This is a genomic window from Desulfosporosinus acidiphilus SJ4 (genome assembly GCF_000255115.2).
Taxonomy (GTDB): domain Bacteria; phylum Bacillota; class Desulfitobacteriia; order Desulfitobacteriales; family Desulfitobacteriaceae; genus Desulfosporosinus; species Desulfosporosinus acidiphilus.
This window is the reverse complement of the sequence record NC_018068.1, coordinates 1496565-1727250: the sequence shown is the minus strand read 5'-3', so window position 1 is coordinate 1727250 and position 230686 is coordinate 1496565. Positions and strand designations below refer to the sequence as shown.

The 230686-nt window shown below is 41.0% G+C and carries 217 protein-coding genes, 6 pseudogenes, 1 CRISPR repeat array and 3 riboswitches (1 of these 227 running past the window's edge); of the genes and pseudogenes, 45 read left to right on the top strand and 178 right to left on the bottom strand.

Annotation, left to right across the window (positions count from 1 at the left end):
• Nucleotides 1-76 precede the first annotated feature (76 nt).
• The 3 genes from DESACI_RS07965 to DESACI_RS25445 all read left to right on the top strand — a co-directional run bounded on the left by DESACI_RS07965 (nucleotide 77) and on the right by DESACI_RS25445 (nucleotide 1905).
• Complete coding sequence (locus tag DESACI_RS07965; protein WP_014826674.1) at nucleotides 77-994, top strand: 1,4-dihydroxy-2-naphthoate polyprenyltransferase; 918 nt, start codon at nucleotides 77-79, stop codon at nucleotides 992-994.
• A gap of 575 nt (nucleotides 995-1569) precedes the next feature.
• Nucleotides 1570-1710, top strand: coding sequence for a hypothetical protein (locus tag DESACI_RS24770; protein WP_014826672.1), 141 nt, complete (start codon nucleotides 1570-1572; stop codon nucleotides 1708-1710).
• A gap of 69 nt (nucleotides 1711-1779) precedes the next feature.
• Entirely contained in the window at nucleotides 1780-1905 is a 126-nt protein-coding gene (locus tag DESACI_RS25445) for a hypothetical protein (RefSeq protein WP_014826671.1), read from the top strand.
• Between the two features lie 176 nt (nucleotides 1906-2081).
• On the opposite strand, the gene DESACI_RS07955 is transcribed toward DESACI_RS25445, so the two are convergent.
• The 11 genes from DESACI_RS07955 to DESACI_RS07910 form a co-directional block, all read right to left on the bottom strand.
• Nucleotides 2082-2291 carry a DUF5808 domain-containing protein gene (locus DESACI_RS07955; protein WP_041276011.1) on the bottom strand — a complete coding sequence of 70 codons (210 nt, stop codon included), beginning with the start codon at nucleotides 2289-2291 and terminating at the stop codon, nucleotides 2082-2084.
• Between the two features lie 224 nt (nucleotides 2292-2515).
• Nucleotides 2516-3208, bottom strand: coding sequence for a M14 family metallopeptidase (locus DESACI_RS07950; RefSeq protein WP_014826669.1), 693 nt, complete (start codon nucleotides 3206-3208; stop codon nucleotides 2516-2518).
• A gap of 165 nt (nucleotides 3209-3373) precedes the next feature.
• Entirely contained in the window at nucleotides 3374-4609 is a 1236-nt protein-coding gene (locus DESACI_RS07945) for an anion transporter (protein ID WP_427846741.1), read from the bottom strand.
• Between the two features lie 17 nt (nucleotides 4610-4626).
• Nucleotides 4627-4989 carry a TfoX/Sxy family protein gene (locus DESACI_RS07940; protein WP_014826667.1) on the bottom strand — a complete coding sequence of 121 codons (363 nt, stop codon included), beginning with the start codon at nucleotides 4987-4989 and terminating at the stop codon, nucleotides 4627-4629.
• 136 nt (nucleotides 4990-5125) lie between these two features.
• Nucleotides 5126-5686, bottom strand: a complete 561-nt coding sequence (locus tag DESACI_RS07935) for an arsinothricin resistance N-acetyltransferase ArsN1 family B (RefSeq protein WP_014826666.1) — start codon at nucleotides 5684-5686, stop codon at nucleotides 5126-5128.
• Nucleotides 5687-5805: 119 nt separating this feature from the next.
• A complete protein-coding gene (locus DESACI_RS25440; protein WP_207643919.1) occupies nucleotides 5806-6192 on the bottom strand; it encodes an ABC transporter permease subunit in 387 nt (128 codons plus the stop codon).
• Entirely contained in the window at nucleotides 6174-6539 is a 366-nt protein-coding gene (locus DESACI_RS25435) for an ABC transporter permease subunit (RefSeq protein ID WP_148271282.1), read from the bottom strand. The genes DESACI_RS25440 and DESACI_RS25435 overlap by 19 nt, the downstream gene beginning before the upstream one ends.
• A gap of 89 nt (nucleotides 6540-6628) precedes the next feature.
• Nucleotides 6629-7504 carry a hypothetical protein gene (locus DESACI_RS07925; protein WP_014826665.1) on the bottom strand — a complete coding sequence of 292 codons (876 nt, stop codon included), beginning with the start codon at nucleotides 7502-7504 and terminating at the stop codon, nucleotides 6629-6631.
• Nucleotides 7505-7562: 58 nt separating this feature from the next.
• The gene (locus tag DESACI_RS07920) at nucleotides 7563-7952 is read right to left on the bottom strand and encodes a c-type cytochrome (protein ID WP_014826664.1); all 390 of its coding nucleotides are present in this window, start codon (nucleotides 7950-7952) and stop codon (nucleotides 7563-7565) included.
• Nucleotides 7953-8903: 951 nt separating this feature from the next.
• Nucleotides 8904-9884: a phosphotriesterase family protein gene (locus DESACI_RS07915; protein ID WP_014826661.1), complete on the bottom strand. Its 981-nt coding sequence runs from the start codon at nucleotides 9882-9884 to the stop codon at nucleotides 8904-8906.
• A 26-nt stretch (nucleotides 9885-9910) separates the two neighbouring features.
• A complete protein-coding gene (locus DESACI_RS07910) occupies nucleotides 9911-11629 on the bottom strand; it encodes a long-chain fatty acid--CoA ligase (RefSeq protein ID WP_014826660.1) in 1719 nt (572 codons plus the stop codon).
• Between the two features lie 472 nt (nucleotides 11630-12101).
• Here DESACI_RS07910 and DESACI_RS25430 point away from each other — a divergent pair, with 472 nt between their 5' ends.
• Nucleotides 12102-12920, top strand: coding sequence for a methyl-accepting chemotaxis protein (locus tag DESACI_RS25430; RefSeq protein ID WP_014826659.1), 819 nt, complete (start codon nucleotides 12102-12104; stop codon nucleotides 12918-12920).
• 167 nt (nucleotides 12921-13087) lie between these two features.
• On the opposite strand, the gene DESACI_RS24205 is transcribed toward DESACI_RS25430, so the two are convergent.
• Nucleotides 13088-13270 carry a methionine biosynthesis protein MetW gene (locus DESACI_RS24205; protein WP_014826658.1) on the bottom strand — a complete coding sequence of 61 codons (183 nt, stop codon included), beginning with the start codon at nucleotides 13268-13270 and terminating at the stop codon, nucleotides 13088-13090.
• The gene (locus tag DESACI_RS07900) at nucleotides 13248-14450 is read right to left on the bottom strand and encodes an NAD(P)/FAD-dependent oxidoreductase (protein ID WP_014826657.1); all 1203 of its coding nucleotides are present in this window, start codon (nucleotides 14448-14450) and stop codon (nucleotides 13248-13250) included. The genes DESACI_RS24205 and DESACI_RS07900 overlap by 23 nt, the downstream gene beginning before the upstream one ends.
• 149 nt (nucleotides 14451-14599) lie before the next feature.
• Between DESACI_RS07900 and DESACI_RS24965 the strand changes: the two genes are divergently transcribed.
• The gene (locus tag DESACI_RS24965) at nucleotides 14600-14800 is read left to right on the top strand and encodes a hypothetical protein (protein WP_041276009.1); all 201 of its coding nucleotides are present in this window, start codon (nucleotides 14600-14602) and stop codon (nucleotides 14798-14800) included.
• 265 nt (nucleotides 14801-15065) lie between these two features.
• On the opposite strand, the gene DESACI_RS25130 is transcribed toward DESACI_RS24965, so the two are convergent.
• The 4 genes from DESACI_RS25130 to DESACI_RS25425 form a co-directional block, all read right to left on the bottom strand.
• A complete protein-coding gene (locus tag DESACI_RS25130; protein ID WP_242833178.1) occupies nucleotides 15066-15740 on the bottom strand; it encodes a diguanylate cyclase in 675 nt (224 codons plus the stop codon).
• Nucleotides 15731-16201 carry a hypothetical protein gene (locus DESACI_RS25125; RefSeq protein WP_014826655.1) on the bottom strand — a complete coding sequence of 157 codons (471 nt, stop codon included), beginning with the start codon at nucleotides 16199-16201 and terminating at the stop codon, nucleotides 15731-15733. The genes DESACI_RS25130 and DESACI_RS25125 overlap by 10 nt, the downstream gene beginning before the upstream one ends.
• Nucleotides 16202-16662: 461 nt before the next feature.
• Nucleotides 16663-17091 carry a universal stress protein gene (locus DESACI_RS07880; RefSeq protein ID WP_014826654.1) on the bottom strand — a complete coding sequence of 143 codons (429 nt, stop codon included), beginning with the start codon at nucleotides 17089-17091 and terminating at the stop codon, nucleotides 16663-16665.
• A 112-nt stretch (nucleotides 17092-17203) separates the two neighbouring features.
• Nucleotides 17204-17338, bottom strand: coding sequence for a hypothetical protein (locus DESACI_RS25425; RefSeq protein WP_282434161.1), 135 nt, complete (start codon nucleotides 17336-17338; stop codon nucleotides 17204-17206).
• 932 nt (nucleotides 17339-18270) lie between these two features.
• On the opposite strand from DESACI_RS25425, the gene DESACI_RS07875 reads away from it, so the two are divergent.
• From DESACI_RS07875 to DESACI_RS07870, 3 genes are all read left to right on the top strand, one after another.
• Complete coding sequence (locus tag DESACI_RS07875) at nucleotides 18271-20310, top strand: heterodisulfide reductase-related iron-sulfur binding cluster (protein ID WP_041276367.1); 2040 nt, start codon at nucleotides 18271-18273, stop codon at nucleotides 20308-20310.
• A gap of 294 nt (nucleotides 20311-20604) precedes the next feature.
• Nucleotides 20605-20781, top strand: coding sequence for a helix-turn-helix domain-containing protein (locus DESACI_RS25750; protein ID WP_427846748.1), 177 nt, complete (start codon nucleotides 20605-20607; stop codon nucleotides 20779-20781).
• A 545-nt stretch (nucleotides 20782-21326) separates the two neighbouring features.
• On the top strand, nucleotides 21327-21986 hold the full coding sequence (locus tag DESACI_RS07870) for a DUF1638 domain-containing protein (RefSeq protein WP_014826652.1): 660 nt from the start codon (nucleotides 21327-21329) through the stop codon (nucleotides 21984-21986).
• A 272-nt stretch (nucleotides 21987-22258) separates the two neighbouring features.
• Here the strand turns inward: DESACI_RS07870 and DESACI_RS07865 are convergent, their stop codons facing one another.
• The 6 genes from DESACI_RS07865 to DESACI_RS25120 form a co-directional block, all read right to left on the bottom strand.
• The gene (locus tag DESACI_RS07865) at nucleotides 22259-23407 is read right to left on the bottom strand and encodes a hypothetical protein (protein WP_014826651.1); all 1149 of its coding nucleotides are present in this window, start codon (nucleotides 23405-23407) and stop codon (nucleotides 22259-22261) included.
• Nucleotides 23408-23976: 569 nt separating this feature from the next.
• Nucleotides 23977-24477, bottom strand: a complete 501-nt coding sequence (locus DESACI_RS07860) for a CarD family transcriptional regulator (protein ID WP_014826650.1) — start codon at nucleotides 24475-24477, stop codon at nucleotides 23977-23979.
• Between the two features lie 471 nt (nucleotides 24478-24948).
• Nucleotides 24949-25761 carry an EFR1 family ferrodoxin gene (locus tag DESACI_RS07855; RefSeq protein WP_014826649.1) on the bottom strand — a complete coding sequence of 271 codons (813 nt, stop codon included), beginning with the start codon at nucleotides 25759-25761 and terminating at the stop codon, nucleotides 24949-24951.
• A 251-nt stretch (nucleotides 25762-26012) separates the two neighbouring features.
• Nucleotides 26013-26780, bottom strand: coding sequence for an EFR1 family ferrodoxin (locus DESACI_RS07850; protein WP_282434171.1), 768 nt, complete (start codon nucleotides 26778-26780; stop codon nucleotides 26013-26015).
• Between the two features lie 4 nt (nucleotides 26781-26784).
• Nucleotides 26785-27219, bottom strand: coding sequence for a MerR family transcriptional regulator (locus DESACI_RS23040; RefSeq protein ID WP_014826647.1), 435 nt, complete (start codon nucleotides 27217-27219; stop codon nucleotides 26785-26787).
• A gap of 241 nt (nucleotides 27220-27460) precedes the next feature.
• Nucleotides 27461-27829 (bottom strand): cell wall-binding repeat-containing protein, encoded by a 369-nt coding sequence (locus DESACI_RS25120; RefSeq protein ID WP_282434170.1) that lies wholly within the window; start codon nucleotides 27827-27829, stop codon nucleotides 27461-27463.
• A 248-nt stretch (nucleotides 27830-28077) separates the two neighbouring features.
• On the opposite strand from DESACI_RS25120, the gene DESACI_RS07835 reads away from it, so the two are divergent.
• Entirely contained in the window at nucleotides 28078-28383 is a 306-nt protein-coding gene (locus DESACI_RS07835; RefSeq protein WP_014826646.1) for a zinc-ribbon domain containing protein, read from the top strand.
• A 152-nt stretch (nucleotides 28384-28535) separates the two neighbouring features.
• On the opposite strand, the gene DESACI_RS07830 is transcribed toward DESACI_RS07835, so the two are convergent.
• From DESACI_RS07830 to DESACI_RS07730, 23 genes and pseudogenes are all read right to left on the bottom strand, one after another.
• Complete coding sequence (locus DESACI_RS07830) at nucleotides 28536-28814, bottom strand: hypothetical protein (RefSeq protein ID WP_014826645.1); 279 nt, start codon at nucleotides 28812-28814, stop codon at nucleotides 28536-28538.
• 373 nt (nucleotides 28815-29187) lie between these two features.
• Nucleotides 29188-29511: a TIGR04076 family protein gene (locus DESACI_RS07825; RefSeq protein WP_014826644.1), complete on the bottom strand. Its 324-nt coding sequence runs from the start codon at nucleotides 29509-29511 to the stop codon at nucleotides 29188-29190.
• Between the two features lie 568 nt (nucleotides 29512-30079).
• Nucleotides 30080-30382 carry a putative zinc-binding protein gene (locus tag DESACI_RS07820; RefSeq protein WP_158310161.1) on the bottom strand — a complete coding sequence of 101 codons (303 nt, stop codon included), beginning with the start codon at nucleotides 30380-30382 and terminating at the stop codon, nucleotides 30080-30082.
• 81 nt (nucleotides 30383-30463) lie between these two features.
• Entirely contained in the window at nucleotides 30464-30700 is a 237-nt protein-coding gene (locus DESACI_RS07815) for a hypothetical protein (protein WP_014826642.1), read from the bottom strand.
• Nucleotides 30701-30773: 73 nt separating this feature from the next.
• Entirely contained in the window at nucleotides 30774-30980 is a 207-nt protein-coding gene (locus tag DESACI_RS24190; RefSeq protein ID WP_148271280.1) for a hypothetical protein, read from the bottom strand.
• A 14-nt stretch (nucleotides 30981-30994) separates the two neighbouring features.
• Nucleotides 30995-32170, bottom strand: coding sequence for an MFS transporter (locus tag DESACI_RS07810; protein WP_014826641.1), 1176 nt, complete (start codon nucleotides 32168-32170; stop codon nucleotides 30995-30997).
• The gene (locus DESACI_RS07805; protein ID WP_014826640.1) at nucleotides 32167-33864 is read right to left on the bottom strand and encodes a GH3 auxin-responsive promoter family protein; all 1698 of its coding nucleotides are present in this window, start codon (nucleotides 33862-33864) and stop codon (nucleotides 32167-32169) included. The genes DESACI_RS07810 and DESACI_RS07805 overlap by 4 nt, the downstream gene beginning before the upstream one ends.
• 4 nt (nucleotides 33865-33868) lie before the next feature.
• Nucleotides 33869-34312: a MarR family winged helix-turn-helix transcriptional regulator gene (locus DESACI_RS07800; RefSeq protein ID WP_014826639.1), complete on the bottom strand. Its 444-nt coding sequence runs from the start codon at nucleotides 34310-34312 to the stop codon at nucleotides 33869-33871.
• A 416-nt stretch (nucleotides 34313-34728) separates the two neighbouring features.
• Nucleotides 34729-35739: a collagen-like triple helix repeat-containing protein gene (locus DESACI_RS25660; RefSeq protein WP_014826638.1), complete on the bottom strand. Its 1011-nt coding sequence runs from the start codon at nucleotides 35737-35739 to the stop codon at nucleotides 34729-34731.
• A gap of 861 nt (nucleotides 35740-36600) precedes the next feature.
• Complete coding sequence (locus tag DESACI_RS23540) at nucleotides 36601-37833, bottom strand: DNRLRE domain-containing protein (protein ID WP_014826637.1); 1233 nt, start codon at nucleotides 37831-37833, stop codon at nucleotides 36601-36603.
• Nucleotides 37834-38030: 197 nt separating this feature from the next.
• Nucleotides 38031-38156, bottom strand: a complete 126-nt coding sequence (locus tag DESACI_RS25420) for a hypothetical protein (protein ID WP_282434160.1) — start codon at nucleotides 38154-38156, stop codon at nucleotides 38031-38033.
• A 195-nt stretch (nucleotides 38157-38351) separates the two neighbouring features.
• Nucleotides 38352-39209 (bottom strand): DegV family protein, encoded by an 858-nt coding sequence (locus DESACI_RS07785; protein WP_041276006.1) that lies wholly within the window; start codon nucleotides 39207-39209, stop codon nucleotides 38352-38354.
• Between the two features lie 184 nt (nucleotides 39210-39393).
• On the bottom strand, nucleotides 39394-40212 hold the full coding sequence (locus DESACI_RS23025; protein WP_014826634.1) for a DUF92 domain-containing protein: 819 nt from the start codon (nucleotides 40210-40212) through the stop codon (nucleotides 39394-39396).
• A 533-nt stretch (nucleotides 40213-40745) separates the two neighbouring features.
• Nucleotides 40746-41147 carry an SPASM domain-containing protein gene (locus DESACI_RS07775; RefSeq protein ID WP_049804043.1) on the bottom strand — a complete coding sequence of 134 codons (402 nt, stop codon included), beginning with the start codon at nucleotides 41145-41147 and terminating at the stop codon, nucleotides 40746-40748.
• Between the two features lie 159 nt (nucleotides 41148-41306).
• Nucleotides 41307-41546 carry a class I SAM-dependent methyltransferase gene (locus tag DESACI_RS07770; protein ID WP_207643918.1) on the bottom strand — a complete coding sequence of 80 codons (240 nt, stop codon included), beginning with the start codon at nucleotides 41544-41546 and terminating at the stop codon, nucleotides 41307-41309.
• A 340-nt stretch (nucleotides 41547-41886) separates the two neighbouring features.
• Nucleotides 41887-42408 (bottom strand): hypothetical protein, encoded by a 522-nt coding sequence (locus DESACI_RS07765; protein ID WP_148271278.1) that lies wholly within the window; start codon nucleotides 42406-42408, stop codon nucleotides 41887-41889.
• A gap of 87 nt (nucleotides 42409-42495) precedes the next feature.
• Nucleotides 42496-43857: an IS1182 family transposase gene (locus DESACI_RS07760; RefSeq protein ID WP_014826382.1), complete on the bottom strand. Its 1362-nt coding sequence runs from the start codon at nucleotides 43855-43857 to the stop codon at nucleotides 42496-42498.
• A 473-nt stretch (nucleotides 43858-44330) separates the two neighbouring features.
• On the bottom strand, nucleotides 44331-44528 hold the full coding sequence (locus DESACI_RS24485) for a hypothetical protein (protein WP_158310160.1): 198 nt from the start codon (nucleotides 44526-44528) through the stop codon (nucleotides 44331-44333).
• 132 nt (nucleotides 44529-44660) lie between these two features.
• Nucleotides 44661-44957, bottom strand: a pseudogene (hgcB, locus tag DESACI_RS07750) (mercury methylation ferredoxin HgcB); the annotation flags it as partial.
• An 11-nt stretch (nucleotides 44958-44968) separates the two neighbouring features.
• The gene (gene hgcA, locus DESACI_RS07745; protein WP_014826630.1) at nucleotides 44969-45973 is read right to left on the bottom strand and encodes a mercury methylation corrinoid protein HgcA; all 1005 of its coding nucleotides are present in this window, start codon (nucleotides 45971-45973) and stop codon (nucleotides 44969-44971) included.
• A 13-nt stretch (nucleotides 45974-45986) separates the two neighbouring features.
• The gene (locus DESACI_RS07740) at nucleotides 45987-46400 is read right to left on the bottom strand and encodes an arsenate reductase ArsC (RefSeq protein WP_014826629.1); all 414 of its coding nucleotides are present in this window, start codon (nucleotides 46398-46400) and stop codon (nucleotides 45987-45989) included.
• A gap of 34 nt (nucleotides 46401-46434) precedes the next feature.
• Nucleotides 46435-47496, bottom strand: coding sequence for an ACR3 family arsenite efflux transporter (arsB, locus tag DESACI_RS07735; RefSeq protein ID WP_014826628.1), 1062 nt, complete (start codon nucleotides 47494-47496; stop codon nucleotides 46435-46437).
• A gap of 144 nt (nucleotides 47497-47640) precedes the next feature.
• Nucleotides 47641-47946, bottom strand: a complete 306-nt coding sequence (locus tag DESACI_RS07730) for an ArsR/SmtB family transcription factor (RefSeq protein WP_041276363.1) — start codon at nucleotides 47944-47946, stop codon at nucleotides 47641-47643.
• A 168-nt stretch (nucleotides 47947-48114) separates the two neighbouring features.
• Between DESACI_RS07730 and DESACI_RS07725 the strand changes: the two genes are divergently transcribed.
• From DESACI_RS07725 to DESACI_RS07710, 4 genes are all read left to right on the top strand, one after another.
• On the top strand, nucleotides 48115-48420 hold the full coding sequence (locus DESACI_RS07725) for an ArsR/SmtB family transcription factor (RefSeq protein ID WP_014826626.1): 306 nt from the start codon (nucleotides 48115-48117) through the stop codon (nucleotides 48418-48420).
• Between the two features lie 13 nt (nucleotides 48421-48433).
• Nucleotides 48434-48673, top strand: coding sequence for a thioredoxin family protein (locus DESACI_RS07720; RefSeq protein ID WP_014826625.1), 240 nt, complete (start codon nucleotides 48434-48436; stop codon nucleotides 48671-48673).
• 269 nt (nucleotides 48674-48942) lie between these two features.
• Nucleotides 48943-49914, top strand: a complete 972-nt coding sequence (locus tag DESACI_RS07715) for a permease (RefSeq protein ID WP_014826624.1) — start codon at nucleotides 48943-48945, stop codon at nucleotides 49912-49914.
• 83 nt (nucleotides 49915-49997) lie between these two features.
• Complete coding sequence (locus tag DESACI_RS07710; RefSeq protein ID WP_014826623.1) at nucleotides 49998-51170, top strand: MFS transporter; 1173 nt, start codon at nucleotides 49998-50000, stop codon at nucleotides 51168-51170.
• Nucleotides 51171-51412: 242 nt separating this feature from the next.
• Here the strand turns inward: DESACI_RS07710 and DESACI_RS07705 are convergent, their stop codons facing one another.
• The 8 genes from DESACI_RS07705 to DESACI_RS07670 form a co-directional block, all read right to left on the bottom strand.
• Nucleotides 51413-51652 (bottom strand): putative zinc-binding protein, encoded by a 240-nt coding sequence (locus DESACI_RS07705; protein ID WP_158310159.1) that lies wholly within the window; start codon nucleotides 51650-51652, stop codon nucleotides 51413-51415.
• Between the two features lie 81 nt (nucleotides 51653-51733).
• Entirely contained in the window at nucleotides 51734-51970 is a 237-nt protein-coding gene (locus DESACI_RS07700; protein WP_014826621.1) for a PH domain-containing protein, read from the bottom strand.
• A 107-nt stretch (nucleotides 51971-52077) separates the two neighbouring features.
• A complete protein-coding gene (locus DESACI_RS07695; RefSeq protein WP_014826620.1) occupies nucleotides 52078-52473 on the bottom strand; it encodes an ArsR/SmtB family transcription factor in 396 nt (131 codons plus the stop codon).
• Nucleotides 52474-52850: 377 nt separating this feature from the next.
• Nucleotides 52851-53357 carry a putative zinc-binding protein gene (locus DESACI_RS07690; RefSeq protein ID WP_014826619.1) on the bottom strand — a complete coding sequence of 169 codons (507 nt, stop codon included), beginning with the start codon at nucleotides 53355-53357 and terminating at the stop codon, nucleotides 52851-52853.
• 4 nt (nucleotides 53358-53361) lie between these two features.
• Entirely contained in the window at nucleotides 53362-54708 is a 1347-nt protein-coding gene (locus DESACI_RS07685; RefSeq protein WP_202947872.1) for an MFS transporter, read from the bottom strand.
• 684 nt (nucleotides 54709-55392) lie between these two features.
• Nucleotides 55393-56226, bottom strand: coding sequence for a carbon-nitrogen hydrolase family protein (locus tag DESACI_RS07680; RefSeq protein ID WP_041276361.1), 834 nt, complete (start codon nucleotides 56224-56226; stop codon nucleotides 55393-55395).
• A gap of 23 nt (nucleotides 56227-56249) precedes the next feature.
• Nucleotides 56250-58622 (bottom strand): DEAD/DEAH box helicase family protein, encoded by a 2373-nt coding sequence (locus DESACI_RS07675; RefSeq protein WP_014826616.1) that lies wholly within the window; start codon nucleotides 58620-58622, stop codon nucleotides 56250-56252.
• Between the two features lie 12 nt (nucleotides 58623-58634).
• Nucleotides 58635-60515: a site-specific DNA-methyltransferase gene (locus tag DESACI_RS07670; protein ID WP_014826615.1), complete on the bottom strand. Its 1881-nt coding sequence runs from the start codon at nucleotides 60513-60515 to the stop codon at nucleotides 58635-58637.
• 242 nt (nucleotides 60516-60757) lie between these two features.
• On the opposite strand from DESACI_RS07670, the gene DESACI_RS07665 reads away from it, so the two are divergent.
• On the top strand, nucleotides 60758-61999 hold the full coding sequence (locus DESACI_RS07665; RefSeq protein ID WP_014826614.1) for an esterase/lipase family protein: 1242 nt from the start codon (nucleotides 60758-60760) through the stop codon (nucleotides 61997-61999).
• A gap of 25 nt (nucleotides 62000-62024) precedes the next feature.
• On the opposite strand, the gene DESACI_RS07660 is transcribed toward DESACI_RS07665, so the two are convergent.
• A complete protein-coding gene (locus tag DESACI_RS07660; RefSeq protein ID WP_014826613.1) occupies nucleotides 62025-62441 on the bottom strand; it encodes a hypothetical protein in 417 nt (138 codons plus the stop codon).
• A gap of 247 nt (nucleotides 62442-62688) precedes the next feature.
• On the opposite strand from DESACI_RS07660, the gene DESACI_RS07655 reads away from it, so the two are divergent.
• Together DESACI_RS07655 and DESACI_RS07650 are read left to right on the top strand one after the other, a co-directional pair.
• Nucleotides 62689-63450 (top strand): exodeoxyribonuclease III, encoded by a 762-nt coding sequence (locus DESACI_RS07655; protein WP_014826612.1) that lies wholly within the window; start codon nucleotides 62689-62691, stop codon nucleotides 63448-63450.
• A gap of 317 nt (nucleotides 63451-63767) precedes the next feature.
• Nucleotides 63768-64193 (top strand): universal stress protein, encoded by a 426-nt coding sequence (locus tag DESACI_RS07650; protein WP_014826611.1) that lies wholly within the window; start codon nucleotides 63768-63770, stop codon nucleotides 64191-64193.
• Nucleotides 64194-64519: 326 nt separating this feature from the next.
• On the opposite strand, the gene DESACI_RS07645 is transcribed toward DESACI_RS07650, so the two are convergent.
• From DESACI_RS07645 to DESACI_RS23020, 4 genes are all read right to left on the bottom strand, one after another.
• On the bottom strand, nucleotides 64520-65152 hold the full coding sequence (locus tag DESACI_RS07645; RefSeq protein ID WP_014826609.1) for a corrinoid protein: 633 nt from the start codon (nucleotides 65150-65152) through the stop codon (nucleotides 64520-64522).
• A gap of 404 nt (nucleotides 65153-65556) precedes the next feature.
• The gene (locus DESACI_RS07640) at nucleotides 65557-65772 is read right to left on the bottom strand and encodes a hypothetical protein (protein ID WP_014826608.1); all 216 of its coding nucleotides are present in this window, start codon (nucleotides 65770-65772) and stop codon (nucleotides 65557-65559) included.
• Nucleotides 65773-66010: 238 nt separating this feature from the next.
• Nucleotides 66011-66646 carry a DUF3786 domain-containing protein gene (locus DESACI_RS07635; RefSeq protein ID WP_014826607.1) on the bottom strand — a complete coding sequence of 212 codons (636 nt, stop codon included), beginning with the start codon at nucleotides 66644-66646 and terminating at the stop codon, nucleotides 66011-66013.
• Nucleotides 66647-66977: 331 nt separating this feature from the next.
• Nucleotides 66978-69089, bottom strand: a complete 2112-nt coding sequence (locus tag DESACI_RS23020; protein WP_014826606.1) for a cell wall-binding repeat-containing protein — start codon at nucleotides 69087-69089, stop codon at nucleotides 66978-66980.
• Between the two features lie 297 nt (nucleotides 69090-69386).
• On the opposite strand from DESACI_RS23020, the gene DESACI_RS07625 reads away from it, so the two are divergent.
• Nucleotides 69387-70640: an MFS transporter gene (locus DESACI_RS07625; RefSeq protein WP_014826605.1), complete on the top strand. Its 1254-nt coding sequence runs from the start codon at nucleotides 69387-69389 to the stop codon at nucleotides 70638-70640.
• Nucleotides 70641-70751: 111 nt separating this feature from the next.
• Nucleotides 70752-71669, top strand: coding sequence for a hypothetical protein (locus tag DESACI_RS23015; protein ID WP_014826604.1), 918 nt, complete (start codon nucleotides 70752-70754; stop codon nucleotides 71667-71669).
• 128 nt (nucleotides 71670-71797) lie between these two features.
• On the opposite strand, the gene trxB is transcribed toward DESACI_RS23015, so the two are convergent.
• Together trxB and DESACI_RS07610 are read right to left on the bottom strand one after the other, a co-directional pair.
• Nucleotides 71798-73012 carry a thioredoxin-disulfide reductase gene (gene trxB / locus DESACI_RS07615; RefSeq protein ID WP_014826603.1) on the bottom strand — a complete coding sequence of 405 codons (1215 nt, stop codon included), beginning with the start codon at nucleotides 73010-73012 and terminating at the stop codon, nucleotides 71798-71800.
• A 39-nt stretch (nucleotides 73013-73051) separates the two neighbouring features.
• Entirely contained in the window at nucleotides 73052-73378 is a 327-nt protein-coding gene (locus tag DESACI_RS07610) for a thioredoxin family protein (RefSeq protein WP_014826602.1), read from the bottom strand.
• A gap of 641 nt (nucleotides 73379-74019) precedes the next feature.
• Here DESACI_RS07610 and DESACI_RS07605 point away from each other — a divergent pair.
• On the top strand, nucleotides 74020-75261 hold the full coding sequence (locus tag DESACI_RS07605; RefSeq protein WP_014826601.1) for an IS110 family RNA-guided transposase: 1242 nt from the start codon (nucleotides 74020-74022) through the stop codon (nucleotides 75259-75261).
• A gap of 219 nt (nucleotides 75262-75480) precedes the next feature.
• Here DESACI_RS07605 and DESACI_RS07600 read toward each other — a convergent pair whose 3' ends face one another.
• Both DESACI_RS07600 and DESACI_RS07595 read right to left on the bottom strand, forming a co-directional pair.
• Nucleotides 75481-77529 (bottom strand): alkaline phosphatase family protein, encoded by a 2049-nt coding sequence (locus DESACI_RS07600; protein WP_014826600.1) that lies wholly within the window; start codon nucleotides 77527-77529, stop codon nucleotides 75481-75483.
• Between the two features lie 70 nt (nucleotides 77530-77599).
• Nucleotides 77600-78976, bottom strand: a complete 1377-nt coding sequence (locus DESACI_RS07595) for an MFS transporter (protein ID WP_014826599.1) — start codon at nucleotides 78974-78976, stop codon at nucleotides 77600-77602.
• A gap of 340 nt (nucleotides 78977-79316) precedes the next feature.
• Here DESACI_RS07595 and DESACI_RS07590 point away from each other — a divergent pair, with 340 nt between their 5' ends.
• From DESACI_RS07590 to DESACI_RS07580, 3 genes are read left to right on the top strand one after another with little or no spacing between them, the layout of a single operon-like run.
• Nucleotides 79317-80222 carry a LysR family transcriptional regulator gene (locus tag DESACI_RS07590; protein ID WP_014826598.1) on the top strand — a complete coding sequence of 302 codons (906 nt, stop codon included), beginning with the start codon at nucleotides 79317-79319 and terminating at the stop codon, nucleotides 80220-80222.
• A gap of 42 nt (nucleotides 80223-80264) precedes the next feature.
• Complete coding sequence (locus tag DESACI_RS07585; RefSeq protein WP_014826597.1) at nucleotides 80265-81260, top strand: DMT family transporter; 996 nt, start codon at nucleotides 80265-80267, stop codon at nucleotides 81258-81260.
• An 11-nt stretch (nucleotides 81261-81271) separates the two neighbouring features.
• On the top strand, nucleotides 81272-81538 hold the full coding sequence (locus tag DESACI_RS07580; RefSeq protein ID WP_014826596.1) for a hypothetical protein: 267 nt from the start codon (nucleotides 81272-81274) through the stop codon (nucleotides 81536-81538).
• Nucleotides 81539-81948: 410 nt separating this feature from the next.
• Here the strand turns inward: DESACI_RS07580 and eutM are convergent, their stop codons facing one another.
• The 18 genes from eutM to DESACI_RS07490 all read right to left on the bottom strand — a co-directional run bounded on the left by eutM (nucleotide 81949) and on the right by DESACI_RS07490 (nucleotide 96688).
• The gene (eutM, locus tag DESACI_RS07575) at nucleotides 81949-82239 is read right to left on the bottom strand and encodes an ethanolamine utilization microcompartment protein EutM (RefSeq protein WP_014826595.1); all 291 of its coding nucleotides are present in this window, start codon (nucleotides 82237-82239) and stop codon (nucleotides 81949-81951) included.
• A 25-nt stretch (nucleotides 82240-82264) separates the two neighbouring features.
• Complete coding sequence (locus DESACI_RS07570; RefSeq protein WP_014826594.1) at nucleotides 82265-82906, bottom strand: phosphate propanoyltransferase; 642 nt, start codon at nucleotides 82904-82906, stop codon at nucleotides 82265-82267.
• A gap of 1 nt (nucleotide 82907) precedes the next feature.
• On the bottom strand, nucleotides 82908-84395 hold the full coding sequence (locus DESACI_RS07565; protein WP_014826593.1) for an acetaldehyde dehydrogenase (acetylating): 1488 nt from the start codon (nucleotides 84393-84395) through the stop codon (nucleotides 82908-82910).
• Nucleotides 84396-84401: 6 nt separating this feature from the next.
• Nucleotides 84402-85061 carry a BMC domain-containing protein gene (locus DESACI_RS07560; RefSeq protein ID WP_014826592.1) on the bottom strand — a complete coding sequence of 220 codons (660 nt, stop codon included), beginning with the start codon at nucleotides 85059-85061 and terminating at the stop codon, nucleotides 84402-84404.
• An 11-nt stretch (nucleotides 85062-85072) separates the two neighbouring features.
• Nucleotides 85073-85750 (bottom strand): cupin domain-containing protein, encoded by a 678-nt coding sequence (locus DESACI_RS07555; protein WP_014826591.1) that lies wholly within the window; start codon nucleotides 85748-85750, stop codon nucleotides 85073-85075.
• A gap of 92 nt (nucleotides 85751-85842) precedes the next feature.
• Nucleotides 85843-86391 carry a BMC domain-containing protein gene (locus tag DESACI_RS07550; protein ID WP_014826590.1) on the bottom strand — a complete coding sequence of 183 codons (549 nt, stop codon included), beginning with the start codon at nucleotides 86389-86391 and terminating at the stop codon, nucleotides 85843-85845.
• The gene (locus DESACI_RS07545) at nucleotides 86384-87721 is read right to left on the bottom strand and encodes a 4Fe-4S dicluster domain-containing protein (protein WP_014826589.1); all 1338 of its coding nucleotides are present in this window, start codon (nucleotides 87719-87721) and stop codon (nucleotides 86384-86386) included. The genes DESACI_RS07550 and DESACI_RS07545 overlap by 8 nt, the downstream gene beginning before the upstream one ends.
• Before the next feature lie 21 nt (nucleotides 87722-87742).
• Nucleotides 87743-88003 carry a EutN/CcmL family microcompartment protein gene (locus tag DESACI_RS07540; protein WP_014826588.1) on the bottom strand — a complete coding sequence of 87 codons (261 nt, stop codon included), beginning with the start codon at nucleotides 88001-88003 and terminating at the stop codon, nucleotides 87743-87745.
• 113 nt (nucleotides 88004-88116) lie between these two features.
• A complete protein-coding gene (locus DESACI_RS07535) occupies nucleotides 88117-88410 on the bottom strand; it encodes a BMC domain-containing protein (RefSeq protein WP_014826587.1) in 294 nt (97 codons plus the stop codon).
• 14 nt (nucleotides 88411-88424) lie between these two features.
• Complete coding sequence (gene eutJ, locus DESACI_RS07530; protein ID WP_014826586.1) at nucleotides 88425-89267, bottom strand: ethanolamine utilization protein EutJ; 843 nt, start codon at nucleotides 89265-89267, stop codon at nucleotides 88425-88427.
• A complete protein-coding gene (locus tag DESACI_RS07525; protein WP_014826585.1) occupies nucleotides 89264-89929 on the bottom strand; it encodes a hypothetical protein in 666 nt (221 codons plus the stop codon). Before DESACI_RS07525 ends, eutJ begins: the two co-directional genes overlap by 4 nt.
• Before the next feature lie 163 nt (nucleotides 89930-90092).
• A complete protein-coding gene (locus DESACI_RS07520; protein ID WP_014826584.1) occupies nucleotides 90093-90533 on the bottom strand; it encodes a EutP/PduV family microcompartment system protein in 441 nt (146 codons plus the stop codon).
• Complete coding sequence (gene eutS / locus DESACI_RS07515; protein ID WP_014826583.1) at nucleotides 90530-90883, bottom strand: ethanolamine utilization microcompartment protein EutS; 354 nt, start codon at nucleotides 90881-90883, stop codon at nucleotides 90530-90532. The genes DESACI_RS07520 and eutS overlap by 4 nt, the downstream gene beginning before the upstream one ends.
• 43 nt (nucleotides 90884-90926) lie before the next feature.
• A complete protein-coding gene (cutD, locus tag DESACI_RS07510; protein ID WP_014826582.1) occupies nucleotides 90927-91913 on the bottom strand; it encodes a choline TMA-lyase-activating enzyme in 987 nt (328 codons plus the stop codon).
• A 24-nt stretch (nucleotides 91914-91937) separates the two neighbouring features.
• Entirely contained in the window at nucleotides 91938-94487 is a 2550-nt protein-coding gene (gene cutC, locus DESACI_RS07505; RefSeq protein ID WP_014826581.1) for a choline trimethylamine-lyase, read from the bottom strand.
• Between the two features lie 27 nt (nucleotides 94488-94514).
• On the bottom strand, nucleotides 94515-96014 hold the full coding sequence (locus DESACI_RS07500) for an acetaldehyde dehydrogenase (acetylating) (RefSeq protein WP_014826580.1): 1500 nt from the start codon (nucleotides 96012-96014) through the stop codon (nucleotides 94515-94517).
• 44 nt (nucleotides 96015-96058) lie between these two features.
• Nucleotides 96059-96349 carry a BMC domain-containing protein gene (locus tag DESACI_RS07495; RefSeq protein ID WP_014826579.1) on the bottom strand — a complete coding sequence of 97 codons (291 nt, stop codon included), beginning with the start codon at nucleotides 96347-96349 and terminating at the stop codon, nucleotides 96059-96061.
• A gap of 42 nt (nucleotides 96350-96391) precedes the next feature.
• The gene (locus tag DESACI_RS07490; RefSeq protein WP_014826578.1) at nucleotides 96392-96688 is read right to left on the bottom strand and encodes a BMC domain-containing protein; all 297 of its coding nucleotides are present in this window, start codon (nucleotides 96686-96688) and stop codon (nucleotides 96392-96394) included.
• 598 nt (nucleotides 96689-97286) lie between these two features.
• Here DESACI_RS07490 and DESACI_RS07485 point away from each other — a divergent pair.
• Entirely contained in the window at nucleotides 97287-99350 is a 2064-nt protein-coding gene (locus DESACI_RS07485; RefSeq protein ID WP_014826577.1) for a methyl-accepting chemotaxis protein, read from the top strand.
• Nucleotides 99351-99656: 306 nt separating this feature from the next.
• Here the strand turns inward: DESACI_RS07485 and DESACI_RS07480 are convergent, their stop codons facing one another.
• From DESACI_RS07480 to DESACI_RS07425, 11 genes are all read right to left on the bottom strand, one after another.
• A complete protein-coding gene (locus DESACI_RS07480) occupies nucleotides 99657-99977 on the bottom strand; it encodes a hypothetical protein (protein WP_014826576.1) in 321 nt (106 codons plus the stop codon).
• A gap of 106 nt (nucleotides 99978-100083) precedes the next feature.
• Nucleotides 100084-100314: a hypothetical protein gene (locus tag DESACI_RS07475; RefSeq protein ID WP_014826575.1), complete on the bottom strand. Its 231-nt coding sequence runs from the start codon at nucleotides 100312-100314 to the stop codon at nucleotides 100084-100086.
• Nucleotides 100315-100655: 341 nt separating this feature from the next.
• A complete protein-coding gene (locus DESACI_RS07470) occupies nucleotides 100656-101312 on the bottom strand; it encodes a flagellar brake protein (protein WP_014826574.1) in 657 nt (218 codons plus the stop codon).
• Nucleotides 101313-101720: 408 nt separating this feature from the next.
• Nucleotides 101721-102593, bottom strand: a complete 873-nt coding sequence (locus DESACI_RS07465; protein WP_014826573.1) for a chemotaxis protein CheV — start codon at nucleotides 102591-102593, stop codon at nucleotides 101721-101723.
• Nucleotides 102594-102718: 125 nt separating this feature from the next.
• Nucleotides 102719-104698: a methyl-accepting chemotaxis protein gene (locus tag DESACI_RS07460; RefSeq protein WP_014826572.1), complete on the bottom strand. Its 1980-nt coding sequence runs from the start codon at nucleotides 104696-104698 to the stop codon at nucleotides 102719-102721.
• Nucleotides 104699-105201: 503 nt separating this feature from the next.
• Nucleotides 105202-105846: a fibronectin type III domain-containing protein gene (locus DESACI_RS07450; RefSeq protein ID WP_014826571.1), complete on the bottom strand. Its 645-nt coding sequence runs from the start codon at nucleotides 105844-105846 to the stop codon at nucleotides 105202-105204.
• Entirely contained in the window at nucleotides 105843-107885 is a 2043-nt protein-coding gene (locus DESACI_RS07445) for a cellulose biosynthesis cyclic di-GMP-binding regulatory protein BcsB (protein ID WP_014826570.1), read from the bottom strand. The genes DESACI_RS07450 and DESACI_RS07445 overlap by 4 nt, the downstream gene beginning before the upstream one ends.
• 5 nt (nucleotides 107886-107890) lie before the next feature.
• Nucleotides 107891-109159, bottom strand: a complete 1269-nt coding sequence (locus tag DESACI_RS07440) for a glycosyltransferase family 2 protein (RefSeq protein ID WP_014826569.1) — start codon at nucleotides 109157-109159, stop codon at nucleotides 107891-107893.
• A gap of 1 nt (nucleotide 109160) precedes the next feature.
• Nucleotides 109161-110792 carry a DUF2334 domain-containing protein gene (locus tag DESACI_RS07435; protein WP_207643917.1) on the bottom strand — a complete coding sequence of 544 codons (1632 nt, stop codon included), beginning with the start codon at nucleotides 110790-110792 and terminating at the stop codon, nucleotides 109161-109163.
• Entirely contained in the window at nucleotides 110758-111627 is an 870-nt protein-coding gene (locus tag DESACI_RS07430) for a GGDEF domain-containing protein (protein ID WP_014826567.1), read from the bottom strand. Before DESACI_RS07430 ends, DESACI_RS07435 begins: the two co-directional genes overlap by 35 nt.
• Nucleotides 111617-112486, bottom strand: coding sequence for a hypothetical protein (locus DESACI_RS07425; RefSeq protein WP_207643916.1), 870 nt, complete (start codon nucleotides 112484-112486; stop codon nucleotides 111617-111619). The genes DESACI_RS07430 and DESACI_RS07425 overlap by 11 nt, the downstream gene beginning before the upstream one ends.
• Nucleotides 112487-113206: 720 nt before the next feature.
• A riboswitch (Lysine riboswitch) is annotated at nucleotides 113207-113382 on the top strand.
• 110 nt (nucleotides 113383-113492) lie between these two features.
• Here DESACI_RS07425 and DESACI_RS07420 point away from each other — a divergent pair.
• Nucleotides 113493-114896 carry an amino acid permease gene (locus DESACI_RS07420; RefSeq protein ID WP_014826565.1) on the top strand — a complete coding sequence of 468 codons (1404 nt, stop codon included), beginning with the start codon at nucleotides 113493-113495 and terminating at the stop codon, nucleotides 114894-114896.
• Between the two features lie 674 nt (nucleotides 114897-115570).
• Here DESACI_RS07420 and DESACI_RS07410 read toward each other — a convergent pair.
• From DESACI_RS07410 to DESACI_RS07400, 3 genes and pseudogenes are all read right to left on the bottom strand, one after another.
• On the bottom strand, nucleotides 115571-115795 hold the full coding sequence (locus DESACI_RS07410) for a hypothetical protein (RefSeq protein ID WP_014826563.1): 225 nt from the start codon (nucleotides 115793-115795) through the stop codon (nucleotides 115571-115573).
• Between the two features lie 440 nt (nucleotides 115796-116235).
• Nucleotides 116236-116670 (bottom strand): DUF1285 domain-containing protein, encoded by a 435-nt coding sequence (locus DESACI_RS07405; RefSeq protein WP_014826562.1) that lies wholly within the window; start codon nucleotides 116668-116670, stop codon nucleotides 116236-116238.
• A gap of 264 nt (nucleotides 116671-116934) precedes the next feature.
• Nucleotides 116935-117352: pseudogene (locus DESACI_RS07400) on the bottom strand (metal-dependent transcriptional regulator).
• Nucleotides 117353-117748: 396 nt separating this feature from the next.
• On the opposite strand from DESACI_RS07400, the gene sleB reads away from it, so the two are divergent.
• Nucleotides 117749-118423 (top strand): spore cortex-lytic enzyme, encoded by a 675-nt coding sequence (gene sleB / locus DESACI_RS07395; protein ID WP_014826561.1) that lies wholly within the window; start codon nucleotides 117749-117751, stop codon nucleotides 118421-118423.
• 633 nt (nucleotides 118424-119056) lie between these two features.
• On the opposite strand, the gene DESACI_RS07390 is transcribed toward sleB, so the two are convergent.
• Together DESACI_RS07390 and DESACI_RS07385 are read right to left on the bottom strand one after the other, a co-directional pair.
• Nucleotides 119057-119989: a TIM44-like domain-containing protein gene (locus DESACI_RS07390; protein WP_014826560.1), complete on the bottom strand. Its 933-nt coding sequence runs from the start codon at nucleotides 119987-119989 to the stop codon at nucleotides 119057-119059.
• 65 nt (nucleotides 119990-120054) lie between these two features.
• Nucleotides 120055-120741 carry a PspA/IM30 family protein gene (locus DESACI_RS07385; protein WP_014826559.1) on the bottom strand — a complete coding sequence of 229 codons (687 nt, stop codon included), beginning with the start codon at nucleotides 120739-120741 and terminating at the stop codon, nucleotides 120055-120057.
• A gap of 318 nt (nucleotides 120742-121059) precedes the next feature.
• Here DESACI_RS07385 and ytaF point away from each other — a divergent pair, with 318 nt between their 5' ends.
• Both ytaF and DESACI_RS07375 read left to right on the top strand, forming a co-directional pair.
• Complete coding sequence (ytaF, locus tag DESACI_RS07380; RefSeq protein ID WP_014826558.1) at nucleotides 121060-121716, top strand: sporulation membrane protein YtaF; 657 nt, start codon at nucleotides 121060-121062, stop codon at nucleotides 121714-121716.
• Between the two features lie 354 nt (nucleotides 121717-122070).
• On the top strand, nucleotides 122071-123237 hold the full coding sequence (locus tag DESACI_RS07375; protein ID WP_014826556.1) for an LCP family protein: 1167 nt from the start codon (nucleotides 122071-122073) through the stop codon (nucleotides 123235-123237).
• Between the two features lie 800 nt (nucleotides 123238-124037).
• Here DESACI_RS07375 and DESACI_RS07370 read toward each other — a convergent pair.
• Nucleotides 124038-124463 (bottom strand): metal-dependent transcriptional regulator, encoded by a 426-nt coding sequence (locus DESACI_RS07370; protein ID WP_014826555.1) that lies wholly within the window; start codon nucleotides 124461-124463, stop codon nucleotides 124038-124040.
• 202 nt (nucleotides 124464-124665) lie between these two features.
• Between DESACI_RS07370 and DESACI_RS07365 the strand changes: the two genes are divergently transcribed.
• A complete protein-coding gene (locus tag DESACI_RS07365) occupies nucleotides 124666-126015 on the top strand; it encodes an Nramp family divalent metal transporter (protein ID WP_014826554.1) in 1350 nt (449 codons plus the stop codon).
• Between the two features lie 51 nt (nucleotides 126016-126066).
• On the opposite strand, the gene DESACI_RS07360 is transcribed toward DESACI_RS07365, so the two are convergent.
• Nucleotides 126067-126252, bottom strand: coding sequence for a hypothetical protein (locus DESACI_RS07360; RefSeq protein WP_174270314.1), 186 nt, complete (start codon nucleotides 126250-126252; stop codon nucleotides 126067-126069).
• A gap of 376 nt (nucleotides 126253-126628) precedes the next feature.
• A complete protein-coding gene (locus DESACI_RS07355; RefSeq protein ID WP_202947871.1) occupies nucleotides 126629-127540 on the bottom strand; it encodes an IS91 family transposase in 912 nt (303 codons plus the stop codon).
• Nucleotides 127541-127872: 332 nt separating this feature from the next.
• Between DESACI_RS07355 and DESACI_RS23530 the strand changes: the two genes are divergently transcribed.
• Entirely contained in the window at nucleotides 127873-128151 is a 279-nt protein-coding gene (locus DESACI_RS23530; RefSeq protein ID WP_083845564.1) for a cation efflux transmembrane domain-containing protein, read from the top strand.
• Here the strand turns inward: DESACI_RS23530 and DESACI_RS07350 are convergent.
• The 4 genes and pseudogenes from DESACI_RS07350 to DESACI_RS07335 all read right to left on the bottom strand — a co-directional run.
• Nucleotides 128037-128450 (bottom strand): annotated as a pseudogene (locus DESACI_RS07350) (divalent metal cation transporter); the annotation flags it as partial. The gene DESACI_RS23530 and the pseudogene DESACI_RS07350 overlap by 115 nt on opposite strands.
• A 159-nt stretch (nucleotides 128451-128609) precedes the next feature.
• Nucleotides 128610-129389 carry a YibE/F family protein gene (locus DESACI_RS07345; RefSeq protein WP_014826553.1) on the bottom strand — a complete coding sequence of 260 codons (780 nt, stop codon included), beginning with the start codon at nucleotides 129387-129389 and terminating at the stop codon, nucleotides 128610-128612.
• A gap of 3 nt (nucleotides 129390-129392) precedes the next feature.
• Nucleotides 129393-130535: a YibE/F family protein gene (locus tag DESACI_RS07340; RefSeq protein WP_014826552.1), complete on the bottom strand. Its 1143-nt coding sequence runs from the start codon at nucleotides 130533-130535 to the stop codon at nucleotides 129393-129395.
• A gap of 381 nt (nucleotides 130536-130916) precedes the next feature.
• Nucleotides 130917-132236 (bottom strand): FtsW/RodA/SpoVE family cell cycle protein, encoded by a 1320-nt coding sequence (locus DESACI_RS07335; RefSeq protein WP_014826551.1) that lies wholly within the window; start codon nucleotides 132234-132236, stop codon nucleotides 130917-130919.
• A gap of 1151 nt (nucleotides 132237-133387) precedes the next feature.
• Between DESACI_RS07335 and DESACI_RS07330 the strand changes: the two genes are divergently transcribed.
• A complete protein-coding gene (locus tag DESACI_RS07330) occupies nucleotides 133388-134485 on the top strand; it encodes a cell wall-binding repeat-containing protein (protein WP_014826550.1) in 1098 nt (365 codons plus the stop codon).
• Between the two features lie 283 nt (nucleotides 134486-134768).
• Nucleotides 134769-134957: a hypothetical protein gene (locus tag DESACI_RS07325; RefSeq protein WP_014826549.1), complete on the top strand. Its 189-nt coding sequence runs from the start codon at nucleotides 134769-134771 to the stop codon at nucleotides 134955-134957.
• Nucleotides 134958-134970: 13 nt separating this feature from the next.
• Here DESACI_RS07325 and DESACI_RS07320 read toward each other — a convergent pair whose 3' ends face one another.
• On the bottom strand, nucleotides 134971-135243 hold the full coding sequence (locus tag DESACI_RS07320; protein ID WP_014826548.1) for a hypothetical protein: 273 nt from the start codon (nucleotides 135241-135243) through the stop codon (nucleotides 134971-134973).
• A 326-nt stretch (nucleotides 135244-135569) separates the two neighbouring features.
• On the opposite strand from DESACI_RS07320, the gene DESACI_RS07315 reads away from it, so the two are divergent.
• Together DESACI_RS07315 and DESACI_RS07310 are read left to right on the top strand one after the other, a co-directional pair.
• Nucleotides 135570-138023 (top strand): cell wall-binding repeat-containing protein, encoded by a 2454-nt coding sequence (locus DESACI_RS07315; protein ID WP_014826547.1) that lies wholly within the window; start codon nucleotides 135570-135572, stop codon nucleotides 138021-138023.
• Nucleotides 138024-138083: 60 nt separating this feature from the next.
• Nucleotides 138084-138731: pseudogene (locus tag DESACI_RS07310) on the top strand (Nramp family divalent metal transporter); the annotation flags it as partial.
• A gap of 118 nt (nucleotides 138732-138849) precedes the next feature.
• On the opposite strand, the gene DESACI_RS07305 reads toward DESACI_RS07310, so the two are convergent.
• From DESACI_RS07305 to DESACI_RS07275, 6 genes are all read right to left on the bottom strand, one after another.
• A complete protein-coding gene (locus DESACI_RS07305; protein WP_014826546.1) occupies nucleotides 138850-139680 on the bottom strand; it encodes an energy-coupling factor ABC transporter ATP-binding protein in 831 nt (276 codons plus the stop codon).
• 17 nt (nucleotides 139681-139697) lie between these two features.
• Nucleotides 139698-140477: a cobalt ECF transporter T component CbiQ gene (cbiQ, locus tag DESACI_RS07300; protein WP_014826545.1), complete on the bottom strand. Its 780-nt coding sequence runs from the start codon at nucleotides 140475-140477 to the stop codon at nucleotides 139698-139700.
• Between the two features lie 2 nt (nucleotides 140478-140479).
• Nucleotides 140480-140827: a hypothetical protein gene (locus tag DESACI_RS07295; protein ID WP_014826544.1), complete on the bottom strand. Its 348-nt coding sequence runs from the start codon at nucleotides 140825-140827 to the stop codon at nucleotides 140480-140482.
• Complete coding sequence (locus DESACI_RS07290; protein WP_014826543.1) at nucleotides 140811-141509, bottom strand: energy-coupling factor ABC transporter permease; 699 nt, start codon at nucleotides 141507-141509, stop codon at nucleotides 140811-140813. The genes DESACI_RS07295 and DESACI_RS07290 overlap by 17 nt, the downstream gene beginning before the upstream one ends.
• A 135-nt stretch (nucleotides 141510-141644) precedes the next feature.
• Nucleotides 141645-141831: riboswitch (cobalamin riboswitch) on the bottom strand.
• A 468-nt stretch (nucleotides 141832-142299) separates the two neighbouring features.
• The gene (locus tag DESACI_RS07285; RefSeq protein WP_014826542.1) at nucleotides 142300-144210 is read right to left on the bottom strand and encodes an APC family permease; all 1911 of its coding nucleotides are present in this window, start codon (nucleotides 144208-144210) and stop codon (nucleotides 142300-142302) included.
• A gap of 670 nt (nucleotides 144211-144880) precedes the next feature.
• Complete coding sequence (locus DESACI_RS07275; RefSeq protein ID WP_014826540.1) at nucleotides 144881-145255, bottom strand: hypothetical protein; 375 nt, start codon at nucleotides 145253-145255, stop codon at nucleotides 144881-144883.
• Nucleotides 145256-145428: 173 nt separating this feature from the next.
• Here DESACI_RS07275 and DESACI_RS07270 point away from each other — a divergent pair, with 173 nt between their 5' ends.
• Nucleotides 145429-145935, top strand: a complete 507-nt coding sequence (locus DESACI_RS07270; protein ID WP_014826539.1) for a DUF3916 domain-containing protein — start codon at nucleotides 145429-145431, stop codon at nucleotides 145933-145935.
• 39 nt (nucleotides 145936-145974) lie between these two features.
• On the opposite strand, the gene DESACI_RS24480 is transcribed toward DESACI_RS07270, so the two are convergent.
• The 12 genes from DESACI_RS24480 to DESACI_RS07215 all read right to left on the bottom strand — a co-directional run bounded on the left by DESACI_RS24480 (nucleotide 145975) and on the right by DESACI_RS07215 (nucleotide 159091).
• Nucleotides 145975-146142: a hypothetical protein gene (locus tag DESACI_RS24480; RefSeq protein WP_158310157.1), complete on the bottom strand. Its 168-nt coding sequence runs from the start codon at nucleotides 146140-146142 to the stop codon at nucleotides 145975-145977.
• 396 nt (nucleotides 146143-146538) lie between these two features.
• The gene (locus DESACI_RS25415; RefSeq protein ID WP_282434157.1) at nucleotides 146539-146664 is read right to left on the bottom strand and encodes a hypothetical protein; all 126 of its coding nucleotides are present in this window, start codon (nucleotides 146662-146664) and stop codon (nucleotides 146539-146541) included.
• 324 nt (nucleotides 146665-146988) lie between these two features.
• Nucleotides 146989-147207, bottom strand: a complete 219-nt coding sequence (locus DESACI_RS07265) for a PfkB family carbohydrate kinase (protein WP_014826538.1) — start codon at nucleotides 147205-147207, stop codon at nucleotides 146989-146991.
• A 148-nt stretch (nucleotides 147208-147355) separates the two neighbouring features.
• Nucleotides 147356-148972, bottom strand: a complete 1617-nt coding sequence (locus tag DESACI_RS07260; RefSeq protein ID WP_014826537.1) for a mannitol dehydrogenase family protein — start codon at nucleotides 148970-148972, stop codon at nucleotides 147356-147358.
• A 195-nt stretch (nucleotides 148973-149167) separates the two neighbouring features.
• Nucleotides 149168-149770 carry an MFS transporter gene (locus tag DESACI_RS07255; RefSeq protein WP_083845561.1) on the bottom strand — a complete coding sequence of 201 codons (603 nt, stop codon included), beginning with the start codon at nucleotides 149768-149770 and terminating at the stop codon, nucleotides 149168-149170.
• A 32-nt stretch (nucleotides 149771-149802) separates the two neighbouring features.
• Nucleotides 149803-150879, bottom strand: coding sequence for a mannonate dehydratase (uxuA, locus tag DESACI_RS07250; protein ID WP_014826536.1), 1077 nt, complete (start codon nucleotides 150877-150879; stop codon nucleotides 149803-149805).
• 225 nt (nucleotides 150880-151104) lie between these two features.
• A complete protein-coding gene (locus DESACI_RS07245; RefSeq protein ID WP_014826535.1) occupies nucleotides 151105-151788 on the bottom strand; it encodes a GntR family transcriptional regulator in 684 nt (227 codons plus the stop codon).
• 570 nt (nucleotides 151789-152358) lie between these two features.
• Nucleotides 152359-153993, bottom strand: a complete 1635-nt coding sequence (locus tag DESACI_RS07235; protein ID WP_014826533.1) for a class I adenylate-forming enzyme family protein — start codon at nucleotides 153991-153993, stop codon at nucleotides 152359-152361.
• Between the two features lie 229 nt (nucleotides 153994-154222).
• Nucleotides 154223-155842: an L-lactate permease gene (locus tag DESACI_RS07230; protein ID WP_014826532.1), complete on the bottom strand. Its 1620-nt coding sequence runs from the start codon at nucleotides 155840-155842 to the stop codon at nucleotides 154223-154225.
• A gap of 87 nt (nucleotides 155843-155929) precedes the next feature.
• Entirely contained in the window at nucleotides 155930-156499 is a 570-nt protein-coding gene (locus DESACI_RS07225; RefSeq protein WP_014826531.1) for an indolepyruvate oxidoreductase subunit beta, read from the bottom strand.
• Nucleotide 156500: 1 nt separating this feature from the next.
• Complete coding sequence (iorA, locus tag DESACI_RS07220; protein ID WP_014826530.1) at nucleotides 156501-158267, bottom strand: indolepyruvate ferredoxin oxidoreductase subunit alpha; 1767 nt, start codon at nucleotides 158265-158267, stop codon at nucleotides 156501-156503.
• A 251-nt stretch (nucleotides 158268-158518) separates the two neighbouring features.
• Nucleotides 158519-159091, bottom strand: coding sequence for a GNAT family N-acetyltransferase (locus DESACI_RS07215; protein WP_014826529.1), 573 nt, complete (start codon nucleotides 159089-159091; stop codon nucleotides 158519-158521).
• 410 nt (nucleotides 159092-159501) lie between these two features.
• On the opposite strand from DESACI_RS07215, the gene DESACI_RS07210 reads away from it, so the two are divergent.
• A complete protein-coding gene (locus DESACI_RS07210) occupies nucleotides 159502-160017 on the top strand; it encodes a hypothetical protein (RefSeq protein ID WP_014826528.1) in 516 nt (171 codons plus the stop codon).
• Nucleotides 160018-160131: 114 nt separating this feature from the next.
• On the opposite strand, the gene DESACI_RS07205 is transcribed toward DESACI_RS07210, so the two are convergent.
• The 7 genes from DESACI_RS07205 to DESACI_RS07175 form a co-directional block, all read right to left on the bottom strand.
• The gene (locus DESACI_RS07205; RefSeq protein ID WP_014826527.1) at nucleotides 160132-160716 is read right to left on the bottom strand and encodes a thymidine kinase; all 585 of its coding nucleotides are present in this window, start codon (nucleotides 160714-160716) and stop codon (nucleotides 160132-160134) included.
• A gap of 300 nt (nucleotides 160717-161016) precedes the next feature.
• Nucleotides 161017-161505: a GNAT family N-acetyltransferase gene (locus DESACI_RS07200; RefSeq protein WP_014826526.1), complete on the bottom strand. Its 489-nt coding sequence runs from the start codon at nucleotides 161503-161505 to the stop codon at nucleotides 161017-161019.
• Nucleotides 161506-161611: 106 nt separating this feature from the next.
• Nucleotides 161612-162367, bottom strand: coding sequence for a peroxide stress protein YaaA (gene yaaA, locus DESACI_RS07195; protein WP_014826525.1), 756 nt, complete (start codon nucleotides 162365-162367; stop codon nucleotides 161612-161614).
• A gap of 152 nt (nucleotides 162368-162519) precedes the next feature.
• The gene (locus DESACI_RS07190) at nucleotides 162520-163071 is read right to left on the bottom strand and encodes a prolyl-tRNA synthetase associated domain-containing protein (RefSeq protein WP_014826524.1); all 552 of its coding nucleotides are present in this window, start codon (nucleotides 163069-163071) and stop codon (nucleotides 162520-162522) included.
• Nucleotides 163072-163216: 145 nt separating this feature from the next.
• Nucleotides 163217-163837 carry a DUF998 domain-containing protein gene (locus DESACI_RS07185; RefSeq protein WP_014826523.1) on the bottom strand — a complete coding sequence of 207 codons (621 nt, stop codon included), beginning with the start codon at nucleotides 163835-163837 and terminating at the stop codon, nucleotides 163217-163219.
• 406 nt (nucleotides 163838-164243) lie between these two features.
• Nucleotides 164244-166157, bottom strand: a complete 1914-nt coding sequence (locus DESACI_RS07180) for a PAS domain S-box protein (protein WP_014826522.1) — start codon at nucleotides 166155-166157, stop codon at nucleotides 164244-164246.
• A gap of 447 nt (nucleotides 166158-166604) precedes the next feature.
• Nucleotides 166605-167645: a permease gene (locus DESACI_RS07175; RefSeq protein WP_014826521.1), complete on the bottom strand. Its 1041-nt coding sequence runs from the start codon at nucleotides 167643-167645 to the stop codon at nucleotides 166605-166607.
• 451 nt (nucleotides 167646-168096) lie between these two features.
• Between DESACI_RS07175 and DESACI_RS07170 the strand changes: the two genes are divergently transcribed.
• Both DESACI_RS07170 and DESACI_RS07165 read left to right on the top strand, forming a co-directional pair.
• Entirely contained in the window at nucleotides 168097-171243 is a 3147-nt protein-coding gene (locus tag DESACI_RS07170) for an FAD-binding and (Fe-S)-binding domain-containing protein (protein WP_014826520.1), read from the top strand.
• Nucleotides 171240-171518 carry a hypothetical protein gene (locus DESACI_RS07165; protein WP_041276000.1) on the top strand — a complete coding sequence of 93 codons (279 nt, stop codon included), beginning with the start codon at nucleotides 171240-171242 and terminating at the stop codon, nucleotides 171516-171518. Before DESACI_RS07170 ends, DESACI_RS07165 begins: the two co-directional genes overlap by 4 nt.
• Before the next feature lie 275 nt (nucleotides 171519-171793).
• Here the strand turns inward: DESACI_RS07165 and arr are convergent, their stop codons facing one another.
• From arr to DESACI_RS07125, 6 genes are all read right to left on the bottom strand, one after another.
• Nucleotides 171794-172207, bottom strand: coding sequence for an NAD(+)--rifampin ADP-ribosyltransferase (gene arr / locus DESACI_RS25745; RefSeq protein WP_427846747.1), 414 nt, complete (start codon nucleotides 172205-172207; stop codon nucleotides 171794-171796).
• A 555-nt stretch (nucleotides 172208-172762) separates the two neighbouring features.
• Nucleotides 172763-173236 carry a hypothetical protein gene (locus tag DESACI_RS07155; protein ID WP_041275999.1) on the bottom strand — a complete coding sequence of 158 codons (474 nt, stop codon included), beginning with the start codon at nucleotides 173234-173236 and terminating at the stop codon, nucleotides 172763-172765.
• A gap of 148 nt (nucleotides 173237-173384) precedes the next feature.
• Complete coding sequence (locus DESACI_RS07150) at nucleotides 173385-174089, bottom strand: DUF975 family protein (RefSeq protein ID WP_014826517.1); 705 nt, start codon at nucleotides 174087-174089, stop codon at nucleotides 173385-173387.
• Between the two features lie 29 nt (nucleotides 174090-174118).
• On the bottom strand, nucleotides 174119-174535 hold the full coding sequence (locus tag DESACI_RS07145) for a DUF2500 domain-containing protein (RefSeq protein ID WP_014826516.1): 417 nt from the start codon (nucleotides 174533-174535) through the stop codon (nucleotides 174119-174121).
• Nucleotides 174536-174991: 456 nt separating this feature from the next.
• Nucleotides 174992-175876 (bottom strand): VOC family protein, encoded by an 885-nt coding sequence (locus tag DESACI_RS07135; RefSeq protein ID WP_014826514.1) that lies wholly within the window; start codon nucleotides 175874-175876, stop codon nucleotides 174992-174994.
• A gap of 493 nt (nucleotides 175877-176369) precedes the next feature.
• Nucleotides 176370-176906 carry a DUF4256 domain-containing protein gene (locus DESACI_RS07125; RefSeq protein WP_014826512.1) on the bottom strand — a complete coding sequence of 179 codons (537 nt, stop codon included), beginning with the start codon at nucleotides 176904-176906 and terminating at the stop codon, nucleotides 176370-176372.
• Between the two features lie 413 nt (nucleotides 176907-177319).
• Here DESACI_RS07125 and DESACI_RS07120 point away from each other — a divergent pair, with 413 nt between their 5' ends.
• The 5 genes from DESACI_RS07120 (at nucleotide 177320) to DESACI_RS07105 (ending at nucleotide 180216) form a co-directional block, all read left to right on the top strand.
• Nucleotides 177320-177472: a LysM peptidoglycan-binding domain-containing protein gene (locus DESACI_RS07120; protein ID WP_014826511.1), complete on the top strand. Its 153-nt coding sequence runs from the start codon at nucleotides 177320-177322 to the stop codon at nucleotides 177470-177472.
• 191 nt (nucleotides 177473-177663) lie between these two features.
• A complete protein-coding gene (locus DESACI_RS07115) occupies nucleotides 177664-178002 on the top strand; it encodes a LysM peptidoglycan-binding domain-containing protein (protein ID WP_014826510.1) in 339 nt (112 codons plus the stop codon).
• A gap of 359 nt (nucleotides 178003-178361) precedes the next feature.
• On the top strand, nucleotides 178362-178523 hold the full coding sequence (locus DESACI_RS24765) for a hypothetical protein (protein ID WP_014826509.1): 162 nt from the start codon (nucleotides 178362-178364) through the stop codon (nucleotides 178521-178523).
• 669 nt (nucleotides 178524-179192) lie between these two features.
• A complete protein-coding gene (locus tag DESACI_RS07110) occupies nucleotides 179193-179729 on the top strand; it encodes a TetR/AcrR family transcriptional regulator (protein WP_014826508.1) in 537 nt (178 codons plus the stop codon).
• 109 nt (nucleotides 179730-179838) lie between these two features.
• Nucleotides 179839-180216: an HsmA family protein gene (locus tag DESACI_RS07105; protein WP_014826507.1), complete on the top strand. Its 378-nt coding sequence runs from the start codon at nucleotides 179839-179841 to the stop codon at nucleotides 180214-180216.
• A 366-nt stretch (nucleotides 180217-180582) separates the two neighbouring features.
• On the opposite strand, the gene DESACI_RS07100 is transcribed toward DESACI_RS07105, so the two are convergent.
• The 4 genes from DESACI_RS07100 to DESACI_RS07075 all read right to left on the bottom strand — a co-directional run bounded on the left by DESACI_RS07100 (nucleotide 180583) and on the right by DESACI_RS07075 (nucleotide 185448).
• Nucleotides 180583-181215 (bottom strand): nitroreductase family protein, encoded by a 633-nt coding sequence (locus DESACI_RS07100; protein ID WP_014826506.1) that lies wholly within the window; start codon nucleotides 181213-181215, stop codon nucleotides 180583-180585.
• Between the two features lie 355 nt (nucleotides 181216-181570).
• Nucleotides 181571-182821, bottom strand: coding sequence for an Nramp family divalent metal transporter (locus DESACI_RS07090; RefSeq protein ID WP_014826505.1), 1251 nt, complete (start codon nucleotides 182819-182821; stop codon nucleotides 181571-181573).
• A gap of 55 nt (nucleotides 182822-182876) precedes the next feature.
• Nucleotides 182877-184100: a magnesium transporter MgtE N-terminal domain-containing protein gene (locus DESACI_RS07085; protein WP_083845558.1), complete on the bottom strand. Its 1224-nt coding sequence runs from the start codon at nucleotides 184098-184100 to the stop codon at nucleotides 182877-182879.
• Between the two features lie 397 nt (nucleotides 184101-184497).
• A riboswitch (M-box (ykoK) riboswitch) is annotated at nucleotides 184498-184672 on the bottom strand.
• 353 nt (nucleotides 184673-185025) lie between these two features.
• Nucleotides 185026-185448 (bottom strand): metal-dependent transcriptional regulator, encoded by a 423-nt coding sequence (locus tag DESACI_RS07075; RefSeq protein WP_014826502.1) that lies wholly within the window; start codon nucleotides 185446-185448, stop codon nucleotides 185026-185028.
• Between the two features lie 182 nt (nucleotides 185449-185630).
• Here DESACI_RS07075 and DESACI_RS07070 point away from each other — a divergent pair.
• Nucleotides 185631-186290, top strand: a pseudogene (locus tag DESACI_RS07070) (Nramp family divalent metal transporter); the annotation flags it as partial.
• 683 nt (nucleotides 186291-186973) lie between these two features.
• Nucleotides 186974-189204: direct repeats of the CRISPR family, unit length 32 nt; unit sequence ATTTCAATCCACGCTCCCACGTAGGGAGCGAC.
• Nucleotides 189205-189373: 169 nt separating this feature from the next.
• On the opposite strand, the gene cas2 reads toward DESACI_RS07070, so the two are convergent.
• The 11 genes and pseudogenes from cas2 to DESACI_RS07015 form a co-directional block, all read right to left on the bottom strand.
• On the bottom strand, nucleotides 189374-189664 hold the full coding sequence (gene cas2 / locus DESACI_RS07065) for a CRISPR-associated endonuclease Cas2 (RefSeq protein WP_041275997.1): 291 nt from the start codon (nucleotides 189662-189664) through the stop codon (nucleotides 189374-189376).
• Between the two features lie 10 nt (nucleotides 189665-189674).
• Nucleotides 189675-190706 (bottom strand): type I-C CRISPR-associated endonuclease Cas1c, encoded by a 1032-nt coding sequence (cas1c, locus tag DESACI_RS07060; RefSeq protein ID WP_014826499.1) that lies wholly within the window; start codon nucleotides 190704-190706, stop codon nucleotides 189675-189677.
• Nucleotides 190703-191375: pseudogene (gene cas4 / locus DESACI_RS07055) on the bottom strand (CRISPR-associated protein Cas4). The gene cas1c and the pseudogene cas4 overlap by 4 nt, the downstream one beginning before the upstream one ends.
• 32 nt (nucleotides 191376-191407) lie before the next feature.
• Nucleotides 191408-192262, bottom strand: coding sequence for a type I-C CRISPR-associated protein Cas7/Csd2 (gene cas7c / locus DESACI_RS07050; protein ID WP_014826498.1), 855 nt, complete (start codon nucleotides 192260-192262; stop codon nucleotides 191408-191410).
• Nucleotides 192263-192264: 2 nt separating this feature from the next.
• Nucleotides 192265-194364 (bottom strand): type I-C CRISPR-associated protein Cas8c/Csd1, encoded by a 2100-nt coding sequence (gene cas8c / locus DESACI_RS07045; protein WP_014826497.1) that lies wholly within the window; start codon nucleotides 194362-194364, stop codon nucleotides 192265-192267.
• On the bottom strand, nucleotides 194361-195104 hold the full coding sequence (cas5c, locus tag DESACI_RS07040) for a type I-C CRISPR-associated protein Cas5c (protein WP_014826496.1): 744 nt from the start codon (nucleotides 195102-195104) through the stop codon (nucleotides 194361-194363). Before cas5c ends, cas8c begins: the two co-directional genes overlap by 4 nt.
• A 19-nt stretch (nucleotides 195105-195123) precedes the next feature.
• A complete protein-coding gene (locus tag DESACI_RS07035; RefSeq protein ID WP_014826495.1) occupies nucleotides 195124-197556 on the bottom strand; it encodes a CRISPR-associated helicase/endonuclease Cas3 in 2433 nt (810 codons plus the stop codon).
• Nucleotides 197557-198424: 868 nt separating this feature from the next.
• Nucleotides 198425-198646 (bottom strand): hypothetical protein, encoded by a 222-nt coding sequence (locus DESACI_RS07030; protein WP_014826494.1) that lies wholly within the window; start codon nucleotides 198644-198646, stop codon nucleotides 198425-198427.
• Between the two features lie 19 nt (nucleotides 198647-198665).
• The gene (locus DESACI_RS07025) at nucleotides 198666-199475 is read right to left on the bottom strand and encodes a hypothetical protein (protein ID WP_041275996.1); all 810 of its coding nucleotides are present in this window, start codon (nucleotides 199473-199475) and stop codon (nucleotides 198666-198668) included.
• A 156-nt stretch (nucleotides 199476-199631) separates the two neighbouring features.
• Entirely contained in the window at nucleotides 199632-200099 is a 468-nt protein-coding gene (locus DESACI_RS07020) for a GNAT family N-acetyltransferase (RefSeq protein ID WP_014826492.1), read from the bottom strand.
• A gap of 135 nt (nucleotides 200100-200234) precedes the next feature.
• Complete coding sequence (locus DESACI_RS07015) at nucleotides 200235-200942, bottom strand: DUF3027 domain-containing protein (protein ID WP_014826491.1); 708 nt, start codon at nucleotides 200940-200942, stop codon at nucleotides 200235-200237.
• 233 nt (nucleotides 200943-201175) lie between these two features.
• On the opposite strand from DESACI_RS07015, the gene DESACI_RS23010 reads away from it, so the two are divergent.
• The gene (locus tag DESACI_RS23010; RefSeq protein ID WP_014826490.1) at nucleotides 201176-202045 is read left to right on the top strand and encodes an NYN domain-containing protein; all 870 of its coding nucleotides are present in this window, start codon (nucleotides 201176-201178) and stop codon (nucleotides 202043-202045) included.
• A 532-nt stretch (nucleotides 202046-202577) separates the two neighbouring features.
• Here DESACI_RS23010 and DESACI_RS23005 read toward each other — a convergent pair.
• Together DESACI_RS23005 and DESACI_RS07000 are read right to left on the bottom strand one after the other, a co-directional pair.
• Complete coding sequence (locus DESACI_RS23005; RefSeq protein ID WP_014826489.1) at nucleotides 202578-203735, bottom strand: hypothetical protein; 1158 nt, start codon at nucleotides 203733-203735, stop codon at nucleotides 202578-202580.
• Between the two features lie 104 nt (nucleotides 203736-203839).
• Nucleotides 203840-205825 carry a serine/threonine-protein kinase gene (locus tag DESACI_RS07000; protein ID WP_014826488.1) on the bottom strand — a complete coding sequence of 662 codons (1986 nt, stop codon included), beginning with the start codon at nucleotides 205823-205825 and terminating at the stop codon, nucleotides 203840-203842.
• 266 nt (nucleotides 205826-206091) lie between these two features.
• Between DESACI_RS07000 and DESACI_RS06995 the strand changes: the two genes are divergently transcribed.
• Nucleotides 206092-207333, top strand: coding sequence for an IS110 family RNA-guided transposase (locus tag DESACI_RS06995; RefSeq protein WP_014826487.1), 1242 nt, complete (start codon nucleotides 206092-206094; stop codon nucleotides 207331-207333).
• Between the two features lie 314 nt (nucleotides 207334-207647).
• Here the strand turns inward: DESACI_RS06995 and DESACI_RS06990 are convergent, their stop codons facing one another.
• From DESACI_RS06990 to DESACI_RS06875, 25 genes are all read right to left on the bottom strand, one after another.
• Nucleotides 207648-208343, bottom strand: coding sequence for a toll/interleukin-1 receptor domain-containing protein (locus DESACI_RS06990; protein ID WP_014826486.1), 696 nt, complete (start codon nucleotides 208341-208343; stop codon nucleotides 207648-207650).
• A 377-nt stretch (nucleotides 208344-208720) separates the two neighbouring features.
• Entirely contained in the window at nucleotides 208721-210274 is a 1554-nt protein-coding gene (locus DESACI_RS06985; RefSeq protein WP_014826485.1) for an FtsZ/tubulin family protein, read from the bottom strand.
• A gap of 15 nt (nucleotides 210275-210289) precedes the next feature.
• Complete coding sequence (locus DESACI_RS06980) at nucleotides 210290-210571, bottom strand: hypothetical protein (RefSeq protein WP_014826484.1); 282 nt, start codon at nucleotides 210569-210571, stop codon at nucleotides 210290-210292.
• Nucleotides 210572-211333: 762 nt separating this feature from the next.
• Nucleotides 211334-213787 carry a DNA translocase FtsK gene (locus DESACI_RS23000; protein ID WP_014826483.1) on the bottom strand — a complete coding sequence of 818 codons (2454 nt, stop codon included), beginning with the start codon at nucleotides 213785-213787 and terminating at the stop codon, nucleotides 211334-211336.
• A 3-nt stretch (nucleotides 213788-213790) separates the two neighbouring features.
• Nucleotides 213791-214057 (bottom strand): hypothetical protein, encoded by a 267-nt coding sequence (locus DESACI_RS06970; RefSeq protein WP_014826482.1) that lies wholly within the window; start codon nucleotides 214055-214057, stop codon nucleotides 213791-213793.
• 17 nt (nucleotides 214058-214074) lie between these two features.
• Nucleotides 214075-214830: a hypothetical protein gene (locus DESACI_RS06965; protein ID WP_014826481.1), complete on the bottom strand. Its 756-nt coding sequence runs from the start codon at nucleotides 214828-214830 to the stop codon at nucleotides 214075-214077.
• Complete coding sequence (locus DESACI_RS06960) at nucleotides 214827-215495, bottom strand: hypothetical protein (protein ID WP_041275995.1); 669 nt, start codon at nucleotides 215493-215495, stop codon at nucleotides 214827-214829. The genes DESACI_RS06965 and DESACI_RS06960 overlap by 4 nt, the downstream gene beginning before the upstream one ends.
• Nucleotides 215496-215621: 126 nt before the next feature.
• Complete coding sequence (locus DESACI_RS06955; protein WP_014826480.1) at nucleotides 215622-216098, bottom strand: prepilin peptidase; 477 nt, start codon at nucleotides 216096-216098, stop codon at nucleotides 215622-215624.
• Nucleotides 216095-216562 carry a hypothetical protein gene (locus DESACI_RS06950; protein WP_014826479.1) on the bottom strand — a complete coding sequence of 156 codons (468 nt, stop codon included), beginning with the start codon at nucleotides 216560-216562 and terminating at the stop codon, nucleotides 216095-216097. The genes DESACI_RS06955 and DESACI_RS06950 overlap by 4 nt, the downstream gene beginning before the upstream one ends.
• 16 nt (nucleotides 216563-216578) lie before the next feature.
• Nucleotides 216579-216749: a hypothetical protein gene (locus DESACI_RS24475; RefSeq protein WP_014826478.1), complete on the bottom strand. Its 171-nt coding sequence runs from the start codon at nucleotides 216747-216749 to the stop codon at nucleotides 216579-216581.
• Nucleotides 216750-216793: 44 nt separating this feature from the next.
• Nucleotides 216794-217051 (bottom strand): hypothetical protein, encoded by a 258-nt coding sequence (locus DESACI_RS06945; RefSeq protein WP_014826477.1) that lies wholly within the window; start codon nucleotides 217049-217051, stop codon nucleotides 216794-216796.
• A 53-nt stretch (nucleotides 217052-217104) separates the two neighbouring features.
• On the bottom strand, nucleotides 217105-217320 hold the full coding sequence (locus DESACI_RS06940; protein WP_014826476.1) for a hypothetical protein: 216 nt from the start codon (nucleotides 217318-217320) through the stop codon (nucleotides 217105-217107).
• Nucleotides 217321-217439: 119 nt separating this feature from the next.
• On the bottom strand, nucleotides 217440-217682 hold the full coding sequence (locus DESACI_RS06935) for a hypothetical protein (RefSeq protein ID WP_014826475.1): 243 nt from the start codon (nucleotides 217680-217682) through the stop codon (nucleotides 217440-217442).
• Nucleotides 217666-218406 (bottom strand): EAL domain-containing protein, encoded by a 741-nt coding sequence (locus tag DESACI_RS06930; RefSeq protein WP_014826474.1) that lies wholly within the window; start codon nucleotides 218404-218406, stop codon nucleotides 217666-217668. The genes DESACI_RS06935 and DESACI_RS06930 overlap by 17 nt, the downstream gene beginning before the upstream one ends.
• A gap of 36 nt (nucleotides 218407-218442) precedes the next feature.
• Nucleotides 218443-220374, bottom strand: a complete 1932-nt coding sequence (locus tag DESACI_RS06925; RefSeq protein ID WP_014826473.1) for a VirB4 family type IV secretion system protein — start codon at nucleotides 220372-220374, stop codon at nucleotides 218443-218445.
• The gene (locus tag DESACI_RS06920; protein WP_014826472.1) at nucleotides 220371-222158 is read right to left on the bottom strand and encodes a CpaE/TadZ family protein; all 1788 of its coding nucleotides are present in this window, start codon (nucleotides 222156-222158) and stop codon (nucleotides 220371-220373) included. The genes DESACI_RS06925 and DESACI_RS06920 overlap by 4 nt, the downstream gene beginning before the upstream one ends.
• Nucleotides 222159-222164: 6 nt before the next feature.
• Nucleotides 222165-223997, bottom strand: a complete 1833-nt coding sequence (locus DESACI_RS06915; protein ID WP_014826471.1) for a hypothetical protein — start codon at nucleotides 223995-223997, stop codon at nucleotides 222165-222167.
• Nucleotides 223998-224017: 20 nt separating this feature from the next.
• Entirely contained in the window at nucleotides 224018-224437 is a 420-nt protein-coding gene (locus tag DESACI_RS06910; RefSeq protein ID WP_014826470.1) for a hypothetical protein, read from the bottom strand.
• A 32-nt stretch (nucleotides 224438-224469) separates the two neighbouring features.
• Nucleotides 224470-224979 carry a metal-dependent hydrolase gene (locus tag DESACI_RS06905; protein ID WP_014826469.1) on the bottom strand — a complete coding sequence of 170 codons (510 nt, stop codon included), beginning with the start codon at nucleotides 224977-224979 and terminating at the stop codon, nucleotides 224470-224472.
• Nucleotides 224976-225443, bottom strand: coding sequence for a hypothetical protein (locus DESACI_RS06900; RefSeq protein WP_014826468.1), 468 nt, complete (start codon nucleotides 225441-225443; stop codon nucleotides 224976-224978). The genes DESACI_RS06905 and DESACI_RS06900 overlap by 4 nt, the downstream gene beginning before the upstream one ends.
• A 44-nt stretch (nucleotides 225444-225487) precedes the next feature.
• Nucleotides 225488-226012, bottom strand: coding sequence for a hypothetical protein (locus DESACI_RS06895; protein WP_014826467.1), 525 nt, complete (start codon nucleotides 226010-226012; stop codon nucleotides 225488-225490).
• Nucleotides 225993-226574, bottom strand: coding sequence for a TlpA family protein disulfide reductase (locus DESACI_RS06890; protein ID WP_014826466.1), 582 nt, complete (start codon nucleotides 226572-226574; stop codon nucleotides 225993-225995). The genes DESACI_RS06895 and DESACI_RS06890 overlap by 20 nt, the downstream gene beginning before the upstream one ends.
• A gap of 21 nt (nucleotides 226575-226595) precedes the next feature.
• Nucleotides 226596-227504 (bottom strand): CpaB family protein, encoded by a 909-nt coding sequence (locus tag DESACI_RS06885; RefSeq protein WP_014826465.1) that lies wholly within the window; start codon nucleotides 227502-227504, stop codon nucleotides 226596-226598.
• 75 nt (nucleotides 227505-227579) lie between these two features.
• Nucleotides 227580-227768 carry an aspartyl-phosphate phosphatase Spo0E family protein gene (locus tag DESACI_RS06880; RefSeq protein WP_041275994.1) on the bottom strand — a complete coding sequence of 63 codons (189 nt, stop codon included), beginning with the start codon at nucleotides 227766-227768 and terminating at the stop codon, nucleotides 227580-227582.
• A 204-nt stretch (nucleotides 227769-227972) separates the two neighbouring features.
• Nucleotides 227973-230686, bottom strand: partial view of a beta strand repeat-containing protein gene (locus tag DESACI_RS06875; RefSeq protein ID WP_014826464.1) — the 3' portion only. 382 nt of this gene lie beyond the right edge of the window; the window shows 2714 of its 3096 coding nt (coding positions 383-3096); its start codon lies off the right edge, out of view; the stop codon is at nucleotides 227973-227975.

Here is a 230686-nt window from a genome sequence, read left to right as displayed (position 1 = left end):
CCATAATAAAAACATACTAATTCTATTTATCCGGACAAGACCATCGAAGTGATCTTTACCCGAAAGGAGCGTAGGTATGAATAACCTGCAATATTCTGTACCACAGAACCGTCGTACATCAAAGGTTTTATGGAAAATAACCCGCCCCCATACGTTAACTGCATCAGTCATCCCCGTACTAATTGGTACGACTCTGTCTCTGCATAATAAAAGTGTCCACTTACTACTTTTTCTGGCTATGCTTGTGGCCTGTCTTTTCATCCAAATTGCCACTAATTTGTTTAACGAGTACTATGATTTCAAACGCGGATTGGATACCCAAGACTCTATTGGTATCGGCGGAGCTATCGTTAGAGAAGGATTCCGGCCAAAAACTGTCATGCTGCTCGCCCTGGTTTGCTACGGCTTATCTATAATTTTAGGCGTGTACATCTGTGCTAATAGCAGCTGGTGGTTAGCCTTAATCGGGCTCGCTGGAATGCTCATTGGCTATCTATACACCGGAGGACCTTTGCCCATAGCATATACCCCTTTAGGTGAGGTTTTTTCTGGTTTGTTCATGGGAACCTTTTTTATCCTCATATCGTTTTTCATTCAGACAGGACAAGTTAACGGGAAAAGCATCCTCGTTTCTGTCCCCACCGGGATTTTAGTCGGAGCCATCAATATGGCCAATAACATTCGCGATCTCGACGGAGATAAGGCTTCAGGACGAAAAACCATGGCTATTTTGCTTGGCCACGAGTATGCTGTTTTCGGGTTAGGAATTATGTTTGCTATTGCTTATCTCTGGGTCATCGGGTTGGTCCTTAGCAGTTCAGTCAGCCCCTGGCTTCTGCTCGTTTTATTGAGTATCCCTAAGGCAATCCAAGCGGTGAAAGGTTTTGTCGGCCTTAACCTTCCCATACAGATGATGCCATATGTAAAAGTAACGGCTCAAACTAATACTATTTTTGGATTGTTATTATGTTTGGGACTATTTATAACAAAATAACTGCACTTACGGGCCGCCTTTCGGTGCCTGCCCATGATACTTGCTTATCATCCAGACCATTAATCGCATCAATCATCGAACAGGGTATCGTCTAATAACTCCATAATCATACAAATTAACAATGCACTCCACTTTTGCTAAAGTGGAGTGCATTTGCTTAAAAGAGGGGCATTTTTCATGGGGTAGGCAACTGACCCTCCTCTTGAACTTCCAAGTTGATTTGATCTTTAACTTAAGTAATATCCGGGTATAGTCTATATCGTCACACCATAACGTTCGAGTTCAGTAAGAATTTCCGAAACTCTGTCAGGAGCCACATAGATCTCAACTAGGGAGTGTCAATATGTGAGTTATAACTTAAATAAAAGTAATCCTTCGTAAGACAAATTCCAAGATATCCATTTATTACATATTATGTAGCAGATCTGGTAAAGGAGGAAATAACAATGGCATTTGGTACAGGTGTTGCTGGTGCTTGTGGCACAGGTTTTGGTGCTGGAATTGCTATCGTTGTTGTAATTATTCTGCTTCTGATTGCACTCGGAATCGTATTCTAAATTATTGGAGGGATTATTATGTACGGAATGGGTTATGGCGGAATGAGCGGAGTATGTTGTCATCCCCCTGTCGCTGCTTATGGTGTTGGAGCAGGCGTGGGTGTTGGAATCATAGCAATTGCAATTTTGATTCTTATTGCTTTAGGCGTAATCTTCTAAAATCATGACTGCAAAGGCTATCATCGATAAAGGTGGTAGCCTTCTTAGGCACAAAAAGGAGTTGATCTCATGTTAGGTTTTGGATTTCTTCCCTTTGCTCTGGGTTTAGGTTTAGGAGCTACAATAGCAAGACCTCGCTATTACCCATCAGCTTATCCCTACGCTTATCCCCCATATCCCTATGGATGGTTTTAATATGCTTAGCAGAGGGGTTACTCCCCCTCTTTTTTAGATGACAGCTGCACCTGCCCTTCACTCCACCCACGAAAAGTGCCTCTTACTTATTCTAAATATACTTTTCCGTTCATCTTCACGACTTGATAGGACAAGCGGACGTCCGCCAGCTTTTCAAAGATTTACACCAAAGACACTTACTTAAAAAATGCATGGTAGACCATGAGAGCTAAAACCACAATGACAATAACACCCGAAAGCGGATGCGCCCAGTTGTTGGTCTTTCCCAGTCCATTTGCTTTTGGAACAAGAAAATTAGCATCCTCTTTGTTGTAATAGAAGAAATATTGATTGTGATCTCGCCGATACTCTTCCACTTCTTCTATGGTCCATTTTCTTTTTGCCAAGACCATCCCTCTTTTTACCGTCGAAATTATCATTCTACATCCCAATGCCATCATTATATCATTAACAGCAGCGCGAATCTCAAATAATAGAACCCATAAATTAGTAATCCAAACTGACCTTCCATAAAAATTTTAATTACTAGTGCGTATATAACTAGCAGGCCCCCTTGTAAGGACAAATTTAATTTTGTATTCCAATCCGCAAGAATCGGATTGCCGCATGCTTATCGAGCTAATTCTCTGACACTTAACATTAAAGCCCCTAGCATACGGTGAAACCCCTTTGGATTTTGCGCTGGTACCCTATATTGCTTGTTTATCTCTATTTGTAATGCTGGAATTCCTAATTCACGAGCGACAAAACTTGTGATGGTATTTGGCCCTGCAGAAGCAAAATGGTCATGGGTTAATCTGTTTAATCCAAAGGCTTGAAAGTTACGCTCGACCAATTCAAGCATACTCGTTTTTAAAAGGGTTTTCCCGCGATTGGTACCAAAATCCACATCGAATTCACGCTCGCGTGCAGCTCCATGAATATCAAGTAAGAATTTTACATTTTCCCTTTTACAAATCTCAGCGATTCTCTCTTTGTAGATACAAGGATCATCAAAATTTGGATCCCCACCGTATAGATTAGTCACTGCGATGGCATGACAACCTGTTAGTTGATTTAACAGGTACACTGTCGACCCAGTGAATTGATCGGACATCTTAATCTTCTTTTGTCTATAGTGTCTAACCGCATGAGGGGCTGATACCAAAACTGGCAACTTTCCAATTGAGACCCAAAAGGGGTCCTCTTGCTTAGGGTTAACTCTCTTGTCCGTCTTATAAAAATAGACTTTTTCTACATTCACTGCTTCATCATTGATGCGAGACCGACTGAACTCTTCTAAAATATCTTCATGATTGTCCAAAGTAATGCCCCCAGAATTCGTTACTCAACGGATATCATTCGTTTTGCAAACGGTAAAAAAATCGTGAATATTTTCCTCTCCAATTTAGGACTATATTGTAGTTTCTACTAAAAGAAAAGTTCAAAACACAAGATTTTCCTTTTGGATGACGAAACACCCCTGGTTTTAAGCAATATGGAATATCTTTGTTATTATTGCAAAATACAAAAGCGCTATAAACACCATGCTTACTGTCAACGGGAGTCCAATTTTGAGGTATGTCAAAAATTTTATCTCCACATTTTCTTTTTTAGCAAGCTCAACAACAATTAAATTTGCAATTGAACCAGTCAGTGTAAGATTCCCTGCAACCGTACTGAATATAGCTAATGCAGCCCACCAAACATGTCCCATATGGACTGGAACCAAATATTTCAGCAGCATTACAGCTGGTACATTACTCACAATATTTGAAAGCACCACAGTTAAAATCGAAAACACCTGTAAATTTTGGACACTCTTCATCCATGGTGTATGCATAAGTAACATAAGCAAGCCACTATGCTCAACTCCACCAATAATTACAAATAATCCAATGAATATGACCAAAAGATTAAAGTCTATCCCGCGATATATTTTATTCGGTTTAACTCTGCGCGTTATAAGCAAATAGGCTGCTCCCAGACTGGCAACAATCGCTGGATCAAATCCCATCAAAAATCCTACCAAAACTAGAAATACTACAACTAAACCTTTCTTGACTAAATATCCGTGTACGACCCCTGTCATCGGTTGAAACTCAGGAAGTTGGCCGCTCAGTTCCTCTTTGTATATCCAACTAAGTAACACGTATATAAGCACAAGTCCTACAAGGGAGATTGGTATCGCCAACGCCATATACCAGCCAAAATTAATACGTGAAAGGCTTTCAATTAAGATATTCTGAGGATTACCAATCAAGGTGGCAGCACTGCCTATATTCGAAGCGGCCGCTACTCCTAGTAAGTAAGGCGTGGGATTTAACCTTGCCCGCCTAGTAATCATAATCACAATAGGGGTTAGGAGCAAACAGACAATGTCGTTAATAAAGAAGGCAGACAATATCCCTGTGATTAGAATGACCATAAACAATAATTGATTTTTACCGTTCAAACGACTGAGGAATTGGTTTCCGGCTAGTTGAAAGAACCCAGACATATTTAAGTAGGACGTAATGATCATCATTGAAAATAACAGTATTATTGTCCGGTAATCTACAGCCTGAGCCGCCTGATCGAAGCTCATAACTCCCGTTCCCACTGTTAGAGCGGCACCTATAATTGCAATTCCGGCGCGATCCACCCTAAAAACCGGACTTTTTCCAATAGCAAAAACTAGCATAGATAATGTTAGAATCAATCCTGAAATAATCAAATTGTGCACTTTCTTTCTTCAACGGGCTAACTCTCTAAAGTACGCTTTCGTTTTTTAGGCTTTGAGAGATTATTTCTTGATGCAAATAAAGCTTTTATAGCCCACTCCGCTAACCGTTCTCTGTTTTCCAAAATATCAACTGGAACCTCATAATATGGCATTACCGTGGGCTTGTCATCAAATGGCTTGAATGGTTGCATTCCTGCCATAACATAATCTGTCTTATTAGAGTCATCCACCTTAAAATAAAGGACGTCATTTGCAAGTATTCCGAAAATCAAACCTTCATAGTAAATACTCACTCCGCCAAACATCTTTTTGACCGTTACATAACCTAATTTTCCAAGTTGGTCTACAACATATTTTTTGAAGCTCTCACTTACTGCCATGTTCTTCCTCCCGAATTAAGGTTTATCAAGCCTTTCCTATTTCTCTGAAGATGCTCTCTCACGAATTCAGCAACTTGTGGCCCAGATAAATCATCTATTTTGAGATACAAGAAAATCCCTCCAATAGGTGGTGATCTTAACCAAGTTCCTCAAGTATCTTATATTGTTCAACCAAGCTTAAAGGAATTGGTTCGGTGGGTTCATTCGAATGATGATTAAGAAACAACTCCCACCATCCTACATCATGCCATTGGTCAAATTTGTATCCTGCTTTATTATATTGGGCTATCTTCTTAAAACCAAAATACTCGTGGATTCCAACACTTGATTCATTAGGCAAACAGATCCCTGCGTAAGCATTGCAATAACCTTGGAGCTTTAAGAGGGGAAGCAAGGATGTGTATAACGCCTTACCGATTCCCTTTCCTCTGCATTCCTTCCTAACGTAGATAGAAACGTCGATCGACCATCTGTACGCAGCTCGTTCACGATGTTTAGAAGCGTAGGCATAGCCTAAAACTACATTACTATCTTCGTAAACTAACCATGGATTTCTCTGCAATACACGATCAATTCTTTTCTCCATTTCATCATGGGACGGAACATCTGTTTCAAAAGAAATTGATGTATCTTCAACGTAGGGTCTATAAATGTCAAGAATTTGTACCGTGTCTTGCTTATTAGCAAGTCTAATCATAATAATACACCTCTTTTAAAGTATGAAAAAGACGCCGTCAGTTATCAAACTTAACGGCGCCTTTGCCTAACATTACTATATTAATTTTGAATTCTCCCTTTGTCAATTAAATTACCTTGTTAATGTAGTGTTGAATACACACGTTTTCTTAAACTTCTGATCGTCCATAAATAAATAGCTATAATCCAAACAGCCCAACCTAATACGGCCAAAACTGGTCCATGAAAACCAGGCAAAGCACTCATCGCCTCTTGAGAGGGACCAAAAAGTTCCTTCTTTTGAGTTAATCGATTTGCTAAAATCCTTAGCAGGTCGGTAGGATTCAAGATCAGAATTCCGTAGAGCAAAGCCATCGTTGTTGTTCCCGTTGTTAACATTAAGGTTTGAACCACGATCAAATCATAAAGGATAATCATCAAAAACCACAAAGCTAAAGCTCCAAACAAGGCTACCATCCGGTTCTTCGCTTTAATGGAGATTAAAGTTCCTAAGGTAATAAATACCAAGGCCAGGGCCAAGGAAATAATAACATTAAAATAATAAAGGGGAGGACTTGATGCCCCGATGACATTAACATTAAAACAGCCCCAGAGGCTCCGTACCCTATCAATAAGGCGGCCGCAACCGCTGACCACTCTCCTAAAATCCTGCCTAAACATATTAGACGAAAGTGCAGAGGCTGCGTGAGCATAAGGTCCATGGTTCCATCTTCAAATTCAGCAGCAAATCCTTGCGAACTGATAATTAAACTAATCAGAGGCACAAGCAGAGTCGCTAAATTGAGCATACTCACCCCAACACGACTAACTTGAATATCAGTAGCTCCCGGAGAGATAACACTAAAGATCGACATGGCTAAAGAAAGCCCGAAAAAAATACCCTCTGGCGACGGCTTGCAGTCCGGGACTGTCGGCGAATAACTGAAGTACTGGTTGATTTAAATTAGCCCGCGCTATTCTTCCTTATCTGCGAAACAATAGGGTCTAAGTAGACAAGGCCTCCCCATATGGCCAGATCGCAAAAAAGGAGTGGGGCTAATCCGGGGGCACCATAAAATACTCTTCTCCAGCTGAATCCTCCTGATGCATCTGCCGAAAGGTGAAGAATGAAACCTAACAAACCAATTAACATGCTCAGTACCATGGTTATAGTAAAAAGCCGCGAAGTCATTTTATCTGAGGAAGAATACGCCTGGAGGAAAACAACACTTGCGGCAAAAAATCCAATATAAACGGGAAACCATGTGTAAAAATTGCCGAATCGAGTACTGGCATGATCAAAAAAGGCAACTAGGGCCGTAGCAAAAAACCAGAAAGCTGTTGCCATAAGCAGCCAACGTGTTTTTTGTGTCAGTCCATATCTTTTTAGACGTGGGCGATCGTCCATCCCGGTAATAGCACCGATAATTCCCAGGGCAATGAAAGCCAAAGGGGCGAAAACGGGATTACCGCCTATCAATTTAGTGAGGCTAAAGGAGTTACCACCTATTACACCTGTTAGATGAAAGATAAACCCTAGCACTCCGATACATATGCCAAGCAAATTAAGCCCCATATGCAGAGTATTTATAATGCCTGGCTTTGGTCTGAATAAGAGAAGAAGAGCAGCAATAGCTGCGAGCGGACAAAATACAACTGGAATCCATTCGTAAACCGGCGAAAAAGCATCCGCTGCATGGGCAATCGTCACATCTAAAAATACAATTAAATAATTCAGGGCAAGAAAAAGCAAAATTAAACGAGTTTTTTCAATCGAAAGCTTAATTGGCTCTTTAGTTATCCATTTGTAAGAGAAGACTGATGCAATATTTGATTCCAAAACTCATTCTTCCTTTCAACGTTTCTACATTCCAGCTATGTTCAACTACACCTCATGTTTATTTTTTAAGTGCAGCTACATAATCGCCAATTGCTTTTATTTGAGGATCACTTAACTGTCCTTGAAAACCGGGCATACCTCCCTTACCCGATTTAACGATAGCCTGAACCTTGGATGAATCAGACCAACTTCCCGTGTTAAGGGCCGGTCCGCTCGCCCCGGAACCATTGGAACCATGACAAGCCGAGCAATACGTGTTATATAAATTAACACCGCTTACTTGAGTCGGGCTGGAAGACGTGGAAGACGTATTTGAGGCAGGGGTTTGACTCGCTTGGTTCGACGGGGAAGTTTGAGCAGACTGAATGGACTGTGTTAATACTGCTACAGCAATAATTGTTACTGCGATAGAAATAATTAAGTTTCTCCAGACTTTTGTTCGAAGCATTTCTTCACCAACCCTCTTTAAAGTTCTTTATCAAGCAGGGTAATCGCTCGATGCTTTTACTTCTAGATATCCCGATTAATTTATTGATAGCGTTACTTGAGACTTACTTAATGGCCCTTGAAAGCTTTATATTCCCCGCCGCCCTCATGAATTTATGAACTATACAAATTTTTTCCTTTAAGCCAAATAATATGTATGAGATTTTGTCCAAGCTTAAATAAAAACACTTGCCAAATTGACGGCAAGTGTTTTTATAAGTAACTTTTTACAAGAACATGATCGGTAGTAAGAATAAACCATCATTCACAAATGGCTCTCAAAAACCTACTAACCTTTATTCAAGGCTGCTATTTATTCTTGAGGGCAGCTGGGGCTCAAGTGGTATGAGCGGTGAATTGGCCTCAATTTTTTAAATGGACACACCTTTAATTGTAAATAATGGTTCCCCAAAAGAGTGATCTGATTTTAAATCAATATGAATTTGATGAGAAACATTCAAGGTTTTATCAATAAATATTATAATTCCCTGATGTTGAAACTCATCATAAAACTTTGTACTTTTCATTTTGTTATCGACCTCTGACCAGAGTCTGCTGATCCAGCCATTTCAACTATAAGTGATTTCTTTTTTAATAATCAAATTCCCCCCATTTTCTTCAATTGTATTTTTTGCTTTATCCTCAATAATAAATTCCATACGCCATGACTCCTTTAGTTCACGATTTTAACTTCCCCACCAACACCCTCCATCAAGCCTATTCCTAATTATACCATGTACCTAGACAAACCTTTTCCATTTTTATATGTGAAAATCCAGAGCAACACACTCTGGATTTCATTTCTCGCAAAGCCGCTTTAACCCCGCTCTCAGGTGGATATTTTCATCCCTGCTTTTCAGTCTTCCCCTGGCTTCGGAGGCTTTAGCTAATTTAAGATACGTTAGGCAACGGGTTAATTGCCAAATAATCTGCGAGGATTCTCTATTAGGAGAGTATCAATCTGTTCCTCTGTAATTCCTGCTATTTTCAATATAGGAATTACATCTTCAAAAATGTGAGCAGGATGCCATTTAGCCACAACCTGTTGGACAACCGGCGGCAAAACAAGGGGTCTTCCTAACCAATAACTTACAGAGTCCTGGGAGATCATAAGTTGCTTTTCATACCCGTGAAACATCAAATTCATTAAAACTGCCTCTCGCTCAGAATCAAGAGGTGCTCCGACCATTCTTTCCAACCCAAAGCGATCAAATCCAACAAAAACTCCGGTTTTTAAAACACGGATGTGATCTTCAAAGTTAACATTACCACACATATGGCCAATTAAAATTCTGTTAGGATCGGCACCTAATGAAATAAGTAATTCTGCTTGTTCAGCCCCCATGGTTCCTTCTTGAGTGTGAGTTATGATTGTCACGTCAGTGTCTTTTTGAGCCTTGGCCGCTGCTCGGAAAAACATTTTTTCATAATCCGTTATGTTATCTTTACTTGATGCCAGTTTTATAACTCCTGCTTTTACGCCCGTTTTTCCAATCCCTTTAGTAATCTCCTGCATATACATTTCATAGATTTCGGATTCTACATCACCCAAGGCGGCTCGAAATTTAAAATATGCTGGTGCTGACTCTCCCTCATAATAATAACCGGTAGAACAGACAATTTGCAGCCCTGTCCTTTCAGAGATTTCCTTTAAAAGTTCAGGATTTCTGCCACATTCATTCGTTGTGGCATCGACGACTGTTTTCACATCAAACGTTTTGAGCTTTTCCGCAACCCCAATCCCCACCTGTAAGGCCGTGTTCCGATCAAATTCACCTAAAGTAGTATCTCCTTCAAAACCAGGATAACCAAAGACAAAATGTTCATGGATCAGGGTTTTTCCTAATGCTTCGGTACTTATAGGACCCATCACAGTATTAACCGTTCTTGGCACTGACCATTCCACCTTTCATTTCATAATTACAGCTTCCTCACTAGGGATATTCCATCACTTAAAAGCTGCCTCTTGGAACCTTTCCTTTCCTTTTCTTGTTCTTGTAACTTACGCCAGAGAACTTTACCACTAGCTGACATAGGCAGGTTCTCGACCAATTGAACGATGCGCGGATATTTATAAGAAGACATATTATTCTTAGTCCATTCAATTATGTCTTGTTCCGTCACTTTCCCTCGTTCTTTTTCGTGTAAGATAACAAAGGCTTTGACAGTTTCTCCTCTTTTAGAATCCGACACGCCAATCACGCAGGTCTGTCGAATCGCTGGATGTTTGAACATAATGGACTCCACTTCTGTAGGCCAGACTTTAAAACCTGAGGCATTAATCATGCGCTTTATTCGATCAACTAGAAAAAAATACCCATCTTCATCATATTTGGCAATGTCACCCGTGCGGAAAAAACGTTTTCCTTCAATTGTCAAAAACGCTGCCTTTGTTTCTTCTGGTCGTTCCCAATATTCTTCCATGACCTGTGGTCCATTGACCACCAATTCACCTGTTTCACCAGCTCCCAATTCTTGATGAGTTTCAGTATCAATGATCCTGGCATCAACGTTAAAGGACGGAATCCCCAGACATTGCAATTTGGGTCTGTCCGGAGGATTAAAATGGACTTGAGAAATTGTCTCACTCAAACCGTACCCTTCAACATATCTCACCCCTAAAAGTTGAAACATCTTTTCACCAAGGGCTTCTGGCAGCGGAGCACCGCCACCTCCCACATATGAAAGAGATTGGACATTATAGTTTTTTATATTAGGATTGGCAAGAAAATCAATTACCATCGTCGCTATGTTTACCCAATGAGTACATTGGAAACGTTCAATCAAGGCTGCAGCCAATTCCCTGTTCCAGCGAGTAAGCAATACCATCGTTCCTCCGGAGAAAATCGGGGCATTCATGCTATGCTGCATTCCTGTTACATGAAATAAAGGCAGCGTGACCAAAGAGGCCGTGTTTGCAGTCATTGAGCCCCAGGCTGCCGAACCAACAGTGTTGGCATTAACTGATTCGTGAGTATGAACACATCCTTTAGGTATCCCGGTTGTCCCCGACGTATAAGGCAAAATAGCTAGATCATGATTATTTACAATCAGTTCGCCCGGTGCTAAGCCGGCAGAAATTGCTTCTCGCCAATAAATCAAATCACTCTTCGAAAAATTTGCGGGTGATGCTCGTACTTCAGCAGGAATCTCTAAATCAAACTCAGGCGATATATACTCACTATAAGCTGCGATGATAACATGTTTTAGAAATGTAGTATTCTGCAACGGAGCAATATTCTCATAGAGTTCTTGTCCAACAAAAGCAACGTTTGCTTTACAGTCATTGATATAAAAATCCAATTCATTTGTAACATTCATCGGACTCATCGGAACAACGATGGCATTTGCCCTTAAAATAGCATAATAGGCGATTATGAACTGCGGAGAGTTTTGCATAAGGAGCAATACCCGGTCATTTTTCTTAACTTTTAACTGACTTTGTAAAAAGCCTGCCACGAAATCAACTTCAAGTTTAAGGCGCTCATATGTAATTGACCCGCCGTAGTATTCGATGGCAGTCTTTTCCGGATACCTCCGTGCTGAAACATCAAGGTTATCATACAAACTAGTCTTAGGTACATCTAACACCTTTGGCATTCGTTTTGGCCAAAATTCATAATGGCGAGTAACTTTCATTAGTTTCAACTCCTCGCATAGTAAATAGGCATATCTTTTAAATCAATCACTTTGTTCATTTCCCCGCTAACCTTTCTGTTTTAATAAGAATATTCCAATAATTTGGAAAGATTCCATTTACTCAAGCGAACATTTCTTTAATTATTCCAGCGCAATTATCTGTCCAAGTTTCTTCTACAATGCTCTACATTTAAAAAGCCTCCCGCTTGGAGGAGATTCTCATGCCGAATCCTATCTAAAAAATATCCTACGCCCGGTAGTTAATTCGGGGCGTAGGACTTGATAGCTCGATATGAGGTGGATGGTAAGTTAATTTTTATCAAAAAAGACCTATGAAATTATTTGCAAGCCAAGACATTTATGAAGGAATATTTAATTGCAATGTCGAATGTTGTAGTAATATTGCGCAATTTGCGGATATGTTGTTATTCTAATGTGTTTTTTATGAGTGTAATGGAGGAGGATTGTTTATATGAAAATTGATCATGTGGCATCTATTGCACCCCACTTACAAGAATGGTATGACCAAGATATGTCAGTCTTTGTTGCAAATCAAGATCTAGTATTAGCTGCTTACAATAATCCCAGACTCGATTTAGGCGTACAAATTGGAGATCCCATTGAGAAATATAAAAGTACTATTTCGTATAAAGTTTTACTATCCGGTGAGAAAATAGTCGCACAGGTTTCTAAAGAAAAATCTCAATTTTCAATCCCCTATGTTGCAATCAGCAGTCCGATTCGTGAAGATGGTGAATTGATTGGAGTAATTACAATCGTAATATCAACCGAAAAATACAATGCACTCTTAGAAATCGGAGAGGAAATTTTATCTTCGGTCGAAGAAATCTATGCCTCTTCCGAAAATCTTTCGGCACAAAGCGAGGAACTTTCAGCAACCGCTAAAACGATGGATGATGAAACTCTGCATGTTAAAAACGATATAATGCATGTTACTGACATTACAACGGCTATTAAGAGAATATCGCAGCAAAGTAACATCTTGGGAATTAATGCCTCGATTGAATCAGCTCGAGCGGGTGAACAAGGCCGAGGTTTTGGGGTTGTAGCCGGAGAAATTCGAAAACTAGCCGTCAGTACAAACGACTCAGTCATAACAATTGAACAAGATGTTTTTGAAGTCCAGTCCTCCGTTAGCCGCTTAGTTGAATCGGTAAGGCAACTAGCCACCGTTAGTGAATCCCAAGCTCAAGGTGTCACTGAACTTACCCAAGCCTTGAATCAAATATCTCTTATGGCTCAAAAACTTGTTGAGTTGGGAAAAATTTAAGTCCATTGTTTGACTCATTAATGTCAGATAGAGTTTACCCAGTGTAATAACATCCGTTGAGTATATTCAGGTCGGCGGCGGATTAGCCACTGTGAATAAAAAAGTTCGGAAATTAAGTGGGATTATGTCAAGCAGTTACTCTCTAATAGAATGATGCTTGGAATCTTCTAAATGAACACACCTTTTATTGTAAATAATAGTAATAAAGCTCCAGTCCCGCAGCCTAAATCGAGGACTCTACTGCCTTTGGGAATTGTAAATAACCGTTCATTCTGAAATATGAGGGAGCGATATATAGAATTTGAAAAAAAAACTAAAGCTAAGGGATTAAGGTAACCAACTGTAGCCATGCCTTACTTTCCAAAGATAATACTTTTCAAACATTAGCTTACTAATATCATAAAAGGGGTTTGGCAACACTATGGAAAACTTTCGAGGTTTTAGTAAACTATCTGTTATACTCAGCATTTCTTTGTCACCAGCATCCATTATACATAGTTCCGGTATTTTGCTCATCGGCTTCGTCTCTAGCTTAGTTTTTCCATTAATTAATCTCACGATGTTTTCCGTTGCAGTCTTGGCGGATTCATCTGCAGCATAACCCGTTTTCGGCACACCGATAGGTACTGGAGTTCTGAATTTAATAGGAAGATCTGCAGCAATACCAACTCCGAAAATATTTGGGTATTGTTTATGTTGATAAGTATTGTTAACGGGTATAAACGCATCTTTAGTACCTAAGTCAATAGAATCACTTACGACATTAGCTCCTCTAAACATTGGCATAATCATCGAAAACTTGTAAGGGATTCTTTGCCCGCTTTTAAGAACTATGTTTTCGCCCGAAACCTCATGGATTTCCGCGTTCGTGATATACTTTATCCTAAACATAGGTAAAAGCTTTTTCAGGATAAAGTTACTTCCAGTAATACCGCCTATACCTAAGTGACCTAAGAAGGGCTCAGGGGTGAAAAAGGTAATGTCTACTTTCTTTCGTATACCTAGATCTCTACATCGCTTTTCAAAGTTAAACAAGAATTCGTAAGCAGGACCAGTACACTGAGAGCCTTGAGTAACCCCAATCACTACAGAACCCGGGTCTTTAATAAATTTTAACCAGCGTTTTCGGGTTTCCAGCGCCGTTTCCGGAGTAACGATAAACGACACATTGCTATTTAAACTCAAACCTGTTATTTGGTCAAAGATCCATTCAGGGCCAGTCGCAATGATTAAATAATCGTACTCAAAGTCTTTATCTCTACATCGGACAACCCTATCTTTCGCTAATATTTCTGTGATTTCATGACATATAAATTGAACACCTGCTTTCGATACTAAGGGTTCCAAAGGTACTGTAATATCCTTGACTTGCCTCTTCCCAAAGGGAACCCATATAAGCGAAGGAACAAACAAGAAATCGGGTGATTTAGAAAACATAATGATCTTGTGTCCATGACCTAATTTTCGTCTAAGTTCTAATGCACTTGTGAGACCCGCGAAGTTACCACCTATCACGATAATCTTAGCCATAGCTTTTCCCCCTCAGTTACGAAGCGATTATACCTTTCATTTTTTGGTTGATATCCGGCACCAAAACTTCGTCAACCAATGTTTTACCTAACATTGATTTTTAGTATGTGAGTTATGATAGAGAAAATATGCATTGCTCCAACATACGGATGAGCGCCCCGGTAGCAGTGCAATTAATCTTTACATTTGCCAGGTCAGCTGCCGATCCGGTACCGGTTGCAAATACTCCGTTAGCTCCTGAACCACTCGAATTTATTGTAATATTGGAAAACAATCCAGATCATCATGAAGATTTTTTAACGAAAGGTAGATTTCACCCTTCAGGGGGCTCCCTAAAAGAATTTACGTAAATTTTATTGTTTCAGAGGAGTTGATGTAATCTTCGGAATCACCAAAACAATTGTCTGTCTTTCCTGAATTATCCCACTATTATCCTCAGCTTCCTGCATAAAGTAGTCGCTAAAAGTACAAAACCGGTAGCGAAAAAAACGCCCCGGTAATATAAATACCCCAGTATTCCTTCACTCCTTGCCAAAGCAACTCACCCTTCGAATGAGGTTTTCTTTTGGACAGTAGTGGGGAATTAATTTAAACAAATGCTCAATTTTTAATCGCTTAATTGCTGGCAATGGGGTCGGCAACCGCAATCCGGTTACGTCCTCTTTTCTTGGCACTATATAGAGCATCATCAGCCAGTGCCACAACTTGCTCTGGTAATGATAACTCGGTTGTGTAAACAGTTACCACTCCGATACTGACCGTAACATATTCCGCCGTATAGGATGCAGTGTGTGGAATACCTAGATCTTCAACGGCTTTCCGGATTCGTTCCGCCAGAGTTTCAGTCCCATTATATTCTGTTTCGGGCAGTATAATTGCGAACTCTTCTCCACCATATCGTGCAACAATATCTGGTGCTCGACCAGCAATAGTTTTAAGAGTAGTCCCAATCTGTCGCAAACAATTGTCTCCTGCCAAATGGCCATAACTGTCATTGAAACTTTTAAAATAATCGACGTCTAGCATAATGAGCGACAAAGTAGACCCAGAGCGCTTTAACCTGAAGAATTCAGTTCTGAGAGCCTCATCAAAATATCTGCGATTCGCCAACCCTGTCAAACTGTCAGTAATTGAATTCAACTGAGCGGCGTTCTTCTCGATTTCAAGTTGTTGAAACAGCGCTTGTATTTTTTGCTCTGCTCGTTTGCGTTCTGTGATGTCACGGATAATAAATACCATTTTTGTCGGTTGTCCGTTAGCGTTATAAACAAACCCACTATTTACCTCAATATTAAAAGTGCTTTGATCTTTACGGACTCAACTTTTTTTACAAAAAGTTTGTATGCGGTCATTAATGAAATAACCGCAACCGCAGCAGATATAACAACTGTGCGTCCGGAGATGTCATTATTACCATACATGTAATAATAATAACAAAGGATAGTCAAAGCAAAAAACGAAATAAGTCTCCAACCATTCTCTTTCATATAAAGAAACTGTATAATGCCGATATATAGAAAGATATGTCCTAAAACCACCAGTGGGTTTGCGATCCTTGCTAGTATTTCTAGTGATCTTATTGTTAGCAAAGGCATAAAGATAAACCCCAGTGCCATAAAGCTAGAACCCAGTAGCCACCATCCAATCCCTCGATAGACTCTATTCACTTTATATTGGACAGAAAGAGCGATAACTTGGGTCATAAATGTTAGACAAAGGATAAAAGCAAGGGTTTGAAAGTCAAGTTTCATAAATATCCCTCCTTCCACACATGGTGCTAATATTCTACTCTAAGTTCTAGATTCCCTTTTTTAATTACAAACTCTATCTTACACCCTCATCCCACTTATCAACTCAAACGTAGCAACCACGGCAACTTTTCGAGTAAATTTAATCAGAGCTAGAGTTGGATAATAATCCTCGTTAAACCTTTTCATTCATCCATAATATGGAACCCTATATCTTTTGCTGTCCATTCTAAGGGGTACATTTTAATGTTTTTAGTTCAATCTTCTATAAAAACAGTTAAACCCGCATGAATGCGGGTTTTTATATAAATTATGGTGGAAGCGAAGCGTACTTTTTCGAACTTACCAACATAAAGATAGATTAATTATGAGGTCTTAACACATACAATTATCCAAAAAGGAACGTGCTATTTTGTCAAAGAGAGACCAAGTTATTTGTATTGGAATCGAAGACCCAACTCTTACTACTTCACAAGTAGGATAGGTACTTTTGATTGTTGAATAACCGTATGACTGACGCTCCCGAGAAATTCCTTAAATCCGCTCAATCCTCTGCTCCCCATAATAATCAAGTCACAGTTATTTTCTTGGATGTAATCCAATATCACACGAGCTGGTGCCCCTTCCATTTGAACACATTGGCACTTATTCGGAAGGGATGCCAGTGCCGATTGAGCCTCGCTAAGAATCTCTTGCCCGCGTTGACTTAGCTCATCATGCATTTTCTGATATAACTTTGAAGTGATAACCTCCCGAGCGGGAATTGTGGCCATTACGTGTAAAACATGAATTTGAATAAAAGAATTCATGTTAGCAATTTCAATGGCTTTCTCCAAAGATTTCTTTGCCAAATCCGACGAATCATAAGCAACAAGAATTTTTGTACATAGCATTTAAATTCCTACTTTCCTTTTTATCAACCTACCATTTGGTTCCAGAAAATCACAATGCCAGTTTAGTGGCCAAGTATTGCTTACCCACTTAGTCAATATAAACTGATAATGATCAATAAGCAAAAGGACGAATAAGAATCTCTGCCACGAAAAACAGCGTAATTACTAAGTCAACATCATAAGTGGTTGCCTGAAGGGTACCTACCATATACAAAGGCAGGGTTGAGAGATAGACAATATGGTTCACTCCTGGTAAATAGTTTAATGTACTTTTAAATTATATCGCATTTATCTATGCATATCTAATTGTCATTTGAATCGATTCTATGCATAATTGTAATATTGCAAAAAAGACCAGTCTCCCCTGTTCTATTATTACTTGTTCCAACTCTGAACAATGCGTAAGGGGTATGAATGATCTCAAATAAAAATGAGCCCCCATAAAGATTCCTTCAACTTTCATTATAAAAAAGTTATTGCGAAGGCGGCCGAATGGGTTACCTTCCACCAAAAGTTCAAGAGCAAGAAGCCCTTAGCAGAAGAGATGGGCTTCTTGCTCTTTGCTTTCCTCTGCACCTTCAGTTAGCTAAGAGATGAACAAAGTTAATTTTATCTCCAATAGCTTTGAGAAATACTTTGGAATCATAAAAAATATTAATACACAAATCGGAATATTCGTTTGTAGGAATCTTTCCAAAGCCGCCATATGCCATTGAAGTTTATTATACCTAGATGTATAATCAAGGCAATAAAACTAGTTTGAATTATTAAAACACTTAGTCTATTCTGGGGTAGTCCTTTAAAATAGGGCTTTCTCACGATCGTTTTCTTGTATTTAACGAGAAATTTATAGTTGGTAAATACAAAATGCAGTTCTTATCATAGCTTTTATTTATGAAAAAGGAGTGGTTAAATACTGAAAAGAAAAGCATAGTTATTGGCGTTACCCCTGTAAATCTTAATAGTATGCCTGAATCATTAATTGGTAAGTATATCCTTGCCGCAAACCCGTCTTAATGTCCCTGGCCAAGAAAAGTGAAATAGCTCACGTCCCTTATAAAGTGAAAAACAAAGTATTATTCGGCTACACATTATTAATTTTTGATACCTTAGATAATGCTGTGAATACGCAAAATTTCTTGTAGATCAAATGGAGGAGAGATGAGCATGAGCATGGGCATGGCCACACGTCAAGTATATTGGAACATAGAAGGAGAGCACTGGCTCTATTTATTCTTCATCATTGCACTAATTTTTTTCGGTATCGGAGTATACAAACGATTGTCACTTTGGAAATTAGGTCAGCCTGAGAATCGCTGGAAAGATCTATGGCAAGGCATAAAGGATATTATTGTCTATGGATTCGGGCATAAACGAATCCTCAAAGATTCTTATCCGGGACTTATGCATTTCGGTATTTTTTGGGGATTTGTATTCTTAGCATTTGCAACAGCAATGATTACGCTGCAAGCGGATTTTGGCTTACAAATATTCTATGGATGGTTTTATCTGTTAATAAAGCTTACAGCGAATCTCTTTGGATTGGCAGCGATCCTCGGCATCGTTATAGCAGCCTATCGCCGCTATATACAAAGACCTGATCGCTTGGATAATAAAACGGATGACGCAATCACACTTGCCTTAATCTTTACAATTCTACTAACAGGTTTCTTCATTGAAGGAGCTCGAATTGCGGCAACACCTGATCCATGGGCCGGCTGGGGATTTATTGGACAATGGATATCCATTCCTCTTAAGGCATCCCTTAATCAAGCACAGTTACTTTCCTTACATCGATTTTTATGGTGGTTCCATCTTCTCCTAGCCATGACATTCATCGCTTACTTCCCTTATTCAAAGCTGTTCCATGTCATCTTGGGCCCATTAAATATGTTTTTCCGCAGCCGAGGACCCATCGGTATCCCAGAGCCTATAGATTTTGAAGATGAAAGTCTTGAAACCTTTGGAAAAAGTCAACTACGTGAGTTTTCCTGGAAAACGTTATTTAATACGGACGCTTGCCTGCGTTGCGGACGTTGTCAGGATAACTGTCCAGCGTATTTAAGCGGAAAACACTTAAATCCCAAAAAGATCATCCAGGACATGCGGCTTTTAATGGAAGAAGTCGGCACAGCCGTGAAAGCCTCACAGAAAGGCGCTTTAGCCAATCAAACAGCAGAAGCTGAAACCGCTGCAGCCGAAGAAACCGCCGAACTGCCGGGTCGTTCTCTCATCGGTGAGGTTATCCCTGAAGAAGACTTATGGGCCTGTACTACGTGCCGTTCTTGTGAACAGCAATGCCCCGTTTTCGTTGAGCATGTTGATAAAACGATTGATATGAGACGACATTTAGTCTTAATGGAAACCAGGTTCCCGGCCGAGGCTCAACTCGCCTTCAGAAATATGGAGAATAACGGGAACCCCTGGGGCATTGGTTGGAGCACTCGGGCCGACTATTTAAAAGGACTAGGGGTAAAAACCTTCGAAGAAGATCCTACAGCTGAATATTTATACTGGCCTGGCTGTTCCGGTGCCTTTGATGCACGTAACCAAAAAGTATCCGCAGCTGTAGTCAAACTGTTACGAACAGCTGGTGTTCATTTTGCAATCTTAGGCAACGAAGAAAAATGCTGTGGTGACTCTGCCCGTAAATTAGGAAATGAATACTTGTTTTATACATTAGCCTCAGAAAACATCGAAGTCATGAAGGGATATGGGGTTAAGAAAATAATCACTCAATGTCCTCACTGCTTCAACATTCTTAAAAACGAGTATCCTCAATTAGACGGGAATTTCGAAGTGGTGCACCATTCAACCTTCCTGCTTGAGCTCGTAAAATCCGGAAAACTTAAGCTAAACAATATTTCCGGAAAATCAATTACCTATCATGATTCTTGTTATTTAGGCCGATATAATCAGATATATGATCAGCCCCGTGAATTACTCAAAATTGTTGGCCTTGAAATAAAAGAAATGGCTCATACTGGTGAAAAGAGCTTCTGTTGTGGTGCTGGCGGCGGTCGAATGTGGCTAGAAGAACATGAAGGCAAACGTATTAATGTCATGCGTACAGACGAAGCAATTGCCGCTAAGACAGATTATGTAGGTACCGCATGTCCTTTCTGCTTAACCATGATCGTCGACGGAATAGCGTCTCGTGAAGCAGGAGAAGCCTTAAAAGCTCTCGATATTTCCGAAATTTTAGAAGGTTGTATATAATAATCATCCCTTCTTCTTGTTGATTAGGGCAGACTGACCTTTCCAAGGCCGTTATATATACATCGTGCCGACCTTCGAATATTTGGAGAAGTTCCCTTTTTCGATCAGATTAGGAGTGATAGTCTTTTTGTTACTGAGGAGGATAGTATTGTCTATTCTTTCGATAGGCCAACAGTAGTCGAAGAGATATTACCTAACTACCCAGATATTTTGAACAATGTTCTTATTACTTTTAGTCAAAAAGTACGAATTTTAACCTCCCAAATTAGCGATCTGTCTCTTAATACTCCGAAAATGCGAGTATATAAAACGCTATACCACTTATTTTCTACAACTAACAGCAATGAAATTTTAATTTCACAACACAAATTAGCAAGCTTACTTGGAATCAGTCGAGTTACATTAAATCAAATTTTAGTTAATCTAAAGAAAGAAAATATAATTCAACAAGACAATTATAAACGGGAATAACCATTAACGATCTTAACGGGCTATTAAATTTAATCAAGAATAATTAGACTACGGTTAAAGAGTCAAACTAATCTGCCAAATCCGTTAATGTTTCCGATGCGTGATACCCCAATAGTTGTAGTGTATTATTTTGGGCATTGAAGCCATTCGTCATACTAATAGGGTTAAAATAATAATTAAACAGCTGCCCTTTCGTTGTTGAATATCAGCGAAGGACAGCTGTATATATGATTGGTATGCTTTCTACCTGACTCTCCACCGCCGAGCTAATAACTCCTTCTCCTCCGATGATATAGACCTTGCTGGAGTTACCGGCCGCTTTTTCATTCTTGACGACATTACTGATACCATCCTTTGGACTATGAGGATAAGGTACTGATTTTGTGCTGCAATACTGCTGATGGATAAGGACTTTTCTCTCAAAAAGGTTATTTTATTGGTCCAAGATATTTGTAGAAAGCATTGATTATACCCAACAGGGGTATATAATTAGCATAATCATTGGAATAGTGATTCATAATCTAAGCGAAAGGCAGGGAGGGTAAATGGCACGGAAAATTTCGTTTGCAGATTACTCAATTGTGGCTTGCGGAACAATGATACCAGAACTGAATGTTTTGAAGGAAACGGGCTTTTTGGATACTCAAATACTTTATACCGCACCAGGGCTCCATCAAGATCCGAATGAATTAGAACGCCAATTGAGTAAACAATTGGAGAAAGCAAAGAAGCTTACCAAAAAGATCATTGTGGTTTATGGTGGAAAATATTGTTATATCAATATGCGTGATTCTTATCGAACAATTGATGCTATTATTGAAGAAATGCGTGAAGATGGGTATTATATTGCCCGTACCGAGGTGGAAAATTGCCTTGATATGGTCGCAAGCGTTGAACATAGAGCGGAGTTGGCTGAGGGGAAAAAAATTTGGTTTTGTACGCCCGGTTGGTTAAAATACCGCGATCAAGTCTTTAAAGGTTGGGACAAGGCCAACGCTAATGAGAACTTTCCTCAATACACCGGAGGAGCGATGATGCTTGATCCCATTGATTTTTTTGATGCTTATGCAATGGAACATGTTGAAGAGATTTTGGACTTCTCAGATTGGTCTTCTCTGCCTTTAGAAGCGCGTTCAGTTGGGTTGGAACGTTTACAAAACGTGTTAATTGATGCAATGGCCGAGGATGATAGGAAGCGGCTATAAGAGGAAGATAATAAATATCCCTAGTTAAAAAGAGGTTAGTGCCTAAATATTGCCCTGACCTCTTTTTGCGTTACCCATCTCACACGTCAACACTTTATAGCTAAGCGAGGGATTTCGGAATGATTTTATAATTTCAATTACAGAAGCTAAGTACAAGCATTTACCTTCTAAAGTAACTCACCCCGAACAGACTTTTCGATTTCATCCGCGAAGCTCGTATAGTTGTCAACTGGGACACCGAATGAATTGCCAATGGCTTTACAATTTTATATTCAGAGTGACAAGTAATGATCCAAACCCTGACCGAGCGATTTATTCACATAAATGCAAATACCTATTGACTTTAAAACGTCCCCAATCACCCTTTGACTATTGTTGACTATCATATTAATCAATTCACTAACACAAGGATTAATCTTGGTTAGCACCAAAGGATCATAAAATGCCAGCAAACTCCAAGTTCCTATAGATGTACGGTACCTGCTTGATGAGAACTCTTTGCGGCTTGAAGATGGAGAAATGTTGTCATTTACCATTATCTTACTGCAGTCTATGTGTACAATTCTTTTAGCTGTATTGGCTACTCTTTGAAAGTCAATCGTCGAATAAACCGGAAGACAAGCTTCATGATGAGTAAGCCAAAAACCCATCATAGTTAGGCCGGCATGTGAAATATCTTCCCAGCCGCTTTCACCATAATAATATGGCCAGTAACTCCAATAATAGCTATTTGATGTTTCATCCAACCGAAAACACGTATGGAAATAGTTGAATCCTTTGATAGCTTTCGTTAGATGTTTTGAGGTAGAACATAATTTATCCAGAAGTGCACAGGCAGCAAGATAAGCATTGCCTCTGTTAGGCATGGTGACCTTACCTGCTTCATCGAACGTACCAAAATTCGGTTCAACAGGATAACCTGTTATTAGCGAGAAATCTATCCAATTATTGGGTGTATCGTGTGTCTCCAGCGCATCCCTACAAACCAACAAGTAGTTATCTAGTCGATCAAAGTATCGTCGAATGCCTAACGACGTTACAACATTAATAAATAGGAGTATTGGAATACATATTACAGCAGTATGAACGGGATAGGCATGTATGCTGCCGTACTGCCCCCCATCATTCCATACTGGTAATTTCAGTCGAGTACCCAAATAACTTTCCACATCCAGGTCGGTGTCACGATGGCTGATAACCCAATCTATTTGGGGAACCATCCAATCAAGGTATTTTAAGTTACCTGTTGCTTTAAACATAAAGTATAAGGCAACCCCGATTGCACCCCATCCCCAAGCAAAATCGCCACCTCTATGTGAGGTATTCTCGTCTGCAAACCATTTACCTGCTGACTCGCCGGTATGGTATGGGTCCTTGTTTTTATATATCCAGTCGAAAACTTCTTGCACTGAACCTTTCATGTAAACCTCCAACCCGCAGCTTAAGAAGGCGGAATAAATTATTTCCTATTAATATAGGCAAAATATAAAAGAAAAGCACCTCCATATCCTGAAGATGCTACACAATTCGCTTTGGCTCTATATTTAGTAAATACTTAACTCCCTTGCATTCAATGAAGTAACACCAACATGCATCGCACGCTTAAAAAATCTATATTTTTATACGTTGGTATTGCCAAAGAAAAAACTATTTATCCTTGAGTACTCCTGGTTAAAATGAGTCATTAGTAATGGCATTGTAGCCATTCCCTGCATAGGAAGACAAAGACTCCATATAGCGTCTCTATCCATCTGCATAAATCGTATCGAAAGCTAGAGAAGACTGACCTGATGCACTAAGTCCAGTAAAACGGCCACTTTATGCTTACTGTATTTCTACATCAATATTTTTTAAATTATGCTCACTGGCTCCCTTGATGCGAATGTGTGTTGTTAAATTGAAGCAAACCATATATAAACAAAAAAAACAGCCTCCGCCCATGTTATCGGGCTTTAGCTTTTCAGATGAACTATATTTAAAATGATACGCTTCAGTTAACCTGAACATGATCAAGAATATAGGGAAGCACTTCATCAGGTGAAATATGTAATGCCATTGCAAACTCTTCATGCAAGTTTCTTTCGGCAGCTTTCATAATGTCTTCATCAGTTTTCATTAGTTTCTTACCAACATTGAGTTTCCCTTTCTTTACCAAATATAACGTTTTAATTATCTTTACCCATTCTTCGCTTTGGCCCGTTCTAAGAGCCGCTTTAAAACTTTGATTTCTGTATCTGTCATCATCAGTCCAGATGGTTTCGGTTTCTGGCATATTCGCTATTAGTGATAAAACATCCTCTTTAGTCATGATGTTTCTCATCAAAACTTTTGGGTTATTTACAGGAGTTTTAATAATCATATTATTGTTATAAGCTGGTTCTAAAACGTAGTATTCAATATCATTATTACCTGTATCCTTTTCTTTTCTAATGTCTATTATTTTATACACTCCTGTTGAGTTGTATGCAACATAATCATTAACTTTAAACACAAATATTCCTCCTTGCCAATTTTTAAGTAGTATGTTATAGACTATACAATAAAACAAAAATGCTGCAACAAAAATTCCGTTATCTCAATAATATTAATTATAATTATATCAGAATTTTTCTGTTGCCGTAAGCAAAAAACACTTGACATTGAAGAAAATTTTTCAGTATAATATTATATTTAACGAACAGCGAGCAGCCTTTGCATGGCGTAAGTCCAGTTGCGAAGGCTACTCATTTTTTAATAGCAAAGACTACCTGAACCAGTTCGACTATGTGTATGTGGACTTCTGGGAATCTAGCGGGGATTAAGGTGATATTTCTCTATTTTCCTCGGGCGGCCTTCTTCTAATTGTTGGTAACCCTTTATATCAACTGAGATAAATATTTTGTAATTGCCTTGATTTATCAGCTTATCCGTATAATCTTGCCATGCTTAAATACCAGCGAAATCAATGGGCTGACAGCAGAGGCTAAATGCATTCAGCAGCAGATTCAATCATATCTTTTACAGTTACAAGAGGATTGGTATACCGTCTTTTACGCAAAGTTATATTTTTATATTCAATTGCATTTTTCGGACACCAATTGATGCACGCAAGACATTGCTGGCATCGATCATTCCATCTCGGTCTCCCGTTGACGATTTCAATATTGTTTACTGGACATACCGATTTACAACGACCACAGCTTATGCAACGATTGTCAACTCGAAAATTCTTTGCTTCATTAATCAATTTGGAAGCCAATTTTTCCTTTTTGAGAAAAGAATATGGATGTACATGTCTCAACAAAGGTTTTTTCTCAATCCCTATCCGTTTACGTACTTTTATTATTCCGGCGATCTCTTTTACTTTTAGCTTTTCCTGTCTGAACAAATCTTCTCTCTTTGAATCGCTTGGAGGCTTTATCCCTAAAGGGTTGATGATATAGTTATACGGTAATAAAAGGTGAAAACCGGCAGCCAATTCAGTTCCTCGCTCGGACAAAAGATTTGAAAGTTGAGTTAAAGCATAACCTTGAAATGATCTACTGTTAACAGCAGCAAAAATATACTTCGATTTGTTAAGTTGTAATCTTTTTATGAAATCCTGTACAATAACAGGGATAACCTGGTAATATAAAGGAAATACGAAACCTATGCATTCGTCCGACACATCAACTTCAGATTCTTGCATCGCCTTAGGAATGGATATTATCCTAGTATCCCCTATTTCATCAGCAAGATCACGAGAAAGCATCAGGCTGTTCCCGGTACCTGTAAAATAGAATATTGTTGTTCTCATGTTTTTTAGCTCCTCCATTGATTGATTTACACTTTAAAAATTACAAATAGAAATCACATTTTTAAGTCTCAATAATTTAGTAATTTAATTCACAATCTCTTCATCAACTTTACAGAACAGGGAACTTCTGTAACTGTTAATTTCTAATCAAAAGGAAACTATATAGCGCCATGACTATTGAAAAAAATGTCCTGCTTTCAATGGCCTGCTAGCCTAGAAAGTTTTTGATAAAAGCTTCTCTTCATTTTTTATTAACAGTTCGTGTAGTAATTAGCGATTTTTTTATTTCCTACCTGCGGATGTGTGTACCGCCTGCGGCTTTGCGTTTTATTGTCATAATTGATCGCACGTTTGGGGCAGTGCTGAATGCAGGCTAAGCAGCGTTCGCACTGATGATGAAAGATCGGCTTTCCATCCTCCAATGTAATATTCTTTGCCGGACAGACACTCTTGCATATTCCACAAGAAATACAATCATCATTGACATCCAACTTTTCGTCTGTTGTTGGAATATCGCTGATATATTTGAGGTAGAACCGATTAAGGATCTTTTTAATGGATGGAATACGTCGTGCCGTCTTATTCACAATGTCCCGTACCACGGGTATAGCACGTTTTTCTGATCTTCTTGTGATTTCGTCTACCTTAATGTTCATGTCATAATTTGTGACTGCATTTCCAAACATCCTGATTTTAGCACCATAATTCAGGCGGCATCCTTTTTCTTTTAACAAAACATTTGCTTGAGGAATGGCGTTACCAGCTATACCGAGACAGGTTGCAACAGCAAACAGGTATGTGTTGCTCTGTTTCGACAGACAGACTTTGCTTAAAAAATCCGAAACCATAATCGGTAAGCCCCACCCATAAGTAGGGAATACAAATCCTATACGTTCATAGCCGACAGGTATCTCAGGATCAATGCCTTTCTGAATCGCAATAATTTCACAATCAGATAGTGCATTTGCGATTTCCTCCGCAATATGCAAGCTGTTTCCCGTGCCAGTAAAAAAGTAGATTCTATTAATTATTGTTGCCTCCTGTCATCGATCGATAGACATCGCTAATTAGTTTATCAATTTTATCCATGTCAGAAGGACTTTTTTTATTTTTCATGAGTTCGCTTGCCTGATCGATAAATCTAACCATTGAATCGTAAAGCTCGATCCTTTTTAATAAATCGTCTTTCTTGTCAATCATAATTTGCAATAACGATGGAAAATTCTTAATATTGCACTCACGTTTGAAATCTAATACCTGTTTTATTTCCATCAAAGTGAAACCACTGATTTTCATAACTTCCGTGTATTGAAGGTGGCGGATATCCTGCTCGGTATAGTAGCGATATCCATTATTGGCCCGTTGGGGTACAACTAATTCAAGTTGGTCATAATAGCGCAAGGTGGCTTTCGGAAGTATAAGCATTTCTGATGCTTCTTTAATAGTATATTTTTTCATACAAAACCTCCTTGCACAAATCATAACATTCAAGTATACTTTAATGTCAATAGTTGTTTCGTACTCAACATGCCCCGTTCACGTAATGATATACGATAAATATACTTTCAATAAAGTAACGCCAATGTGCCACGGGTGCTTAATTTGTCGGGTTTGAAAACACATTAACAAAACACCCCATGTGATCAATAAATTTCTGATCACATGGGGTAATTTTATTTTGTCTTTTCTATTATCTTTTCTATTTTCCTATCAACTGTCCAAGCTGCTGCTCAATACCTTTAATTACGACAGCCTCTCCACCAAATATTGTTGCTCCTGTCAGTTTCTTGCCTTTCAGATAATTCACAACTTGATCGGAAAGACTTCCATCTACCAGTATTATCGAGGTATTGTGGTTAGCCGCATAGACACTTCCGACTAAGGCATCCGTATAATTGTCGGCGATAGCTAAGACCACATTGCTTACTTTGTTAGGGTATTCTGCTTTAGCAATGGCCAGAGAAGTATCGATTTGGTTTCGGCCATATAATCTCTGTACACTGCTACCAGTTGATGTTGGGGTTGTTGGAGCTGCGGTGAATGTACCAGTCTGAGGGCTAAGTTGTATGCCCTTTACAATCCAGCGGTGCGTGTGGCGGGCGTGAGTGACTGGAAATTGGAGAGATTGAGAGAGATTGAGAGAGATTGAGGTGTTCTAAAAATTTTCGAGTAATTGGTTGTGGATCAGCCACAATTCTGCTATACTATAAGACGCTCGTTAGAATATGTGGATATATAAGACCTTCTTAAATGCCTAAAGCTATGGGAAGATTAAATCCCACACCAGCGGGCAGAAAATTCAAGGAGGTTTTTTTAATGTTCGAAGACAAAACTCTTATTTGCAAAGACTGTGGTCAAGAATTCGTTTTTTCCGCCAATGAACAAGAATTCTATGCTGAAAAGGGATTCACCAATGAACCTGGTCGTTGCCCATCCTGTCGTGCAGCCCGCAAGCAACAAACTCGTGGTAATAGCGGTGGATACAGTCGCCAACAACGAGAAATGTTCCCAGCGATTTGCGCTGAATGCGGAAAAGAAACAATGGTGCCTTTCCAACCATCCGGTGACAAACCCGTTTATTGCCGTGACTGCTTCCAATCACAACGACGCAATAATTGGTAAATCGTTCAAAGAAACTTCCCAAGCTTAACGCTTGGGAAGTTTTTTTATTTGCTGATTACGTTAGCTGGTCAAGTCAAAGTCACATTTGACCCACCCCTCCAGCTTTCCGGTTCCCATCAACTCACGCCTCAAAAACTTAGCTTCCTATAAAATTAACTTTGATCACCAAGTATCATAGCTCGGTCAAACGCCAAACGATTCATTACATCCTTAATTTCTTCTGAAATATCATCAGTACTTACTTTATAATTCATTTGGTTTTCCGGCTTTTTATTAGATTTTGTATTTGTTACCTTTTTCCTCTTTGTTTTATGATACCGATTGAATTGATACATCAATTCACGTCTGCCCCTTTTGGGGTCACGAAGTGCAAGCTTTCGTACTGCACGAATACGACTAATTGGTTTTATTTCCTCCACCCGTTCTTCCATGTTGCTTCAACTCCATCGACTTAATCTTCGCCCTTCGACTCGGCTTTGATGTCATCCTAGCTAGCTTTCGATGCTTCATCAGGGGTTCGCTTTCATACGTCTCTCTGAGCCATACATGCTGAGATCATTCTCGGCTTTTAACCATAACGTTAACGTTCACCACCGCATCCTTTTCGTGCTTAAGCGGCTTACGGCTGTTTTAAACCAATTCCTATAAACCGGTTTCGAAGGACCTACTTTCATCGCGAAAACAGCATCGTGTTCTTTGAACACGTTCTTAGCACAAGACCACTTGCTAGCATTTATCAATGTGGCTACTTCTTCTTAAGGTTAATGCGGGTGGCGTGGTTGATTTACAATGGCTTCAAGAAGGTTATGACGTGAGTTCAATTCTTTCTAACTTATAAAGAACCGGATGAAGTCCATCGGCGCAACAGAAAATTTCGGTTCCTTTCTGCTTTACCCAAGGATAATCATGTCCTAATGCTAAATACACAACCTTATCTTGAAGTCCTGCCCAAGCCCAACTACAAAATCCTTCTGGTTTATTACAATTCTTTGAAATGAACTCTTGTCCTTCCTTATATTTCGAACAATTAGTTGGAACCCCCTCTGAGGCGTACTTTTCATGGATATCGCCAACATCAAGTTTTTTTAGAACTGTAATTTTTATGTCATAATATTTTGTTGCTCCCATTTTTAACCTCCTTCTTGTTTTCCGTCTTCAACAAAGTATCCTTTCACCCCTGCCACCTCAACCCCTTCAAAACGAGCCTTTTAGGGAACCAGTTCTTGACCACCAGCTAACCTTTACGCAAGGCGGTTTCTTGAACTTAGCTAGGGCGCGAGGTGACGCGTGGTGAATTAGGGATCGATGAAATGCTCACAGAAGACCAAGCATAAGGACTATCTCTTATTCTTTAGTTCGTACTGAAATACCACGTCTATACAGATATTTATCTATTTTATTTGAAGAGTTTTCGTCAATCTCTGGGGGTTGAAGAAATATCCAGATAGCGGTAAATATAGTTGTTAATACTAATACGACAATTACCACCGTCTTTAATTGTATTTTCAACTTCTTATCACTCTCCACATCGGTAATCATAGTTATTCATATTTAGAATACTGTCGTCACTCGACGCCCAACTATCTTTTATAAAAGCGGCTATTTCCTCTTGAGGTTAGAAAGATGGTAGGGACCTTTATTGAAGCAATATTCGCTCTTTTTAATTATCAATGTCTTTAATCCTTACGCCTCCTTCCTATTTACTTTCCAATAATCGCTCAATCACTTCTTGCACTAAGAATACCTCATCATCAATATTTAATAACTCTTCATATTTTTCATTATTTTTAGGATCAAAATCCTTAGTCATGACAACCTCTTCATGTGGTTTAATTCTAGCAATCTCAAATTCCTTGGAAGCACATTTTGCAGGGCAGCCATTCAGGGCAATAAACTTCTCGTTAGAAACTGTTTCATTATTAAGGGGTAAATTCAAATGAGGTAATACGCGTACTATCTTATCATCCTCGAAAAATGCAGCAACCGTTTTTGTCATCATACTAACGTTACAACGTCCTTGACAAGGGAATATTCCAATATTCATAATAGTTATCCTTTCATTGCTCAAGGCACTGCATACTTATAACCGAAAACCATCATTAATACTAATGTTCATTTTACCCTTTTTTATCTCTTGCTCAACTAACAAAGGATGTTGTATAGGTGACAAAGGCTCGCCATCTTCAATAATTTTTTGGATAAAATAGAGACAGTCTGATTTATCATGTTCAGAATTACTCGTCGTTTTGTACTTAAAACAGATCATCTGATCATTATCTACCTCAATACCTAATCCGCAATTACGACATGTCTTCATGTTCAAGCACCTCCTTTGGCTGAATTTGTATTAAAGCCTCTCCACTATGAATGGAAAGGCCAATCAAATCATACTACATCGGCTGCCCGCCTTTATCGTAATACTTTTTGCATCTTTTAGTTACATATTGGCGAACCATGAAAGCCGCTTGTAGAGCGACTTTCATGGTTTCCGTTTTCTTAATTGAACCATGGTCACAACGTGTGTTTTGGCAACGTATTGATAACTGACACGCAGAATCATTATTCTCATACCCAATATGAAAATGATTTGCAGTCATTAACTTCGAATCGCCTAAACGGAATGCTTCACGGAGTATCCTGCAATCCGCTTGCCATACATTATTATGATTAACACTAATACCCCCGCCCCACTGACATAAGGCAGGCCAATCCAAAGGCCATATAGGGCACCGCCAACGATTGGACCCAACATTCTGCCTAAACTTCCGAAAGACTGGAATAGCCCTAAAGACACGCCCTGCCCCTCGGTAGCATACTTAGTGACGAGACTCGAGCTGGTGGGTCCGGCTAGAGATGTGCCAGCCATGTAGACTACAGTAGCAAGTACTATGGTTAATCCCGTTGCTGAACTTATTATTAACACGAGCCCTAAAGCACACAGAAGGGCACCGGAGACTACCAGGGTAGAATCACCAAATTTCTTTACTAACCTACCCATAAGGCCTCCTTGAATAATTACCCCGCAAACCCCGGCTACTCCAAATACAATTCCAATCTCCTTTGTGCCAAAACCAACCTTAGCTGCAGCCAGCCAGGCAAAGGTCGCCTCAAACATAGACATGGCAAACGTAATCACAAAGTTAAAGATGAAGAGAACGAACAGCGGGTCTTTGATTACTGCCAGGGTCATTTTAGGCCGGGCCCGCTGGGCCATTGGCCTTGGTGAGCCTAGGGTTTCCTCTAGGGAGAACCAGGCAAAAGGCACTACGAGCAAAGACAAACCACCCGCTACGAAGAAAGGCGCAGTAAAGACGAAGTGACCAAGCCAGCCTCCTAGGGCTGGTCCAAAGATCATACCCAATCCCATGGCAGCACCGAGCATCCCCAAACCTTTGGAACGTTCCGGTCCCTCTTCAGTGATATCTGTTAGGTAAGCCATCGCCGTTGGGAGGGTGGCCGAGGAGATCATCCCGGACAAGGCTCTGATTAAAATTAGCACCCAAAGATTGCTGGCAAGGCCGAACAAAAAATAGGTAACCCCGTAACCACATAAACCAATTAGTAATACAGGCCTACGCCCAATACGATCAGATAATTTCCCCCAAAAAGGAGCAAAGAAAAACTGCATGATAGAATAGGCCGCCATGAATACCCCGAGAGTAATGGGTGTGCCCCCCAGCTTACTCACATAAAAGGGTAAAATCGGAATGACTATACCAAATCCCACCATCACCAGGAACTGAATTACGAATAGAATAGCTAAAGGTTTTGCCCGCTTATCTCTCATAATATCCCTCTTATTTCATAGACTACATTGTGCCTAAGTGTATTGATTAGAGCTTCATCTCGGACCATCCGAGGTACTTTTACCTGGTTGTTTGATGCTCCTCTTTGAACTAACATTTTCCGAATTTCCCCAAATGTCCCCTTGGCAACCAGATTTAGTCCCAGCGGAGCAAGACGTCTGTCTTGTACGGCCGCCAGATAGCGTGGGTTGGCCTGCGCCAAGCATTCATCCAATGCCTGCCTTATTTTCACACCTTTCTCTGTTGCTGCTGGAACATCAGCAACTTCTAAATAGAACTGGTAGCTTCCTAAAGGACCTGCCAAATCCTGAACCACCGTAAAATCTTCTAACAGCAATCCTAACGTTAAACTTGCGTCTTGTATCGCAGCGATGACAGCCTGTTCGGAGGTCTTTTCACCGGCCAAATTCAGCAATTGTCCCTTGCGATAACCAAATTCAAGCAGCGGGGTGTTGAAATAATAATCAACAACCTTTACTACATCTCCGATTCGGTAACGATAAAAACCGGAAAAATTTGTCACTACAATTTCATAGCTTTGGTCCTTTTGCAGTTGATCAAGATTAAGGGTTCGCGGTTGCGGCAAATCAGCCTCAGCAATAGGAATAAATTCATAATAGGCAAACCCCGGAGTAACCGCATAGTAAGGTTTATTGACTTCGGTAGCCACACCAATTAATGCCTCCGTAGCTCCGTACACGGCAGAAAAAATAGGCAGATCACCACAATAAAAATGCAGTTTATCCAGGTAAATGCTGAAAGAGCCGCTAATCACACAGCTGAGATATACCATTTGGGGCCAGAGCCTGGAGGCTATTCCCGCTGCCCCCTTGGCCAATTCCCTGAGTATTTCCTCTGCCCGGCGTGGGTCTGGCTTTAAGCCTTGTTCTAAGCACGCTCTGGTTTCCGGCTCCAAGACCAACGTTTGGGAAATCCTCCCTTTGGCAATATCCTCTACAAGTTCCGGCCCGCGTTCTTCTAGAACGGCAAACAGCTGGATAATGCCAGAGGCAAAGGGTGCGCCAATATAGGCAAGACCGCGTTCTTTTAAGGCAAATAATAAATGTAAATAGGTGGCAGTCTGCTGATCTGAAAGTTGTAAAACCTCAAGCGGTGAAGTCCAGAAATACGGGAAGATCTGGTGCATGGACTTGGCTCCTCCAGAAGTCCCGGAGCCTGTAGGGATTCCAGCGGGTGTCGTTCCACCTTGTACCATGTTCATTAACAGCAGACCTTTGTCTGCCCGCTTAGCTGCAGGCAGTGCCTGGTTCAGCAGTCCTTGTTGAAGAAACATCATGCTCATATTCATTTTACGCTGAGTTTTACCAGTTGTTGGGATGTATTTCTGTTTGCCTGTGGTACCCGAACTCAATCCAAAATATTTTACCGGTTCCGCGGTGAGTATATTCTCATGACCTAGAAGCATACTCTCCAGGTAGGACTCGTAATCCGAATAGACTTGCAGCGGCACAAGCCGTTTGTACTCTTCCTCGTTCTTTATCCCAGCAAACTTATGGGCCAGACCATATTCAGTCTGGGCATTAGCTCGAAGCACTTCCTGCAAAACCTGTCGATTAAGCTTCCCCGCTTGCCGGGTCTGTCTAACAAACTGCCGAAAATAATAACGAGTCATCAGTGAAAAGGAACCTCTAATCGCCAACCTCTTGATTCCCATCCTATCACTCCTCGTATAACTTCGTTAAAACGGTTTGCAACCTTTCCAGAGCTTGATTTAGTTGTTTTGATTCATTTTCCCCTAGGGCTGAGAGCAACCGTTTAGTCTTATCAGCTCTTTGCCGGCTAAGTTCTTCCAATAGGCTTTTTCCCTTTTCCGTCAAACTCACCAAGACCAAACGTCGATCTTCCTCACTGCGGGTACGGGCAATCAATCCCAGTTTATAAAGCCGATCTACAAAGCCCGTAACCGCTCCAAGGGTAATACCAAACTCCTGAGAAATTTCTGAGGGAGTACAGATTTGCCTTCTTTCCAGAAACCGCAAAAAGAAGATCTGGTGCACTGATAAAACACCGCTCGGGGGAATCAGGTACTCTTGGTATTTGGACCAAACCACCCGCAGCAAATTATCCATATTTTCCATCAAAGTGTTAGGATCATTACTCATATATTCACCTTCTAATTTATTAAGTAAATAATAATTGACCTAAACAGTTTTGTCAATAAAGCTTTGTACATTTACTTATTACCACATGTTGGCATATCTGATTATAAATTCGTGATGCAAGATTAATTTCTCATTCAATGACTAAAACCTCTTCCCTTTTGGCCAGAGTAAGTGGCTTTAGCATTAGTTTCCTAAAGTCAGTGATGACCATAGATGATATATCGGGGCTTTGCAAGGTTGCATCCACTTTAGGGGGAAGGTCTAAATCGCAAAGTCATCAATATAAGCAAATCAATGTTTTCGTCATACTTTAAAGTATTCAACATGTCCAAAGTAAAAGCATATCCAAATATATTCAGCAGAGAGGAGTCCTCTGTAAAGTACTCCTCTTTCTGAACCTTTCTTTTAGTTATGACTTATCCGAAGGTAAGAGCATTTAATGCTCTAGTAAGAGCAACCGCACTTGTAATGTTTGTACCCGTAACTGTAATTCGGATTTCATAGGTGTGAGAACCGGCAGCCGGAGTATCAATCCATGTCAAGTTAGGAATTTCGCCAAATAGACGTGAAGTTGCTGTTTGACTATCGGTTTCTTTTTCAACTGTTATTGCAGCAATTGATGATCCATCAAGGAAAAGTTGATAGTCAATAGTGTATTGATAGTTGGCGCTAGCGGTTGTTGTTATTTCTACTTCTGCCATGGAATCCAATTTCAATGTCTGCCCTGACGTAGTGGTTACCGCAAGGGACAGAACAGATACTTGAGTGGTAATGGGAAGACTTAAGGAACTACTGGATTGCGTGGAAGCTAATGTGCTTCCTGCTCCAGTTACCCCAGTGGCTCCTGTTGCTCCCGTAGCTCCAGTAACTCCTGTTGCCCCGGTTACTCCTGTGGCTCCGGTTGACCCACCGGCTCCGGTTGCTCCGGTTGCTCCATCAGATCCTGTGGCCCCGGTTACTCCTGTGGCCCCGGTTGACCCACCGGCTCCGGTTGCTCCGGTTGCTCCATCAGATCCTGTGGCCCCGGTTACTCCTGTGGCCCCGGTTGACCCGGTTGCTCCTGTTGCTCCTGTGCCAAGTGGAATTAGAGAGTTTAGTTCTGAAGGTAAAACCCGATGTGCAGCTACTAAAACACCTGTTGTGTTTTTACCCCAAGTAGATATTTCAACAACTTGAGAACTAGTCAAAAACTGAAATTCAAAAGCATTAAATTGAGCATAATAGCTAAGCGTTGCCACATCTCCTGGATTCAAACTTAATACTTCCAAGACGTACAGGACTTTAGTTGTTCCGCTTAAATAATACCCTGATATCTGGACAGTCACGCCAACAGTATCATCGTTGGATATTTGTACCGTCAGACTGGCAGTTGGCCGAACGCCCTCAACAGGCGTATTCTCAATCAAACCAGTTGTAAGTGAAACCAATACTATTGCCTCCTCATTATTTTGTGACATATATTCCATAATATGGGCTGTACACAAGTTTGGTGATATACCTACTTTTCACTGTACCTTGACCTTCTGAATCAGCCTGCGGAACAGATCCCCATCTAATGTGGATAGTCATGGTATACAAATAACGCCCTCAACAATTCTTATTTAGATCATTAAGGGCTAAAAGTTTTGTTCATGATAGCTTTGTTAACCTTCAGAAACCATGCGGACCCTCATGCTAAATTTTGAGAGAGGAGTGGGTTAGCCGTATCTCCTACTTGATCAATTTTCAGGATTTTTAAGTCCTCTTATTAGAAGATTCACCACAGATTCTATGTTTTGTTTTCTGGATCAGGAAAACAAAAGTTCCCTTAGAACATACGTCCAAGGAAACATAAAACACACTATCAATATTTCCCGAAACCCTGAAAACCGCTTATACCAGGTTACTTCCGCTCTATCACGGCGACCGTCTCAACGTGCCTCGTCTATATAGAAGAGCTATATTTTTATTTGCCGTGACCAGGGTGCGTGGGGTCGCTATTTTGTCGGGTTAGCAAACACATTGACACTTTATAAAGTCGGTAAAGAAAACAATTGACGGTTTCATGATTATATGCATGTGCCAAACACCGGTCAAGGTAACCTTCACTACCTTGACCGGTGTTTTACCTTATAGAAAGTTTTTATGGGTGTATCGGATAACTACATTACTCGTACAGCCTATCAAGGCTCTAGCACAATCCTTACCACAGTTTGCACAATAGAGACAAAGACCGGTCCAAAAACCGAATATCACATTGAGAGCATGTTTATGGCTTGCTCATTAGTAGCCTGAAAAATTCATCGTCATTAACTAATTTTTTCAATCAAGATAGAGGCATCTGCGTTGCTTTCAGTCCCGCCTGCTAGAGTCTGCAGGGTAACTGCCGCCGCACTAGTATGGTTTCTCAAGGTTAACACATCACCAGCGTTAGCTGTAATAATTACCATACCTGGGTTTGGTTGAGTTCCAGCCCCAGAACCGTAGGTGGCACCAGCAACGGCAACACCATTTTGGAAGAGGGTAAACTGGTTAGCTTCATTACATTCAGTGTTGAACCAGATAGAATAGGTGCCGGCAGCACCAAGGATAATTGGAGCTGTTCCCGGCGCATGGGTAATGCTACCTAAAATTACTCCGTTATCACTGAATAATATATCCGATTCTAACGGTACGACTTGAAGGCCCAAATTATAAATATAGGCAAATGCCGCTAATCCCGCACCCGCAGCTCCGGTTGCACCGGTGGCTCCTGCCGCTCCGGTGGCTCCGGTGGCTCCTGCCGCTCCGGTGGCTCCTGCCGCTCCGGTGGCTCCGGTGGCTCCTGCTGCTCCGGTGGCTCCGGTGGCTCCGGTGGCTCCTGCCGCTCCGGTGGCTCCGGTGGCTCCTGCTGCTCCGGTGGCTCCGGTGGCTCCTGCTGCTCCGGTGGCTCCGGTCGCTCCTGCTGCTCCGGTGGCTCCGGTCGCTCCGGTCGCTCCGGCCGCTCCGGTCGCTCCGGTACATGAGCTAAAGTTTATGCTTAAAAAAGGCGGATTGACACTTCCCGTACTTGCGTATCCAATAATCGTATCTATTTTATCTTCAATTCCAATAAGTGTAATACCGTCATTCACATGACAAGAGTTAACCCAACCTTGAACTAAATCCTTAATATCAATTCCTATATAAGACCCTACATCATGATCAGTTACATTAAAAGAATAAGGAGTAATAATTGTATTTGGTGCTGTATCCCAAGTTACAGTTGCTTGGTTAAAGTCATTTTCATTTTCATATATTGTTACGGTTTGTGGCGAAAGCTCTGCATCGGGTTTATCTTTCCTATTTACAAAAAGAAATAGCTTAGCACTACATATTATATCAGAGCAAAGTAAATTAATATCGAATTTCAATAATGTTCTATAAGCATCCGGTTTACAATGATTTACCTTACTTATAAGATATTGTCCTGTAAACAATTGATCGACAGCTCCAAAATTAGTATTGTGATAAAATTGGGATATATAGACACTATCAGTAGGGAAAACGTCGATAGTCGCCATTTTTACACCACCTTACACTTGTATTTTATCCATAATATGCCTATTATTGTAATTCGTTATCGTATCTCCCCCATCTCAACTCCAATTTAAACACAAATTATACTTCGCCCATCGATCGCACCTTAACCTTTGCAATGAACCTGCGAAATATATTCTCGGCAACCTTCATCTTTTAAAAGCTGAATGATTTTCACTTCTCAATTTCCTCCACCCTCATCCTGCTCTTCAACTAAAACTAAATGCGTTGGTGTGAGAATTTCTATCTTCTCAACCAACGCATTTAATATTTGTTCATCAATTTTATAACCAAAAAATACTTTCAATGAAGTCACACCAAAGTGCCTCGGGGGCTTAACTTGTCGGGTTTAAAAAACAAATAAAAAAATTAGCCTACTTGCAATACAACCAGCAGCCACTGCTTAACATCCACCCGTGGGGCATCACATAAGCAAAATAACTTGCTGAGTCAACTCAGTACTGACCAGCCAATACCTTAGGGTCAACCGATGTCTCTAAAGTTATCTCATAGCCTTTAGCGTATAATAAGCAATTCCGATTGCTCCTGGTCCAACATGTAATCCAATGACTGGACCGATATCCATTATATCTACGATTACCTCAAGATGTTCTTTAATCACGTTTGCAAGCTCTTTTGCTTCGTCCAGACAATTGATATGATGAATAACAATCTCTCCTAAATCACAGCTGTTTATATCCTGCAACATTGTATCAAACATAGCCAAAACCGCATTTTTCTTAGTTCTAACTTTCATCATAATTGTTGTCTTGCCGTTTTCCACAGTCAATATCGGAATAATTTTAAATAAATTTCCCAGCAAAGCACTAGCTCCGCCAATTCTTCCACCCTTTTTTAAGTAGTCTAAGTTCTCAGGAATAAATAAGAACCGACTTCTTTTAATAATGTCTAATGCTGCTTCTTTAACCTGCTCCAAGGACTTACCCGCTTGTGCTGCTCTCGCTGCCATGACAACAGCAAAGCCAAGCTGCATACAGTTGGACCTAGAGTCAACAATCTCTATCTTAGCATTCTCATGTCTTTCCAAAACCATCTTTTTCACTATTTGACCTGTTGAAAAAGTACCGCTCATATCAGATGATAAGAAAATACAGCACAGACTATCACCCTTCTCTACCACATCTAGCATTTCTCTATACATGTCCCCCACTGAAGGCTGTGAGGATGTTGGAATTCCATTCGAGGCCATCATTTTATAAAATCGATCATTATCTATGTCAATTTCTCTCATGCTGTCATTTCCGTAGGAAATATTTAAAGATACCATTTTAATATTTAACTCTTTTCTGATCTTTTCACTCAAATAGCTTGTGCTATCCGTTAAAACAATCACAGCCATCCTCTTATCTCACCTTCATCATTTACCTATTTTGTATTCCGACATACATTTTAGGCTGATTTTTCATGATAGTATTATAACATCTATTTTCAGTGCGTTAATACGCCTTGGATTACAATTGCCTGCAAAGCTGTTTAGATTATTTGGTTTTCAACCCCGCTCCCACAGGTTTAGAGGAAGCTCATTATAAAAAAGTTATGGCATAATATGCAAGACATGCAGCCACTAGGGAGCTTACGAAATTGACCATATCATTGCCGAAAAATTCGAAGCCTTTTACCTTATTGTTTTGCACTCTGCCTTCAGCTCTTTTTTCCGTGAGCCTCCCTCTACTGTCAACGTAAGCAGGTTGGAAAAACACCCCTAAGGCACTGTCTATAGCAGCACCGGCAAATCCAAATATCGTAATAATTGTACAATCCCTTATCAGTTCAAGGAAAGGAAACCGTACAAACATAAATATTGTATATATACCAGCAATAAACAAAGCGCCGCAAGCACTTGCAAACAATCCGAGGAATGTCACCCCACCGGACATACCTCTTTGTACTGGCTTCAAATTTATAATGGAAAATGGGGTTGCCTTACTCATAATACCGATTTCCGAAGCCCATGAGTCAGCATTACAGGCCGCTATTGCTACAAAATACGCTACAAAAAGCTGTTTATCAGGCATCAGGAAATGAGCTGCTGCAATGATAAATGCAGCCCCACCGTTGGCTAAGACCTGGACTTGGTCTCTGTTTCCGCCCTTATCATACAATGCCTTTTCGAGCTCTTCCTTCTCGTTTGCACGTAATTTTGTAAAAAAACTAGAGGATATAAAGAATCCTAACAAAGCAGCCAAGAAAGGAATACCGCCAGAAATATAAATCCCAACAGTCAGGAAAAAGGCAAAAAGAGCCCCCAAAAGTGTGAGTGCCTTCGCCTTGTATGCCAAAATACAAATTGCTATAATGCTGGCAATTACTGAAATATCTATCCAAAGAGTATCAAAAATCATTTTCTTCTAGAACCTTTTTAGATTATTCTATCATAAAGAATGATATGGGCGATATACATTTCATTAAAAGATTCCCGTCACTTGACCACCAATTTTCGATTATACTTCCATGTGGCTCTTCCGCCACACGGTCTATGAACCATCTGAATAATGGCATGTTGATTAAACCTGGGAAGTAGCGCAATAGAAGAAGGGAGCCTAATCTTGCGCTATTAGGATCCCTTCTTCTATTCATTCACTTATATAACTCCCATCGGGCAATAATTTACACAGTTCTTGCAGTCAAGGTATTTCTCCTAGTCAATAGTCGGGGCATCAAATCTAATTTGTCCAATCGCCCCCACCGAGCAACTCTTATTGAAGTACAAGCGCCTCCATATACCGCTTATATACCCCATCTTGGTATATAAGCGGTATATAGAAGGGACTGAATTGGCAATGAAAATTACCACCACCAGAGCCATTTTAACGACATCGGCGGTCTTAATAACTAATCTTCAGTATATCATCACCATAGTAATTTAACCCTATCGTTAAAAGTTCCTTAATGGGGTGACAATCTGGAGAGCCAGAACTTTTCCCTGTCGATCCTTAGCCACGGCACCACACCCTCCGCCACAGATCAAGCTGACCTCACAGGTCTGACATTCGGGGATCGTCAGCACACTCCGTTCCTGCCATTCTTTAACTTCATCGGCTTTGAGTTTAAACTCCGGAAAATACGTGCCGAGTTTATAGTTGTTTTGACCAGTCGTTGCGGTACACCCATAAATATCGCCGTAAAGATCAAAGACCCATTCTGTTTTACAGGCTGGGCAAGTGTCATACGAAGGTAAATATAGTTCCCCTGTCTGAACTAGGTGATTAATGCCCTTAAACTCTGGTCTATGAAACTTCTTCAAAATAGGATGTCTCTCTGCTAACTTAACAAACATTGCCCAATTCTTCCGTGACACCGAGCATAACCTTATCGTACGTCCCTTGCCCACCTGCAGTATGACGACGTTAGTCATGAACTTCTTGAGGCCCGTCTAATGTGATCAGTAATGGCCCCTCCAAAACAAGCAGCTACTGCTTCCGGATCCTGCTTAATCTCAGAGGGTAGAGGCGTTTCCGTCATTATGGTCCGAAACAACAAATCGGCCGCCGGGTTTTAGAGTACGATGAATCTCACGGTAAACAGCGACCTTATCCTCGACGTGATTGATAGCAAAGTTACTAAGCACGGCGTCCAGGCATTCATCCCCAATCGGGATTTTCTCCATCGACGATAGTAGAAAAGCCACATTCTTGCTCGTGACTTGATCCGCGCGTTCTTGGGCTCTTTCAATCATTTTCTGGGTAATGTCCCCCCCAAGCAAAGCCGTCCCCGCCAACCAGAGCTGCTGCTTGTAGGGTTTCCTCTCCTCGACCGCATCCGAGATCCAAGACTTTTTCACCCGGATGCAAACTCCGTTTCTGAAGCCCTTGCTACAAGCGGCTCCAGAGTGTCTGTTTTCTTAAACGAACCACGCACTCCACGTGCCTGGAGTTGCCAAATCGGCTCAGTAGAGAACACACTGCATCTCAGAAACGCCTACGTGCTCAAGTGTAATGGTAATATATGGCTACAGTAAAATGATATTAACATCTTTATATTCTCAACCTCACAATTTTAGTATTTGCTGATTGTTACTACTCAACTATAGATAAATTAGGATTGACTTCTTGCTCATAACTAACTTCATTAGATTTTTTACTAGAGAACATATTGGGATCAGCAAAAAACACAATTACTTTTGAGGTTACAAGGCCATAAATTAGGTGATGTAATATTGATGCATAACTACTTTTTGTAAGATGAGGCTTTAATCTATAAAAATTCATTTTTTGACCAAAATTATAAAGAAACCCCCAAGTTACAGTCGCTAGAAAGCCTCCCTTTATAAAATAATGATCTTTTCCAAACACACGAAAAACTGCAGTTAAAATAAGACCAATAACTGACCCTACTGTAACATGCAAAATCTCCCCTACAATAAAGTTTTTACCCTGTTTTAACTTGCCAGGTCTCATTATCATTGATCCTGCTAAATGTCCGTAAAGTCCTTCAGTTTTGTTATTACGCCATAAAATAAAATTAGACAAATCCATGCTGAGAGCACCTATTAACCCACCTAACAGACCGACTACCATAGAGTCTTTGATTTTTGGCAATTTATTTAATAACTTGAGTCAATTTCATAATGTTTAATTGTTAAAGCTCAGACCTTCAGAATTTCGTTAGTAACATTTTTTGAAGATTTATGCTGCAGCTATACGTTTGAACTTGTTCAATCGGTCTACGGCTAATTTGCAGAGGGTATAGGTCAGGATAGAAAACTCGAAATCGACTTTGGCTACGTTTCCTCGATGTCGAATGTTGTTTAACTGAAAGTACTCTTTGAGATAAGCATTAACACGTTCTACGGCTGTTCTCTGTTTATAGAGTTCAAAGTAGCGCCCACTTCCTCTGGCTGGAACGGTGTATTTTCTGGGGTCTGAGGAAACCTTAACCTTGAATACCTTTTGACACTGGTTGTTTTCTTTCAGAGGACACTCTTTGCACTCCTTGGGTTGAGTATATTTCAACGTGTCGTATCGGGAATCATAGCTATCATATCGGTAGGAATGACCTTCTTGACACTTAGGGCAAAAGTATTTGTCCTTGTCTTCAGGTAGTTGTTCATTGCGTGGATTGTAATCAATCAGGGCCCTTGACCCCATGGCTTTTGCTTGTTGGTAAATTGAGCTGTAATCGTAACCAGCATCCAAAAGCGAATAGGAAGGCTTCAGCTGGGGGTGAAGTTCATGAAGAGCCTTGAGTAGAGGAATCGCCATTTTGCCATCATTGACATTTCCCGAGGAAAGTAAGGACTTTAAAATGTATTGGCTTTTACAGTCCACGAGAAGATGACCTTTGAACCCGAACCAAAAGACGTTTTTGCCCTCGGAGTTTTTCTTAATTCCCCAGTGAGGATCTTGCGGGATTTGCTGTTCGATCGTCTTGAAATCAAGAGGAAGTTGAGCTTCAATTTTCTTCTCAAAGAGGGGTCGATTCTCTTCCAGTTCCTGTTGTTCTTTGAGCCATTTCTCCCGTTCCGATTTGGGTTTTCGTCCGCGTTTTTTGGAGGTTTGCTTGACCGGAATCTCTTCGTCTTTCTTTTTCTCAGGTTTACGGTCTCTCGCTTCAATATGAGTAGCATCGATGGCTATAACATCCCCATCGATGAAGCCTTCTTGAAACGCCTGAGAGACTAGTTCATTTTGAATTTTTTCCAAAGCAGAAGAACCCTTGATTTTTTGAATCATTCGAGTATAAGAGGACTCGCTAGGAACTGCATCAGCCATCGTAAAGCCGCAGTCGAAACGGAATTCCAAGCTGTTTTTTAATCGTTTTCGTAAATCTTTGATCGTAGGAATTCGTTCGATCACTCGAATGAATAAAGAATAGATCATGGCTGAATAGTTAAGCGTGGTTGGAGCTCCCAAAAATGCCCTTTTTGAAACCACTCTCAACAAAGGAGTAATATTCAGCGGTTCCAATAGAAGCGGATACGATTCTTTCGGTGACATTTCTAAGATTTCTTCCAAGGAAAATAGACGTTCTTGGCGAATACTAAACATTGGGAGTTCTCCTTTCAACCTCTCGGTGTTTGTTTGGTCACTTACACTTTCGAGATTTTGGGGAGGTACTCCTTTTTTTACGGGTAAAAAGCCCGCTTATATCAAGGGGTATGAATTATGAAACTAACTCACTTAACTATATTTATTATCAAGATTCTCACCTCTTAAAAATATTTTAAGTTATTATTTACATAATGTAATTTGCTTATCACTCAATATAATTCCAAATGTTCCTATTTTATAGCGTTACTAAAATATTTACCATAAAAATAAAATTTTATAAATGTTAATACTAATAACAAAAATCTAGCGCCAATAAGACATATCCTATAGTCAGGATTGCCTGTTTGTTGTTCAAAAGGCCTTTTCTAAATCCTTCTCATTTTTTCTCACATGCAGCATCACCATTCTGTTGGTTGATGCAAATCTACACATGCTTTTTATTCTCTGTTCCCCAGGCCGACCTTCTAAACTTAGAACCGCGGTTTTGGCAGAACAGTTTCCCGCAAAAAGGGTACCCGTGGAAGTGCTCCTTCCTGTCTTAGAGTACCCGCGCATGCTGTACCTTCTCTTAAATTCCAGTTGAACGGCTGCAAAATCTTCTTTAGAAATAATTGCCGGGTGGCAATCCTCGACGTAGTATTGGGCAGCATGGCCATTACTTTCAACACATTTTTTGCTTAGAAAGTCTACCGTATAGGTTTTTTGTCTAATGACTCAAAACTATTGATACAAATTAACGATGCACCTCCGCTTTTGATAAAGGGGGGTGCATCGGCTTAAAAAGGGGTGCATTCCGTAAATTAGCAGCAGCTACCATCCGAACAATCACAACTCGGTTCGGTCCCTGTAAGCCAGCCTTTAATAATGGCCGAAGCGCAACCAACGCCAGGTTTAACTTCCAGAGCATTAAACGGACAGTTTTTGACGCATGCGCCACATTCGATGCAATTATCTTTTTCCGTAATTACCGATTTACCATTTGTCATGACAAAAACGTTATGAGGGCAGACCTCAAGACACTTTCCACAGCCTGTGCATTTCTCGGGTTCCATCTTTAAAGTAGAGACATTTTTCAAATATCTATTCTTCATTTTATACTCCTTTTGTGCTAGATAAAGCTATTAACCAAAATCAAAATAACCCCTAAAACTACCGAAATTATAATCGCCGGAATAGCCGTTTTCATCTCTTTCAATACACCTGAGAAGGAAGTATATGTTGAAGAGCCTGTGAAATTCATAGCCAGGTAAGCAGAAAGTGAAGGAAGAATCAACAAATAACCCAGAGCTTTTAATAAGCCATATTGCGGTGCATACGGCCATCCATTCAGCAAATTTACGATGACTGCCCAGATAAGCCCCAATAACCAGCCTTTCCAAGCGAAGGCCCGTCCGGGAATCCAAGGGAGCAGTACCGGAGTTAACACACATCCAACGATCAAGGAACCTAAATACCCGTAAAAATCAACGAAGCCGAATGGCCCTATCCCAATAAGGTTTAGCAAAAAAAGCACTCCAAATATCATTAATGAAGGCTTAATTGTATTAACTAATTCAACCGGAGTTAAAACCAACCTATCATAGGCACTGAACTTAACCCTCCTCATTTCAGAAGCAGCCTTCATTCCGGCATTCATAAAGTCCTTAATATCCTTAGCTCTTACCGGTCCATAGATAACTCTGAAACCAGAATACTTTAATACTTCGTGACCGACGACACCCGGTGCCCCTAATTGTGGCAGTATTATATTTCTGTGAGAAACAACCTTGTCTAATTGAACGATAGCAATACGGTTTATAATTTCTGTTGTCCCAAATGTCCCCTTGCCTGCGGCACACCAAACGTTAATTCCTTTGGTATCTATAACCATGATATAGGCATCGAATCCGCTTAATTCTTTTCTTAAGCTGTCAAAGCTCATTTTATAATTTGCCGAAACAAAAACGGGGGAGGATTTATCAGGCTTTCCGATACTATAAAGACCCGGCTCGACTTTATAATTCATCCGGTTTATTCCCCATCGGGCCTTCCAAGAACCTAATATATCACGCATCATTAATTCCGAAGACGTTTGAGTAATTTTGATTTCTCTGCTACTGCTTATTTCTAACATAGTGCTCCTCATCTTAGACTGTAATTTCGTTGTTTGCTATCCGTTCCTTCAGGTCTAAAACCATATTTTCTATAGTTCTTGCCGTCTTCAGGAACTCTTCGTCACTTTTTCCAGAAGGATCTTCAATACCCCAGTCTTCTCTGTAATTGCAGGGTACATAAGGGCAATTCACATTACAACCCATTGTAATAACAATATCCGGTGTTGGAATATCCGAAATAAGCTTCGAGAACTGCGCCTCTTCCATATTAAAATGGTACAGCTGTTTAATAATCCGAACGGCATCCTGATTGATATACGGTCTCTTCTCCGTACCGGCTGAATAGGACTCAAAGACATCTGATGCAAGCATTTTGCCAAGAGCTTCTGCCATCTGTGAGCGACACGAGTTGTGCACACACACAAATGCAACTTTAACTTTGTTCATTAGTATAACCCCTTAGAAAGTAAATTCTATTCTATCAACTTTTTTGCAATCCAAAATATTTTCGGCGCCAGCTCAATGCAACATTGACAAGAGCAATCATAACCGGCACTTCAATCAACGGCCCTATCACAGCGGCAAAAGCTTGACCGGACTGAATTCCGAACATAGCGACTGCAACGGCTATTGCCAACTCAAAATTATTGCTCGCCGCAGTAAACGATAAACTTGTTGTTTGAGCATAATTAATCCCCATCCGTTTACTTATGAAAAAGGACAGCGTAAACATAACAGCAAAATAAATAACGAGCGGAATACCTATCTTTACAACATCAAGTGGTAATTGAACAATATAACGGCCTTGATAACTAAACATAATAACGATGGTAAATAACAAAGCGATCAATGCTAATGGGCTTATTTTGGGAACAAATACACCTTTGTACCAATCAGTTCCCTTAGCCGGTTCTAAGAAAAGCCTCGTTAGCATACCTCCTAGGAAAGGTATGCCTAGATAGATTCCTACACTGGCTGCAACATCACCCATTGAAACATGGACCTGCATTCCTTTCAGGCCAAATACTCCCGGCAAAACCGTAATAAACAAATAGGCATAAACGGAATAAAACAGCACTTGAAATACAGAGTTAAAGGCTACCAGCGCCGCCGCATACTCAGAATCTCCTTCAGCCAAACTGTTCCAAACAATGACCATGGCAATGCACCGAGCCAATCCAATGAGAATTAACCCAACCATGTACTGGGGATAACCACGTAAAAAGATTATCGCAAGTAAAAACATTAAGACAGGCCCTATCACCCAGTTTTGAATTAAGGACAAGCCTAAAACCCGGCCATTTTTAAAGACCTTTCCGATTTCCCTGTAATTAACTTTAGCTAAAGGGGGATACATCATAACGATTAAACCAATAGCAATCGGTATCGAGGTCGTCCCAACCGACAAGTGATTAAGAAATTGAGAAAACGAAGGAACAAAGTATCCTAATCCCACCCCAACTGCCATAGCCAAGAAAATCCATAACGTTAAATATCGGTCCAGAGTAGAGAGTTTGCGACTAACAGGTTTCTCATGGTTCATTATGTATCGCCTCCAATTTTATTTAACTATTCATAAAAAACATATAAGCCTTATCATAGGTAATGTGTGTTCCATTAATCACGATAACTTAAGTTTTCCTTAACATATCAAGAAATTTTGATGGTTACCTCAAAATAATAGGGGTTATAGTTGAAAAATAACCCCTAATTCTTTGCTATACTCTCGTATGGCCTCCTTATTCAGAGTATAATATTTCCACTTTCCCTTGGGTATTTCTGTGACAAGCCCACTTTCGCAGAGTTCTTTCATATGGTAAGAAACACGAGACTGAATCATACCAAACTCCTCCATAATCTCACAATTGCACACGCCCTCCATGTCTGTCTGACATAGTGATGAAGTGCATCCTTTATGGTTGAGGAGCATCAATAAAATGTTATAGCGAATAGGATCACCGAGTGCTTTCGAAATTTTAACAATATCTATCATGAAACTAATTATATCAAATTTTTTAGATATGAACAAGAGGCATATGTATCCTCACTGTTGTCTTCGTGCTTGTATTAGATTATACAAATAAATTAAAATTGATTTATATTAGTATTTTATAATATAATTATTCTTGTAAAGCGATTATACCTATAAAGGATGAACATCATGAACCAAATAGAATTAAGCGCAAAAATTTTAAAGGCGTTGGGCCATCCGATTCGTTATAAGATTGTTAAATTTTTACTCGATGGACCTAAATGTGTCTGCAAGCTCACTGAAGATGTTGAATTTAGCCAATCAAACCTATCACAACACTTAAAGATCCTTAAAGAGGCTGGTTTAGTCGCAAGTGAGAGGGTTGGGCTCAATATTCATTATCGAATAAGCTCTGAGAAAGTTAAAGCTATTATTGAACTAACGGATGAGTTTGCTATCGCCCATATTATGAGCATTCAAGAATCTATTACTTAAGGAGGTACAGAAAATGGAGATCAAAATTCTGGGCAGCGGTTGTGCCAACTGCAAGAAATTAGAGGCTAATGCCAAAGCGGCCATTGCTGAGATAGGAATCGATGCCTCGATAACGAAAGTTGAGGACATTAAAGAGGTCATGAAGTACGGCGTCATGAGAACTCCTGGATTTGTGATTAACGAAAAGGTGAAATCGTATGGAAAAGTATTGTCTGTGGCCGAAATTATAAAGTTAATTCAAACGCAAAATTAAATTCACCAACCTTTGCTACCTTTTCTATTATTCACCACAACTTGACCTTAAAACCGCCATCAGATGATGACGGTTTTTTTATTTTTTACGGTCTGCCTCTCTTGAAAAAGAAAAATGACGTATTATAATAATATTAGAAAATACTTAATTACTTATAGGAGGTGAACATTCATCCTTCAGTCGCTTCTCTCTTATCGTTTTATAGGCTATATTGTACCCTCTTTCCCAAGCACATAACCAGTTTAAATAGTAATACAGGAAGTGATTATATGTTTACTTGGACTCAAAATTTAGCCGACTGGCTTATTTACTCCGTATTTAATATTGCCAAAGATTCAAAACTTGGAAGTGCGCTTGACTTTTTTGTCTACGATACTATCAAGATCTTCATTCTGCTTTTCTTAATCATCTATGCAATTACCTTTATTCGCAGTTTCTTTCCACCGGAAAAAACCCGAAAAATTCTTGCTGCTAAAAAAGGGCATACCTTTCTTGCTCACGTCCTCGCAGCACTGCTTGGCATCGTCACTCCCTTTTGTTCCTGCTCAGCGGTGCCCTTGTTTATAGGCTTTGTTGAAGCCGGTATTCCCTTAGGAGTAACATTTTCATATTTAGTAGCTGCCCCAATGGTTAATGAAGTCGCTCTGGGACTCCTATACAGCCTCTTCGGGCTTAAAATTGCTCTCATCTATATTGTGTCCGGCGAAATCATCGCTCTTATAAGCGGTCTCATCTTAGGCAAGCTCGGATTAGAAAAATATGTCGAGGGCTATGTCTATGAAATTAAGCTTAATGATGATGGGCTCGAAATACCGATTCCCACGTTAAGCGAACGACTTCGCGATGCCTGGGTTTTCACCTTGGACCTCATTAAGAAAATATGGATTTATGTCGTGATAGGTATTGCGATTGGTGGATTTATGCACGGATGGATTCCTAAGGATGCGCTGGCCAAATACGCCGGGAAAAATAATCCTTTTGCTGTGGTGGTCGCAGTTCTCTTCGGTATCCCGTTATATTCGAACGCTGCAGGTGTCATTCCTCTGGTCAGTGAGCTTACCAGAGCAGGTGTCGCTATGGGCACCGCGCTCGCTTTCATGATGGCGGTCACCGCCTTGAGCATTCCTGAAATGATCTTACTGCGTAAGGTTTTAAAGCCAAAACTGCTTGCAATTTTTGTAACGATCGTCGGTTGTGGAATCATTTTTACGGGTTATATGTTTAACTTCATCATTTCATAAGCCATTTACTCTTAAACTCATCAGTTGTTTTGAGTCTAAGTTTATTCTTCCCCCCCAAAATAAGTGAAACGAGGTGTGTGGACGTGAAGAAGAATCTTATCGCGTTACTTGGCCTGGCCGGATTTATTGTTATGGCTGATAATTGGGTCGTTTCTCCCTTATTACCTGCGATTTCTCAAAACTTGAACATCGATATTGCTAAAGCCGGCTTATTAATAAGTGCTTACATGATTCCTTTTGGTATTTTTCAGGTTATCTTTGGACCGCTTGCCGATCGCTATGGCAAAAAACAAGTGATTACATTTTCCATGATTGCATTTACTATTGCGACAGGTCTCTGTGCTTTCGGCAGCAGCTTGACGAGCCTAGCCCTTTTCAGGGCTTTGACAGGATTGTTTGCTGCTTCAGTCATGCCAATTTCCTTGGCTTTAATTGGTGATGTCTTTCCTCTTCAAGAGCGACAAGGTGCCATTGGCAGTTTTATGGGCATCTCTTTTCTCGGCCAAGGATTGAGTATGGCCATTGGCGGAACCATTGCCTTTTTTCTGAACTGGCGAGGGGTTTTTGCGGCCTATTCTGTTTTTTCTCTAATCCCAACAATTTTACTTCTTAAAAACTACAAAAGTCTGCCCTCTGATAAAAATCCTAACAGTAAACTACTAGCACCCTACAAAAAACTTTTGGCGACTTCCGAAAGTCTCCTCACGTATTTTATAGTCTTGCTCGAAGGGATTTTTATCGTTGGCAGTTTTTCCTACATTGGCTCCTATATAGCACAAACTTATCACTTTAATTTCTTTTATATCGGTCTCATCATGACAGGTTTTGGAATTATGACGGTTATAGGAGGACGTTTAAGTGGTAAACTCTCACAAAAAGTCGGGGCTAGAACAGTATTAACTTTTGGATTGCTATTTGCTGCCCTGGCCGACTTTATTCTCTATTCTTTGGGTACAAATCTAATCCTGCTTATTTTAGGAGTCGCTCTGTTAGGGCTTGGCTTTATCTTTACGCACTCAACATTATTGACCAGGGCCACAGAATTTGCCCAAAAAGCACGAGGAGCGGCCATGTCACTAGTTGCCTTCTGCTTTATGGGAGGCGGTGGTGTTGGGACGGCCATTGGAAGCAGACTCATAGCAACTTTTGGACTATTGCAGCTGTTTATTATCTATGGGGTTGCCTTAGTTATTACTCTTTGCTTAAGTTTTGTTTTCATTCGTGGACATGTCGTTGGAATCAAAACTTCCAAATAGCCTATATAAATCTTCAAATCTATAATTCTATGCTGAAAAAGAATCGTGAATGTTTACCTAACCCATATTAATACTCAATGTAGTTCACGGCTTTGTCGAATTTACTGTTACCGTTTTCATTAAGCCTCTCTGAAACATTTATGACCTTGCTTCAAGGTGTAATTTCCTCGAAAGCAAGGTCATTTTTTTGTAATAAATTAGTTCGTTCATTATTCACACTAAGAATACCTCATCATCCGTATTTAATAACTCTTCATAGTTTTCATTATTTTTGGATCAAAATCCTTAGTCATGACAACCTCTTCATGTGGTTTAATTCTAGCAATTTCAAATTCCTTGGAAGCACATTTTGCAGGGCAGCCATTCAGGGCAATAAACTTCTCGTTAGAAACTGTTTCATTATTAAGGGGTAAATTCAAATGAGGTAATACGCGTACTATCTTATCATCCTCGAAAAATGCAGCTACCGTTTTTGTCATCATACTAACGTTACAACGTCCTTGACAAGGGAATATTCCAATATTCATAATAGTTATCCTTTCATTGCTCAAGGCACTGCATACTTATAACCGAAAACCATCATTAATACTAATGTTCATTTTACCCTTTTTTATCTCTTGCTCAACTAACAAAAGATGTTGTATAGGTGGCAAAGGCTCGCCATCTTCAATAATTTTTTGGATAAAATAGAGACAGTCTGATTTTTCATGTTCAGAATTACTCGTCGTTTTGTACTTAAAGCAGATCATCTGATCATTATCTACCTCAATACCTAATCCGCAATTTCGACATGTCTTCATGTTCAAGCACCTTCTTTGGCTGAATTTGTATTAAAGCCTCTCCACTATGAATGGAAAGGCCAATCAAATCATACTACATCGGCTGCCCGTTTTTATCGTAATACTTTTTACTTCTTTTTAGTTAATCGCTCACATAAATCCGGGTCCTTCCTGATTCGTGATGGCATAGATTGATTGAGTTTAGATTCGAGAGATTGGGCATAACTTGCTAACAAACTTCCTTCTTCTCCCGGAAATACTAAACTAAAGACACCCATATTAAGAGAATAATAAATCCATTTACCTTCCTTTGTATCGCGTAAAATCCCAGCGTGTTTAAGAATCTTTAAATGATGAGACACGGCAGGTTGGGAAAGACCAAGTCGCTCTATGATTTCACAGACGCACATTTCCTGTTCAGAAAGCATATCAACGATCATTAACCTAGTTTCATCACCTAAAGCCTTATAAAACTCAGCAATCTTTTCTAGTTGAATTGTAATAAAAACACCCTCTATTTTCATTAATATATTTAAGTTTATCGATATCATAATTATAGTATTTTGAGTTTTTGTTTACAACTTATTCTATAGATTTTTCGGGTGGCTTTTGACGTTAATCATCTATAAACTTATTATTATTTTACGTACTGCTTCCATTGCTTTTACTATTTCCAGCTCTGATGTGAAGTGCGAAGGGCTGAGACGAACCAATCCTTGATCTATATTAAAATGGGTTTTGCGTTTTATCCAGCAAAACCCCGAAGTCCTACATGATTAAATTCAAGAAATACCTAGTAAGCATATTTGACAAAACGATGATGCACATTAAGATAACCATTAGTTTAGGTTTAAGAACTCACTTGAAATAATTCTCTCTGGTAAAAATGTGTCATTAAGGATTATTTATTATATATATTATTAATCTTTTCTACTACAGCATCTTTAATTTTTCCTAAGTCCGTTGATGAATTTAGGTCAAAGTTCTTTGAAATACCTAAGTCCTTAGAAACGATTAGATGTTCCTCCGGGGTAAAACCAGCCTTCTCAAGAGTTTTCTTAGCACAACTCATTGGGCATCCATCGACGGCAACAATTCCTTTAGCATTTTTAGCGCCGTTGGTAATATTGGCGAGACCGGCGGAAATACTTGCTAGACAGAGAAGAGCTGCCTTATCGTAGCCAACCTCATTTGCAGCCTTCACTGAAGAAAGCATCGTGGATTGGCCTACATTAGAGGCACCTGCGCAGTAGAATACAGCAACCGGACTTTTTCTTTCCTCGACTTCAATACCCTTTGTCTTCTTATCCATGTAGGGAAGATACCAATTTTCTTTTTCCTTTTTTACCCCATTTGTATTTTGCTCCTCGGTTGTTTCCGTGCTTACCAAATTATTGTTTTCGTCCATTTCTTTATTCCTCCTTTTGATTTTTGTTTCTAATGCCTGAAATAAGAGCACCTATAAAGCTCAGTACTGCCGCTATATAATAAACCTTCTGGGTGCTTTCTAAAAAATTAGCGCCATAATTATTCGCCGTTTTACCGAAAAAAACTGAAAATAAAGAAACCGAAAACGCTATACCTATAACCATTCCAAGATTTTTTACAAGCTGTGTAATGCCATTAGCTGCTCCAAGTTTGGTTTTGGGTACGTTCCCCATAATACAGCTATTGTTTGGTGATTGGAACAGTCCCAGAGAGAGGCCCATCAAAGCTAAATATACAAGGATCAAGTATACCGGCGTGTGCAACGTGGAATTCGCCAATAAAATCAAAGCAACACCATTTATTAAAAGCCCTGACGCTGTCAAAATTGTTGCTCCGATTTTATCAGAAAGCGCTCCACTAAAGGGTGATATGACAGCCATAGCGATGGGAAAAGCCATCATATACAGGCCGGATTTTTCAGTACTGAACCCCAAAACTCTTTGATAGTAAAAAGGTATCAGTACCGTTGGAGAATACATAGTTATGAATGAGATTAACGATGATATGACTGAGGATGTAAAGATCCAATTGTTAAATAAGTTCAAATCTATCACTGGATACGATACTTTTCTTTCATATAATATGAAGGATATGCTAGTAATCAAAAATGCCAAAACGCTTCCATAGATCAACGGATTTCTCAATCCCATGGTATTAAGATTTGAAAAGCCGTATATGAATGTAATAATTGCAATTACTAGTAATACTGAGCCTAAAGCGTCAAATTCAAAATGCTTATTCTCGGTCTTTTTATCCCGTGGTATCGAAAAGTAAGATGCTGCAAAACCCGAAATTGATACAACAAAGGTAAGAAAGAATACCGTCTGCCATCCCCACAACCCGATAGCTAGTCCTCCCAACGGAGGCCCTGCAATACTGCCAATAGCCATTGTCATGGCTAAAACTCCAATGTTCTTGCCTCGTTCGGTTGGGGGATAATTTTCAGTAACAATAGCCATACCGTTAGCCATAACCATTGCTCCACCTACAGCTTGCAAAGACCTCATGATTATCAGCATTGGCAGATTCATTGAAAACCCACAAAACAACGTAAATATAGAAATTACAAAAAAACCCAGATTATAAATCTTTCTTCTACCAAAATGATCAGCTATCGTCCCTAATATGGGTAATAGTGCAGACATGATAAGAAGATAAATTGAAGTAACCCATTGCACTGAATTCATAGTTACCCCGAACTGCTTGGCCATGACAGGCAATCCTACATTAACAACACCACTGTCAAACATAGACATAAAAGCACCGATCATAATGGTATACAAAATAAATTTAGACTTTGTTTTAGTTTGTATACTCATAAAGCCACCATCTTTCTATCTCATAAAAATATTCTTATTACAGCATTTATCAACTTCCGCCTGGAGCATGGCTTATACCATGATGCTCCTTAAGAAAATGCTCAATTTTATTGAAATCTTTTCAATATCCGACAGAAACATATCTTCCATATCGACGTGCGCCTCGAAACATCTCATTTTTTCGTCATCATCCAGGAATGTAAATGATGCAAAGGTGAGATAAAGCCTTAAAGACTCTGTGATAATTTACATGTTAACACCACCTTCCAACAACATATTCAAATATATAAATGTGTATATATAAAATATACCCCCTTATTCAGGGGGTGTCAATATTTGCTTAAGCTTTTTGTAGCTAAAATACAATTCCTTTGTTCACAGTAAAAATTATTTTATTACCACTTACGGAGAATTGCGCTTAAACTTTTCTGTAGAATCACTGAATAGCTCCTACAAGCATCAATTTGAACTAATTAATAGTCCAAACACCGTTGCAAATCGAGAAACTTGCTGCGATGGGCACACGGAGCTGGCCCGCCGCGACCGAATTTAATCTCACAGAAGCGAATTGACGTAAAAAACAATAAAGTAACAATCGATTAACGATTCATTTCAATAGTCAACATATTACCCAACTTATTTCCTAACTTCCTCCAACACATACATATCTGTTCTCCGATGGTGCAAAAGGGGCAGCTGGGCTCGAACTTGATCCACGACATCTAAATCCAGTTCATGGATCATATACCCCTCTCCCTCCTCCAATTCTCCGATCACATTGCCCCAGGGGCCCACTGCAATGCTGTGTCCCCAGGAAATATATTCTGATGACGAATCTCGGGCGGGTGCTGTACCCAAGGTATACGCTTGATTATCCACCGCCCTTGAACGGAACATGAGCTCCCAATGAGCAGGACCGGTGGTCATATTGAAAGCAGCTGGTACGAGGATGATCTTAGCTCCTTTTGTGACCATCAGCCTGGCTATCTCAGGAAATCGGAAATCATAGCAAATGCAGATACCCATTTTACAAAACTCAGTATCAAATACTGTCACGTGATTGCCGGAAGCAAGTGTATCTGACTCCTTAAAATGCTGTCCGTCTTGAATGTTAATATCAAAGAGATGGGCTTTCCGATGCTTAGCAATTTGCTTTCCCTCACGATCAAAGACGTAGGCAGTATTGAAAACTTTACCCGCCTCGTCCACTTCGGGCATAGAACCGGCAGACAAATATACCCGGTGCTGCTTTGCGAGTTCTGAACAAGTCTGCCACAACCCATCGCCCTCCCGTTCAGCATAAATGGGAAAGTTGGAGGTTTGATACGGACAGGCAAACATTTCGGGCAGGGTAATGAGATCGACATTTTCGGGACTCAGTGTTTCCAGGTATGAAGACAGCATTTCGATAGTTTGCTTTTTTTCTGCATACACTTTCGTCTGCAGTTGTGCCACTTTTAGTTTCGCCATTGACATTGGGGACCCACTCCTTCTTACCTATGTTCAATCATCATCTTAGCTTTTTGCCGGTTAATTAGAGCAGATGCTTCAATGATAAATTCCTCAGGGTTCGTCTGGAACTGATCGAAGGTTTCCTTTTTAATGCCCTGTAAAATAAGGCTTACGGCATTTCTCGTCAGACCTGTTGACTCAACGATTTTTCCTATCAAATCATACCTGACTTTTTTATTAATCGCCAAGTCGATCTTACCTGTTCCGCCCGCTGTCTTTCTTAAGACCTCTCCACTTTGCAGAGTTTCTTTAGATTCGAGATAATCTATTTCAGCGTGTTCGATTTGAAAGCAGATTTGAGGCACTTTTAGAGACTTATCTAAACTCCGGATTAACTTGCCAACAAATTCATCGTCAGGAAAATCAACCAAATAGGCAGACTTGACCTCTAGGTTACTCTTTAGAGTTTCAAACGTCTTCATTTCAATTATTTGCTTATGAAGTGTTGGATGTGTTAAGCCGGGATAGCGGCTGCGCGCATCCTCGGGCACCATGACTTGAGGGGGGTAAGCTGGCAGGTCTGCCGCGGTCTCCCTAATCTCTGCCTGAAGATCCTGAACAAAGCTGTCATAGCTCTCATTAGCAATGACCGTTAAGACATTAACTTCATGGACATCTTCGCCTAACTCATGAATGTCCATTCTTTCGCCCTTTTGATTGACACATAAACGGAGTCCTCGTCCAACCTCCTGGCGTTTTCTAATGTCTGAACTGCTCTGTTTGAGGGTACATATCTGGAAGACATTGGGGTTATCCCATCCTTCTCGAAGAGCTGAGTGAGAAAAAATAAAACGTACCGGCTCGTTGAGATCTAAGAGCCTTTCTTTGTCTTTCATAATCAAATGATAAGCATCCTCATCATCAGAGATAAACTCATTCTTATCCCTGGTTTTGCTCTCGATTATGCGATTATTTTTTTTATCCACGGAAAAATAACCCGCATGAGTCTCCTCAGCCGTTATTCTCATTAAATAAGTTAAATAGTCCTGTTCATAGAAGACCTGTTGACTTTTCTTTAATACAGCTTGGTACTCTTCTTCAAAAATCTCGGCATATTCTCCATGGATTGCTCTCCCATTCTCATCATATTTCTTATAGTTCGCCACCTCATCAATGAAAAATAGTGACAAAACTTTAATACCTTTATTAAACAATTGAGACTCCCGCTCAAAATGTGATTGGATCGTTTCTCTTATCTGAATCCGGCGGAGGTGTTCTTCATTTACTGAACCCATAACCTCGCCAACCGCAATCATTACACCGTTCGAAAATTCTACGGTCTTTCTCAGACCATTAATTTTCGAAACTATATATCCCCTATACTCTTCCAACCCTCCCGAATGGACATATAGATTGTAGCCTTCTCCAATCACTCGGGATGCCTTTTTTACACCTCTGCGGGTCTTTATTTCAAACTCTAGGATGGCTGTCGGAGAGCGATCACCAAACAGGTTAATTTTCTCAAGAAATATATAGCTTTCAGAAGCTGTTGTCCCTGTGACTGAAATCCCCTTAACCGCTATTTTTTTGACCAGCCGCTTATGATAGGCCTCCAGAGCATCAAGCCTGTAGACTAAATTATAAAGGGAGTCTGTTTTATGCGTTGCCGAATAACGCAAGATCAATAAGGGCCTGAATTCTTTAAGCCTCTCTTTCGTTGCAGGTCCCTCAACTGATTGAGGTTCATCGATAATGAGGATCGGATTAGTTGCGGCAATAACGTCAATGGGCCTGCGGGAACAAAAACTATCTTGTTTAATATGAATACGTCTGACGTCCTTCCCCCGAGAATTAAAGGCATGCGAGTTAATAATCATGACATGGATTCCGCAATCCGAGGCAAACCGAGCGATTTTGCTTAAGCCCTTGGAATCGTAGATGAAGTAATGAATTTTTGTACCGTACTCTTCTGCGAAATGATCTTTGGTCATCTCAAAGGTTTTATAGACACCTTCCCGAATAGCCACAGAAGGGACAACAATAATAAACTTGCTCCAACCGTAACGCTTATGGAGTTCAAACATTGTCTTGATATACGTGTAAGTTTTTCCTACCCCGGTTTCCATTTCAACGGTTAAGTTATATCTGCCTTCTATTTTGGGCGATAGTTTAATCTGGTTTTTCCTTTGTATTTTATGAAGATTAGCCTTTATCACTTCATCTGAAAGCAAAACCCTCTGGTTGCAATATCCCTCAAAGCCAGAGTTAGCGATGATTGTTGCCTGTTCATAAGCAGCCATCATTTCTTTATCAGATCTATAGGCAAAAGCAATATTTGGCTGACCGGAAAAAATATCACAAACTGCATCCGCCGCATCAGCTTGGAATTTTTGCTGCTTAAATTTAAGCTTCAAAAAATACCCCTCCTAAATAACTTTAACTGACGTATTCGGCGCCAAAAATTTGAAGATTGCTTCAAGATTGATTTTATCCGCGCTGCCGGTAAAACTGCTGTCTCTAAAAACAGCCAACCGTGGTTTCCGCTGGGCGATTTCGCGAATAACCGTTTCGGAAATTTTGTCTGCGAAACAAGCTGCAAGCAAATCCTTTTCAACCATATGGACTGCCTTTCCGGCGATCGTTTCAACGTTATGATTCAGGGTTAAGGGCAAGCCCCAATCAAGAATGATGCTGTAAAGAAGATCCAGATCCGTTCGGTCATCTTTAATATTCGATTCTAATCCCTCGAGCATTGCTTGATGATAGTCACTGGCTGCATAGTAGACGTCTTTCATATTCGTGCTGTCTAGCTTGAAGACTCTAAAACCTATATCCAGGGTATTAATAGTTTCTTTGTCATTGTACTCACTTACTATCATTTCTCCAGCCCGGTGTATTCGTTCTTTGCCAATTTCACAGATATTCTTATATCCAACTTTAAATGCTTCACTCTCTTTATTACAGGGTTCCTGCAACTGCACCATTATAAATTTGCGGTTACCTTGATCTTCAGCATTTAACTCCATGACTGCCTGAGCCGTTGTTGCTGAACCGGAAAAAAAGTCAAGTATCATACAATTTTCCTGGGGATTTGTCGCTAATTTCAGGAAGCGTTTTATTAATTCAACAGGTTTTGGATTATCAAAGATACTTAACCCGGCAAAGATCTTTTTGATTAACTGTGTTCCGTTTGTTGTCGTCTCTATATCATTCCAGATAGTTTTCGCGACTTTCCCTCTCTCTTCCGCTTCCCAAATAAATCTCTTGCGCTGGGGAGCTCCTTCGCCGGTTTTACCAAAAACAATTCTCTGATCTTTGAGTAATTCCTGAAATTTATGATAGTCATTTTTCCAGCTGCAATTAGCATTGGGTTTGTAAACAACACCGGTCTTGGGATTTACAATCTCATATTGTTGGTTAGGTCTCCAGCCACCCACTTGAAAAGGATCTGCTTTCCACTTACCGCGAGGATCATTGTCAGGATTGGCGAAGCCTTCCCCCTCTACTGCCAATCGAAACTTTTCCCGGTGTTTAACATAATAGTCCATGGATTTAAAGTAAACCAGATTATGGGTATGCGAAACAGAAATGATGGCCGTATTCGTCACAGATTTCGTAGATTGCCAAATGATATCTGCCAAAAAGTTTTCTTCTCCAAAAACCTCATTGCCAATCTTTTTTAGGTTATCAACTTCAAGATCACTAATGCTGATGAACATGACACCGTCTTCTTTTAACAGTCGGTGTGCCAGGCGCAGGCGCGGGTAGATCATACTGCACCAATCGCTATGAAATCTTCCATTGGTTACAGTATTCTGAAATAATCTGCAGCCTTTTTCATCATACAGGCCCATTTGTTCTTCATATTTATTTCTATCCATCTTAAAGCTATCTTTGTAAATAAAATCCTTTCCCGTATTGTAGGGAGGATCGATATAAATAACTTGAATGCTATTCAAGTAGCCTGCCTGCATCAGCTTTAAGACTTCAAGATTATCGCCTTCAATGTATAAGTTCCCCGTTGTTTTCCAGCTCTTGCTTTCCTCAAAACATGGCCGGAGGGTCTTCCGAATAGGCTTATTGGCCTCCACTATGGCCGCTTTTTTACCAACCCAGGTGAATTCATAACATTCTTCTCCATCAATGACATCCCCAGAAAGTTCTTGCTTCAGTAATTTGAAATTTATTCCCTTCGTGATATTTCCAGCTTTATCCCGTCTTTCAGTGATGACATTAGGGAACAGCGAACCTATAATTTCGATATTTTTCTGTATTATATCTGAGCTCTCCAAATTTAGCTTTTCCAAACCTTGCAACCCCCATCTAGTCTTGTTGGATAGCATGTTCAGTTTTAACTAATTGTATTTCGCTCTTAAGCTCTGATGACTCATATTGGCCAAATATATATAGTCTTTCTTCTAGAAAGTAAAAGGATAAAAGATTAGGCCAAACTTTAGTTCCTTAGGACAAATAGGCATAGAAGATGAATTAGAAAAGTATAATTTATTAATTATTCATAATATTCTAAATTATAGTAGGAGGGAATGACATGAAACGCCTGGTATCTTTTCTCACCCTGGTTATCTTGTTACTTACTCTTGCCACTCCCGCATTTGCTTCAGAAAGACAAAATGCTTATCCTATTGTACTGGTCGTAGGCTTTGGAGGATGGGATCGCAGTGAACTTCTAGGATTTAAGTATTTCGGCGGTGTCAGCGATATCCAAGCAAACTTAACTAAGAGTGGCTATCAAACGTTTACGGCCGGTGTCGGGCCATTTTCCAGTAACTGGGATAGGGCCTGCGAATTATATGCCATGCTGAAAGGCGGCGTGGTGGATTATGGCGCCGCTCATGCAGCTAAATATGGTCATGCCCGATTCGGGGCTGATTTTGGTTCCGGGTATTATCCTCAATGGAGCAATACAAACAAGGTTCACCTAGTCGGGCACAGCATGGGTGGCCAAACCAGTCGTTTGCTTACTCAATTACTGGAACAAGGAAGTTCTGAAGAGCAAGCATACGCTAATTCTCATCCCGGTACAGTTCTTTCCCCCCTATTTGCAGGAGACAGCCATTGGGTTAAAAGTGTAACCACCATAGCAACACCCAACAATGGTACTTCCCTGGCAATTGGGGTTACGAACCTTGTCCCCTATGCCCAGCAGCTTATAGCCTTCGCCGCCGCGGCAGCAGGGATAGCCAATGAACCTCTCTATGATTTTAAATTAGATCAATGGGGGGTAAAACGTGAATCAGGCGAATCCTTTTCAAGTTACTCCAACAGAGTATGGAACAGTCAGATCTGGTGCAATACCCATGACATCAGTGCTTGGGACCTATGTCCGGACGGTGCGAAGGAACTGAATTCTTGGGTCAAGGCACAGCCCGATGTCTATTACTTTTCTTGGGCTAATGATGCCACATGGGAAGAATTGCTTACCGGATATCAGTTACCTGATGTAACGATGCTGCCGCTCTTTCAGCCCTATGCGATTTTTATGGGCTCCTACACTCGAAACGATCCTGGACATGTGGTGATAGACAGCAGATGGTGGAAAAATGACGGGGTCGTTAACACAAACTCTATGGCTGGCCCCACTCTAGGCTCTTCTGACATTATCGTAAACTATAATGGAACTTCGCAAATCGGCAAATGGAATTACATGGGGGAAAAATCCGGTTGGGATCATGCAGATATGATCGGCATTGATACAAGCGATTCTTTGGGATTTACCAATATCAATGACTTTTATTCCGAGATTGCTAATACTTTAGGTTCTCTAAAATAATTCCTTTCGTTAGATCCAACCTTATTTAATTGCAGACCTCAAGCTGATTATTGAGCACACCAAGGCAAATTGTTTTTGAATTGGTGTGCTTTGCCTCCTCTTCTTCTAACCATTCCCGGCACCTATGTTCTTTACAATTGACAGGTCGTTTTTCCCATTCAATAATACAGCCTCTTTCCTTAGTCCAATAGGCGCAATAACCTATATTAAGGCCTCGTTTATCCATACCTCTAAGAAATCTCAAGGCTTTCAGTTTTCTGACAGAAGAATCATCATAGATGTAGGAATCGATCCAAGCAGTATACGCCTCAAGTACATCAAAGAGAGGTTTTACGCCAAATTTATCTTTTTGTATGTACCAGATGCTATGTCTGAAATAATACTCAAAGTTCTGAGTTTGATCTAAAATATTATCATTGCCATAATGAATATAGTCTGGCAACTGCCCTCCTTCACTTATTTTTATATAGAGCCGGCGGCACTTACCTCCGCATGATGAACACCGTATTACATCTCTATGCTCCAAGAGGGCACACCTCATCCGTTTCCAAATTTTAGGTGTTTGCACCTTAAGTTATTTCCACAATATTCATGATATTTCCTTCTTCGCTTGTGAATTATTTCTGTCCGCGTTGAATTAATAGTTTATGATATAATGTTAAAAAAGTAACCTATGAGGAGAATAGATTGTGAAATTAATATCATGGAACGTTAACGGCTTTCGCTCTTGCCTAACGAAAGGTTTTTTGGACTTTTTTAATACGGTAGAGGCAGATATTTTTTGTATCCAGGAATCTAAACTCTCCGCCGGGCAAATTGAACTTTCTTTAGAGGGATATACTCAGTATTTTAATTATGCGGAAAGAAAGGGATATTCCGGGACAGCCGTTTTTACCAAAAAACAACCGCTAACTTGCTCCTTCGGCATGGGAATTCCTCTGCATGACAAAGAGGGAAGAATGATTACCCTGGAGTATGATGAGTTTTATTTAATTAATCTTTATGCACCCAACTCTCAAGCGGAACTGGCCAGGCTTGAATACCGTTTAACTTGGGAGGAAGATTTCCGCCGTTATGTACAAACACTTAACAGCCATAAACCGGTGATTTTTTGCGGAGACCTTAACGTGGCTCACCAGGAAATCGACCTCAAAAATCCTCAGGCTAATCGTCGAAATGCAGGCTTTACCGATGAAGAACGTCTGAAATTTTCTGAGCTTTTGGAATCAGGTTTTATTGATACTTTCCGTTATCTATATCCCGAACAAAAGGACTCCTACTCTTGGTGGTCTTATCGTTTTAATGCCCGAGTGCGAAATGCGGGATGGCGAATTGATTATTTTTGTATGTCCGAACGGTTAAAAGACAGCTTGCAGTCGGCAGAAATCTACACTTCGGTCTTGGGCTCGGATCACTGTCCGGTAGGGATAGAAGTGAACTCGTTCAGCTAAAACTGAACATCGGGACATCGGGACTTCGGTGACAAAAGTGTCCTGTGGGCAGTTTCGCTGAAAGCGTCTAGCCAATAACAAATACTATCGCGCTGAAGGACGGACTCTACCCCCACCGAAGCATAGTATGGGAACCATACCCACTTGAAGTGGGAGTCTTACCTAACAGAGCCTCTTTCTTTGTGGGTTATTTACGGTATTGGAATAATATATATTGATTGATATCATATTATTATTCTATATACATTTTGTGAAAACAATGGTAATCTTCATTTGTTGATATTAGTTTAGGGGTAAACGTTTAGGGAGGGGTTAAAATGTATAAAAAAATCTTGGTACCGACAGATGCTTCGAATTATTCGCGAAAGGCCTTAATAACTGCCTTGGAACTAGCTCGAAAATTCAACGCGGAAATTGAACTACTCCATGTGATGTATGAACCTGTTGTAAGCAGCCTTGGCATAGCCGACAGTTATATTGCTCCCTTCGAACAAATCGAACGAAATGGAGAACTTGTCTTGAAGGCTGCCCTGGAAGGAATAGACATTGGTGACGTTACTTTTAAGAAGAAAAAGATACATGGAAATCCCGGGCAAATTATTATCCAAGAAGTTGAGGATGAAAATATTGACTTAGTCGTTATGGGAAGTCATGGCTACGGGCTGGTGGTGGGATCCATCTTAGGCAGTGTTAGTCAAAAGGTTCTTCACGGTGCAAAATGTTCGGTACTCATAGCAAAATAAATAGGCTATAGAATTTTTTCAATTATACTATCTAAGGTTCCACTTTCTGCCCCGGAAAATTTATTTTCCATTCCTTAGTGATGCCGCTAAGCGGCATGGAGGTAAGACAGTATAAGAAACGGCCCAAAAGGCGTTATCAAAAACGTCCTCTTGGGCCGATTTTTTGTTATAGGTTAGAACATTTCCTCGGTCATTCTATCAATAACTTCATTCGTTGTATCGTAAACACCCGGGAATGAACTCCAGTTTCCGCCCTTAATCGTTTCAAGCAAATTTTGTCTCTTGGATAACATAATCTACTCCTCCTCTTATTTTTCTGTACTCGTTTAACCTTTTACTAATTCTACTGCTTTAACGGCAGCACTTCCTGCATCAGGAGCAAAGCCATCCGCTCCTATTGATGCTGCTAATTCCGCTGTTACAGGCGCGCCGCCGACAATCACTTTAAAACCTGTCAGACCGCTGGATTTAAGAGTTTGAACGGTTTCCTTCATGGCTGGCATGGTTGTTGTTAGAAGTCCCGAACAGGCTACTAAGGTTACGTTCTTATTTTCTTTGACAGCCTCAAGAAATTTAGCCGGGGAAACATCAACTCCCAGGTTGACTATATCAAATCCGGCACTTTCGATCATCATTGAAACGAGGTTTTTGCCAATGTCATGAAGATCTCCCGCAACAGTTCCAATAACACAAGTGCCATAAGACGAGGTACTCTGTCCGGCAAAATGCGGTTTTAGTATCTCAACACCTTTGGACATGGCTTTGGCTGCCATTAACATCTCAGGCACGAAAAGTTCTCCGGCAGAAAATTTATCACCGACTATACCCATGGATTCTACCATGGCTTGAAGAATGCTTTGGGCAGAATTCCCCTCATCTAGTGCTTCCTGCACCAAGCCCGGAATGAGCTTAGCTTTTCCTGCTTCCACTTTGGCTTTTACTTCTTCGATTTTTGACATTTTTAGCCCTCCTATCGATTATTGCTATTAAATAAGTATTTTAGCGTAAATTCCCTAGCTAATCTACTAAAATAATTCACCCGCCGACATGTAAATCTGTCGTTAGCGCAGGCAGTGATGGCAGATACATATCAATTGAAAGTGGTGCAAAGGCTGCCAAAGCCCCTAAGACGAAAGCAATCCAATAGCAAAGCTTTTTTGAATTTGAAACAGCTGCTTTTGTAACTTAATTGGCCCATCAATAGATTGTTGATTAATAAATGGCAATTTTTAATCCAACCTTTATCTTTCTCCTAAGAATGAGATAACTCCCGCTATAATTTAATATAACGGGAGTTATAATGTATTGATTCGCTCCTAAGAAGGCTTGATAAGTAACCTAAGACTCTATCTTCACACTTTGATTATTCTACATCCGAACGGCGAACGAACCGACCAATTTTCTCGTCCCACATCCAAGAGACTTGATCTTTTGGACTGGTTAATAAATTAATTAACACATCAAATTCCGAAGCTTTTAAGGCAGACTCGAACCATTCTTCAAGAGATATATTCAGTGATCTGCATACAGTATCAAGCCTTTTTTTGAGTTTTTCATCAGCCGGAAAAACCATGTACATTTTGATCACCTCATCTATAGCCTTCTTCTTTTTATTATTCTACTTTATGCCCTTTTTTTCAAGATTAATTTATATTAAATCTTCTCAGCATGCCTTTTCTTCCCCTTAGATAATTATTCTAATTCGCTTAATCATAGCTCTTAATTTAAGTAATCAAGACGCAATTTTTAACTAAAAACTTCATTCCCAGTCTTGAAACCCTATATAGAAATGGAGCAAATTGTAAGCGCTCAATATATCAGAAAACGGCCATTTTTTTAAGCCGGCCCGCAAGGTATACACCAAGATCGATAATGATTGCGCTCTCCAGCATATGTACAATGGAAGGATCATAGAGTATCGTGGCATTGGCCTGAACTTCCTCGTCTCCTTCCCAAAGTATAATACACAAAGGCATTTCAGGAAATGCCCTGAAAACTATGGACTTATCTCCGAAAGGACCTATTTTTCCACCCAAGGGGCGTGAAACTGTCATGAGCAGTCCGGAATGATATCCGAAGGCTTCGATCAATACTGAGATAGCCGTTTTATAGAAAGCCGAATAAAAAATCATTCCACCCGGTATTTCTTTAATACTTACCCATCTTGAAGCTGTTTCCGGCAATGGCTGGGCAGAAGCTAAATAATTAAGGATAATGATCTTGGCCATCGCATCTGGAACATGTCCGTCTGCTTTCCGGCAAATGGTTTTCTGATCACAATCCAAGATATACGCTTCGTCAAAGAAAATCACGCCGAACTGACGGGAATCATTATCGTATGATACGGCGCGTACTTTTGTTATCTCAAGAGGATCGCGTTTCTTAATATCCTGCCATAATTTATCATATACAATATGATAACTGGATTTATCCTCCATTCTCTCGCACCCCATTTGCCCTTATATTTTTTTATTACTATCATATACCATTGCCGTATTTGCGAACAATATAAATTCACTGCTCTTCTTGCCAACATTCATCCCAATCTAATTTCTTTCCATAGTCTTAAAAAATATGGTTGGCGTTCGAAGACACTGTCTTCGAGCGAATTAGCCTTCAGTCTCTGGCAAAACGGGCAAGGTAGTTTACTTATGCTCGAAAAAGAGAGAACTGCGGCCTTTTGGGTCTCAGTTCTCTCTGATTACTGTCATAAGGAAGCATAGTGACCTAATTTAATTGTAATGGTCTGATTAACAGCTTATTAAAAAGAAAACATTTAACCCTTTAATTGGCAGCTAGGATAACGAAGCTTTGAGCAGGCGCAAGATTATTGCCCGCATAATTTACCATTAAAGTATAAGTTTGGCCCGCATTCAAAGCAGCACTAATTGTATAAGTCGATCCTCCGTCTGAGGTCGATACACTGTTTATTGTAATCTGATTTCCCAAACTATTTAACAGAGTAAAGTTACTTGTTGATAAACCATTGAGTGCTGAACTCAATCCTACTTTAAATCCTGTGGTTGATAGGTTACTCACGGTGATCGTCTCGCTGGTTATGCTGTATGGAACCGTGAAACGTTGAGCAGTACCAAGGACACTGCCGCCATAATTAACCGTTAACGTGTAAGTTTGACCCGCAGTTAAGGCAGCATTTATTGAATAAGTCGCTCCACCGTTCAAGGTTGTTACACTTGTGACAGGAACAGAATAGCCTGCGCTGTTTAGCAAGATAAAGTTACTCGTAGTTAAACCGTTGAGAGCTGAACTCAGTCCCACAGTAACTCCAATGGTTGAGGGGGTACTTATGGTGAAAGTTTGGCTGTAGATGGATGGTACAGTGAAACTCGGAGCAGTTCCTAGAGAATAACCTGCATAGTTTGCCGTTAAGGTATACGTTTGTCCTGCGCTCAATGCTGCATTAATTGTATAAGTCAATCCCCCATTCGCCATGGTCACACCTGTGATAGGAACGTTATAACCCGCACTGGTTTGTAAGGTAAAGTTACTTGTGCTTAAACCATTAAGCGCTGAACTTAGTCCCACTGTAAATCCAGTGGTTGAAGGGCTGGTTACTACGATCGTTTGATTGAAGGACGGCACAGTGAAACTCTGAGCGGTACCAAGGGCATTGCCTCCGTAATTAGCTGTTAATGTGTAAGTTTGACCTGCAGTTAAAGCGGCACTTATTGAATAGGTTGCTCCTCCGTTTGAAGTTGTTGCACCTGTCACTGCGATAGAAGTTCCCGAACTATTAAGAAGCGTAAAGTTACTGGCAGTTAAGCCGTTAATAGCCGGACTTAATGATACGGTAACTCCCGTTGTCGACGGATTGCTCACTGTCAGAGGCACAGCTCCCGGAGAAGTTGCAGAATTTCCAAAAATCTCATTTACCTGATCAATAACCCAGTCAGGAACACCTACTGATCCCCCCAGAACATTAACTTGGGGATTGCTGCCGGTATTTCGGATGGTGATAAGATAATCCCTAATCGATGGAGGTAACTGCTTTGATCTTGGGTCAATCAGCAAAATCGGGGCATTGTTTTGGGCTGCCAATGTGCTTCCGGAAAGTGCATCGGCATAATCATAACCATTTGCCAGATAAATCTGGGTTGGGTTAGGATAAAACTTCGTTAAGATTTGCGATAAGGTTTCAAAACGATCCACACCGCCATATCGTTGTATCTGGGCACTGGGAACCAGACTTTGCAGCGTTGTTGTCAGTGTATCATTGATTACAGCTTTGCCGCCAATGATATAAATGCTCGTGGGCTGGTCTTTGGTGACAAAATCTTTAACGCTTTCAGGCAGTTGATTGGGACCGCTTAAGAGAATCGGCCAACCTTTACTGGCGGCAAGAGAAGCTACTCCCAGCGCATCGGGAAATTCATCGCCGCTGGCAATGATAACCGGTGTTCCGGTACTTACGTTTAGGTTGTTGACAATAATTGAGTTCGTTATATAACGATCTAGGCCGCCCATTCGTGACACATGATAACCGGCTTTATGTAGCCATTGTTCAACTCGTTTATTAATTATTCCGGTTCCGCCAATAATCGTGACGTTTCCTCCGGCTTCTAAATGACTTTGGATATAATCCAGACTGGTTTGTGAGTCATTAATATCGGAACCGACAAGGATAATTGATGCATTTAGCTTTGTAGCTAGGGTACTGGCCGATAATGCATCGGGAAAACTATAGGCCGAGGCAAGGATTACATTTTGCATTTGTTTTCCTTGAGATTCCTGCTGAGCTATAGCCGTTGACGTTTGAAAGCGATCATGCCCGAAGAAGCGGTGGTAATTTGGCTTAGCTTGGACACTTCCAACCATGGTGAAGATGAGCAAAGTACTTGTCACGGCCGCAGTTGTTAATTTAGCCTTTTTTTTCATAATGTTCCCCCCAAAAAATCACATATTGAAGAATTTAATAAATAATTCTTCTCAAAATAGGAATACGTTTGAGCTTATGTTTTTTAGGGGGGAGGGAAAAATATTGACTTAATTGACCTAGTTGATAATGAATTCTCATATTGGATCCGTGTATATTACATATATCAAATCTAATGATATTGATTCTATTAAAGTAAAGTTATAAAATACTATTGCCAATAGTACTTTATCTAATAGTACCTGTTTTAAACTTTTTGCAAGACCCTAAAATGAATGAACTGAAATTGAGGAAATATAATGAGCAACACAGCCACTCTTACCAACAAACTAACCCGCACATTCCCTGCCTTCAGCCATAAAAACTTTCGATATTTCTGGTCTGGACAATGCATTTCGCTCATGGGAACCTGGATGCAGACAACTGCTCAGCAATGGTTGGTATATACAATCACTAAGTCGGCATTTTTACTCGGACTATTAGGTGTAGCCCAATTTGGACCGATGCTTGTCTTTTCGCTTTTTGCCGGAGTATTAGCCGACAAATTCCCTAAGAAAGCCATACTAATTTTTACCCAGTCCGCGCTTATGGTCCAAGCCTTTATCCTCGCTGGCCTGGTTTTGTCCGAGCATGTTCAATACTGGCAGGTTTTAGTCCTGGCGGCTGCCCTAGGATTGGTTAATACCTTAGATATGCCTACTCGTCAAGCATTTATGGTGGAGCTGGTTGGCAGGGAGGATTTGACCAATGCCATAGCACTTAATTCCACGATCGTCAACTTAGCCCGCATTATTGGACCTACATTAGCAGCTTTACTCATGTCAGGTGTTGGGGCCGGTATTTGTTTTTTACTCAATGCTCTAAGCTTTATCCCAGTGATTATTGGCTTGTCTCTCATTCAGGCGCAACCTATTAGACAAAGCAAAAAAGCAGAAAAGAATATGCTTAAAAGCGTGGTTGCCGGACTAAGATATATCTATAAAATGCCGGTTTTAGCCTATGCAGTTCTTGCCGTATTAGCTGTCGGAACATTTATTATGAATACAAATGTTCTTTTCCCTGTGTTTGCCGATCAAGTTCTGCATGAAGGTGTTAATGGCTATGGATTTCTCCTCTCCGCTATGGGTTTTGGTTCCTTAATTGGAGCAATGCTGGTTGCCACTAAGGCACGAAGGAATCCCAGCCGGCGGGTAATGTTCATCTCTTCGCTTCTTTTATCCGCCATAATGGTAAGCATATTCTTTATCCGTTCATCCTATCCCGCCATGCTTCTTGTCGCAGCCCTTGGCCTTTTCAATATTATTTTTATGAATACGGTCAACTCAACCTTACAGTTAAATTCTACCGACGAATACCGAGGACGCGTCATGAGTGTCTATTCACTTGCTCTTGGCGGGACAACACCCATCGGCAATTTATTCGCCGGAGGATTCACAGAGAAATATGGCCCGTCTGTTGGTTTTTTAATGTGTGGCATCGCAACCGGAATTATCTTAGCAGCAATTATAATCAGAACTCAAGTCATGAAGAAAAAGCAATCGGCGGTGGGGTAATCTGATGTCTTGGAAGAAAAATTTATAAAATATGTACTAATCTATGTGCCGTCAAAAATACATTGATGTTATGAGACTTGTATTCATTGTGTTTTTGAAAGGAGAAGACTTATGTCTTACCAAAGGTGGCGTCAACCACGGGGCGACTTCAAACAGGATATAGGAACATTAGCGGTAGGCATAGTAATCGTTGTTATTATTGGCTACTTCTTATTTCACGGATATTTCGAAAATATTACGAATCCGACCCTTTCTGCTGCAAATTTAAATAATGTAAATCTTCCAAGTTCTTCTAACGGAACTAATGATACCGGTCTATCTAATGATTCTGCTCAAATTTCACAAAACGGAAATCTCACGATGAACGTCGGTAATGACAATAATGCTTTAGCCTCAGGATATTGGATATTATATGTTTCTGATGGAGTTTCTCAGCAGCTTTCCATTAATGCTCAAGATTATGCCTTTCTGCAAACTTTAATCCAAAGCGATGGCAATAAAGGGAGTTCAACGGTCACCTTATTTTTAATTGATAATGGACTTATTCATCAATACAATGTCAGCAAAGAAATTTATTCGATCATATCCAATATAGCTGCCATTAAGGCACGATCTTCAACCACTGCTGCAAATTCTTCTAATTCTTCTAACTCCTCCAGCTCTTCTGGTACTTCTTCTGATTCTTCTAGTTCCTCTAATTCCTCTAGCTCATCAAACTCCTCTTCCGCATCTTCAAATCCTTCTACTAGTCAGACCACGGAAACAATCAGCGAATCACTAAAGGTCAGCAATCCATCAACAACCGGATTTACGGTAACCTTAACTCCCGCACTGAAAGGTCTGACCTCCAATAACTTCACGCTTCTGAACAGTTCCGGGAACTCAGTCCCTATTTCTAGTGTTACGACCTCAGACAATGGGACAACGTATGTATTCAGCGCGGCTCTGAGTACCGGTCAAACTTACACAATTACGGCTACATATTCGGGTTACACGTTTGGAACAGCTCAAAATGTTGTAATACAATGATGATAATTATTTTTCCTTCGGTGTGATTCTCTGTGTACGGCCCTCGCAATTAAATGACGGCAATTTGTACTATAAATAATTTTAAGCGCCCCAGATTTTTCTGAGGCGCTTTTTGGGTATGCCAGAAACTAGCATAATTCAGATTTCAATTTTGACTTATCCAAGACACAAGCAAGTCGTTTGATCTCTTTTCCCTGATCTAAGACTACAACTGCTGGGGCAATTTTTATATCATATTTTTTAGCAAGGTTTTTCTTAGTGGCCATATCAACCTTGACGATCTTGTATATTTCAGATGATTCTCTATTAACATCTTCCAGCAAGGTGCCGAACTCTAAGCTTTCATTAATTAAAGCATTTTCAAATAGTAATAATACTTTTTTCTGGCTCTGAAGGACATTGCTATTAAATACATTGACTTCTTCGAGGTAACGTTCAGCGGCAACAGCAGCCGTTGCCCCGTCACCCGCTGCCGAGACTACCTGTCTTAAATATTTTACACGGTTATCCCCTACGGCATAAACGCCCTCAAGATTAGTCTCCATAAGATCATTGACCGGGATATATCCTTTTTGGTCTATCTCAATACCACTGTCTGTTAAATATTTAGTTGAGGGAACCATCCCTACGAAGAAGAAGACACCTTGACATGCTAATTCTGAGGAGCTCCCCGTTTTCAGATTTTTAATTTTTACACCCTTAACGTTATCTTCCCCAAGAACTTCCTCAATGGTGGAGTTCCAAACAAACTCCATTTTGGGGTTCTCAAAAGCTCTTTCGGCACTTAATTTGTTACAATCGAGAATTCCTTCGTCATGCAAGACGATGACGGTTACCTTACGAGCAAATTTTGTGATATACATACCTTCTTCGATGGCCTGGTCACCGCTGCCAACGACAACGACGTCTTCACCGTTAAAGAACTCTGCATCACAAGTAGCGCAGTAGGCAACACCGCTGCCCCGAAGTCTTCTCTCCCCGGGAATATTTAAAAGCCGCGGCTCGCTGCCGCAGGCAATAATTACTGCTTTAGCGGAAAATTCTTTTCCTTTTTTCGTTCTAACCTTTTTCTCTTCCTGGGAAAGCTCTACACTTACAACCTCTTCTCTTACAAATTCAACGCCAAAGCTTTGAGCATGTTTATGAAAATCTTTCATAAGATCCGGTCCGCTAACCTGAGGGTATCCGGGATAATTCACGATTTCTCGGGTTGTATTAACCAGACCTCCGATAGCGCCTTTATTAATAACTAACGTTTTAAGTCTTGCCCGACCACCATAGATTGCAGCCGATAATCCAGCAGGTCCGCCGCCTATAATAATCAAGTCATAAGCATTAACCATGACGTCTACTCCTTTTCATTACTCTCGGAAATAAACTCTTTAAGCATTGAGAACTTCGGCAATCTTATCCTCAACATCTTCTTCCTCAACCTTCCCGGCGAGTTTTCCTTGATATTCGCCGTTGGAGAAAAAGAGAATCTGCGGGACACCTTTTAGGGAGAAGCGTTGAAATAGATTTTTGTCCTCTTCAACATCAACATAAAAGAAACCAAATTTGCCTTCATATTGAGGTTTTAGCTCATCAAGCATGGGAACAACTTCTTTGCAGACATGACAATCTTTTCTGGAGAAAATGACCAAGCAAGATTCACAATTGTCATAAATGATTTCTTCAAAACTGTTTGCGTTCAATTGTTGTAAAGACATAGTAACACTCCTCGTATAATTAATTTAGTTCCTGCCCCACGAGTCCAAAAAACTAATGGAACGTGGGGTATTTAAATGACCAAAGAAAACTGGAAATTCAGTTGGTTGGTCATCATCAACAAGATGCGCGCAGAATAACGCATACCCCATGCAGTCGTCGTGCCTGTGGGCAGTGTGGACAAGTCAACCCCAAAGCACACTTCAAATTCGACTTGTCCAAAGCCTGAGGGAAAGCTCTTTTAAGATAGACCCATAAGGGCTTTTCCATAGGCTGGCACTGTCCACAGGCTCAGGATAAGGAATACCTGAGTAATGATTCCTTAAGTCGTTCTTTGACAACAAAAAAGTATTTAAGTTTGTTGGGGTTTCAGGCAAAATGATACCGTGAGGTTCGTTCTGGTAAGGCCTTTCACTCCTTGAGGCTATGACCTCTTATTAAGTCTGACTGCCAGCCCACAATTTGAACTTTTAACTCGAAGGTTGCACAGCTTAAAGGGAACCCCTCCGATGGTAGCAGATCGGTTGGATCCGAGGTCTTTTTAAGACAAGTGCTGATTCGGCGAGGTTGTTGACCTGTTGTGGTGCCTGGTCCCAACGTTAATCTTACAAATTCTTCGACTCGGAAAGTGAGGTGATTTTACTTGAGTTTATTTGTCGGTATAGATGTGAGTTCCAGTGATTTTAAAGTGCGAATCTTAGATGAGCGTGGTAATGAACCAGTTAAAAGGCTAAGGGTTTTGAATGATCAGCCTGGTTGTGAGCAAGTTGCCCGATATCTCTCTGAAGCCTGTAATAAAGAGAATGAGGACCGGCTGGTTATTGGTTTAGAGGCCACTTCCGTGTACAGTTGGCCGTTACAAATGTTCTTAGCGGAAGACCATTGTTTAGCACCTTTACAGCCCCAAATTTATTCCTTTAACCCCAAGGTCGTTGCTAATTTCAAAAAGGCTTATGTGGACCTTCCGAAGAACGACTGGATTGATGCCTGGGTCATTGCCGAACGTTTACGCTTCGGCCGGCTCCCGGAGGGCTCTCAGGTCGATTTCCGCTACTTACCGTTACAGCGACTCACTCGCTTTCGTTGTCATCTGATCGAGATGATCTCCAGAGAGAAGAATTATTTCCTCACGAACTTGTTCTTAAAGTTTAGCACTCTTGCCCAAGGTACGGTTTTTAGTAATACTTTCAGCGTTACTTCTGAATCCTTGACACTTGAGTTTTTTTCTCCAGAAGAGGTTGCGGCTCGACCGCTTGATGAACTGATTGATTTCCTCATGGAGAAAGGAAGAAGTCATTTCGAGGATCCGGAAGCCAAAGCCAGAGAGTTGAAGGAAGCCGCTCGCAAGGCCCATCGACTACGTGGAAGCCTATTGCAACCCATTAACCTTATCCTAGCCACGAGCATCGAAACCATCCACACTTTAGAGAAACAGGTCAAGAAAATCGATAAGGCGATCGAAGCTGAAATCAGGCATTTCCCTAATACGCTCATTACCATTCCCGGTATTGGCCCTGTGCTTTCAGCTGGTATTATTGCTGAGATTGGAGACATCCGCCGTTTTCCGAATGAAGGAGCCTTAGCAAAGTTTATTGGGCTAACCTGGCGTTCTCACCAGTCCGGTGATTTTACAGCCGATGACACGCCCTTAACTCGAACCGGCAACACCTACTTGCGAAGTTATATCATCCAGGCTGCTAACCTAGTACGCCAAAAGGAACCAGAGTACAAAGCCTTCTACCAACGTAAATTCTCGGAAAGTAAGACTCACCATCATCGCCGTGCTCTCGTGCTTACTGCACGCAAACTCGTCCGTATGGTTGATGCTCTGCTACGCAGCAACCAAATCTATATGCCACATGGCAATAGGGGGATTGCAAACTAAGCATGAACTACGAGAATTGAAGTCCCATTTTTGTAACTTGTTTCCATTTCATTTTGGGAATAAGAGGGTTTTTTATTGCCTTTTTTGCCAACGGATAACTAACTTACTGAAAAATTGACTCACTTAGGGTCTTGACATATTACCGAAGGACTTATCTCATCAGTTAAAAAGCAGCTATCAGTGTGCTGCTGCTTTCTGATAGCTGCAATATTATATTTACTAAATATCTTCGGAGAAAATCTGGTAAATTGGCGCCCCTTCACATTGTGCTGGGAAACGCAAACCGAGCAATACTGAGATCGAAGGTGCAACATCAACTTGTCGGATCGTACGTTCGGTTGTAAATCCTTCTTTAATACCCGACCCGGCTGCTACAAAAACCGGGGAAACTGAGGTATCAAAGTATCCTTCAGAAGTTGAAATGCTGTCACCGTGCAATCTGTTATAGCCTTCTTCAACTGAGAAGAAGATATCGCCGCATTCCGGTCCGTTTGTACCAATTAACACCGCGTCTTTGTTTCTGAGGCAGATCCCAATGACACGTTTACCCGTTCTCTCATCCCGATAATTATATAAATCGGAGATGATTTGTTCTTCCAGATCATATTTATCTTTCGGATCCACGATACCGTATTTGTCGCGGCCTTTAAGATTAATATAAATGTAGTTGCTGCGAATTTGTACAGCTCTTGTCTTTTCCCAATCCACTTCTCGAATGGAATTGCCGTTCTCGTCCTTCTTCATCACGGTGTAGCCCAGCTTTTCCATGACCTTGGTATTAAGACCGCCATATTCCCCGATAATTGGAGGTACGTTTTCGCCGACGATGAGGCCGTGGTCACTTAAAATCAGTACTGTCCAGCCCTCATCTAATAAATAGAGGAATTCTCCGAAATATTTATCAGTTTGGGTATAGAATTTCTCGATGAACCCTTGATAGGTTTTTTCATCGGTATAATTCCAGGGGGGCAGAGTCTTTCCAAGATGCCACAACTGGTGTCCGGCACAGTCGATATTGTGAAGATGGGATAAGATAACTTCATAACCTTTTTCTTTGATAGCATAATTCAAGCAATCTGCTTGCCATTTGTTATAAAGATCCCAAGAGGGTTCGAAGATTTCACCAACTAGTTCGTCATCTTCTCCGCCGATCAGACTTACAGGGGGAACCTCACCTACATTGCTTTTAATTTCTTGATAAAGAGATTTTGGATGCCATAACATATCATTGGAAATATCAAGGGCATTGCTGATCCACAATCTTACTTTATTGCCTGCTGGATCAAGTTCGAGGATCTTCATGGAACGGCAGGCCGGTTTGGTGACTTCTTTTTTGGTAACGTCATCAATAATGCCGGTGACCATTTTACCACATTCCAAGACAACAATGGGGGTTTCTGCTTTCTTATTCTTATAGATAGCCACCCGATCATATTCTCCGGCTTGATTTTTAAGGATAAGAGCAGGACGTCTCATGACACCGCCCGATGTTAAGATGGTAAATTCTTTGGAACCTGCGGGAGCATTAGCCCAACCTGCAGCGTCTTTAAGGGGAGAATTTACAATGTCGTAGGCAACCTTACTGCCGATTACAACTTCCGTATCTTCATCATCCATGACGTAGGTGCGAATTTCTCCGCCTTGACGAGCAGTATCACCCCACCAAAGTTCCATCATTTCGTCATCAACATCATTGTCCAGTGTGTCTTCCAAATCCGTAATGATGCAGCCTACACCCGCCGGCTTGTCTACTCTAGGAGCATAGCGGACTTCTTTAATTTCAGGTGTAGCGACAATAACCTTTTCCCAGTCGAGCTGGGCCACGCCCATGTTAACAGAACCAGGCTGGGTGCCATCAACAACGCTGAGGTTTTCGCTGTGAGAGGTTGGAGGCCATGAACTACCAGGCCAGTGCCATACTAGTGTTTTCATGCCTGCCTCAGCGCTGATATTCCAGACTTGTTCAGCGAGACAGTTGCGGGAATCCATATTGTAAACTACTGCATCGAGACTTTCCGGAGATTGTCTCCAATAGCAGGTGATGCCATGGGTTCCAGGATAAGCACCTGTGGCAAGGGTCGTCCAACAGGGCGGTGTGATTGTGGGGATTGCACCGAGCAGACGAATGTCTTCTCTAGCAGCCCCTCGGTCAATGAATTTTTGTAAGTTAGGCATTTTTCCTTCAGCCAAGAACTTTTTACTGATTCTTGGGTCCATTCCGTCAACGCCCAATACCAATAACTTATTGGTAAGTGCCTTTCTTTTCATTACCCCAACTCCTTAGAATTCTTTTTATTTATGATCCATCCATTAGAAATGGGTGAAAAAATATCTAGATCTAGGCTTCGATTTCATCCAGTGAACGACCGGCAGTTTTTTCGCCCCAAAGCCCGGTGGTTACTGCTACTATGAGGAACATAACGCCGATGATTCCAAACAGGACTGCATACCCAAAACCTTTATAAATCATCGGTACAACTACCATTGCCACAGCAGTCAAAAGTCTGCCTGTACTGTAAATAAAACCTGTACCGCTGTTTCTTATATGCGTTGGATAAGCTTCAGCTAAATATGACCACATGACTACGAAAACGCCGTCCATGAGAACCCTGATAAAGAAACCTATGCCAACAATGACCATTGGAATCTTAAGGGTACCAAAAACAATGGTTAGAACTCCGACTAAGAGACTGTAGATAACGATTGGAATTTTTCTTCCGCCTTTATCAGTGAAGGCAGCCGCCAGATAGTTTCCAATAGGACTTCCAAATGATACAAGTGCAGACATCCACAAAGCGTCATCCAAGGAAAAACCATAATCGTTTAACAGGGTAGGCATCCAACCAAAGAACATAAAGTATCCAACAGTAATACAGCAAACCATGATAATCAGAACGCTGGTTTTCCGGGCATATTTCTTACTAAAGATCTCTTTAAGGGCCTCTCGGGTCCCAGCCTCTTTAGGAGCAGTATTTGCCGGGTTAATACTTGCTTCCAAGTTTATGTCAACTTTCTCATTAGGAAGGAACCTTTGAATCACTTTTTCGGCCTCGGAATAACGACCTTTTGTGATAAGCCAACGTGGAGATTCCTTAAGCCAAGTCAGGGCTAAGATAAAGATAATAAATCCTGTTCCACCGATGAAGAAAATATATCTCCAACCATTTGGACTGCTTGGTACGATTTTTTCGGCGATTTGTCCAATGAGCGGTACGCTGAGCAAACCTGTTGCTAATGATATTGCCTGCCATTTTCCTCTGGAAGCGGACGGTAAAATTTCAGTAATATATACCATGGCCACAACGACCATTGATAAAATACCGAAACCGGTTAAGGTTCTAAAAACTAAGAAGATTGCAGGACTAGGTGCCACTCCATTTAAGATGGAAAAGGTCGAGAAAAAGAATACGGAAAACAAAAATGCTTTTCTGCGGCCAATTACGTCAGACAGCCAGCCGCCGAACCAACATCCGAACAACATGCCTACAAATGTACAAGAATTGACTATCCCGATCCACTCCATGGAAGCACCCCAGTGTTTTGTCAGGGCAGGGGCTACGAAAGAAAATGTAAATAAATCCATTTGGTCAAAGGCATAAGCTAGAGCAAGAATAATCAAAAATTTGTAATGCTCAAGACACATACGTGCATCATCTAAGTAATGTTTCTTACTACTGGTATTCGCTTCTAAATTTGACTCTGTCACTACAGCCATATATCTACTCTCCTAATTCAAAATTTTGATAACTTCAAGAATTAATTCAAATACGTCGTCAATACCCTGCTGCTACCCTCCTCTTCCTAATTTTCGATAGGGACGTAACGTGTTCTGGCGTCCATCCCTTTGTGATATTTCGTACTTGTCCTGATTATATGGGATACAACTTTTTATGGGAAATACTTAGTTGTTATATCCCATATAACTAAAATCATTTGGTGTTTGAGGCGATATTCTTTAAATTTATATTGTAATATAAATAACAAATAGTATAATTAAAACCGAGAATTCGACATCATTTATCGGAGGTTATGAAATATGTGGAGGGTTATGAAATATGCGTCTTGAACAATTAGCCTATTTAGTAGCGGTCCAAGAATCAAAGTCTATTTCACTTGCAGCCGAACGTGCCCATATTTCTCAACCTGCTCTTAGCTCAGCTATCAGCAAACTTGAAGATGAACTAGGTGTCGTTCTGTTGACCCGTACAAGCTCCGGGGCCCAATTAACTGAAGTCGCGGAATCGATTATCATTAAGGCTAAAGAAGTATTAAACATCATTGATGATATCCGCTCCTTAGGGAGAGGCAACTCTGTTGAGCTTAATGGAAATATCTCTGTGGCCGCTGATCCTAGTGTTAATATAACCATAATGCCTGAAATATTAACAACCTTCAAACATAATCACCCTAAAGTCAATACCTTGCTGAAAGTCGGAGAGTCCAACAATATATTACAGGACGTAAAAACCGGAAAGGCTAACTTTGGGATTATCTTTAATACTGAAGAATCTTGCCAAGCAAAAGACATTAACTGTAAAGAATTGTTCACAGATGAATTTGTCATAATAACCGGTTCAAACTCCAAAATCACTCAAAAGACTATAACTCTGAATCAGGCGCTTTCCCTGCCTGTTCTTTTATACAATACGGAATATATCACAAATTGCGGTGTATCAAGTCTCTTGCGAAAATATGGTGATATAAATGTCTCTTACCGGGTAGATAATTTAGAAATGATGGAGAAAATCTTATCCAATGGTGAAAGTATTGCTTTTGTTCCGCAATTCATGGCAGATGAGTTCGCAAAGTCAAATAAGATTAGGAAAATAATCATAGACGGTGCTCATCTAGAAGCATCCATCGTCTTAATTTGGTCTAGCCGGCACCATCTTTCACTGGTAGAAAAAGAATTTATCCGAGTAATAAAAGCCTGCTGTTCCAAGGAACGGCAAGCGGTTTAAATTCTACTGACCGGTATCTTTAATTTAAGGAGTTACATGTCAATGGAACAAAGTGCACAATTACTATTACAGAAGAGGAACTTAACCTTTGCCAAAAAGGGCGTCGGCAGAGGACTATTATCGGGTGCCGCCTGGGGGCTGGACGGGGTTTTAATGGGGATGGTTCTTGGGCTAGCCCCTTTTACAAATAATCAAAGTATTTTTGCGGCTCCATTAGTTGGAGCCTGTTTACATGATGGGTTCGCCGCGTTATGGTTATTTATTTATAATATCATAAACGGCAAATGGCGAGATTACGCGCGCACCTTAAAAACTCGCCCCGCTAAAATGATTATGCTCGCCGCAATTCTAGGCGGACCTATCGGAATGTCCGGCAATTTACTTGGGATCTATTTTGCCGGTGCCTCTTATACAGCCGCAATCACGGCCGCATATCCGGCCGTTGGCGCCCTCCTCGGATCAGTCTTTCTTAAGGAAAAAATATCGCGGCGTCTCTGGTTCGGTATTATTATGGCTATTTTCGGCTCATTTATTGTCGGCTTTGTGCCGCCCAACAGTTCAAATTACCCTCATTTTTATCTCGGTATTGGCTTAGCTGTCGTTGGTGCACTAGGTTGGGCTGTGGAAGGGGTCTTATCTACTTACGGTATGGATTTAGTCGATTCTGATATTGCTATTGGTATTCGAGAAGCCACTTCTTTTCTCGTTTATATCGTTGTCATCCTTCCATTGGTTGGTGGAGTCTCTTTCCGAATTCTTACGGCTAGCCTTGCTTCCCCTGCCGGTTGGTATATTGCTGTAGTCGGTTTAGTAGGCGGAACGTCCTTTTTATCCTGGTATCGCGCTATGAATATGACCGGAGTCGGCAGGACAATGGGCTTGAGTGTGACCTTTGCCTTATGGTCCGTCTTCTTTGGCTGGCTGCTGAATAACTTGCAACTAGCGCCAAACCTCATTATCGGAGTCGTCATTATCTTTTTGGGAACAGTCCTTTCACTAGGCAATCCCAAGGATTTACTCAATCTCAAAACTCGCTGAGGAGGTTCCCCATGTGTCAAATACCGGTGAAATTTAGATTATTACAAGTAATTTCTCAAAACGACAATCTCTCAAATCATAAGATCTTAGATATCCTTAAAAAGGAATATCCCCACGACCGAAGCGTTAATGAAAAAGGTGTTGAAGATTATCTTCTCACCCTAACGGCAACAGGTCTGATTGAATTAAAAAATGCTGTCCTTGATCAGAGCGGAAATCTTGAACTAAGCTATAGTATTACCGATTATGGTAAAAGCCTCATGAAATATGTAAGTTAATTAAGCCTCACTAAACAAGCACCGATTCTGACATATCGTCGGATTTCGGTGCTTTTTATTTTCTTTGGATTTTAGCCACAAACACCGACGGTCTTTTACTCGCCGTCCTTGGCTTCGGGGACACTCGGCCAATCCACACTGCAGGAATCTGCGTAATCAGTTGCAGTGTGGCGATAAGCTCATCCGCTTATCGTCTGGCCAGCGGTTCACATCAAGTACTACCCTGAGGTTCGGCGTAGCTCCCACGCATGCGAGTGAGCAAGCCTCGGATTGCTGAGTGAACGATGTGGGCGAAGCTACACGACCCGAGAACATAAACTGTTTTATCATCTGCTGGCACTGCGACGAAGGCCCAAACCTCCAGCAGGAAGTTTGGGCCTTTGCAATCTATTCGCAGTTACGACGAATTATTAAGCTTCTTTCTTAGCCTGAGGAAGAATCATTTCCACATCACCATGTGGACGAGGAATAACATGAACGGAAATCAGTTCGCCAACCCGCTGAGCTGCAGCAGCACCTGCATCGGTAGCAGCTTTTACGGCACCAACGTCGCCTCTTACCATAACAGTTACCAAACCGCCGCCGACGAGTTCCCGGCCAATTAAATAGACGTTTGCAGCTTTAACCATGGCATCTGCTGCTTCAATAGCTCCTACGAGACCTTTGGTTTCGATTAATCCTAATGCTTCAGTTTTATTCATTGTTGTTTGCCTCCTACTATTTCATTTATTTTGTGATGGTAATTTTGGAAGTTGATTTAAGATTCATGGCATTTGCTTCTTCCGTGTCAATATGACATTCAAGACTCGAGGTATTGTTGGCCCGGACAACAACATTCGTGTATGTCCCACCCCGCAAGCCATCTGTTTGGATCGTTACCTTTTGTCCATCACTAACATCAAGGCGTTTAGCATCTTCCAAGGACATATGAATGTGTCTTTGGGCGATCATGAGACCTTTGGTCAGAAAGACACTTCCTTTGGGGCCAACAAGAGTGATGCCTGGAGTTCCCTGCAAATCACCGGATAACCTCACCGGCGCTGTTATCCCGAGTTTAAAACAATCTGCCAGAAGGATTTCAACCTGTGATTCATTGCGCACCGGTCCAAGAATGCGAACTTTTTCAATGGCGCCTTTAGGTCCGCAGATGGTCAGGGTTTCCTGACAAGCAAATTGCATCGGTTGAGATAAATCTTTGGTTTTGGTTAATTGGTAGCCTGCACCAAACAAAACATCCAAATCCGCCTGGGAGAGATGAATATGACGATTTGAGATTCCCACCGGGATGGAGTTATCCTTCTCCCTAGTATCCCCTCCCTCTTTGATCACTTCGAGCAAAAGATCTACTAAAGTGTCATACTTTCCCACTTTAGTAGTCACCTCTTTTTTTCAGGAGTGTGAGCACTTCTTCCACAAGGTTTTGAATTTGATCTTCACTGATGCCATTGGATGGATTGGAACTCTGAGCAGAGCAAGCTGAATAGGTTGAGCTTGTGTTTGACGTGAAGTCTTTAATTCCATAAGCAACCCGTTTGATATTAATCAAGTGCATGGGGGTTACATTATCGGAGGTTGCACTGCCGCCCCAAGTGCCGCAGCCTAAGGTAAAGGCCGGGGAAAGTCCGGTACTTGCTCCCACGCCGCCTTGACTTGAAGACGTATTGACTAAAATTCGAAAGACAGGTTTTTCAGAGAACTTCATGACAAGGTCATGATTTTCGGTGTGAATGGAGATGCTGTGGCCCACACCGCCGTTATTTAGTAAGCGAATACTCAAATCACAGGCTTCTTGCCAGTCCTTAACGGTATAGAAAGCTAAGACCGTAGTTAACTTTTCATAAGACAGCGGATATTCTTCGCCTACGCCCTGTTGTTCCCCCAGCAGGACTTTTGTTCCCGCTGGAATAGATATTCCGGCAGTCTCGGCAATGACTTGCGCAGACCTGCCAACCATCTTGGCGTTCATGGCATGGCCCTTAATAAATAATTTTTTACTGACTTGAGCCGTTTCCGCAGGAGTCATAAAATAGCCGCCTTGACGCTTAAACTCTTCCATCACCTGATCACGGATACATTCTTCAACAATTACCGATTGCTCAGATGCACAGATAGTACCATTGTCAAAGGTTTTGCTGGCAATAATATTACTTACGGCTTTCGGCACATTGGCCGTTCTTTCAATAAATGCCGGAACGTTGCCAGGGCCGACACCCAAAGCCGGTTTTCCGGCACTGTAGGCAGCCTTCACCATAGCTGACCCGCCGGTAGCTATGATCATAGCCACTTCATTGCACTTCATCAGTTCATTGGTAGCATCCATGGAAGGCTTGGAGATGCAGCCGATAATATTGGCGGGAGCGCCGGCTGCTACTGCAGCATCATGCATTAATTTTGCCGCCTGATAGGTACATTTCAAGGCCGAAGGATGTGGTGAGAAGACAATCCCATTGCGTGATTTAAGCGCAATGATGGATTTGTAGATAGCCGTGGAGGTAGGGTTTGTTGAAGGAACAATCCCCATGAGTAATCCCACCGGCTCGGCGATTTCCATCACTTTATTAACCTTATCTTCTCTAATGACTCCAATGGTAGGCATAGCTTGAATGAATTCGTAAAGTTCCGAGGAAGCAAAACGATTTTTGAAGGCTTTATCTTCAACTTTACCAAAACCGGTTTCTTCCACCGCCATTTTGGCTAGAGAGACTGCATTTTCTTCAGCAGCTTTTACCATGTTGCGAATGATTTTATCAATCTGCTCACAACTAAATTTTGCAAGTTCAGCTTGGGCCAATTTAGCCTGACGAGCTAGATTCCTAGTCTCCTGTACAGATTGCAAATCATAATCAAAGTTTTCCAATGTAAACTATTCCTCCTTCCGCAGTTCAAAAAATCCCTTGAACTTCTGAATAAGCAAGTCCTTATTTGCTCGGGATATAACATGGTCTGCCAGGTCAAGCTCTTTGCATTCTCTGGCTAATTTTCGAAGTTTTGCCATGGGAAGAGCTTTTAGTACCTCCAAGCTCTTTTCCGGCCCGAAGTTACGAACAAGAGCTGCAACTTCCTCTTTGCTGGCGTTGGTTAGTTTTATTTGCGAAGTATTTCCGTTTTCTGTCTTGGGCTTCGTTTCAATGACTTGTGGTAATGTTTCCTTTTTAGGTAGAGATTCTTCATTATTGATTTTTAGGTCAGAATTCGCTGAGCGGTCTTCATCGTCAGAAGACGAGAGCCATGGTTTATTCACGGGATTTACGCCTGAAACGATCAAGCGTTCTATGTCATCATCCGGTCTGGGAATTACATGTTGGGAAACTAATGACAAGTCCCTAATCGTTTTAACCGCCATTGCGCCTGCCTCCACAGAAGCTTTAACAGCTCCCACCTCACCGGTTACAGCAATGGTTACCAGACCGCCGCCAACAAAAGTTCTCCCTACAAGTTCCACTTGCGCCGTCTTGAGCATAACGTCTGCGCATTCAATCGCTGCAAGGAGTCCTCGTGTCTCAATTAGGCCAAGCGCTTGCATCGTTTTCCCTCCTATTGTGCCATAAGGTCAGGCCAATTCGCAGGATAGGTTACATAGAACAGTTTTACATAACTGGAGGAACTCCAGGTTACTTTCGAACCTTTCGGAACAAAGAGAACATCTCCCTGGCATGCTTCGTAGGTTTTTTCATTGATTGTGATAGAAAGGCTTCCTTCGAGGATTATATCAATCTCTTCATAGCATAACTCCCAGTCAAAGCTGGACTTTTCGATGGTTAGAAAACCGGCACTCATTTGGGAGTCATTTTTACTGACAACTTCACGGTAAGCAACATTGGTATTTGGATTACCTGTGTCAAATGTCTCGAAGTTTACAGACCTGCCCCGCACAATTTTTAATCCGCTTTTCGGTTCACTCTCAGACAAAAACGGTGATTCAGGAACCTGCCCGGAAATATTTTGCAAAAACTTATTGGTTAGTACTGCTTTTACAACTTGGTAAATGACATCTCGGTTCAGCTCAGTTCCCAAGTTTACATTTTTCTGTGTGCCGGCGGTATTACAACTATGATCTTCCGCAGCAGTTGAGCAGGTGCTGAATTCTACGCCTAATTCTTTGGCAAGATCCTTAGCAGATGGTGTAATGATTGTATTACCATCGACATAGAATAGTTTTTGTCCCTTTTCTGCTGCTGTTTTAATCTCATTTGCGCTCACAAGTTTCTTCAAGATCACACCTCCTTTCGCTCCCTCTAAACTCGGCTGTCTAAAACTCTATATAATCTATAACTGTATATAAATAGGAAGAAAAAATTACAAGGTTAGAATAAGGAACTCCATAATCGTTTAGAAGGCGAAGGGATAACTTCCGTGTCAACGAGTAAACCTTTTTCCAGGGCAATAGCCTTCCCAGCTTCGATGCCGGCTTCTACAGCGGCAACATCTCCAGTAAAGGTGAAATAGGCTTTCCCGCCCAGTCCCCTGCCCAAGCGAAGTTCTAAAGCCTGAATGTCGGCAGCTTTTAAGGCCGCATCGGCAGCGGTAACCATAGAGGCCATAGAAAAGGATTCCATAATTCCCAGGGCACCGGTTCCCTCCGGCATAGATGTCGCAGTAATAGCGGGAAAAACACCGGGATGAACATTGGGGAGAATGAAGCTGTCTACCAAATATTCGCCGGCAATGGCCACTCCTGCACTGACAGAACTTTCAACCGCGGCAACGTCTCCATGAATAATTGTCACAAATTTACCGGGACAGACTGATGTTGCACTGACTACATCAACGTAAGCAGTTTTCAGCATCTGGTCAGAGGCATAAATTCCTCTCGCAATACTCGTAACCTCAATCATACCTATTGCTCTATACATACGAACCCACCCTTATCACAATAGAGTTGTTTCTGATCTCTTGAACAGTACCTGACAAACTGGCGTGTACCGGAGCCCCCAGACTATTGTCGGGAATCTTCCCAATCATTTGCCCGGCCTGAACTTGTTCACCAACGGCAACGATGGGAACCGCCGGTGCGCCGATATGCTGACGCAGGGAAATCTCTATATACTCAGGCTGAAAATCCGTAGGGGTCAGCGGTGCCGGTTTGTCAAATGCAGTCAAGCCGATTTTGGCGATCAGCCGTTTACTCGGAATCAGGCGATATTCTCGGGCTGACCTTGTCTGATACTCCATCGGTGTCGGCTGGTATTTAACTCCCTCTTCAGCCAACTTACGTTTGTAAAAAATATTAACCGATTTCGGATGAAGATTTGCCGGACAGGAAAATAATTCGCAGGCATTACATTCACAACATAGTTGGGCGATTTGTTGTTCCTTAACGTCTTCAAGATTATAGCTCAAGGCTCTCATCACCTTATGAGGCTGCATATTATGACCTAAGAGATAGCGCGGGCACAGGTCGGTACACATCCGGCATTGTTCGCAGGCTGTTTTGCCGATGATCCGGGCCTGGTCGAGATTAACGGATTTTTTGCGGATGAGAAAATGATCCTTTTTTAGCAAGACATAGCCTTTGCTTTTTTTGGTAACGTGTCCGTCAAGACTATTCAGGATTGAACCCATCATGGGGCCCCCGTCAATGACTGCATAATCAGCGAGATTTTCCACCCCGCATTTGCTGAGTAAATCCCGGATGGGCAAACCTACCGGTACTCTGACAGTGAAGCGCTGGGGAACATCACCGGCTATGGTAATGTAAGTTTCCGTCACTGGCTTTCCCGATAGCGCATTAAAAATATTAAGGGCTGTTTCAGCATTGATAACGACGCAGCCCACTTTAAGAGGGATCGATGCTTCAGGAACAATTCGTTGAGTTAACTCATGGACCAAAACCTGTTCATCCCCGGCAGGATACATATCTCTAAGTTCCATAACCTCCATAAAGGTTTCAAGACCCAAAGCTGTAATTCTCTCACGCAGACGGGCAATGACATCTTTATGTTTGCCCTTAATCCCAATAATAGCTTTTCCGGCCTCAATATAGCGCCCGGCGGCCTCCAGTCCTTTGATAATTTCATCAGCGAACTGCTCCATCAATTGTTGGTCTACGCGCAGCAGCGGCTCACATTCAGCACCGTTCAGCAATATATACTCTGCTTTCGAAGTTAGTTTGGCATGAGTGGGAAATCCAGCGCCCCCTGCCCCGATTACCCCAGCATCCCTAATCATGTTCAGCAGATCCAACGTTCTCCACCTCCGAATTTCTTAAAATGTACAGTCTTCGTCAATAATTCCCGTAATAACGGCATCTATAGGGGTATTGTCATGGTCAAGCATTTTACGGGCGGAACTCCCGGTGCAAACAAGGACACGTTCACCGATACCGGCTCCGATCGTATCGGCAGCGATCATGAGACGTCCAGCATCAATTCCCCCTAAAACTTCCACCAGCATGAACTTTAGGCCCCGGAGCGAATCGGCTTTGCGGGTCGCCCAAATATTATCAATTACTTTTGCTGCTATCATTACATTTCACCTGTTTTTTCTTTCATGACATTAAGTAAATAGGATTTAAGATTTGGATTGGGATTTAGTAATGCATTTTGAGATACGCCTTTTTTGTTAATCTTTCAAAAACTTTAATGAACCTTTAATTTTGCTTGTATATCCTGAATAGCTGCTTCCACTGCCGCAGTATCACCAAAGATAGCAATCATGATTAGATTTTGCGGGCAGTGCCCCTTGATATCTTCCACAATAACTCCGGCTGCTTTTTCGGCAATATCGGCTGCAAAAACCATATCGATCAACCGTCCCTGAACCAAACCTATGGCATCATAGTCATCAATGGGAACAGATGGCGCGGAACCTTTGCGCCGCATAAGCAAATCCACAGTTCCTTTAGAAGGAGATTTAATGATTCGATATTCCATAAAAGTCACCTCATCTATAGGATCTCCTGCGTACAGTTCATGGCTATACCCAAGGGAGTCACAAACATAGGGTTGCGCGGTTTGAAAGTTGGCAGGTTTGTCTGTTTGGCAATAATTGTTTCGATGCCCTCCAGACAACAGGTTCCCCCTACAAGATAGATTTCCGGAACCGAGTAATCCTGTACATGACGGCTAATGATGGAAGAAACTTTCTCAATCACAGGACGCAAGACTGGGGTTAATTCCCGGTGATTTTGAGAATTTCGTTTATATTGTTCAGCTTCCTCGAAACTCATTTTGCAGGCTCCGGCAATGACCAGGGAAAAATGGGTACCACCCGTTGGCTCATCGGCGACATAAATCACTTCGCCGTCTTTTAAAATCGCGATTCCTGTGGTACCGCCGCCAATATCTACAATTGCTCCATTTTTAATTTTTAAAACAGCATTGGCCGCCGTCGGTTCATCCAACAGTTTTGTAATTTCAAACCCGGCTCCTTGGACTACATGCTTTATGGCGCCCGAATCCAAAGTAAAGGTTCCCGGAGGAAGGGCAGCGGAAGCAAAAAGCAGTTCAGTGCCGAGTTTTTCTTCAAGCTCTTGTTTTAATTCTTTGACAATACGTATGGCGCCGATATAATCCACTACCATTCCGTCTTTAACCACATTGGCAAAACGATAAGCCCCTGCAACCGGCTGATAACGTTCATCAAGAACTGTCAAGACAATATAGGCTGTCCCCAGGTCAATTCCGGTGTAATAAACTGAGGATGGTTTGACGATAGGTTGGACTATAACCTTCTCGAAATCCTGAACAAGTTGATCGCAATATTGAAACGCTGAATTTACGGTGTTCATTTCTGTCCTCCCAGACACTTCCACATCATGATACAGAGAATGTTATTGATCAAATGGACTTTATCAATTAAGTCTTGGCGCGAACAAGCGCCCAGTTCTTCAACCCAATAGACTTTCAAAATCGCAGGTTCCATCTCACAGAGGGAAGCGTGTATATAGTTTAAGGCAGTCATCGTTTTGCCATTCTCCAACCGAGCGTGAAAATCATTAATTTCAAAAAACTTGCCCAAGTTGTCAGCACATGTTTTGATTTCCTCTTCTGCCCAGCCCCAGAACTTTATGTCATCCGGAACTGTCCCTTCGCGTTCGGCAGTGATTAAACTTTGAAAGTATCGAGCTAGATCCAAGACTTCTTCAGCCCGCTCAGCGTCACTGTCCTTTAAAAGATCTGACCCCACCATCAGCAAGAGAGCCTTTAGACATTCCATCTTGCCTTGCAATCTCTGTACCAGCCAGCTTTGCCGCACTTGAAGCGAATTTTCATTGCCGGATTTTTTCGCTCCCCCATCATCACGTCCTTGTGCCTGTACCAGTTTCACCCCTCTATCGACTAAAAATTGGCGGGCACCCGGAGTAATTTTTATCTGGTGTTCCAGAAAATACGTGGTAAATGGCTCAGCTTTATATCGTTCTCGCAGTTCCATCTCGGTAATAAATTTCATAGCCTCACCCCACTTTCTGAAATCACAATTCGGGAATTAACCTATAACTGCCAATATCGCTATCTAATCATAGTTTCGCTAAAATCAACGGGTCGTTAGCTTAGAAACTAACACGTTATTAAAAACCAACTTTTAATCTGAAAAATAACTCTGAATCTAAAAACTAACTCTGATCGGCCAGTAACTGTGATCTTAAAGCTTCTACACCCGTATTGTCTTTGCAGGAAATCCGGTAATACGGCTCAGAAACACCGATGCGCAAGAGCTTCTGAGTACACAAATCGATATTTTCCGGGGCTGCATCGGTCTTAGTGATGACACCAATCACCGGGCAGTTGAACGTTTTTGCAAATCCTGGCGGATATACATCAATCATCCTGGAGGAATCCAGAAGCAGAAGCACATGAGACGCGGTTTGAGCCGTGGCAATTAAGTATTTATACATTGAAGCGTTTTCAATATATGAACCGGGCGTATCAATGGTATTTTTACCATAAATAACATCCTGGGTTTTCTTTAAGGGTCTGTCGCTATCATTTAAGGCATTCGCCAGAGTGGATTTTCCGGCTTGGGTAGGTCCAACGATCATAATGCGTTTCTTCATGTGCGCGTAATCTTCGCCGGAGTAAATCCCAACAGCTTTTCCAACGTATCATTGATGGCAATCATAGCTTCTTCAACACTGGCTACGTCACCGGATATGACCAGGGAACCGGTAAAGCGATCCAAAAAACCAATATCTACATCAGACGTCTTCGTTGCAATGTCGGCTGCGATAATCGCAGTCTCGCTGGGCGTAAGCGTTGAAATCCCAATGGCTCCCTTCTCTTCAATTCCCAAGCGTTCATATAAATCCTGAACGGGCGAAGCTATGATATGAGCCAGGGTAACTTGCTTTCCAGGCACATATTCCTGAATTATACGTTTTCGATCAAATGCTTCATCGGCACCCATAACATCCCTCCGTTCGCCCCTCGTGAATTACTCTTGGCCTTTTCTAGTGCTTGATTATTTTGACCTGAAGGTCATAATCTTTAATGACCTCTGCAATACGTTCCAATTCTTCGGCTTCGAAACTCAGATCTTCAGTAATAGGGTATGTCCTATCCAATTGCTTGTACTTATTGATGCCTAATTTATGATAGGGGAGCAAATCAATGCCCTGAAAGTTTTTATAATTGGCAAAGGGTTTTAAAAACTCCATGGTTTGCCGGATAATTGACGATGATTCATTCATGCCGCGCAAAAGAGGCATTCTGATTTTCACATTGAAGCCCCGGCGGATGAGTTCACCCAGGTTATCGAGAATACGTTCGTTGCGTACTCCCGTCAGTTCGTAGTGTCTCTCAGAGTCAATGTGCTTGATGTCAAAGAGAATCAAATCGGTGAACTGGGCAACGGCAAGCAGTGAATCCAGTTTGGCATAACCGCAGGTCTCAATCGCTGTATGAATCCCCATGCTTCGGCATTCCATGAGGAGATTGGCAGCAAATTCCGGCTGCATGGTGACCTCGCCGCCTCCAAGAGTGACACCTCCTCCGGAACTTAAGTAGAAGAGAGTATCTTGCCGTATGATTTCCAGGACCTCAGAAATTCTTTTGTCCATACCGACAATAGACAGTGCTTTTTGGGGGCATATGGATTCACACTTACGGCAGCCACTGCAGTTAATATCTCGGTGGACTTTATGCCTGGGCTTCATGCCGTCTGGCTTTTGAACTGACTCATCCTCATCAGCACTGAAATAATGAATAGTCTCCGGGCAAACTGAGACACAGCTTCCGCAATGGATACACAAATCTTCCATATACATGACCTGAAATTTCCGTTCAAGACCCTCAGGGTTAGAACACCATTGACATCTTAAGGGGCAGCCTTTGAAGAAGATCAATGTTCTTATGCCCGGCCCGTCATAGATAGAATACTTCTGAACGTTGAAGATCCTCGCTTTGCGTTCTATGCAGCCTGTGGATTCTGTACTCATCATGTTTTGTTCCTTTAAACGAAATTAAAAATGATCCAAGACAGTTCTGCTGATAATTTCATCCTGGACTTCTTTGCAGAGTTCTACAAAGTAGGCACTATACCCGGCAACGCGAATGATCAAATCTCTGTATTTCTCTGGTTCCACTTGGGCCTTCTTCAAAACCTCATTGTCTACGTAGCTGAATTGCATTTCCCCATTGCCGAGAATTGATGCCGTCCGAAGTAAGGTAATCAGACCATTCTCCCCCTCCGGAGTTTCTAAAATACCCCGTAAAAGTTTGAAATTATGCACCATACCGATGTTCATAGCCTCATTATTCAACTTGCTTACCGATTTAATAATGGCCGTGGGGCCTAATTTATCAGCGCCTTGTGTCGGGCTGATTCCATCAGAAAGCGGCGTCCAGGCAAGTCGTCCATTAGGAGTAGCACCGGTAATTTCTCCGATCGGCGTATTGTTAGAAATGGAGAGGGTACCATGACTTAAGTAGGAGTACAACATCTTAAAGGAATTGTGAACCCGTTCTGTCCAAGAGATAATATCTGAGGCAATAAAATCCGCATAGTCATCGTCATTTCCATATTTCGGAGCATTTAGGCAATCTGTTCGCAAGGCTTCATAGCCTTCAAAGTTTGCAGCCAACGCATCACGCATCTGTTTCAATGTGTACTTCTCCTCATCAAAAACCAGCTTTTTAATGGCAGCCATTGAATCTGCGTAAGTTCCTAAGCCGGAGAAGATGAGTCCCGGACCGTAATTAATCAGCGCTCCGCCGTTGGTTACATCGGTGCCTTTTTCCATGCAGCCTTCGATCAGCAAAGACATAAGCGGTTTCGGTACTTGTTCTCTATGAACTCGTTGACTGACGACAGTTCCGATGGCCGATAAGCGAACAATATGTTCAATTTGCTTTTTGCAGGCTGAATCGAATTCTTCGTAAGTCTTAAAATTGTCCAGGTCTCCTGTGTCAAGCCCCTCCATCGTTCCGTGCCATTTCATCATGCCGCGGTTCAAGACAAATTCGATGGCAATGGGCCATTGGGTATATCCCGTAGATGTCCACTGATAAATTCTCCCGGACTTTTGCGGTTCAACACACCCCATCAAACAGTAATCGCGAGCATCTTCAATATTGAAACCTTTAGAGAGCATCATCTTGATATGAGTATCATCAAAGTGGCAAGCCGGAAAACCAAGGCCGGCTTTAACAACGTCTACGATTTTCTTCAAATACTCATGGGGTGATTTATTGTGAATCCGACAGGCAAGGGCTGGTTGATACATCCTGGTAATCCGAACGGCATCCATGATCAGATAGGTCAAATCATTGGTAGCATCACCGCCGCTTCTTTTCTGTCCGCCCACCGTACAGTTGATAAAGGGCTGATAGCCTGCGAAATATTTGGCACCCATTTCACTGGACAGCCACATTACTTCAGCACACTTGATAATGAAACAGCTTAACAATTCAAAGGCTTCCAATTTGTTAAGACGGCCTGCTTCCAGGTCGGCCTTGAACATGGGGTAAATATATTGATCCAAACGTCCGAGGGAAATTCCCGTTTGGTTTTCTTCCACCATAAAGAGTGATTCTAAAGTCCAGACAGACTGAAGCGCTTCTTGGAACGTACGCGGCGGATTGGCAGGTACATTTGTCAAGATCTCGGAGATCTTAGCCAGTTCTTTCTTCCGCCCTAAGTCTTTTTCTCCGTCGGCAAGTTCCCTGGCATAATCTGAAAGTCGTTTGGCATAGGCTAAGATTCCGTCGCAAGTCTCAATTTCTGCTTTATAGAAGTAGATCTTATCAATGTCCTCGGGATTTTCCATGGACAACTTACTTAGCTTATCTACAGCCTCTTGCTTTACACCATTAATTCCTTTTTTAATGAGAATAATATCGTAACCCGGGCAGGTATCTCCCCCGCCATTTTGCTGATGATAGGAAAGATCGCTGACAAATGACTCACCGGAAAAAGACCAGACACCAGCTTCTTCATATTGTTGCTGGCAGATTTCATCGACGCTCTTGCCTTCCCAGAATGGGAAAATCTCCTCTCGTAAAACACGTTTATCCTCTTCACTGATTTGAAAGGGATCCTGCGGTCTTGTCGCCATTGTATCCAGTTCATCCCGAACCCATCTCCAGGCAATGTCCGGAGAAATAGCCCCTGTCCGCGGTTTTCCACAAGGATGCCCGACAATCAGCTCGTCCTTTTGGATTAACAAGGGGGCAGTCTCACAAGCTTTGCGAAAGCACTTAGCCCGCAGCAAAATTTTCGGCAGACCCCCATTTTCTTTGGCCACTTGAGTGAACGCTCTGGCGCGATAAATGCTGACACTTGGTTTTGCTTTTAGATAAGCTTCACGCAGTCGTTTCAAACGCGGCGTTAGAGCGGTAATTTCCCCTTCAAATACGGGAGATTTTGTTGCGTTCTGAACTGCAGTACGCGTTGTCTTGGCAGTCAGTTCCTTTGAAATCCCCTCAAACAGTTTCATAATAGCCGCTGTTTCTTCCGGCGACATGTTTTTAGTAGCATCGGCGAATTTCGCTGAAAAATCTTTGAGATTCAAATCATAGTCCTCCCTTTACTTAACTCTTTAGCGAGTTCTAAGCTCTTCCAACAATTCCACCAGAAGATTTTTTAAATCTTGTGAGCTCTCTCCGGAGCGCTGTACAACAAATTGGCCGTCATCCTTGGAGCGGACCTCACTACCCGGCGGGGAAATCTTGGTTATATCCTCTAAGGTGCGCACACCATAACCGACTTTACGAATATTTATCAAATTCATGGGGGAGACATTATCGGATGTTGACGCTCCACCGGCCGCACCGCAGCCTAAGGTCAAGGCCGGAAAGAGATTGGTTGTCGCTCCGATACCACCTAAGGTAGCAGGTGTATTGACCAGGACCCTAGATACCGGTTTTTTGAGAGCAAATTCGCGAATCACATGTTCATTCTGGGAATGAATCACAAGAGTATGGCCTTGACCTTCATTCAAAAGCAATTCAATGCACTTTTCACAGGCATTAAGCCAATCCTTTTCAACATAAAAAGCCAGGACAGGGCAGAGTTTTTCTTTAGAATAAGGATTGTCATCAGAAACATATTTTTGCTCGGAAATTAATACCTTGGTTTCTTCCGGAACTTGCATCCCAATTTTCGCAGCTATCTCACCGGCCGATCTGCCGACAATTTCTGAATTGATCGTCCCATCAGACCGCAGGAATAATTTACTGAGTTCCTGCGATTCTCCCTCGGAAAGGAAACAAGCTCCATGATTTCTAAGTTCACGCCTTACTTCATCAGCAATACATTCCTCAACGACAATGGATTGTTCTGAAGCTGAGATAATGCCATGGTCGAAGGTTCTGCTGGAAATTATGTCTTTGACCGCTTGCTTTATGTCGGCAGAACGCTCGATAAAGGCCGGTCCGTTGCCGGGTCCGCCATAAATAACAGGTTTTCCTGCTTTATGAGCAGCTTCCAACATCTTGGGCACACCCGTCACCAGAATCAGGGCTGTGTCATTATGTTTCATCATTTCTGCAGTACCCTGGGCTGTGATTGTCTGCAAATATCCGATAGCCCCAGAGGGCAAGCCGTTGCCCTCCGCCGCTCGTATGAGCACCTCAAGCGCTTTGCCGATGGTTCTTTTAGCTTTGGGATGGGGAGAAAAAACAATGGCATTTCCGGATTTTATGGCGATTAAGGCTTTATAGATCGTTGTCGACACCGGATTCGTGGCCGGCGGCAAAGCGACAATAACTCCCAGAGGTACACCGATATCCATGGTCTTATTGATTTTGTCTTCTGCAACAATACCGACAACCTTCATAGTCTTAAGTTTCTTAAAGAGATAGTCGCTGGCAAATATATTTTTTATCAGTTTATCCTGCCATCTGCCAAATCCCGTTTCTTCCTGAGACATTACCGCAAGGTCCCGAGCATTTTTTACGACTTCTGCAGCCATACATTCAACAATTTTATCTAACTTTTCCTGGGGAAATGCTGCTAAAGACTTTTGCGCTTCGCGAGCATTTTCCACAAGGATCCGTGCCTCTTGAATGGAAAGCAAATCATTGTCAATCCGCTTCATACTCGTCCTCCCTCCTCAAGAAAATGATAACTTAACAGCACCCCTTACCAATCAATCACATGCTTGGCAATGATTTTTTCTACATCCGGATGAGGATTGGCAATAACATTGGTACTATAAATCTTGCCTACCAAGGCAGCTGCTTTAACGCCGGCCTCCACCGCTGTTTTTACGGCACCTACATCACCGCGCACGACAACTGAAATCAACCCGGAAGCTACATTCTCATAGCCTACCAATTCCACATCCGCCGCCTTACACATGGCATCTGCTGCTTCCAGTACCGATACTAGTCCATAGGTCTCAATAAATCCCAAGGCATCATTTCTCTCCATGCAATTCTCCTCTTTCGAAGTCATCATGATGTCATTTTGATGTCAGTTATCTATATCATGTCGCGAGACAATTTTGCCTACCCGGCTGACGGGGCGTGGAATTACATGGGCAGCTACCATTTCACCGATGGCAGCTGCCGCCGCTGATCCTTTTTCAACAGCAGACCTCACTGCAGCAACATCGCCTTTCACCATCACGGTGACAAGACCGGAACCCATATTTTCATAGGAAACAAGAACAACGTCGGCTGTTTTACACATAACATCCACCGCTTGAATAGCCGGAACCATCCCCCTTGTTTCAACAAGGCCCAAGGCTTCTTCTCCGAAATATTCCATGAAAAAACTCCTCTTTATATTGATTAAAGCTTTGACCGGATAAGCAAAGAACCCTATATTCTCACTCATTTGGCGCTATATAGTTCACTTTTAGAGTAGCAGGACTGTTTAACTGCTTAATTCTTGCTCTAGTTTCGACAATCTTCTATACTTTTTAAATTATAGTACCTCCAGCCGAAACTGTAATATACCAAACACTTATACGGGATATAAGCTAAACAAAAGCCTTATTAAAGCTATAATAGGTAAAGTCCCCTCAATTTCTTATTAAAAAAGCGCACCATGAGGCTAAATTAGCTAAAATAATCCATATTTACCTCATGAAGCGCTCATTTTGTAGTTTTATTAGCTATTTTCTATTCCTTTCTCGTTAATTCTATTTACATTTATTCACTTACCTATACTTCCACTGGAAACTTCCTTAAATACCCCAAATCATTTACATAAAATGAACACTTTTTTGCTCTACGCATAACTTAATTTGATCTAAAACCGAAATAATGAATATTGAAATTTGTAGAACTTTAAGGTATTGTTGTGTTGTAATTTGAGGATTGCCGAAATTTCTCAATGCTTATTTTGTAAAGGAGGTTTATGAATGAAATTTAGAAGTATACGAGCAAGATTTCTAGCGCTTTCATTGTTAATTATTATTGTTGCCTTAGCCACGGTAGGGGCTATTGCGAGCTACGAGGTAACTACTCAGGCCAGAAGTGATTATTTTAATAATTCCAACGAACAAATGAAAATTGCCGAAAAAGCAATAAAAAACTTTTATGACCAAATTGATAAAGATATTAACATGATGGCTACAAACCCTTTAGTTATGGAAGCTAATACAGGCAATATAACTTCCTATGCTAACAACGACGGCTCAGTAAAAATGACTCCTTCAAAAAACGGAGGGTTAGAGCAACAAATTTATAATGTATTTGATCAATACGCCAAAAGCCATCCAGGGACCATGTATGTATATTTCGGTACGCAAAACGGCGCTTATCTTCAGTGGCCCGAAACAGATATCGCAGCTAAATTCAATCCCCCCGAAAAAGGCTGGTATAAAACCGGTATAAGCGGCAAAGGAGCGATTGTAAGAACAGCTCCTTATGTTGATGGTATTTCCCATCAAATGATCACAAGCAACGTCAGATCCTTCACCGATGCTAACGGAAACCTCATCGGGACAATAGGGATTGACGTTCAGCAATCTGTTATCAGCAACATGTTAAGTTCCATGAAAACCGGTAAAACCGGATATTATATGATTGTCCATAATACTGGGGTTATTTTAGCAGATGGTAATGATCCTAAAAATAATTTCAAGAAACTCTCAGACGTTAAAATACCCGGCTTGGAAAATCTCCTTGCCAAAGACTTAAAACCTTTCGATGTCAACATAAACGGCGAGACGTACATAGTTAATCCCTATAGGGTTTCCGGAACAGACTGGATTTTAGCATCGTTCATGGCCGAAAGTGAATTAACTCAAGGTGCCAGAAAAATATCACTGATGGTATTAATTGTTTCCGCCCTTATTCTCCTCATTACGGTATTCTTAATTGTTATCACGACAAAACGAATCACTGAGCCCATCATAAAGTCATCTGAGTATTTAATGACCGTTGCTACAGGAGACTTTACTCAAGAGATAGATGCTAGTTACCTGGCGAGGTTCGATGAAATTGGAGCAATCACAAAGGCTATTAACGACATGAAGAATTCTATCAAACAACTGATAACCAGCATCAGGAACGAATCTTCGATTATCGAACAAGAAGTTCAGGAAGTAATGAATAATGTCCTGATTTTAACCGAGAACTTCGAAGAAATTTCCGCGACTACCGAAGAATTAGCTGCCAGTATGGAAGAAACTTCTGCCTCATCAGAGGAAATGGCAGCAACTTCCCAGGAAATCGAAAAATCAGTCCAGTTAATTGCCGAAAAGTCCCGGGAAGGCGAGGTATCCGCAAAGAAAATTGCGGATAGAGCCGAAGATACCAAGAGAAACGTTGATGCAGCCCAACAAAAAGCATCCGACGTCTTCCAAGTCACCAAAGGAACGCTGGAACAGGCAATCGCTGATTCTAAAGTCGTTGAACAAATTAATTTATTAACCCAGTCCATTATGCAAATCACCGAACAAACTAACTTACTGGCCTTAAACGCAGCGATTGAAGCCGCCAGGGCCGGTGAAGCAGGCAGAGGTTTCTCAGTTGTTTCAGAAGAAATCCGAAAACTTGCGGAACAATCAAAAGGTGCCGTCATGCAAATTCAGGATGTCACAACAAAGGTAACAATCTCTGTCAATAATCTCTCAAGCAATTCCGATAATCTGCTTTCCTTTGTCTCTGGCGATGTGCATAACGATTATGAGGTTATGCTCAATGTCGCTGGAAAATATAAAGAGGATGCCAACTTTGTCGATGAACTTGTCACTGAATTCAGCGAGACATCTAAAGGTCTTCTGAATTCAATAAGTAATATTTTAGCTGCTATTGATGGTGTGGCGAATGCAGCTAATGAAGGGGCTATGGGAATTACAAATATTGCCAATCGAGCCGCTGAAGTAAAAACCAGATCCAATGAGGTCAAAGAACAAGTCCTAAAAACTACGGAAAGTACAAACAAACTGAAAGAGGAAATTAAAAAATTCCAGTTCTAAGCTGCTTCTTCCCTACTTGCATAAGTTCTCTAACATCTGCCCAGTTCGCTAATTAATCGTTTTTAGAAGGTTGTGTAAAGACCCAACTTAAAAAACGCAAAGTGGCAGTAAATAGCCAAGGCGTTGTCACTATAGTGACAGCGCCTTGGCTATTAATCATCAGAAGCAAAAGAGTGATGCATTGAGGAGGCCAACAATTTTTGATCAGACCTTTGTTGTGATCATTACAGCAAGGCCCCGTGGTTCAGTTTTAGCTGAACGCTTTCACTCAAAAAGGGATATCCCGTTTAGGATATCCCCAGCGTTTTAATAACTGATAAATTGAAGATTAATGACCGGAATCCTCACCACGGATTGAATTCCGTCGATGGGATTTCCAACATTGGAAAACAGTTGGGCATTGGTCAGGAATAATACCCCATCAATAACTCCGCCATAATTTCCTACCCATTCACTTGAGCCAAGTCCCACCACGACTCTTGCACCAATCGGAAGAGTATCAAATAAAATACACACATTAGGATATGCCGTAGTTCCTACCGGTGGATAAGGTACATGCGGCCAGCGAACCGTGGGTTGTCCGGGAGTATGCGGGACAAAAGGTGGATAGGGTGGTAATCTTAGCATTTAAATTCCCTCCTCTGAAAATAGGCCTCTGTGGCCAGCATAAGAAAATAAATTGGGAGGGGGAGCCGGGAAAATCCAGATTGGAAATTTTCCGGCCCCAGGGAATTTAATAGCTAACATATTGGAGATTAATGATCGGAATTCTAACAACGGATTGTATTCCGTCAATAGGGTTGCCGACATTAGAAAACAGCCGGGCATTAGTCAGGAATAATACGCCATCGATTACGCCGCCATAATTTCCGACCCATTCGCTTGAATCGGTTCCAACGATAACTCTTGCGCCAATGGGAAGCGTATCAAACAAGACAACCAAATTTGGTCTTAAACCGCCCATAACTCAAAATCCCCTTTCTCTTTTCGACTGGTAAGCCAGTCTTTATAAGACAATGCTTCTATCAGAGATCTAGAAATTTTGAGATTAAGAGTTAGGACCGTTCCTAATGTTTGATGATGTTTCTTATTTCTTATTATTTCTTATTTCTTAGTGTTTCTTAGTGTTCCTTCCTTTCTTAGTATATAGTATGGATCTTGTCCGAAAAGGTGACAACTATTCTTTAAGGACCTAACTAATTTAATGGGATCTCTCGTTTTTACAAGAATAATTTTAAAACACCTACTGCCTTTTTGACTGCAGTAGGTGTTTTATCTAAGTTTGTAAGAAAGATATCCATACAATTATTCTAACCCTTTCTTACGCAGCGTCCTTTGAATTTCAAAAATGTGACGGATAATCTGATCACGAGTTCGCTCAGATATTTCAACGAATTCTGCCGATACACGGTAACGTTTTGGCTTACTGTCTTCAATCTCTTCAGTCCTTACGACGCGGACCTTAGTTGCGATACCTTCTTTAGCGAATTCTAAATGAACATTCAGTATCGATTCTTCTTCCACATGTTTCTCTGTTAGAAAGCGTATCCCGCCACCACTAAAATCTAACATAGTTCCTTTATAATTTTTACTAAGTCCTTCGCTGGGCAACTGGAATATTAAAGGGAATATAGATGTAACCCGAACATAATTGCGGCGTTGTGTCTTCACGATTGTCCCCGGCATATCTAAAACTAAGATATAGATGGGGTCTGCAGCTCGTTTAACGATCTTGGTGGAAAATGAATAGGCCGATATCTCGTCCCAAAATACAACATTTAACTCCATTCCTAATCTTAGGGGTATTAGGTCACCCTTTACGAAGGGGGCACCTACTGTTATGAACATTTCTTCTACTTCTTCGATACGGCTTCGATATTTCCCTTTATACTCGCCTTCAAGAACTTCAAGTATAATGGAAAGACCAGGTGAAAGCTTCTTATGAAACTGGCTGAAGCTCAAATTGCCACCTCCTTCTGATGATCGATCAACTGTTTTTCACAAATGTATTCCACATATTTACTCAATTCCCTCTATTCTCTCTCCAAGGATGAAATAATTTTTACACTGTCCTTGGCTTCAACGCTGCTGTTAGATAAATAAAACAAGTACTAAATATGACCGGAGTTTGGCCTTATATCCTTTTAATAAGGGCTGCAAAAAAATTGTCGACTCTTATTGCATTCCACGATTGCTTGTCCGCTTGTCAATCATTAAAGAAAGGCGTTGTCACTCCACTGTAGTAGTGAAATGATAACGCCTTTTGCTAATTGAACCTGCTATTTTCAAGGTAAGCTTTTATGCAGCCCTTGTTGAAGGAGTTCCTTTGAACTTGTCTAGGCCTTAATATAGAGCGAAACATGTAGTGTGCTATCTTTCAAACGTTTTAATGAGCTCAACGAGTTTATCGATTTCCGGCTTTGTAATCTGGGCATCAGCCCCTACGCTTAAGATTTTATTTTGCAGGCCCTCGTTGGAAATCGACGAGAAGATAATGACAGGTATTTCTTTTAAGTCCGGGTTACTTTTGATTTGCTTTGTAAGTGCCATTCCATCCATGACAGGCATTTCAATATCAGTAATGACACAGAAAACTTCATCAACAGGACAGGTTTGCAAATACTCAAAGGCATCTCTTCCATTACCGAATTTCTCAACCGTTGCCCCGGCTTTTAGCAGAGATTCATTGACAACTTTTAATAGGAAGGTGGAATCCTCTGCAACAATAAGTTTTTTTCCTTCCAGTCCGTTAGTCTCCGTTGACTCTTTTAACGCTAAGGAAGGATCTATATCCGCTAGTATCTTTTCAAAGTCAAGCATCAGAATAGTTTCATCTTGATTCGTCTTCACTATACCTGTTATGGGGGTTTCATTCCCCTTAAGCAGAATTGAAGAAGGTGCCTCGATTTGAGTCCAGGAAAGTCGTCTGATACCAATAACAGAGCTCACCTCAGCCGCGAAACTGCTTTTATTGATATTAATTATAATTAAGAATCTCTCAGTCGGTGCTTTTTGACAACGTTCTTTAAGAGCAGTATTCAAATCAAGAACAGGTAAAACATTGCCCCGATGGTTTATGACTCCTTTGACGTTCTTACTTGAGTGAGGTATATCCGTAATCGGCTGATAAGTAATAATTCTCTCAACTTTAGCAACATTAACTCCTAATAATGAATCCCCAACTTTGAAGGTTACGATTTCTAATTCATTGGTACCACTTTCTAAGAGTATATCTGTTTTCAATCATATCCTCCTTATCTTCGAACACGTTTTTTCTGTAATTCAAGCTTTCGTTCTATTTCGCTATATTATCTTAAAATTCCTTTAATATTTAAAATATATCTTCCTCTAACCCAGTACTTGCTCCCTTATAGCGTGAAAATGGCTACATCTTTGTCCAATTTTTCTCCTAACTGAGATAATGTACGGGCAGCCGCAGCCATTTGTTCTGTTGTGGCACTTAATTCTTCTGTACTCGCGGAAACCTCTTCTGCTCCGGCAGCATTTTCCTGGGCAACCGAAGCAATGGTTTCGATGCTCCCCGAAATTTCGTTAACATGTTCACCAATTTCCACCGACGAAGTCTTAACTTTTTGCATTTGTTCGCCCATAGATTTCACGATTTCGGAAATTTTTGCAAAAGAACTATTGGTATGCTCAACGGCCTGTTCCTGTGCTTCGATGACTGCTTTGGCTTTATTCGTTTGCTCCCATGCTTCCTGGGCACGACTTTGGATGCCGCCTAAAATTTTCGCGATTTCTTCCGTCGCATCTCTTGAACCTTCAGCCAATTTTCTTACCTCATCGGCAACCACTGCAAACCCTTTCCCATGCTCACCGGCACGAGCTGCTTCAATCGCTGCATTCAAAGCAAGCAAATTCGTCTGTTCAGCTATGTTGGATATAGTGCTTAAGATGGCACCCACCTCTTTGGCCTGATTAAGCAAATGCTCAATAGCCACTGCAACTTGTTGTCCGGCCTCAGAGTTTTCCCTCATCTTTTGATTTTGGTTTGCTACCGCTTCCATTCCTTCGTCCACCGATACTTTTGCTAAATTTGTATCTTCGACTGTTTTATTAATCATAACGTTGACATGATCCACGGCACTGGCTATTTGATTAACCATTTGAACTATTTGTTGAGAACTTTCAGCTTGATTGCTTGCTCCTCCAGCCATTTCTTCAGTTGCTCGAGCAACTTGCTCAACTGAAGACGATGATTCTTCTGTCGCATTCTTTAATTCCTGTGCCGAAGTTAGTATTTCACGTGAACTCTGGTGCACCTCCGAAACTATATTTCTCAGATTTTCCGTCATAATTTTCAAAGACCGACCAAGAGTCCCAAGCTCGCCCATATACCCATCGTTGATCTTGACATTGAGCTGACCCGTTGCCAAAACATCCGTCTGTTCAGCTAAGGTTACAATGGGTCCGGCAATACGTTTGCTTATAAACCAAGCTAATATTGCAACAAGCAGCGCTACTCCCAGCCCTACACCTAAACTCATATAAAAGAGCTTCGTGGCGAAACTGTAGAATTCTATTATAGGAGCCGTAATAACCAAATGCCAGCCAGTGTTGGGAACCGTCGTGTATGCCACTTCTTTATCTATATTTTGAAATACATATTCACCGTTCCCTTGTTTATTTTTTAACATTTCAGAGCCTATTTTATTAAGACTTTCGGAATCTGATTTTACGACATTAAGTTTTAGAACTTGTGATTTTTCGGGATGGGCGATGACTAGACCCGTGTTATCAAACAAATAGGTATAACCCGTTTGACCAAATTTAGCTTTATTGAGGATTGTTTGAATAGCATCCCCTTTAAGGCTCATCATTAATACACAAGGACCTTGAGTTCCTGTTATTGGTATAGCAATGGGAATAATATTATTTCCTGTGCTTTTGGAAACTAACATTGTGGAAATTGTAGGCTCCCCTTTGATAGCAGTTTTAAAATAACCACGATCACTAATATTTAATGTTTTACCCGATGAATTGATTGCCTGTCCATTCTGATCCGCCCAAAGAAGATCCTCAGCATAAGGAAGTGCTGGGTATTCACGTTTCAAATAATCCGCAATCTGTGCTTTATCTCCGGTCGCAAAGACGGGATTTTTCCCCAGGGTACTAAGAACATCCATCTTCTCACTTAACCAATTATTTAATACTTCAGCAGTCAAGTCTACTGTTTGATTCATATTATGTATAGCGTCTTGAGTCATATCATTCTTAGTTGTGTAATAATTAAGAGTACTTATTCCCAGGAGGGGAACTAAGGAAAAAACTAGAAACCAAAGGATTAACCTTCCGCCAATCGAATTCGCAAATCGAATCTTCATCATCTTTCAACTTCCTTTCTATATTTCTATTAAAATCGACAATATTCTATGATAATGTATTATATTCTATATTTCTTAAAAAATCTTCCTAAATTTTAGTTTCAGGCAATTAAGCGAGTAGTTCAGAGTCATTTGCTCCTTTCGATAGTCTAGTGAAATAGTATAGATAAATAAATTATAATACTTCTAAACAAACTTTCTATTATCTTCGCGGGATAATAAAAAAAACCAAAAATGCAGCTTAATTATCCCAAAAGGATAAAGCTCACTCTGAGATGGTGGTAATTTATGGTCTAGTTTATACATTATTGCAATATTACTGCCAAGCCTATGTCTATAACCGAAGGGTATACTTTCGCACTGGAAAAATAATTTTCCCTTCATCAGTGACCCGCTAAGCGGCATAGAGGTCCAAGCGTATAAAAAAGCGTTAGCAAGATTGCCTTGAGCTTCTCTGCTAACGCGATATACATGTAGGAGCATCTTAATATTTCTTCTGAAGAATTTTAGCGGGAAGGTATTGAACTAACCGTAGAATCTATGGCATTGGTTACCGTCCCCACAGGATTTGCAAAATAACTTTCAACACCCGTGCTTTTCACAGAACTTATTTTATAAAAATATGCTGTTCCCGGATTAAGTCCTGTATCCACAAACAGGGTCGACTTTACGTTAGTAATTTTACGATACCCTTGATCATGCTTAGTGGAACGGTAAACATTATAGGTTGCAGCATAGATAGCGGGGTTCCAGCTTAATTTAATGCTTTTACTGCTTACCGGAGTAATTACAAGCCCCTCAGGTATCCCAGGATAAAGAATTTTTGTTTCTAGTTCCGGATGGGTCGTTGCTTTTACTTGACTATTTATTTCTGCTTCATTGGTTTTAGGGTTTATTGACTCTGATTTCAAATCGGAATCAGAGTCTTTCTTCTCCCCCTGAGGTTTATGTTGCAGCGCATATTCTTGCCAAAAATTGTTGAGTGTTTGTTGAATAGTCGCCTGCGTCGAAGCGGATACCGGCATGAGAGAACGTGTGGTGGAATAGGTTTTAGGAACGGATTTATGCTCCCAAAGCAACCAGAGCGAAAATCCGGAAATAATCGCTATCGGCAAAAGAATGCTAAGAATTATAATCTGCTTCCTTTTCAAGGATTCCCCCCCTTATTCCTTTTTCGCACGAGCCATAAACTAAAGAACATGAAAAGAATCACTGCTCCGATAATTGCAGCATATCCCAGAATCGGTTTTTGCTGAATTATATTGGGTTGATTGGTTTTGGTTTCGGCAGACGAGGTTAGGGCCGTAATTGTTCCATCAGCAGAAATAACCGTTAATTGTCCATTGACTTGGTCAGCCAATTTACTGCTGGTAAGAACTTCAGCCGCTTTACTTAAAGAATCGGCCTTCGTGCCAAGGACAACAAAGAGAGCTTGCTGCTTGTTCCATGGGGATATGGCCGCCTCAATAAGAGCGGCTACATTATTTTGACTTGGAATGAAACTTACAAAAGGTGCGACTTCATAACTGCCATTTTGATCAGGCCAAGCAGGAATAAATTTTCTCAATCCTGCTAAACGATCTTTTTCCTGAGTATATCCAAGCATTATTACGGGGCCGTTATTTTCCGCTTTAGTCTCTGAGCCCAGAACAATATGCCAATCAACTTTTTGTCCTTTTTGCGCTGCTCGGGCAGCAATAATTGCTGCCAGGGTCAGTTCCTCCTGATCCGGCTGAGCGGAAAGCCACATCGTAGCTTGAGTTGAAGGCTGCCCCGGTCGCGAAATCGTGGGGAAATCTGCCAATCCCCAGGAATTATTAATAGCTCCGGGAGCAAGATAAATTTCAGTATCAGCACATAGTACCGACCAAGCCACCTCATCATATCGATTCGTTGAGGCATTAACGTTCATATAATTCATGAAGGAAAAATTAACCGTCCAGGTAGGTTTATTTAGTTCAGACTCCGGGATATTTAAATGAAGCTCTCCATTGTCCGCATTATTGGCATCTAAAGAGGTACTCTTCACCGGGATACCGTTTATGTAAACAGTGAGCGCAGACTTCCCAGGATCCAATTGCACGGAATGTCTGAAATGAACATTGATATAACTGGCACTACCAGGCTGCCAATTTAAAGGACGATTGAGGACAATACTGGTCTGTTGGTGAAAAACCCCGCCCAGGACTATATCCGAGTATCCCAAATCTGCTAAAGTATAAGAACCTGCTAAGCCAATCCTTTGTTTTTGGGCTTGACTTGGGGTAAGAGCATTTTGAACGATCAGAGTATTGCCTTTGCTTTGTTTTAACGTGTCGGGATTGCTTAACGACGCCGTTGCTTTAGATAATCCGACAGGGTCTGTACCCGAAACAAGAAGAGTATCTCCAACCCCTTGGGGACTATTTGAGTTAAAAGAAATAACACCTACTTGCGGAGGCAAGACAGGTTTTCCTGTGCCCGGCAATTCTTTAAGTTGACCGAAGAGAATTTTATTATCGTCTCCGGAATTGACCTTCCCAACTTTAACATTAAGCTTGAGCGGCTGATAGGGTTCTTTGGAACCCCAATCAGCGGCCGTATCCAACATGGACTTAATATCATCCACATTTGTATTGTTTGGCAAATACCAAGTACTATGAACCGGATCCTGAGTAAAAGGATTGAGAAACGGATAAGGGTATGTGGACAGTCCTGTTGTGTCCGCTGCCAATTCCAGATGCAAATTTGAATGGGGTGACAGTACTACCCAATTACCGGTATTGTCGATGTCCTGATTGTTTGAGCCGCCAGTATTTTGTTTGGTAGCAATCTGAATTTGATTGATCCCTTGAGCGAAATTCCCAATCGGTAAGTCCACCCGCCAAGAGCCATTTTCTGCGTCCTCTTGGGAAAACTTCCGGCTGGCGATAGGTATTCCGTTGAAAAGAATACTGATGTTTGATGCTTCATAGTCAAGAATCGATGAATGAGTATAGTTCAGATCCAGAAAGCATTGCCCGCTGGCATGAAAATAGGGCTGTAACGTAAAATAATAAGTCGCTTGGTTGAAAGGTGTTTTAAATAATTGATCACTAGAAAATATAGTGAGATTGGATATTTCCTGTCTCGGTGCCTCTGACGCCAAAACCCGAGCCGGAACTAGAAGCATTATGATTATCATAGCTAATGCAATCATTCTTTTCGACAAAGAAACTAACCTCCTGACCGTTCGGTTTTATACCAACGAGCATTGGTACCCGAAATACGATCGCTTAACACAGAATAAGCTGCCTTTACGACGACTAAAAGCCAAAGCTGGCAATAGGTGAAATACATAAGACAAATAAGAAGAAGATTAAGAAATGTCCCCTCGCCTGCTTCAAAGTTTACAGAAATGAACGATTCAAAAATAAACATAGCATAAGCCATAAACCATATGATCGTAAAAGGTCCCGTGAGAGTTAAATGGCTCTTACCAAATAACCCCAGGAGAAAGATGATATCGGATACGAGTATGGAAAAGAAGAAAATTCCATAGGTAAAGAAAAAATATATAATATCCCCGGCAATACGTTTGTTTCTTAAATTAAAAAGGTTCCTAATATAGTAACTGATTACACCTAAATTCCCTCGGGCCCAGCGGGTTCTTTGCTTGATCCAGACACTCCATTTCTCAGGTTCTTGCTCCCATGTCACAGAATCAGGAACCCAAGTAATGTAGTAGCCTTCATCATAAACCCTGACCGTCAACTCGGTGTCCTCAGTTAAAGCTTTTATATTCCACCCCTCAATTTTCTCCAGAATACTGCGCCTGATCAAGAAATTCGTACCAGTGATTGTCGTAAGTCCAAATAAACTGCAGCGGCCGGCTTGAACGGTCCATTGAAAATTAAGAGTTTCAATATTTACAAAGCGTGTAAGGATATTGACATTCCTGTTGCGGGTGCGAAACTTTCCCACGACGGCTCCCAATCTAGGATCGTTGACAATGGTTTCAACCAGACTGCGAACGGCTCTTCTCTCAGGAGTATTATCCGCATCATAAATTACTATATACTCACCGCTGGACGCGAGAAATCCTTGGTTAAGCGCGTTTGACTTGCCCTTGGCGCCCTGAGGAGGGTTAATCGTAACTACTTTGAGAAAAGGGTATAGGTTCTGTTTTTCAGCTAATACATCACCGGTTCCATCCGTGGAGCTATCGTTTATAACTATAATTTCAATCCGGTCTTTAGGATATTCTAATCTTGCTAAAGCCTCTACCGTTCGTCCAATAACCTTTTCTTCATTATGAGCAGGAACTAGAACAGATACTGTTGGGTAAGATTCTAAACTTATTCCTGTGGAATTCTCTTCAACTGCGAAGGAAGATACAAACCGGCGATATCCGGCAAAGGTTAATATTACGTGGTAAAAAAGCAGCATCCAGATTGCCAATACCGTTGAAATAAAAAACCAATCCGTCAAAGTGAGATTTCCCATGCTAGCTCCTCCTCTTTTCGTACAAATTGCTTTTGCTTCGGCGGATTCGCGTTAGGATATATAAAAATATTAACAGAATAATTAATAGTAAAGCCACCAGCGCATAAAAGAAATTACGTACTGATAATCTCAAACCTTTTAGGGTTTGGTCAATGGATACTGCTGGAATATCGGACTTAATATTCCGGTAGCCATTCTGAGCTGCTATTGAAATATTCGGAGCTGTTACCTGGTACTTTGTTGAGCGCAGATCAACAAATTGGTAGTTCATTTGATGAAGACCTTTAATAATAGGCAATAACTTATCCGCTTGCAAATAACTGTGAAAAAAAAATCCGGCTGTGCAATCGGAAACCACCGACAGTTGTCGAGCTTTGTTAAGAATCGTGCCGGAAGGATCTAATAGTTTTGGGTCATAATAGCCAAGATTTTCCGGATATACCAGCATTCCCGCCAACTTTGAACGATAAGTGAAAGGAACGTCAATGGACTGGGCGGAGGATAAATCGGATAATTGAACACTTCCGGATAATGTCGTAAAATGCTGGGCTAAAACTTTATAGCCGCGCAGCGACATAGCGGAACCTGGAACTTCAAAAGCTACCGGATACAAATTCAACCCTGCCAAGAGTTGTATGCCTTTGCTTATCCCGCTTAGGGCGGCATTTTCCTTGCTCACGTCAAAAGGTTTATCACCTTTAGCGTTCCAATACTCCAATTCTGTACCATTAGTGACCTCATAACCTTTCAGGATGATACAGCCGCCGTTGGATTCTACGGTCTGAAGTACTTTAACTAATTGGGGATAATCTATCAAAGATACAGTCTTTCCATCGAGTTCCATTAACGGAGTCACTGTCAGAGCAAAAGGAATTCTAGCAATTGCTAAAGTGTTGATGAGTTTAACCAAAGTATCAGGCGGAGTAAGGGGTTGAACATCTTCAATTCGCAATAATACCTGCTTGCTCGCGGCCTGATTTCCGCTAAGAATATCTTCTAAAATGCCACCTAGAATTAAGTTAAAAGGATTTTGAAAATCTAATCTGCTAAAATATACAACATTATCTTTTTCCCAAACGAAAGGAACAAGCCCGTGCAGATTGTCGGCAACGACACGATCTTGGGCATCGTCTGGGTAAGCGCAATTGAATTTTTCACTGGGATTAAGCGAAAGATTGGTCCCATTATAGTGGAGAGAAACATAATCACTTAGCAACCCCAAGTCATGAAAGTCAATCCATTTCTCAAAGCCCGCGTACTGCTCGATATTTTGTTCAAACCAAAACAATTTATGAACTTGACTCATTTCTGAAAGCAAATTATTAGGCAGACTCCTTTTATAATCTCCCAAATAAAAAATAACGTCATATCCTTTCAAACTTCCCGGAGTCCACTGGGAACAGGCCATTTCTTCAACTTGAACATCAAAATGGCCTAAGTACTCTTCTAAGGCCTTAACAAGGGGAAATGTTTCCCCAAACCGCGTCGATCTTTCATAAAACACCAGAACTTTCGCTGGAGACCGCAATCCAGGAGTATTTTCAGGGCTGCTTCCTTGGGCAGGCGGAACTGAAACCATCAAAAATAATACCAAGAAGCTAGCCAAGATCATACTTAGTTTCTTCCAAGGCACGGTCATAAAGTGCAAAGATATCATCCTCACCTTTCCTTACTTCGGCTTTTCCCAGCCTTACCCTTAGTTTTAGCACTTTACGCTTCCCATCAAGAGAAACACTCACTCGGTCTAATGAATTATTGAGCTTTTCTACCACAACGGCAGCACCTTCACCGGAAGTACCAGGAAGAATTACAGCAGTAGTTTTTTCGTCAATACTGCCTTTCATATCGATAATACGTGTGTGCTCCTCAATGACCTTAGCCATTTCGACGATAATATTGCTCATCCCATGTTGTCCGAAAACTGTACGCATTTCTGTCTCATTAACAAGAACAATTACCATAAGGGTCAATGGTTGATCAAATCGACGGGAACGAGATATTTCTTCTTCTAACTTGCCGAAGAAGGCTTTACGATTTAGAAATTTGGTCGTTTCATCAATAGTAACAAAGTCTTCAAGAACGGTCTGTTTCTCCAACTGCCAGACAAGATTATTCACATATGAACCCATCTGTCCGGATAAATAGGAGCCAAAGGGAATGACGAACAGCCAAACAACATATTGAACCTTGAGTTCTGTGATACTCCCACTCACCAAGACGCTATAAATTAAATAAGAACCGTAAATAAAAACAAAAGCTAAGGAAGTAATCAGCCCGGTCATCGACCCAAAGATGTAGCCAATGACAAAAGCGGCTACAGTACAACTCATTAGAACAAAGGCTGATAAATTAGCACCCGGAGTTGTTGATATAGTGATTGCCAATAATACTAACCAAAGGAGGAAAATTTCCATAAAGAAAAGATAATCTTTCCGAACTACTTTATGATCGATGATTTTATTGCTCACTTGATGTCTTCCCCTCTTGGCCGAGTGTTAATAAGGCTTCCATTTGATCGAAGGCAAAAGCTGACTGGGCAGTCTCGTAGCCAAAGGCCCCTTTTAATTCACTTTGTCCATTAATGCGATAGGCAAGCATTCGTTCATAGCACCATTTCTCATCCCTAGTGTCCCCCGCCTGATGAAAAATACGTGCCGCCAACGCATAGACAGCCGCCGAATCGTCCTCTCCAACCGGACTTCCGTCCGCTTGATAAGCATTAAATATTTTTCCATGATTACGAATACTATTACGCAGAAAGTCCAAGAGTATAGTTACATTCTTCCCAGCATCCTGAGCATAACTAATCGTATATAATTGTTCAACAGCCATAAATTTATCCGGCCAAACATACTTTCCACTCCGCAAATCATAATACGCCGGAAAAAAACCCGAATTATTAAGAGGAGCATTTTTAAGAAGATTTATGGTATTCTCCACCGATTGTTTAGCAAGAGGAAAATCAGTCGCTAGTATCTTCAGTCCCACAGGATCTATATAAAATAAAGAAACTTTTCCTTCACTCTTTCCAATTCTGCCGTCGTAGCTGTCGCAAAAGACATTTCCCTCTCGGTTATAGCGATAGAGATTAAATGCTAAAAAGCAAGCTTTAATTTTATAAGTAAGCTCATTAAAAATGGTACTGCCTTGATCCAAGCACCTTAATAATCTTAGTTCATCCACCAAAGCTGTGGCATTTTCCGAGTGCAGATCCGGTAAATTTAACCGCCAATAATAATATCCCTTGGAAGCCAGAAAATACGTTTGAAGGTTATTAAGAACTGATTCATAAAAATGTTTGTCCTTTAAAAGCAAAGCATACTCCATCAGTTGGCCCTCTGATTCCAAAAGTATATACTTATTACTTTCTGTTCCAGCACCCTGACAGCTAGTAAAGAGTCCATCACTTGTTAAAAATCGCTGCGAAAGCAATCGATTAATATCTTTTTCGATAGGATCCGATGCATCATTATTAAGCAGGTATTTGACCACAAATTTGCCGGATTCTAAGTGATTGATTTTATAACTATATATGAAAAACAATAAAACAAACGGAATTAGGAGGATGGTAAAAACTTTGAATTTGACTTTGATTCTGATTTTTAGCGCCTCTCCTCTTCTTTTAGTATTACAGCAAGATTACCCGTAAATATGATACTCAGGACATAAACGACAACTTACCAAGGATCGCCTGGAACTAAAACATTAGATATAGTTACTAAAACATATCAAGTTTATTCCTCTTACTAACTTTAGAGATTTATAAATACAAATCGCTTCCAATTATCAGCACGATAAAGGGTAATTCTACATATTTCGAGAATTCCCTCTAAGAAAACATTAAAATTTTGCCAATTATAAGACTCCCGCTTCTACAACAAATAAGCCAATCCCACAGCGTTATTAGTGGATATACAAGCGGATAAATAAATTGATATACCACAATTTTGACAGATTAGGATTGACGGTTATTTATTGACAAGATAACTTATCCCGGTTACTATTACTAATGGACAAAACTTGGAATTTTCCTATAAATATCATTAATTACAAGGTAGAGGCGCGATTCTCAAGAGTAAGGTCATTTCTGACAGGGAAATAAAATGGCTTGAAAGGGAGTATCGCCGAAGCACGTGAGATAATTGCCCAAAAACTCACATGCTGGGTATGTATCCGAAAGGTGCATAACTGTCACAAAATCGTTGTGGAGAGCTACCTGCTTCGGTGATATGCCTTCAAAATTGTTGGTATAAGTAAGCCTTTGAGCAGCAACCATAGCTTCAAGGGCTTATTTTATTTTATTTTAAATTCAGAAATTTTACGGAGGATTAAAATGAGTAGTAAAAAATTAGGTTTTTGGTTATTGACAGCGCTCGTCACTGGAAACATGGTGGGATCGGCGATCTTCATGCTTCCGCAATCTCTCTCGAACATTGGTTCTCCTGCGGGAGTATTGCTTGCCTGGCTGTTTACCGGTCTTGGTGTTTTGATGCTTGCTCACGTTTATGGCCAGCTGTCAGATTTTAAACCCGAACTAATCGGCGGTCCCCCCAGCTACACCAGGGAATTGTTTGGCCAAAACAAGCTGGGGCAAATCATGGGATTTGAAATCTCGTGGGGATATTGGACCTCAAACTCTCCTGGAAATGCAGCAATTCTCATAACGCTTGTAGGTTATCTAACGTATTTCCTGCCTGTTTTACAAAGCAAAACGGTTCTTTTCACTTTGGGTCTGTTTAACATTCAGGTTGGCAATTTCCTCTCATTTATAATTGCTTCCCTGGTGCTCTGGTTTGTTCATTATCTGATGTTTAAAGGGACATACGCAGCAAGTAAAATCAACTTCTTTGCTACGATAACTAAAATCTTAGGATTCATCTTCTTCATAATTATTGCTCTTTCTATCTTCGATATAACCTATCTCCATCCTTTTATCGCTGAAAAAACCCTTAAATCCGGCGAAACCCTCGGACTTTTTCAACAAATGAATCAAGGGGCGATTCTAACCCTCTGGGCTTTTATCGGTGTGGAATCAGCAGTATGGCTTTCCGGACGAGCTAAGAGGCAGCAGGATGTTAAATGGGCAACACTCACCGGCTTACTCATTGCATTAGCCATCTACCTTCTTATTACGTTCTTGGCTATGGGGGCCTTACCCGCCAAAGAATTGATGGTTGCCGATAAACCTTTAGTTGATGTCTTAACGAAAATTATTGGACCGAAAGGTTCGTTTATCATGGCAACTCTCGGTGTCCTTTCCATGCTCGGCGCAACGGTTGGTTGGATTTTACTCAGTGTCGAGGTCCCTTACCAATCCGCACGCCTCAATCTCTTCCCGCACTGGTTTGTTAAAGAAAATAAAAATGGTGCCCCTTACCGTGCAGCCTGGATTACGAATGGCCTCACGCAATTGTTCCTGCTCTCAATGATCTCCGATACCATTGCTAATGCCTTTAACGAAATGATTGTCATCGCCACCCTTGCCAACTTAGTTCCTTACCTTTTCTCAGGCATTTATTCTCTGAAAGTTGTTTTAAAGGGTGAAAACTATGGCAAAATTAAGATTGGTAAACGTTTTCTTGACGGGACTATGGCCTTGGGTGCTTCTCTCTATTCCCTCTGGGTTTTGAAAACCGGATTAAGCGATCTTAAGACCTTAGCTCTCGGAATGTTACTCATTGTATCCGGGTTAGTACTGGTTCCGCTCCTGCCAAAGCACGAAATGCTCAAGGAATAGTACTCTCCAAAGGTCTTACCGATACTTAAAAAGTCTGAACCATCCCGTTCAAATGGGATGTTCAGACTTTTTCTAATTCCTTACTATTACATATACATACTACGACACTGAATATTCCGCATAAATTCTTAGTCTAAACCTTATATCTATGCTCAGAATGCCAGGCTCCAGAAACGTGATTGTATCATGTTAGCCGCCCATTTGACGGGGATAATGTAATTTTATTACTTTTCTTTAAAAATACGGGTTGACCCTTATTTCTCTTCGTGCTTTCCCATCGGCAATCATCAACCCGAGCATACCCACACTTTCGCTTTTCGAGACACAGTTTGCAAAGACAATCTTGTCCTTTGCACTTTGGACATTGACAACTCATATTTACACCTCCTTATTCTTGAACCATTTGTCACAAATAACTTTACAGGACTTTTCTACGACATAGGATCTAACCAGCCAGATTCATTTGCATAGGCAAATTGCATTATTCTATATTATAGAAATATTAATAATATTCGACAAAAAATGAGAATTTCCTCTTGACTATTTTTAATATTTAGAAATTTTATGGCTGCTTCGTTCCCCTATGACGAAATAGAAAAGGCTGTCCCGAATATTTATTCGGCCAGCCTTTTTTCATAGCGGAAACCAAGCAAAAGGACTTATTCTTTTTCAACCTAACCAATTTTTTCATCCATCAAACCTATAACTTTTTCTTCTATTAGATCAAGCAATTGGTTAAATAATACACCATCTTCAATTTTCATCTCTTTATTTCGCAGATAATTTAAAAGTTCAATAGAAATGCTTTCTTTTGATGTAATTTCATGGGTAACCAAAAATTCATTGATCAGAATTTTAATTGTATTTGTTTTCATATCTTCACTAGTTATTATTTGCATAATCTCGCCCTCTGTATATCTTTTGAACATTATACCATGGGATTAAAGGGAACGAACTATAATTAAGGATTAAAATTATGACTATATGTTCTACTTTCCCCTTGTTTTAATTTTTTTGTATAAAAATTCCACTGGGATCGAAAGATTTCATTATAATTTTCATTATAATTTTAATTATTTTTTAGTGGGTTTTTTAAGAATGCAAAAATAAAACCACATGATAATATAGTTAGAATCAATCTCATTGTAAAGCCTTCCTTCCATTTAACAAATTTTACCTTTATTATAACATACATATATTTCCATTATTTGTTTTACGTAAAATTTTCTCCTTTAGCTTAAATCACCTATAAACTCCCCTAAAAAATGAAACTCCATTCCAACGTCATAACATTGGATGGAGTTTTTATTTCATGCCTAATTCGTGGATTCAATATTATCTAATTTTCTTCAACTAACCATTCGTTACCACCAATTTTGATCAAATATCGCCCTTCACACTCAATCAGGTTTTTGCACAATTCGCAATATGAAGCACGAGACAGCTTCGTATCCTGCTGAGAAAATAAAGAGATATAAGGAATATTGTTTTTCGTGACGATATTGCCCGGAGGCAGAGCAAAGATACGCCCGTCGTAAAGATGTATCATAAGTACACCAACTTGCTCGGAAACCGACTGAACAAAAAAGGGGACGTCTTCAACCTTTACAGGATACAATTGACCTTGCCAATCAATATGATAGTTATCATGACCATCCTTTTTAAGATGGGAAGCAAATAACTCTATAATTTCTTTTCTGATCATCAGGACACCATCAGCATACCATTGTCCCTCTTTATCAATAAACAATTCGGGGGCCTGAAAATTATTCAAAATATTGCCTCCTTGTGATCTTCTTTGACTTTCCTAGGAAGAAGTTTCCCTTGTATTAATTCCACCATTATCCCCTATTTCCTGCAATCCACCTCATCATTGTATTCACTCTTTTGCTTGCCTTATTTTTTAACAAAGGCGTTGCTCCTTCACTATGTTGAAGTGACAACGCCTTTGGCTATTTCCGCCCATTGTTTTTCCACTGTCTTTTGATACTTATTAGGAGGTCAAATTATGCATATTTTCTTTCTTAAATGCACCGTTTCATTTCAAGTTTAACTCCACATAATCAATAAACGCATGATGCCAAGACGAATTAGCTTTCATAAAGCCAACCAAAGTCTTTATTGCATCGATAGTTGCCGTTGAAAGGTAGTGTTCCATGGCCTCGGCCTCAGCAGCAAAATCACATTTACTACATATTAGGGCTAGAAACTCCTGTAGTAACTGGTTTCTCTCTACTAAGTAGTTTCCAAACTCTCTTCCTGAATCGGTCAGCTTAATCTCTCCATAACGTTCGTACTCAATATAATTCTCGTTTTCTCAATTTATAAAGAGCTTTAGTAACCGACGGCAGTGCAACGTTAAGTCTATTACTAATATCCGTTACTCTAACGGCATCGGGAGATAATGAAAACCGATATATTTCCTCCAAGTAATCTTCAAAGCTGGGGGGCAGCAAGTACAGCACTTCCTTTAATCCTAGGTTTACAATGCCTATTTTTAAAAAGGTTCCTAGGCAGCTATAAAGAACTAAATTATTTCTTACTATTAATATGCTGATTAAGTCTATCAGTATGTTCTTTCTATGGCATGTCTATTCTCTCGACAACTCAGCTAATGTATTCCATTTTGTGCCCAACCATCATAATCAGTCCAATCACATCTTCAGTTGCGAAAGATTCCGCAAGGGTTACAGGTTATTTATGTTTATCTTAGATGTAAATGGTTGGTTAAAAAACCAACAACCTATACTTTTCTTAAAGGTTTTAAGATGTTAGAATTAACGCATTGCTTGACCAACCACAGAGTGCTTATCGCGCTCTACTTCCATTTTTAGTTTATTTAGGAGGATATTATGAAAAAACACACAATGTTGATATGGCAAAAACTATTGGTTATCGGAACATTGGCACTTATGTGCAGTATGGCGTTTGCTCCGGTGGCCCAGGCTGCGACAATATTGAAAGTTGGCTCAAGGGGTTCTGACGTCCTGACACTTCAAGGCGAATTGTCCAATTTAGGATATTCTGTCGGCACATTGGACGGAATATATGGCCCTAAAACATTGGCAGCAGTGGAGGCTTTTCAGCAAAGCGATCACCTCCAAGTGGACGGCATTGATGGTCCTTTAACTCAAGCAGCCTTGGAGAAAACATCAGGAAAGGTTGTTAGTTATAGTAACACCGATACAAACCTCTTGGCTCGTGTCGTAAATGGGGAAGCACGCGGAGAGTCATACTCGGGGCAAGTTGCGGTGGCTGCAGTTGTCCTCAATCGGGTAGCTGACCCTGTATTTCCTAATACTATCGCGGGTGTTATCTATCAACCTGGAGCCTTTACAAGTGTAAGTGACGGACAAATCAATTTGACTCCATCAGCATCTGCTATAAGTGCTGCAAAAGAGGCGGAAAGCGGTGTGGACCCTACTGGAGGAGCACTATATTTTTTCAATCCAGCCAAAACGACCAATAAATTCCTTTGGTCACAACCAGAGACTACACAAATCGGAAATCAAATATTCGCAAAATAATGGAAGGATTGTACGATGCTCAAGTAGTTTTTGAGTTTAGCCTCAATTCGAATTAATATTAAGCATTATGAATTCACAATGACTAATTATAAACCTAGCAGAACAAGTATACTCCCCTTGACATGGGGCAGTTTAAACTTATCTGCTAGGTTATTTTTTGCACATTTGTATTAGTTCGTTGTAATTCCTCCGCCAGAAGGCAATTAAGACATTAGCAATGAAGTAACTCCAACGTGCCTTGAGTTGCCAAATCGGCTCGATAGAAAACACATTGATGAAAATGTCCGAGTCACATTGTCTATACTATGGGTCAGAAGGATAATTTAAAAGGTCGTTACCCTCCACATATTTGGTATCCGCCCCATCAGCGCCCTATAAGTTCACTATTTATCGAAGAAGGGAAGGGAGACATCAACTCTCCTAAGCCCTGCATGGGAGATTTCTCCCCCATGAATGATGCCCCAAGAATTTTGGTAACTCTTGAAGTTCTCTTTTTATATATATCTTTACAATGGGGATTGTCTTTTTTGCTGATCCCTAAATAATTAATCGCTAATACTAAAGAGCCTGTTTTCTAAACAATCAGAAAACAGGCTCTTAAATAATTATAGATTTGCCTAAACTTTAACATTTCTAATCTTCTATTCCGCGAGCAATTTTAACTATTTCCAATGCGTCTTCCTGATAAATACTTGCCAATAACCACTTCTCATCCTGCCATACAAACTTCCAGAATTCCGTAAAATAAAGTCTATGATTATCGTTTCCGGATATCAGTTTTCCTGAGTTATCTACTGTATAATCGATTAAACTCGCGGAAACCATGGCAATAAAATATTGTGATTCCTCATCTAGATGACTATAGATAAACTCAATATCCCAGGTGTTCAAAATAGGTTCCTTGTTTATATTCCGCTCTCCACGAGCTTTCATGGCTTTAAGATCTGTTTGGTATTTATTGTTCAACGTAGTTACTAGATACTCTTCCGCTGGCGAAAGATCCTGTCGGCTCCAGCCATCTTGCAGCCAAAAGAAAACCTGGCGAACCCTTCCGATAAGAAAATCCCGATCCCAACGAGGGAAGGTTTCTGCCAAATAACGCATGTTCTCGCGTGTATAGTTTATCGCTTTACCAAAGCGTTGAAGATTTTCCGAATTTGAAAACGACCGGCCATTTAAATCTACCGGTGTCTCCCTTGTATAGCCATCATTATTTACAGATCTGGAACTCGTCATCGAAGGGAAACGATCATTACGGCCCCACCTTCCACTATTTTGGCTTGCATTGTAGAATCGCCACGCAATATACAGAATAACGAGGAAAAATACTCCCCCCGATCCCCCATACCCCCCGAAGAAGAAAGGAATCGGAAAGAACCCGCCGAGTCCTCCACCTCCCAAATAGCCGCCTCCAGAAAAAGACCCCCCGCTAAAACTTCCTCCCAAGCTATCACCCAAGCTTCCGCCCAGACCTCCGCCGCCACGGGCTAAGACCATTGAAACTTGACTTCCCAAGAGAACGAGAGTCGTTAGAATGATCGCTATGCGTTTTATCCAAGAATTCATGCCAATCACCAATCCTAAGCGTCTCTTTAGAAAACTTGTAATGACTATCTATTATTTTAATAGACCTAATTCTTATTTAACTCAATTTTATTTCCTGCTTTAAGTCGAGCTAACTCATCCTCAATCTCAGAATTAACTTTGCTTGCTTCTAGTTCAGCAAATTGGTCTTCAACTGTACTTGTGTGAACCATTGTACCGGAAGCTTTGGCCTCCGCCTCCATACGTTCAACACGATCTTTCATCCGGTCAAAATCTTCCAAGGTGTCGTGGGTAGAAAGGCCAGATACAGTTTCATTTGCCTTTTTCATGGTTTCTGCCCGCCGTTGACGTATAACCAGGTTATTACGCTCCATCTTTGCCTTTTCCAGTTTCTCCGAAAGTACATGGAGATTATCCTGAAGATCTTTAACTGATTTTTCCTGTTCGGCAAGTTGAGACTCATACTCTCTCTTGCTGGACACAGCTTGGTTTTTATACGTTAGAGCAGTTCTCGCCAGGTCATCCTTACCCTGCTGGACAGCAAGTGCAGCTTGTTCGCTCCTCACTTTAATTTCCTTATTCAAGACTTGAATACGCTCCTCAAGTTGAATCTTATCCGCTAGAGCACGGTTAACTTGAATTTGAAAATTGTGAACTTCCTCTGTCGCACGTTCAACATAAAGATTTAACATTTTTTCTGGATCTTCGGCCTTAGATATAAGATCTATAGTATTTGCTTGGAATAGATCCTTTACCTTACTAAACAACCCCATTAGCTTCCAATCTCCTTTCAATCATTAAAAACCGAAAAATTTCTCGTTCAAACTCTCAATTCAATTCTAATTTCATCGTAAGCATTATAGCACTGCTAATTGTGTAAATCTCGAACAATCTATGAAATATTCATGAAGGTTAAATTATATGATTGATGCCAAAAACATACAGAAATTCTCCCCTATTCGGAAATACTATTACTTTTACAGATTACGAAACTAGAATTATTTACCATGATTACCCTAAGGTCATGGTACTTGCGCAACTCCTCAAAGACATTAATAAGATGAAGCATATTAAATTGAGGAGTGGTTCAAGTGGCATTAAATAATCTGTTACTTATCTTTGCAATCGGAATCGCATCTAATATTGATAACGCCGGAGTAGGCATTGCATATGGTGTAAGGAAAGTCAGAATTTCATTGATTGCTAATACCATTATTGCGTTTATGGGCTTCGCATTGGCTCTCGCAGGGGGCCTCTTTGGACATTTGATTTCACACTGGCTTACCCCGTTTACATGTCAATTAATTAGTATGCTAGTTCTTATTAGTCTTGGGATTTATGTTTTAATTCAACAGTTTTTTACAAAAGCTCCCGAAGCCGTTTATGTATTCAGTCAGCAACACCAAACTGATCAAACGTTCGAGCAACTTACAGATAATCATTTGCTTCGTGTGTTACGCAACCCTGAGGAAGCCGATCTGGATAATTCAAAGTCTATAAGTCTTTCAGAATCAATAATTCTGGGGATAGCTTTATCCCTTAATAATTTGGCAGGTGGGTTTAGCGCTGGTATAACAAAACTTAACATTTTGACGATGGCAACGGTTTCCGGATTGTTCTCCTTTTTATGCACTGGTCTCTGTGCAATACTTGGACTTAAATTTGCTTCTGAAAGATTTGGCGAAAGAGCGACTACAATTTCAGCAATTCTACTTATATTGGTAGGCATCCATCAAATAATGAACTGACGATTATTCTGTTTTATTCCGGAAGAAAGCAGGAGTGGAACTATCCCTTCTGCTTGACATTAAATATTCTTCAAAATCCTTTTATTTAGTAAAAGGAGCGATTACTTATGTATAAGAGGGTTGAAGACTCAACTGTAGAGAGTACTCAATTTATCAGCCGAGTAAATTCTTTACTCCCTAGACTAGAAGGGTTAATCCTTATCGGAGTGGGATTATATGTTTTATTAAAACATTGATTCAAAAGTTATATTTCTTATAGTATTAGAAATACAGGTATTTTTAGAAATCCAAAGTATAATATCCTACCTCAAAACCAATCCTATAAAATGGATAAGCGATTAATGGGGTAAGATAATGAATTTACATAAAAACAGATTAGCTATTGTAATTCTAATTTTATTGACCGTAATAACAAGTTACGGTATTTTGCTTTCTAGAGTTGCCCACCACCCGAAGAATACTAGGCAGGTTACAAATAATCCTTCGGCAACATCTGTTGCATCTACAGCTAAGGGTAGCAGTTCATCATTTCCGATTAATTTAACTAACCCTAAAGGTTCATTAACTATACTCTTATTAGGAGTAGATAAACGTCCAGATGATAATTCTTGGGGTAACAGCGATACAATTATCGCTGCTCATATTGATCCTTCTCATAATCGAGTAGAATTTCTTTCAGTTCCACGTGACACTCAGATAATTTTGCCTAAGTATAATAAGCAAAAGATCAATGCCGTAGCCCGTCTTGAAAGCGGACCAGAGTCAACTGTAAGAACGGTTGAACAACTATTGGGCCAAAAAATCGACGGATTTATCCTGGTTGATTTTACAGGATTCAAAAAAATCATAGACATTTTAGGCGGGATAACTGTTAATGTGGAAAAAAACATGTATTTTGAGACAGGTGACAAAGAAGATGGCATTATAAATCTGAGAAAAGGGCGTCAACTTTTGAATGGCTCACAGGTTTTACAATATGTTCGGTTTCGACATGATCAATTAGCAGACATCTCTAGAAGTGCTCGTCAACAAGCAGTTTTAAAAGCTATTGTTCAAGAACTGAAACAACCAAAGGCTCTTCTTAAATCACCTTGGTTGATACCACAGGCATATAAGTCAATATACACTAACCTCAGTATGGCCAAGCTCCTTTCGTTTTCAGGCATGATATTACATTGGGATAGTGTACAAGTAGTTTCTCAGACGTTGCCAGGCTATTTTTCGACTGAAAATAAGATTAGTTATTGGGATGTTTACCCCAATGATATTAAGAAGGTAGCCTCTGGACTTTTTGAACAAGGTAAAACAAGCGAAGTCTTTGCAAAGCGTCCGGCAAATATATGCATCAAAACACCACCTAAGACTAATGTCTCGAATCGCAAAAATAAATCCAATTCATTATTATGCAATCCTCATAGTTTGCCAGAGATCAATCCAATAACCAATAATAACCAATCTGAACAGAACTTTAAAACCTATGATATTCAATTTAGTCAAAATGAACAGTGTAGCAACCTTTAGAACAACTTAGATGATAATCAAGGAAACAGTTTTTTATAGTGAGATTTACAATTATTAAACCTTCTAAACGACAATGCTTAAGATGGAAAGAGTGATTGAATATTAATTCTCAATCACTCTTTCCATCTTAAGTGCTGATCAGATATAACAATTTTCCCCATCGTTTGAATAAAAACCTTTGAGCAAAGTGAGGTTACGACTAACAAGAGTGTCAGGGGCACAATAATCGCCATAGTGCTCCATGCTATATGATTGTGGAGCCTCACGGAAAGTGCAATCTACACCTGCATGAGAAAGAGAAGTACAAGAAAGATCCCTAGTCGTATGATTCCAATTCTTACATAAAGGAACTAAAAGAGCAATCGTCAAACCGATTAAAATTATCGTAGTAGTCCATCCGACTATATTATGAAATAACTTGTTCGTATGCTCGCCCATTATGCGTGTTATTTATTAAAAGCATCATGAAAATCAGAACGACTAGCAGCAATACACGGTTTAGAACCTGTGACCATAAGGCTTATCAAGATTAGCGGAGCATTAGGTATAAGAATAATACACGCAGCAAATATCAGGATTGCGGTAAAAAGTGTGTAGAATTGGGGCATATCATAAAACCACCGGATCATTTTTATTTACAAACGCTATTTGGCTTATATTGTCAGTCATGATTTGTAGCACTTTATAATATCTTACGTATTCTATTTTTAAAACATCCCTTTAGTTAGCTAAGGCTAACCCGTTGAAATAGTTAAAGGAGGTTACATAGATGGATTACATTGTCAACTTGCCCTACTTCACTACGAATTCTGCTTAATTTTTCCCTCCATGAAATTGATAAATGCTAATTGCCAAGTTGAATTGCTTTTTATAAACTCCACGAGAGTCTTGATGGCTTCGATCGTTGCCGTTGAGAGGTAGTGTTCCATTGCTTCCGCCTCCGCAGCGAAGTCACATTTGCTACATATTAACCCAAGAAACTCTTGTAGCAATTGGTTTCTAGCCACTAAGTAGGATCCAAACTCTTTTCCTTTATCGGTGAGTCTGATCTCTCCATATCGTTCGTAATCTATATAACGCTCTTCTCTTAATTTATAGAGGGCTTTCGTAACGGATGGCAAAGCAACATCAAGCCTTTTACTGATGTCTGTCACCCTGACAATATCGAGAGTTAATGAAAACCGATATATCTCCTCTAAATAATCTTCTAAGCTGGGTGTTAGCAATTTTTACACCCCTTCTAAAAAGTACCCTGAATCAAACAAATGTTATCCAAGGAAGTGAAGTGATATTTAGGTTGGTCTCAATCCAAGTTGCTTTATTATATTCGCTAATTTCATATTTCTTACACTTAATTTGCCATGCTTTAAAAATCATATTAAACAAATCGGGGTGTAATTAGGATAACTATCGAGGAGGTACATTTCAATGAGTGATGGGTTTAATATTTCTCAGGGTGTAACTCGCAATGTTTCAATTCCCTTAAAGTTAAACGACACGAATAAGACCATAGAGGCTTGCCGTTCAGCTATAATGGGAAAGCGTAAAGGAATCAGGGCCTTGCTCCCGTTTTTGGGTCCAGCTTTCATCGCCTCTGTTGCTTACATTGATCCAGGAAACTTTGCCACCAACATTCAAAGTGGTTCCTTGTTCGGATATAACATGTTATGGGTCGTCGTTCTCGCCAATCTGATGGCGATGCTCTTACAAAACATGTCAGCTAAACTCGGTATTGCAACGGGCAAGAACTTGCCAGAACTTTGCAGAACTTACTTTTCGAAACGAATGTCCTATTCCATGTGGGGAGTATCTGAAATAGCTGCGATGGCGACCGATCTTGCAGAATTCTTGGGGGCAACCCTAGGGTTAAATTTATTGTTTGGCATTCCAATGCTTTATGCCACCATTTTGACCGGTTTAGCCACTTATTTGATTCTAATGCTGGATCGTTTCGGATTCAGGCCCTTGGAAAAATTTATTGCTGCCTTTGCGGTCATGATCGGCGCCTGTTATATGATCGAAACAATTTTTTCTCGTCCTAACTTTTCTCAGGTTGCATACCATTGTGTTGTTCCTTGGCTTGGTAACAGTGAAAGCATAATGCTTGCCGTCGGAGTTATTGGAGCAACCGTTATGCCCCATGCAATCTATCTCCATTCGGGATTAACCCAAAACAGAGTTGTGCCACAGAATGATCACGAAAAGATTCAACTTCAAAAATTCAACACTAAAGAAGTATTCATAGCCTTGGGTTTTGCCGGATTAATTAATGTTGCTATGATGTACACGGCTGCAGCTGCGTTCCATTCTACGGGTAATAGCGGTGTCGCTGATATTCAATCGGCCTATAAAACATTAACTCCAATTCTCGGTTCGGCATCGGCAAGTGTTTTCTTAATATCATTACTTTTCTCCGGTATTTCCAGTTCTGTGGTCGGTACTATGGGTGGCCAAGTGATCATGCAGGGATTCGTCGGATTTAGTATACCTGTCTGGGTACGCCGTATTGTTACTATGTTGCCCACAGTGATCATTGTGGCATTAGGAGTTGATCCCACCCAGACATTAGTTATTAGTCAGGTGATATTAAGTATCGTTTTACCAATCCCAATTATAGCTCTGATTTATTTTACAAAGCGTAAAGATATTATGGGAGTCTTGGTTAACAAAAAGCTGATAACTTCTTTATCAATTATTTGTGCAGTGGTCATCTCGTTTCTAAACCTTTTACTTATCTATCAAACACTTGGAGGTAGTATACCGTTTATCGGAAACTAATCATGGAATCAACCAACATCTAAGAAAAACCGAGGCTGCGCCTCGGTCCTTTTATTTTTCTCTAACATCCGAAATTTTATATTCGCAACCATGAAGTCCTTTATAATACTCCGGATACATCTCCCCACCGCATTTCTCACAACTAAACTGCGGTGGCACAGTTGGATCCCCATCATCCATAGCGTCAAATTTCCTTACAACTTCTAAAGGGATCGCCTCTTGTTCATTACACTGCAAACAAATGTAATTGACTGAACTCTTTAGAAGGCTCTTCTCGCTTTGAGCCTTCTTCTTTTTGCGGGGTTTTCGTTTTTGGGATACCGGTGAAATTATAGATCATCCTTTCTAGGCATGCTCTACTTGTCTCACATCTCGCATGCTTAATTTTAAGTTGTCCCTCTTTTAGACAGACTTCACCCTTGTATTCATAATAACACTGACAATGAGGACATTCCATTGGGTCTTTTCCCGTTTGTTCTTTGATTCGTTCTTCCCATTTCCTACGTGTTACTGTCTTCTTAACTTTGACGATCCACTTCCTCACTTCTTTCTGCCAGGCAGAAACAAGGGTTTTGCATAGCGTTTTAATCCTACGAGAGTAAACACCGTAGTATCAAATCGTTTTAAATTGTTCATCTGGAATGTGTACGATCAATCGCGAGATAAACTCTTCTACTGTTAGCGTTTCTCGCTTCTCTTGTCCGTCATTTTTGTCGTGATACTTGAATGTAACATATTGACCGTCATATTCCTCAATCCGATGCAATGCAATGGCGGGTCGACGAATATAACGACCTATATATCCGAGTTGTACTTTTACATTTCCTTTCTGTTTCGGGGCATAGACATAGAAACCTTCTCCATTTGCTGAATAGGCCTTCTGTAATAAGGGTTGTACTTTCTTCTTTTCCCCTTCGTTTAAGTGACTACGGATTAGTTTTATTACGACAGTTTGCCATTGCTTTCGTAACATTGAAAAAGGGATATAGTCATAGGTTTTCCATTCTCCACTTTGCTTCATTCCACCCATTGTCACAAGCATATGGACATGCGGGTTGAAGTTAATTCGAGATCCAAACGTATGAAGTCCTGCAATGACTCCCGGAGTTAATTTGAACTTCTTCTTAAACCACTCTTGAACAATTCTTACCGCTTCATCCATTAGGGGTTTTAGCAACTTTCGGTGTTTTTGAAAGATAACTCTTAGCCCTTCGTCTATTGTAAAAATGACATGTCGATGATTAACCTGCATAACATCTTCTGCCATCATTCGGCTCCATTCCTCGGTTTCTCCACTCGAACATGTTGTGCAAAATCTCCCCTTACAACGATAGGGAACGATTCGAATGTCATGACAGCCTTCACAGACTAAGAGCTTAAACCCATTTTTAGGGTTGCCACAATTACGAAACTTCTCGACTTCTTTAATCACGATCGGTCTTATTCGAATTCCGTATTTTTCTACAAATCGATCCCAATGTTTATGCTCATCGAAAAATATCCATCTCAAAATGTTCGTTTCCATAGCTCCATTTTACCAAACGCGCAAGTAAAGGGGGATCCCCCAAAACTTATACTTTCTGATTAATTAAATAAGCCGGGGGCATACCCCGGCTTTGTTAAAAATCCTAGGATGGTGTTTTGTATGAATGGGGATAGCCATTCATGAGAGAAAATCAGGAACATTAACCTCAACCGGTTAAATAAGGAACTCAACTTGAGATTCTTTAATTCTATGGATGTTTATAGACCCAGGAATCACATAGGAGCAATGATCCCCACATTCATTATCACTTATTGCTTTAGCCCTTGTTTATTTGGTAGAAAAAAGGTCTGGAAGCTGTTAAACCTGAAGGAATGATCATCGTGGCAATTGCTGGGATGATTGTTAATCTTCTAATTGTCCTTAATCTTAGGCAAAACACCCAAAATTTAAATGTAAAAAGTGCCTTTCTCCATTTTGCTGGAGATGCGCTGGCAGATTTAGGGGTACTAATCGGGGGCGTAATCATTTATTTTACTCACTGGTCAAGGATTGATACCCTATTAAGTTCAATTCTCGCCTGTCTTATCTTAAGAAGTGCAATCGTTAAACCAATTAAAATAATAGTGGTAGTCCATCCGACGATATTATGAAATAGCTTGTTCGTATGCTCGCCCATGATCTCCTTGTTATTGATTAAAAGCATCATACAAATGAGTACGACAGGCAGCAATACACCATTTAAGACCTGTGACCATAAGCTTATCAAGATAAGCGGGGCATTTGGTATCAGGATAATGCCCACAGAAATTATCAAGATCGCAGTAAATAGTGTATAAAATTGGGGAGCTTCTTTGAGTTTCTTATCAATTCCTGCTTCAAATCCAAATGCTTCGCATACGTAAAATGCTGTAGCGATCGGAAGTATCGTAGCCGAAAACACTGTAGCAATACTGCTACGGAGGGATTTTTGACAATAATATATTAAACTTAGATTTATAAATAAATCAAAGTCTTAGATCCCTCCATACCATATATCTTCGGGGCGAATTAGTAGAAATGATCTGCCATGAAGGATACCCTCCTAAGTGCAAGGTTTATATTTCAATAGTTAATCGAAAAAGTCATTCTTTAGCCTGTCTGATTGTAAAAATATAATTGTTGAGGAAATAAATGCGGTAATAGGAATTATTAGAATAATACCTATGCCACAGCACATAATCTGAAAGACTTCTGAGCAAAATGCTTTAGAATTTAACATGTCTAGAATAGAGTAGTTAAGCTTTACAAACCTGATAATTAATGTCATAAATCCTCCGATATAAGCGAAAAGCAAGGTGTTTGTCATTGTTCCCAGAATATCTTGACCAATGTTAAATCCTGACTTGAATAAACTACTCTTAGTAATATTTAAGCTATTTTTATATAGTTCATTCATGGAAGAAGAGATCGAGATGGAGACATCAATTATAGCGCCCAACAATCCCAATAAAATCTCACAAAACACTACTTTAGAAAAATTCAAGGGAATGCCAGATGTTTGTATTGGAATATACTCCAATTGTTCAATGTTAAATCCCTGTATATTTGCGTCTGTTCCCATTTTGTAAGTTAATAGCATTGTTAAAATTACAACTAATATTACAGATAATAGTGATGATATAGATTTATTATTAATACCATTAATAATAAATAAAGTCATGGAGCTAATAACAATGCACCCAATGATGGTCACTTTGATCGGGTCAAGCTGATTAGTTATTAGCATCAGCATAGCAAAAAAGGTTACGAAGTTTAAACATAAACTTAAGAAGGAGTTTGCCCCTTTTTCACCTCCAATAATGACCATAAGGAACAATAGAATTATTAATAGAATAGCTGAGACATTCATAATTCAAAATTCTCCAATTTTATTTCTTTTCAGCAGAAACACAGAAATATAGATGCTCACAGGAACACTGATAACAATTCCAATACATCCGGTAAGAGCCCGTACGACTTCAAGAGAGATATTGATATTCATTATATCAAGAATCGAAACATCATTGATTAATCTGAGTAAAATAATAGGGATACTTCCACTAATATAAGCAAAAATTAACGTATTGGACATCGTACCCATAATATCTTGCCCAACCTCTAACCCTGATTTTAGAAGGGTATTCTTCTCTATTAAAGGATTTTTATTATAAATTTCCTGTAGAGACGACGAAATTGAAATAGCAATATCCATGATTGCTCCTAAAGTACCAATTAATATCTCGGCCATAAATATTTGTTCCGGTGGAAAATTAAAAAACTCCATTTCTTCGTAATGGATTCCGTTTGCATGCAAGAGCGTTATTACGGTATAAGTTATTAACATGGAAATAAGAGTACCAACCATCGTACTTAAGATTGCGGCGAAAGTCTTTTTTTGTATTCCGGTTGCCAATAATAAAGACCCAATAATAAATATAATACATGCCAATGAGGCAATAACTATAATGTTATACCCAAGTAAAATTAATCTGATAACGACAAAAATAATAACCGCATTGATAATTGCGCTGGTCAAAGACCTTAATCCCTTAACCCCTCCTATTAAAGAAATTAACAAAACAAATAAAATACAAACATAAGCAAGATATGTATCCCGTTTAAGATCTAGGATTACGGCGGCTGTAATCTTATTATCCTGATTTACTTGAAGTTTGACGAAAACCTCATTATTTAATTTTAAATCCAAGTCGGTAGCATGAGAATACGTTGATGAATTCTGCAGTTGAATTTTTTCTCCTTTATAAGCTCCGTTCATAATAATTGCGTTAACTTGTTGCTCTTTAATTTGTTCATTATTGGAATTTTTGGTAGTTATTGAGGTAATTTTAGCAATTGTCTTATCATAATAATTTTCATTGCTAAATTTAAGACAAAGACAAACTATGCTAATAATTAACAGAATTGTAATAATAAGATGTTGTTTGTAGTTATTATACTTTATATAATCTTTAATATATTTCTTAAGTTTATTAATTTCAAAAGGTATTCCCGTCATCTCTATTAATCCTTCTCTACTGTATAATTGGGAGGAATTTGACTTTCTAAACCCATCGGTAAGCTCAGTTGGTTCTGATTATACTTCTTAAAAACAACTTGGCTATGTACTTTCTTCCCCGGCTTTGACAATTTGGAAACACCTGACCAATTGTTCTTTCCTAGTCTTAATTATACTATTTTCCTTCAATATGTGCAGAAAAACCGCTGAATTCTTATGATTTCTAGCGGTTTCTCTCGGTTGTGTTTTCAAACACTCTTTGTTTTAAGTTTGAAGGTTAAATAACTGATACTCGGCAACAAATCAAAGCTGAAAAAAACATCTCATCATGCCAGATAATAATCCTCTCCAATTATGGTTTTATTTGGGGGCTTAGTTCTCTCAATAGTTATTTTTAGCAGCTGATTTTAATTTTGTCTGTTTTCCCAACTCTCTTACTACATTTATGTTCTTATCATTACCTACTGCTGTGGCGTTTGAAATATTTAGTAACACGCCTAGCAAGATAAAATGAACTATGATTGAGCTTCCACCATAACTAACCCAAGGAAGTGGTATACCGGTCAAAGGAAGTAGTTTAGTAACCCCAGCTAAAATAATCAACGTTTCCGTCCCTATAAGAATCGCAATACCTGCCGCTAATATTTGCCCAAACCGATCTTTTGCTCTCAGGCTTACCGTAAAGGCTCGCATAACAACAAAAAGAAAAAGTAATAGCACCGCCATGGCCCCGATGAACCCCAACTCTTCCGCAATAATTGAGAAAATGAAATCCGAACTGGCCACGGGTACACTTCCTGCACCGATACCATTACCTAACCCTGTTCCTAAGATTCCTCCGCCACCGATTGCGAACAGAGATTGGGCAATTTGATACCCCATTCCTGATGGGTCCTGCCAAGGGTTCATCCACACAGAAACTCTGACACGCACATGAGTAAACAGTTTATAACCTAATGTTCCTGTAAGTAAAAAAATTGGGACAGCTATCGCTAGATAAATTGGTCTCTCAGTTACAACATAAAGCATAAGGACGAAGAGCAAATAAAATAACAAGGCTACTCCTAAGCTCTTCTGAGCTGCTAAAATCCCTAAGACAAATATAGCTATTAGCATAAACGGCCCCATGGTGCGCCAGTCAGGCAACGAATATTTCCCTATTTGGACGGTCCCTATCCTTAACAGTTCTTCATTGTCTTCCAAATACGTTGTAAGAAATAGTAGTAAGGCCAGTTTTACAAATTCCTCTGGTTCAATTCCAATTCCAGCGATTCTCAACCAGCTTTTTGCTCCACCGGCTGAAAAACCGAATAAGAGTGTCGCCAACAGCAATCCAACTGCCAGTAGCCCTGAAAGATAACGATACTTACCTAACTGACGATAGTCTCGAATTATCAATAGAACCACATAGAATATTATTTGGCCAATAATCACCCACCAGAATTGGCGTACTGCAGAGTCTGGGCTAATTCGTACTACAAATACAATTCCGATAGCTAAAATAGCCTGAACAACTGGAAGAATATAGGGATCCCCTTGATAGTTTATGACTTGTTCCAGCAAACTTCCAAGAAGGACTATACCCGTAAGAATGAGAGCTGGCAAAACGAGCTGGTTCTTATGGCCCTCCCATTGAACTGTATAAAGTCCAACCCACATTATCCCACAAATTAAAAAGCGCATACTTAGACGTTTAATCATCTGCTTACTCCAAAATAATGGCTATCAAACTTAAATAAATTACGCTAAAACTCATGATAGGATTTAATACCTAACGAAGTTAGTCTAGCAAATATTACCAATAATTGCAAACAACTGATAACTGCGCCACAGTTTAGAATATACTTTTCTGTCTAACAAATGGAGTGCAGTTCACATTAAGGGGGGCATATCATTCACGGTTAAAGGGATTTTACCTATAGAAATAAGACGAGCTAATCCATGGACTTGTTCTCGACAGTGCCAAAAAGAAACGTTTTAACAGGCGCTACACCGCTTCCGCTATCGGTTACTTTTTACTTTTTACTTTTTACTTTTTGCTTTTTCTTATAATGGGAATTTGGCACGGAATAGAGTGGCATTACATTATATATGGCCTCTATATGGCCTTTCTCATGATTGTCTTTGAGTTACTGGAACGCATCAATAAAAAGAAGCTTTGGGGGGATGGGAAAGCTTTGGATAGGCTGGCCCGATTGTCTACTCTCCAGTTCACTTGTTTCGGTTTGCTGATTTTCTCCGGACGGTTAGTTTGACTCTTGTCAATGAAAAAAAAATATAACCGTCATAAGATATTACGACCTATATCTTCATTTTTCGATACGATATAATAAATAATGACTCTTTCTTCTTAAAAAGAGCAACGTTATGACTTCTATCGATTATATATTATAATTTATTCCAATTTTAGCGACTTCCGATGGTGATCATCGCTTCTTCTATAATTCACAGCAATCATTCTTCTCTAATCTCTTGATATGCAGTGGCAAGGAACTCAATAGCCTTAGATAACAACACAGAATATCCAACAGGGCAGGAACTCAGCTTTTAATTCCGAGCCCCAAAGAGAGTATCGTTTCGGACCGAAGGGTTAACTTTAGAATAGACTTATTTTTTATACTGGAGTCTGTCTAGTCTATTCTTTAGTAATAATTCTGAAATTCAAAATATGACTTAAGTCCTATGGCATTCTCAGGAAACTCTCAGCTTCGTTTAATAGACTATATATGTTATTAATACTACTTACTCTTTTAAATACACTAATCATTTACAAACGAAAACAGGAGGGATCGCTACAGAATAATAAAATTTACTTACCGAAGTCACCATATAAAAATCAGGAGGGTAAAGAAATGAAAAAGAACATAAAGTTAGCAACTGTAATAACAACATGTGCACTGCTTCTCTTTTCTTTCGCTGGAAGTGTACAAGCAGCTCCAACTTACAATCGTTATGCCGGACAAGACCGATTCCAAACATCCATAGCCATTGCTCGTCAGGAATTTCAGGGACAGCAAGTGCAAAATGTTATTCTTGCTTCTGCCTATAGTTTTCCAGATGCTTTAGCGGCCAGTACACTGGCGACAAAGCAACAAGCCCCCATTATCCTGGTAGGCACGACCATGCAGGACTCACTGGCCAGCTTGAACTTTATTAAGAACCATATGACATCTGGTGGAGCTGTTACGATTGTCGGGGGAACTGCCGTTGTTCCTCGAAAAGTTGAAGACTGGTTGCTAAATGCCGGTTATACCGTAACCCGTTTGGGAGGAACCGATCGTTTTGCAACCGATGCTCTTATTGTCAAGAGTCTCAATGTTACAACTGGATCTCCGATCGTCATTGCCAGCGGTTATGATTTCCCTGATGCTTTAGGTGTTGCTTCAATTGCTGCTAGCAAAGGATGGCCAATTCTATTATGCGGACCTAACCAACTGCCGCAAACTGTAAAGGATTTCGTTACCTCGGATCAACCATCGGATATTTATATTGTCGGCGGGACGTTTGTTTTGCACAATTCCATTCAAACGGAACTCCAAAGTGCTGCACCTAACGCCCAAATTCAAAGGTTTGGCGGACAGGATCGTTTCGAAACCTTATCTCAGATTTTGTATAAATTTTACCCTAATCCAACGCAGATCTACTTAGCGAATGGTTTCGATTTTGCCGATGCTCTTTCCGGCAGTACCTTAGCTGCACAAAACAATGCACCCATCTTATTAGTCGATCCTAAAGCCAAAGCGCTGCCACCTGCAATTCGCGATTATCTTATTACCCTCAGAACGACTGGAGTTACTCCGCAAGTTAATGTGTTGGGTGGAAACATAGGCTTACCTGACTGGGTAATCGATCGTGTTAATGCTCGTCTTGGGATCGGAAACAGTTCTATCACTCCTACCCCTCCTACAACAACGACCAGCAGTGCTATTCAGCTTCCACTTAACAACTAAACCTTACGTAAGGATGATCTGATAAGATATTCATACTTTTGGTCAGAATCAGAGCCTTCCGATCAAAAATTGTAAACCTCGTCTTTTCTACTAAATGAAAAAGCAGCCTTGGTTCAATGAACTAAGGCTGTTTAAATCTTGTTTTTAATTTTTTCTAACAAGATCTCGTTTTTTGAGATAAAATCGGTTCCCCGTAATAACTATGACCTACATTGCTGAAGGCTATTCAATATACTTGTTTATAGTTTTATTCTTGGGAAGAAACCCGTTAGGAGAGAGTCTTATGCATCATCTAACTTTGTCCATGGGGCTTAAGGGGTTTAGAGGAATTTTGGTCCTGGTTTTAACGAGCATGGTTGTAATCTTTATCTTCAAACAATTATTCAGAATAGCTTCCGTTCTTGCTATTGTTGCGATACTTCTTCTTATTGGTTTGCCCATCTTAAATTTAGCTTTTCATCTTATCCGATAAGTCCAAGTTTACATTAATTACCGATAATCATAGCTCTGTCAAAGGCTAACCGCTTCCTTATATCCGTAATTTCTTCAAAAAAGTCATTAGAGCTGATTTTTGGGTGATTGTGATTCAACGTTTTATTAATAACTTGCCTTGACAAACTCCCCCTCTTTTTAGCTTGATGATATCGGTTGGACTGATACGTCAATTCACGTCTACCCCTTTTTGGGTTACGAAGTTTAAGCTTTCGTACCGGACGAATAAGGCTAATTGGTTTTATTTCCTCGACCCGTTCATTCATGCCTTCTCACTCCATTAATCATTCTATACCTTTTCATGGGTTCATCAACTAAGTCCTAGTAATCACCTTTAAAGTAACCCGTATGCTCCAATTCATAAAGTAAAACATTCGACATATCTAAACCAATCATATCCCAAAATCTCTACAAATAATACTCTTAGCTTTTGCCATATTCATATATTTAATAATTAATAACTCTGCCCAATTAATTTGATTTATGCAAGTGAATAATTGGACAAATATACTATTGCAAATTTTGAATGATTTAAAAAGTAATGTTCTCAAGAAAAATCGTGGGAAATAAAGAAAGGAAAGATATACTTGAAATGAAAGCAATTAAACAAAAATTACTTGGTGGGATTGTGACGATTTTAACATTGGTTTGTGTCTTGCTGCCGGCTAAAACGGTGGCGGCAAGTAATCAGATAGATCCGAGTATGACACGTATCTATGGCAATGATCGATATGAAACAGCTGCCAAAGTAGCCGAAGTGGGCTGGGCAGGAACTTCTAATTATGCAATCTTATCTGCCGGCATGGATGCAAATCTAATAGACGCTTTGACAGTAAGTCCGCTTGCGGCCAAGCTTAATGCACCGATATTGCTAACTGAAGGAGACTCCTTAAATAACTTTGCCCGGCAAGAACTAACTCGACTCGGCGTTAAAAAGGTCTATATCACAAGCGGTGCCGGCGTTATTCATCAACAAGTCATAGACCAAGTAAAGGCCATTCCAACGGTAACAGATGTGGAAGTACTTGGCGGGATTGATGCCTCACAAACCTCGGTAAATGTAGCGAATGAACTGGCCAAACTGGGGGTACCTATCAGTAAGGCAATTGTTGTCGGCGGAAATGGCGTAGATGCCCTATCGGTATCATCAATTGCGGGAGCCCAAGATATTCCTATTCTATACTCCCCCGGAAAGACTCTCTCCGGCTATGTGAGCGCCTACTTAAATGGTATAAAATCCGTTCTCACTAAAACCTATATTATTGGCGGGACCGGAGTCATCAGTAATACAGCAGCATCCCAACTATCCGGCACGGTTGAACGAGTAGCTGGTCAAGATAAATATGATACCAATATACAGGTTTTGCAGGCCTTTGCCGGTATTTTGAAATACAAAAATACTTATTTGGCCAATGGAGACACACTCGTTGATGCTTTAGCTGTTTCACCACTGGCAGCCAAAAGCGGATCACCGATCCTCTTAACATCACAAACCTTGCCCTCTGCAAGCGTGTCCTATGCCCAAGCCAATTTATCTCCTAATGTGATCGCCTTGGGGGGGGAAGTTGTTGTTCCTTCCAGTGATCTCACTCAGCTATCATCTCAGCAGGTTATTAGTCAAGATGGCACGACCCAAGGGGCGACAGACTCGACGAATCGAAGTCAAATTAATTCAGCACTCAAAATAACAGGTAATAGTGTAATCTTAAACAACTCAGCTGCCAACGATAGCATCTATATTCAAGGTAATAATGACACGTTAAACAATGTAGAGACGAAAGGAACAATATTTGTCGATGTTGATTCAATAGGGACGGTCAATCTGGAAAATGTAACGGCGGCCAATATTGTTATCCTCTCCGGAGCTTCCAACAGCATTGATCTTCAGGATGTGACGTCTAATTCACTGATTGATGCAAGCGGCGCCAGTGTCTACCTGATATCAAGCGGGACAACAAACATATCCCAGACAATATTTACCTCGTCAGCCAATGTTGATACTACAGGCGGGGGATCCTTTGGTCAAATAACCATCTCCAATGCCTCGCAATTAGACCCAACTCCTTCTGTAGAATTCACAGGAACGTTTACGCAGCCGCCCATCACTGTTAATGATTCAGCTTCCGTTGTAGTGGCCCCTAATGCAAGCGTTGCCAATGTCGTTGTGGCTGCAGAAAATTCAAGTCAAACCGTTACGCTGCAAGGTCCATTCACCAATGTAACAGTAACCAGCCCGTCCGCTATACAACTTGGCAGTAATACAAGGGTACAATCCTTGACCAACAACTCCAAAACAAGCATCACTGTACAGACATTGGTCAATAATTCGCCCACAAACATTGCAGTACCATCATTGTCTTCAATCACCGGCCTCAATACCGGCGTCGCAGTCGTCTACAACGGCGAAGATTCCGGCGCGAGTTCCAACCAATATGGAAATGACTTTTATATTGGACAATTAGGTTATGGAACACATCAGCATTTTGAAGCAGGCGGCGATGATGCAGGCGGGAAGTATTTTAACAGTACAGGTGCTTCAAATGCCACGCAAATCTACGGTTATTGGTTAATATCGGGCATGAGTATGGCCCCGGCGGGAGCTTCGGCAACAGCCTGGGGACAACAACAAGCACAAGCGGCAGACAAGGCATTTAATGATATGAGTCAGTATTACGGCTCAAAAGTGAAACTTGTTCTCTTTGCGGATGTTGAAGCCATCGGCGGCGGTTTGGATGCTCAAGACTATACCAATAATCAAGCAATCTATACGGCCTTTGTCAATTGGCTAAAGCAAAACAGTACGGTAAAACCAGGCACCTATTCCAGCCCCCACGAATGGAATACTCAAACCATGGGAACAAATTTTGTACCGCTCACGCCCGGAAATTATTGGGTGGCAGATTATCCGGGGGGCACACCCGATCAAAGCATTCTGACTACATCTAATCAGTATTGGGTAGAATTCCCTCAAACGAGCGAACAAGCTCAAATCTGGCAATTCGAGGGCACACCGGATTATGACGTGGCCAGCTTTTTACCGGGCTAATTTTAAGTTTTAAAATGAGACAATAATATTGGTTACGTGTGTCTCGATGAGACATTGGATATTATAGGTGTTGCGGTAATGCCTCATGTAATCTATCTTCATTCACAGTTGGTTCAAGCCAGAAACAACAAAGGCCAGACAGATGAGCAGAAACGGAAACATTTACGCATGGAGAGAATCGACATTGCCATCGCCATGAATATTGCTTTTCTCGTCAATGCCGCTATGGTTATTGTCGCGGCTTCGGTTTTTTTCAGAAATGGCATGGTGGTAAATACAATCGAAGAGGCCCATAAATCATTAGCCCCCCTTCTGGGTTCTCTTTCCAGCGGGGCATTTGGGATCGCCTTGTTAGCATCAGGGCTATCCTCCTCTGCGGTTGGCACATTAGCCGGTCAAACCATAATGAAAGGTTTTGTCGGCCTGAGTATTCCTGTCAACATCCGGAGAATAATCACCATGACTCCGGCCCTGCTAATCATTGCCTTAGGGGTTAACCCCATGTATGCTCTTGTTATGAGTCAGGTTGTTTTGAGCTTCGCTCTGCCTTTTGCAATTGTCCCAATGCTGCTAATTACTAATCGTAAAGACTTGATGGGCATTTTCGTTAATAAACCTCTGACCAAGATATTAGGCTGGCTTATTACGGCTTTAATCGTTGGTTTAAATGCAGTTCTGCTTTACCTGACATTTAGCGGAAGCCTTTAGAAAGATCATTAGCGAGTCTCAGCAGCATATGGTTCAGATAGTATAAATACAGCCGGGATGCATATTAAATGCCCCGGCTTTTAATAACTAGTTACTTCCTGGTTGAGCAAACTTTAACTCACCTGCAGAGATTACCTAAAAGGCTCTTGGCCTGACCAATAGTTAAAGGAAGATCAGAAATACTCAATTTTCCATCTCGGGCGAGAAGCTCTGCCAGATGGGCGACCCTGGGCAATCTCAGGTCAATTCCCCGAATAATCTCCTTATGATTAAAAACCTCTGCGGTAGTGCCTTCCAAGATAATCTCCCCTTTGCTTAACAGATAGACACGATCAGCAAGCAAGGGGACAATGTCAACGTCATGAGTCGCAAAAATTAGTGTTATCCCCAAATCTTTATTTATTGCATTAAGTAACCCTATGAGCTTGCTTACACCGCGTGGATCCAGGGCAGCGGTCGGCTCATCCAATACCAAAACTTCCGGTTTCATAGCTAATACACTTGCTAAGGCAATGCGCTTTTTCTCGCCGCCGCTTAAATTATGCGGACTTTTATTCTCATACCCTTGCATGCCGACAACTTCCAACGCCCAAGCAATAGCATTTTCCAAGGCTTGCCCGGAAACGTGCATATTCATAAGGCCGTAGGCTATTTCTTGACGAACCGAAGAATTAAAAAGTTGATCATCAGGGTCTTGGAAAACCATACCGATAGTGCGCCGGATTTCCGGGAAATTCTCTTTTTGCACCGGCAAATCTTTAATGGTCACAGTGCCTGAAGTGGATAAGAGGAGTCCGTTAAAAAGTTGAAAAAGCGTGGACTTACCGGCACCATTCGGTCCAAGGATGGCGATTCTTTCCCCCTTCATTACTTTAAGATTAATGTTATTAAGTGCTTGGTTTCCATCATTGTAAGTATAACTCACACCCGAAGCCTTGATTAGTTCCATGTGTCTTCCTTTCTTAACTAAATAATTATGTTAAAAACTACTAAGGCTGCTAATAAGGAGCCCCCCAACACTCCAGTCTGCCTATCTGCCGCAGAAATGGGGGTAGTAAAAAAGGAGGCACTTGTGCTGTCTTCGTTGTACCCTCTGGAAAGCATTGCTTTATAAATTCGAATACTGCGATCTAAGGAATTTGTTAAAATATACCCTGCCACTTTACCAATATCCCGTGCCTGATGCAGCCATGAACTACTGTCACCCATCCTGCTTAGTTGTGCTCTTCTCATGTTATGACTGGTTTCTGTCAAGATAAAGACATAGCGATACATCATTGCCGCGAGATCTATCATCACATTGGGAACTTTACAAAGACGCAGCGTTTCTAAGATCTCAATCATAGGAGTACTAAAGGAGAGAATACTCCCAATTGTCACTGCGGCCATAATCCGCAAGACAACGAGAAAACCTAGTTCCAGCCCTTCCTGATAGGCAGTCAGTCTGATGGGACCTAAAGTAACAGCAAATAAATCATGTCTGCCATTGGTGAACATCAGACTGAGAAACACGAGCCAAGCGATTCCAAATGGAATAGAGAGACGGATGAACAAATGACGCCAGGGCAGATTCAGAGTTCTAAACGATGCTAAAGCGATAAGCCAAAGACCGGCCAACAGATACCAATGATTAAGAGTCGTCGAGACAATGACAGCACTTAAGAATAAGATTGTTTTGACGCGGCCATCCCAACGATGCATAGGGCTATCGGCAGCAGCGATTTTATCTATAACTGCTAATTCCATAGTTATTCCACCTCTTGGGTTTCTTCGTCATTAATTGGTTTGCCAAATAGCTTTTCCCAATGGTGACCGACAATTAAGCCCGCAAAAAAATTGGCAACGGAGAAAGCTCCAATCTGAGCATCTCCAGGCAATTCTGCAAAAGGATGATGTTCCCCTTGAGTTACCTTTGTGGCAAGATTGTTTTCTATCTCATCGGTTCCGGCCGCATCCATGTTATGGCTTGCCATGTATTTGCCGGCTCCAAAAATAAAAAGCAAGAGAACAAACATTATGGACAACATGACTTTAGTATAGGAATCGAACCATTTAATTTCTTGGTTTGATGTCTGTCCCTTACTGGTAACTGCCATTTGGTTTCACCTCCCGGCTTGTTTTAGGAAGAAGTTTAATCCCAGGCAGCAAATCAGGCCGGCGATTAACCATCACTTGAAGAACTGCTGCTGTAAAAACAGCCTCAGCTATAGCCAAAGGCAATTGAGTGGGACCATAACCCATAAAAAAGATCATCCACTGTTTAAGCAACGGTACATTACCATGTAGACTCAGGGCAAGTTCAAACGAACTTGTTAAGTAAGTCAATATGTCACCGACAAACCCTGCTGCCCCTGCAGCCAGCCAGAGAGGACTTCGTAAAGAACGCAAAAGTTTCCAAGTTATGTAGCCGGAAATACCTCCGACAATTCCCATTGAAAATGTGTTAGCACCAATGGTCGTGATACCACCATGACCCAAAAAAATAGCCTGAAAAAAGAGAACGATTGCGGAAATTACTGCGGTTGCCAGGGGACCCACAATAATTGCCGCCAGAGGCGTACCGCATGGATGGGAACAAGAACCTGTCACCGGCACTGGGAGGTGCATTGCCGAAATCACAAAGACTGCCACACCAGTCATAGCTAAAAAGGGCTTATAGGCTAAATTTTCTTTGGCCTTCTTATTAATTTCTTTTATTCCCGGGATAATAAATCCGGTAGTGACGGCGTACCATGAACCCCAGGCCAGGGGAGAGAGAATACCATCTTCAATATGCATCCCAAAACCTCCAATGTATAGAATTCAAAATTATTAACAAAATAAAAAAATCCTTCAACTACCGAAGGATTTATGTTCAACCAGTATTCAGCAAAATCGAGAACACAGTCATACACCTCCCTAACTTCCCGTAGGTAGCTTTATGCGGAAGAAGCAGGTCTCCTGGCTCAAGATCCACATTAACTCACGTCTTCCCAGCAAATCCAGTGACACATGTGAGTTAACTCCCTTTTACAGTGGCGGGCACCGCGTCAGCTTTTAACTGACTTCCCTTTTCAATGCTTTCCCTCAAGAAAGCATCACTTATTCCGTATTATTCAGTTTTTTATATTGTAACATAAAACCTATTCCTTTGCCTAGTTGACCTCTAAGAATTTTAAACGACGGCATTTTTCTTCATGAATTAACTTTAATGTCATAAGTAACACGGAATAATCAAGCTGAATACTCTAGATAGTAGGCTGTCTAAAAGTAGAATACTGGGGGTTAATGCGCTTGAAGGAAGGTAATGGTTTTGGGGGATAATCTAGAGATACCGAATTTTTTATGTCCAAATTGTGGACAGCTTAGTAAATCGAATCAATGGGCAACAATATCATGCAAAAAAAGAACAATCACGGTATCGTTCAATTTCAGGAACAAGCCTAAGAAATCTAAGAACCTTGTGTGCCCGATGTGTAAAAAAATCTGTAACTACCAAGATGTAATTGAGATAACGGCAATAAATTAAAGTGGAGCCAATGATTAACTGGCTCCACTTTAATTTATGAATCCACTGTCTTATATTCAATTATTCATTGAGGGGCGGATGATATGGTACGCTTGTAACCAGAATATTTTTATGCAGGAGAAGCAGTAGTTTCATTAATTGTCCGGTTTGATTATGCAAGAAGTTCTGCCATATTTTTGGCGGGACAAATTCTGGAATCACAAGGGTAACAGTGGAAAATTGAGGATCTTTTTCAAGCTCATCAACATAGTGTAATAAATCCTGGACTGTAGCCCTATAGGGTGATTCCACAATAACTAACTCGATTTGAATATTGCTTTTCTCCCAATGTCTTCGCAGTTTTTCCGCCCGTTCTTTGTCCGATGCAATGTGAATGGCCGATACTTGAGGACTCAGTTCATATCCATATTGCAGGGCCTTAAGGACGATTCTATTCAAGTCAAAAACGGGGACTACTATTTTACTTCGATATTCGGAAAGCTCAACGCTAGAACGTCGATTCCTAACCCTAGTGATTTCTTGATTAAAAGTTTCGATATCTTCCATAGTAGGCTTAATAAGCTTAATTTCTCTCTTATAAACATTTGACACCATGTTAAAGAATAGCATCAGTAAAGGAATAATAATAGCTACCAGCCAGGCTCCTTCGGTAAATTTTGTAATTAAAAATATCATAAACATTAAAAACGATACGATCCCGCCAAACAAGAATATTATTAAATCCGAATAGAATGTTTTAGGTTTTGTTTCAAGGCAATGTTTGGCCAGGCCGAAACCAGTCAAAGAAAAACTTATAAATACTCCAATAGCATATAAGGGCAACATGCTATGGGTATCTCCGCGAAACACAATAATTAAGATGAGACTTATAATGCTCAATGTCCAAATTCCGGCACTGTAAACCAGCCTGTCACCAAGATTTTTGAAATAGCGAGGGGCATATCCATCACGAGCCATCAGACTTAAAAGAATCGGTAAACCTACAAACGGTGTATTCGCGGCAATAACAAGAATAATTGCGATCCCTGCCATGAGAATATAGTACATAATCGTTTTGCCGAAAATTAACAAACCCAATTGATTAATAATTGTATTATCAGTGCTTGGTATAAGATGGTATTTACTTGCTAGGAATACTAAGCCAACAAGCCCGGCGGCTACGATGAATCCAAGTACGAATAAAGTATGAATAGCTCTTTTCTGAGATGGCGCTTTAAAAGCCGTTACACCATTGCTTACTGCTTCCGTGCCTGTTAGGGCAGTAGTACCCGCCGCCATAGCCTTCAAAAAGACAAACAGGGTTAAAGTTTGGGTATTTGCAGCAATAATTGCCTGAGTATGCATGGGAGTTACCCCAAACACAAAGACCTTAAATAAGCCATATCCAACAAGTGCGAAAATGCTAAGTATATACGTATAGACCGGTAAGGCAAATAAACGGGCAGACTCTTTCAGGCCGCGCAAGTTGACCACAGTCATAAACAATATGATCAGACAATCTGCAAGTACTTTGTGCGAGGTTACCCCAAACCAGCTAAAAACTCCAGTCAAATTCTCAACTGATGAACTAACACTAACGGCCACAGTAAGAATATAATCAACGCTTAGACTGGCCCCGGCCAGTAATCCCATTTTCTCTCCCAGATAAGCGTTAGCAACAGTATAAGATCCTCCGCCTTGAGCGTACTTTTGAATGGTACGTCGATAGAGCATTAAGATACTCATGAACAACAGTACAATAGCAATGGTAACCTTCATCGAAGCATTATACCCCGCTGTACCGGCTAAGATGAGTACGTAGAGAATTGCATCAGGAGCATATCCCTGTGACGATATAACGTCCGAACCAAATATAGGGATTCCTCCAAAGACACCCACTTTTTGGTGTTCCGCACTTTGGGTTTCGAGAGGGTAACCAAAAATTAATGTCCTTAATTTTAACCACATTAATTTACCATTGGCCGAAGCCATACTAACACACCCTTCTTTTGAAGATTCAATCCTATGGATTATGTTACTTAGAAATAAATTTCTTTACTCTTTGATACGTTACTCTTTACTCTTATACTTTGCGCATAAATACCTGACATCATACTCTCCCTCAACTTTCAATGAAATAGCGACTCTATGGTAATACATAGAACAAATTTTGACAACTAGTTTTAGATTACCAATGCCTTATTATAGCTTAAACTAGAATAAATAAAGTGTTAAGAATATCAGTTAAAGCATAAGGAAACCATAAAAACATCGTTAACAATAAATTTAATATTCTACAATTTTACCTCTATTAAAGACCCCTACATCAATTTTTAATGCAGCGAAGACGCCATACGGCGTCCCCTCCAAAGTTTCTATTTGTGAAAGATAATCTAAAAGACAATCCCCATAGCGATTAACAATAAGATAATAACAACAACGATTCCTATACCGGCCCCCCAGCCGAAACCGCCGCCACATTCTCCGCCTGCAGCTCCAAAAGCCATGACTATAATCCTCCTTTTTATTCTTTACCCAATCCTATTAATCATAATGGTAATTTCGCCCAGTACATTCTATGCATGCATTCGTCCATTGTCCACAGTCGGAGGACTTATATAGATAAAATCAATTAATTTGCTAACTCCGTGCAGTTCTGTTCTTATAAGCTAAAATGATACCCAATTATTATCAGAATAAGTCCAGATAAAATCACCCCAAATCCACTAATCCTTGGGTCAAATACTGCATGTTTTTTAAAATTGGCATAATAATTGGTTAGCTTCCGTTCTACTTGTAAGCTTTCGATATTAGCAAAAGATTGATATTGGCTTTCGTTTCCGCCAAGAATACGGCTGCCCGAGGCTTGACCAGTTATGCTTGACATGCCGCCTACTGCAACTATTACAATTCCAATCCAAAATAGATTTTCAAAAAAACCAAAACCGTAAAGTTTGCCAATGATTAATGCCAATACAGATGAAAGAAATATAGAACTAACCATATACAGTAAGGCTTTAAAGACTTTATTCTTCATCGATACCCCTCCTTATAAGACATTTATTCTACACTCCGAACCTTAATAATCTTTACAAATTAATATTTTTGTCTTACTTTCCTTCTCTGGCTCAGAAGGAGATTTGAGGCTTCTAGGAGAAAACTATTGAGACTTTATAAAATGTTAAGTCTTGTGAAATGAGGACAGGCAGGATGCGTTCAAGGAAGAAAGTTCGTGGGCTGAAAAGAAAATGTAAAGCAATGATCAGGAAGATTGAAAACTATACTTTTAATATTCCTCAGAAAAACAGCAGGGGGTATTGGCATTTACATTTACCGGTAGCGGAAAATTTTATCGACTCAACGGCAACTCCAGGCTCCGTCCGACGATTATATATTCAAAAACTTATAGAACGAATAGTATATCTCATTAATATTCGAGAGGATAATGGTACTTTCAGCCGAATTGTTGCTGCAATCAGCCTTCCTAAGTTATGGGATTCTCAGATAATTATATTCAATAGCCAAGAGTATTTCGAATCTTTTTTTGAGACAAATTACTTCGAACAAGGATGGGTATTGTTGCCATCATCCAGGGACTTTAAAACTAATTGGAGTTTAGAAATTCCCAGAAATCTAAAAGTTGAAGGTTACAAGGCAGCAATCAACTCTGAAAATTATAGTCATTCTGGAGAAATATGGTTTATAGGAGAACTCTAGCTGTCTTTTCTTAAACAAAACGATTTAGTTATCCTTCCCTTATAAGCTAAACGTTTTAATACGTGACACTAATTGGTTCGACATATACCAATCATTATAAACCAATTCAATATCAGTAATATGAGTAAGACCAAAATCATAATCACGATAATTGTTGAGACATTCAATAAATCGATGATGATCAGCCACCGGAAACCCTTGAACCATTATACAGGAGGGAGAGGCTGTTATTCCTTTTAAAATGTATTTTCAGCGGATTATTATGTCGTATTGTTTACTTGTTAAGAAATTATCAACCTCAAAGTTGTTCTCCTAAAACCTTTTGATAGAGTCTTCCCATAACGTGTCATAAATCATTTTAAGATTTGCCATTCTTTTGTTCATTCCTTCTTAGAATCCATTTTAAACAGTTATTCTACACCATGTAAAAATATTCCTTCCAAAATGAACTAGGTGACAAACTGTCACCCAAGATCCGAGCCAATCAAGTCCAAGAGCACCCTATTAAAGATCCCTCATAGACTGCAAAAAGCTGTTAATAGCAAGCAATTATAATCAAAACCCCAAAAAACAAGAAGCGAATACTTACATAGTATTCGCTTCCTAATGGGTTGTTTTAGATATTGTCGGTTTGGTTTTATGATCATCGCAACGGTCTGCTAGTTTTAAAGATTCCAGTCCAACATCAGTTAAAATGGTGTCAACTATCTTTTTTTCCTGTGCTGTCATACTGTTCTCATTGCCCCCTCCAATTCTGCTTGTTCACCTAACTAGATTATTTTATAAGGTTTATCCTTAGTACAAGTATATCAGGCAAATGTGAACAAACTGTTAAAGCAAAATAAATTTTTAGTTTAGGTTGAAAACAAATAGAATTAGGATATCCAGCTTAAATTAAACCAATACACGACTGTTAGGCTCCCATAAACTGATAGACAAAGCCGAGGCAAAACCCCGGCAAGTTCTTGGTAAATTATTTTTGTTCAGAATACTTCATACTTCTTCATTTTGTATCCTATTGTGTATAACGATTTTATAGACTTGACCGTTGCATTATCTTTCAAGCCTCCGTTTTTCGCCTATGAACTTTCCAAATTCATCGTCGCCTACTTTAGAAAACCAACCGACGGCACGGCCAAGCCTGGCAAGAGCGATCATAACATTTGACTCGGCCCCGCCTAAAGATTTGCTGAAGCGATTGACATGGCGTAAAGGCCCAGAAACTTCCGGACTAAATACAACCATGGATTCGCCGAAGCTAACAACATCCATTGCTATTTTCGCCACCTCAATATCTGGCTTTTCTAAGTTTAAACAGTGAACTCCTTCAGCTAAAGCTGAACATCGGGGCCCACTCCCTCCCCACTTAGAGAAGCGGGAGTCTCACGATTGGATCAAAACCTTATAGTTCTATAGACAGTTAAACCAAGTATCTCTCTAAGGTTAATCTTACAGAATCAACACCTGAAACCATCTCTTGAAAATAGCCTTCGATTTTTTCTCCCAGTCCCACATCATATAAATTCAGACCAAATAAATCTTTATTAGACAATATTGGCTGCAATTTACCACCTACAGAATCAGAATCCCCAAGTTTTATACCGTCCAGAAAAGAACGCAGCGGTTCCAACAGAGGATCGGGGCTCAATCTCATTTCCTTTCCCGCATCATCCACTCCCAACAAGTAGCGGCACCATCCGGCAATCACTAAAGGGATATAGGTGAGATCAGTAGGCTCCAGATCCTCATGCTTTTGGTAAGCTTTAATTGTCTCTCCGAACCTTATACCCACTTTCTGTGAGGTATCCGTCGCAATTCTTTGGGGAGCATCAGGAATATAAGGGTTTGTCAACCGTTGTTCTAAGACCTCACGAAGAAATTCCTCCGGATTTATGATACCCGGGTCCACGACTACAGGCAGTCCTTCTTGATACCCAATCTTTTCAACCAAACGGCGAAGACTCTTGTCCTTCATCTCGTCGGCAATGAGAGTATATCCTAAGAGACAGCCAAATACCGCCAGAGCCGTATGCAGAGGATTTAAGCAGGTGCAGACCTTCATTTTTTCGACCTTATCCACCGTCTGTCTGTCCGCAAAGAACACCCCTGCGCGTTCAAGAGGCATGCGACCGTTGGGAAAATCATCTTCAATCACCAAGTACTGTGGCCCTTCGGCGTTGACAAAAGGAGCGATAAAGGTATTTTTCTTAGTACAGAGGATTTTGGTACCGGTAAACCCCAAAGATGTCAAAGCATTTTGCACCGCTTCTGAAGGCCTTGGAGTAATCTTATCAATCATCGTCCAAGGAAACGTTACTTTAGCCGGATCATTTAAATAGGACAGGAAGTCCTTTTCCACCAGACTATTCTCTGCCCATTTTTGAGCAATCGTTACCACAGCGCTTTTAAGTTTTTCCCCATTGTGAGAACAGTTGTCCATACTCACAAAGGCTAGAGGAAGCTCAGCGTTTTTAAAACGGGCATAAGCCAGAGAGGTAATTTTAGACATAAGGTGACGGGGCTGCGCCGGCCCACGCTGCATATCCGTCTCGACGTCGGAATAGTATTTCCCGGACATCTCCTTTAAGCTATAACCTTTTTCGGTAATTGTAAAACTGACCATTTGCAGAGAAGGTTTCTTGAAGATCTCTATCAGTCTTGCCCAATCCTTAGGACGTGCCGGGTCTCCCACCAGCCCTTCACTAATGCTGCCGACCACTTTATTCTCCAAGGTCCCGTCAATATTCATCGTAGATAATAGACTTAGATTGTCAAAGGGTTCGTAAATTTGATCAATAATCTCCCAATCATACGCCTCAACGGCTGCAATCCCGGTATCTGCCATTCCCGTATTAAGAAGTGTTTGCTGAAGTACAGCGATAAATCCACGGAATATATTTCCCGCCCCAAAATGAACCCAGGCTGGATTATCTCTCGTTGCCCTAACCATATCTTCATATTGAAAGCCTGGTAATTCAATACCTGATTCTTTCCATGGCTTGTCGTTCTTTATGCTTTCTCTGCTTAAGTTGAGCATCGATTTTGTCCTCCCTATTACCTCGACTCAAATGAGCCCGTGCTGTTTTGATCTTTTCTACAAACTGTTTAGCTATAACAGTTATGGACTCATATCGCCTTTTCCAGCTCCCCCGGTCAAATTCCCTCCGATACCCACTGCCATCGCTCCGGCTTCAATCCATTCGCTCACATTATCTCAATGTCCAAAAAATCTTTAAAACAGTCCCACATTGGCCAGGGTCTTCATTTGTTCTAATATACCATCTTCATGATCGTTAAACCACCATAACGTCCATATCATTCCTAAGACGCCAAGAACCAAGAAATCCGCTTGCCATCCCCACTTCAAGGAGATAAAAGCAACGATGGGTGCCGATAGAGCTCCCCCAATAGGGGCCCCTCCATTACATATGCCGACAGCTGTGGCCCTCTCCTTAAGCGGAATCCAGTTATTCATTGTTTTGTTGGTCGTAGAGGTAAGCGGCCTTTCACCGAAGCCGAAGAAAATACGAATAAAAAAGAGCGAAATAAAATTGAATGCCCCTGCTGTCAGCGCACAAAAGATAGACCATACTGCCATGGCGTAACCCATGACTTTCCTTGGGCCAACCACATCTGATAAAAAGCCGCCCACAAAATTAAAAATTGCATATCCGACAAAAAAGCTGCTTAAGATTAGACCCGAAGCAAACGGCGTCAAGGCGAATTTCTTGGACAGAATAGGCAGGGCAACGGACATTGCCGATCTATCGACATAATTGATAGCATTAGACAAAAATAACATCGTGACGATGGTCCAGCGATATTTCTTAAACATCTATCATATCCCTCCATAGTAATCATTAGCCCTCAGATACAACTTCCTCTGGAGATTGCATCCCAAAGCCCTAACAAGTAATTAGCTCCTATGGCCCTGTCATATAGTCCGTAGCCAGGTCTCCCCTTCTCGCCCCAAATCATACGACCGTGATCCGGGCGAAGCGGCCCTGTAAAGCCGATTTCATAAAAGGCTTTCATAATTTCATAAATATCAAGAGAAGAGTTCTCATCCTTATGAGCCACTTCATTAAAAACACCCGGTTGATGAATTCGGATGTTTCGCACATGACCAAAGTGAATCCTTCCCAGTTTGCCAAAATGGCGGATAATCTCGGGTATATTATTTTCCGGATTAGCGCCTAATGATCCAGTACAAAGGGTTATACCATTATAAGGACTATCCACCAAATGAATAAGACGATCCAAGTTAGATTTTGAAGTAATGATACGGGGAAGGCCAAAAACAGACCAGGGTGGATCATCCGGATGAATCGCCATTTTTATGTCACACTCTTCAGCAACAGGAATAACTCCCTCAAGAAAATATTGCAGGTTCTTAAAGAGCCTGTTTTCATCAAAGTCACGATACATTTCAAAGAGGCCTTTTAATTCTGTTAATCGTTCCTTCTCCCAGCCAGGCAGAACAAAACCATTTGAACCTTTTTCCATCTCTTGAACAAGAACCCTCGGATCTAGATTTCGCAGCTCTCGATCATCATAGGATAGAGCAGTTGATCCATCCGCAAGTTCTTTGGCTAATTCTGTGCGGGTCCAGTCAAATACAGGCATGAAATTGTAACAAACAACTTTTATTCCTGCCCGTGCAAGATTCCGCAGTGTCTTATTATAATTCTCGATATAGAGATCACGGCTTGGCAAACCTAATTTTATATCCTCGTGGACGTTCACACTTTCAATGGTTTCAAAAAGCAAGCCATAGTTCTCGATCTCCTGCTTAACGTGCATAATTTCTTCTAACGGCCAAACGTCTCCCACTGGGATGTCAAATAAAGCTGTCACGACTCCTTTCATTCCAGGAATTTGCTTGATGTAGGGTAAAGAAACACTGTCATGTTTGTTGCCATACCAACGAAAGCTCATTTTCACAGGTTCTATCCTCCTCGACAAAATATAAAACTGAAACCGGAATTCACACCCCTTTCTCGAATTTATACTAATTATACTACCATACTAGTAGCGTTAGTCAAGATTTCTTTAAGCTAATGAATGCAGAAAATCACCCCATTTTGGAGGACAATTAGTCCATTTCCCAAGAATGAGGTGATATCCAATGCCTTTATAATTTTAATCATGTTAATTAATCATGCTAATTTAAACAAAATAATGACGAAATTCAACAAGTAAATCTTTAATATCGATTCGAATCTTATTTAAATGTTTCTCTACAGTACTGGTACCCAGTGATGTATTTTTTTCTTTGATGGCTTGAACTAATTTTTTATGTTGTGATAAAAGCTCAGGCCAATCATGTTTAGCTGCAACATTTAACATTCTTACTCGATTATAATGGGTACTGATTTGTTGGATAAGTGACCAAATACGCCCTTTCTTACACCCTTCAAAGATACATCTGTGCAATGCTTCATCAAGTTCAAAAAACTTTAAATAATTTTCTTCTTCAACACATAATTCTTGGAGAGTTATATTGGATTGAAGCTCAAATAACTTATCAGAAGGGAATTCTTTAACCGCTAAATAGAAGACTTCTTTCTCAACTGTTTCACGTAAGAAAAATGACTCTTCAACATTCTCGACGTCTAATAAAGAGACCCTAGTTCCCTTCTGAGGTAATATATCCAACAAATATTCGCTTTCCAGCTGAATAAAAGCTTCCCGGACAGGGGTTCTGCTTACATTTAACAACACTGAAATATCTTTTTCTGATAAGGCACTACCTGGAAATAACCTTAAATTCATGATATTTTCTTTCAAACATCGATAAACATATTCACGGGTTGACTCGTAAGGCAATCGTTCCGTTATAACGATATCCATAAGATACTCCCATCTTTTTGTACTAGTATACCAGTTTTTAACTGCACATCCAACTTTCGATTACTTAAGTAACATCCAGAACGCCAAATACTCCGGCGTCCTATTCTCATAACTTAAAATACCCTAAAGAAAACTTAGCTGACCAAGCGCAGACCAATTGCACTACTAGAAGAAATTTGAAAGAATTATTAACTAAAGTTACGCTTTTTCTAGCAGAACAAAAGAAACAACCTCAAATTAATGAGGTTATTTCTTCTTTATCAGCTTACTAACATAAAGCATTATTTTAACTCTTTGTAATAATCATTAAGGCGTCTTATTCCAGAATAGAGACAAACCAGGTTTTCTGGCACCTGGCTTGTTGCTTTTGAGATCGTTTTGTTTGTTAACCATAAGAAGATCCAATTTAAAGAGTTTCTACCACCAAAAGCCCCCCCAGAATGGACGCCAAAATGGAACACCAAAACCGAATCCCCAACCCCATGGTCCAAAGAACATATCATTCACCTCCAAACTCCTCATTACTATAATATGGAAATTGCAATGACATGTTCTAGTTGGGGACAAAAATTATCTCTCCGTCTGAATAGCCACGATGCTTGAGGCGCCATATTTGTCCCTCAGACGCGGTTTTTCAATCTTACCTGTGGGGTTTCTGGGAACTTGGTCAAAAATAACTTTGCGCGGACGTTTGTAACGCGGCAACGGAACACAGAACGATAATATTTCTTCTTCACTGCACTGACATCCCGATTTAAGTTCGATGATCGCTACAGCAATTTCGCCCAAACGCTGATGGGGCAACCCAATCACCCCAACATCCTTGATGGCTTGATGAGTACGAAGAAAATCTTCAATTTGAACAGGGTAGATATTCTCTCCGCCGCTGATAATCACGTCTTTTTTGCGGTCAACCAAATAGATAAATCCCTCTTCGTCCATCCGAGCCATATCTCCTGTAAACAGCCAGCCATTTTGGAGGGCAGCTGCTGTTGCTTCAGGATCATTGTAGTAACATTTCATAACACCCGGGCCTTTGACCACTAATTCGCCTACCTGGCCCTGAACTACATCACATCCATTCTCGTCAGTTATCTTGACCTCCCAATTATGGCCAGGTATTCCAATAGCAGCAACTTTATGGATGTTTTCCACGCCCAAATGGACACAGCCCGGACCGATGGATTCGCTTAAACCGTAATTTGTATCATAGAGATGATTGGGAAACAGCTTCTTCCAACGACGAATTAAGCTAGGCGGAACCGGCTGTGCACCGATATGCATTAATCGCCACTGGCTGATTTCATAATCTTCCAGCCTAATCTCTCCTCTGTCGATGGAATCGAGAATATCTTGAACCCAGGGAACCAAAAGCCAGACAATCGTAATTTTTTCCTCTGATACCGTTTTAAGGATCCAATCAGGCTTTACTCCGCGCAAGATTACGGCTTTGCTTCCGGAGAGCAAACTTCCAAACCAGTGCATCTTGGCACCGGTATGATAAAGCGGAGGAATCAACAAAAAATTATCTTCCCTAGTTTGCTTATGATGCTCTAATTCCGTATAACATGCGGAAATCAGGCTGCGGTGATTATGCAGAATAGCTTTGGGAAACCCAGTTGTCCCCGACGAGAAGTAGACTACGGCATCATCATCGTCCTTAAGAACGATCTCCGGTGCTTCAGAGGAACAATTAGCAGTCAGGCGGTCATAATTTTCGGCAAAGGAAGGACGGTCTTCTCCAGCAAAAAACAATGTTTTCACTCTGGGTATCTGGTCGTAAATCGTTTCTACCCGCCCGATAAATTCAGGACCAAAAATTAAAACAACGGCTTCGGACAAGTCGAGACAGTATTTAATTTCCTCAGCCGTGTAGCGAAAGTTTAACGGTACTACGACAGCTCCAGTTTTCAGTATTCCAAAATATATGGGCAGCCACTCCAGGCAATTCATGAGCAAAATAGCAACCTTGTCTCCTTTTTTTATTCCCCTCTTTAACAGAAGATTGGCCAACCGATTTGCTTTCTCTTCAAAAATTCCCCAAGTCATTTCACGACGATATTCGCCCAACGGGCTATTTTCAATCAATTCATACTCACGCCAAGTGACATTGTGACGTTCTTGCAAATCCAGATTAATTTCCTTAAGACACAGTTCCTTTCCATACAACTGAGCATTGCGCGATAGAAGTTCTGTAATGGGCATTTTCTGTTCCTCCTGTTTTCTCATCCTTGGCTCCAAAGACACCCAGCCAATCCACACTACAGGAGTTGCAGTGTATCGATCAGCTCGTCCGCTTATTGTCACGGCCAGCGGCTGCCTTGTTTCACTTATGTTAGAAGCCAAAGACACTGTCTTCGTATGTATTAGTCCTTCTTGCCACATACAACCGAAGGTTATATTTTCCGATTGTCGACCAAAATAAATCGAATTTCTAAAATTCCAATCCGCTGGCAAGCAGAATATAAGCTAGGGCAGATACTACCAAGGTTAAAGCAATTGAAAACAAAAAGGCAACTCTGATAACTTTGTTTTCTTCTCCTAACTTGTCAATGGAGGCTGCCGCGTTTTGCAGCTTAGCCGGAGAAATAACACTTGCCAGCCCGCCGCCGAATGCCAAAGCTGCGGTAATTAGGATAAGTCCGTAGACATTCATTTTTAAGTTCTGACCAGTGGTCAACGTATATTTGGCAAACATACCGATGGTCGAAGCTTCACTTCCGGTAATAAAACCTCCCAGCAAACCAATAAACCCGGTAACGGCTCCATAGGCAGAGTGAAACGTTTGGGCAGAAGAGTCGGCCAACAGGGTAATCATGCTTTTTACAGCATATCCCTTCTTCGCCATATCATAGCCGGACATATTCATTAACTCACCAATGGCAAAGAAGATTGCCGCCGAAAATACCGGGCGGGGAGCCCGTTTACTCCAAACTTGGAGAGTTTCTTTCAACTGGGTAGACGTCGGACGCAAAAAAATCATAGAAACAACTGTACTGACGAAAATCCAAGTATAAGCGTTCCACAAAGCTCTAGTTGCAATAGGAGAACCATCTGCCGTGATTCCGGTCACCGAAAGCAGAGCAGTACGGTAAAGATAATCAAATATTGGCTTAGGTATGTTTAAAGCAAGAATGGTGACAATTAACAATATCCAGGGCATAAGGGCTTTCCACAGTGGATATTCTTTTTCGTAGGCCAGCTCTTCCGGAGTTAACTTGCTTTTGTCAATAATCTTCCGGCCGGTAACCAGCAAATAGATAATCATAGCCACGATGACCCCGAGACCGCAAAATATCCCCGTGAGCGTAACAAAATTATCGTACCGGTTTGTAACAAAAGACACAATCCCAATGACGATACCGGTAATGAGGCAAGGCAGCCACCCTTGTTTAACTGCCTTCCATTGACCCGCAATCCACAACATACAGAATCCAATGAGAGTTGAAACTATAGGAAGAAACATAAAAAAGACCCTGCCCGCATCACTAAGAGTGATCGGCGCATGACCCAGTTTCGTGAAAAATCCGTTGGCAATATCAACGAACACGACAACCGGCGCACCTAGCAGGGCATAGGTACAAAGGGAATCATAACCTATTGACGGAAGGGCTATTGCAACATAGGTTGAATAGCCCATCGCGATAAGAATTGGAGGAAGAAGGGATACAGGAGTTGCTCCCACAGCAACCATTAAGGTGCCAAAACCAACATTAATCAACATAATTTGGATAGCTTGATTTTCACTGGCTATTGTTTTGATAAATATGATAACTCTTTTAAGGGCCCCCGTCCTTTCCATATAGGCCATTTGAAGTAGTGAAGTGAGCACAATAAGAGATACGGGAAAGGATTTAATAAGCCCTGCAACAGTTGAACGGAGGATAACCTCCGGTGAAGTTCTAAAAAAGAGATACGCAATCACTGAAACGGCCAGCCAACCTATGATCCCACTAATATCTGCAGATTTCTTTCCAATCACGAGCATGCAAAATATGATTGCTATTGGTAAAATTGTCAGCAATAGAGACACATTAGTATTAACTTCTCCCATACTACCATCCTCCAAATTTTAATTGTAATGCCCTGCCTATTCTACCGTCCTGGGACATTCTCTGATTTCTATGTTAACAGCGCTGGATTAGATATCTAATCCAGCCTGGAATGCCCTTAAATTTACCTCAAGCAATTTTGCTGGAACCAGATCCTGTATGACCTCCTGCCAAGGAATATCCTTCAGGTCTAAAACATTCACTAAGGCCCCGAGCAGAACAATATTCTGCGTCTTAACGTTGCCGGCTTGTTCGGCAATAGCTACAGCTTTCAGCGTGACTACATGATCAACTGCTTTTTGCAGATTTTCGATGATACCTTGGGGATAGGCTTCTGCACCTGAGAGAACTGTTTGGGAATAAATCTCGTGATCATTAAGAATTATGGTTCCGCCAAGCTTCAAATGGTCGATATACCTCAGCGCTTCAACCTTTTCAAAGGCTACTAAGACATCTGCTTCCCCTTTATCAATAATGGGTGATGCTACTTTTTTACCGAAAATAATATGCGTCGTAACGCTTCCGCCTCTTTGTGCCATACCGTGGATTTCTGACATTTTCACATCATAACCGGCCCTTAGTAATCCTTCGGCGAGAATTTTTGAGGTGAGAATCGTTCCTTGACCGCCAACTCCAACAAGCATTACCTTCTTATTCATATTATTCACCCACCTTAACAATCGCATCGAATTTACATACCTGTTGGCACACCGTACAACCGTTGCACTGGACTTCATCGATTACCATCTTATCATCTTTAACGGCGATCGCTACACAACCGGTTTTTAAGCAGGCCTTGCAATTTTTACATTTCTCAGTATCAATATAACAATATTGTCCCGCTCTCTCTTTCTGGACTTCTTTGATCAAAGCACAGGGACGCTTAGTGACAACAACGAAAAGTTCTTGAGAGTCATAGGCTTCCTGCAAGGCTTTCTCAGTTTCCTCCAGCTTATAAGGATCAACCACCCGAATGTTCTCCGGTTTTACCCCTACCGCCTTGACAATGTTAACCAAATCAATAACAGGTGCTTCCTCACCCATCAGAGTCTTGCCTGTGCCGTGGTTTTGTTGATGTCCCGTCATCGCCGTAATGCTGTTATCCAAAATGAGGACAGCCATGTTGCTTTTACTGTAAACCGCATCCATCAAGCCAGTAATACCGGAATGGAAGAAGGTAGAGTCTCCTATAACGCCGAACACTTTTTCTTTCCGGCCACCTTTTTGATTAGCTTTTTCAAAGCCGATACCGGCGGAGATTCCTGCCCCCATACAAATTACCGTATCCAGAATATTTAAGGGCGGGACCATTCCCAGGGTATAACATCCGATATCTCCGGTAACAACAATATTTTTTAATTTCTTCAGAGCCAAAAATAACGGACGATGCGGACAACCCGCGCAAAGCACCGGCGGTCGTTTGGTCGCCTGTTGCTCAACTTGATAACCTGGGGATGCTTTCTGTCCAAGCAGGGCACTTCGAATAATTCCCGAATTCAGCTCCCCGCAGATTGGAAGTGATTCTTTGCCCAGGCATTGAATACCCAATGATTTTACGTGCTGCTCCAGATATGGATCATTTTCTTCAATGACATAGACCGTTTCCACCTGGGCCGCAAATTCCTTAATCATTTTGTCCGGAAGAGGATAGGTCATCCCAAGTTTTAAATAAGAAGCATTCTCTCCAAAAACCTCTTGGGCGTGAAGATAGGAGATCCCACTGGTGATGATCCCAATTTTCTTATTGCCCCATTCAATCTTATTAAACGGACAAGCTTCTGAATATGCTTTAGCCTTTTTAAGCTTTTCTTCAACAATGGGATGCCGTTGTAAGGCGTTCCCCGGAGCCATGACATATTTGGCAGGATCCTTAGTATAAGTTTTTAAGCCGACTTCTTTTCTCTCACCGAGGTTTTCGATAACACTTTTACTATGGCACACCCTGGTTGTTACCCTAAAAAGTACCGGTGTATCATATTCTTCACTTAGTTCGAAGGCCGCTTTAATAAAATCAAGACATTCCTGACTGTCGGAAGGTTCCAGCATAAGCACCTTAGCATGGGGAGCTACCCAGCGGTTATCCTGCTCATTTTGGGAACTGTGCAGTCCAGGGTCATCTGCCGTTATAACCACCAAGCCGCCGTTAATTCCTGTATAGGCGATGGAGTATAGAGGATCGGACGCCACATTGAGGCCGACATGCTTCATAGAGGCCAAGGCCCTGGCACCAGCAATCGCCGCGCCGCAGGCAACCTCCATAGCAACTTTTTCATTCGGTGACCACTTGGAGTAAATTTCTTTGTACTGCGGCAAATTCTCCAGTATTTCAGTACTTGGAGTTCCTGGATAGGCAGCAGCTATTAAACAACCGGCTTCATAAGCTCCTCTGGCAATAGCTTCATTTCCAGTCATAATTAATTTTTTCATTTTCCCACTACCTTACTTCTTTTTTTAGCATCTGCACTATCAGGCATCTAATAGTCTGCAAATATTACAGTCTTCATCCGGGATTGGGACAATAACTTACAACAATTTCGGTAATTAATAACTATTAAAATTATACATAAATCTCATTATTCCTGCTAAACTGTACATATTTTGATCCACTTTATCCTAAGGTCATATTCAATCTTTTAGAAAGTGAACCTATAAGCAAATAGCGAACAGAGAATTTCCAATCAGCGATTACTTTTAGGAACACCGGGCAGCAAATACGACTTAACGTTACAAAGCCAAATCATGTGATCATAATTAAGTCCCCAATAATCTTTTACTACTTTATAGGGTTCTCCAAATTTCCTCAACCATCGTTTTTGGGCATTTTTATAGCCGCTGTCTAAGCAAAACTGGTCAATGCCCTGTTTATCCAGCTGCATTACCATGGTACTAAGCAAAGCTGATCCAACACCCTGGCCTTGATAAGGAGGCAATATGAATAAACTTCCTATTTCCCCTACATTATTTAGCTGCCTTTCTGTACATTTTTTGATATCTTCACCACATGGTCCAAAAGATATTGTGCCGATGACATTCTCGTTTAGTTTAGCAAGCAGGAAATAAATCTCAGGACCATCTTGAGTCAATGAGGAATCAAGCAGCTGCTTTTTAAAGTAAATTTCATTCATAATGTCTTTTTTCCGAGACCCGAGACCCTCTTTGTTATAGGTATCTGGTATTGTCGTTTCGAAAACCTGATAGGCTGATTTTAAGTCAGTTTGACTTAAATTACCTATTTGTAAACCTTTTAGCATTCAAAAAAAAACCCCTTATGCCATCGATCCTTAAGGGAACATTCGTCAGGAACCATATTATTTCCTTTTTTGTTCTACGGTTACTTTATCATTTGATATATCTTCTTTCAATTGTTTAATCCTTCCAATTACCCGTTTTCCTTCAAAGATTTTGCTCCAAATTCGGGTTAAATAATGACCCTTCGTAACCAAGCCCGAAAACGGATCTTAAAAAAACTTTAATAAATAACGATAACCATATTTTGGCTGAGGACCTTAGGCATAACTAATCTGCCTATTCAATACTTATAACAAATGGACAATGGTCTAAGCATAATGGGATCTGCAAATCCCATTTCTTAGACGTTCAAAGGCTAAGCATTTTTATATGATGTAATGTGTAGTCTTCAATTTCAAAAAGGAGGCCGTAGATGCTTAAATCAGCTGCAAAGAGATCCGGTAAATTTACAACGTTAGTTGTATTGTCTCTAGTACTGGCGATAGTTGCTGGAGCAAAGCTTATTAACTTTAAAAAAAATTCTGCCTGGCAAGATCTTTCAGATAGTATGCCAACGATTTCTGCACCTAGTAAAAATGCCGGCCAGATCGAGGGTTCACTTAAAAATATTGTTAAACAGTACAAAGGGATTATATCATCATCTCAGCAAACGAATAAGGATCAAATGTTCTCGAATCTCGATAAATTATATCAATTATCAGTCAATGATTATGTTAATGCCAAGGCTTTAGAAAACCTTTCTGCAAATAATTCAACAGTCAATGATTTAGTACAAGTGACAACATTTCTATCATCCTCCATATTTGAAATGAAAGACAGTATGATAAACTCGGGAGAATTCAGCCAACAACAATTAAAAAACAGCCAGGAAGACCTGGCTTCAGCGATTAAAGATTTAGAACGAGTCCAAAAGGGGATTAAAAAGTAGCCACCTAGTTGGAGCACAACAAATTGTGTAGCCTGACCTTTTTAAAGTCGGAGCATTTAAGTGCCGCTATTCCACTTCCTACCAACTAAACTCTCAAGAACTTTTCGATTGATCCTAATCAGATTTGGCTTTAGTTCCTTCCCTTGCTTTGTTCCAACATCTTCGACAAACAGGCAGATAGCTCTCGTTTCCGCCAACTTCAATTTGCTGCCCCTCAAAGATAGGTACTCCATCTTTAAACCTTAAGACCATGGTTGCTTTGCGGTTGCAATACCAACATACAGTTTTTACTTCTTCAATTTTGTCAGCATAAATCAGAAGGGCTTCGCTCCCTTCAAACAAATTATTCTGGAAATCATTCTTTAAGCCGTAAATAATCACCGGAATATCTAACTCATCAACAACCCGGCAGAATTCCAAAACGTTGCCACGGGTTAAAAAGTTTCCTTCATCACATAAAACACAATCCGGCATTTCTCGCTGGACTAGATCAAAAATGTCTGTTTTTGGATCAATAGTTATAGCCGGTTTGGAAATTCCCATCCGCGAAGTGACTCGTCCAACGCCAAAGCGGGTATCAATCGCTGGAGTAAAAATTAAGACTTTCTTTTCCTGTTCCGTATAGTTATAGGCTATTTTCAATAAATCCGCGGTTTTACCGCTCCCCATGGTCGCATAGCGAAAATATAATTGTGCCAATTTTTCTCCTGCCCTTCGCACTTCTGTAATAACTTTTTATTGAAACGTAATTCCGCAATCATTATTTAGTTTTAGTATAACATAGGTGTTCCCGCCACGTTAGAAGCATTAAATAATGGAACCTCCTAATACCCATGTTCACCCGGCCTAGTACAACAAACTTCATAAACCTTTCCAATTGTGCATCAATCTATGAATCTCCGCAAAGAACTTAGATTTCGTTAACGGTACTTAATTTAATTCATATTCCGTGCCATTCTTAAAGCGGATCGGATTCCCCTACGTATACGGAAAGGTTCGTCATATGACAAGTTCATAGAGTAGTACGCTGCGCCCTTGAATACTCGATGCTGATTCCTCAATATATCTGGCCCCGATCTTTTCATAAAACCCTTTAGCATTTGGATCTGAGAAAATAAACAACCGCCCAATTGACTTTTGTCCGCACAGATTAACTGCAAAGGATATTAATTCAGTTCCAATTCCTTCCCCAATAAACTCCGGCCGAATAAATAGATGGTCTAACCAATAACCTTTCCTAACTAAAACCTTGCCTGCCCGAAAGTCTCCTTTCACCTCAACGATCGAAAAATAACCGGTAATTTTCCCCTCGACCTCAGCAATGTACACAAGGTTGTTCTTTATATAGTCGGGAGTGATGGTCAACTCTTGTTTCCAAACATCAAAATATTCCTCAGGGTAGTTCCAATATCTTTTTGAAGCAAAAGAAATTAAAGTCAAGTCGGGGCTGTTCTTGCTTTCAGCTCGTTGAATAATTATTTTACTCAAGTGGTTTCTCCTTTTAACTAAATTACTTTGAATATCAAGTATCCAAAGAATACCGAGATAATCTTTCTGATAGAGAAACAATCAAATATTGGATCCTGAGAGTTCATTATTCTGCTTTAATTCCCTTTACAAATACAAAAGTGTTATCATCCGACAACTTATCCATATATTTAAAACCAAGCCCATTAAATTTTTTGATTTCTTCCAAATCTTCAATAGCTTTTTCGGCCATAAACCGCACCATTTCCCCGCGAGCCATCTTCACATAAACCCCCTTTTCGACAACTTTGCCGCTCAACATCTCGCCGAATTTACAAGTAACATAATTAACATCGCCTGTTAAGTATTTCTCAATAGTTTTACTGTATTCAGCTGAAGCAAGATTCAAAATCGTGGAATCATTGCGGATTAATTCCTCATAGATGTCATCTCTCCAATAGTCATACAGATTATTGCAGAAAGGCGTTTTTAACTTTGCCTGCATTTCCAAGCGATAGGGTACAACCCCGTCAAAAGGTTTTAGTATCCCATAAAATCCAGATAAAATCCGCAGATGATTTTCAATGTAGTCAAAATAGTCGTACTCAAATACCTGAGGTGCCATGTACTTGTACTGGATGCCATCGTAGGCTAAAATAGCCGGGTTTGTGTAGCTGCATAAATCCATGGCTTGATACCGTTCATAATTCAGTCCGGCAATCTCGTCATTACAACAAAGCAGGTTTTTAAGTTCCTCGTATGTAAGGCTCCGTAGATACTCCTTGAGCTTTTGAGTTCTTTCAAGGAACACAGGGATATTACGGGGCGGAAGAAAGTCCGCGTCCCTATTCATTTTCTTCGCCGGAGAAATAATAATTTTCAACTTATGTCGTCCTTTATTTTTTTCTTTGATATCATCAGGATTTCTTACTAGAGGCTTATTTTATATGAACTATTTTCTTCTTCAAATAATCCAACGCGTCGCCTCTTCTTTCTTGTTGCTTCTTTAAAATGGGCAGACTCTTCTCTGTGATTTTACAATTCTACAAGTAACGGTTCATGTCCAGTATAAGGCAGAAACTTTGAGAGAAGATCAGACGTCTTAATCTTTAAACTGGAAGTGTTGATACAAGGATGACATCCTACATATTCGCTCTCCAAAACTTCTTTATCAATCAGCAATTGTACTGATTTTCTTATATCATAGACAAGACCTAATACACTTACTGATCCTGGTTTAAGCTTTAAATACTTTTCCATATCCTCAGCCTCAGCAAAAGATAATCTGGAGGAATTAATCTGTCTTGATAAATCTTTTGTTCTGAACTTCTTACGCCCCGGCATCATCAGCAGATAAAAGCTTGTCTTTTGTGAGTTGCAAAGGAACAGATTTTTACAAATGTCAATTTCTAAGAGCTTTTCAACCTCAAAGCAAAACTCAATAGACGGGGTTTCATCATGATCAAGCCTGTAGTAGGGAATATCAAGTTTTTCCAATAAATCGTAAATCGCCATTTCCGTTTCTGGTCGATTTTCTTTGATCGGTTTGGTCCTGTATAAAGTAGGGTCAATTTTAACGCTTTGCATATTTTACCTCATGTTCTCTATTTTAAAGTTATTCATGCAGCCTCACACCACAAAGAAAAACATTCAACAAGTTCTCAAATATTCCTTCAAATTTTTTGCAAACCATTTTTCCGGGGGCTTGAATCCACTTCTAATTAATTTGAGATTAACAATTTTTTGAACGCAAAGTATTAATCCCCAGTACCAGCTGCCAAAGCAGGGAAGCATATATAGTAATACGTTCCTTAATTCCCATCCACGGCGTAGGCAGCTCTGCCAGAACTCGAAGTCCGTCAAAACCGGCTAAAGCCCAAAATAGGAGAAGTATCAAGATTGTCCCGATGGAATAAATGCGGAACCACTTCCCGTATAAAGTGGATCCAACCCAAGTGACTAATAGAATAATGAATGCGGTCACACTCGTTAATGTTAAGTGCATAATATCGATTATAGTCTTTTTGACTCCACGAAGGTGCATGGGAAAGAATAGCATCGTTACTTGTTCCACGATTCCATATCCTATAAGTAACATTACCGTAAACCTAGTGCGCTTTCGTCTGTCTGTCATTAAGAGACCTATGCCGAAGGCAACAACGAGTACATTGTATATGGAATACAACAAAACGGTAAAGGGTCTGGTCGGGGACCCGATCGCCTGCAGTTCGCTGACGCTTTGAGATATGTAACTGTAGTTATTAAAATGCATGACTGAAAGAATGTCAGTAACTATATAAAGCAGGGAAGAAAGGATACCGAAGATAAGCAAAATCTTTCGTACCGTCTCCACTGTAGGAACCTCCATTATCCCGAAAGATTTGATACGTAAGTAAAGGGTACATCGGTGATTGTAATCCATATACTCTGGCTTATTTCTTTTAGAATAGTCTTGCGTTATTATGAGACTGATTGCAGGGCTATTTCCATATATCGTTATTGATTTTTCCTTCGTGTACATGATAGAAATTTAGTCTGTGCTAATATACTAACCATAATCTTTGAAAATTACCTTGCCTTTGAAGAAACAATTCAAATCGAGTCATTGGCGAAAGCTAGAAGAATACTTAAATATAAAGAAACCCCACGTTATTCATTAATATTAACGTGGGATTGCAAAACAATTTCATACAACTATAAATGTCTAAGTCCATTTAACTGATGGCTGCATTCTTAAAAGCAACCAATTCGTCGGCAAACTATTTTAATAGCATGCTATTCATTTTATGCAATTTAAAAGCAGTTCCTAGGGCTAATCTTGTATCGAAATTATCTAAGGACATTCCCAAGATCTTCTCAATACGTTGTTTACGGTAATTGAGGGTCTTCTGATGAACGAAAAGTCTATTTGCAGCATCTTTCATATTATTGCTTTGCAGGATTTCCTCCAGTGTAACCAGAAAATCAGATCCTTTTTTCAAATCGTATTCAATGAGAGGACCAAGCATCTTCTGAACAAACTCAAAGGTGTTATCACTTCTGTAAATATTTGTGAGAATTTGAAAAAGTCCTATATCACGGTAATAATAGATTCCTCCCTCGTTTCGATCCTGATATTGAGCAGATAGTAAAGTGTTCCATGCTTCCCGATAGCTTTTCTGTATACTGTCGGAACCGTATTGAACATCACTGACACCCATTGAAATAGGAAGATTAGGATTAAATTCAGAAATCATCTTCTTAATTTCAAATACACTTTTCACGGTTTCTCCCTCAGAACTCTGGAAATCCTTAGAGTTACATATTACACCAATCTTATCCTGATTATCCCAAACAAGGCAATTCGTTTTGCTGCTCATGAAATATAGAAGCTGGTTCTTTTGATTCTGAATACGTTTTTTTTGAATAGGTTCTTCTGGGACATTATTTATATGGAGCAGACAGCAATATAATGGAAGGTTTAAATCAATACCAAACTCCCTAGCCATAGAGACTGTTTTCTCATTTTGTGTCAAATTGCCATTCAGAATATTATCGATGAAATCACTTTTGCGCTGCAACTCGTATTTGAATTTAAGCACTTTGTCAATTTCAATCCATTCTGTTATATCCGATAAAAATACAGCAACAGTCCTTTTTCCATTAATAGGATAGTGCATTGGCACGGATCGGCTTTCAAAATAACGTTTTACGTTTCCAAAATTTATTTCCCGAATCACGCTCCTATTTTCTCCGGTCAATAGAGTTTGTCTTATATCTTCCGTCATTGAATCTGCCAGTTCTTGTAGTAAAACTTTATTGTCACCGAACACCTCAATATACCTTCCATCTTCATCAACAATGGCGCTGAAATTGGGAATGGCTTGGGCGAAGTTCCTTAATTTCTTTTCGTTTTCCGAAATTCGCTCTTCTATTTCTTTAACTCTGGTAATATCGATGATAGTTCCAACTGCCCGGATTGGTTCCATAGTTTCATTAAATACTATTTTGCCTTTGGAACTTACCCACCGATAGGATCCATCTTTGTGCCGCATTCGATGTTCAATTTGGTATTCGTTGGTTTTTCCTGCCAAACTTTCCTGAACGGCTCGATTAACTCTGTCGATGTCGTCGGGATGAATAGATTTTTGCCAATCCTCCGCCCCCCCATTCAGCTCATGATCTTCATAGCCGAGAATCGCTTTCCAACGCTGATCGTTCGTTGCGGAATTATTGACTAAATCATAATCCCAAATACCTGCCTCCGCTCCCGCAATAACTAACTCCATCCGCTCACAGTTTTTCTCAAGTTCTCGCTCAAGCTGAACCTTATTCGTAACATCGACGATGATTGAATGGATCGATATATTATTTTCGTAATTTATAACTCCTGAAAAGATTTCTACGTCACGTACATCTCCATTTTTATGCCTATGCTTTGACTGAAAAACCTTATGGCCTGTGGCTTTTATTTCCTTTATATTATCAGCTAAAGATGACCGATCACCAACATTAAGATCAAAAATCCTCATTGACAAGAGTTCATCAGTTAGATATCCATAATAATTAATAGCAGCTTGGTTAGCATGCAAAATTTCTCCAGTACCAGCCTTAATGATAAGCATAACGGCCGGACTTTGATTCATTAATTTCAGTAAAGCATCTCCATCATCGGTTTTTTTTATTTTTTTCATATTTAAAACCTCTTATTAGTAAAATAAATTTTCTATAACAGAGAGCCACTTACTATCTATCGTCTGAGCGACAACCCAATACTAAAATATACCTCTTTCCCCGTATTCAACTGTTTTAGTAATTAACCAAAAGACCTATAAGCTTAAACTAAGTGCAACGTTCTATACAATTAGGTCTTCTGTCCTATTTACATCATAATAATCTAGTTCAAAGAACTTAACTAGTATCAAAAGTCACTAAATTAAAGTGCTATTTGCATAAGTTAATGTGACCTTGGCCTAAAAGAAAATGGATAAAAATCCGTCCCCGGTCAACAAGTCTTCAGTACTATAATGTTTTACTATTTAACTGCTCAAGGCAGTTCATTGAGTAAGTCCTAGGTTTGAACCTACATAAAACAAATTACCAGAACAAGCGTCCTGGTAATTTTTCCGTTTCCGTTAGATTTAATATATGAACATTGCCACAATACCGCTAAGTATACCTATTAATACGACAGCTCCTGCCACAAATAAGAGCACTTTCGTTGGGAAGACTCGTTTGACCATAAGAAGAGATGGTAAACTAACTGCGGGCAGCGTCATGAGTAAAGCTACCCCCGGACCAATACCTAGACCAAAGGCCATGAGTGATTGGACAATAGGAACTTCTCCCGCAGTTGGAATGATAAATAAAGTTCCGGCTATAGCAAGTCCAATTACTGCAAGTAGGCTGTCAGCCCATTCTGTGCCTATTGCCGGAAATAACCAGGCACGAATAGCCCCGAGGATAACAACAACAATGAAATATGCAGGAAGGGTATCTCGAATTAAAGGCAGCAGAGCCTTAATCCATTGTTTAAAAAGATTCCCTTGGACTTCATCTTTAAAATCATTTGCAATAAAGTCATCCGGGGTCTCATCACCGCTTACCAAGTGGTTCGCTAAATATCCGATCCCAAAAACCATAACAATTCCGGCTACAATTCTAAAAAGAGCTAACTTCCAAGAAAGTACAAAACCCATAAAGATAATGGTTGCAGGGTTAAGCACTGGATTACCAAGCCAGTAAGCTAGGGCTGCCCCGATAGAAGCCTTCCTTTGTCGCAGGCCAACGACAACTGGAGCCGAGCAACATGTACACATCATAGATGGGATTCCGGCAGCCCCTGCAAGTACTGTACTCTTAACATTCGTTCCCCCAAATAATTTGTAAATCCAATTCCTTGGTAATAATACCTGTACCAGAGACCCTAATAAGAGTCCTAAAATAATCGCTTGCCACACTGCCTTAAAATAGGAAATGGTATAATTCCAAGCCGCCGTCCATGATGGAGCTGGTGGAACCGAAGCTTTACCCGAAACAATGGAATCCCCAATGGAATGTTTGGCAGCTGCCAAAAGGGCTTTGTGAAAATATGGGTTCCATTTCACATACCATACACCAACTAAAAATATAATTGCGAATAAAAAAACATAGGGCAAATAATTTCGGTTTTTTTGATACATTTGTACTTCAATGTCTCCTCCTACTTATAATATTCTTGGCTCTCCTTCTTGATAATTAATTTATTATGCATAAACATCACTTGCCTATTATATAATATTCTTCGCTGATTTCATAGGCAGAATATCAAGTTCGTACCACCGTCTGGAGATCCTTAGGAACCCTTTCGGCATGATCCCCAAATCCTGTTAGAAGGGCCAAACCGCCTTTATTTCCCAAGTTCCCTAGTACTATTTTCGACAAATTAATTATAATTTCGTCAAAAATCTATTGACCTAATCCTAGTTTTCGAGTATTCTTTATTTATCCCCCTATACGGGGGTTAGGTTAGGTTAAATTAATTTAAGCAGTTCAAGTTCCAAACAACATCCAACTTCCATCCTGATTCTCTTAGAACTAAATAGCTTTCAATTCCGGCTGCAATCATCTAAACAACAAACTAGGAGTGAGAGTATGTCAGTAGTTAGTGAAAAAGTTACTGCCCGACTCCAAGAAATCTTTGGCGAAAGAATAAGGATTGATCGAATTGAAAGGAAACTCTATTCTTATGATGTGGGGGCTCTGCCTTTTCTGATTAAACCTTTTGTCCCCGTTGGAATTGCAGGTGCTGTGGTTCGGCCAACATGTGAAGAAGAAATCGCAGAGTTGGTCAAGCTTGCCCGGCAAGAGAAGATTCAGCTTGTGCCAAGAGGTTCGGCCACTTCAGGCTATGGAGGTGCTTTACCTGCAGAAGGAGCTGTTGTGGTAGACTTGAGCGGCATGAATAAGCTGATCGCTGAAGATTTGGACCAACAAACAGTTCGCGTCCAACCGGGGATTATTTGGGAACAACTGCAAAAACAAATCAACAAAAACAATTTAGATTTAAGGCTATATCCCACCTCCCTGCCTGCTTCAACTGTTGGTGGTTGGCTGGCCCAAGGCGGTTCCGGTTTTGGTTCCTATGAGTACGGACAGTTTAAGGAAAATGTTTTGGCAGCCAGGGTAGTTATGCCTTCTGGTGAAATTAAGGAATTCAGCGGTCAGGAATTGGGGGACTATATTGCGGATGCTGAAGGAATTACTGGAATCATTAGTGAAGTAACTCTCAAAGTCCGAGAATTACAGACAGAGGTACACCGGGCTTTTGCCTTTGAGAATTCTCAAACCTTAGGTGACGCTTTAAAGGCCATCTCCCATCATAACTTACCCATTTGGTCCATCACTTTCCTAAACCCGGAATCCATGCGGCTGAAGAAAAAACTGCCTCATAAACATGGTCATCCCTATGAAGAAGCTAATCCCCATGTAAGACCGCAGCTTCCGGAAGCTTTTGTCTTGGTCCTGGCCTATCCTGAATCACGTCGCTCAGACATCGATATGCCTTTAATGAGAATTATTGAGGCTAATAAAGGTGAAGAACTATCTTCAGAAGCAGCTGAACACGAATGGGATCTGCGTTTTGCCCCCATGCGCTTAAAACGGATTGGTCCTTCCATCATTACCACTGAAGTTATTATACCCACTAAAAACCTAACAGCCGTTTTAAACGATATTGATAAGAAAATTAAACAACCTTTCGTTGCCGAAGGTATGGTTGGCAAAGATGATAAAATAACAATCTTAGGTTTTATTCCCCACGATGAGCGTTCCTTAGCCTTCAACCCAGCCTATGCCCTAGCAATTTCCGTCATTAATATTGCTAAAAAATACGAGGGTTCGGCCTATTCAACCGGTTTGTATTTTAAAGGTGAAGCGAAGAATGTTTTAGGTGCTGAACGTTACCAAAAACTTACTGCCTATAAGGCCAAAGTCGATCCCCATAATTTATTCAATCCCAATAAGGTAATAGGCTCGGGTCTCATTAATTACATTATGGGATTGGCTTCGGTATTTGAACCTCTGATTCGGCCGATTGCCAATGCGGCTAAAGCTCCAACGGGTGATCTTTCTGAAAGAACTAAAGACAAAAATGGAGTTCCGGGAAGTGTAGCCTTCTTTGCTACAGCTTGTGCCCGTTGCGGTTATTGTGTCTCAACTTGTGAACAGTTTATGGGGCGTGGCTGGGAGTCCCATTCTCCTCGCGGCAAGTATGCCTATTTGCGAGAGGTTATTGCAGGCCGAGAGAAATTTAGTCCGGAAATGGTCAATAAGTTTCTTCTCTGTACCACTTGTGAAGTTTGTAATACCCGTTGTCAACTAAATATCCCTGTAGAGCATAACTGGATGACAATGCGTGGACAATTAGTTCATGAAGAAAAACGGATGACCTTCCCGCCTTTTGAAATGATGGCTGCATCCCTGCGTGGGGAAAAGAACATTTGGGCAAGCAAGCGAGAAAAAAGGGCGGACTGGGTCCCGGAGGACATCAAGCCAAAAATTAAAGAAAAAGCTGAAGTCATGTACTTTGCCGGCTGTACAGCATCCTTAGTCAACAGTGATGTTGCAGTATCGACTGTCCGCATTCTGGATAAGGCCGGTATCGACTTTACCTATCTCGGTACTGACGAGGCTTGCTGCGGCATACCTATGAAGGTAGCCGGTAAGTGGGATGTCTTTGAAGAGATTTTTGAGCACAATGTTAATGAAGCAAAAAAGCGCGGTGCCAAAACAATCGTTACCTCCTGCCCCGCATGTGGCTTAGTCTGGAAAGAACTTTATGCCGATTTGGCTCGAAAAAAAGGAATTGACTATCCGTTTAAAGTCAAGCACTACTCAGAAATTGCCGCTGAGGCCTTAGCCAAAGGAGATTTGAAGTTTGACCACGAAATAAACGCTAAAATTGCCTTCCATGATTCCTGTCATGCCGGGCGTGCCCAAGGAATTTATGAACCGCCTCGCGAACTTATTGCCGCTATTCCGGGCGTAGAATTAGTCGAGATGGAGCATAACCGCGAAACCGGCTTATGTTGCGGTTCTGTACTGACTCTGATTGGCGAAACACCGGTCGCTCCAAAGCTGGGGGGTATGAGAATTCAGGAAGCCATTGATGTCAAGGCTGATGCCTTGCTCGCTCTTTGTCCTTGCTGTCAGGTTCAATTGAGAACAGCAGCTAAAGCTAATAACTTCGACATTCCGATCACGGACTTAGCACGCTTTATTGCCAAGGGTTTAGGATTTGAAACAGAAGATAAAACAGAATTCTCTCTGGAAATGTGGAGTTACTTCGAGAAATTTATCCTTTTAATGGACCCCCAAAATATGGCTAAAATTATGGGGGCTCTCTTCCCGCAAATGTTTGCCAACATGCCTCCCGGCATGGTACCAATGATGAAGGTCATGAACTATATTCCCGGTGGCTTAACTATCATGGGAAAAATGATGCCTCTGATGATGCCTAAGCTGGTTCCAGGAATCATGCCAAAAGTCATGCCGGATATGCTAGCCGAGGTATCGCGCCGCGTAGGTCCTCTGCCAGAAGATATGGAAGAATTGATGCCTGACCTGCTGCCGAAAACCATGGACGCCTTAATGCCTAACATGTTGCCCCAACTTGTTCCGTATATTACCCCCATGATGCTTGACTATATCAGAAACGGCGAACTATCCTCCCCGGCCCTTTCTGTTCGTGAACCTGCCGTAACCAGCGAAGCACGAAACAAACAGAATGCTGCCAAATGATTATAAGACTGCCAGGGCTTGCTCTGGCAGTCTTAATTATTTGCTCAAATACTACCAACGTACCTTGCTATAATTATTTCAAAATTATTTTATTTTTCCAAAATTGGCAGGCTATTAACCAGATGACTCTAAACGTTGAAAAGAAGCTATTTTCAGGAGAAAAAGGCGGGAATGGCAAAGATCGCCATCTTTTTGCCTGGTCCCATACCCCTCAAGGCAAAGTTCAATATATTGACACTTTGCTGAACGATATCTCTACTCTCTATACCCTATAAGGGCAACCGGGCACTGGAAAGTCGACTTTCTTAAGCCGGATTGCCGATCACAGATTCTCCAGTCAAACGACTGTTTCTGTATGGTACGAGTGCCATAATTGATGTCGAGGTTCTCGAGGACAAGTCAACCGATTTTAATTTTCTTTGATGGTAACAGATCGAAGATTTATACGTTTGCGGAAACATATCCACCAACAATTTCGAAGTTATATATAAAATTCACTTTGCTTTGCTTTGATATATTTGTTTTCTGATATTTCTCATATGAAATATGTTCAGTTAATAATTCCGCCTTTGTTTTTAGCTAGATTTTCGCGCCATTCGCGTCGCTCCGTAGTTGTCAGTTTCGCCCACTCTGTTTCTTCACCAATAATTCTTAAAGGTTCTTGTGAGCGATAAGAACGTGTTAAGTTACCAGGGAATTTTTTGTCGGTAACATTTGGATCGTTTTCAAACTCACCTGTTGGTTCTATTATATAAACGCGTTCTCTTCCATCTCCATTTGCTAATGCTGCTGCCAGTCCTGCGCCATTGATATTAGCAGAGAAATAAATGTGGTTCATTTTAAGCCCAGGTTTGTAATTTGAATTTCCACCTGCTGTCAGTAAATCGCCAACCTGCAAATCTGCCTTTGTCCCATGATAAAATGGCCCTTCATCAGAAGGTGCACCTTTATACGAATTTGACAATTCATAATTTCTTTTTGCATTATCAGAATCACACAACTCCTCATAACATTTGGCAATGTTTAAATATAAAGTTGTGTATGCGCTTTTAACATTTTCATCATTGATATTTAGTGCACACTGTAAAGATGTTTCCATCCATTTCAATTTGTCTGTAATACTCTTTTGTTGACGAGCTAAATGATAAGCTGCTATAAATCTTTCATAGTCGTCTGTTGATTCCTGCCATGCTTTATGAAACATCATGATTGCATCTTCAGTGTTTCCGCCATCTTCCAATCTCATTCCGCTCATACAGAGTTTAATAACAACGTTATTTGGATCAAATTTTACATTCATCTTATCACCTCCAAAATTAATTGATCGTTATCATGAGTATACCCAGAAATTCAACTCCTCAAAATCTTCTCCATTGGCAGGCTCTTGATGCAGGCTTGTGGGAACATATTTGTATAAAAAAAATATCCTACACCTGGTTATCCGGTGTAAGAGATGATAGCTCTGTATGGGGTGGATAGCAAGTTAATTAATGGTTATGACTATAGCATCAATATGCCATTAGGGTCCCGTTCCAGCACTGGAGACTTTCCATCCACCATTGTCTTTTACTAAATAGAAGAAGTTCACATCTGCAAAGTTTCCTATAACTCCATTAACATAAAATAGCTCACCGTACTGAGGATCATTTATATCTGAATCTCTTACCATCATTGTTAATGTACAAGAGTTGCTGTTTTCTTTTAAATATTTAGCTATTGCTTGCTCTTGTGGCGTTTTAGGCCTTAAGAATAACCAAACTATTAGAATTAATATAATGCTAGATATCAGCTTGTAAGTATTTTTAAATTTTAACTGTATTCGTGAGATTATAAAAATTATAACTTGTATATTTATCATGAAGATAAAAAAAACAGGTACAGGGTCTATTTGATAGACTTGACCATTAGAGTAAAACCAAATTATTGGAAAAATAATCATTGAGACTATGAGGCCTACTATTATTCTTCTAAGGTTGGATTTATAGTCATTCAAACTACGTACCCCTTTTCCAATCTGTTGGCATATTTTCAGCAACGAAATTTTACATATCGCTTTGCAAACATAAAAGCCTAATTCTCATATTTGCAAAGTTCCTTCTTTACAGGCGATAGAATATTAAATTTAAGTTAACGAAATAAAGCTAAACAATAGTTGAATTTGCCTTTAATTCCTGGTAAAAATTAACTTTTGCGGCCTCATAATAGGGATTGACCCATAGTAATGCTAAACCAAAAGTTACTGCAACTAATAGAAGCCAACCTAAAAAGCTAAGCTCGAGGATAAATAAATCAAATTTATACCCAACCATCATAGCTTTGCTTTGTTTCAATGCTTCTAATGCACTTAAATGTGGGTTATCCATCATAATATAGTAAGCCATTGAATATCTAAAACCAGCTATAATTCCCGGGATAATTAGAAGCAAACTCCATAAGGTTGTGAAAATTGTAATCAGGAGATTTAAGATAAAGGATTTTAGAAAAGATTTGAATCCGTCACCTAGGTCTTTAATGCCGGGGTCTTCATTCCTAATCAATTTAAGAAAGAATCCTGACGCTCCAAGTGTTAATGGACCCATCAAAATAAAACTAATTAAATCGCCCCAGCCAATCTCTCCGATTAAAATATACTTAATAAAACTACTAATACTACTAAATGGGTTCACAGGAGGCACATTTAGTGCTCTTCCATACAGAAAAATATTTCTAACAGCATAAACTGGTCCATTCTCTCTAAAGGCAATCGTAAGTAGCCAGGTAAAGAAACATACAATGATTGCCTGCAGCCAATAACCTTTTAATTGCTCCTTCGCTTTACATTTTAGATCCTTGCTTTCCTGAGGCATATGTTATACTCCTATCATCTTTCTTTGTATTACAGAAAATCCTTTGCAGGAGAAACATTCCTAGTAAAACCTAAATACCTGGTACCTTGAAAGGTAAGTTTTCCAATGTCATTTTCTGCTAGCTGTCCGTATTCACGACCATTTACCAAAAATTCCATTCGATCTCCGCTTTCAACCTCAAATGTAACATAATATGAGGTACTTGATTCAACATGCTGAATTCCATTTTCCCCGACGTCATTATGAATACTGCTAGTTGAATAAGTTCTCTTTGATATAACCTTTGCAGCAACATTCAATACTGGTTGTGAATTATTATGTTTCCATTGACCAATGCTTTTTACTATGCCAACAATAACAATGCCGAACACTAAGAAAAAAATCACAAAGAAAAATATTGGTACTACTGAAAACATTATCCCTGGTGGACCATTATTTGTAAACATACGAACTCCTCCTTTACTATGTTCAATTTATTTAGTTAATTCCATATTAAGGGCAGATATCCTTTTGCATATTTTATAAAAATAATTAATCCGCATTGACGACATGTCTTCATGTTCAAACACCCCCTTTAGGCTTTTATTGTAAAAAGGACCATAACAACGGCTTCCAACCGAACAATCGCAACTTGGTTTTGTTCCTGTGAGCCAGCCTTTAATAATCGCAATATACATTATGAGGGAAACCTCAACACATTTTCCCGATTCTATTGCTAACGTAGTGACATTTTAATCTTAATATGTATATGTAACAAATATGTCCCACCTCAAGCAATAATGTTAATTAAAGCCATATTCAATTTCATTCAATAATTCTACGTATGAAGCACTAGACTTCTCCTCAAACACATTGATTATACACGTCAACCTGTATTCTAACTGTTGTCTTCGTGTTACACCTCAAATTCCATCATAAGCTTTTTGCAAAGCTTCCAAATCAAATTTCTTCATTTTCAGGAACGCCTCTGTCACTCGCCGTAATTGTTCTCTGTCACCGAATTTCATCATCTCATCCATTATTGCGGGTACAATTTGCCACGATACTCCAAACTTGTCCTTGACCCAACCGCATTGCTCAGCCTCAGGTACATCAGAGAGCTTGTCCCAGAAGTAATCAATCTCCTTCTGGTCCTTACAGTTTATCATGAGTGAAAATGCTTCATTAAAGCCAAAATCCACATCAAAGCCATTATCCATTGCAGAAAAAGCGATACCGTTCAATATGAATGCAGCATAGTTTATTTTTGCATTCGGTGACTCTGCCTCTCCTTCTTTGTATCTGCTGATTGTCCCTATTTCTGATTTTTCAAAGAGCTCAGTGTAGTACCTTACAGCTTCTTCGGCTTTACCGCATGATTCATCTGAGAAAAGCAAGTTGGGTGTAATCTTTTGAACGCTTTGTCCATGATCGGTAAGCATTAACTGCCAGGATAAGCCGTACCGGTCCTGGACCCAACTGTACCGCTTACTAAAGGGGTATTCACCTAATGGCATTAATTCCGTTCCCCCTTCAGATAATGCTCTCCACTTGGTATTCACCTCTTCTATTGAGTAGCAAGCGACCATCAAGGAAATGGATGGATTGAATTTGAAGAAAGGGCCGGCACTAATCGCCTTAAATTGCTGTCCGGCTAACTCAAAACTGACACTTTCCGCGTCACCTGATGGGGTGTTTTCTATAACTGTTACATCCAATAGTTTCGATTGGTCAAATAAACTGGTATAAAACAGGACCGCTTCTTTGGCCTCCGTGTCGTACCATAAATGCGGAACAATTCTTTGCATAACAAGCTCCTCCTTAACACTACTTAATTGGATTTTATGCAGTTCATTACATGGGGACTACTGGTAACAAATGAGGCAAGTGGAACTCAACTTGTTACGTTTATCAGAAGAATGCGTCTTGTCATGATTTCTAATGTTTTATTTTAAATTATTCCATTCTTCTTAAGACAATACCAAATGTTAATTACTAATGCGACACCAGTTACTATAATTATTTCTAAAATTAAAGGAATAGTTATTGGAGTAGAACGCTTTTTAACCACGTAAAGTATAATACTATCATTTAACGCAATAACGAGGACCCCTCTGATTATTAGCTCTGTAAAAATACTCATTAACATCAAACCTCCTTTTTGATAAATGAATACATTTGAAGAATAGTAGCCTCAGTTCAAAATATTGGGCAACTCACATATCCCGATATATCGAGTATTTAATCTTCTATTTTTGTGTAATGATTATTTTGACGCTTTGTAGAAGCAATTCTTCTAGGTTACATCCTTAGCGAGCCACGAAAACCCCTGCCAGCATAGTAGCATTCTGCTCCATTATGGTACACAAACACAGTGTCATAACGACGATCACAAAAGATGGCTCCGCCGAGTTTTCTAATATTAGCAGGTGTCTTTACCCAGCTCGATGATTTAGTATCAAATTTCCCAAGTTTCTGTAGCTCTCGGTATTGTTCTTCTGTTAAAAGTTCAATGCCCATGGCAGCAGCCATATCAAGAGCGTTATTTTCTGGTTTATGTTCTTTCCTTGACTCCAGCGCTTCACGGTCATAACAAATACTTCTGCGGCCTTTAGGACTTTCCTCTGAACAATCATAAAAAATGTATTCGTCCGTCGTTTCATCAAAACCAACAGCATCCGGTTCACCACCGGTTCTTTCCATTTCATTCAGTGCCCACAGTTTTTCTGGATTAGCTTCCAACTTTGCTTGAATTTTAGTCCATTCAAGACCTTTATGGCGGTTCATGTTTTTCTCAAAACGGGCTTGCAATGCTCCAAATAGTTCTATGTTTTCCATAGTTAGTTCCCCCTTATAAGTTCTCTAAGTGCTTTGATAAAACCATTGTTCTTCTAAATCTATTATCCAAATAATTTCTAAATTCAATTCGCATTTTCTGACATAGTCCTAAGGTTCAAAGTAACGGAGTTTCATAATTCTGATGCAAGAACTGTAAAAAAATGTTTCTCCGCACTACTCTTGCAGTACAGAGAAGCACATGATTTTTTGATCAAAACCCTATATATAGTGGCTACACCACTGGTTTTTCGCCATATTTTGTGTTGCGTTTTCCTTCGAGGCGAACGATGCTCTCAACATGCCTTGGGGGCTTGATTTGTCGGGTTTGAAAACACATTGATGTAATTTGTACTTGCACTTTACATCTTTGTCTATACATAAAATGGTTTAGAATGGTAAAGGAGGAAAATACAATGCATAACCGTCACGTTGTACGTCGTGGTGAAAGTCTGCATAAAATTGCAAAGCGTAGTGGAACAAGTGTCCATCACCTTTTACGTTTAAATCCCTGGCTTCGTCGCAATCCGAATCTTATTTACCCCGGAGAAAGAATTAGAACTTGGTAACCTAATGTCCCTGGTATTCCAATGACCCTTGGTCGCGGTGAACTCTAATCACTAGCGACCATTTTTTTCTAACGAAGGCTTAGCCAAAGAGTTAAAACTTTTTACCTCGTACATACACAATGTTCCACAATATCCATAACATGTTATTAAAAACGAACTAATAATCGCCTTTTAATCAAGGGGGAATTCATATGTATTATGGTACAGCTTACCCAGGTGATTCACTAATGATGTCTGGAATGCAACAACAGTCTTTTCCTGCTGGAATGCAAACATCGGCTTATTCAGCTGGTATGTATGCTGATAGTCCACTAGTTGTTGCTAAACCAGTCCCTTCTCCTTGCGATCCCTGTAACGTAGAATACGTTCCTGTAGCTCGAATTCATATAGTACGCAGGGGTGAAACCGTTTATTCTATTGCTAATAGTCACGGCCTTGATTGGCGCGAACTTGCTGGCTACAACCGTTTGGGTAATCCAAACCTTATTTACCCCGGGGAACACCTAGAAATTCCGCCAAGCCACTATTAAACTTTTTACAGGCATCTCATTTTATGATCTTTAGGTTTCTTTCTTATATTTATTTTAGTAACACCAATGTCTTAGCTATTAGCCAGGACATTGGTGTTACTGTGTTGTTATTGACGTCACTTGCTTGGCTTTATTAGGAGGTTAGCAAGTGACTGGCGATTTCCATATAATGAACAAGTAAAGTTTATCTCAAAATATATTTAAATTTATTATTTTTAGTGTAATGCTGGACCGGACTGAAAAACTTTCTTGCTGCTCGGCTCGAGCCCAAACAAAACAATTGTATAGCATGTCCATTTGGGATAAAATATTGTTGATTCTATGCAAACTGCCTTAAAGAATAGAATGGAGAGAGTTACATGAATTATGAACAAATGTGGAATGTGTTGCTTAAAAAATTAAAGTTTGAGTGTGAAAAAGTTAATGGGATTAATGGATCGACGAAAGAAGATCATATCAAGTTTGTCGCTTTATATTCGATTGTGAAAATAATGGAGGATTTGGAAGAAAATAAAATATAAATGACTAGATAAGAATGAGAAATGGTCCCACTGAAGGAAATACTCAAAGAGACAGATTCCCTTTTATTCAGTGGTGGTGGATGGACCGTTTGACCATCTTGTGACAATGTATTTCATGTTATTTCTCCTTCAGTCTGATGCTCAACAAGTACACCGATTCCGGTTATCACCAGACAATTATTTAAGCAAACCCGCCTGACACTTTGAAAACAGGCGGCCTATTTTGGTTACGAATTTTCCTGAAAACATTGAGTATTTCAAAAGCTCGATGAGTACTCAACCAAAAAAGATAAATATATGCTTGAATTGAGCCCATAATATGACTAACAAGGGGCCGTGTAGAAACTGATATGCTCCCTTCTAAGTCCCTTTAGGTAGACAATTTAAATAATAATTTTAGACTGTCTACTTGACGGGGTTCAGTTCATCTAGGAGGTTGCCCGCTAGATTAGACATACCTTCATCCTTCTTTCAGAGCAGCAATGCTCTTTCTCCTCCTCAGTGCATGACTAGAGTATTGGAGGTGGTTGAAAGGTTTTGTCTGAGGGATGCAGCAACATACACACTAACATTGTTTACCCATTATGCATTATTAATTTGACATAAATGATAGCCGTGATATAATATGAACAAAGTTCACAAAAATGCAATGAATTTTTGGAGGAAGATATGCCCAAAATCATAGAAAATTTAAATGAAACTATTATTCTAGAAGGAAGAAAATTACTCTCTAATAAAGGATATAAGGAGTTGAATGTTAGGGAAATTGCAAAAAATTGTAACATTGCTTTAGGGACTTTTTATAACTATTTCCCTACCAAAGATGAACTTATTCTTGAGATTGTGAGGGAAGACTGGAGTCAGCTATCCGATTTAATAGAAAAATTAAAACCTATTGATGAACCTATTAAAGAGAAGATTAGGAAAGTATTTCTTTCACTTGAGATTTTTATAAGTAGTTATGTTGCCATATTCATTGAAATGGCCATGTATAAGAACTATAGTTATGATCATATGTCACATGATAAGTTTCATCTTCTTTACGGTAAGTTAAGTGAATTAATCGATCTTGAAAAAACAAAAGGTCATATTCAATCTCCACTTGCGTCCTATAAACTTGCTCAACTCATTATGTCGAATTTAATTTATCTAAATACAAATAAATATATTAGCTATGATGAGTTATACGACAGTTTAAAGATCTAAATTTTTTTAAACATTAAATGAACGTTGTTCATTTAATTGCTTTATGAATATTGTTCATTTAAGTTAGATTTATAAAATAATATCTATAAAATTCAAAGGAGGAAATAAGATGTTAACCTATGCAATCATTTTTATTAATTTCGCCCTAATTTTTTACAGTGTAGGTGTTTGGTCCGAAAAGATACAAGGGAACCTTAAAGCTTGGCACCTAACATTCTTCTATTTTGGTTTAGTCTGTGATACAACAGGCACTTGGATTATGGAGAATATAGCCAGAAGCATTGAAATTATCACTTCTAATTCATATTTTCATAGTATTACTGGCGTTTTAGCCATCATTTTAATGCTTGTTCACGCTTTTTGGGCGACTTTTGTTTTGATTAAGAAAGATGATCTGATGATTAATAAATTTCACAAGTTTAGCATATTTGTTTGGATCATTTGGTTAATTCCCTTTATCTCAGGATTTGTATTTCGAATGATATAATTTATCCTTCCTTAATTAGGCTCTAAGCATACAGTTGTTCAAGAAAAAAGAGCGGGAAGTTTCTAGCCTAATCTCATTTGTATATACGCCGATACCAATTGTTAAGATAAGTCACTGCCTATCATAACATTCAACAAGGTTCCTCAAATCCCTCCCAGTTTCATACCACAAATCAAATGGCAAGCGCAGTTTGAAGTCGCTCCGGTTTCGTTCCTATACCACGGCTCTCCGGGTAGAGAGGCCACCAATCACGTCACACAAAGACTCAGCACTCGACTACTGGCTAGGCTTTACACGAGGCGGCTTCTTGAACTTGGCAAGGGGTAGTGGTGTGGGGGAATTGGAATAATTGACTTAAGTTTTATATCAGATCGGATTCTCTTTTGTCCATCTGTTCATAAACAATCTATCTTCTAATCTCACTTCTTTTTGTGGAATAAGAGTTGCGTTGTTAGCTTTATATCCAAATGGAATAATTGCAGCCACTTCTAACTCTGGTGGAATATTAAGAACTTCTTTAACTGCTTTAGTATTCTGAGGAATAAATGTTACCCCAAAGACACTATCCTCTGCAAGACTTAACAAGATGTTTTCAATACAACACCATACAGATGCTAAACAATTCAGATCATATATTCTCGTGCTATCAGCTATCTGTGTTTTCGGTTTGTAAACAACTACAAGTAACTCTGGCGCACTTAACATCATCCTTTTCTGTTTCGGTATTGCGTCTAGATACATTTGTTTTGAAAGATTATCGAAGTCTTTCAAAGACTCTTCTAGTTCTTCAGTAACACTTTCGATCATTTTTTCTGTGTGGATTAGGGCAATTCTTTTCTCCCGGTCTGAAACTAAAATGAAATACCATTGCTTTAAGTGATTATAACTTGGAGCTTTGAGACCGGCGAGCAAAGCCTTATTAATAATATCTGGATTTATTTTTTGTTCGGAAAAATCTCTAATTGTTCGTCTTTTTACTATTGCCTCCTGCAATTCCAAAATGTTCATCTCCCACTATTCTTAATTACGTCCCATTCATGACGTGGCTTTATTATGTTTTAGATTTACAACATAGGAGCCCTATCTTCATTATTGCCATCTTTGTAACATTATTTGTTATCAGCATTGGAATCTTTGCCCTTACCTTTTTTCTTGTTATTAACAGAAAAATCAAACACCTTAAATATATCTCTCAACAAGTTAAGGATATTGCCCACGAAGGGTTCGGTTCAAAGATCAATGAGTCCGACAGGATTTATTATTTTTCTAAGACAAGTAATAACCGCCTGACTTCAAACAGGCGGCCTAACTCATATGAAACTGAAGCATATTATTTAATTTATTAGGTGTTTGTTTATCCCAAAAAGTTTGGCCAAAGTGAGGTTACTACCAATAAAAGTGTCAGGGTCACCATGACCGCAGTTGTGCTCCATGCAACTCCATTAAAGAATTTGGAGTTTGTATAGTCTCCCATGATTCTCTTTTTATTGATAAGAACCAGCATAAACACGAGAACAAACGGTAGAAGAACACCATTGATGACCTGAGACCAAAGCATAATTAGAACTAGTGGTGCATTGGGAATAAGGATAATCAAAGCCCCTAAGATTATTATAATCGTATATAAGGTATAAAACTGTGGTGCTTCGCTGAAAGACTTATCAACGCCTGCCTCAAACCCCAGTGCTTCGCACACATAGTAAGCCGTCGCTAGCGGTAAAATTGTGGCTGCGAAGATTGACGCATTGAAAAGCCCGAAGGCAAATAGTATTGAAGCGTATTGTCCAGCTAGTGGCCTTAAGGCGATGGCAGCATCTTTAGCATCATTGATGGAGACACCTGCGGTATGCAATGTTGCCGCAGTTGTAACGATGATAAAAACAGCCACGATATCCGTAATGAAACAACCAAAAATAACATCTAGGCGTGAAAACTTATACTCTTTGGCTGTCACTCCTTTCTCAACGATGGCAGACTGAATATAGAACTGCATCCAGGGAGCGATTGTAGTACCGACCAAACCAACAAACATCGCAAGATATTCAGAATTTGTACTGAAGCTCGGAATAAATGTAGCTTTTGCCACCTCACCCCAATTCGGGTGGGCTAGAAAACCAGCAAAAATATAAGTTATAAAAATTGCACTGGCAATCAGGAAAATTCTTTCTACACGCCGATATGTCCCCTTAACAACCAAGAACCATACTAGGAGCGCCCCCAGCGGAACGGTGATATATTTACTTACCCCGAAGACCTCCATACTGGAAGCCACCCCAGCAAACTCCGATACTGTATTCCCTACGTCTGCTATAAGGAGCCCTATTAAAATGAAAATCGTCAACCGTACTCCAAAATTCTCACGAATAAGATCCGCAAGACCTTTGCCAGTAACCGCCCCCATACGGGCGCTCATTTCTTGGACTACGATCAAGGCCAATGTCATTGGAATAAAGATCCAAAGAAACTTATAACCAAACTGAGCGCCTGCTACCGCGTAGGTTGTAATTCCACCAGCATCGTTATCCACATTGGCCGTGATAATCCCAGGTCCAACTATGGCCAAAAACAACAGAATATTACGCCATGAAAGTTTACTAAGCTTCATATATTTCACTTCCCTTATAATTTTTCATAAATGATCTTAACATTTCTATGAACGCCTAATTTTTCAGTTGTAGTACATCATCCACAGTAATAAGTCCTATCACTTTATCGGATTTATCAATCACTGGAAGTGCTAATAGACTGTATTTAGAAAATAACCGGCGGATCTTTTTCTCATCCTCATCAGCCAGTACACTAATCACTTTGGTATGCATTAATTCGCTAATTCTTGTTTCAGGCGAAGAGATAATTAGTTCTCTTAGCGATATGACTCCCTTTAATCGCCCTTCGGAGTCAACTGCATAAAGATAGTAAATATAATCTGCCTCAGGAGCAAGTTCTCTTAACTGCTTAATGACTTCATCTGCCGTAAGCTCTATAGAGAACACCAAAAAGTCGGTTGTCATCAAACTACCTGCAGTTCCTTCGTCATATTCCAACAACTCACGAAGGTCTGAAGCTGCTTCATTTTCCATTAAACTTAATAGTTGGTCCGAATCATCCTCATTCATTTCGGATAGGAGGTCTGCTGCCTCATCTTGCTCCATTTCTTCAAGTATGTCTGCAGCTCGCTCTTTATTTATTTGTCTTAGAATGGATTTTTGAACATCTGGGTCGACCTCAGCTAAAGTGTCCGCCGCCATTTCAGGATTTAACTGTTCAAACAATTCCAATCGTTCATAATGACTAATGTTCTCCAGAATATCCGCCAGATCTGCTGGATGTATTTTTGATAGCTTATCTCCTGAAGCACGTAAAGATAAGCTATCGCCCCCTGTTGATAACGACTGCACCATGTCCCATCCTATAAAATGGGGCTGCAACCTCTTTCCACTTGTTGGCATACTAAACATTCCTCTAGGGAGGAGCCTCCGAATTAAACCAACGAAGCTAACATCAATAGATACAATATGTACTCCTTTGCTGTTACCCGCTAATTTAATATCATTGACACGAACTAGCTTGGCTCCATTGATATCAACAATCTGCCGATCGAGTATCCCACTAATATATAAATGACCTTCAGATACTCTTTCAAAACGAACTTCTGAAGCGATTACCCGGAGTGCGACAACCTGTCGACTTAGCATATAGATCTCTTTCCAAGGAACAACTTTGAGCTCCCCATTATACTTAATAATCAATCCCCGAACAGTCGGAAACGTAGTCTCTGGATCGACCCAGACATCCCTAACTTTACCGAGCTTTAGACCACTACGATCAATAATATATTTACCTATTAGTTCGCTAACAAAAAGATCCGTCAATAGCTCCATCATTATCCCTCCAATAACAAAGTGATTTTATGAACCATATCTTGGTCTAATAATTTTACTATTCTTTGTTCAGGGCCTGCGTCCATAAAACCACCTCCTCTTTGATGGGAAAATGACTGGGATATACATTTTAAAAATTGGTAATAAGTGAATACAATATCATTTGGAGATTACAGTATTGTATTTGATTACTATTAAGAATGTGAAAGTTAAGATGTAAGCGGAAACTTGCTTGGTTTAATTTAATAATGTCTTTTATTTCCTTTAATATACCTTTAGGCCTATTAAAATTACATGAATCAAGATCATCATCACCCAATCGTCCCACCTCCATACAAAAAAACAAAGCTTTCCAAAAATAACGGAAAGCTTTGTAAAGCGCGCACAAGAAAAATAAACCCACTTTCCTCACTCGTTCTGAGCTTTGGCACTACACGACGTAGAATGAGAAAATTCATTCAGCCACATTATGTAAAACCTTAATCCGGTAATACCTGTTCTACCCATTGGTGTCTCTCGACATTTCCGGGCAGTGGCCTTTGTTCGTATAGGAGCCTCACCTAACGAAGAAATCTCAATTGTCGTAATGAATTTATCACTTACATCTTTTCCTGTCAAGACTATTTTTAATGCGTCTAATGATTTATATCCGATGTCTAATGTTCCAGTAATTACGGTGTAGTTTCAGAACAGAAATATTAATAATCAAATCCCGATCAATAGGATGAAATCAGAGCACTCTGTTTTTCTAAGCGCGACCTAGAAAAATCATTCATTCATTGGAATGTTTTTCATGCCTTGGTATTGTAACAATTTCTATATTCGTACGTATTATAACTCCAGAATCCCCCCTCTAAGTTAGCTAAAGCTAACCTATCCACAGAAACATACTAAGGAGGTCGATGTGTCCGATTAAATACAAAAATAGTTATTCTTTGTTAGCCTTAACAAACATGAAATCTTCAAAGGCTTGTTGGCAAGATGGATTGTTTTTCATAAATTCCACCAGAGTTTTAATAGCATCGATCGTTGCAGTCGAAAGGTAGTGTTCCATAGCTTCCGCCTCAGCAACAAAATTACACTTGCTACATATTAACCCAAGAAACTCCTGTAGCAATTGGTTTCGTAAAACTAAATAGCTGCCCGTTTCTCTACCTTTATCGGTGAGTCTGATTTCACCATATCGTTCGTAGTTTATGTATTGTTGGTCTCTTAACTTATAGAGAGCCTTTGTTACGGATGGCAATGCGACATTTAGTCTATGACTAATGTCTGTTACCCGAACAATATCAAGTGTTAATGAAAAGCGATAAATTTCCTCTAAGTAGTCCTCTAAACTTGGTGAAAGCATGTTTCCCCACTTCCTTTGCTTCACCTTACATTAACTATGCCCATACAGCCTTAAATAATCTTTCGTTTAATATAAAACTATTGAAAATTAACCCAACGCAAGTGATATCCAATATCATTATATTCTTTCAATTCGCTTTATGATTCCATCTTTAAGATTAAGTTTAACAGGAGGAATTTAAAATGAGTGAAGGTTTTAATTTATCTCAATCCCCCCTAACCTTGCCCTTACCCAAAGATACCTGGCTGTCAAAGGCAAGAGGTTTATTGAAGTATTTGGGCCCGGCGTTTATTGTCAGCGTTGCCTATATTGATCCCGGTAATTTTGCCACGAACATTAGCGCCGGTTCAAATTTTAACTATAATCTGGTTTGGGTTGTCCTATGGAGCAACTTGATGGCCATATTCCTTCAAACCCTTTCCGCTAAACTCGGTATTGTGACCGGAGTTGATTTGGCGACCCATTGCGGACGGGTATTTTCGAAACCTATTAACATGATGCTTTGGACAATTATGCTCTTTGCAGCCATTGCCACCTATATGGCTGAGTTTCTCGGCTCAACGCTTGGTCTATACCTTCTATTCGGTATACCCCTGGTAACTGCCGGTTTGGTCACAGTTGGCATAACGTTTATTATTGTGTATTTACAACGTTACGGTCAACAAGTCGTTGAGAGAATTATCATAGGTCTTGTGGCGATCATTGGAATCTCCTACTTTATTGAAATATTTCTGGCGAAACCCGATTGGTCAGCCGTCGGTTTCCATACATTAGTCCCCAACCTTGGACCTGACAGCATATTGGTCGCCGTCGGGATGCTCGGCGCAACCGTAATGCCTCATACAAAAAGAGGCATCGACAAATAGAATTATAATCCCTGTATACACTACTCCTTAACGATACTACTATATTCTTCATGATTTCCTAGCCCTAACTTTTTTAATTGGTCACAGTCACAAGGGTATACCTATCCTATTATGTAAGTAGTCTGAGGGAATTTCGCCCGTCACTCTTAGAACTGCACTTGAACCTCTCAACTAATATTTTAATCCTTTTCGATTATCTCGCTTGTTTGTTGCATCTCCATATTAATTGATGTAAAACTATCCGGATAGGTAGCTTATACCGCACCCCTTTGTCAAGACACAATTTTAGAAATGTAAGTTATCTCTTTCCACTTCATATTAATTATTCTTGCATTAAGGTGTTTTTGGGGCAATTAGTGAGACACTCTGGGGGTTAGGCTTGGACAGGGAACCCCACGTCAGCTGCTTCCCCTGGGGTCGAGGGATGTGGCCCCTATGAGCGACCTTTTGAATGTCTGTTTTCTTAAACTTAGCACTGCCTCAAGATAAGGTATTATTAATTTCGAAAATTCAAAATTTGTCCAAATAAAGGAAGGATATAAAGCCCCCATGTAGGGATCAACAGCAATGTTACGAGAATGTTATAAGCTTTGTTGATTTCAATCCACGCTCCCACATAGGAGTGACGATGAAACCAAATGCAACTATGCCTTTCGGTGTATTTCATCCACGCTCCCACGTAGGGAGCGACTTCAGTGGAAAAAGGCCGGTTGCTGTTTGGTAACTGATTTCAATCCACGCTCCCACGTAGGGAGCGACAGAACGACAAATCCGAAGGGGCTGTTGACATTAAAATTTCAATCCACGCTCCCACGTAGGGAGCGACTTGGCAGGTTCAAGTCCTGCCTCCTCTCCAAATTTATTTCAATCCACGCTCCCACGTAGGGAGCGACGTGTCGGTGTATAAAACGTTTGACCAGATTGTTTCTATTTCAATCCACGCTCCCACGTAGGGAGCGACCACAGCAAATGAAACGGTTTATCGAGGAAGAAAAGATTTCAATCCACGCTCCCACGTAGGGAGCGACTCAGCGCGATTGTAACACCGCAAGTTTTGGATAAATTTCAATCCACGCTCCCACGTAGGGAGCGACGTTGCCAGGAGCGATTTGATGAAGGATTCCATGTCATTTCAATCCACGCTCCCACGTAGGGAGCGACGATATTGATATTCACTAATTTGATCAACATTATATTTCAATCCACGCTCCCACGTAGGGAGCGACGTTTATCAAATGGTTCATAATTTGGGCAATCAACTATTTCAATCCACGCTCCCACGTAGGGAGCGACGTAGGGAGGAGAGGCGTTTGATTCATTTTTACTTTATTTCAATCCACGCTCCCACGTAGGGAGCGACAAGATAGAGCATCGAGCAAGTTGCTTGCAGTATATTTCAATCCACGCTCCCACGTAGGGAGCGACAAGATAGAGCATCGAGCAAGTTGCTTGCAGTATATTTCAATCCACGCTCCCACGTAGGGAGCGACTACCGGTGTGCCGATACCTCCAGGCGGGGTAATGGATTTCAATCCACGCTCCCACGTAGGGAGCGACTTTGCCCACGACTTAGACCTTGCCCTGCGTGAGATTTCAATCCACGCTCCCACGTAGGGAGCGACCCAGGAGTTGTTGCCGTCGTTCGTTTTCCTTGAATTTCAATCCACGCTCCCACGTAGGGAGCGACTGTCCTGGGACGGTTCCGTGTAGATTGTGCGTGATATTTCAATCCACGCTCCCACGTAGGGAGCGACCCAGGAGTTGTTGCCGTCGTTCGTTTTCCTTGAATTTCAATCCACGCTCCCACGTAGGGAGCGACAGTTAGGAAATAGGTCGTATTGGCGGCAAAAGATATTTCAATCCACGCTCCCACGTAGGGAGCGACAACAAGCAATCAGAGCGCATGGAGAGTGTTCTGAGAATTTCAATCCACGCTCCCACGTAGGGAGCGACTGCCGCTGTGATTACTCGTACAGACGCACCAATTAGATTTCAATCCACGCTCCCACGTAGGGAGCGACAAAACGACTTCTAACTACGGCCTTCAGCAGCCAATTTCAATCCACGCTCCCACGTAGGGAGCGACATAGCCTTGAGCTCATTTGGTCTAGAATCAAAAAATTTCAATCCACGCTCCCACGTAGGGAGCGACTTAATCAACTCGAATGTTGGTGTTCTCATGCTTATATTTCAATCCACGCTCCCACGTAGGGAGCGACTTAATCAACTCGAATGTTGGTGTTCTCATGCTTATATTTCAATCCACGCTCCCACGTAGGGAGCGACGCATTCGAAGATGCAATAAAAGTAATCTGGAAACACATTTCAATCCACGCTCCCACGTAGGGAGCGACCCTCTTGCCGAAGAAGAGATAAATGGTGTAAGATATTTCAATCCACGCTCCCACGTAGGGAGCGACAGTCCATCAATGACATTGAGTTCGATCTAAAATCTATTTCAATCCACGCTCCCACGTAGGGAGCGACTGGTTTGATGAGTATCGGAATGAACAAGGCGTTATTATTTCAATCCACGCTCCCACGTAGGGAGCGACAAAACCTCTTGAGAATCCTCTGGCCTGTGCTATAATTTCAATCCACGCTCCCACGTAGGGAGCGACTGTGTCGGTGTCTGCTGTTATAGTGTATTGATCATTTATTTCAATCCACGCTCCCACGTAGGGAGCGACGTGTGGTGGTAAATTCATTTTTGATTCTTGGAATAATTTCAATCCACGCTCCCACGTAGGGAGCGACTAAAATCTCAGCCGAAAACTTCTGTACATTATTAATTTCAATCCACGCTCCCACGTAGGGAGCGACGCCTTAAAGCATGGCACATGGATCTGGCTTGGAAAATTTCAATCCACGCTCCCACGTAGGGAGCGACAGCAAAAACTAATAAAAACTATCTTCTATATAGATAGATTTCATTCATCTTCTTCCATTTTTTTAATATACATAATTGTTTTCACGACATTCCCTACATATTTCAACAAATTCCCTCTTATCTCGAGGTGCGAATCCCCCAAGGATTTTATGTTCGCTTCACATTCGCACTAAATGATCAGGGTATCCTCAACATCAAAGGAAGCCTTTACGCCTATATGCTCAACTTTATTCTTGTAATTATTCCCCAACAAATAGAACCTCAAGCTATCCTTCTCTGTATCAATAATCTTCTCCAGCTTATGCTGAACCTCGCGGAACTTAGCCATATCCAACACGCATTCAAAGACCGAATTCTGAACACGCTGTCCGTAATTTACACATTGTTTGGCAACTTGACGCAGCCGCTTTCTCCCTGCCGCTGTTTGAGTATTTACGTCATAAGTGATAAGCACTAAAATATCCTCTCACCTACTTCCACATAAACGCCGGGTACCCGTCCAAATCCCCCCGGATAAACCTGGCCAGCAGCATAGCCTGGGCATAAGGCACCAATCCCCATTCCATTTTTTCCTGCAGAAAGGGATGCCTAATCTCCTCCTGTTTCCTACTTTGCCAAGCCTTAAGAACAGCTTTTCTAGTATCATCATCCATAATGATCGCACCATTTTCCATTCGGGTAAACCCGGCACCATTGACTACCTTTTTATTGATTAAAGAAATAACAAACCGATCCGCATACACGGCCCGCAGCTCTTCCATCAGATCCAAGGCCAGGGAAATTCTTCCCGGCCTATCCCGGTGCAGAAATCCCACATAGGGATCAAGCCCAACGGTTTCCAACGCCACAGCTGCCTCATGGGCCAAAAGGGTATAGACAAAGGACAGTATGGCATTAACATTGTCAAGGGGAGGGCGTTTATTCCGGGAATTAAAATAAAAATCATCCTTTTGCTGAAGAATCAAATCGTCCAATACTCGAAAGTACTGGGCCGCGGCTTCCCCTTCAAATCCTCGCAGCTGCTCTAAATCCTGACTTTTTTCAACCAGCTTCAAAGCGTTAGCCAGGGTTTGGCAGACTCCTTTCAATTTATCCACATCCAGCCTAGCCCCATGATCCCTGGTTGCCCGCTCCACCACCCAGCGGGCGTTATATATTTTTCCCAAGATAAAGGATTGAGCAATTTTATGGCTCTCTGCTTCATCCTCTGATAACCTATATTGAGTCTTTCGCAACGTAACATTGCCTTTAACTTCGCCGACAACCCTGCCCAGGAATTTTCCGCTGGGCTTCATAAAACTCAAGGCTATATTACGCTTGGCGCAGGCACCCATCAGAGCAGGACTGGCGCCGGTATAGCCAAAGGCAATAATGCCCTCCAGATTATGCAGGGGAACTCTCAGAGCCTCTGCCTCATCCTTTAAAATCACAATATTTTCTCCATCAAGGGATAAATAAGTATTAGGCGAGGTCACATAGAGGGTATTCAATAATTTTCTCATTCATCAACCTCAATTTCCGCAACATTTTTCTTCATATAGGCCAGAGCCGATGGATTTTTACACAGCTTGGGCAGGCAAAGTTCACTAAGGGAACAGGCTTTGCAGCCTTTGGTCGGCTTTACTTTAGGCGTATACCTTCTGTCGTACAGCTCATGCATCTCTTTACAAATCCCCTTTACCTGTTCACGGATCTCCTCGTCAAGCATCACTTTAAGCCTGCGTTTAGGTTCTCCATAAAACAGAAACCCTTCGGGGAATTCTACACAATAGCATTTCTTCCAAACACATGGCCTGAGCACATAATTGCAGCACATCTGCATTGCCCTGCTTGGGCTTGCCCCGTTTATACTCCACTGGAACCGGCTTATAGTTTCCCTCCCGGCCATAGAGGGCAACTCCGTCCCGGGACTTGTGAAATTCCACCACATCACAAGCCCCTGTAATCCCTAAAGTACGGGAATAGATTCCCATGCTTCGGGATATGATCAAATCTCCTCGTTTTTCCTTAATGGTATAATCGTGGGTTTTCTCGTGCAGGATACCGCCCTCAACGGTGCGCAAATTTTCCTGCCACTGCTGTTCGATATGGATTAAGGCCCACTGGCGCCTACAAAAGACGAAATGCTGTATCCCGGACAACAGCAAAAAGTCTTCCTCTTGATATTCCATTGTTAATACCTCATCACAATTCTTCAGTTCATTCAAACCAAATTGATGATTTCAGGAACGCATTCCGTTCTGTCCAGAACAATATCATAAGCGCCAAAGGAATCTGGAACATCTTTTTTGGGGGTAATATGCAAAGCGCGCTGGATCATCGCCGATGTTTCTTTCGGTGTCTTTTCAGCATGTTCCCACCAGTAAACCCTGCATACTTCGCAGGAGCCGTCCGGCCGCGCCGAGGAGGCATCATTCTCAAACAACGTGCACAAAGCCTCTTTAAGCTTTTTCGCATCCTCGTCAGTGAAGCCGGTCTTCTCAGCCAATTGACAATTAATACTGCCGCGGATCACATACAACCCAAAATTAACATAATGCTTCATCCCCATCGTGTCCGAAGATTTACCGCTCTTTCCTGCCTCACTGTTGACACTTTTGGTAATTTGCATGTCGACAATGTCTATGGGTGAAACACTAATAGCCTGCTGAATCGATACCGGGCCGCGCACGCCAATGGATACTTCATCCCCTTTAAAAGCAAACACCTGGCCGAATGCTCGTACATCAAACCATTTACGGCAAGCAATTTGCATGCATTTATCTTTATCTGCTTTTTTGCCTTTGCTCATTTCAGCTTTAAATTCCGCATAACCATCTGCTCGATCTTTCAAGCTCTTATGTCCGTCATCCGAACGGTCGTCCGACTGGACGAAAATGCATTCGCCCAAATCCTGAAGCCGATTACGAAGTTTGCGCTTGATGGCCACGTCCGAAAAGATCCCATATCCCTCATAATCTCCCCGGGGGCGGTTTCCATTGAGGGGATCTCCATTGATATTTGCCCGCGTGACCGAGAGAATGGCTGTATAATCAATCTTATTTTGCAGAATGCTCATTTTCATTCCTCTCCTTCATTATTTTCTTTTTTGTTTTCTTCCTCCGAGGAAGACTGCCCATTCGGCTTACGCTTCAGTTCTGACCTTTGGCAATCATATCCAATCAAATATTTCCCATCGAGAGGATCGCCGGAAATACGTTCCTCATATTTAAATTGCTCTGTGATCTCACCGACTAAGTTCTTGTAGAATTCTCTTCCGGAAGGTTTCAGCTGCCTCATATACGGCTGCAAATTACTCCAAATCATTGTCCATGTGCGGAAAGGAGCATGGGAAAAGGCCTGCATATACCGTTCCGCATTTGTAATGCGTGTTTCCCCTTTTTCATAGGTGACTCTCTCCACTCGTTCCGCTACAGCCAGCAGGCGTCCGTAAAGATAACTCCTATCCCGGTTACTTCTATCGAGCTCCATTTTAAAAATCACTCCTTCTCGTTCATTTCTTTGCTTCTTCTCCCAATAGAGTCGTTTTACCATTGAACAGGCGATATGAAGGACTTTACGATAATTAAACTTAGCTTCGTAAGCCAAAGGATTGGAGGCCTTCAGAACTGCAGCACGCACCATATCCCGTGGAATTGCCGCCCCCTCAATAATACATGGGCGCAATCGTTCAAAAGCAGATACCAGCATGGGAGATTTATTATCGCTGTTTTTTGACAGTTTAATTTTCGGATTGCTTTTATCCTCCCCCTGTTCCGTACCATAGATCGCCAATGCAATCTCCGGAATAGAAGCCATTCCTTCGTAGACCTTCAATTCCTTGTCCCGGATATATTCGTGTTTCCAGCAGCAGCTTTCATGCCATGTGCGGAGGTTCTTAAGATAACGGGAAGACTTCAGTTCTTTATAATAAGTTATGGCCAATCTCCCGGGAGTCGCGCTGTCAAGGGCGAGAACCACCATATTTGATATATCACTCAATTTTGAAGCATATCCATCCAGAGCCGCATTAAACTTCGCCGCGCTGACATAATTCGTCACCGGAACGTCGGCTTCATCCTCCTCAAACAGTGCCTCTTCCTCGAATTCCGCCTCATCGGCTTCCCCATCGTCGGATACTTTGGCTAGAATACTGGCCGCACTGTCATGGAAGTTGGGCAAATCCCTCAATGCGTTTTCCCAGGCCACCAAACAGACACCGTCTCTACTGAATCCTTGCCGGCGGATAATCCATTTTAGTGCATTATGCGCTTTCTGGGATGTGTTGTAACCTATGGAAAGAGCTTCGTTGTAGCCGGTTTTTTTTTCCTTCGTATTAAAACGTCCCCGGTACGAAAAATTGCTTTCATCGTTAGCAGAAATCAATTTGGCCTTGGTATCCCATTTGCCCCGTATTTTGACCGGATTTGTTTTGGCAATGGGCATATGTTCCCCAGTCATATAGCAAAGGTCCTTTTTATGAAGAGTGGATGAATAATAGGCTATAAAACTACGCTGCACAGTTTTGTCTAACCATACGGCACTGTCGTGTGCATTGTCTGGATCGCTAAGAATACTATCCGGCGAATTATTGTCGTTCGTAAAGACCCGAAAACGCACAAAAGCCTTTTCAACCGACGCATTTTGAATTTTAATCTTGTCAGAAACGATGCTATTTTCATCAGCCACTAGCACCTGACTGTCGATTAAATTCTTTGCAACCGTTTGCTTCCCAACATAGTGATAGATTGCCGCCACCTTCGGATGGGAAAAGGGGGATTCACACCATGCTTTGAGGCCCGCAATGTAAAGTGGAAAGGATTCTCTCAGCCTTGCCTTTTTTTTCTTTTTGTCTTTTTCATTTTTTGCGCCGGAAAAATAAAAGGTTACCGTTTCCAGCAAATCACCGGCAATATAAGACAGACCGTCAAAAAGAGGCAATGCCTTGATTCCGCTGGCTCTGCTATCAGGATACGGGACAAGGGTTTCCGCCTCATCTTTTTCCAGCGTTCGTGCTCTGATGAAGTTGCCGTTTTGATCAATATGGATTTCAACTTGTGCCTCCATAGTATCGTATCCTATGGGGAGCAGTACTAAATCTTTTCCCTTCCACCTTTCTACTTCCCCGGCACGATACGCGTTGGCATCATACAGGGCGCAAAGCGACGATACCCAGTTCATTGATTTACCTCCTCAGCAGCAAATTCACCCAGTCTCGAAAAATTACCTATTGCTTCTCCGAAAGGTTTGACCGGCATTTTATGAAGGATACGTCGGTCCTTGTCCGGAATCTCTTCCGGGTTTGGAAATTCAATTACGCCTTTTTTCATAACAACATGATGGAAGCGCACGCTCATATGCCCCTTTTCGGCATCTCTCAACGCTTCATCCGCATAGGTAAAACCGTGGAACATATAGCCAAAATTAAGCTCATCCACAGGGTCATATGTCCCGGAACCTTCTCCAAACACACAAGGTTCAACCATCCCCTGGCATTCTCTTGTTCCCAGAAAAATGTCCCGCCGTCCGCCCCTCTCAATCATGCGCCGGGCAATATTATGGTGCTTGTTCTCATTGCGGTCTGCCGCCAGTTCAGGACGGTTCTCGTTCCATATGAAATGGGCACGGACTTGGTACCGGACGTCTTTAAGATAGGTATAGATCGACAAATCATTTCCGCCATTGTAATTCTTTGTACGGATCCCCTCTGACAGCGTTTGAATCATGTTCATGACACGAACCGCATCTATAATCCAAATGATCGTAGGCTTCCAGTAGACTGAGGTCAGTATGCCTTTCAGAGACTCGTAAGTCGGCACGTAATAGCTTGTTTTTTCCCCTCCCACACGCGTGACCGGATCGGAAAACAGGGCTCTGTCACCGCTTACCATGAATTCAACGGTATTTCTCTTGACTTCCATTACCATCACCTCCCTTGATCTAAATGATTAACGGTTCCATCAAAATATTGAGGGTTTCATCCACTCCATACTCACGGTCATAGTAGCCCGACGGAAGTACAAGGATTCCCACATCTTCCGGCATAAGGGCGGATCGCTGCTTCCTGAGCCAGTCATTTTCTCTTAATTGCACTGTGTATGGCTGCAAATGCCGTAGAGCCAAACGCTTTTCTTGGAAGGTAGCCGCCGATCTCAACTTTTGCATCCATTTTCCGGCATCATCATCGTATTCAATGCAAACATCCAGTTTTCCGTCATCATCAATAACGGAAAACTCCTTGCCGGCTTCACTGAAGGCCTGTCTCAGCAAAGGAGGTTTCTGGTGAGCATAGTTTGCTTTAAATTGCTTGCTGCCGGAAGGATTGTTCGTCAATAAATCGATCATGGTATACTCCGGATCGAACTTGAGGGGATATGCCATTTCCTTCAGCAAGGGTTTGAAATATCTTGCATAATACTCCTCCATCGCGGCTTTGGACAAAGCTCCTCCCGGATAATGTTCCGGAGATCGTTTCATGCTGTACAGCAATTCCCGTGTAGCCTCTTGAGCTTTTTTGAGATATCCCAACCCGCCTGCATGTTCATCTCGAATATTGATGATTGAAACGTTTCCGCAGGCCGTTTCATAATTGCGATTACAACGTCCCGCCGCTTGTACGATGCTGTCCAGGCCGGTCAACGAGCGGACGACCCGTTCAAAAGAAACATCCACTCCCGCTTCTATTAAAGAAGTACTGATGCAAATGATTTTTTCGTTGGAATCATTCTGCGCAAGCAGTTTGCGCATTTGCTGCAATACGTTGCTGCGATGAGCAGGGCACATGTTGGTGGACAAATGAAAAACCCGGTATTGAGTTTCTTTTCCAACCATGTCCCGAATATGCTTAAAAATTTTACGTGCACAAGCTTTGGTGTTTACAATAGCCAGTACCGATTTTGCACTGTCCAATTGCATGACAATAAAACCAGCTGTTTCTTCCATTGAAAATCCCTGCTCAGTCATACAGTCTGTAATTTGCACACGCCGGAAGGACTCACTGTATTTTTCTTCATTTTCAATGATGCTTTGCGGCTGCAAAATCCGGTAATTGTCAAGTCTGTCCAAAAGGGGTTGGGTAGCTGAGCAAAGTACTACCGAGGTTTTGCAAAAAGATGCCAAAGAATTCATTGCGGCATTAAAGAGCTTTAACACTTTTATCGGCAGAGCTTGAATTTCATCTAGAATAATCACCGAATTTCCCAGCGCTTGCATACGGCGAAGGCAGGATGTTTTTCCCGCGAACAACGTATTCAGGAACTGAACGGCCGTGGTAGCCACAACAGGGGACTGTGCCCAGTTTTCAATCAATGATTGATACCTTTTCTCGTCTTCACTCTCATCAGAATCAAAGATAATGTTTGAATGATGCTCAAGCACAGCATTGGCGTTCCCAATAAATTTAGAAATTTCCGATGCGTTTTGTTCCAGAATGGAATTAAAGGGCGCAATATATAAAATGCGCTGTTTCTCATAACGCCGTGCAGTATGTAAAGCATACCGGAGAGCGGCTAAGGTTTTTCCAGCGCCGCAGGGCACCACCAACCGAAAAATTCCGCCCTCACCCGCATCAAATTCTGCGCAGGACCTTGATATTTCCGCTCGGTATGGATCCAGACTGGATGGTTTTTTTTCCTTTTGCAGTTCTTCTAGTCTTGATTCATAATATTTGAGATAATTCTCCCACATTTCCTTGCGTTCGGACGGCGTTTTGATCTGCGGCAATGAGGTGTTATCTTCAAAGCAGGCAGTATCTGTGCGATCGGCATCAATGACAATGGAGGTAAGTAAGCGGGTGAACATGGACAAATAAAAATGCTGCGAACCTAAAAACTCGCTTTTGTCCTGTAAGAATCGAATTTTCTCGGCAATAGACCGGGCGTCGCGGCAGGCACCTATAAATTCATTGTTAATAAAATCCGCACCATAATGCTGATATATCACATCTTTTATACCTTCATAGGAATCGGAAACCTTTTCTGCCGCCTCCGCAAACACAGCATCGCCGTCCAACGTAAGGCAGTCTCTCAGTCCATGATGACTCATAATGACTGTTCGAATTATTTCCCCAGTTAATTTAGAATACAAATCCTTTGATGAAACCAATTCATTGACAAGTATCGCGCCATGGGTCGAATGGATGACTGAACCGCGGACAACCCGTTTTCCTTCAGCCGCAGCCTGAATATATGCGGCAAATTCCGGTGTGTTTTTGCCATCATCATGATGCCGTCCCGCAAGCTTCGCCATCTTGGCAACGCCGTATTGATGTGCCACGGCAGCAGCGAGATCCGCTACATGGTCATTGTGCTCATCCACATATTGTTCTCTCTTATCGACTTTGCGAATATGAGCAATAAAGCGCTTAGAGTGCATATGAATTTTTCACCTCTCCCTGCCTTATCACTAAAAACTTGAAAATGATTTGGAAAGCGGCAAAACTCTAAAACTATAAGTTTTATAGATTCCGGCTTTTCGAAGAAGTTGACTCAGCTTGAGGGAAGAAAAAATTATAGAAAGCTAATGCTGATGCTGTTCAGACAGAGAGTTGTGTTGTAACCCTGAACGGCACCCAGAACATTAATATCCCTAAATTTTCCTTGCTATATCTAAAAAATGTTTTCACATAATGTCAATGCAAATTTGACACATAATATAGCAGGATACCGGCAAGCTTTACATTCAGAATTCCCAACCACTAAAAAACTTTGAAGTGTTTTCAGCCACTCAAGATTAAATAAAAGTTGGTTTTTGTTACTTTCCACATTCTTCCTTGTTTTCCTCCCAAGATCATGAAAATAGTCCAATAAAAAACAAAATGGTCAGACCGTCCTTTAACGATTTGACCTTTCGAACCTTCATAATGCCTTAACCCCACTTAGAGGGGGCGTTTTCTCTAATTTTCAGTACTTTTACGCAAATACTTATACCCTTGCCCTGTACACCCTATATTTGCTTAAAAATGTGCCACCGGGGGTCTAAAAAATGTTGCTTTCTAATGTCCAAGGAAACATAACCGATGACCTGCTCATTACGAGTAAGCTGACTAGTATCCTAACTGGTTCTTTGTTAACCTAAAACACCCCATTTTAAAGGGTTTTGTAGTTCTCAATTCACCCTGTATACTAACTTATACTGCAATTTTTGAGCCCGGTTGCAGTAACGGTTGCAGTATTTATTTTGTTTTCACCGTTGAGTTATATGGATTTTGTAAAGTTCGTTCTCTAGAAAATACTGTAACAAGTCAAGGGTTTGTGGAAGCACCTTGCTCCCACCTCATAGTCAAACTATAAAGAGAATTACCACGAGTCTGTTCAACTATCGCACTGAAATTCCCTTTACGATAAATCATTTCGGTTCTACTATCAACTAATTCCTTTTCTTCCCTAAAATATTTCCAACCATTTGCACCCGCGTCTTGCTGGTGCCATTGTTTATCCAGTTCGTAAATCTTTATGTTATGCAAAGTGCGTCTCCCCAGATTATTACTTCCTATTTAATCCAACGATAAATTTACCCACTGTGTCTTTATTGCTATTTATGGAAGTGACAACTATTTCTATCATGAGAGGCATAAATTCCTGTAATTCTAAAAGCCCCTTATTGTCTAACTGAGTAATGCCTCTTTCATCAGTCTTTTTAAAGATAAATCTTCCATGGGCACATCTATTTCGCAAAGTCTCGATATAACCTGAAATGCTGAGTTTTGAATATTCCTTACTGATATACTGGTCATTGAATTTATTTAAAAGGATGTCATATTCGGAATCCCACTTTCCGTTGTTTTTGTATGAATCCTCTAATATTCTGTAAAAGGATAAGTAACGGTAATATAATGGTAGATCTTCATTTAACCCATCAGTCAATAATTTAATTAAATACCTATTTTCCCATGTTGATGTAAAGTTATTTTTGATTATTTCTCTATTTACAGGTACGGAATTATACTTTTCCTGAAGCTTTACACTTAATCCTGGGGGATTTCCCTTATCAATAAAGTTCCACAGACTAATCTTTGAAAATTGCAAACTAGGATCATAACTAATGCGTAAAGTTGAAAACATATGCTCTTTAATGGACTGAATTGCATTTAAGCTAATTTCTGGAATCTTATCTTCGTTAACGTAACTTATACTTATACGTAACATATTAGGCACATCTTCGGTGCCTAAAAGTGATGCTTTATAATGATATTCAGTTCCAGGTATATCAATTTCCAAGAACGCAGTGCTTCCATCGTCATGATATTGTTCTTTAATTGGCTCTATAAAATAGTAAATATAGCAAACCTTCAACTCGATTCCCCCCCAGAAGAAGCATTTCGCATAACGTCCCGCGTATTCCCGAAGTCTGGTTACTACATTCATATCCTCTCAGATTTAGGGAATACGCTGTTATGTGCTGTGCGGAGATTCATACTTTCACAAGTTGTTCTTTTATCGGCAGTTGCCTCACAAAGATTTTACTTTCATCATTATGTATTCCGATATTCCATCTTTGAAAAGATCATTAATCAGACCAACCTGTTTATAACCAATTGATTCATATAACTTTTTAGCATGCTCATTAAAACTACTTACCAGGAGAAATACCTTATCAGAATGTGTAAAACCTATCTCTTCGAAATAACCTAGTAACCTTTTCCCTATACCCCGACTACGAAAATTCTTCTTGACCGCTATATTGCAAACATATGGAAAATCATAAAATGTACCATTTAAAACAAACCTAATGTATCCTAGGCACTCACTTTCATCATTTAATGCTAAATACATTTCTTTCCTCTCAAACGCTTCAACCAGATGTTTCTTTGCGGTTTTTTCATCCGGGAGATAAGTACAAGCAAGTTCAGAATTCATTAATGCTTCTAGACAGTCGTCTATGTATTTAATTTCGCCTTCTACAATTTTTATTTCCAAATTCTCACCCCTATCAAAACTAAAGACCCAGCATTGCATATAACGTTTAAGAATTTGCGCCGCGTCATTCCGCTTTCATATTGACTAAGTGGCGCTAAATTCTGTGTTATATAAAGTGCCACGGCATGCATATGGCTAACCTTCGACTGTTGGCAATGTATTGTCATAATATAAACAACCATATCTCACATTAACTACTTTTCCATCTTGTTCTGATAATTCGTTGCTACAAAGTCCATAATCCCAGAAATAAAATTGGCCACTTATGGGGCGAAAATATGAACATTTATCACAATAATTTATTGATTTTTTCTGAGGAATCAGTGTTTCCCATCTCTTATGACATCGTTTTGAATACTCACTTATTAGCAATTCCTCATTACTTAATCCTGTAATTTTTTCATCCGAAATGTATTGAATCCATTCACTATTCTTTAGTTCCAGATTAATGTCTCCGGGTAATAGTATCTCTAAGATACGACCAGAACTTGATTGTCCTAAGAAGTCAATTTCAAATCCATCATCAAAGATAAAGCCAACATCTAAGCACGATATTTTCTTAATATCAATTAATTTATGACCTATTAAGAGTTCAAGTTTAGGTCCACTTTCCTCTTGTAGATCATAATAACCGCAGATTATCTGATTATCTTTCACTAATCTCCAAGCACTGTTATATGATCGTATATCCCATTCGCCTCGAAATACATCCCTTAGACTAGGGTGAGTATAATAAACTCTTTCGCCAAGGCCTATACATAAAACATTACCGTAACTGAAACTTGCATCACAACAACTTAATCCAACTGCTTGATATAACAACTCCGGAAAATCTTTCTTCATAAAACCTCCTAAACGTGGCATTTTATATAACGTTTAAGTATTACTGTAGCGTCCCAACCGCATTCATCTTTTCTAGTTACAGTAATACTCTGTTAGGCGAAGTGTCCACTTCGAAGGAATACATTCACAAACAGGCAATTTTTGTAATAACAATAAATATAATATTTTCCACATAATGAAGGAAATCCCTCTATTCTGTCGAAATTGATTGACAGAAATGGAGGAATTTAAAAATGATAACTTCAATAAAAGAACGTAAAAATACGTTTTTAAGTACTTCAGTATTTATTGACTATGAAAATATCTTTAAACGGTTACAAAGTTATGGAAAAACACCTACTCAGATTGATTTTTTTAATGTTATTAATAAAAGGCTTGAAGAACAATATGCATTAAATATAGTTGATAATATTGCTTATTGTAATTTTGAGAGAACGGAAATGTTTGATTCGAATCACCAGACAGAGTTACAATCTATAGGGTTACAAACAAGGCATACATCAAACAATGGTAAGAATTCAGCAGATTTAGAAATGACTGTTGATGCTCTAAAAACTTTATATAAAAATCCTAAAATAGAAGTTTTTATTTTAATATCATGTGACAGAGATCTAATACCTCTAATTAAAGCGATCAAAGAAGAAAACAAAATTAGTTTTGTTTTATCAACTAAAAATGGATTTGATAAAATAGTCACTAAATATGCGGATTTCCATGAATATATCGAGGATATTTTTAATCTAAGTAAGGAAATACAAGTCTTAGTTGGGCAAGAATTAACAGGTGATAAAATTCTGGATTCTGCAAATGCTATCAATATAGAGGAATTACAACAGGAAGTAATAGATAATGCTAAAAATGTTTCAGGATTATTATACAAATCTGATAAATGGAGAAAACATGATATTAATCCAGTAGGTTTAATCGGATATAGTCAATTATTAACCAATAAATTAAGTAAATTAAGAGATGACGTTGTTGAATATTTTAAATGTGCTCATGCTCTTAAATATGTTGAAATATATATTGGTGAGGATAAACAATTATATCTAAGAGAGGGAAGCAACTCCAAAGAAATTACATCCAATGAGTTGACACAATAACATTCCGTAGAATATAATAGCATCAAGTACAGTACAGTTATACAAACAGAAATACATGACATTTTACAGACATTTTAACACACAGTTTACACAAAGACCTCCTAACCACGGAGGTCTTTTCTCATTCCCCAATCTCAAAAAAACAACCGAACATTCATACCACATTCACAAACTTGACATTCATATTTTCGAGGACAAATCTGACGGAAAAGGAATACGTGGGTATGGACATTTCGCCTAACGTTGGGATTCACGTAATGTTTATTCGCCTAAACTCCAATAGCGATAAGGTTACCGAAATAAGTTCGTATATTTTACATTTAGGCGACTAGGATATATCTGGTCACAATTAGATCTTTGAAAATTCGCTCCCGGCTTCACATTAATTAACTTACTTAGCCGCTTCAGACCTGTGCTTTTGGAAACTTCCACTAATTAGCCTTACGCGAAGTTGGGTGTGGTCAATTGAACTTGATATTATGCTTTTTAGCGGATAGTTTGTTTCTTAAACATAACACATAATTATTGTTTCCTAATGCTCTTCTGGTGTACTTTTGAACATCTTAGGGTTTGCGATAAAGTAATTACCTGTTATTTTTATCCAGTCATTTGTTAAAGTAACGACATCATAGATACATTGACTAAATGTTTGTATGTATTGTTCTCGAATCGTAAGGTTGGAAAGCAGTCTATTAATTATTTCGGGAGCGAAATCACCTCCACTTATTACTATAGCTTTTTCGTCAGCCAAAGGTTGAAGCAACAAATATGAATCGGGCGAATTATGGGGGTTCATTTCATATCCTGATGTTAAAGTATACTCATCACATTTACCATTATCTATAAGTGCATCGTTTGAATACAGTAAATCTTTATATCTGCGCAAAGAAAAGACCATTTTTGCAAGTATGCGCTTTTCCTTTTCCGATAAAAAATACGTTTCTAACTCATCGTTGAAAAAATGAATAAGTTCGTTAATATTTAAACTGACATTTTTGAATAAATGGAACCCCAATAGCTCTCTATTTCTTAGGAATTGCTCAATATCAATCGCCGAGCTATTCAAGAGTTTTGGGTAATTAAATTTTTCAGCAGTATTCTGTTTTGTTTCGTACAGCAATCTACAAAAGTCAAGTAGAACACTCTGTATTTGAACATCTATTGTGCGTTTTGTTATTAAGTACTCTTTCCTGTCTATTATGCGTGTATCAACAATATTTTCTATTGATGATAATAATGATTTTGTGAGCATATCGCGGGCTTTAGGCAGGTCGGAACTTGTATCATAAATCAAAGGCTTTCTAAAACGTATGTCAAAAGGCAAATCTTCAATTTCCGCAAACTCTGAATTATAAATACATATAATATTAGACCACCCTATTGTTTTTGCTGCATAACCTAATTCCAAGAGAACATTTGGGTTTGGCGTCAATCGTTCGTGTGATTTTGAATTTATGACACTTATATCTGCTATAAAAATATCACAAGCATCTATTTTTTCAAAAATGCTTTTAGCCAAATCTGGTGTACCACTTTCATTACGGCTATCCATTTCCAATTCGAACTCTGTTATTTTGGAACAAGTTTCTAGCAGTTGTTTTGTTGCTTTGTTTATGCAGTTATTTATCAAGCCGCGATTTTTAGTATTTGGCAAGTCAGATTGCCATGAATAGAATAAGGATACTTTCATAGTTTCCCTCACTATCTAAAATTGTTAATCAATATATCCTCTCATTTACTAATGTCAGTTATCGATTATTAGCCTAATTATAATATGGTCTGGTCTACCGAACTCTATAGTCCTAATTTTACTTCATATGTTTTATTTTTCGATATATTTTTTTTCAGCTGTAAAATAATTTGTTCATTTAAATTCGGATATTTTTGCAAATCGTCAATGTAGCCATCATTTTCTGGAATAATTGAACATTGATGATATGTCCCTATGACTATATATTTTTCTGTCTCATCATAAATAAAACGTTCTTCTATATCCATATTTACTATGGATTCAACAGCGCCATTTGGAAACCTGAAATACCCTGAAGCAATTTTATTGTACGGAACTGTTAATTCATTATTTATAATTGCAACTGCAGAATACTCTTCGCCATCCAATAGATAAAGTTTAGGGTTCTCAATTTCTAGTATTAAAATATCGTTGTAGCAAGAATCCTCGAATAGTCCCCATATCCTGTTTACTATAATTTCTCTTGTCTCTAATATAAAGTTTCCGTTTTCAATTTCGTAGAAACTTTTTATCTGATTGTTTGCTGATCCAGTATTATATTCTAAAGGTCTATTGAACTTATTTTCACTTAACTTTTTGATCAAATTACTTATATCAGTTTTGTTTTCAAAACAATATGCGTGTCGATAACATTCTGGTAACACACTTCTAACAATGTCACTAAATTTATGCATATCTTCATATACATCAACATTTCTTTCCTTGTTGTATAAACTAGTATAGCAATCTTCAATTTCTTCGATATTTTGGAATCTATCTAGTGGGTTATTTGCCAAGCATTTATATACTATTTGGTTTAATATGATCGCTTCTCTTTCGTTTTCAAACAATCTTTCTAAATTGTTACCGCCTGTTCCCCTATTGACCTCTCCAAAAACAAACCAATAGAGGATTTGACCAAAAGCATATATATCAGTAGCAAAGGATATTTCCTTACCACCTACTTGCTCAGGTGCTGCAAACTCAAAATTTGCCAGTCTATCACCTTTTTTAGTTATATTTTTGATTGGGGATTCATCTGACTCAAAATGGGCAATTCCAAAATCCGAGATGATAAATTCACTGCTTTCATCAATTAAAATATTTTCTGGTTTTAAATCTCTATGGATGATTTTGTTTTCTTCTAATGTTTTTAAAGCTTTACATAGGCTGAAATATATCCTTTTAACATCCTCCCATTTTAATTCAGTGATTCCGTTTTTAAACTTTTTTAGACACCCATCATACTTTTTCATAATAATAAATGGAATTTCCAGTGAACCGACTTTTAACACTTCATAATGGATATAATCAACAGTATTCACCAGATTGCTCTTTACCATGTTAATATTTATGTATTCTGCCTTAAAGCGTTCTAATTTCTTAGAAGTATAATTAATTAAGAATTTAACTGCAATATCTGAACTTCCCAACTTTCCTGCATATACTATTCCATTTCCACCTTGCCCCAATCTATCATTCTTTATATCTATTCTGATATGCCCAAACATACAAATAAACCCGTTATTTTGCTCTAGATATTGGGAAAGTACCTTTTCACTTGGCACTAATTCCTCTGTTTTAAAAATTAACATTTCATCTAAAAGTATCTGTAATCCATTTCTTAAAATATCTTGTTTTTCATTATTCCTTAATATTTTACTAAATTCATAAATTCCGAAACAAAACCTTTCATCGTTTTCCGACTTTTCTAATTGACTCCACATATCGTGAATCGTGTAGTCTTTGTAACAATATTCAAACTCACCATTCCATAAAACCTTTTTTGTAGATGCTAAATGCCCAAAATCTAGTCCTAAATTAGTATAGAAAGTTTCTATATCATTTCCCACAAAAAACCATTCATAATTCCAATTGTCTGAATACCTATCTAGAAAACCTTCGTCACTAATATCCTTTTCATATATAAATTGTTGCCTTTCTAATCTCTCTGATTCAAGGTATGCAGTATATTTGTTTTTCAACTTATTTTTATATTCTTTACACAATTGAGGGTCTTTCAAACTTCCTAAAAATTCAATGAAATTCATTTGATTACTCCCTTACAATTTGTTAAGCTTCCCATTATAGACCTCCATGTGGCCTTCGTGCCACACCATCAAATGAATGAAAACTGGGTTCTAATGTCAATACTCTTGCTACGGCAAAAGGTCAAAATGTCTTGGTGCTTTGAGCCCGTCGTTATAGACTGATTAAGGCTTCCTGCTTGCACCACAAATTGTTGCCATGAGCACGCAGGGTAGATTAATACTTTACAGGAAGCCCGCCGTAAATTTTGATCATTGGAGGTGTTTCAATGAATGCTATTTACGAGCGTTGTTGTGGTATGGTTATTCACAAGAATACTATCGCCGCCTGCCTAATTAAAGGCAAAAAGAAGGAGATTAGAACTTTCAGTACGATGACTTCATCTCTTCTCGGACTCATTGACTGGCTGAAGAGCGCTGACTGTGAATGTGTTGCAATGGAGGCGACCCGTCCATACTGGAAACCAATCTACAATCTTTTAGAAATGGAGGAAATATCAACATTAGTTGTGAACGTACAACATATCAAAGCTGTGCCTGGTCGAAAAACTGACGTTAAAGACTCTGAATGGATCGCTGATTTACTTCGTCACGGTTTACTAAATGGCAGTTTTATTCCCAAACGCGAGCAACGCGAACTTAAAGAACTGGTTCGTTATCGAAGAAGTATGGTTCAGGAGCGCGCCAGAGAGTTAAATCGCATCCAAAAAGTGCTTGAGGGCGCGAATATCAAGCTAGCTTCTGTTATTAGTGACATCGATGGTAAATCATCTCGTCGAATGCTTGATATGCTCATATCTGGCTGCACTGACGTTCAATCGATAGCAGATAAAGTGCTTAGACAAATGCGTAAGAAAATATCTCAAATTGAAGAAGCACTTCGCGGTTTCATGGGCGATCATCAAAAGATTATGTTACGTATGATGCTCAAGCATATTGATATTCTTGAAGAACAAGTTCTTACACTTGATCGAGAAATTCAAGCAAGAATGAAACCTGTCTATGAACAAGTGTCCCTTATCGACTCTATTCCTGGAGTTGGTGAACGTAGCGCGCAAATCATCATTGCCGAAATAGGTACTAACATGAATCAATTCCCTTCGGCTTCCCACCTAGCTTCATGGGCTGGCCTTTGCCCCGGTAACAATGAGAGTGCGGGCAAACGTAAAAGCGGTAAAACGCGTAAAGGTAGTGACATACTAAAAGCCACACTAATAGAATGTGCCAAAGTAGCCGGACATTTAAAAAACACCTATTTCAGTGCTCAATACAAAAGGATTGCAGCAAGACGTGGCACTAACCGTGCTACTGTAGCAGTAGCTCATACGATTCTCAAAATAGCGTACCTAATGCTCAAAAACAATGCATCATACAAAGAACTAGGGCCTGATTTCTTTGAACTACGGCGCAAATCAGAGATAGTTATGAAATCCGTAAAAAGACTAGAAACACTTGGATATACTGTGACTATTGAACAGGCGTTAACTCCACAGCTCTTAGTTAATAATTGAATCTTCAAAGACCCAATCCACAATTTCTCAAGAATTCACTTGAGTTTAGTTGGATTTTTTTTGTTTTTTGGCCCAAGTACTTTGTTTTCAGGATAGACATAATGTGCAGTTCACAAAATAGTTCCAACTGCTGAGTTTGCTTATACTATACTTGTCATTGCCTAGAACGTCCGGCGGCTTGCAGTACCTTTCAAGCGAGCTATAACTTTCAATTTTCACACTACCTTTTTTCTTCGGGGTTAGTGCAACCGTTGTGCAAAACCGCTCGTTATCAGCAGTGCTATTAGTCCATAGAGTTTGATTTTTTTTGTCGTTTATGTAGTAACCAATTCCGCTATTTTAGCCGCAACATCTGCCATTGATTCTTCAATAGTACTTAAGCCACTTCGCGAGCCAAGTAACGGACTAACTTCACGTAAATCCTCAAAAGTCGTATTATGTACAATAGGGACAAGCAAATCACGAGCTAGCAAAGCTGAAAGTTCTTTATCTGCTATTCCTTCTCCCTCAACACGTTTAAGAAATGAAGGTGTAACTAATACAATACCTACACGAGATTTTGCCAACCCTTTATCAATTTCACGAAGTAAAGATGAACCTAAAGGAACATCCTTTTCACTAAACCAAATAGTTACACCTTTTGATTCAAGGAAATCGTGTAATTCTTTAGCTGCGCCTTTACGGTCATCCCAAGCGTGACAAAGAAAAACATCTCGTAAATCTGGTAATTTCGAACGCTTCTCAACATTTTCTCGCACAGGGGTAAGTGTTCGAATTTCCGCAGGAGTATATAAAATACTAGAACCAACTGAAGACCAACGTGCTTTCGTCTTAGTTTGTCCGCCAACACTACTACGACTTGTAGAACTGTTTGATGATGAAGAATACGGTGAAGAATATGAGGAATAAGAGTTGTAACCTCGATAACTACCTCCACCTCCACATACTGGGCAGCTTGCCCTTCCACTTGCCGTGCGATGACCGTAAACTGGTGCTGTACATCTAGCCATAGTTTTATTCCCCCTATATTTTTTGAAGAAAATTATATCCGTCTGTGTTATTGATAACCCCTAAGTCAATGCTATCATACATCTGTTTGAACTTCCCATTATTGCTATAACCATAAGCATCCCGAACTACGTATCAGGTTCGCATTTAAATAATCTTTCTAATAGATTCAGCATTTTTCCGAATATTCCTTTCATATCTCGCAAAAAAATACTCTAACCGCAAGAATCAGAAATTATTATATAATGTCTCGATATGGATAAAGCCAAAACCCGCTTTCTAGTGTTCGGATCTTGGCTTTTACTGCCCCGATAATTAAGTTTTTAAGCCTTTCTACTCAAATCTCACCCTGATGAAAGTATTGTTTCTTTTCAGTATGTTATGGTTGTTTATTTCCGAATGGGTTATTAGCCTTGCCGATTGGGCTCTCTTTCGCGAAAGGATTTCCTGCTGTCCGCTGTCTTGAACCTTTTAAGAATGGATTCATTACAGTTACTTCAGATGGCATGAATTGTGTCCGCTTCGCGTCTGAAGCATTAATTTTTTCCACTTCTGCTTGTAGTAATTGAGATAATTCTTGAGCCCGACCTGGCAACCCCATTCCACTAACAACCGTATAAACCAAAATTTCATTCTGACCTTTAACTTGTGCATGTCCGACGTACGTTCCAAGGAGAGTAGGCATTTTCTTTTTTAGCTCATCAATAATCGTACGTTCCATCATTGGGCCAAATTCGAGATCCGGAGGCATAATCAATTGTACGCCCGCATAGCGCGCTTCAGACAAATTCTTGTATTCTGCTAAATATCCAGAGTTCAGAATTTCAGAAATTTCTAAGGCTATCGTTTCAAATAGGGCCGAATCCGGCAGAGATATTCGTGCTTTTCCAAAGGTTACACATCCTCCACTCGTTAGAATTTTAGTTAACTCAGCCCCATCAAAGGTTGTCGATGAAGGTAATCCTGTAGTAGCGTTCATTTCATTGATAATCCGTACAATCTCCATATTGCTGACTATTTTCCAATCCATGTCTATTCCAGAGTCTTTCGCGTGATTAACGTACCGATTATACAAAAGATTATTATCAACAACAATGACCGATGAAATTAAACCATTGTACATAAGTTCCTGCAAGGTCCCAAGGAAAACATTGGCGTTTTGTTTTTCTTCAACGCTATCCAGGTTCCTCGGTAACGTGATCATGGCTGTTACTGAATAACCTTTTTCAGCGAGCGCCTCACAAACCGCTTGAATACCCCCAGTTCCGGTTCCTCCCCCAATACCGGCAGATACAATGACATGATCCACGTTCTCAAAAACTCGTGGGACTCTGTTTAACACAAGATCGTCTAATACCCCAGGTTGATTGATCGCAGCATATCCGAGTTCAGGCTGCCGCATAGCACCGAGTCTATAGTTTGGTAAAGCTACACGCTGACTTTCAGGAATGTTTTTTAAAGCGTGCAGATCAGCCAGACACGTATTTACGGCGATAGCTTGGTAAGTGGATTGATTTTTGCCAGGCAAACGACACGCAGCAAGGGAGTCTGCTATTTTCCCACCGGCTTGTCCTAATCCTATAATGCCAAAATTTATGCTAACAGTCGAATTCAAAATAAACGATTCTTGGTCTAAATTATTCATTGCGATTGAAGGTTCGACTGCGGTCTCCTCGCAAGTAATTGAATCTTCCTCATTTTCATTAGGATTATCGATAGCATCGAAAGTGACTTTTTCAGGAATTAACGATGCTTCTTCGATACTAGTGGTTTCTTCTTTAAAAACAGTTTCTTGATTACTTTGGACATTTTCCATAATTACTACCTCCGCATCTTCAATGTATTCATTTTCTGTTGGTTTAACTTTAAAAGGTATGGGTGAATTCCCCGGTAAAATTGAACGAATAAATGGCGGACGAGTGTAAATGGCCATAATCTTTCCTCCCTTTTAAATTTCATTTCGTTCAACAAGATCTAGCATCGCTAGTCCATGTTCAGAAAGCTGAAACATATTGAGACCATTTGTGGAATTATCACACTCGATTAGAGCAGCTGACTCCAATCGTTCAAAGGCAACACCTCCAACATATTGTGACAATCCAGTTTTGGCAATAACCGTTGTTTTTAAAAAAGGAGTTGGGTAGTGCTCTTTAAAAAACATAAGAATTTCACCTGATACAGGAGTTACTTTATTTTTAAGAACAATTAATACGCCTTTTTCAAATGCCATCTTATACACCTCCATGCTCTTTTATCTATCTATAAACTAGAAGAAAATTACCCACAAACTGAGTGAGTACACTGAGTGGGTGTACTGAGTGAGCGTACTGAGTGAGCGCACTGAGTGAGCGCACTGAGTAAGCGCACTGAGTGAGCGTACTGAGTAAGCGCACTGAGTGAGCGTACTGAGTAAGCGCACTCAGTGAGCGCACTGAGTAAGCGCACTGAGTGAGCGTACTGAGTAAGCGCACTCAGTGAGCGTACTGAATAGTGCGCCCACTAGTGCATTAACTCAATAGCTTGATCGGCTAAAATCTTAACGTGTTCGAAAAATGCGAGTATCAGAACAAAGTAGGGCCAATAAAAGTAGGCCAAGCAGGAGGAATATACTTTAAATTACTGTCATAACAGGAGTTGTTAATGGTCTAAAAATTATTACAGGCCGTTTTGTAGGCCACGCCAACTTTACGAGCAATTTTCTTAATTAAAGCAATTCCTTCACCGGACATTTATGAATAATCAGCGTTAAATAGATCGCATAATTATTCATGTTCTGAAAATATATGCATGACTTAGAACGCGCACAAATTTTAATTGTCCCCAATCAGGTTCTCATTGCTTATATTATAATTTCCTAGGGATTTCATTTTCGGGGACAATTAAAAAAAATCCCCTCAATTCCTTGACACAGGCTAAACACGCGGGGACAATTAGAAATCTAATTGTCCCCGAAACACTTAACCTATATGAGCCGTATTTATGGTTATCTCATTCAAGTTGAACTTGTATATTTATTCATTGAGAAGATATTTTCAGGAAATACTTTATCGACTTGCTCCAAGGACACATAGATTTGACGTGGTGCATTGGGCCCCTTATAAGGAGATATTATTTTTCTGATCTCCATTAACTGCATGATACTTTGAGCTACGTCGGTTTTAATATTTAGACGGGACTTTAAGTATTCCCGTCGTGGTGCTTGCTCCTTAACCACGATTCGCACGGAACATCCGTAGAGGACGGCCCACGCATTATTTTTAATAGAAAGAGTTTTTGGTTTCGAGGGAATGCCCAAATTCACCATGTGTCCTTGGCTTCCCACGACAATTAAAACCTCTGGAATATTCGGTAGTTCTTCTACTTTTGCCCTAGGGCTCCTATTTAAACCATGATGATCAGGGGATAAGTCTATCAGCTTATTCGTGAAGGTTAGAATGTTGTTTGTTTCCTGCTTAACCACATCTATTGCTTTAAGATTATCGTCAGGTTCTTTATCGAACCTTTCAGGACTATACGTTTTATCGTTTAGTTTTTTAAAGCTTCTGGTGCAATTATTACACCAAAACTCAACAAGACGCTCTATTTCTTCATCCGTAACAAGAGGACCTTGGGCACGGATCGGCTCCGGATCTACAGGACTTAATAAGAGAAGATCCCCCATGCCTGTCAATGACTCAGCGCCTGGCCGGTCGAGAATGACCTGCGAATCAATCGTCGACGCAACTTTATAAGCAAGCCGCCCAGGCATGTTCGCCTTAATTAAGCCGGTAACAATATCGGCTGTCGGACGTTGGGTCGCAAGAATCAAATGCAAGCCGGCAGCTCTGGCCTTTTGCCCGAGCCTGGCAATGGCGGTCTCCAAGTCTTTGCCGGTACTCTTAGCTCCCATGATTAGATCGGCGTATTCATCAATGATTGCAACCCAATAGGGAAGCTGCCCTTGTTGAGGGACCTTGTCATTATACTCACGAATGTTTCGGGCTTTTTTCGACCGCAAGAGCGAATATCGTCTCTCCATTTCCACGACCATTTTATCCAGCAATTGCATTGCGTCTTTCGGTTCTGTGGCGATGGGGGCTAACAAATGGGGCAGGTCCTCATAAACCGTTAATTCAACAGCCTTCGGATCAACCATAATCAGTTTTAATTGATCCGGCAAATGTCGGAGTACCAGGGAAAGAATCATGGCGTTCAGCCCAACGCTTTTTCCCTGATTGGTTGCACCGGCTACCAGCAAATGCGGTAATTTGGCCAGATCCGCGATCAGAGGTTTTCCGTTAATCGTCACTCCAATACATAAGGGAAGCGTACTCTTGTTTTTCCTAAATTCGGGACTGGCCACCATTTCCTGAAGCGTCACAATCCCGCGCTGTTCATTGGGCACCTCGACGCCAAAGCATCCGGGCATTCCGGGAACTGCCGAAATTCGAACACTTCCCTGGATTCCAAGTTCGGCAGCAATATTTTCCCCTTCTCTGGTTAACGATGAAATCTTTAAGCCGGAGCTTTGAAAGATCACTTGGGTGATCGCCGGGCCGATGACCGTTTTAACATGGCGAAACTTCGACGTCCCGCTGGAATCGACACCTATATTTAACCGGCTAAATGCTTGCAGGACCATCTCGGCGGTATCTCTGGACTCCTGTTTCTTGGCCTTGGGTTGGTTGAAAATCGTCAATGGGGGAAGATTTTCAGAAATAGGCGATAGATCCACCTCTTCCGGAGCAAGGGACTGAACAGTCGGTCCTTTCCCAGCCTTAGGAATCGGTGGGGGAAGCGATGATTTGGGGACGGTATTGGCCCCAACCCTAACAACAATTGCTTCTTGACCCTCTCTTTCTACAAAAGAAACAATTCTTGACGCGACACCAAAAGCCACGGCAATAGTCCCATCGTCGATCCTCTGACGCAAAGACGAACGCAAGGAGGGATCCACTCCATAAAAATACTGAGGGATAAAGTGCACTTCCTGGTGTTCGACAGAATAGAAAACTTGAAAGTCCAGCGTTTTCACTTTAGGCGCAGGGGTGTTAGCGCTGTCTTTCGAGCTAGGGAATGATTTTTGTCCCGGCAATTTACTTCGCTCAACAAAGATATGAGCACCGGAACGTTCGAGCGTGTGAATCAGAATGGGGCGCTTTTGCCGTGCCCAGGCCATCCATTCCTTCTCTTCATTTCTGCCTGAGATATTCCTAGTAATAGGAACCACAGTTATTGTTTGAGTCCAGGATTTCTTAAGGGAAGAAAGCTGCCCCCAGTTCTTGGAGAAGAGACTAAAGATCAAAGCAACCATGGTATCTAGGATGCGTCCCAAGAGAACAAATAGGTAAACCGGAAAATCAGCTATATGAATTGCTCCATTTCTCGCTAAGGTCCGAATAAAATCTAGGATTACCAGGACCAGAAGTCCTAATCCCACAACTTGGCTTAAGCTATATGTTTCCAAAAATTACACCCCCATACCGGCAACTAGTTTATAGACATTCACCACGACGTTTTGTCCGAACACGATGAGGGGATGAAGGATCGGTGCAGCGGGGAAATAGAGTTTATTCCAATAGGTAATAAGTAAGTGGGCCTGGGGCACTAAACGCCATACCAAAGCTCCCAGATTAAGCCAGATTAGCACAATCACTAAGAAATTCCACAGTCTTTGAATCTCGTGTTTCTTAGAAAGAAGAACGAGACCTATTCCAAGGACCACCAGAATCGGCAATGGTTTCGACCTCCTCCTTATTCATCTTGAAGCGTGATTGCTCCCAACGACCAATTATTGAGTGAGCCGTTAATGGGTACCGTTACCCTCACGTTTTGAGGTTTATCCGTTTTAACCACGGTAAAGTGGAGCTGCAGTGTAGTTTGGTCCGCTGTTGCCTTAACAAAGGAGAAGAACGCATACTTTTGCTTAAGAATCTCATTCCATCCGGCATTACAGGCCTGAGCGACGGGTTCAGTTTGGGAAACTGCCGGCGGCGTCATGGTATCCGGGGGGGCCGCCCAACGTAAGGCAACGTCTGGGAAAGGACTTTTAGGATCTTTTGTTAACAGCGCAACCATCCAGGCTCCCGGTTTGGAGAGGTCTTTTTTGAGTTCGGGAGACCAAAGATTGTTTTGTTCCGTGGCCTTCCAAATACTAGGATCACGGTAATAATTAGGATCCCAGAAAGATGTTAGGGCATAATGGGTATCCCCGATCGTCAATAAACTGCACGCTTCAGGGGTTGCTTGAGGATCGCCGAGCTTTCGAACCTGTTGAATGAGATCACGAATCGTCTCTTGATCCATTGTATGCAGCTGGGTAAATGTCTTCGGAGTAAACCCTGACGGAGCTTGTTTAGAAGGTTGAGCTGTGGGCTGTGGTTTTGGAGTTTCTTGCTTGGCTACTGGGACTGGTTTTGACTCCTTTTTGGTACTGATATAATGCCAACCCAACGCGATGAGAAGGATCATGAAAACTGAGGCACCGGATATCAACCATTTTTTACTCATTGAGCATTACCTCCTGTTACTCTCGTTAAAGGAACTAAATAACTATTTGGCCTTGAGGACAAGGTTTGAAACCAGAACTTGACACCTTTCCACCATCTAAGGTCTTCAGCATAAGACCCCGAGGGATTCTTAGGATCGTTAATCCATTGGATGGGATCCTCGCCGGAAGGGATAGGGTAGCTCAATTTGGTGGCCACGGTCCTGGCTGCTACCTCACAAGCTTTATTAAAACCAGGGGAATAGGCCATCCAACTCCCATAAACATTGAACGGGTTTCTCTCGACTTGGGCCGCATCGCTGTTATGTGCCGGATCAAAGGATTGTTCTTGACCTGTAATAGCGACCAGGAGTAGCGGATTCACGTTAAACGTACGGCCATTGGCAATAAACGAATCCACATCTCGGATCAAATAGCTTCCCTGGCTGCTTAGAAAATTTCGCAGGTCATCAGGATTAACTTCGTGAAATTGCAGGTCTGCCGGAGGAATAGCACCGCCGCTGGGAATGCCCCCTCCACCGTCGCCGGATCCGTTGTCTTGAGTGTTATAAAAACGATCCGGTCCGTTTCCGGCAAGAGCAAAAACAGGGATAAAAACAATCGACATAAGCAGGAGTGCAGTGATCACGCCAGGAACCATAACCCACTTTAGTAGTTTTGAAACCATATTTTTCTCCTCCTATAACCTGTAAGAAAAACACCCACAAAAACTACCCACAAACGGACAAAACCGGACAACTCTGTCCGGTTCAAGGGTTTCTTCTATTTATCTTCAGAAATATAAATTATAGTGCTAAAAACGCCCTATAATAGTTAGGATCTTGTTGCCCCATACCAGCACGATCAAAGAGCCGAAACTCAAGTATGGGCCAAAAGGCAGCTGCTGTTTTAGACTCGTCTTACGGATTCGCAGCAAACCTGTTCCCGTTAGTAAGCCGGTTAAGCAGGCTAAAATAATTACAGGAACGATTAAGGGAAACCCAAAAAATAAGCTGAGAGCCGTAACAAATGTGACATCTCCGAGGCCCATATCCTGGGGAAAGGCTTTAGCAATAAGCCAAAATACCAGACCGAATCCCAACACTGTCATCAAACTAAACAATCCGTTTTGAGGGCCATCCAGAAAAGCATTGAGAAGCCCTATTCCCAGTAAGGGAATCGTAAATTTATCCGGCAGCCGCATGGTGCAGTAGTCTGTAATAGACAAACCGAGAATTAGCAGGACAAAGAGGAACTGTACTAACCAATGAAAATAAACTAAACGACTCATTGAACCCAGTCCTCATGGAGACCGACATTTTCTCGGGCCTGGATACGTCGTTTAAGGGCTGGAAGGGCTTTTACAGCTGCCAATGAGATGAACCAGACTCCAAGGAAGAAAAAATAGCTTTCATGATAGGCCAAGAAACCTAGCCCCGTAATAAGCGTAAAAAACAAACAGAAGGAGAAATAGAACGTAAGAGAATAACGGCTATGGTTGAACATGTAGCCGAATAGAGCACAAAAGCCGGAAACGAACAGCCAAAAGGTAAGCAGCGAGGAAGATGCATTTTCAAAATTAGTATCTTTCGATATGTTTATCAGGCGATACAGCCCTGGTACTGCCAGAAATAGTGAGGCGACGAGAAAATATAGGTTGATTACTTCCCGTACAATGATAGAAGCCTTTGCGTCCATATAGTTTAAAAATGTTAAAAGATGGCTTCCTTCCGTTTTGAAAAAAGAGTATTCCATGAGCAAAATCTCCCTTTCAGTTTTTATTAACATAGGTAATGTGTAACGGATTAAACCAGCCGCCAACGCCCGCAAGAGTCGAATTTGGCAGGTAATAATTGATCGAGCCTACAATACCCAGGCCAATGACGAGCAACACTCCTAAAACTAATTTCTTTTTCAGACTCATCGTATTTATTTCTTCCATCAGCAACTCTCCCTTATTTCTGATTTGCCCAGTGATCTAATGATTTAAGGATTCATCTCTTGTATGAAAATGATGGTTTCGTAATCAAGCATCCCGCCGGCCTCAAGAATACTCTCCAAGGCTTCTCTTCCTCCTTGAGGCATATAGGGAATTTCCTTAGAATCTGTGAATGCGAGATACCCTAGTCCTGGGACAAAGAAGGCAAAACCACGGTCAAACTCACAGTAACCCCCTGGGCATTTAAAGCGTTTCCCCTTCATGCTTACGATTTGAAGCTTTGCATTGAGTTCCTCAGTTGTCATGGATAATCCCCTCTTTATCTTATTTTGATTAACTGCTAACGACAGAATGGTCCCTAGACCGATACGCCCTGAAGGATGCTGCGTTTATCAAAGGTCTTCAAGCAACCCTGTCCGGATCTCCAATGGTCTTTAAAACTAGAAAAATCCGAGTTAAGCCTCACGGTCATCGAAGTTTCTGTCTCGTTAATAATCTCTGTAATATCCCAAAGGAATCCATCGTCCTCTGCAAGCTGATCCCCCACCTTTAAGTTTTGGGCCTTTAAAAGCATGGCTTTCTTAACCTCCTAACATCAAGCTATTGTCTCGTTTCAAGTTACCTCCACCTAGTAATGTTTAAGGCTTATTCCATCCTCCCATACCCTTTCTAACTAAACCGCAACCGTACCTATCAAAAATGTGTCTTCACATAGCCTACAGCGAGATGGTGCAAGTAGTCATTGACATCACCATTTCTAAAATCAATACGAATAAGCATCTCTTGAATGGCCTTTTTCTCTTCCTCTGAACAGGTCTTTATGAGTTTAATCACAAAATCGCTGTCAATGAGATGGATTGTCCCGTGATGTTCTATCTCAAACGTTTTAAAAGGCATGTCCTTTTCTTCGAAGAATGTCTCAAACCACTTGTCCATTTAAAGCTCCCTCCTCGTTCTCTTGCTCATCGTTTCTCATAATGGCTCTGTTTCGTTTAAACAACTGAGGTTTACCCAAGAAATATCCCTGCCCAAAGTGACATCCAGATTCTTGAGCCGCCTGCCATTGTTCCTTGGTTTCAATCCCCTCCGCAATAACCTTAGAACCTAATCGCCGAGCGTGATCCACCATGGCGGTTAGGAGACTATTTCGGGCTTTAACATGGATAGATTGGGTAAGAACTTTATCTAATTTTAAGTACTCCGGGCGTAGCTGCAGGAGTGTGTCAAAGGTTGCATATCCAGTTCCCAAGTCATCTATGGCTAAAGGAAACCCCATGTTCCGAAGACGAAGGACGCCTTCCCAATGAATCGTTTCAACCTCGGTAATCTCCAGGACCACATTGCGACCACGAAAAATGCTCCATAAATCAGGATTGACGATCGACGGGTGAACATTAATAAATAAGAGTCCAGGGATTCGGTGCCAGCTCTTGAGAATCGCCTCAACGATCAACGATTCAAGTCGTTCTAGACCCTTATAGTGATAGGCTAACGAAATGATCTCCATGGGGGAGAAACTAGACCAGCGTGCCAAGGCCTCATAACCAAGAATTGTAGAATTCGTAAGGTCTATAATCGGCTGCAAGGCGATATTCGTAGGGATTTTCCCCTCAAGAATCTGGAAATAGGCTTGGGTTAAGTTATTAACATTTAATGGCATCGAAATCATCTCCCCCTTTCATCATTTCCACAAAGCTTATACCACAGATCGTTTGTCCTTCAATCCTCGGGTTGCATAGAGTTCTAGTTCCAAAGGTGACAGTTCATATCGGGCTTGTTCCCAGTTTCGGTCCGCCACTTTCAGCATAAAGGTGTGCTGCCCATAGCTATTTTGAATGGCTTCGATCACGGGTTCCGGAACCGCCTTACTCGACTTAAGAATTTCCAGTTCATTGTCTTCGATCCAAAAAATCATTTTTATATAGCTGTTGCTCCAAATCGATTGAGCCGGGGCCTTTTCCCCTAAATACACAGAGACCTTATTGGAGCCGGTAACGACCATCCCGTTTTGATGTCGAATAGACGTCGCCCAGGTGTTTAGAAATTTCTCAATCACCGGGTTATTAATCGAACGCTGCAATTCGTCCATAAACACTGCTGTGAACCGTTCGCCCAGAAGTTTATCGCGTTTAATTTGTTCCGAAATGGTATCCAAGGCTAAGGTCATTTTCACGAGACTGGCCCGCGTATCCTCCCCGGCCTCTTCGGGATTGGACAGACGGACAACAATCATCTGGGAATCCAACTTCAGAGGTTCACCTTTCCCGAAGAGATGGCTCTGTCCGCCTTCAAAATAGCGCTGAATACGGATCCGTAAGTCTTGAGCCCCCGGAGTGTGGATGTCACAAAGGGCTTTGTACCAATCCGTAATGCGAAGAGATTTAGTAAACCAGGTTTCAGGCTTTTCCCGGTCCATATTATTCTCGAAAAGGACTTGGGCAATCGCCTGATCGCAGGGGACTAAGAAATATTCCTCCTCAGTATCTGCTAAAATGGAGATCGTTCGCATGACGCGGGCAATCATGGTATCTATAGGATTACTGTCCAGTTCCGAGACTTGAGGATAAATCATCATGGGTTCAATATAGGTTCCGGTTTGAGTCCTCTGGTCTAGGTAAGCACCGCCGTTATTCAGGCACCAAACATAGAATTCTCCGTTGAAATCTAAGTAGATGACGCGAAAACCATGCTCCATAAGGCTTTGGCCCAGGGCCTTTTGGGCTGCTGATTTACCGCTGCCGGTGGTTCCCAGGATGGCAATATTCTTGCCGCCTTGTCCTTTTATAAGGTCTATAAGGATACGACTGTTATTACGGGTGCTGTTCCCGAAATCAATGCCTGTACCGTCGGAAATACTGCCGTTAACAAACGGTGTCAGACACGTTAAGGGATCGCTGGTGACAAACCGTCCGGGATATTCTTTATAAAGTTCTTCCGGCGTGAGTCCCAGGGAAAGCCCGGCTTGAAATCCCTGCAGCTGTTCAAAGGAAAGGGAATTAACCTTCGTTTTATCTTCGGCTAACTGGTCCTTAATTTCTTTAATTGTTTTTCTCAGGGCTTGTACCGTGGGAGCCCAAGCTGTGATGTATACCCAGATTTCAAAGGGTAGATTGTCGGTATATTCAACCTCGTTAATAATCCTCTTCAGAGATTCATAAGCTTTGACAAGCTCGGAATCGGGAATCTGATGCCGGCTCGTTGCGTCCTCAATGTCATGACGCAGCCGGTTTAGCTTGTGTTCATTCGCTTTACTAGCGAGGCTTTTGACGATGGGATGAATTTCCACAGTATAGCGAACGGAATGGATAGAAGGAACACCTCCAGCATCTCGATTGCCAAAAGCGAGATTTCTGAAATGACCGAAGTTTAAGTTTTGAGGAAAACGCTTGATCAACAAGGTCGAGGTGTAGACCGTATTAGGGCCTTTGCCCAGCCTGAGATACATGGTCGACAAGGATTCATCGGATTCTTGGGCCAGGCCTGCAGCATCCCGTAAACCTTGAGCATCAAACCCGTCTTTAACAGGAACGTAGGGATTCACCGGGATGGGCAGGAAACGAAAGAGATGTTCTTGAAGCTCTTTCGGCAGAGGAATTTTTTGAGCAAGTTTGGTAAAGTCCCAACTCATAAGGATGCCACCTCACGTTTCATCGTCAATTGACGTAGGATGTCCCAAGGTTTCCGCGGGAGAGACAGGCCAAAGTTTTCGCCATAGCCATGGTCAAAGGGGATCATGATGCCGATGGGCATGCCCAGCTGAGCGCTTAACAATCCCGGAGATAAACCTGAAGGCATGGCTTTGGTAATCGCCAAGACCATCTTGTCGGCGGGGAGTGTTTCTATTTGCTGGAGCGAGGATCCTAAACTCCCCGGCTGATTATCTGTGACATAGATAATTGTTTGAGAGGCGTTCAGTAAATCAGTACAGTCGCTCGTCACAAGGCCAAGGTCGACGGTCACATGGTCGAAGCTTTCTGCCAGTTTGGCGATATCCGAAACTCTCTGTTCTCCGGAAACGTCCGAAACGGTGAAGAGATTCGGCCACTCTGCCGGCTGCTCTCCGCGCTCTAAATTAACCAGCAATCCGTCGTGCGGCGTAAGATTCACGGCAACCGTGGTGACTCCAACATAACGCTTGGTTCCAAGCACGAGGACAACATTCTCCGGAAATCGTAGGGGCTTCACTAAGGGAACGACCTTCTGCTTTTGGGTACTTAAACCCCGTGAATTCTCTTGGGTGATCTTGGCAAAAGGGTTCGGCGTTATCTTGAAGGGATTTATAGAAGACGGCGCTATCGTGCCTTGAGATGGCGTGAGGTCTTCTTTAGAAATTGTTTGCACTGCAGGGGGGGCCTGAGGCTTTTCCAGAATCGAGAGAGTCATTTCAGGTTTTGACAAAATCTCGGGTTCCGCTATAACCTCTTTGATCGCTGGAATCTCAAAATCGATATAGTTTTCTTCATAGACCTCTTCGTCATAGCCATCATCGGTAATATCCTCATCTATGGGTTCCTCCGCAAATCCCAGGGGTAAGGTAAGTTTGCTCCGAGTCCAAGGGGCGACGTCACGATGAATAACCCAAAGCAAATCCTCTTCCCCCATGGGAGCAAGGTTGAGTTTTGCTCGCTGCATGACCTCGATAAAGCTGTTGACGGTATAGGAAAAACTGGCTAGAGCAAGTTCTTTACGTTCTAAATCCGTATCGCCGGTTTCATCCCGCATAAGATGGGTAAGGCTACCGTCGATGCGGAGAAACAAACGGTTGGTGACGGCCATCGACTTAGAAAAGGTTTCAGAGTTCGCCATCCGATCCAGCGTCAAGTCCCTCCCACCCGGCAGAATCGCCGTAAGGGCCTGCTCCCGCCGTTCCTTCCAAAAGGTTTCCTCATACTCAAGGTCGGCATCATCGATCCAGCGCAATCGCATCTGGTTTGCTGAAGCTACCGCCAGGGCATCCTTTAATCCTTTCTGTGTCAAGGCCACCGTTTTGGGAGATTCAAAATCGATGGGTTCTGCCTGCACGTAACAAAGTACGGAAACCCAGCCGTTATCCCATTCCACCAGAACCTTGTCCTCCCTATAATGGAGCATTTCGGCCCGAATGAGATCCTGGAGGCAGGTTACATTCTGCTCAGAACGTTTAGACCCTGGTTTATCCGCTAAAATCTTTAAGCGTTTGCGATAGCGTTTAAAGATCCCCACATACCGGGGGAGATCCAGGGCCATGCACCCGGCGACAAGGAGGAAAACACCGATCGCAATGCCCATCCGCCCAATGATCTCGGGAAACGGGAACCATAGAATATAACCGGCCAGGATGAGACCCAGGGGAACGAGAACCTTGAGCATTTTATCGATGGAAATTCCCCAAAACGTCTTGATATCCTGACGAATATCATCCTGAAACTGCATAGCCCTTTACTCCTTTCCTCCGGAAGTCTTATCTCCAGGCTTTTTACGGTTCTTCCTCCAAATCCCCATGTTAAGACCGAATTTGGGTGGTTTTGTAGCAACATGACTGATACCGTAATCGTCGACCGTGATATAGTTTTCTCCTTTGGCTTCCGGATCGCCCGTGTCGTTATCCCTGTGTACCCAGTATCGTTTGCGCCCACGGAGCGTTTGGGAAACCGTGTATTTTGCCAGTTTCTCATGGGGAGTATCGACAGCCCAAGAATCATCGAATGAGTGAACAGGAACACCTTTTTCTTTTAATTGCTCTGCAATGTCTTCGCTCATAGGACCCTCATATTTATAGAACGTCCCGCCGCCGGGCATGGAGACTTCTTGAAAATGCTCGTGAACGTCTTCGGGTATGATCCGTTGCTCAATGCGATCCAAGCGAGAATCAAGACTTTGATCAGGTGATCCGGGTGATTTCGTGCTGCCATCCATAACCGGCGGTTTCGTGAACGGTCCCTTAAACGTGGTCTTAAAGCCGTTACGCTGATTGGAAGCAGAAGTACTATCATTGGAGGCTGATTCTTGTCTAAAATGGTTTTCTGTCACCCTGGAAAGAAGGTCATGATGTCGCACCGGAGAACGGCTGGTCTGAAGTTTAATGCTTTCTCCCTGTTCCGTGATCACGTCTCCGGCGGTTTGCATTTTATGGCCTGCGGTGGCCAGTTTGCTGCTGCCGGTTATGGCCCCTAAGATGCTGGCAGCCTTGCCGGCGGTTTGCAGTTTGGAACCGGCGCTCGACGCTGCCTGTCCTTTGACTGTTTGCACAGGGCGAGAAAGCATTCCCAAGATTTCCGTTTCAATAAACTTCCACCAAAACGTCCATAAGACGATGACAGAAATGGCCACGACGATGGCCTGTAAAATGACCTGTAAAACGGTATCTGTCTGGCTCTGATAAATATATCCCTGCAATCCCCAGCTCACGGTCATGATGATGGAGGCGATCAGCGTCCGGACTAAACCGCTGATATAGCTCATAAACGGCGCAAAATCTGAGGCTAAGGTCGTCATCATCGTAAAGAACGGAGACCCGATTACCAGGAGCAACCAAACTCCATAAACCAGGGCTTGGACGAATTCAAACGCCAGGATGATCAATCCTCCGAGCAGAAAGGCTAAGATGGCCGAAACGGCATCCTGGTTGGCCATGATGGCTTTAGAGAGATCCGGCACAATAAACTGAGCCGTTGTCTGTAAGGCGTCCGGGGATAACCAGTGCTGGCCCACCATCCAATCCAGTAAGATATAGGTGATGTGATTGCGGGCATAGACCATCAGGTTGGTGACCCAGATTGAGAGGAACACCCAGAGGATGAGTCCGAAAGAAATAAGGACGTCTCCCGCCGGTCGTTTTCCGGCCATGACCTGCCCGGCCATGCGAAGTGTAGCATAAAGCATAAGGGCCAAGGCTAAGATCACGAGGAGCTCCCACCAAGTAAAGGAGGGATCATCCTTGTTCACATAGGAATACTCAGCAGCATTTTGTTCTGCCCAGGAAACAATAGGTCTCAGAAAATCACTGAGAGTTTGTTTCATCCAATCGTTAATGATCTTTCCGGGATCGAAGTTCTGAAAGAAATCGACCACGGAGGACACGGAGGTTTTGACATCGTTAACTCCGTTATAAATTTGTCCCAGGATCGGAAGGTCACCGATAAAACTTCCGCCTGAAGAACTGCTCGTGGTGGAGCTTGCCCCGCTGGGTATTGTTTCGGCGGCCCAGACCGGACCGCCGAGAACGTTGAAAAGAATGAGCAAGGTTAAGATTAGGACGCTGATTCGCTTCATAGGGCATCCCCCGCCGTTAGTTATTGTGGAGTCGGAGTCGTGGTAAACGCTTGGTTAAGAGGAACCAGTACGGAAACAAGTAAGTGATACCAGGCCCCGGAAAGGACCAAAAGGACCATACAGAATCCGGCAACCACCGGAATAAACTCTTTGTACGATACCTGCCCTTCCATGAGTTTTTTCGATTTGTGCAAGAGATGGCGGATCCCATGAAACAAGATCCAACATCCATAAAGGCCCAACCCGTAATTAAATAAAGGAAGCAGGCTCAAAACAACGCCGCCGTTCATCACGGAATCCCATTTGACTTGAAATGGATTGGTTGAAGGAAGTGCTCCGCCTCCATCGGCTAGGACGCGAGACGCATTGGCTAAAAGCATCAAAGGTATGACAGGAAGACTCCATTTCGTTTTATCTCGGAGACGTTTGAAGATTGACAAGACGATCCCTCCTATAAAGTATTTAGTTCAAATCAGATAAGTTTGGGCTGCACCACCGTGATAATGACTAAGATCCAAAGCCCATTTTTTAAAACCACACGTTCCATCCAATCTTCCGTGGAAAACGTTAAGGGATAGGGAAGAATTCGGGCCAGGCTGATCATCCAGGGGAGTGGCCAGAGAAGCTGAGCCCCTTCTGGATTAAGAATATCCATCAAGACTGGATGACTTAGATAACCGGCAACAGCGCAGGTCAATAAAATACTGGGCACCATAGGCCAAAGCCAGTGCAGATACAGGCTAAAGAGCCAGGCTGCTGCGATAGAATGCGTAAAGTGGCGATGATCAAGCGCCATGCCTGCACTGCTCCCCAAGGGCAGACGTTGATTCAAAAACGAACTGGGATGATCAATATCCGGCAGAATCGCTGAAGCAGCCCCGAACGCGATACCGATCGGCCAATAGATGGGCGGGGCATGGGAGACGCTTAAAACAATCTCAGCTGCGAGCATACCGGCAGCGGCATGAGTGGAACCCATCATGGAACCTTCACCTCCTTATCTTCTATAAGCCTTTTTCCCACAAAGGGGACAACTTGGGCTTGATTTTCAAACCAGTTCTCCGGAATATACCCGAAATCAATCTGCCATTGATCCGGTTTGCCACAATGAGGGCAAACCTTGGTGCGGATTTCACCGAGGATCCGAACTGCCCCGAAAAATGGCACCGTTATTTTTGGACTGATCACCGTTCTGCGGCTAATCGGTGCCTCTCTGGCCGGCTGGTCACACAGCAGGCAGCGGCTTTCTCCAGATGTCGACGCTGCTTGAATCGGTGGATAGCCAATTCCCGGAAGCTGATACACGCGGACAACCTCTGCCGGGAGCCCCAGCTGATCGAGGGCGATTTCTGTTTGTTTGCCGGCTTCCCATTCGGAGGGTGCAAGAATATAGATATTGCCGCGCCAGGCACCCTGTTTGCACGTTACGTTCCAAAACCTTGTCAAGGATCCTCCGCCCTTTCTTTGTTTCTTTGGTTGATTGGTACTCTTTAATTCCACTGCTGACTCGGGGCAAAATACGTTGGCAGGGCGACAAGATCGCACACGGGATAGGTTCCGGTGTAACTAATTCCCATAACCGGCGGCATGGTCCAGGTCACCTGCAGACTCACATAAACGCTCCTTCCTGGAATGGTCCCTGTGACACCGGGTGGTGCCGGCAAGCCGGCATCATTATCGCCGTAAACGGTAAACGTTTGAACAGCCAGGCTTCCCGTGGTGACCTTGAGTTTTTGGGCGTACAACTGAATCACGGTCGTTTCTAATGCAGAATTGTCCATCGTTACGCCTTGAGGAATAGAAACGGCCACAGCTGTCTGGATCGAATCTTTGAGCAGCGACTGCATCCATGTCTCTACATTGGCACGTTGAACCGCCATGAGCTTAAGAGCAATCCAGATAAATCCGGTGACTAAAATGACGGCTAAGAGGGCTACCACTAATACCGGCTGTGAGACCGAGCCTAGTTCATGATCGTTAAGAGCTTTAAAATCCTTAGTGTTTGACAGGTTCATGGGCTGTCCCCTTTTCCTGTTCTGAAGTAACTGCCGGTGCCACGGCCAAGGCAGACTGCAATTCTTCTTTAGTGAGCATGCCTTCTGTGATTTCCGGGACAGATGATGAACCGGATTTCAGGGTAACCAGAGAGGGAACTGTTTTAACATAAGCCTTTGGTGCGCCGGCCTGAATAACGACGGTTCCGTCAATTTTGTACTTTGAAATAAAGGCTTTCGTTTCCTTGATGGCCTCCGGAAGATCCGACGTGTTAAGGAAGGTGGAAACATAAATGAACGGTTTTTTACGATTTAGATCGCTGACCATCGTTTGAATCTGCGGTAAATCTTCTTGGCAATGGGGACAATTCACGGAAAAAAACTCCAGAGGTGTTATGGCCGCATTGAGGTAAACACTGCGCCCGTCCAAGGTGTAGACTGGAATCAGAGTATAGTCGGGTTTGATGGGGATTTCTGCGGCCTTGTTGGGATTCCAAGGACCCACAAGGCCAAAATAACTACCTATGACAACAACTGCAGCCACGGCCGCAATGAGACATCCTAGTCTTGAAGGTTTAAACATGCTTTCTTCCTCCGTTTCTGCTTATTGAGCCTGTTTTGCTCCGGAATTTGTCGTGCGAGGTGGAGTAGCATTTGGGGTAGTCTGCGCCGTGGAGGCGGGAGGATTTGATGGAGTATTTCCCTGGGTTGAAGGATCCTCTTCGCCCCAGGGAGATATACTTAATACGACTTTCCCGGCACTGAGCAATTCATCGCGTTCTTGGGTTGAATTAACAGCGATTTCCACCGAGGCTGGGGTATAAACTCCTGAGGGAGTCATGGATAGCCCGCCGGCCATATTGGCGGTCGACGTGGACTCGATCTTCTGTCCGCCGGCGTTATAGACCGCAACCACTCGTTTATGGCGTAAAAGCGTCGATAACGGGCCGGATTGTCCGGGCACTTGTTTTCCCGTTGAGACCAGCGCATCAACGTAATCCCCAGGCATAGCCCCTCCCGAACTTACAAGGTCCGCTGGGATTCGGACACCAACTTCCCCCATGTACAACCCGTTCTGCATCGGTTTGTCCGAAATATCTGCTTTTAGTAATGGGTGTCCGGGGGTTAATTCAATGGCGGCTCGTTTGCCGATCGCGGCATGTTCATCGGTGACCGCGTTGACGGCAAATTTCGCAGGCATTGTTTCCGTTCGAAGAGCAGATTCTCGAATGGGGTAACCTTCTTTGACCGTTCCCGTCACCATGACCATAGAAACACGAGGCCCTCCGATCGCAAGAACAGTTCTGGTCATGAAATACGTAATACAAACGGCACCTGCTAAGGAAATAAGGATGCCTCGGCTGCGGGATATCTTTTTCATAAACGTCTCCTCTCGTAAGAAATTAACTTCTACAGGTTCTAAGAGAATCTCCCACAAACAAATAGAAACACCGCACCTGCTAAGGGCACGGCGTTTGCGTATAGACAAGGGATACCATGTTTTTTTAAACAAAAAAGCCCCCACCTGTTTGTTTGGCGGAAGCATTATAGTAGGACGATATTCTTGAAAACTATAATTTACTGGATTTTAAATTATTATTCGTTGCCGCTGCGCTTTATGGCGCAGTTTTTTCTGATCCATATAAAACTCAGTGATTAAGATATCAAGTTTTTCACTAACCTTCACAACGATCGGATCTGTAAGTTCTTTTCCTATAGCAATCCTTTGCATCTGTAATCGTAAATCTTCAAGTTGATTAAGTGAAGTTAGCCCCATGTTTAAAACCCCGTTTCATAATGTATCACATACTTCCGTATTTTAGGTTAAAATTACGGAAATATCAATCCAATAAAAGCAAAGAGTTTGTCGTAATATGTAAAAGATTTCTGACTAACCGAAATAAGTATTAGGTATCATCTATTCATATTAAGAAAAAAGAGCAGAAATATCCAAATGTCATTTCTACTCTTATCTTTAAGACTATTGCCACGACCCTAAGCTGGAAGCATTGGCTACTCCATAACATAGAGAAAAATTACGGACTTCGGAATTTGGGTAACCAACATATGGGTCTGCATAAAACCATAGTGTTACATAATCTCCGGCATTAAGGGTTATATCCTCCTGCATGGTTTCCCAAACACTTGGAGGGTAAGAACAGACATATTTAAAGGTTGTTCCTACAGTTGTGCCGTTTACTCGTACCTGACCGTATGCACTAGTTCCACCACTAGGTCCATATATGTCAAACTTTAATCTATAGGTCCCCGGTGTATTTATCCTAAACCCCATATTTTGATATTGAACCCAATTGCTAGAGGTATTTTGCTGTACCGTGGTTGACTCTGACGCAATCGCATCTCCGGCATTAATTGTCAATGTCTGTGCTGTTCCCGTAACCCCTAAAATACTGACTCCATTTTTAATATTTCTAGACACTAAGTTCGGATCGGTATAATACGTCCAAGTACTCCCATCGTAATAACCTACAGGAGGTTCAAGGTATACGGTCGATCCACCCCCAGTCCACCAAGACAGGGAATTAACATTAGCTCCTCCAATATGGACAGGCATGGTCCCTGCCGTGCCTGCGATCGTCGTGCCCGTTAAGACGTTGGCCGGTGGGACAACAACTCCTTTAACTTTACCATCCGTGAGCGCCCCGCCATAATACCCCTGCGGAATCGCTTGATCCGTTGGTCCGGGAGTGATAACCGTGCCGCTGCCTACTTTATTTGGCATGGTTCCTGTTTGCCCGGCAATTACAGTACCCGCCAGAACTTTGTCAACCGGCACCGTGATCGGCGCTGTTACGGTAAGACTCCCCTGGACTGTATTGAAGTTACCTTGGGTGCTTGACACCGCAAAACTCAGAGCAAACGGACCGCCTATATTCGTGGGTTTAACGGAAAGGCTATAATAGCCGTTACTATCGGTCGAACCTGAAACATTGGCTCCATAGCCGCCTGAAACGTTTACAGAAGCCCCGAAAATAGGGTTCGCATACGAATCGGTAACCGTACCACTGATGACGGGTAAGGGTACTGGATTTGAAGCTGTCCATACTTGCGTCGTGGATGGCGAAACGTTAGCGATAAGTAAACTTGGAGGACGTGCGAGGACCTGGAACGTTGAGGTTCCAATGACGTTGGCCACTCCGTCCATCGCTGCAGTGAGAGACTCATAACCGACTTTCGTCACCGGTCCAACGGTCACTGAGGCCTGACCGCTGTTATCGGTGGTAACATGAGTCGTTACTAACGCCGATGGCTCCGGACTTTCAGATAACGTGATCGATTTGCCTGAGATCGGTGTCCCCGTATTGTCTTTGAGGGTTATAGTTGCTGTTAGAGAACCTCCTGTCAGGACCTGATCTGAGGACAAAGATACTGCTAAACTGTAAGCCCCTGTCGGGAGAACATTGACGGCCACGGTACCGCCATTCAGAGTTGCTCCGTTAGACTGTACTTTTAAGGTAGCCATTCCAGGGGTTGAGACCGTTTGTGTCAGGGCAAATTGTCCTCCCGACCCTGTCGTGGCATTCGTGGTCGTAACAGGACCAACAAGGGTAAGGGCTGTCCCCGCCTGCACGGGGTTTCCATAGCTGTCTAAGATTTGACCTGTAACTGTGACGGTTCCTCCGGAAGCAATCTGATCCGGGGTTACCGCCAAATTTGCGACTTTGGCAGCTCCTGCAGGATTAACATTGACCTGAATTTGGGCCGGAGAGTTAATGCCTGCCGTCGTCGCCTGAATCGCTTGAGTTCCTGTTTGCGTTAAAACAACATCGAGATTGGTGAAATTGCCCGCAGTATCTGTTGTAATGCTCCCATTCGGAGCCATGTTATCAATCCCATCCGTGGGAGAGGCAACCGATACTGTGACTCCTGAAACGGGAGAACCATATAAGCCGGCGACATTTCCTTTAAGATTAATAGCTTGACCGGCTGTGATGGTCAGCGGTGAGGAGCTATAGGAGGACCCTGTGCTGCTCTGTAAGGTGATCGATTGCGGGGTCCCTTGCTGGATGCTTACATTCGCCGTCGCCGTTAACGAGTTAATTGTGAAGGTCACATGCTGCGTGGTAACCGATTTCGGAGTATAAGTAAAATTAAACGCACCTTGTGTGTTTGTTTTTATAGTTTGATTCGGAACATCGGAAGTATCTGACGTAACGCTGATGCTTGCTAAAGAGACCGGGTTGCTACTCGCATCTGTAACCATCCCCTGGATGGAGATGGAGTTCCCAATGACCGTCTGGTAATTCCCCGTTCCACTGGAAGGGTTGGTTAAGAGCAGCTGGACCGGGGCACCGGCAGCCACGGTGACCGTTTCGGCGGCTGTCCCGATCCCTGCTTTGGCGGTAATGACCTGAGGCCCTACACTGGGAAAGGTAATTGTGACACTAAAACTCCCATCGGCTTGGGTTGTGGCCATGGTCGTTCCGTTGGGAGAACTGATTTCCACTTGAGTCCCGGCGGGAGCCGCTGTCGCTCCCATACTCACCACGCCGCTGTATTGCCCGCCTTGCCCGACCGTTACCGTCGTCGGACCTGAAAAGGTCAGAGAGGTCGGGATCGAGGGATTGGTCACATTGGTTGTCGGTGTGGGGCCAAGATCCGTCGTGGACATCTGGACTCCGCCAAAATTGCTGAAATCTCCGACACAGGCGGACGTGTCCGCTGTCATTCCCG

Bases quoted from the DNA above. Each gene is read 5' to 3' on its own strand.
- DESACI_RS07305 (WP_014826546.1), bottom strand. From the start codon at position 139,680: ATGGAACTAATCAAGGCTTCGGGTGTGAGTTATACTTACAATGATGGA.
- DESACI_RS07110 (WP_014826508.1), top strand. From the start codon at position 179,193: ATGCCCAAAATCATAGAAAATTTAAATGAAACTATTATTCTAGAAGGA.
- DESACI_RS24770 (WP_014826672.1), top strand. From the start codon at position 1,570: ATGTACGGAATGGGTTATGGCGGAATGAGCGGAGTATGTTGTCATCCC.
- DESACI_RS07145 (WP_014826516.1), bottom strand. From the start codon at position 174,535: ATGTTTACAAATAATGGTCCACCAGGGATAATGTTTTCAGTAGTACCA.
- DESACI_RS23040 (WP_014826647.1), bottom strand. From the start codon at position 27,219: ATGAAAAAATATACTATTAAAGAAGCATCAGAAATGCTTATACTTCCG.
- DESACI_RS07385 (WP_014826559.1), bottom strand. From the start codon at position 120,741: ATGGGGTTGTTTAGTAAGGTAAAGGATCTATTCCAAGCAAATACTATA.
- DESACI_RS07815 (WP_014826642.1), bottom strand. From the start codon at position 30,700: ATGAAGACATGTCGTAATTGCGGATTAGGTATTGAGGTAGATAATGAT.
- DESACI_RS07785 (WP_041276006.1), bottom strand. From the start codon at position 39,209: ATGGCTGTGATTGTTTTAACGGATAGCACAAGCTATTTGAGTGAAAAG.
- DESACI_RS07150 (WP_014826517.1), bottom strand. From the start codon at position 174,089: ATGCCTCAGGAAAGCAAGGATCTAAAATGTAAAGCGAAGGAGCAATTA.
- DESACI_RS07730 (WP_041276363.1), bottom strand. From the start codon at position 47,946: ATGATAGATATTGTTAAAATTTCGAAAGCACTCGGTGATCCTATTCGC.
- DESACI_RS07235 (WP_014826533.1), bottom strand. From the start codon at position 153,993: ATGCCCATTACAGAACTTCTATCGCGCAATGCTCAGTTGTATGGAAAG.
- DESACI_RS06965 (WP_014826481.1), bottom strand. From the start codon at position 214,830: ATGAGTAAAAAATGGTTGATATCCGGTGCCTCAGTTTTCATGATCCTT.
- DESACI_RS07690 (WP_014826619.1), bottom strand. From the start codon at position 53,357: ATGGACGAAAACAATAATTTGGTAAGCACGGAAACAACCGAGGAGCAA.
- DESACI_RS07870 (WP_014826652.1), top strand. From the start codon at position 21,327: ATGGCACGGAAAATTTCGTTTGCAGATTACTCAATTGTGGCTTGCGGA.
- DESACI_RS25430 (WP_014826659.1), top strand. From the start codon at position 12,102: ATGAAAATTGATCATGTGGCATCTATTGCACCCCACTTACAAGAATGG.
- DESACI_RS07650 (WP_014826611.1), top strand. From the start codon at position 63,768: ATGTATAAAAAAATCTTGGTACCGACAGATGCTTCGAATTATTCGCGA.
- DESACI_RS07760 (WP_014826382.1), bottom strand. From the start codon at position 43,857: ATGTTTAGTATTCGCCAAGAACGTCTATTTTCCTTGGAAGAAATCTTA.
- cas7c (WP_014826498.1), bottom strand. From the start codon at position 192,262: ATGAGCATTCTGCAAAATAAGATTGATTATACAGCCATTCTCTCGGTC.
- DESACI_RS07770 (WP_207643918.1), bottom strand. From the start codon at position 41,546: ATGATTGAAAGAGCCCAAGAACGCGCGGATCAAGTCACGAGCAAGAAT.
- DESACI_RS07665 (WP_014826614.1), top strand. From the start codon at position 60,758: ATGAAACGCCTGGTATCTTTTCTCACCCTGGTTATCTTGTTACTTACT.
- DESACI_RS24480 (WP_158310157.1), bottom strand. From the start codon at position 146,142: ATGGTTCAAGGGTTTCCGGTGGCTGATCATCATCGATTTATTGAATGT.
- DESACI_RS07215 (WP_014826529.1), bottom strand. From the start codon at position 159,091: ATGCTAAAAGGTTTACAAATAGGTAATTTAAGTCAAACTGACTTAAAA.
- DESACI_RS07855 (WP_014826649.1), bottom strand. From the start codon at position 25,761: ATGAGAACAACAATATTCTATTTTACAGGTACCGGGAACAGCCTGATG.
- DESACI_RS07935 (WP_014826666.1), bottom strand. From the start codon at position 5,686: ATGATTAGACTTGCTAATAAGCAAGACACGGTACAAATTCTTGACATT.
- DESACI_RS07645 (WP_014826609.1), bottom strand. From the start codon at position 65,152: ATGTCAAAAATCGAAGAAGTAAAAGCCAAAGTGGAAGCAGGAAAAGCT.
- DESACI_RS07000 (WP_014826488.1), bottom strand. From the start codon at position 205,825: ATGAATTTCATTGAATTTTTAGGAAGTTTGAAAGACCCTCAATTGTGT.
- DESACI_RS24205 (WP_014826658.1), bottom strand. From the start codon at position 13,270: ATGGCTACAGTTGGTTACCTTAATCCCTTAGCTTTAGTTTTTTTTTCA.
- DESACI_RS07725 (WP_014826626.1), top strand. From the start codon at position 48,115: ATGAACCAAATAGAATTAAGCGCAAAAATTTTAAAGGCGTTGGGCCAT.
- DESACI_RS07090 (WP_014826505.1), bottom strand. From the start codon at position 182,821: ATGAAGCTTAGTAAACTTTCATGGCGTAATATTCTGTTGTTTTTGGCC.
- DESACI_RS07720 (WP_014826625.1), top strand. From the start codon at position 48,434: ATGGAGATCAAAATTCTGGGCAGCGGTTGTGCCAACTGCAAGAAATTA.
- DESACI_RS07715 (WP_014826624.1), top strand. From the start codon at position 48,943: ATGTTTACTTGGACTCAAAATTTAGCCGACTGGCTTATTTACTCCGTA.
- DESACI_RS07525 (WP_014826585.1), bottom strand. From the start codon at position 89,929: ATGAAATTTATTACCGAGATGGAACTGCGAGAACGATATAAAGCTGAG.
- DESACI_RS07865 (WP_014826651.1), bottom strand. From the start codon at position 23,407: ATGAAAGGTTCAGTGCAAGAAGTTTTCGACTGGATATATAAAAACAAG.
- DESACI_RS07015 (WP_014826491.1), bottom strand. From the start codon at position 200,942: ATGAAGAAAGATTTTCCGGAGTTGTTATATCAAGCAGTTGGATTAAGT.
- DESACI_RS07610 (WP_014826602.1), bottom strand. From the start codon at position 73,378: ATGTCTTTACAACAATTGAACGCAAACAGTTTTGAAGAAATCATTTAT.
- DESACI_RS07880 (WP_014826654.1), bottom strand. From the start codon at position 17,091: ATGCTATGTACAAAAATTCTTGTTGCTTATGATTCGTCGGATTTGGCA.
- DESACI_RS07495 (WP_014826579.1), bottom strand. From the start codon at position 96,349: ATGGAGAGAAATGATGCCTTGGGATTTATTGAGACCTATGGACTAGTA.
- DESACI_RS07595 (WP_014826599.1), bottom strand. From the start codon at position 78,976: ATGGCTGTAGTGACAGAGTCAAATTTAGAAGCGAATACCAGTAGTAAG.
- DESACI_RS07115 (WP_014826510.1), top strand. From the start codon at position 177,664: ATGTATTATGGTACAGCTTACCCAGGTGATTCACTAATGATGTCTGGA.
- DESACI_RS06960 (WP_041275995.1), bottom strand. From the start codon at position 215,495: ATGGTTTCAAAACTACTAAAGTGGGTTATGGTTCCTGGCGTGATCACT.
- DESACI_RS06880 (WP_041275994.1), bottom strand. From the start codon at position 227,768: ATGGGGCTAACTTCACTTAATCAACTTGAAGATTTACGATTACAGATG.
- DESACI_RS07105 (WP_014826507.1), top strand. From the start codon at position 179,839: ATGTTAACCTATGCAATCATTTTTATTAATTTCGCCCTAATTTTTTAC.
- sleB (WP_014826561.1), top strand. From the start codon at position 117,749: ATGAAAAAACACACAATGTTGATATGGCAAAAACTATTGGTTATCGGA.
- hgcA (WP_014826630.1), bottom strand. From the start codon at position 45,973: ATGTTAGAAATAAGCAGTAGCAGAGAAATCAAAATTACTCAAACGTCT.
- DESACI_RS23020 (WP_014826606.1), bottom strand. From the start codon at position 69,089: ATGAAAAAAAAGGCTAAATTAACAACTGCGGCCGTGACAAGTACTTTG.
- DESACI_RS07410 (WP_014826563.1), bottom strand. From the start codon at position 115,795: ATGCAAATAATAACTAGTGAAGATATGAAAACAAATACAATTAAAATT.
- DESACI_RS24765 (WP_014826509.1), top strand. From the start codon at position 178,362: ATGAATTATGAACAAATGTGGAATGTGTTGCTTAAAAAATTAAAGTTT.
- DESACI_RS06905 (WP_014826469.1), bottom strand. From the start codon at position 224,979: ATGATGGGTTCCACTCATGCCGCTGCCGGTATGCTCGCAGCTGAGATT.
- DESACI_RS24475 (WP_014826478.1), bottom strand. From the start codon at position 216,749: ATGGAAGAAATAAATACGATGAGTCTGAAAAAGAAATTAGTTTTAGGA.
- DESACI_RS07520 (WP_014826584.1), bottom strand. From the start codon at position 90,533: ATGAAGAAACGCATTATGATCGTTGGACCTACCCAAGCCGGAAAATCC.
- DESACI_RS23010 (WP_014826490.1), top strand. From the start codon at position 201,176: ATGATAACTTCAATAAAAGAACGTAAAAATACGTTTTTAAGTACTTCA.
- cbiQ (WP_014826545.1), bottom strand. From the start codon at position 140,477: ATGGAATTAGCAGTTATAGATAAAATCGCTGCTGCCGATAGCCCTATG.
- DESACI_RS07500 (WP_014826580.1), bottom strand. From the start codon at position 96,014: ATGAAGCGGATTGACAATGATTTGCTTTCCATTCAAGAGGCACGGATC.
- DESACI_RS07490 (WP_014826578.1), bottom strand. From the start codon at position 96,688: ATGGAATATTTCGGAGAAGAAGCCTTGGGCCTTGTTGAAACAAGGGGG.
- DESACI_RS07170 (WP_014826520.1), top strand. From the start codon at position 168,097: ATGTCAGTAGTTAGTGAAAAAGTTACTGCCCGACTCCAAGAAATCTTT.
- cutD (WP_014826582.1), bottom strand. From the start codon at position 91,913: ATGAGTACAGAATCCACAGGCTGCATAGAACGCAAAGCGAGGATCTTC.
- DESACI_RS07270 (WP_014826539.1), top strand. From the start codon at position 145,429: ATGCGTTCAAGGAAGAAAGTTCGTGGGCTGAAAAGAAAATGTAAAGCA.
- DESACI_RS07700 (WP_014826621.1), bottom strand. From the start codon at position 51,970: ATGAAGACATGTCGAAATTGCGGATTAGGTATTGAGGTAGATAATGAT.
- DESACI_RS07625 (WP_014826605.1), top strand. From the start codon at position 69,387: ATGAGCAACACAGCCACTCTTACCAACAAACTAACCCGCACATTCCCT.
- DESACI_RS07320 (WP_014826548.1), bottom strand. From the start codon at position 135,243: ATGAATGAACGGGTCGAGGAAATAAAACCAATTAGCCTTATTCGTCCG.
- DESACI_RS06955 (WP_014826480.1), bottom strand. From the start codon at position 216,098: ATGAGTCGTTTAGTTTATTTTCATTGGTTAGTACAGTTCCTCTTTGTC.
- DESACI_RS07775 (WP_049804043.1), bottom strand. From the start codon at position 41,147: ATGTTTGTTAAGTTAGCAGAGAGACATCCTATTTTGAAGAAGTTTCAT.
- DESACI_RS07330 (WP_014826550.1), top strand. From the start codon at position 133,388: ATGAAAAAGAACATAAAGTTAGCAACTGTAATAACAACATGTGCACTG.
- DESACI_RS07460 (WP_014826572.1), bottom strand. From the start codon at position 104,698: ATGATGAAGATTCGATTTGCGAATTCGATTGGCGGAAGGTTAATCCTT.
- DESACI_RS07835 (WP_014826646.1), top strand. From the start codon at position 28,078: ATGTTCGAAGACAAAACTCTTATTTGCAAAGACTGTGGTCAAGAATTC.
- DESACI_RS07635 (WP_014826607.1), bottom strand. From the start codon at position 66,646: ATGGGGTGCGAGAGAATGGAGGATAAATCCAGTTATCATATTGTATAT.
- DESACI_RS07585 (WP_014826597.1), top strand. From the start codon at position 80,265: ATGGAACAAAGTGCACAATTACTATTACAGAAGAGGAACTTAACCTTT.
- iorA (WP_014826530.1), bottom strand. From the start codon at position 158,267: ATGAAAAAATTAATTATGACTGGAAATGAAGCTATTGCCAGAGGAGCT.
- DESACI_RS06895 (WP_014826467.1), bottom strand. From the start codon at position 226,012: ATGAACCTGTCAAACACTAAGGATTTTAAAGCTCTTAACGATCATGAA.
- DESACI_RS07035 (WP_014826495.1), bottom strand. From the start codon at position 197,556: ATGCACTCTAAGCGCTTTATTGCTCATATTCGCAAAGTCGATAAGAGA.
- DESACI_RS07075 (WP_014826502.1), bottom strand. From the start codon at position 185,448: ATGCTTTCACCAAGTTTAGAGGACTACTTAGAGGAAATTTATCGCTTT.
- DESACI_RS07705 (WP_158310159.1), bottom strand. From the start codon at position 51,652: ATGATGACAAAAACGGTAGCTGCATTTTTCGAGGATGATAAGATAGTA.
- DESACI_RS07325 (WP_014826549.1), top strand. From the start codon at position 134,769: ATGCATCATCTAACTTTGTCCATGGGGCTTAAGGGGTTTAGAGGAATT.
- DESACI_RS06930 (WP_014826474.1), bottom strand. From the start codon at position 218,406: ATGCCATTAAATGTTAATAACTTAACCCAAGCCTATTTCCAGATTCTT.
- DESACI_RS07355 (WP_202947871.1), bottom strand. From the start codon at position 127,540: ATGGAAACGAACATTTTGAGATGGATATTTTTCGATGAGCATAAACAT.
- DESACI_RS06935 (WP_014826475.1), bottom strand. From the start codon at position 217,682: ATGGACAAGTGGTTTGAGACATTCTTCGAAGAAAAGGACATGCCTTTT.
- DESACI_RS25125 (WP_014826655.1), bottom strand. From the start codon at position 16,201: ATGAAACTTGACTTTCAAACCCTTGCTTTTATCCTTTGTCTAACATTT.
- DESACI_RS07535 (WP_014826587.1), bottom strand. From the start codon at position 88,410: ATGGAATATCGAATCATTAAATCTCCTTCTAAAGGAACTGTGGATTTG.
- DESACI_RS23005 (WP_014826489.1), bottom strand. From the start codon at position 203,735: ATGAAAGTATCCTTATTCTATTCATGGCAATCTGACTTGCCAAATACT.
- DESACI_RS06920 (WP_014826472.1), bottom strand. From the start codon at position 222,158: ATGCAGTTTCAGGATGATATTCGTCAGGATATCAAGACGTTTTGGGGA.
- eutJ (WP_014826586.1), bottom strand. From the start codon at position 89,267: ATGAACACCGTAAATTCAGCGTTTCAATATTGCGATCAACTTGTTCAG.
- DESACI_RS07540 (WP_014826588.1), bottom strand. From the start codon at position 88,003: ATGATAGCAGCAAAAGTAATTGATAATATTTGGGCGACCCGCAAAGCC.
- DESACI_RS07550 (WP_014826590.1), bottom strand. From the start codon at position 86,391: ATGTATAGAGCAATAGGTATGATTGAGGTTACGAGTATTGCGAGAGGA.
- DESACI_RS25445 (WP_014826671.1), top strand. From the start codon at position 1,780: ATGTTAGGTTTTGGATTTCTTCCCTTTGCTCTGGGTTTAGGTTTAGGA.
- DESACI_RS24965 (WP_041276009.1), top strand. From the start codon at position 14,600: ATGAGCGCCCCGGTAGCAGTGCAATTAATCTTTACATTTGCCAGGTCA.
- DESACI_RS06995 (WP_014826487.1), top strand. From the start codon at position 206,092: ATGAATGCTATTTACGAGCGTTGTTGTGGTATGGTTATTCACAAGAAT.
- DESACI_RS07275 (WP_014826540.1), bottom strand. From the start codon at position 145,255: ATGAAGAATAAAGTCTTTAAAGCCTTACTGTATATGGTTAGTTCTATA.
- DESACI_RS07295 (WP_014826544.1), bottom strand. From the start codon at position 140,827: ATGGCAGTTACCAGTAAGGGACAGACATCAAACCAAGAAATTAAATGG.
- DESACI_RS24190 (WP_148271280.1), bottom strand. From the start codon at position 30,980: ATGACTGCAAATCATTTTCATATTGGGTATGAGAATAATGATTCTGCG.
- DESACI_RS23015 (WP_014826604.1), top strand. From the start codon at position 70,752: ATGTCTTACCAAAGGTGGCGTCAACCACGGGGCGACTTCAAACAGGAT.
- DESACI_RS07685 (WP_202947872.1), bottom strand. From the start codon at position 54,708: ATGATCGGTGCTTTTATGTCTATGTTTGACAGTGGTGTTGTTAATGTA.
- DESACI_RS07480 (WP_014826576.1), bottom strand. From the start codon at position 99,977: ATGCTAAGATTACCACCCTATCCACCTTTTGTCCCGCATACTCCCGGA.
- trxB (WP_014826603.1), bottom strand. From the start codon at position 73,012: ATGGTTAATGCTTATGACTTGATTATTATAGGCGGCGGACCTGCTGGA.
- DESACI_RS07420 (WP_014826565.1), top strand. From the start codon at position 113,493: ATGAGTAGTAAAAAATTAGGTTTTTGGTTATTGACAGCGCTCGTCACT.
- DESACI_RS07940 (WP_014826667.1), bottom strand. From the start codon at position 4,989: ATGGCAGTAAGTGAGAGCTTCAAAAAATATGTTGTAGACCAACTTGGA.
- eutM (WP_014826595.1), bottom strand. From the start codon at position 82,239: ATGAATAAAACTGAAGCATTAGGATTAATCGAAACCAAAGGTCTCGTA.
- DESACI_RS07600 (WP_014826600.1), bottom strand. From the start codon at position 77,529: ATGAAAAGAAAGGCACTTACCAATAAGTTATTGGTATTGGGCGTTGAC.
- DESACI_RS07125 (WP_014826512.1), bottom strand. From the start codon at position 176,906: ATGGAAAACATAGAACTATTTGGAGCATTGCAAGCCCGTTTTGAGAAA.
- DESACI_RS06950 (WP_014826479.1), bottom strand. From the start codon at position 216,562: ATGGAATACTCTTTTTTCAAAACGGAAGGAAGCCATCTTTTAACATTT.
- cas5c (WP_014826496.1), bottom strand. From the start codon at position 195,104: ATGGAAGTCAAGAGAAATACCGTTGAATTCATGGTAAGCGGTGACAGA.
- DESACI_RS06985 (WP_014826485.1), bottom strand. From the start codon at position 210,274: ATGGCCATTTACACTCGTCCGCCATTTATTCGTTCAATTTTACCGGGG.
- arsB (WP_014826628.1), bottom strand. From the start codon at position 47,496: ATGAACCATGAGAAACCTGTTAGTCGCAAACTCTCTACTCTGGACCGA.
- DESACI_RS07335 (WP_014826551.1), bottom strand. From the start codon at position 132,236: ATGATTAAACGTCTAAGTATGCGCTTTTTAATTTGTGGGATAATGTGG.
- DESACI_RS07265 (WP_014826538.1), bottom strand. From the start codon at position 147,207: ATGGATGTTGTTAGCTTCGGCGAATCCATGGTTGTATTTAGTCCGGAA.
- DESACI_RS07640 (WP_014826608.1), bottom strand. From the start codon at position 65,772: ATGTACATGGTTTTTCCGGCTGATGAAAAACTCAAAAAAAGGCTTGAT.
- DESACI_RS07820 (WP_158310161.1), bottom strand. From the start codon at position 30,382: ATGATGACAAAAACGGTTGCTGCATTTTTCGAGGATGATAAGATAGTA.
- DESACI_RS07180 (WP_014826522.1), bottom strand. From the start codon at position 166,157: ATGAAAAAAATAAAAAAAACCGATGATGGAGATGCTTTACTGAAATTA.
- DESACI_RS07810 (WP_014826641.1), bottom strand. From the start codon at position 32,170: ATGAGAGATAAGCGGGCAAAACCTTTAGCTATTCTATTCGTAATTCAG.
- DESACI_RS07695 (WP_014826620.1), bottom strand. From the start codon at position 52,473: ATGAAAATAGAGGGTGTTTTTATTACAATTCAACTAGAAAAGATTGCT.
- DESACI_RS07345 (WP_014826553.1), bottom strand. From the start codon at position 129,389: ATGAATGTCTCAGCTATTCTATTAATAATTCTATTGTTCCTTATGGTC.
- DESACI_RS07910 (WP_014826660.1), bottom strand. From the start codon at position 11,629: ATGAAAGTTACTCGCCATTATGAATTTTGGCCAAAACGAATGCCAAAG.
- DESACI_RS07085 (WP_083845558.1), bottom strand. From the start codon at position 184,100: ATGATGGAGCTATTGACGGATCTTTTTGTTAGCGAACTAATAGGTAAA.
- DESACI_RS07830 (WP_014826645.1), bottom strand. From the start codon at position 28,814: ATGGAAGAACGGGTGGAGGAAATAAAACCAATTAGTCGTATTCGTGCA.
- DESACI_RS07165 (WP_041276000.1), top strand. From the start codon at position 171,240: ATGATTATAAGACTGCCAGGGCTTGCTCTGGCAGTCTTAATTATTTGC.
- DESACI_RS07475 (WP_014826575.1), bottom strand. From the start codon at position 100,314: ATGGGCGGTTTAAGACCAAATTTGGTTGTCTTGTTTGATACGCTTCCC.
- DESACI_RS07225 (WP_014826531.1), bottom strand. From the start codon at position 156,499: ATGAATAAGAAGGTAATGCTTGTTGGAGTTGGCGGTCAAGGAACGATT.
- DESACI_RS07210 (WP_014826528.1), top strand. From the start codon at position 159,502: ATGCTTAAATCAGCTGCAAAGAGATCCGGTAAATTTACAACGTTAGTT.
- DESACI_RS25750 (WP_427846748.1), top strand. From the start codon at position 20,605: ATGCGAGTATATAAAACGCTATACCACTTATTTTCTACAACTAACAGC.
- DESACI_RS06980 (WP_014826484.1), bottom strand. From the start codon at position 210,571: ATGGCATTTGAAAAAGGCGTATTAATTGTTCTTAAAAATAAAGTAACT.
- DESACI_RS23540 (WP_014826637.1), bottom strand. From the start codon at position 37,833: ATGGCGACTATCGACGTTTTCCCTACTGATAGTGTCTATATATCCCAA.
- DESACI_RS06945 (WP_014826477.1), bottom strand. From the start codon at position 217,051: ATGACAACTGAGGAACTCAATGCAAAGCTTCAAATCGTAAGCATGAAG.
- DESACI_RS07375 (WP_014826556.1), top strand. From the start codon at position 122,071: ATGAATTTACATAAAAACAGATTAGCTATTGTAATTCTAATTTTATTG.
- DESACI_RS07120 (WP_014826511.1), top strand. From the start codon at position 177,320: ATGCATAACCGTCACGTTGTACGTCGTGGTGAAAGTCTGCATAAAATT.
- DESACI_RS07260 (WP_014826537.1), bottom strand. From the start codon at position 148,972: ATGCTCAACTTAAGCAGAGAAAGCATAAAGAACGACAAGCCATGGAAA.
- DESACI_RS06915 (WP_014826471.1), bottom strand. From the start codon at position 223,997: ATGAAGCGAATCAGCGTCCTAATCTTAACCTTGCTCATTCTTTTCAAC.
- DESACI_RS07175 (WP_014826521.1), bottom strand. From the start codon at position 167,645: ATGTATCAAAAAAACCGAAATTATTTGCCCTATGTTTTTTTATTCGCA.
- DESACI_RS23530 (WP_083845564.1), top strand. From the start codon at position 127,873: ATGATCATCGTGGCAATTGCTGGGATGATTGTTAATCTTCTAATTGTC.
- DESACI_RS07805 (WP_014826640.1), bottom strand. From the start codon at position 33,864: ATGGGAATCAAGAGGTTGGCGATTAGAGGTTCCTTTTCACTGATGACT.
- DESACI_RS07875 (WP_041276367.1), top strand. From the start codon at position 18,271: ATGGCCACACGTCAAGTATATTGGAACATAGAAGGAGAGCACTGGCTC.
- DESACI_RS07485 (WP_014826577.1), top strand. From the start codon at position 97,287: ATGAAATTTAGAAGTATACGAGCAAGATTTCTAGCGCTTTCATTGTTA.
- DESACI_RS07900 (WP_014826657.1), bottom strand. From the start codon at position 14,450: ATGGCTAAGATTATCGTGATAGGTGGTAACTTCGCGGGTCTCACAAGT.
- DESACI_RS23025 (WP_014826634.1), bottom strand. From the start codon at position 40,212: ATGATTTTTGATACTCTTTGGATAGATATTTCAGTAATTGCCAGCATT.
- DESACI_RS06925 (WP_014826473.1), bottom strand. From the start codon at position 220,374: ATGAGTTGGGACTTTACCAAACTTGCTCAAAAAATTCCTCTGCCGAAA.
- DESACI_RS07315 (WP_014826547.1), top strand. From the start codon at position 135,570: ATGAAAGCAATTAAACAAAAATTACTTGGTGGGATTGTGACGATTTTA.
- DESACI_RS07590 (WP_014826598.1), top strand. From the start codon at position 79,317: ATGCGTCTTGAACAATTAGCCTATTTAGTAGCGGTCCAAGAATCAAAG.
- DESACI_RS07135 (WP_014826514.1), bottom strand. From the start codon at position 175,876: ATGCAAAGAATTGTTCCGCATTTATGGTACGACACGGAGGCCAAAGAA.
- DESACI_RS07680 (WP_041276361.1), bottom strand. From the start codon at position 56,226: ATGGCGAAACTAAAAGTGGCACAACTGCAGACGAAAGTGTATGCAGAA.
- DESACI_RS06940 (WP_014826476.1), bottom strand. From the start codon at position 217,320: ATGCTTTTAAAGGCCCAAAACTTAAAGGTGGGGGATCAGCTTGCAGAG.
- DESACI_RS07440 (WP_014826569.1), bottom strand. From the start codon at position 109,159: ATGGGAAATCTCACTTTGACGGATTGGTTTTTTATTTCAACGGTATTG.
- DESACI_RS07340 (WP_014826552.1), bottom strand. From the start codon at position 130,535: ATGACGGGAATACCTTTTGAAATTAATAAACTTAAGAAATATATTAAA.
- DESACI_RS25435 (WP_148271282.1), bottom strand. From the start codon at position 6,539: ATGTCGATCTTTAGTGTTATCTCTCCGGGAGCTACTGATATTCAAGTT.
- DESACI_RS07920 (WP_014826664.1), bottom strand. From the start codon at position 7,952: ATGCTTCGAACAAAAGTCTGGAGAAACTTAATTATTTCTATCGCAGTA.
- cas8c (WP_014826497.1), bottom strand. From the start codon at position 194,364: ATGAACTGGGTATCGTCGCTTTGCGCCCTGTATGATGCCAACGCGTAT.
- DESACI_RS07825 (WP_014826644.1), bottom strand. From the start codon at position 29,511: ATGGGAGCAACAAAATATTATGACATAAAAATTACAGTTCTAAAAAAA.
- DESACI_RS07800 (WP_014826639.1), bottom strand. From the start codon at position 34,312: ATGAGTAATGATCCTAACACTTTGATGGAAAATATGGATAATTTGCTG.
- cas1c (WP_014826499.1), bottom strand. From the start codon at position 190,706: ATGAGAAAATTATTGAATACCCTCTATGTGACCTCGCCTAATACTTAT.
- DESACI_RS07560 (WP_014826592.1), bottom strand. From the start codon at position 85,061: ATGCAAGCGCTTGGCCTAATTGAGACACGAGGACTCCTTGCAGCGATT.
- DESACI_RS07425 (WP_207643916.1), bottom strand. From the start codon at position 112,486: ATGGAGTATGCTTTGCTTTTAAAGGACAAACATTTTTATGAATCAGTT.
- DESACI_RS06890 (WP_014826466.1), bottom strand. From the start codon at position 226,574: ATGTTTAAACCTTCAAGACTAGGATGTCTCATTGCGGCCGTGGCTGCA.
- DESACI_RS07285 (WP_014826542.1), bottom strand. From the start codon at position 144,210: ATGGCTTCGGCCAATGGTAAATTAATGTGGTTAAAATTAAGGACATTA.
- eutS (WP_014826583.1), bottom strand. From the start codon at position 90,883: ATGGGTGCCGATGAAGCATTTGATCGAAAACGTATAATTCAGGAATAT.
- DESACI_RS25415 (WP_282434157.1), bottom strand. From the start codon at position 146,664: ATGACAGCACAGGAAAAAAAGATAGTTGACACCATTTTAACTGATGTT.
- DESACI_RS07580 (WP_014826596.1), top strand. From the start codon at position 81,272: ATGTGTCAAATACCGGTGAAATTTAGATTATTACAAGTAATTTCTCAA.
- DESACI_RS07245 (WP_014826535.1), bottom strand. From the start codon at position 151,788: ATGGATATCGTTATAACGGAACGATTGCCTTACGAGTCAACCCGTGAA.
- DESACI_RS07390 (WP_014826560.1), bottom strand. From the start codon at position 119,989: ATGAATTCTTGGATAAAACGCATAGCGATCATTCTAACGACTCTCGTT.
- DESACI_RS07290 (WP_014826543.1), bottom strand. From the start codon at position 141,509: ATGCATATTGAAGATGGTATTCTCTCTCCCCTGGCCTGGGGTTCATGG.
- DESACI_RS07965 (WP_014826674.1), top strand. From the start codon at position 77: ATGAATAACCTGCAATATTCTGTACCACAGAACCGTCGTACATCAAAG.
- DESACI_RS07190 (WP_014826524.1), bottom strand. From the start codon at position 163,071: ATGCAAAGCGTTAAAATTGACCCTACTTTATACAGGACCAAACCGATC.
- DESACI_RS07255 (WP_083845561.1), bottom strand. From the start codon at position 149,770: ATGTTTAAGAAATATCGCTGGACCATCGTCACGATGTTATTTTTGTCT.
- DESACI_RS07365 (WP_014826554.1), top strand. From the start codon at position 124,666: ATGAGTGATGGGTTTAATATTTCTCAGGGTGTAACTCGCAATGTTTCA.
- DESACI_RS06990 (WP_014826486.1), bottom strand. From the start codon at position 208,343: ATGGCTAGATGTACAGCACCAGTTTACGGTCATCGCACGGCAAGTGGA.
- DESACI_RS07740 (WP_014826629.1), bottom strand. From the start codon at position 46,400: ATGAACAAAGTTAAAGTTGCATTTGTGTGTGTGCACAACTCGTGTCGC.
- DESACI_RS07230 (WP_014826532.1), bottom strand. From the start codon at position 155,842: ATGGGAGAAGTTAATACTAATGTGTCTCTATTGCTGACAATTTTACCA.